Genomic DNA, 230,686 nt, shown 5'->3' on the forward strand with positions numbered 1-230,686 from the left:
CAAACCTTTTTCAAAGCTTTTTTCCATAATAATCTTAACTAACTGATAACTTGAAGTATAAAATGCGTTATAACAAAGAAGAGCGGGACTAATCCCGCTCTTCTCTGTATAATTATGTCTTAATACTGCATTTATTTAAAAACCCAGAATCTTTGCAAAGGATAGTTAAATCCCAAAGAAACGATCAGCTCTACAGCTAATCTTCCGATCTTATAATCAATATGGAGTAAATTAGAAACTAAAGGAGTACCTTCAGATTTAAGAAAGATACTACCTAATACTACCAAAATAAATTTCCAGATTTGGTTACCGACAGGACTGTCGCTCTTTTTGAATGCCCAATATCGGTTTAAAGTGAAATTGACAACTGCTCCAAGACTTCCGGATATACGAATGGCATTCTTGACATCAATCCCGATGACTTCTTTACAAAAAACCATGACGCCATAATCGAATGCTCCACCGATAAAAGCTGATGCCTGTGCTTTAATAAAAGCTCCTATTTTTTGTTTCATTTTCAGGGGAAGGGCTTAATCTACCTTTTTCAATCGTTCCTGTTGTTCTTTGGCTGCTCTCTCTTCCATGTCTCTCACATCACCCATCTTTAACAACAATCCGGTATCTCTGAAATTAATAAACACCAGAATCGCACAAATAGCTGCAACCAGATAATTAATTACCCCTGGAAATACAACTTCCAGCACCAGCACCATGCTAATAATAACACGAATCTCTGTTGGTCCTACAAATCCGGCATCTATTGTATATTTATCAGTAACCTTATATCTCAACTGAGATATAATCATACTCCAGCCATAACAAGCAACCAAAATATAGCCGATCACCTCAAAAACACCGGTTGCATATATAATATATCCGAACCCGATCATGACCGTACTGATCCAATCCATTATAATATCTAGAGAAAAGCCATACCATCTGCGGGATTTGTTACGGTAAAATGCAAGACGTCCATCCAGTGAATCGCCAAGCCAGTTAATCATAAACCCCAGAATTCCTAACAGTAAATATTCGACAGCAATATGTTTGGCTAAAATAAAAGCAAGTAAGATGAGTGCTGATCCAAACGTCCCTATACCTGTCAGCATATCAGAAGAAATCCAGGAAGGTATTTTGGGTACTAAATAGGTAATCAACTTTTGTTCAGGATTGCTCAGAATATTAGTTCGTTTACGATCCTGAAACAATTTTTTATTTATTTTCAATTCACTCATACAACCTCAAATTATAACCACTTATGCTCCTTATACCACAATAATGTTTCTTCTAATCCCTTTTTCAAATCAAATTGCGGATCAAATCGCAGTTCTCTTCGTGCTGCCGTAATATCACAGGCCCAGTTTGCAGCCGTAAGCTCATTTAATCGCTCCGGATATAAGACTGGTATTTTTGCAGAACGTTTATATGCCCACTCAAATAATCGTGCCACTAATCCGACGACTCCATTAGGAAGATGAATCCTAAAGGTTTTCTTTTGCAGTACATTATTAAAAATATTAGCCATTTCATAACGATCATAAGCCTGACCGTCCGTTATGTTATATATTTTAAACTGAGCGTGTGTTGCAAAACAAGATTGAAGAATCGCTTGTACCAAATCCTTCACGTAGATAAAACTGAGTTGCTGAGGAGATCGTCCGATATAAGCATCTACTCCACTGTTCAACGTTTTGAAAAGTACATATATATCCTTTTCCCGGGGTCCGTAAACTGCTGTAGGTCGGATAATCGTCAACGGTTTATCTCCGAATTGATCTTTTACGGCCTTTTCCGATTCTCGTTTACTGCGTCCATATGCAGTCACAGGATGATACGGAGATAGTTCTGAAAGGAGACCTTGTTCGATAGAAATAGGCCCTACCGCAGCCAGACTGCTTACAAAGGTAGCTCTTTTTAAAGGAATAGCGGCTTTGAAAACAGCAGAGAATAAGTTTAGTGTATATTGTTTATTGACCCGGATCAGGTCTTCTTCCTTTTTAGCTCTTGTCATTGCTGCTGCATGAATCACATATTGGTATTGATGCTCTTCTAACAAGGCAACTAATCCATCTGTATCTTCATAATCCGGATAAACGAATTTGTCAACAGCATGCTCGATTTGGGAAACGGCACTGGATTTACGTACTGCCGCATGAACCTCAAGGCCGGCGGATTTGGCTGCTTCAACTAAGTGAAACCCGACAAATCCGCTAGCCCCGGTTATTAGGACTTTTTCTTTCATATCGCTTTCTCGTAAAAACGATAACGCTTATATAATTTACCATTGATTTGCTCAATGGCATGATTCATCATGTAATTATGCTCTAACATCCAGGAACATTCTGCTCCTTTGATGCCTGCAGGTGATGCATTTTTAATAATACGACCATACAGACAGGCTTCGATACCCATTTTTCTGTAATCATCTAAAACCCCTAACATCAGTACGCGAAGAGTTTTAAGCTTACTTTTTCCGAAAAGGAGCTTGAAGATACCGGTAGGAAGTAATCTTCCTCGTTTGATCTTGATCTGAATTTCATTGATATTAGGAATTCCCACAGCAAATCCTACAAGTTCATCCCCCTTCTCTGCTACTAATGCAAATCTTGGATCAACGATCATTTTCAGATCTTTTGCCACATAATCAAACTCATCATCAGTCATAGGTACAAATCCCATATTCTGATCCCAGGCTTTGTTATAAACCTCCCTGATTTTACTTGATTCGTTTTTAAAATCTTTCAGATTAATCTGACGCAGAATAATACCTGACCGTTTCAAACGTTCTTCCAACTTATCCAGCAAGAGTACTGATCGCTGATCTGCTTCTGCTGTATTAATGTAATATGCCAGAAGATCTACACGCTTGGAGAGTCCGGCTTTTTCAATCAGATCAATGTAGTAAGAAGGATTATAAGGCATCATGGCCATCGGTGGACGGTCAAAACCCTCAACTAATAAACCACAGACGTCATTTGTTGAAGGATTAAATGGTCCGGCAATATGATCACCACCTTTTTCTTTCACCCAGGCAATAACGGCACCAAACAATTTGTCCGCGACTTCCTGATCATTGATACAATCAAAAAAACCAAATGCACCTTCGTTTACTTTGTTAAACTCATTGTTACGTACATTCCAGATCCCGGCTATACGGCCTACCAGCTTATTATCGCGATATGCCAAAAATGGTTGAACCTGTGAATGCTTGTAAAAAGGATGTTTGCCGGGGGTGAGTAAGTCCGCCTGACCTAAAAAGATCTCAGGGACATAATTTGGATCTTCCGCATGAAGGTCATGCGGAAAATCAATAAAGATCCGTCTTTGTTTCTTTGTTTCAACGGGAATAATCTGAATCATAGGAGATTAGATTAAAGATTCAATTTCTGCTTGTTTAAAAACGCGAACCATTTTCTCCACGGCCTCATCGATCTGATCGAAAGTATGTGTAGCCATCAGTGAGAATCTGATTAAAGATTCTTCTGAAGGAACTGCCGGAGATACTACAGGATTGACAAAAACGCCATCATCCTGCAACATTTTAGTCACCCAGAATGTTTTCTCATTGTTACGAATAAATATCGGTAATATAGGGCTTTCCGTATCACCAAGATCAAAACCGCTGTCTAATAATAATTGTTTTGCGTAATTTGTATTTTTCCAAAGGTTTTCCATATGCTCAGGCTCACTGATCATAATCTCCAACGCTTTTAACGTTGAGGCCACAGAAGCCGGAGTCATACTTGCACTGAACATGACAGAACGTGCATTGTGTTTTAAGTAATCGATAACATCTGCATCACCGGCTACAAAACCACCAAGAGAAGCCAGCGACTTACTGAATGTTCCCATAATCAGATCAACTTTATCTGTCAATCCGAAGTGAGAAGCAGTACCTGCACCATGTTCTCCGATTACCCCCAGACTATGTGCATCATCTACCATCAAAGCTGCATCGAACTCATCAGCAATTTTAACCATTTCAGGCAGGTTGACAATGTCACCTTCCATACTGAAAATACCGTCAGTGACGATAAGTTTAGCACTTTCCGAAGGAAGACGTGATAATTTGGCCCGAAGGTCGTCCATATCATTATGACCGTATTTTATAACTTTGGAAAAAGACAAACGGCTACCGTCAATGATAGACGCATGGTCTCTCTCATCCAGTAAAATATAATCATTACGTCCCATCAGACATGAGATAGGTCCCAGATTGGATTGAAATCCTGTACTGAAAAGGATGGAGGCTTCTTTACCCACTAATTGAGACAATTTATGTTCCAATTCAATGTGAATATCCAGCGTTCCATTCAAAAAGCGAGATCCGGCACAACCTGTTCCATATTTTGAAAGAGCGTCTTGAGCCGCCTCTATAATGCGCGGATCAATTGTCAATCCCAGATATGAATTGGAGCCAAACATCAGCACCCTTTTGCCGTCAATCATCACCTCTGTATCTTGTTTCGACTGGATAGGTCTAAAATAAGCATACAGACCTTTCGACTTCAGCTCTTCGACAATATTAAAATGCGAAATTCTCTCGCTTAACTTTCCTTTGCTCATGCGAATAAAAGGCTTTTTCTATTTTAGTAAAATCAATATAATTCCTATTTTTTTCTTTGATAATTTACCATTTCGGACAAATGTTCAACAAATAAAACGCTTTATTTGAAACAAAAACCTCAAATAATAATGACATTTCCCTCTTTAAGACCTTCATTATCAATAAATTAAAAAGAACGGAGCTCCCAGAAGGAACTCAAAAACTCGTGCAAACATACGAAACTAAATCCAGCATTCCTTGTTTGTAACTACAATTTTTTGACATGTAAATATCATAAATTTAATTTTATTTTAACACTACGTACATAAAATAATCTCGTCAGGTCTCGAAACGGTTAGGCCGTAATTGATTACCTTTGTAAAGCAATTAATAAGCAATATACAAAATAAAATGACATTAGCAGCAAATATAAATATCAAAAATAAAAGAGCATCTTTCGAATATCATCTATTAGATAAATATATAGCCGGACTTCAACTCCTGGGTACAGAAATTAAATCTATACGTGAAGGGAAGGCAAATATTAATGACAGTTTCTGCGCTTTTTTCGAAAAGGGCTTATACATCCGCAATATGCATATTGCGGAATACTCTCATGGATCATTCTACAATCACGAAGCAAAGCGTGATCGTCAGCTGTTACTTACTAAGAGAGAACTCAAAAAGCTCAGAGCGAAAGGCGATGAGAAAGGATTTACTATCGTTCCATTACGTATTTTCGTAAATGAAAGAGGATTTGCTAAAGTGGAAATAGCACTGGCACAGGGTAAAAAGGACTTTGATAAACGCGACACGATCAAGGACAGAGATGCGAAACGGGAGCTTGACCGGGCGATGAAAAGATAAGAAGTTACGACATTGTTAGAAAAACTCCAGGAGTAACTCCTTCTTGTTTTTTAAACATACGCACAAAATAATTGATATTACTGAAGCCGCTAGCATAGCAGGCTTCTTTAATACTTTTTGAACTTTGCAGTACTTTTTTTGCATTTTTTATACGTTCCCGAATGACGTATTCCATCGGACTTATACCTGTCTCCTCTTTAAAGGTTCTGTAAAAACTGGGCTTACTCATATTCGCTTTTTTGCTCAGGTCTTCTACCGTAATATTTTCGTGAATATTATGCTGAATAAATTCTGTTACTGCCTGAAGCCGGTTGTTGGAAGAAAGGACAGGACCTTCTACAACCAACAGATTCTGGGTCTGCATAATGCGGATGAGAAGCTCTTTGAGTGTCAGATCAGCTAATACATCTTTGTGCAACTCCTTACTCAACGAGATATCAAAAAGTTTATTAGTCAGGTAAGCAAGCTCGGCATTATTATAAAAGTGATATTGGTCGTAATGAAACCTCCACTCCTGCTCCCCGTGTTGCCTTGGAAAATATTCGTTCAGATAGTTAATTGTTTCCTGGATCTTCTGATGTCCGACAGCCAGAGCTGTACATTGGGTAGGATCATTTTCCTTAGCTTCGGGAAAATCAATTTTCATAGACAGTGAGGGGGGCACTACAATCGTTTCGCCAGGGAGATAATCAAAATGGGGACGATCAAAAAGATGCATCACTTTTTTACCTTTCAGCATATTGATAATGACCAGATCATTAAATTTAAGAGGCACAAGCTTACTCTCCTGATAAGTCTCGTATACATTCAGCTCAAAATTGTTTAAAGTGAATGCACGTCTGTTTTCAACCAGAGTAGTAATTTCTTTTTTATCCGTAAATGGCAGATGATTGAGAAGATGTTTCATGCCTGTAAGATTTATAATACAAGAATAACAAGTTAATTAAAATAACGCTCAAAACAAAACTCTGGTATCCCGATGATGTCATTTTAATAAGGAGTCTCGTCCCCTTCCTCTTTCATTAAAACTTTCCCTTTATACCACACTGTTTTCAGATGATAGTATAGTGCTAAAGAATGATAGCATAATGCTAAAACACTGAATATCATATTTATATATTTGAAAATAGCCAAGTATAAGTATTTATTTAAAATCATAATCAATATGAGTGTAATAGAAAGACCTGCGTTCAAAGAACGCTATGACAACTACATTAACGGAAAATTTACCGCTCCTGTTCAGGGCAAATACTTTGATGTAATCTCTCCCTTAGATGGTAAAGTTTTTACACAAGCCGCTCATTCAACTAAAGATGATCTGGAGCTGGCGGTAGATGCCGCAGCAAAGGCATTCGAATCATGGGGCAAAACTTCTTCTACTGAGCGAAGTATTATTCTTAATAAAATTGCGGATCGAATAGAAGAAAACCTGAATTACATTGCCGCTGTTGAAACAGTTGATAATGGCAAGGCTGTTCGGGAAACTCTAAATGCGGACATTCCTCTCGCTATTGATCATTTCAGATATTTTGCAGGGGTAATCCGTGCTGAAGAAGGTTCGTTATCGGAACTGGACGTCAACACAGTATCGCTGATTGTACATGAGCCAATCGGTGTGGTTGCTCAGATCATCCCCTGGAACTTCCCTATTCTGATGGCCGTATGGAAACTGGCACCAGCATTGGCCGCCGGCAATTGTGTGGTACTGAAACCTGCCGAAAGTACTCCCATCTCTATCCTGGTGCTGTTAGAACTTATCGGAGATTTGTTGCCAGCCGGAGTCGTTAATATTGTAAATGGATTCGGATCTGAACTGGGACGTGCTCTTGTGACTAATCCAAAAGTCTCTAAAGCGGCTTTCACCGGTTCTACAGCAACAGGACGTCTGGTTATGCAATACGCTACTGAAAACATTATTCCTGTAACATTAGAACTAGGTGGTAAATCTCCTAATATTTTCTTTAGCTCGGTTATGGATGAAGACGATGCGTTTCTGGATAAAGCCATTGAAGGTGCTGTTCTGTTTGCGCTCAATCAGGGTGAAATCTGTACCTGTCCTTCCCGTCTGCTTATTCAGGAAGACATTTACGACAGATTTATCGAAAAAGTAATTGACCGTGTCAATAAAATCAAGGTCGGTAATCCGCTGGATCCAACAGTAATGATGGGTGCACAGGCTTCTCAGATACAAAAGGATAAAATCGTATCGTATATCAAACTTGGTAAAGAAGAGGGAGCTGAAGTATTGACCGGAGGAGATATCAACCATCTGGGTGGAGATCTGGAAAATGGTTATTATATCAAACCTACGCTATTCAAAGGCCATAATAAGATGCGTATTTTCCAGGAGGAAATCTTTGGCCCTGTACTGGCTGTTACCACCTTTAAAGATGAGGCTGAAGCTATTGCTATAGCAAACGACACGATATATGGACTGGGTGCGGGTGTATGGACACGTGATGCACATCAACTGTACCAGATACCAAGAGCGATCCAGGCAGGACGGGTATGGGTCAATCAATATCACAGTTACCCTGCAGGAGCTCCCTTCGGAGGTTACAAACAATCTGGTGTAGGTCGCGAAAACCACAAAATGATGCTGGGACACTACAGACAGACAAAGAATATGTTAATCTCATACAGCAAGGAGAAGCTGGGATTTTTTTAGAAAGCTTTTAACATTAGGCTCTTTTTTATTTATCTGATAATAAAAAATTATGATTCCAAAAACCATGAAAGCGGCAATGGCCAGAGGATACGGCCAGCCGTTGAGTATAGAAGAGGTTCCGGTGAAACAGCCGGGGCGCAATCAGATATTGGTCAAAGTAGTGGCATGTGGTGTCTGCCATACAGATCTTCACGCCATCGAGGGGGACTGGCCTGTAAAATCCAAAATGCCGTTGATCCCGGGACATGAAGGAGTAGGATATGTCGTGGCTACCGGTCCGGACGTGCAAAATGTAAAAGAAGGAGATGCGGTAGGTGTGCCGTGGTTGTATAGTGCCTGCGGTTGCTGTGACTTTTGTATTACAGGATGGGAAACTTTATGTGAAGCTCAGCAAAACGGAGGATATAGTGTTGACGGAGGTTTTGCAGAATATGTTATTGCTGATGCCCGATATGTAGGCCATTTAAAATCCAATGTCAACTTTCTGGAAATTGCGCCTATCTTATGCGCCGGAGTAACGGTATATAAGGGATTGAAAGAAACAGAAACAAAACCCGGAGAATGGGTTGCAATATCCGGAATCGGTGGTCTGGGACATGTCGCTGTACAATATGCTAAAGCAATGGGTATGCATGTCGCTGCAATAGATGTTGCGGATGACAAGCTGGATCTGGCTAAAAAGCTGGGTGCTGATATTACAGTAAATGCAAAAACTACAGATCCGGGTCAATATATCCAGAAAGAAATCGGAGGAGTACATGGTGCCCTTATTACAGCTGTATCCCCTATTGCATTCAAGCAAGGGATAGATGTTTTGCACCGTAAAGGTACGATTGCTCTTAACGGCCTTCCTCCCGGATCATTTGAGTTACCTATCTTTGAAACTGTACTGAAACGTATTACCGTCAGAGGATCTATCGTAGGTACCCGGAAAGATTTGCAGGAGGCATTGGACTTTGCAAATGAGGGCTTGGTCAAGGCTACTGTAACAGCAGCAAAGTTAGAAGATATCAATAATGTATTTGATCAGATGAAAGCCGGAAAAATAGACGGACGAATCGTATTAGATATTGCAGGTTAAATCATAAAGAGGGATGTAAAAAACCTCATCCCTCTTTTATTCCCTTTACAAAACTCTTTAGCAATGACAAATCGAATAGATGTAACGGATAAAGCAAAAGCACTGATCCAACAGCTTGCTGCTCAACATGGGGATCTGATGTTCTATCAGGCCGGAGGATGTTGCGAGGGAACACAGCCTCAGTGTTTTGAAAAAGGGGGATTTTTCCCACGTATGAACGATGCTATGATAGGTCTGGTGGAAGGGTATGAATTCTGGATCGATCGGGATCTCTTTGAATACTGGCAATATTCACATTTCACTTTAGATGTACTGGATGGTTTTGGGCCTGGTGGATTTTCGCTCGAGACACCTTTAGGTAAGACATTCAAAGTTCACTACAGGCTTTTTACAGCAGAAGAGCTAGATAAACTAGCTCCTGTAATTCGAAATGAATAATATAAAATTAAATTTAAGCCTCAATAGCGATACCTTGCAGAACAGGCACTGGTTTTTTAGCTTCATCCAGGGCGACGAATGTAAATAACCCACTGATAGCCAGTTCCCGTCCCTCTTTATACATATCTTCGAGATAGATTTCTACCTTCACCTTCAGACTAGTCCTCCCTATGCTATCGATGCGTGCAATTGCTTCAATAATACTTCCTGAAGGAATAGCTTTTGTAAAATCGATTCTATCTGTTGAAACGGTTACCAGGGTTTTACGGCAAAAACGAGTAGCCGCCATAAAAGAAACTTCATCCATGATGGCCATTGCCTTTCCTCCAAAGAGTGTGTCATGATGATTGGTAAGAAATGGAAAAACAGTTGTACAAACACGCGTCTCTGCTAAATTTATGCGTTCTTCTAAAGTCATGTATTAGTTCTTGTGAATATAAAAATAGATTAAAATTATTTAGTTTTCGATCTCTACTCCTATGCCTTTCAGCAACATGGAGGCATTAAATACCTTACACTCTCCATCTTTCAGTTTGTAGTCGAATAGCATTTCTCCTTCCTTTACCTGAATATCAAAATGATAATTCCGGACTATACCGGGATACTCGGCTTCCAATGTAGATAATTGCAGATCATGCGTAGCGACCATACCTTTTCCTTCCATTGTGATCAATTTTTTAATGATAGCACGTGATCCGAGGTATTTATCTACAGAATTAGTTCCTCTCAGCATCTCATCAATGAGGAAGAAGCTGTCCTTTTCATGTCCGACTGTATCCAGGATATATTTCATCCGGTCTAGTTCAGCCTTAAATGTGGAGGTACTTTCATTAAGGTTATCTTTGATCCGCATATACGTAATCAGCTTATAAATAGGAAGCTGAAGAGAGGTTGCACATACTGGAGCACCTGCATATGCCAGTACAGCATTGATACCTACTGTTCGCAGGAACGTACTTTTGCCAGCCATATTGGATCCTGTCACAAGGGCTATACTATGCTCATTTGCATCATAATTGTTGGCAACAGCATAGGCTTCATTAATCAGAGGATGATTAATGGCCTGACTTGTGATTTTACTCTGCTTTGTATCTTCCAGAATCACCGGGAAAGTCCAGTCCGGATAGTTCCTTTTTAGTGTAGCAAAACTCAGTAACGCTTCAAATTCGGCTATAACATCAAAAGCTTCCAGAATATTCTCTTCATATCTGGATTTCCATTTAACAATAGCCATCACCTGTCTGAAATCCCACAACAGGAACATGTTAAGAACCGTTCCTACAAGAATATTATTGCGTGCATCCAGCTTATTGATCAATCCTCCCAACTCTTTAAATGCAGCAGATAATTTTCCTTTATTCCCCTCTACTGACACCTGCTTCTGTAGTGTCTTCGTAAGTGTGGATGACCACTGACGATCTTCTACCAATCGTATTCCGTCAGCGTATGCATTTAGTATCCCTCCTACTTTATCAATCTTGCTGGAGAATACCGATACCCTGCCAGCCATAGCTAATGTCCAGAAAATATGTATCAATGCAAGAACAAATACATAGCCAATAACTTTGACTCCTGCTAATGCCAGGATAATACCTGCAAGCATGACAAAAGGCACTACTGCTACATAGATTCGCATAAAGGCATTACCAAAGGAGAAGTCGCCGCTTTGAAAATACTTACGAAGAAAAGCTTTAACTTCAATTTGCTGATCCAGATTAAAGATAAGTGTAGTCTGCAGTTGCTGACACCAATTGAGTTCGGCGGACAGTTCTTTAACAGCTTCCTGGCGTTGCTGTATGGTCTCTCTATTTGCCGGAGATGAGAGCCATTGCGCCAGCTGTTGTATTCCCAGCTTAGTAGCAGCACGATTAACCAATGTAAACAGGGAATACCGGCCAAATATATCCAGATCCGAAAGATAGGGATGCCGACCATCTTCAAAGTCCTGACCTTCTGAATAACAGTTTTGGCGTTGTTCTCGAAGCAGGATTTCATTCTCATTCACCCGAAGAAAAGCTTTGAGATTATCCCGTTCTTTCTCCAGGCGACTTTGTCTTCGGATAAGAAAGGCAAATAAGATAATAATAAGGGCAAACAAAAGGGACACCAACCAAATCTGCTTCTGCTGAAAGCTCCAGAAAAGAAGCCCTCCTCCCCCCAGAATGACGGCCAGACGGCCAAAACTATTGTTATTAATCTTTTTGTCTAAAATCTGTATTGCGACTTTTGTCTGCTCCACAGCATTTGCATATGTGGAGTAAATCGATATATCCATAAGGCGTCAAGTTATAAAAAAAGCCTGGAATTTACCAAGCCTGATCTCCTACTAAAGGAACAAATCTAAATGTATCTAATTCTATTCGTTCAAAATCATTCTCTCCAACCCGAAGAATAGTCACCATTTTCTGGGCTTTCTCATCCCCTACAGGAATCACAAAAACTCCTCCGATCTTCAGTTGCTTCAGCATTATCTCAGGAACGAAAGGCGCTCCTGCAGTCACAATTATCTTATCATAGGGAGCATTACCTGGAATACCTTTTGATCCATCTCCCAAAAAGAATTTTGGATTGTATCCCATATAAGGCAGCACTTGTATAGTACGGTTGTAAAGGCTTTCCTGACGTTCTATGGTGTATACATCGGCTCCCAATTCCATCAAAATACAGGTTTGGTAACCAGATCCTGTACCGATTTCCAGTACTTTATCTCCTTTTTTCACGTGGAGCAATTCGGATTGATATGCGACAGTATAAGGTTGGGAAATAGTCTGGCCGTCACCTATAGGAAAAGCAATATCCCGGTAAGCCTGATTCCAAAATGTCTCATCAAAGAAAAAATGCCGGGGTACTTTACCTATTGCCTTCAATACCTGCTTATCCTCGATCCCTCGTTTTTCTAAATGCTTGACAAGTTGTTTCCTTGCTCCTCTCTCTCTGTAATTATCTACGAATTTGTACGCCATTGCTGTCCAAAAATACCGTTAAAAACGCATATTTAAGCTATTTAAATGCAAAATGTTTGCACTCAAAGGAATACCAAATCAGGAAGGATCCACATCTATCTGTATGCGAACTCCTGTATGAGATTTGTCCAGTTCAAAACTCAGAATAGCTTGTTGCATGAGTTCCTTCACTTTAGCTATACTGACATTATTACGTTCGATCTTTAACGTGATTGTCTGAATGAAATAATTACGCACCCGGCTTACAAGAGGTGGCTCCGGACCAATGACTCTGCTACCCAGCGTACTTCTCAATCCCGACGCAAGATCCCTTGCTGCATCAAAACACTTTTGAATATCCGGATGTTTGACATCAATCTTAATCAACCTGTAAAACGGGGGGTATTGATAATTTTTTCGTTCTGTTGCTTCTTCCAAAAACATAGCATCGTAGTCGTGCGCTACGACCTGCTCTATCACACGATGATTGGGGGTATAGGTCTGGATAATTACTTTACCTATTGAGTCTCTCCGGCCAGCTCTTCCGGACACCTGTGAAAACAGTGAAAATGCGCGTTCATAGGCTCTGAAATCCGGGAAATTTATAATTGTGTCTGCATTAATAATTCCGATAAGACTTACTTTTCCAAAGTCCAGACCTTTTGCAATCATTTGAGTTCCTATCAGAATATCATATTCATGTTCATCAAAAGCCGTTATGATCTTATCAAATCCATGCTTCCCTTTTGTTGAATCGAGATCCAGCCTTCCGATACGTGCATCAGGCATCAACAGTTCGAGTTCTTCTTCGATACGTTCGGTACCGAATCCGCGGCTCTCCATGTGTGTGGTACCACAGGCAGGACAGATCTGTGGAGGGGCTTCGTGATGTCCGCAATAATGGCAATGCATTCTATTTGTGGTCTTGTGATAGGTCAGACTGACATCACAGTTGACACATTTAGCTACATATCCGCATGTATTACACTGAATAATCGGTGTATGCCCTCTTCTATTCTGAAAAAGTATAACCTGTTCTTTACGTTCTATAGTTTCTGCAATCTCCTTCAGCAGAATACCACTGAAATAAGAGTGCATATTATCTTTCCGCTTTTCTTCGGAGATATTCACAATTTTTATTTCCGGCAGCTGTGCAGTACCATATCGTTTCAGGAGCTGAACCAATCCGTATTTTCCGGCTTTTGCATTGTAATAACTTTCGATAGACGGTGTAGCTGACCCGAGAAGTATTTTAGCCTGATGAATATAACCTAAGTATATCGCCGTATCACGGGCATGATATCTGGGAGCCGGATCATATTGTTTGTAAGAGCTCTCATGCTCTTCATCTATAATTACTATTCCGAGCTCATGAAAAGGGAGAAATAAGGAAGAACGGGCACCTATAACAACTTTATATTCATTCTTCAATACTTTATGCCAGACTTCCGCTCTTTCATTATCATTGAATTTGGAATGATAAACACCTAATTGATCGCCGAAATACAACTTAAGACGTTCAGTTATCTGAGCGGTGAGGGCAATTTCGGGTAACAAATAAAGTGCACTCTTACCCTCTGCAATTGCCTGCTCAATCATACGTATGTAGATCTGTGTCTTACCGGAAGCTGTTACTCCATGCAGGAGCACTACATCTTTATTATGGAATAATTTATTGATCTGATCAAAGGCTTCCTGTTGTACTTCATTAAAGGTGAAGGAAGCTGTGAGTTCAATATCTTCTCCTTCGAAACGGCTGACAACTTTCTCTTTCACCAGAAAGACCCCCTTATCAATAAGTGCCGTAATACTTGCAGGTCCGCAGCCTACAGCTTCCATAATGGCCTGACGTGTAATCTCTGAAACGGTCTTGGATAATTGAAGATAGGCCAACACTGCATCCTGTTGTTTCGGAGCTCTGTTCAGCGAATCCAACAGTTCACGCTTTCCTTCTGTATCTGTGTATTCTGCATTCAGAATAAGATAGTTCTTCTTCTTTGGTTTGTACCGTTCGGAGATTTCTTCGGAAATCATGAGGAAACCATTATCGAAAAGTTGTTTGAGAATAGGGAATACCGTTTTCTGCCCTAATAATTTGACAATATCGCTCACCCGTAATTCTCCGGCAATCTCCAGCGCTTCCATGATCATATACTCTTTGTCCGAAAGTTGGCTTTTATCCAATCCTTCCTGATCTGAAGCGATGATTTTAGTTTCACTGGCCAGTTTCAGCGCTGCCGGAAGAGCAGCCTGCATCACTTCCCCCAGTGTACACATATAGTAAGAAGCCATCCATTCCCAAAGCTTGAGTTGGGCAGCATCTACAATAGGCTGCTGATCTAAAATATCTAAGACATATTTTGCTTCATAGCGTTCAGGAGCCATGTCAGTAACTTCCTTCACTATGGCAGAATAGATTTTATTCTTTCCAAATTGTACAATGACACGCATACCTACAGCGATCTTGTCACTCCACTCATGCGGAATACGATAAGTGTATGTCTTGGAAATAGCCAAAGGCAGAATAACATTCACAAAACAAGTATTGCGTACAGCTGAAAATAAAGATGGGTCCATAGACATATTGCAAAAATACAAAAAAGCCCCCGAAAGGAAATGCTTTCGGGGGCTTGATATTTATTATTAAAAAGGTTTATGATCTGTTTTTCAGAGCTGCCACAAAGAGACCAACCCATCCTATCATATAACTGAGTCCTCCTAATGGTGTAATGGGACCTAAGATCCGTGGGTTTCCAAAACCTGTTATCTCACGTACACTCAATATATACAAAGAGCCGGAAAAAAGTAAAATACCAATTGTAAATGCGAAGAAAGCAACGCGTATAGATGTATTTTTAGCTCTGGAAAATGTGGAAAGGAATAAGAGCGCAAAGGTATGGTAGAAATGATACTGGTTTGCGGTTTTCCATGTACCGATATGATATTCACTGATTTTCCCCTCTAATCCATGCGCACCAAAAGCCCCCAATGCCACAGCAATTAATCCAAAAAAGGACGCTGTGAGAATAATTTGTTTGTTCATGAGTTTAAGTCAATATTTTTATGCTCAGTATTACGTTTATAAAAGTATAAAATATACTCCACAATGTTGATTTTTTTATGGAAATAAAAGGAAGAGAGCCCCGTAAACGCATAAAAGTTTCTATTTGGATGTTTTTTTAGTAGGTTTGTTTAGTCATGAGAAATACGATTATTGTTACTGTCTTGCTCTTCATCGCTGTCATCGGAGCGTCTATATATTACTTTTCAGATTTGAATCAGGATCATAAAGACGCTGTAAAACCTCTCAAATTTTTACCGAAGGAAACCTATCTGATCAGCTCTTTCAAAAATGATGAAACTACGGATAATATTTTCAAGGATTTTGAAATCTTTGATGCGCTGCTGGGAAAGAAAGAAACCGATGAAATCCGTAAATTAAAAAACGTCTTATTAAGAAGTGCCTCTATACAACCCTATACGCTGAATGAAGAGATTTATATTTCTCTGCATCCTGAAGATAAAGAAATTAAACCTGTCTTTATTATTCCCTTCTCTGCAGATCTGAAAAAAGAAGAATTATCCGCCCTGTTCAGCGGACTCAGCAAACAATTTCGGGTAAATAAACAAGACACACTTGGTAAGACCATTTATGCTTTTGATGAAGGGAAAAAGGATACCATATTGTATGTAGCATATGATCATCAGATTGTATTTGCAAGTTATTCAAAGAAACTGATAACGACCATATTGGATGACAAGGTCGTCAAAATGGATCAACACCAGATTGACTTTTTCATCAAACACAATTCTAAAAACTCACCAATGAGTGTGTATTTTGACCACAGACAGATCAATCCTATCGCAAAACAACTGACAAATCGTAAATCAGGATTCTATGTGAATATGTTTGCTGATCTGAGAGGGGAATCAGCCTGGAACATCAACTATAAGAATGATGCCCTCATGCTTGTCGGAGAAAGTGAAATAACCAATGACTCTAGCTATCTCGCTGTATTCGCAAGCCAATCGAAAACAGACCAGACACTATACAACTATTTTCCGGCAAACACGGCTACTTATATCGAATATTCGATTAGTGATACCGCTTCCTTTGGTCAAAAACTTATGAAGTTTTTTGAAAAGAAAGATGATGTAAAAAAATACAACCATCATATCCGGAATATAGAAAGCAACACGAAACTGACCTACGCTAAGGATATGCGAAAGATCTGGGGAACAGATTTTGCAACGGCGGAACTTGACAATGGGGATCTGCTGGGATTTGTTCAGATTGCAGATTCCGTATCTTTCAGCAAGACTATTTCGAGGCTGAGCAAGGAGTTGGGAGATTCCATTTATCAGTTAGATTTTTCCAATACGTTGTATTTTGTTTTCGGAGACGCTTTTAAACAATTTCAACGGCCTTACTTTACCATCATTGATAAACGTACACTTGTCTTTGCCAATAGCCAATCCAATCTGCAGGAATATCTGCGATCATGGAATGCACAACGCTTGCTTACGGGAACGCTTGGCTTCAAAAATTTTGAAAAGCTTCAGGGAAACAAAGCTAATGTTACCTTTTTTCTGCATAGTAAAAATGCAAGCGGTATTATAGCTAATTCCCTCGCCTCTTCCTATCTAAAGAATTACAGAGAAAAAGAGAATTTTGGATTTCAGGACTTCTATTCCTGGTCCATACAACTCGGGGGCAACAACGGAAGCTTTCAATCCAGTATTTATGGTATTTATAAAAGTAAAAATGCCCTGGGTGGAACTCCGGACTGGACTTATCAGTTTGATGGAAAGCTGATCGGGCAACCCTGGGTATTTGAACACTCAGACACCAGCAAGATGATTCTGGCACAAGAACAAAACCACACCATACATGCTATTCACCCTAAAGGGACAAAACTGTGGTCAGCAGTCTTATCAGGGCGTGTAATAGGCTCTCCTATTCAGCTTCCTGACCGGTCTGTTGTCCTGGTAACTGACAACCGCAGACTTTACAGATTTGACACCTCCGGCAAAGTATACAAAGGGTTTTCGCTTGGCATTCCTCAACAGGCAAATGACGGACCTTCAGTAGCAAGTTTTGACAATAATATGCTACTTATTCCTGCAGGAAACACCATTCTGGCTTATGACCTGGAAGGAAAAAGCTTACCCAACTGGAAAAATGTAGATCTGGACGGAGAGCTATTATTTGATATCAAAACTATACAATTCAAAAACACAGATTACCTCATTACATCCACTAAAACGGGTTCGGTGTACTTTATAGGAAAAAATGGAGAAACGATTAAAAAGGTACAGAATCCAACCGGATCTTCTTTCCGGAATCCTATACACGTCACCCCAAGTGCTGATGGTAATGATTTGCTGGTAATGACAACAGATGCGGGTGGTAGTTTAGTGACATTCAGTCTGAACGGAGATGCTAAAAGCAGAAAAATAGGTGACTGGTCATCCGAATACTACGCAGACATAAAAAATGTCACTGCCGATAGTAAGGCTGATGTTATTATCATTGATAAGAATAAGCTGACGGTATACAGTACCACAGATACCACAATGTATTTCCAATACACATTTACCAGAGATATTGAGGAAAGGCCTTTATTTTTCCCTCTGGAAAAGGATAGGTTTACATTGGGTATAGGCTCCCGGAATAACTATCTGATTGGCCTTTTTAATGAAAACGGAAATCTGATGGAAGGATTTCCTTTGGAGGCTTTACCAAACTTTTATTTTGGCAAGATTAACTATGCCGGTGGCAACTTTTTACTCTGTACAAAACGGGATCATAAGTTGTACGCTTTTCCTTTTTAATAATTTGATTTCCATTATTTTAAATTCATTTATTAAAAAAGGTTAAAATCAAATAAATCATTCAAAAAATAGTTCCAAATACTAATTTTTTATAGTAGGTTTGCAATCTTAAATTGGCTATGCTGACACGAAACGAGAATAAGGAAATACTATCCAAATCAGATAAAATAATTATCACGACCCATCATAAACCAGACGGAGATGCATTAGGCTCTTCATTAGGATTATACCATTGGTTAAAAAGCCAAAATCATGATGTCCATATAATTGTATCATCTGACTTCCCTACATTTTTGGACTGGTTACCCGGTAGGGATGAGGTATTAATATACCCCGATCAGACGGAATTGTGTCAATCTCTTATAGATGAAGCTTCTCTTATCTTTTGTTTGGATTACAATGCCCTTTCACGTACCAATGTTATGGAAGGCGTACTTCGTGCATCTACAGCAAAAAAATACATGATCGATCATCATTTAGATCCTGAAGGATTTGATGATTACCGTTTATGGGATCCTCAGGCTGCTGCGACAGCCCAATTAATCTATACCTTTATTGAAGGTTGTGTTGATGAAGTTTCCGAAATTACTCCTGCGATTGCAACCTGTCTTTATGCAGGGATCATGACAGATACGGGTTCTTTCCGATTCAGATCTACTACAGAACAGGTACATGAGATCATTTCCAAACTGATCCGCTCCGGAGCCCGCAACTGGGAGATACACGAACAGATTTATAACAGTTCTACTGAAAACAGATTAAAGTTTCTCGGACATTGCTTACTGAACCGTTTAGAAGTCATTCATGAGTATAATACAGCTCTTTTTGCGGTGTCAAAGCAAGATCTTGAGCAGTTCCAGGTGACTACCGGTGATACAGAAGGATTAGTTAATTATGCGCTTTCTGTAAAAGGAATTCGTTTAGCTGCATTAATTATTGACAGAACTGAATTAATAAAATTATCTTTGCGTTCAATCGGTGATGTGCCTTGCAATGAGATCGCAAGAAAACACTTCAACGGAGGTGGCCACTTTAATGCGGCAGGCGGAAGTTCCGAAGGGGATTTGCAAAGTGTAGTCCATAAGTTTAAATCCATATTATCGGAATACAACGAAATATTAATAAAATAACTATAGTGAATAAACAGAAATGAAGAAATCAATTCTATTATTATCAGCAGTTGCATTATTATCAACTGCTTGCCAAAACTTTAAAAAAGGGGACGGCGGTCTTGAATACAAAATAGTAAAAGACAACGGTGGCGACAAAGCCAAAGCAGGTGATTTGTTATCTGTAGATATGGTCATTACTTCAGACAGAGACTCTGTATTAAACAGTACGTACGAATTAGGTTTACCGCAAATCGTAAATATTGCACCAGATAGTATCCCGGGTCTTTACAAAGGAGATTACAACTCTATGTTCAAATTCTTAGGTGAAGGTGATAGCGCAGTATTCCGTCTGAATGTAGATACTATGGCAGCTAAAATGAGCCAGCCTAAAGTTGAATTCGCAGATAAATTTGTAACCTTTACAATCAAAGTCAGAAAGCATTTCAAAAAAGGTAACCTGACTGATTCTGCTCTTTATGCACAAATCAACAAATATTTTGAAGGTGAATTAGAAGGTTTGAAAAAATCTGAAGAAAGCAAAATTGCCGGATACATCAAATCTAACAAATTAGAGCCTAAGAAATCTGCTTCCGGTCTTCAGTACGTTATCAAAGATCAGGGTAAAGGTGTTAAACCTGCTATAGGTGATACTGTAGTTGTAAACTACACAGGATCTCTGACTTCAGGAAAAGTATTTGATACAAACAATGCTGAAGCGGCTAAAAAGAACAAACTTCACAATGCAATGCGTCAATACGAGCCTATCCGTTTCCGTATTGGTCATGATCCGGTAATTCAGGGTTGGACAGAAGGATTGCAGTTATTAAATAAAGGTGGTAAAGCTACTTTCATCGTTCCTTCTCAATTAGGATACGGCGAGCGTGGTGGTGGCGGTGCTATTCCTCCATATGCTCCTTTAATTTTTGAAGTAGAGCTAGTGGATGTTGTACCGGGACCTAAAACAGAGCCGGCACCTGCACAGGCTGCTCCTCTAAATGTAGCTCCAACTACACAGGCAGCTCCAACAACAAAATAGAAATTTAAAATTTTATTAATAAAAACACGATTTGGTTAACCAAATCGTGTTTTTTCGTTTATAATTAGGTCGTCTGTTCACAAAATGCTAAATTTAGCCACGATTTAACAGCATCTTAACATGCCTACTCCTTATATTTTAACAGATACACATACCCATCTTTATTATCACATTGGAACTCCGCTAATGGAGGAACAAATGCAACGATGCTTTGACCGTGGTATTGAACGTATATTTTTACCGAATGTAAATACCGAATCTATTCCAAAAGTAATGGATACGGTGCGTGCTTATCCTCAAAACTGTTTTCCAATGCTGGGTCTTCATCCCTGCGATGTAAAAGAAAACTATAGAGAAGAATTGTCCTCCATTGAAGAGGCTTTATCCAAACATAAAGTATATGCTATAGGCGAAATCGGACTTGATCTGTACTGGGATAAAACGACCCTGGATATTCAGAAAGAAGCATTCCGTATTCAGGTACAATGGGCTAAAGATTTGCAATTGCCTATAGATATACACTGCAGAGAAGCCTTTGATGAATTATTTGAGTTACTCGATGAACTTAAAGATGATAAGCTCTTTGGTGTCTTACATTGTTTCACAGGCACTTTAGATCAGGCCAAAAGAGCTATTGATCTTGGATTTGCATTAGGGATAGGTGGTGTAGTCACTTATAAAAAATCGGGTCTGGATGCTGTTGTAAAAGAAATCGATCTGGAACATATCGTCCTGGAAACTGACGCTCCATATCTGGCTCCGGTTCCGTTTAGGGGCAAGCCAAATGAAAGCAGCTATTTACATTACATAGCAGAGAAAGTAGCCGATCTACATGAAGTCGGGATCGAAAAAGTAGCAGCTGTCACCACAGCAAATTCAAAACGTATATTCGGAATATAAAATAAGACATGCATAATATCTTTATTATCTATACAGGCGGTACCATCGGAATGGTCAAAGACGAGCAGACCGGATCATTTGTACCTTTCGACTTTGAACTTATTGCCCGGAATCTGCCGGATCTGAGCCGACTGAATTATAAACTCACGGTACATTCTTTCACACCCATCATTGACTCCTCTAATATGAACCCCACCGTTTGGATTGAGATGGCTAATATTGTGAAGCAAAACTATGAGCACTATGACGGGTTTGTGATTCTTCACGGATCAGATACAATGGCATTTTCGGCTTCTGTTTTGAGTTTTATGCTGGAGGGATTACAAAAACCGGTTATCCTTTCAGGATCACAACTTCCTATCGGAGAAATCCGTACTGACGCCCGTGAAAATCTGATGACGGCATTGGAAATTGCATCTGCTCAGGAAAACGGAACGTCTCTTATTCAGGAGGTCTGTATCTTATTTGACAACAAATTATTCAGAGGAAACCGCTCTTTCAAATACAATTCAGCCAAATTTGAAGCTTTTCGCTCTCCAAACTACCCTGTTCTTGTAGAAGCCGGTATACACCTTAAGTATAACAATGAAGCCTTATTAGATAACAGATATAAACAATTTATCCTGCATACAAAACTGGATGACAGAGTGGCTGTATTGAAGCTCTTCCCGGGAATGAATGCCAATACGATCCGTACCATCCTGAATTCGGATGTCAGATCTATTGTCATGGAAACCTTTGGATCCGGTAATACGACTACAGATGAATGGTTTCTCGACCTGTTAAAGGAAGCAATAGATAAGGGTAAAAATATTCTGAATATCTCTCAATGTAAGGTGGGATCTGTCGAACTGGGACGCTATGAAACAAGTCAGGGACTGAAATCAATCGGAGTACTGAATGGGTATGATATGACCTTTGAAGCAGCAGTAACCAAACTGATGTACTTACAGGGAGAATTTGAAGATCAAAAAGATGTAGCGTACTGGATAGAAAAAGATATCCGGGGTGAGTTGACTGTAAATGATTAGGGAAATTTTACGATGATATCTTAAAAAGGAGTTGCTACTTGTTTAGCAACTCCTTTTCTTATACTTTATTTTCAAGAGCAGTTAAAACCTCTGCCACCACAAAATTACTACCTCCTATAAAAACCAAATCCCCTGCCTGATAAGCCTGTTTTGCCGCATTGAATGCCTGCATTACACTAGAGTAAGGTTTTCCCTTCAGACCATAGCTTAAAGCCGCAGCAGACAGTTCTTCTGCCGGCATCGCTCTGGGCATATCGGGGCTGGAGAAATAATATATGGCTTCTTTCGGAAGTAAAGGCAGGATATGTTCGAGGTCTTTATCTTTCATCGCTCCCATTACGATATGAAGTCTTTTAAAGGGTGTAAGCAGGAGATTCTTAAGAACTTCACGAATACCATCTTCATTATGTCCGGTGTCACAGATGATCAACGGATCTGTAGAGATTGTCTGCCACCTTCCCTGCAATCCTGTATATTGCTGAACATGGCTCAGGCCTTCCCGGAGCCGGTCAGAAGGAATACTAAAATTTCTCTGATTTAATTCATCAACTACCGCTAAAACACCCACTACATTTTTTAACTGATATGACCCCGTAAGATCAAGATCATATTGTTCTGTCAGAGAAGTTATTTTGTCAGTGACAGATACCTGCATACCAGAAAGATGCCGGGAAGTAATCGTTGCTTCCAATACATCCGATGCAAACCGGATCGGGGACTGTTTTGTCTCAGCGATCTCTTCAAATACCTGTGCTGTACGCGGATCTCTTTCAGAAATAACAACCGGGGTATTTGCTTTGATAATGCCAGCCTTCTCCCCTGCTATTTCCTGCAAGGTATCTCCTAACAGATTCATATGATCCATACCGATATTTGTAATAAGACATAGCTCCGGACGGATAATGTTTGTACTATCGAGACGTCCGCCTAATCCTACTTCGATAATGGCGACATCTACCTGAGCTTTTGCAAAGTAATTAAAAGCCATGGCGACCGTCACTTCAAAAAATGAAGGCTGTACTTTTTCTATAAGAGATTGCTGTGATTCTACGAATTCAATAACATTCTGTTCCGGAATAACTTCTCCATTGACCCGGATACGCTCTCTGAAATCAACTAAATGTGGTGAAGTATAGAGACCTGTTTTGTATCCGGCTGATGCCAATACCGAAGCCAGCATATGAGACGAGGATCCCTTCCCGTTCGTACCTGCAATATGTATAGATTTGAATTTGTCTTGAGGATTGCCTAATGCCTGGCACAGTGCGATGGTATTATTCAGGTCTTTCTTATAGGCAGAAACACCTTCACGGGTAAACATAGGTAATCGAGTATACAGATACTCGATTACCTCTTTATATGCTTTCATAGCAAATGAAACTTATCTAACTCTGAAGTTGAATACAATAACTCCTGTCTGCGAATCCGGTGCTTTTTCCAATTCATTCAAACGGGCACCCCGTACAGCTCTTTCACATTTTTCCCACAGGGAGCGGTCAGGCAATGTAGTTCCCTTAACGCCTGCCCGTGCATATGTAATCGTACCGTTAGGTGCTACACGAATTTCTACTGCAACTTTTCCGGACTGCTGACCTTTGTCATCAATATTTGGTCTTACAACAAAACGTCTGTTGGCAATCGATAACATCATATTGCCATCCCCTGATCCCCCTTCTCCATAATTCGGTGCCAAAGGATCTCCTAACTTGCTTCCCTGATTACCGGGAGTGGATCCGGTACCATCACCAGAGCCTGTTCCGTTATTTTTCTTTCCTTTGTACAGGGCATTCGGGTTGACAGCCGGGGTACTGTTTTTCTTCTCTGTTGTAGTCTCTGTTGCTTTTACTTTTACAGGTTTCTCTGTCTTGGTAATAGCAGGAGCATCATCTATATCCTGTGTCGCTACAGCATCATCAGAAACCTGCTGCGTAGGAGTTGGTGTAGGTGTTTCAGTCGGATCAATTTTATCCGGCTTTACATTATTAGCGTTAGGATCCATGGAAGGTTCCTCTACGCTCATATAATCATCTCCCATCCCTTCTTCCGAAGTACCGTAGTTGACTATAATACCTCCCATACCAATCTTTGGCAACTCCTTGCTGAACACAATGAAAAAACCTATAGCCACTAATATCCCCATAATTATGGAGGATATTCCTAATGCTTTAGGAAGGTTATTTTCTTCTTGAAGATGATAATGCATGATATAATAAAAATTAAAAAATCAAAATTAAACAGTCAAAAATCAGGCCCTTTGATCAGATAATATGTAATAATATTATTTATCTTTTCTCGGTTCTGTTGCTAATACTAACTTAATTTTTAACCTGTTCGCTACATCCATGACAGAAATTACATTCTGGATAGGAACACTGCTGTCTGCATAAAGCATAATAGTCAATTCTTCTCCGGATGCCATTCTTGATTGTATTAACGATTCCAGACTCTCGTATGGAACTATTTGTTTATCTACATGATACTGCAGATCACTTGTGATAGATACTGTCATGGTTTTCTTGGCCACAGACTGTTCTCCCGCACTGGATCTTGGTAAAAGTAATTTCACGACCTGAGGATTAGACACGGCAGAGGCCAACAAAAAGAATAACATCAGGAAAAACATGATATCATTCAATGCTGCAGTATGTACCTCGGCAGAAGGTCTGTTCCTTCTATTACGAATATTCATAATTAAATCCTTTTTAAAAGAGCCTTATAGCTTATGCTCCCGGTTCGTCTAATAAGTCAATAAACTCCACTGCATCCGTTTCCATTCTAAGGATCAGACGCTCTACCATCATGTTAAGTGCATGATATCCGATATATGCAAGGATACCTACAGTCAATCCCGATGCAGAAGAAATCATTTTAACATAAAGACCTCCGGATACCGAACCGATATCAATACCACCTACTGCCTCTACATCACGGAAAATCTGGATTACCCCGAAGATCGTACCTACGAAACCAAGCATCGGTGCAATACCTGCAATAATCCCCAAAATATTGATGTTTTTCTCCAGTTTAGATACTTCGATCTTACCGATATTCTCAATTGCTCCTTCTATATCTTTGATAGGACGACCTACACGCAAGAGACCTTTTTGCAGCATTCTTGATAATGGTGTATTACTGGAACGGCATACCGCTACAGCTGCATCCAGTTTACCAGACATCACATTGCTTTTGATTTGTGACATCAATCCGTTATCAAACTTAGACGCTTTGCGAATGGTAATATAACGCTCCAAAAAGATAACCAATCCTAAGAAAAACAAAAAGGCAATAGGCCACATAATCCATCCGCCTTTCATCAAAAGCTGGATCAGATTTGTTTCTTCCTGTGTCGCCATCTGTATAGGTTGCTGTGCTGCCTGACCTAACGAGTCTAATGCTAATGCTGTGTCTTGAATCAATGACATAATGCTATTTAAATATTTAATGTTCTAGTTTTCAGTTTAATTCTTTATCCGTTCATAGAAAGCCTGAGGTTCAATCGTCTCCTGAACGTGTTTCAGTTCTTTCTGTGCCTCTTCAAGTGTAGAAAATGATTTCCATACTACTTTTTTCCATTTCTTGGATTTCTTGCTTTCATGGATATAGACTTGTGTATATCCTTTTTTATGCATGGCATCTACCTGTTCTTTTGCCATTGTCCATCCTGCATGTGATCCGATAACGATCTGGTATTCATGTCCGGTTTGTGGTTCTTTCACTCCGGGATGTATATCTACACTATCCTTTGCCGGCACCTCATGAACCGTTGTATCTAACGGTACTAATGACGTCACTGTATCTTTTACCGGAGTCGAAGGAATTGTATCGCTCAATGTATCCTGATTTACAACAGGAGCAGGCGTCTGCGGCTTATTATAGTAGGTATCCCAATAGTATAGTCCTCCTATCAGACCAATTGCTATTACTGCTGAAATAATATACCAAATGGTGTTACTCGATCTTCGCTCATCTTCAAAAACAAACTCTTCTCTGACCGTATTCACGGGTTCCTGTATTACAGGAGTTGGCTGCTCTTTCTCTACAGGTACTACCGGTACTGGTATTGCGGGAGGCGTCAGCCCGGCTGGTATTATCTCCTGTGGTGGAATAATTTCTTTTTCTAAACTTCGGATCTTATCGTTTACATCCTGTATCGGTTCAAAATGAAATCCGGTAAGATCTAAAGGTTTAAATACATAAGTATTTCCATAGTTAACCAGATATCCAAGATCATCCAGTTTGGCCTGACCGGACTGCAATAACTCTTCTTTGATCTTGCTAACTTCCGTTTGAACAATGGCCTCTGCCTGATGACGGTCTACCTGTTGCTGCCGCTGCACATAGGTGACAAAGTCATAACCTGTATCTCCCTGTGTATCCAGTTCCAGATAATTGATAGGCGGTAAAAAAGCATTGCGACTTTGATCAAAAGTCGCAGGAGTATGTTTTCGCTTAAAGACACCTATTCCATCCACCTTTACTTCGGTGTGTCTTTTCAGTACATGATTTATGCTTTTTCCTAAATTCATCCTTATCAATATCGTTGGGACGCAAAGTTACTATTTTAAATTAAAATGAGTAATTAAGCCCTCCCAGTATATTAAATCCTAAACGCGGATAGTACTGGTAGCGTTGGTATTCTTTATTGAATATATTATTTGCTTTCACAAAGATCCCTAAATGTTTAGTTGCGCGGTACTCTGCTCCGGCATTCAGGTCAAAGAAAGAGGGTAATGTTACTTTCTTATATCCTTGAGAAATATCTACTGTACTTCCATTGACGGTGTATGTATATTCACGTGCATATGTATCTCCCTGGAACAATGCCTCTGCATCGATATACAGTTTTTCAGAGATGTTGAAACGTGCGTTTGCTGCCAGTTTCATTTTAGGCATATGCCATGCTTCTTCTTCCTGTTGCATAGTATACTGATCAATATTCAGACGACCACCTAAATTGACCACATCCGATAAACGAACATTGATCTCTCCCTGTAAGCCGAAATATTTAGCAGCATCTTCTCCCAATCCGTCGTAAACAAGATCAAAACGATAAGGTGTTTCTCTGTTATTGACAAATAAAGGAAGTCCCTCGATCTGTTTATACATTACCTGTACCTTATAGCCAAATGTTGCTCCGGCATTTCCTTTAATACCTCCAAAGAAATTCAATCTTTCTATAGTATTGATCATGCTCAGATCCGGGCTCAGGTAAGGATTTTGATTGGTGAATGAGCGCAAAGATGCTTTTTTGACGTTTCCATTTACACCCCCGAACAAATGAATATATTCAGGAACTAAGGAGAAGTCTACTTCCGCAGAAGGGAAGACATTGAACCGGGAAGAATCCCCGAATTCTGATACTAAATTAGCACCCAATGTAATCACATAATTATCGCCTTTGAAGCTGATGTAAGGATTGATACTGGCAACAGAGTTTTTTGTTTTTCCATCTACATTATCTGTACCGTTAATGCTATTTACATCTACACTAAGATTGGCTCCGATATTGAATGCGCGCATTCTTTTGTTCAGGTAACCGGATAATGCGATAGAGTTTTCCTTAGCGGCAAACTGATCTTTGTATGTATAAGCATCTGCTTTTGCGGAGTAGCTCAGTGCATTTTCATTATTCGCATCGTAGTTGCTGGTCAGCTCTCCGGTGAAATAGATATCATTGAAAGCCTGTTTTTCCGGATCCGGATTCAGTGATACTCCGTTTACATCCAATGGATTTCCGTAAAAGCGGGTCGCATAACGATTATACCCCACTAATCCGTCAACGGTAAACGCATCATACACACGTCTGCCAAATACACCGACTTCTTGTTTCGAAAAGCGTTGGTTTTCAATATCACCCTTTTGGCTCAGATGCTTCACAAAACCACCTATTCTTACATTTTCATATTGATCATAGGAGAAATAACCCTCCCCAAGAATAGTATTAAAATTACCAATACCTAATTTCACATAATTGCTGGTCTGATCATTAATCTGAGAAAAAGGAGTTTCCTTAACATCCAGTTTGTAAAGACCGGTATTGATATCCAATTTTTTATCTACCACATTTCCGTATGTTAATTTTGGCATGTAGCTTCTTTTGTTGGTCATGTCAGGACTACGACGGATTTTCACCGCATCTGCAAGAATAGGCTTATAATCTCGCACAACATCAAACGAATCAATCGTTACTGGTTTTTTGTCTGTAGGCTCTTGCTGAGCAAATCCATTAAAACCTGCGCCTAATAACAAGGTTACTACGGCACATTTCTTAAACACAGTATTTTGCAACTTCATCATTATTTCCTATTTCTTTGTTGTATTTAATTTTTGTAATTTTTCTTTAGCAGTTTTCAGAATACCATCTTCCTTATTTTCGTAGTTATCGATGATACTCTCTAAAGTTGATTTTGCCTGGAACGCATCTCCCTTACCAGTATATGCATCTGCCATCAAAATAAATCCTTTTGCTACCCAATAGTCATACGAAGAAAACGTATCTGAAATATCAAAAGCAGATTTAATTGCTTTATCGTATTCTTTGGCTTTCAGCTGCTGCTCAGCCACTAAGTATCTCGCTTCTGCTCCTGTTGCTGTCTTACTTTTCAACGCAGCAAGATTCAGCTCTTTGGTTGCTTCAGCAGGCTTGCTTGTTGCCAGGTATGCTTTTGCAGCATAAAGATGTGCTGTACCTATTTCTTCTTCTGAAGACTTTTCATAGTTTTTGACTAATGTAGCATAGTTCAATGTCTCCTTGTAATCTCCGATATTGAAATAACTTACCAAAAGATTATTGATTGCGTACGCATAATTAGACTTGTATTCTGAAGTCAGTTCCAGTTTTTTCAATTGCTGTACAGCTTCATTGTATTGTTTTTGCTTCAGGTACAACTGAGAAACACTGACTAATGCACGTTCTGTATAAGCACTTGTCCAGTCATTCAGAATAATGTTGTAATCGTGTAGTGCTTCTTGATTTTTACCCAAAGCTGCGTTACTCTCTGCACGGATAAATCGAGCATATTTTTCCTGAATAGGTTTCGGGAATTTATCAAAATATGCATTCACTGCTTCCACCGAACCCTGATAATTACCTCTGGAGAATAGTGTAGTTGCCGTAGAGAATGCACGGGAATCTTGTTCTGATGTCGAAAGATCTCCGATATTTGTACCTGTTGCATAACGGATATATCCTGTTGCATCTCCTTTATCCAGGTAAATATTTTCAATCGAACGCATTGCTTGCTTAGCCTCGTCTGTAGTAGAATACTGATCTACCACACGTTGGAACGTTTTTAAAGCAGCATCATTATTATCCTGATTATACTGTACCAGACCGATAGTCACTAAAGCACGTGGAACGTAGCTGCTTCTAGGGTATTTTTCCACCATTGCTTGCAGTCCTGAAATCGCCTGATCATACTGTCCCAATGTAAAGTAGGTGTACGGAATCTCAAAAGCCACATCATCTGCATAGTTGGACTTCGGATACTTTTGTACTACAGATTGCAGGGTAGCAATCTTACCGCTGCTATTTCCTTGTAATCCCTGAATAACACCACGCTGGAATAAAGCATAATCCTGACTTTGTGCTTTGGAATTGATCAGCTTGTCATACTCAGTCATGGCACGACCGTAATTCTTGAGTGAAAAGTACGAATCTGCCAGACGGGCAATAGCATCATTACGGGTATTAAGTTCGATCCCCTCTTTGCCGCCCATGGAAAGAAAACGTTCAAAGTAGTTTGCTGATGTATTGTAATTTTCATTTCTGAAAGCTGCATATGCTAACGCATAATTTGCATAATTATAGACATCTGTATTTCTGGCTGCAGGAAGACTCAGAAATTTGTTAAAATTAGCGGTTGCCTCTTTATATTTTCTGACCTCATACATCGCCTCTGCTTTCCAGTAAATAGCCAATGCATTGATCTCTTCATCATAACGGTTAGCTTCAGAACGCATAAACATGGATATTGCATTTTCAAATGCACGCTCATTATAGTATTCCAAACCGCGGTAATAAGTTACTTTCTGATAAGCCGCATTAGCTTCTTTACCTCTTTTCTTAACAGACTCCAATACATCCACCGCAGCCCGGTAATTCTTCGTACTCAACAGAATCTCGGCATACAATGTCTGTGCTTCTTCATTACGTACATTGTTTGGATAGGTCTTCATGTATTCCTGAATGGCATCCAAAGCGACCTGATGAAACTCCAGTTCATAAGACAACTTAGCATAATTGAAAAGTCCTTCTTCCTTCAGTTGAGGATCAAAGTCTAATTTTGATCCACGGAAAAAAGCATTACGCGCACTTTGTTTATTTCCCTTTTTCAGGAAGGCATCACCTAATGTGATCATGGCACTTTGGTAATAAGCATCCGGTTCGGTCATTTTTTCGAGCTCCGTGATTGCTTTATCATAATCACCCAGCTTGTAATTTATATAACCGATCTGGTAACTGTCCTGATTATTCTGTGTTTTGCCCTGATCCTGAGCCTGGAATTTATCGTAATATTCTTTCGACTTTTTCAGATCACCTTTGATAAAGTACGTCGCTGCAATAACACGGAACATATCTGTTTCGTTATCTTGTTTCGTTGTCTGCAGGATTGGCAGCGCATAGTTCAGTACATCATCATATCGCTTGTCCAGAAAGTATAGCGCTGTGATATAATACGGGTAACTGCTTTCATAGGTTTTTGATCCCTGAAGACGTTCAAATTCATTAAGTGCAGTTTTATATTCCGCATCCAGATAGCACAAATATGCGTAGTAATAGATAGATGCTTCCTGATATTCACTTTTTTGGTCTTTCAGTGATTCAAATACAGGTTTTGCAGAAGTATAATCTTCTGTCATAAACCGGGAATATGCTAATTTAAAACGGTACTCTGTATTTTCGGCACCGGCCAGATTTTTACCATCAATCTTAGTAAACCATTCGATGGCTTTTTTATAGTCTTTTTTCGCATAATACGAACGGCCTATCTGGAAATATGCCGCTTTAGAATTAGGACTTGCCGGGTAATCTTTGATATACTTCAAAAATCTTCCTTCAGCATCCGAATCTCCAAGCTCCAGCGCACAGATTGCCTGGTAGTAGCGTACATTCTCTTTTAGCAGCGTTAACTCTTCATTTTCATCTAATTGCAAAGTAGATTTGGTCCTGATCTCTTCCACTTTATCAAACTGTTTGGATGCTGAACTGAATTTCCCTCTCTCAAAAAGCTCCATACCGGACTTGAAGGCTTTATTCAGATCTTGCCAGGCCGTTTGCTGCGCAAAAACCGGCGTGGTCATTAAACTCAGAGCAATACCTACTTTGTAAATATTTTTATTCATAATAACGAAGTAATCTTTTTCTATTAAATCTTCTTTTTTGCGGGTGCAATACGGCTTTGAAAGTATACTTTTTCACAACGCGTACTTGCGGGATACACCTATTTCAAAATACTAAATTAGAACTTCATAAGCAAGTTTTCCTCAAAAGTTATTAACACCTGTTAGGAACTGATACTATAACGTACATTTAACAAAAAAAATATACCCTTTCAAAAAAAATCAGCAGGATATTTCTTTTCCTTATCGTTCCCCTTATATCTTCCTTTACAAAGACAATCAAAGCGCTAATTACCCCTTAAACATCGTATTAAATATCTTATGAATAGCGGAAAATTAAGATGATAAAATCTTTAGACATCTCTGTAAAATCAAACGCCACTGGCTTAGGGCCAGTGGCGTTTGATCATATCATTATTTTGAGTTTTATTATCCTCTTTTACCTGCTAATAAATAGAGTACAGCCATCCGTACTGCAACTCCGTTTTCGACCTGATCAAGGATAATAGAATGTTTACTGTCGGCAACATCAGAAGTGATCTCCACACCCCGATTAATAGGGCCAGGATGCATAATGATGATTTCTTTATCCAATGAGTCCAGGATTTCCTTATTTAATCCGTAAAGCATGGAATATTCACGCAGAGAGGGAAAGTAAGCAATATCCTGACGTTCCAGTTGTATACGCAACATATTGGCAACATCGCACCAGTTGAGTGCTTTCCTAAGATCATGCTCAACTTTTACGCCCAAAGACTGTATATATTTCGGAATCAATGTTGTTGGTCCGCAGACCATTACCTCCGCACCTTGTTTCTGAAGACAAAGAATATTAGATAAGGCTACACGGGAATGCAGAACATCTCCTATAATCGCCACTTTACGCCCTGCAACATCTCCGTAACGTTCACGAATAGAGAACGAATCTAACAATGCCTGTGTCGGATGTTCATGTGCTCCATCTCCCGCATTAACAATCTGTGCATCCACATGCTTGCTCAGGAATACTCCAGCTCCAGCATAAGGGTGTCTCATTACAATCATATCGACCTTCATTGCCAAAATATTATTGACCGTATCAATCAGTGTTTCCCCTTTACTCACCGACGAAGAGGAAGCGGCAAAATTGATAGTATCCGCAGAAAGTCTTTTTTCAGCCAACTCAAACGACAGTCTTGTGCGTGTGGAGTTCTCAAAAAACACATTGGCAATAGTAATATCTCTAAGAGAAGGCACTTTCTTAATAGGACGGTTTAGGACATCTTTGAAGTTCGCAGCGGTATCGAGAATCAAATTAATATCCTTTTCATTCAGATCTTTTATTCCTAAGAGGTGACGTGTACTTAGTTGTTCTGCTGAAGATGACATTTATATCAAGTTATAGAGTTGTAATATTTATTTTTTTTCTGTCAGTAATGTAATGCTGTCCATACCGTCTACCTCTTCCCAGTTTACTGCAACTTTCTGTGAGTCGATGGAGTCTACCTGTATGCCGATATAATCGGGTTCAATAGGTATCTGACGGGAAAAACGGCGGTCTACCAATACCAGTAATTCTATTCTTTTGGCTCTTCCGAATGCCTGAATAGCATCCATAGCAGAACGAATGGTACGCCCTGTCCATAGCACATCATCTATAAAAATGACATTTTTACCTTCTACAATAAAATCTATCTCTGTACTGTTGGCCAGGAGTGGGTTAGAACCTTCACGTCTGAAATCGTCACGGAAGAATGTTATATCCAGAATACCTGTAGGAACCGGATGGCCCAGCATAATTTCCAATTCTTTGGATAAACGTTTAGCTAAATACGTGCCCCTGGGCTGAATACCCACCAATGCTGCATTTGAAAAATCACCATGATTTTCAATCAATTGTTGGCAAAGTCTCTTGATTGTAATTTGAAATTTGGGACCGTCTAATAAAATCGACTGTTTCATTAAAGGAATATTTAGGCAAACCTACCATTTTTTTTGGAAAAAGAGTAATCTGCTCTTGTTTTTTCCTGTATAAAATCAATCGCTGTAAAAAGGTTACACTTATCCGACATCCACTTTTTTGCGTCTGTTAATAAAATAGTACACCGGTACACCGATTAAGACCAGAATAAATCCCGGCCACGTATACTGCGGTTTGAAAACGATCAACAGTATACAGAAAGCAGTTCCTATCAGTAAGTATAAAACAGGCGTCAACGGATAAAGGAACGTTCGGTAAGGTCGTTCCAGATTTGGCTTTTTCCGTCTTAACCACATGACTCCAAATACGGTCAGCATGTAGAAAAGCACAATCACAAAAGATATCATATCCAACAGATCTCCATACTGTCCGCTCAGACATAATAAGGAAGCCCAAATCCCTTGAATCCAAAGTGATTTTTCAGGAACACCATGCTTATTATTGGTGATTGCCAGACGCAGAAACAAACCATCCTTGGCCATAGTCTGGAATACCCGCGCACCGGAAAGAACGATACCATTGACACAGCCGAATGTGGAGATCATAACCAGAATAGCCATAATAATTGTTCCACTATGGCCAAGTATCTTTTCAGCGGCTGCTACTGCGACCCTGTCATTCTCTGCAAACGCAATTTCATCGCGACCTAATGCAGCCAGATAAATAAAATTACAGAACAAATAAAGCACCATCACCAATGCTGTACCCATAACCATAGCACGGACAACATTTCGCTTTGGATTATCAATCTCTCCAGCTACAAATGTCACATTTTCCCAGGCCACGCTGCTGAATACCGCACCAACCATCGCTGCTGCCACTCCTCCCATGACCAGACTCCCTGAAATCTCTTTCCAGCCTTCTCCTTTAAGATTCTGAAACGCCTGAAGACCATATGCCAGGTTTTCGGTAAAAAAGTTTTGCCGGATCATAAAGATACCGCCAACAATCAGGACGACTAAAGCTAGGATCTTGGAACTCGTAAAGATGGATTGCACAATTTTTCCGCTCTGTACTCCCTTTGTATTGATAAAGGTAAGCAAGAGTATAATAGAGATCGCTATAATCTGAATCAAGGTAATCTTAATAGTTCCGTACTGCAATATTGGAGCAGCATTATTTAACTCCGGAATCAGATAGGCTGTAAACTTACCAAAAGCCACAGCTACAGCTGCAATAGTACCCGTCTGGATAACGGTGAACAGGCTCCAACCATATAGAAACCCTGTCATTTTTCCAAAAACCTCTGTAAGGTAGGTATACTGCCCTCCGGCTTTTGGGAATAGAGCAGATAATTCGCCATAACATATTGCTGCTGCAACGGTCATTACCGCTGTAATTAACCATACAATAATCATCCACCAACCAGACCCCAGTTGTCGCATAATATCAGAAGAGACAATAAAAATACCGCTACCGATCATTGATCCCATTACGATCATGACAGCATCCCAAAGCTTTAATTGATTTTTCATTTTGTAGGTTTATGGAACTAAACTTACAAATATTCTCCAACTAATCTCCAACTTTTAGTTTATTTTCCCATATACTGTATATTCCTGTCGCCTAAAATTACAGCTGTTAGCGGCTGTGTCTTCCAAACAATAGAAATACAACATCTGAACTTTACCTTCTTCTTAGAGATGAGATCGACCCGAATAACAAAAGACCCGGATTCTTTACGAATCCGGGTCTTTCTATTTCATTAATAAAGTGTCAACATATCATTTTGACAAGCTGACAATCTGTTATTGCTGTATATGATACTGCTGTGTCAACTGATTGATCAGGCCGTCTACTTCTTTTGCCAACGGATTATTCCCTTGCGTTGCTAATATATCTTTATATCTTGATAGCGCATAAAATCCATATTGTATATTACGTCCTTCCAGATCCGGTTTTGTTTCCGCAATAGCCTGGTAGTAAGCAATATTCTCTTTAATGAATTTCAGGTTACGTGACAGTATCTCGTCAGCTTTTTGTTTTTCACCCGTTTTGTACAATGCTTCGATAACCGTCCAGTAACTCAATGTCTCCGGCATACCATAGACACGTTTAGGCATATTTTTGTATGCATCTAATGCCAGGTTTTTGGCTTCGGTCATTTTTCCCTGTGCCTCCAGACGAGAGATTGCATCACCATAAATACTTCCTACGTACAGTGAAATGTAACGGTAAGAATCCGGATCGATATAAGATGCATTAGCAATATTACCCCACTTAAATTTATTCAGCACATTAGTATATACCGCAGCCGGATCTATAAGTGCACGGCCTCCTCCTTCTTTTATGCCCATATCCACAGGCATTAGGCGAAGTGCAAATCCTTCTGAAACCAGATAACGGTCTAATCCCATATAATTGTCATCAGGAACAGTAATAGTAAAGTAGACAGGCCTCTTCCAATTGTTATTGGCAATCACGGCCATCATAGCCAATTCTGCTCTGGAAACGATATTTTTATTATACGTCCACACGAGTGAATCTGTAATGGCGTCATTCCAGTCCTGAGGCACGACTTTATTAGCAAGTACCGCTTGTTTATCAACCTGCAGGAACATTTTCTTTGTTGGAAGGTAGTTAACCATCTCTCCACTCTGCAACTGTGCCTTATACTCAGGATCGTCTGACAACATGATGGTCAACAGGTCTTTAACATTTACATAACCCGGAATACCGGCATCCTGATAATAAATAATATCACGGACTCCGTCTTTGATCTTTTCAGGATCAATATTCATAGGTAATGCATCCGCGTTATTTACTTTCTGCATCATCTGCTTCATGTACCAATCCGAGCTTAATAAACTCAGATTGACTACCCTTACATCCGTACGGAATCCTTCGACTTCCTGTACATACCATAATGGATACGTATCATTATCACCATAGGTAAATAAGATGGCATTAGGCGCACAAGACTCCAGATAATTGCGGGCCATGTCACGAGCCAGATATTTTTCTGATCGATTATGATCATTCCAGTTTTGTGCAATAAGAATAACCGGACCTCCGATGATACAGATTGCTGTAGCAATGTATCCGGCCAGTTTAGGATCTACTTTCTTTCTCAGAAAATCTGCTATAGCTACGACACCCAAACCTATCCATATACTAAATGCATAGAAAGATCCGGCATAAGCATAATCACGTTCACGTGGTTGCAGCGGAGATTGATTCAGGTAAAGTACAATAGCCAATCCTGTAAAGAAAAACAAAAGTCCGACAATACCTGCATCACGCTGTCTTCTGCCGAAATGCCAGAATGCACCGATCAGGCCAATGATAAGCGGTAAGAAGAAGTATTTGTTATAAGACGGATCAGTAATAACAGAAGTTGGCAATGCCTTCTGTCCACCTACGTGCATCTGATCAACCGGCTGTTTGATACCCGAGATCCAGTTGCCTTCCGTAAATGTTCCGTTGCCTTGTTGATCATTCTGTCTGCCGGCAAAATTCCAAAGGAAATAGCGGCCATACATATGACCTATCTGATAGCCAAAGAAAAATTTAAGATTGTCTCCGAATGTAGGTTGCTCATTTTCACCTAAATTAAGGTAATCCCGATAATACATAGGATGGCCACCTCGGTCACTGTATATGCGTGGAAAGATCGTCTCACGGCTATATTCATAATCCACTTTTTTCTTAGCCACTACATATTTATTCCCGTCTTTCCGGTATACATTACCGGTCTCTTTGGAACTGATTGGTTCGGCATCAAAATATTTACCCTTCATCAGCGGCTCATCACCGTATTGCTCCCTGTTAAGGTAGCTCAGGAATGTAAAAGCATTCTCCGGATCACTGTTATTCAGTGTAGGATTTGCCTTTGCACGTACCATGATCATGGCAAATGAACTATATCCGAAGATTACAAATGCAGTACACAACAACGCTATATTTAACAGCGGTTTTAATTTTTTGACAGAATACCAAATTCCGAAAATCAAGGCTCCGATCAGTAATAGCAGGAAGAACGTAACTCCTGAACCGAAACCAAGTCCCAATGTATTCACAAAGAACAAATCAAAGTAAGCTGCGAATTTGACAGAGAATTGTATAATACCCCAAAGTATAAGCCCTAAGATCACAACGCCTAATAACAAGGCTGAGACAGCCCCTTTTGAAGTAGCTTTATTTGTTCTGCGGAAATAGATCACCAATGCAATAGCAGGAATAGCCAATAAATTCAATAAGTGAACACCAATGGAAAGTCCCATTACATAGGCAATAAATACCAGCCATTTATCTGCGCCCTGTTCATCTGCATGATGCTCCCACTTCAATATAGCCCAGAATACTACGGCAGTACATAGTGATGACATGGCATATACCTCAGATTCTACAGCAGAGAACCAAAATGTATCTGTAAATGCGTATGCTAATGCTCCTACGATACCAGCACCCATAATCTGGATCAATGCAACGGAAGATATCTCCTCCCCCTGAGTGACCAGCACTTTACGGGCTAAAGCCGTTACTGTCCAGAATAAAAACAGAATAGTCAATCCACTGGAAACAGCTGAACCGATATTCATCCAGAATGCGATACGCATCGTATCCCCCATTGCAAGGTTAGAGAAGATGTTTTGAAGCATTAAGAATAAAGGAGCTCCAGGTTGGTGAACGATCTGAAGTTTGTATGCTGAGGCTATAAACTCACCACAGTCCCACCAACTCACCGTTCTTTCGGCGGTCATCACATACACTACTGTAGCAATAATAGCGCACAGCCACCCAAGCAGGTTATTAATTTTAGTATAATTCATAAATTTATGCTGGTATTTTGATAATACGCTCCGAAAATAAGGAATACAAACGGACTTAGGAACAATATTATGCTTTTTTAACACAAAATTTCAATTTCTGAAGGCTATATTAACCTCTGCACATCCCTGAATCGGGTCTTCGCAAAAGAGCGAAATAAATTATTTTACTGAAAATCAGACCCGATATAGAAATTCGTAAAAAAAGTTTTGGAGAAATAAAAAAGCCCCGTATATTTGCATCGTCAAAATGAAACACAACGTTTCAAGACGTGATTGTCCTATAGTATAAGGGTAGTACGACAGTTTTTGGTACTGTTTGTCTTGGTTCGAATCCAGGTGGGACAACTCAAAAAAAGAGAATTGCAAAAGCAGTTCTCTTTTTTTATTTTATTCCCTTCACAGCTCCGACAGACAGTTTTTTGATCCGGTTTAGTTTTGATTATTTAAAACATTTGCCTATCTTTGACACATATTAGCAGGCTATGCTGATAAGTTTGTCCCATAGTATAATGGTAGTACGACAGTTTTTGGTACTGTTTGTCTTGGTTCGAATCCAGGTGGGACAACAAAAAAAGAGAATCGCAAAAACGGTTCTCTTTTTTTTGTTATTCGTTACTCCCCTGTCCATCACATTTTCATACACACAACCATCTCTGAAATTGATTTTTAAAGGTTTTTTGGGAATACTTTAAATTTGCATAACGTGATCTTTGCGATTATAAAACATTTACATAACTTTGCCCCAACATCAGCAAGCGCTTTTGCCACGATTGTCCTATAGTATAAGGGTAGTACGACAGTTTTTGGTACTGTTTGTCTTGGTTCGAATCCAGGTGGGACAACTTTAAGTACATTATAAAGAAATTTATTGAAGTAAATTCTATTCTAATCCTTATACAAAAACACTCACCATGCCTTTGCAATTTAACACCGTAAAATTATTTGCTGGTTCCGGCACACAGGAATTATCAGAAAAAATCGCAAAATCTTACGGAAAACCTCTTGGGGACAAAACATTATCAAAATTCAGTGACGGAGAGATCCAGCCATTCTACAATGAATCAGTACGTGGCAGCGATGTTTTCCTGATCCAATCCACCAATCAGCCTACTGACAATCTTTTGGAGCTGTTGTTGATGATTGATGCTGCAAAAAGAGCTTCCGCTCACTACATTACTGCAGTAGTTCCTTATTTCGGATTTGCCCGCCAAGACCGCAAAGACAAACCACGTGTAGCTATCGGCGCCAAAATGATCGCAAACCTGATCACAGCATCAGGCGCTCACCGCATTATGACAATGGATCTACACGCTGCACAGATCCAGGGATTCTTTGATATTCCGGTAGATCACCTTGACGGATCTGTAATCTTCGTCCCGTACATCAAATCATTGAATCTTCCTAATCTGACAATTGCATCGCCAGACATGGGAGGCTCGTATCGTGCACGTACATTTGCAAAGTTCTTCAACGCTGAGGTTATCATCTGTGACAAACGCCGTAAACGTGCTAATGAGATTGAATCTATGTCTATCATCGGAGATGTAACAGGACAGGATGTGGTATTGATCGATGATATCTGTGACACAGCAGGAACTTTATCTAAAGCAGCTGCTCTGATCATGGAAAACGGAGCGAAATCTGTGCGTGCAGTATGTACACATGCTGTACTTTCAGGAAAAGCTTACGAAACCATCGAAAACTCTGTCCTTACAGAAATGATTGTAACAGACACCATCAAACTGGATGCTGACAAGATGAGCACATGCAGTAAGATCAAAGTATTATCTACAGCCGATCTGTTTGCTAATGCAATCAAAAATGTAAATGAGCACAGCTCTATATCTGATCTTTTTCAGGTAGACTAAGATATACCGGGGCAAAGATCAGGAGGGAAAATTAAATATAATCAGATCTTCAGATTCCTGCGACACACAGTACGTCAGGCATTTTGATTTTTTAATTTTGACTTTTAATTTTTTAATTTCTATCTTTGCACCTCAAATTTTAATAAATTAAAACATGAAATCAATTGCTATTAGCGGTTCTGCAAGACAGAACGTAGGGAAAAGAGATGCAAAAGAATTGCGTTACGAAGGTCAGGTACCTGCAGTTCTTTACGGTAGTGGTACTCAGACACACCTATCTGTATCCGCAGCTGATTTGAAACCAGTGCTTTACACTCCGGAAGTTGTATTCGTAGAATTAGACATCAATGGAAAAAAATCTAAAGCAATCGTTCAAGACGCTCAATTCCACCCTTTAACAGACTTAGTTATTCACATTGACTTTTTAGAGTTAAATGACGAGAAAGAAGTTTCTGTAAATATCCCTGTAACATTGACTGGTACTTCTCCAGGTGTTAAAATGGGGGGTAAATTAGTTCAAAAACTGCGTAAACTTCGCGTTAAAGCTACTCCTAACAACTTGCCTCAATCTATCGAAGTTCCTATGGAATCTTTAGAAGTAGGTAAATCAGTACGTGTTGCTCAGGTTCAGTTGAAAGATGCTAAAATCTTAAACAACCCTGACGATACTATCGTTTCAGTTGTTATGTCACGTGCATTGCGTCAGGCAGAGCAGGAAGCAGCTAAGGCAGCTAAAGGTGGTAAAAAATAATCGTTAATCACGATTATCAACCATATTGCAAAAAGGCATCGGTAAATTCCGGTGCCTTTTTCTTTACTGTCTGAATTCATCTTTATTCCACACGAATCCTATAGTTTATAGCAGAAAATCCACTTACAAAGTAGGATTTTATTATTTTTGCAGACAAAGTTTAAGAAAGAAATGAATTATCTAATTGTAGGCTTGGGCAATATAGGACGTGAATATCAGGATACACGTCACAATATTGGTTTTATGGTCGCAGATGAATTGGTCGCTCAGGCAGGGGGATCTTTTTCCACACTGAAGCATGCATATTATGCAGAATATAAGCAACGCGGACATAACGTCTATGTTATCAAACCAACGACTTACATGAACCTTAGCGGTAAGGCTGTCAATTTCTGGATGCAGCAACTAAAAGTACCGATCGCTAATCTTCTGGTTATAGTGGATGATCTGGCACTTCCGTTTGGCACCATACGTCTCAAACCTAAAGGTAGCAGTGCCGGACATAACGGACTAAAATCTATAGAAGCACTATGTGGAGGACAGGCGTATCCAAGACTTCGCTTCGGAATCAGTGACAATTTTGCTAAGGGGCGTCAGGCAGATTATGTACTTGCTCCGTTTGATAATGATGAGCAGAAAGAGTTACCTGCTCTTATAGAACGGTCCGTACAGATGGTCAACAGTTTTATCAATATTGGAATAGAACTAACGATGACCAATATGAATAAATAAAAAAGACCGGAAAATATTTCCGGTCTTTTTTATTCTCTTTATCAGAAACGCTTATAACTCCTTTTATTTTTTGACCGTATCTTCTTCTATTTGTTTCTTCTTCGTCGTAATCTTAATAACTCCGTTTTCACCTCTGCTACCATGCAATACGGTTGCCGCTGCGTCTTTTAGAATTTCTATAGATTCTATTGAATTAGGATCTATATCCTTTAAACTTTTACTTCCCTCCTGAATTTTATTGTCAATGATTACCATAGGATCTTTACCTTCTTTTAGTCCATGGATACGTAGTTGAGATACCCCTGCGTCTTTGCTGTTGCTATTCAAAATTCTCACTCCCGTAACCTTACCGCTAACATTCGTGTAAGTTGTATCTCTCTTAAAAGTAGTAGCCTGGTCAGTATTAACAACACTGGAAGTACCTTTCTTAAGTGTTATCATTACAACCCCGTTTTCTGCTTTTTTGCCATACAGAGATGTGGCTGAAGCATCTTTCAACACATTAATAGCTGTTATTTCCTCAGATTGAATATTCGCAACATCTTCCTTTGTTATTTCTTTACCATTCACCACATACATAGGTTCTTTACCTGACGAAGCTGAACGAATAATGATCTTGTTGCGTGTCGTATCCCTTTTATTAATGATGACTTTCTCCTGAACAGTTTTATCCACATTGGCCTCTCCAACAACTTTTACCACTTTTACAGTATCCTGCTTTAGTGTCGGAAGGTTAACGTCTAAAGCTGTCGCTTTGGTCACAGATACGATCTTTTCGATTCTGGCTTCCGCCTGATTCACAGTCAATGCTGCGCCTGCAAAAATAAACGCAGGTAATATGAACGCATACTTGCTCAATTGCAATTTTGAAGAGCGCTTTTTATTCATCATCATAATTCTTTGCTTAAGGGTTTTGAAATTAAATTGATTGCTGATACCTATAGCAGCTCCCTGCTTAGTAACATGCAACAAACTGTATTGATAGGCCTTACGGTCTACACCGCTATTCAGCACTTGCTGATCGGTAAGAAATTCCAGATTCTGACGGATTGCTTTACGCATCAACCAGACAAACGGATTATACCAGCATAAGATTAATGCCAGTTCGCTCAGTAAAATATCAAAGCTGTGCTTTCCTTTCACATGAATCTCCTCATGATGAAATATATCTGCCAGTTCTATATCTTCATGGAGGCTTTTATTGACATAGATTTTATTCAAAAAGGAAAAAGGTACAATAGGGATCCATACATTCCGGAAGATAAATGTTCTCCACTGTGCAGGCCGGCTATACATATGTATACGTAGAAGACTTGCTAACTGCACCAGAAAACGTACGAGCAGAATGACTGCACCTGCCACTAAAACGCCAATAATAATATCATTCAGACTCAGTTCTTTTACAGCGGGTTCCGTCATCTGCGGGAGGATCGTGAGGTATTCGCCTATTGCTACGATTGGATTTGAAAACCAACTCTGGATATCCAAAAAAGGATAAGTAAAAGAAAAGATAATACCTGTCAGAAAGTAAATCCTGTTCAAGGAATAAAAAGTCAGATTTTTCAACAATCCGATGTAACTTACATACACAATGATCAACAAGAGATTGATCTGTATACTATAATAAAGTAGGTTTTCCATAGCTACTAGCTTTTATTGTTCTTGATCATATCCATAATCTCTTCCAGCTCGGAAGCAGATAACTTATCTTCTTTTACAAAGAAACTGACCATCTCTTTGTAGGAGTTTTTAAAATAATCACCCACAAAGCCGCTCATGAATCGCTTCTTATATTCTTCTTCCGTGATCAGAGGTTCATAACGTTTTGCATTGGCATATTTTACAGCCTTTACATAACTTTTTCGCTCCAGGTTTTTGACTGTGGATGCCAGTGTGGTATATGGGACTGAAGAACCTTTGATATTGTCCAGTATTTCTTTAATGAATCCCCCATTCAATTGCCAAATGGATAACATTGCTTCCTCTTCCTGAATCGTTAACTTTTCCATATTTGTGATTTTATATTTAACACAACACAATATTACGAAATATTCGTAGACTAACGATAATTTTAGAAATATTTTTTGAATGCGTATGAAAATCAGCCTTATATGTACCAAAGCCTGATTTTAACTGATGTATTATTGTAACAATATTCGAGGTTTGTTCAAAATACTCTACTAAGTCTATTTATTATCTTTATTGTAACAATATTATCGGTTGATTTAAGTTTAACTGATTTTTGATAGCTTTACGTTCATTTAGGGCTTAGCACTATTCATTTACACCGCTAAGTTCACTCTGCAAATATGGAATTTGATTATAGACTTAAGGTATTTTACGTGGCTGCCAATACGTTGAATTTTACAAAAGCAGCAACGGAATTGTTCATTTCACAACCTGCTGTAAGTAAAAATATTCAGGAAATAGAGAATGCTGTAGGAACACCGCTTTTTGAACGGTTAGGGAACCGACTGATGCTGACCAAAGCAGGCTCTATACTCTATCATCATACTCAGCTTATATTTGAACAGTACAATCAGGCTTCATATGAAATCAACAAAATAATCGGAAAAGAAAACGGCAGCTTGTTTATTGGTATCAGTACTACTATTTCACAATATGTCATTCCCAAAATACTGGCACAATTCGTTGCATCCTGTCCGGAGAATGATATCAAGGTATATGAATATAATTCCAAAAGAGTTGAAGAACTCTTGCTCCGAAAAGAAATACATCTCGGAATAACGGAAGGACTTACAGACAACCGCTCCTTAAAGTTCACGCCTTTTCTTAAAGACGAAATCGTACTGGTTACTAACGCTGAAAACCATTTATTCAACAAAGAAGAATGCAGCCTTAATGATCTTTATGAAATACCTTTAGTGATTCGCGAGACCGGTTCGGGTACCAGAGATATTATAGAAGAAAGGTTGCGCCAGAAAGGTATTGCAACTCATAAATTAAAGGTCGAGATTACGCTGTCATCTACAGAAAGCATCAAGGAATACCTTAAATACAGTAAGGCGGCCGCTTTTGTCTCTGTTCATGCCATCAGCAACGAACTAAATACGAATCAGCTCCGGATTATAGAATTGACAGATTTGAATATAGAACGTTATTTCTACATTACGCATTTGCATGGAGGACTGACAGGGCTCCCGGAAGCATTTTTAAAATACATTCAAAAGCACAAAAACCATATTTACTCATAACATTTCATTATACCATATAATAATATGATATTATAACTCCATTACTTGTTCCCCTAGATTTGTACAAAATCTAATAATTATGGAGGAAGAATTAAGAAAATCAGGAAGAATAATCCGCTATGTGATCGCTTTAAGTATAATACTGGTCTGCTTCATTGTAGTCAGTCTTTATTTCACTATTCATCCTCCCCTATCTCAGGCAATGGCTTCAGAGCAATCGGACAGTATGCTGACACATGTTGATCAGTATAAAGGAATCTCCTTTGCGGATAATACCGAAGGTAAGCTGGCTGCAGAAGGTGAAAAGCTGATTAAGGAAACCTACAATTACTTCTATAAGGATGGACAAAAGATCGGTAATCGTCTGGCTTGTACAAACTGCCATCTGAATGGAGGAACAAAAGCATTTGCAGCTCCTTATATTGGATTAAGCGGCGTATTTCCCATTTACATCGGCAGGGAAGATAAGATTGAATCGCTGGAAGAACGCATCAACGGATGCTTTGAACGCAGTATGAATGGACAAGCTATCGACGTAAACAGTACAGAAATGCGCGCTATTGTGACTTATATCAAACAAATAAGCACTAAAGCGCCCATAGGCAAACGAATTGCTGGACAAGGCTTTGTAAAGATCGTCATACCTGAACGCGCGGCTAACCCAAAGACGGGATCTGTCATATTTCAGAAACAGTGTCAAAGTTGTCACGGAAATACGGGACAAGGCATCAAATTAGCAAATAATAAAGGATATCAATATCCCCCATTATGGGGAGACGATTCGTACAATGATGGAGCCGGCATGGCCAGATTGCTGACAGCAACTAAATTTATCAAAGCCAATATGCCCCTGGGCGCAACTTATGAAGCTCCGGTATTATCTGATGAAGAAGCGTATGATGTAGCCGCCTATATCAACTCCTTTCCCAGACCTGTAAAGGCAAATAAAGAAAAAGATTATCCTAATCTGGAAAAGAAGCCGAAGGATTCGCCTTATCCTCCGTTCAATGATCAAATAAGTCAATTACAACATAAATATGGACCTTATAACTTTTAAAATGATGAACAAAAAACTGATGTTGATAGTACTTATACTGGTAAGTATAACTACAGTGTATGCACAAAGCAAAGATCCTTTACTACAAAACAAAGAATTTACCGGCGCTGAAGCGAAGCTTAAAAGCTATAAAGCCATCTATCAACTGGACACCAATGACCCGAAAATTATGGAGAAAGCTATCCGAAACATCAATAATGCTCTGGATGATCCGCGTTTGCAAGGTAAACTACAGATTGAGCTCATCACTTTTTCGGGAGGAACAGAAGCCTACCTGAAAAGCTCATCAAAATTTGAAGAGCCTTTAAAAAAACTGATCCAACGTGGTGTTATTGTGGCGCAGTGTCTCAATTCCTTAAAAGAGCGGAACCTCAGCAAAGATCAGCTGTTTGATTTCGTTGCCTATGTACCTAGTGGAAACGGAGAACTTATTATTCGTTCCCTCCAAGGCTGGACTATTATTAAACCTTAATCTTATGTTTATGTACAAATTAGTTATTTATATATTAGTATGTTTGAGTATCATCTCTAATGCTCAGGCACAGGATCACCGGTTTGATCCTCCGTGGAATACGCCACCACAATCAGCAGTTAATTTTACTATTCCGGGAATAGACAATATTCCTGACCTGTACGGTGAGATAGAAAATCCGCAATTGGTTATTTTCTTTGCCGGCAACCAATTTATGGTCATTGATGACCTGATCAAAGGATTCAAAAAGGAGCATCCGCAATATGAACGTATTTTTGTAGAAACCTTACCTCCCGGAATTCTCGCCAAACAAATACAAGGCGGTTCGCTGACTATAGGTAATCTTAAACTCACCCATACAGCAGATATCTATACTGCGGGGCAAAGACGCATTACAGAAATGGCCGATTATTTTGACCAAACCATTGAATATGCCCGCAATAAACTAATCCTGATGGTGCCTAAAGACAATCCCAAGAATATCCGGTCGTTAGAAGATCTGCAACGCAAAGATGTACGGGTAAGCATGCCTAATCCGGCATGGGAAGGTGTAGGTGAACAGATCAAGACGGCTTATAGAAAAGCAGGTGGTGATCAACTTGTCTCTGCAGTAATGGATATAAAAACCAAAGACGAAAGTACTTACCTGACAAAGATTCACCATCGGGAAAGTCCTTTACGTATATTGGAAGGGAAAGCAGATGTCGCTCCGGTATGGTATTCAGAAGTGGTATTTCAGAAACTTATCAACCATCCTGTAGACGGTGTCGAAATACCTGCAGATCATAATATTACCGCTAAATATATGGCAGGAAAGCTGAAAAAAGCAAAGAATCCGGAAGCCGCAGCAGCATTTATGAAATACCTGCAGTCTCCGGTAGCTAAAGCTATTTACAAGAAATACGGATTTGAAGTATAATGGCTCCGATTTAACAATAAAATACCCTGTTAATTTTTAAATTAACAGGGTATTTTACCACTTTCTCCACTCATTCTTCTATAGACTTCTATAGCTACAAAATTCTGATATTTTTTAGTTATTGATTTCTGGATGCTTTTCAGCTCTTGCCCTAATGCAGTTTAGTCTTTAAAAAAGGATGCTTTAAGACCCTGGCTACCACCAAAATTTTCATACTGTCTGATATGCGCATTTATTTCTCCAAATTCTTTTATTCCGCAATTGAATGACATGCTCTTCTTATTGCTGAACGTAAAAACGAATATTTCATCTTTATAATCAAATCGTATATTTTTAATGCTTTCCATTCCTTTATAAAAGATGTTCTTACCTGAAATATTAAAATTGATCTTTTCTGAAATGAAATCAACAGACCCGCATTCCTGATTATTATTTTCTACATAGCATCTAAGATGCGCCTCCTCTAAGACTGCACATGAAGTTATGCTGACAGTATGGGCAAAGAAAGAATTAACCATTATATTTTAATATTAATAGATACCTGTTGACTCCCCGTATTTTTCTACACAGACTTCATCTGCTACTCCATAAAGAATCTGATCGGTAAAATCGTTGACATTATTTGGTATTTCACCGGGATTGTTCAGGATATGAAAATAGAACGCTTTTCCATTACTCACAATCCAGTTTGCTATATCTTCAATTCCATCTTCAGATTCTTCCATACAATCTGTAAAAGGAGCTTCCTGTAATTCTACTGAAGCATCTACAAATTCTTCCTGAAATCTAATAAGTTCATCTTTAGAAAAATTGTCCAAAAGCTCTCTCAGCGTATCTCTGTTTAAATTCGCATTGTTAATTACAGACCAAAACCATTCTGATATTTCTATGTCTTTCATTTTATATGACTTTTCTTCGTGATGTGCTATAGTATTCCTGAAATGATTTTATGGAGATTAATCCTATAACCTGTCAGGCTTTTACCTGCAACAAATCACCGAATATATGCTTTAAATAATTCATAAAATTTTCAGGTAGCAGGACATCCCCAATGTCTACAGTTATTTCACTCTCTTCTATATGTAATATCATGGCCGTATTGCTGATCGACACATGCGTACAACAATTGATGCACTGGTCTCCATTACATTCAATAAAGATGTCTCCTGATTCTTCCATATTATATGACTTCTGAAATAGAATATACTTCTCATAGTCAAACTCATCTTCAGAAAGACCAACCATAAAATATTCCTCATCTTCCTCTTTGGAAGCATAGGCAAATTTCGCCTTAAATGTTACTTTATACATATTCCGGAACAATACAATCCTTACTTATACGGTTTCAATATTTTTTAATCTTTCCATAATCTGTGGCTGGATTCCTTTAACTCTTAACTGATTAAGACAGCATAGTTCATTATATCCTCCTAATCATTATTTTCCGACCAATGCATTTACTGCATTTTTCAATTTATCTGCTTCTTTGATGCTGAAGTTTACAACAAATTTCAGATCCGGAACGTTGTTTTGAATTATTGGATTTTCTATCGTAAAGTGAATAGAACTTCCTGTAAATTCATACTTAAACTCCGTTTTCAGTGCGCTTACATAATTTGTCTGATCATTTATCTCTATTTCGATCTCATCTTCATACGCTAAGCAACTAAGGGAAAGATAATTCCCGGCATTAACAAATGTAATGCTGACCAGTTCATCCCAGTTATCTTCCATACTATAAACGATCTGCTGACTTTCAAATATCATATACATTTCTAATAATCATCTATCAAAATAACATTCGGACTATAGAATTTTCTGTAATATTGCTCAATCAGGCTGACTACTCTTGTCCTTTCCTTTTTACTCATGTTTTGGCCGGAGCTATCCCATTTTTTCACAGATCTGGTAAATATTGCAGCATGTTCCGCATCAATTGTACAGATCAATCCTCTTTCATTTTCTATAAACAGTAAATTTTCACCTCGTCCTAAAACCCGGATACCATACTGGTTACCGGCTTCATCAATTATCCGGTGTATATCTTCGCGCTGCATTAATTCTTCGAGGTAGCTATCCATTACATTCAGTTTTATTCCTTTAAATTTATCCTTTGAAAAAACCAGCAATCAATCTGACACAACTATCTGTTATTATACCACTTCGTCCAAATATTGAATTTCTCTCCTTCGGACAAATTGTAATTTATCTTTGAAGTCTGTTATTTTATTATTCATTATTTCCTGCTTCTCCACCCAATTATTTTGACTGTCATAATGAAATGTATTCGTATGTATGGTTATCCAATCTCCGCCATTGTAGGATTTATTATTGCTTTTCTTTCTTGTGAGATTGCCAAATGGATCATAAGTATAGATATCCATTTTTACAAAATTATCGTTTTCCAATTCCTCTTCTGATGCAAACACTTTTTCATCCATAAGTTTACCGTCCTTATCAAATGTACTTTGTGTAATATCGAAAAGGCGGTTAAAAGAATAGTAATAGGTCGTTCTTACTTTTTTGCCCGAATGATCAATAACTTCTTTAGTATCCCATTGTTCATTATAAGGATCTTCATTTACTTCCTCTTCAACTTCTAACTCTATTTCATTTTCAAAATTCCTGATGACATTTCCATCCTTATCGTAAATCTCCTTATAGGAAACACCTTGTCCGTAATCATACTGCTTTTCCAATAATACACCGTCATCGCTATACAGATTTTGGCTGAAATATTTACCATCAGTTTGTTTCAGAGCATCTTCTATCAAGATATGGTTAGCATTATATGCTTTGATCAAGGTTTTCGTTAATCTCCCATCGCTATGGTATACTTCCCACCGAACGATATTGCCAGCATCATTAAAATATGTTATCTCAAATCCCAACAGGATTAAATTTTCATTTTCAGGTTGAAACGTCAATTCTTTGACCCATGCAATCTTCCCGGATATATTAGCACTTTCAAGATCGTTATTTCCTATCATATTCTACCAATCCATTATATTTTTTACAAAAAAGGCACCCCTTATTTTTCACATAAAACTTCTTCGGCAAATCTCAAATCCTCAGTATTATTAGTCACACATTTTAGAATATTACTTTCATTTTGGATATATAACACCGATCTATGATCCTTTCCAAGCCATATTTTATTGGGATAGGAAAAGGGATTAAAAAACTGATTCCAATATTTTTTAACAGGCACATATATCCCGTATCCTGAGAATTGAAGTTCAAATTTATATTCTGCTTGCTCTGATAACCAATCTGTATATTCTGTAAGGAGTAAAGTAGACAGAGTAAATTCATAAGACTCCCATTCTCTCTTGCCTTTGATATAAGGAACCGGATCTTTATCACTTTCCAGCTCATTCTTTCTCAGCATAAACAGATCTGCATTTCGCCCGTATATACTAAATTCAATGCTATCGACAGTATCTTCCAGATAAGCTAAAAAAGGATAACTTTTCTCCGGTAAGGCTTTATTAAAAGAATACAGCACATCAACATATGTTTCTGCCGTATCACGATCTTCAGTCAGCCTGATACTAAACAACATTTGGTGAATGGCTTTCAGATTATTTTCAAATTCAGAAACAGTCATTTTTATACGATACTTTTATTTTTGCATATTTACCCCTGTTCTACTAACCGTCATGTGGCATTGGTCAATTCTAATCTTTATACTGCAAGTAGATTTTCACGTTTTTCATCAAACACCTCCGCTACATCATTTTCGATTAACAGATCAAAAAATTTGCTGTAACCATGCTGTATTTTATACTCCATTTCGTTTTTATATAAGGGAAACAGACTATAAAAATTTATTAGGTTGTCTTCGCACGTGATCTGCATAAAATCTTCTCCGAAAGTAGCGGAAGGCAATAATATACAACCGGTGAAAAGTGTATGCTTATCGTATGGATCGGCTATATCATTCCATGCCTGCAAAGTATGTCCTTCTGTCAAAAAAGTATCCTGATGATGCGGAAATCTCGCCATATCTTTCATCATACCTATTATCCAATCATTTTTATCGTCGCTCGGATAGGTTTTATTAAATTCCATCTCTTTAGGGATCAATAACATGAGCTCCGCAAATGTATAATCCGCTCTATCCTGAATAGTTTCGGGAACAGTCATTTCCAACAGACTCATACCGGATGTGACCAGCAAATTAAACTCTTTATCTTTCGGCTGAATAAAATAAACATCCAGATGAAAGTCCAGAGAAAGCATTTCGTGGAAAACAGTCATTTCCTCACTTTCGAAATACTTATCCAGGTGTTTTTCCAAAGCTTCGACATGTTTATAATAATGCTTTCTGTTCTGGATTTTTTTGATTAATTCTTTGTCCATATTTTTTATTTGTATTCTATCCGAAATTCCGCCATCTGACCTTTGATCTACAGAAACAGGCTATTTAAATATAATGTTTTTCTTTTAAACTATCGATGAAAAAGAGGAATTGCAAATCACACGAGAATCTGCTAATAAGAGACTTACACATGTTTAAACACATGAAAAAAATCTGTTTTCAGCAAATTTTTAATGGAGAACAGCATTTTATTTTTTTATGCCGCCACTCGTTTTTTTTCGAAAAAAGTTGAATTTTCTGATTATTTTGAATATTTTGGAAAGTATTGTTAACGCAACGCAAAATTAGTTTTAACCCTATATCAAATTGTCCCTATATGACTTAAATATGGCATTTTAATTCATTTTGGCATATTGATTTACATTTCAATTTATTTACATTTGCATAATACAAGATATTCAAACTATGTCTGAAACAGTTAAACTTACTTTAAACGATTCATCATATGAGCTTCCTGTAATCACAGGAACTGAAAATGAAAAAGCTATTGACATCTCCAAACTAAGAGATCAAACCGAGTATATAACATTAGATCCGGGATTTAAAAATACAGGTGCTACAAAAAGTGCCATTACTTTTTTAGATGGTGAAAAAGGCATTCTGCATTACAGAGGTTACCCTATTGAACAATTAGCTGAAAAATCTACATTTTTAGAGGTTGCTTATTTATTGATCTTTGGTGAATTGCCTTCAGACGAGACTTTGAAAAAATTCAGACATGATATCAGCAAGCATACACTGATTCATGAGGACATGAAGAAATTCTTTGATGGATTTCCTTCTAAATCCCACCCAATGGGACAGCTGTCCTGTTTAGTAGGAGCACTGTCTGCTTTCTATCCTGAATCGTTGAATCCTAACGCTACGGAAGAAGAGGATAACCTGACAATTGTTAAATTACTGGCTAAAATGCCGACAATTGTTTCCTGGATTCACAAAAAATCATTGGGTCATCCAGTGATCTATCCTAAAAACAATCTTAACTACGTACACAACTTCCTAAGCATGACTTTCGGTCAGGTAACGGAAGATGTGACTATAGATCCGATCGTTATTGATGCGATGCACAAATTGCTGATCCTTCATGCTGATCATGAACAAAACTGTTCAACTTCTACGGTTCGTATCGTAGGTTCATCTAATGCGAATCTATACGCTTCTGTTTCTGCAGGTATCTCCGCTTTATGGGGTCCTCTTCACGGAGGAGCGAATCAGGCAGTTATTGAGATGCTTGAGGCTATCAAAAATGATGGCGGTGATGCAGATAAATATCTGGCTAAAGCTAAAGATAAAAACGATCCTTTCCGTTTAATGGGATTCGGTCACCGTGTATACAAAAACTTCGACCCTCGCGCTAAGATTATCAAAAAGACATGTGACGATATCTTAGAAAAGCTGGGTATTAATGATCCTGTCCTGGAAATCGCAAAACGCCTTGAAGAAGCTGCATTAAGCGATCAATACTTCATTGACAGAAAATTATATCCAAACGTAGATTTCTATTCCGGTATTATCTACCGTGCATTAGGTTTCGATTCAGAAATGTTCACTGTACTATTCGCTTTAGGCCGTCTTCCGGGATGGATCGCACAGTGGAAAGAAATGCGCGAAAACAAAGAGCCTATCGGACGTCCGAGACAGGTCTATACAGGTTCACAAAAACGCGACTACGTAGAGCTGAAAAACAGAAAATAATTCATTTTGAATATAGAATTAAAAGGCACTCTCTTCGGGTGCCTTTTTTAGTTCAAAAAAAATCTACTAAATAAGTATAACTTCATGGTTAGATGCTTAAATAATGCTGAGTTTTCCTTATGTTTGCAATCTAATTAAGAATTATTCTAAAAAACTTGACCGACCTGTTAATCGATATACTGGTACCTGTAGCAATTTTTAGTTTTATTGCTATTTTCACGCTGTTTGCGGTATATGCTGAGCGTAAAATTGCCGGTTTTGTACAGGATCGCCTCGGGCCTATGGAAACCGGAAAATTCGGAAGCCTGCAAACTATAGCAGACATCCTGAAACTACTCCAGAAAGAATTCATTACTCCCTCTGCTGCAGATAAAATATTGTTCGCTGCAGCCCCTGTTATTATCTTTATTGCTGTTTTTATTGGTTTTAGTGTAATGCCCTGGGCTCCGGGATTTATTCCGGCTGATACACACACCGGATTATTTTTTATAATGGCGGTTGTCTCCATTGATGCAATAGGTATACTTATGGCGGGCTGGGGATCAAATAATAAGTATTCCTTATTAGGATCTATCCGAGCCATTGCACAAATGGTATCGTATGAGATTCCGGTAGGATTATCCCTGATTGCAGCTGTAATGATTACACAGACGCTGAATCTCAACGAAATAGGTGTAAATCAGGGAATTTTGTCTACAGAAAGTATTAAGTTTCTGGGATTCTGGGAAGTCAATACAGTCGGAGGAATATTTGCCTGGAATATCTTTCAGGCTCCGCATCTCCTGGTGGTGTTTGTTATCTTCTTTATCGCCACATTAGCAGAATGTAACAGAGCTCCGTTCGATATCCCGGAAGCGGAATCGGAACTGATCGGAGGTTTTCATACCGAATACGGAGGGATCAAATTTGCATTTGTCTTCCTTGCGGAATATGCCATGATGTTTTTAGTTGCCATGCTGGGGGTTGTTATTTTCCTCGGAGGATGGAATACACCTCTGCCTAACATCGGCTCCCTGAAATTAGCAACCTGGACCACCGGATTATGTTGGGGAATCTTCTGGACACTGGCCAAATCGCTGCTCATCGTCGGCGTACAAATGTGGATCAGATGGACACTGCCACGGCTCAGAGCAGATCAGTTGATGGCTTTATGCTGGAAAATCCTGATCCCTACAGCATTTGTCTGTATGGCCATCTCAGGAATATGGAGATTAGTTGTTATGAATTAATATGATGTTGATAAAGACGACCATAAATGCATTACTCACGGCTGTCAAAGGACTCACTTTGACTGTCAGCCACCTCTTTGGTGCGCGTCGTGCACGTCATGAGCTAGACATCACAAAAGATCATTATTTTGACAAGCAGGACGGGGTAGCTACGGTACAGTTTCCAAAGCAGAAAATGCCTATTCCTGAAGTCGCCCGTTATCAGTTGGAGGTAGAGATAGACGATTGTATCGTATGTGATCTTTGCGCCAAAGCCTGCCCTGTAGATTGTATAGATATCCTGGCTATTAAATCACCTGAAGCAATCGGAAAAACTTCCGATGGAAGTGTAAAACGTCTTTATGCGGAGAAATTCGATATCGATATGGCCAAATGTATGTATTGTGGTCTTTGTACTGTGGTATGTCCTACGGAATGTATCACCATGACCAACCAGTACGACCGCAGCACATCCAAACTTACTGACCTTATCTATGGTTTCTCGGAAATGTCTGACACAGAGGTAGCACAACGTAAAGAAGAATGGACGAAATTCCAGGCAGAGAAGGAGGCTGCAAAAAAACAATCATGACGCTTGAAGAACTTTTGTTTTATGCCTTCGCAGCACTGGCTATCGGTTCAGCACTGTTGGTTGTTAACCTGAAAAACACAGCAAGGGCGCTTTTCTTGTTTTTCATTGTTCTGTTCGCTATGGCCGGACTGTATCTCTTTGCGCTTGCTGATTTTGTAGCGATCACCCAGATCATGGTATATGTAGGTGGTGTACTGATCCTGATGATCTTTGCATTCATGTTGTCCAACAAGGAATTGCTCAAAGATCTGCAACATGCTTCCGGTAAGTTTCTGACTTTGCCTAACTGGCAGTCTTTGATTCTTAGTTCGGCTTTTTTGCTTATTATGATCACAGCCGTGGTCGAATGGCAATCTGAAGTACCGGCCTGGATCGAGCAGGCGCGGATTAATAATACTTTCATTCGTCCATCTGACAATAATATTCAACAACTTGGATTCAAGTTTATGACGCAATATATTCTTCCTTTTGAGCTCATTGGTATCTTTCTGATGATGACACTGATCGGCGCAGCTCATTTATCCAGAAAGGAGGATAAATTTTGATTACTTTAACTCATTTTCTGGTCGTGAGTGCCTGTATATTCTGCATTGGTCTCTATGCAGTCTTATCGAAAAAGAATGCTATTATGATCCTGGTAGGTATTGAACTGATGATCAATGCGGCAATTCTTAATTTTGTAGCATTCGGCCGTTATGATAAAATCAATTACGGCGGACAGGTTTTCGCATTATTTGCTATCGTACTGGCGGCGGCAGCAGTAGCAGTAGGTCTGGCGATTATTCTGAATGTCTATCGTCATTATAATACCATCAATCAGGATCAGGTACAGGAATTAAAAGATTAGTATTGAATCACTTCAACGACATATCGCCCGTTACAACTGCACTGCTTACTTTAGCTTTGCCTTTTGCGGCTTTTCTATATCAGGCACTCTTAGGAAAACGTGCACAGTCCGGTATTATTCCGGCTGTTGCAATAGCCTTAAGTGCCCTTTTTGGCCTTCTTACCTTTGTTGAAATCTGGAACTACCGTACATTCCACATTCAGATCGATTGGTTTACAATAGGCAATAAAACATTTACAGTAGGTATTTTGCTCAATAATCTCACCGCACTGATGCTGCTGATTGTACCTGTTATAGCACTTCCGGTACATGTATACTCGAGGTCTTATATGCACGGAGATAAAGGTATTCATCGCTACTGGATGTATTTGAGCTTATTTTGCTTTGCTATGTTGGGTCTGGTCATGATGAACAACCTGCTGCTGATGTATATTTTCTGGGAACTGGTAGGGTTTGCTTCTTACCTGCTTATCGGATTTTGGTTTACGAAAGAGTCTGCTGCGCAGGCAAACAAAAAGGCATTTATCATTAACCGGATCGGTGACCTGGGTTTTTTAACCGGGATTGCCATTGTATACAGTCAGTTTGGCACATTAAATCTCGTGGAATTATTTGGTTCCGATGGTTTGGCTTATCAGGCTATATTAAGTGATGGTCAATGGATATCTCCCATGAATACGATGCCGGCAGGTTGGTTGACAGCAGCCGGGATAGCATTCTTTATCGGTGCTATGGCTAAATCCGCCCAATTTCCCTTACATATATGGCTTCCGGACGCAATGGAAGGACCAACTTCTGTATCGTCTCTTATTCATGCGGCCACTATGGTTGCAGCCGGCGTATTTTTAATGGCGACCCTGTTCCCCTTATTTAATGAAACGGTATTACTTGTTATTGCTGTAATCGGAACTTTGACAGCAGCAAGTGCAGCATATTTTGCATTGGCACAATATGATATCAAACGAATTCTGGCTTTTTCAACTATATCTCAATTGGGATATATGATGGTGGGTATTGGTATAGGTGCATGGGACGCCGCGATTTTCCATTTGGCTACACATGCATTTTTCAAATGTTTACTATTCTTATGTGCCGGGGCAGTAATCCATGAAATGGTGCATCTCAAAGAAAAAAGTCAGCAGGATTTTGATGCACAGGATCTTCGAAATATGGGAGGACTCCGCAAGTATATGCCTAAGACATTTGCACTGATGGCACTCTCCTCTCTTGCATTATCCGGATTTCCGCTGACATCGGGTTACCTGTCCAAAGACAGCATTATTATTTCGGCATTCGAATGGAGTAGCACACACGGAGCAGCGTATCATATCATTCCTGTCCTATTGATCCTGGTCAGTATCCTGACTGCATTCTATATCGGCAGATTAATATTTAAAGCTTTTTTCGGACAGCTTCGCGTACCTGTATTGGCTACTGTAAATATACATGAAGCACCAAAGATGATGCTTATCCCCATGTTTTTTCTGGCGGTATGGTGTTTATTTCCGGTTTTCTCCTTTAATCCACTGTCATACCATCATGCCTGGATCGTGGACGGTTTACTGGATCAATATCCCTATGCAATCAATCCTGCAGCCCACCTCGTTATTCCGGTTATCCTTACTTTTGGAGCTTTGGTAAGCTGGTGGATCGGTTATAAGTGGTATGTCAAAGATGGATATCCGTTTAATCCGCAACATAGACTAATACAGGCCTCTTTAAAACAAGGGTATTTAAATGAACTGTATACATTTGTTTTCGTGGATGGCACTGTGCAGTTAGCAAAAATTTGTTTTTGGATTGACCGGAATATCGTGGACGGTATCGTTCACCTGATTTCTTTTATAATATTACGTTTCTCCGCTATCATTACCTGGATAGACCGGGTGCTTGTGGATGGCTTTGTCAATTTGGTAGCTAAAACAGCCTATTGGCTTGGAAATGTGTTTCGTCATATACAGAATGGTCGCTTGCAGTATTACCTGTTTTCGGTCTTTTTCGTTGTTTTGATTGGTTTAGTTTATTTGATCATAAAATAAAATGGGATTACTTACGCTCATCATATTTCTTCCTTTAATCGCGACAGCTCTGATACTGCTGCTTCCGGCAAAATGGAACAACTCATACAAATACCTTGCTCTGGCATTTACAGCAGTACAACTACTCCTGGCAGGCTATCTGTACATTCATTTTGATCCAACAAAAACCGGAATTAATACCATAGAAGGCTATCAGTTTGTCGAACAGCTTTCCTGGATTCGTCTTGATCTTGGCACTATTGGCAAGTTAGAAATAAATTACTTCCTGGGTCTCGACGGTGTTTCGTTACCACTTGTATTGCTGAGTGCTTTTGTGATGCTCATGGCTATAGGGGCTTCCTGGAATATACAAAAGAGTCCTAAAGGGTACTTTGCGCTACTGATGGTTCTCAATATGGCAGTGATGGGTATTTTCTGTGCACTGGATTTTTTCCTTTTTTATGTATTCTATGAAGTGATGCTTCTGCCGTTATACTTTCTTATTGGAATATGGGGCGGAACACGAAGAGAGTATGCGGCAATCAAATTTTTTATCTATACGCTGTTTGGTTCCGTATTCATGCTACTGGTCATCGTGGGTCTTTATTTTTCGGTTACTAATCCGGCGACAGGTGCATATACTTTCAATATCTTGTCTATGATGAATCCGGACAATTATGTAGAAGGAGGATTCTTTTCCCCGGACAGTCTTTCGACTATCTTTGGGTGGCCTACACGGATTGTAGGATTTATCGTATTGTTTTTTGCCTTTGGAATCAAAGTACCTATTGTCCCTTTACATACCTGGTTGCCGGATGCGCACGTAGAAGCTCCGACACCTATCTCCATTATCCTTGCCGGAATATTGCTAAAAATCGGTGGATATGGAATAATCCGAATCTGCTATGGCATTTTCCCTGATATTGCAGCACAGACTAATTGGTGGATCGGACTTATAGGTGTGATCTCCATTTTATACGGTGCAATGAATGCTTTGGCCCAGAAAGATCTGAAACGTATGATCGCTTATTCATCTGTATCGCACATGGGATTTGTATTATTAGGGATCGCTTCGCTGACAGCAGAAGGGATTTCCGGTGCTATGTTTCAGATGATAAGTCATGGATTCCTGTCCGCAGCTCTGTTTTTTCTGGTGGGTGTGGTGTATGACCGTGTGCATGATCGTTATATCTATCACTTCAGAGGATTGGCGACTATTATGCCAAAATATACAGCTTTTGTAGCTATAGCTTTCTTTGCGTCTCTTGGGCTGCCTGGATTTTCAGCATTTATAGGAGAAGCCTTTGTTATTATCGGGACATTCAATGCAGCCAGTATAGGTTCAGCTCTTCCGAGATGGATGGCTATCGCGGGTTCTATAGGAATCCTGTTAAGTGCGGCCTACTTTCTCTGGACGCTGCAACGGATGTTTTTCGGACAAACCCGACTCAAGGGAGGTGAATCCTGGGTAACAAAACTGACAGACATTAATCTCAGAGAGCAAATTATTTTGTTTCCAACTATTGCACTTGCATTGGTACTTGGAATCTTTCCGTTTTTAATTTTCGATAAGATGAATGCCTCTGTTCTTCATTTTGTCTCCATTCTTCACCAATATATCGGGTAATATGGACAGTAATAATCTGAGCAATATTCTGGATCATGTGATTGGCAGTGTCTCTGTATTAGGACCTGAAATCACACTTATTCTGACCTTTGTACTCAGTATCTGTGCGTCGTTATTTACAGACCGGATATGGAAACATTCTTCTTTTACAATCAGTGTTGCCGGAATAGTCTGTACAATTTATGCTCTGTGTCAACAGAGCGGACAGGAATTACCATCTGCATTTTTTGAAATGATCAGCATCGATCAGTTTTCTGTCTATGCACGCCTGCTCATTGCAGTGGCTTCTCTTGTTCTTCTGTTCTTTATTCAACAATACTTCAGTTATTATTCTTACCGAAAACGATCTGCCGATATATATCCTGTACTGATTGCCAGTATAATAGGAATGAATGTACTGACCATGACCAATAACTGGCTTTTAGTCTTTATTTGTGTAGAAATTCTATCTATTGCATCTTATGTGATGGTCGGCTTTCTCTCTCAGAAGCGAAAAGAGTCTGAAGCAGCAATGAAGTATGTATTGTTCGGATCAGTATGTGCTGCTGTCATGTTATATGGATTGTCGTTACTTTATGGTTTTTCAGGAAGCCTGACCTTCAATTCTACTGATCATATCAAAGGCTTGATTGATGCGCCTGAAACCATCGTTAGTATCGCTCTGCTGTTTATCTTTACAGGAATTGGCTTCAAACTCAGTTTCGTACCTTTTCATATCTGGAGTCCGGATGTGTATCAGGGTGCCCCAACACCTGTAACAGCTTTTTTGGCAACAGTTCCTAAAATTGCCGTAGTTGTATTCCTGACCCGCGTTTATACGGCATGGTCAGATACGCCCTTTTATTTTTCAGATTTCTTCTATTACATCCTGATTATTGTGGCAATAGCGACGATGCTGATTGGTAATTTAGCGGCATTAAGACAGACGGATATCAAACGCATGATGGCCTATTCTTCTATCGGCCACACAGGTATCCTGCTCATGATGGTATTGGTTTATACTTCGCATCAACCTCAGGTACTGATGTACTATCTTATCGTATATACGCTGATGAATCTGGCTGCCTTTATTTTTATTGACCAGTTGGAACGCATCAACGGAAATACGGAAATTACTTCCTATGCCGGACTTGGCAAAGCATATCCTGTATTATTCGTAAGTTTTACTATCGTACTTATATCACTGATAGGGCTTCCTCCAACTGCCGGATTTATCGGGAAGCTACTGATATTCTCCAGTGTTTTTGAAGTCTATCAACAGGATAACTATGCTTTGCTGATGATTCTCTTGATTGTCGGTGCGCTGACTGCTGTTATTTCCTTATTTTTCTATTTCAAAATTCCATTGCAGGGATTTTTAAGAACAGCTGAACAGGATGTGTCTAAACCATTAAAATGGTCCCTACTGCTTATCATTGCAGTAATCTGTACAATACTTATCGTCATTTTGGGGATATTCCCGGATATGTTATTAGATCGTTTGCTGTAATCCGGCACTCCAATCTATTCTTTAATATCTTATATTTGCAGTATGATAAGTGCAATTGCAAATCCGATTTTTCAACGTGCGATCGAAGATTATCACGTAAATGATGCCATAGATCATCCTATTGAGAATCCTTATGATAAAACATCTTTGGAACATTTATTATATCTCAAATGCTGGATTGATACTGTACAATGGCATATGGAAGATGTGGTAAGAAATCCTGAAATCGATTCGAAGGATGCCTTGTACTGGAAACGCCGAATAGACGAATCAAACCAGTATCGCACGGATACGGTTGAATATATAGACAGCTACTATCTTCAAAAATACACCGATATACAGCCTCTGGCTGATGCAAAGGTGAATACAGAAAGTCCGGCATGGGCCATTGACCGCCTATCTATTCTGGCCTTGAAAATATATCATATGGAGCAGGAAACCCTGCGCACAGATGCTCAGGCTGAACATATTAAATCATGTCAGCAAAAACTACATATTCTTTTGGAACAACGTAAGGATCTTTCATTAAGTATTGATGAGTTATTAAATGATATTGAGCAAGGCCATAAATACATGAAAGTGTATAAGCAAATGAAGATGTATAACGATCCTGCTCTTAACCCTGTGCTGTATACTGCAGGAAAGTAATATGATGCCGCTGCCCTCCAAAATAATTGTGACCCGCTTCTCAGCAATGGGTGATGTCGCTATGGTTGCTTCTGTACTGAAGGAATTCTGCATGCAACACCCAGATGTACAGTTAATTGTGGTCAGCAGACCGTTGTTCAGCGCTTTTTTTGAAGAAATCCCTCAGATTACATTTCATCCTTTTGATCCGAAAGGGAAGCATAAAGGAATTTTGGGAATACGAAAACTAAAAAAAGAACTGGATGAATACCAGGCCACGGCTGTAGCAGATCTTCATTACAATCTGAGATCCCGGATACTGGGTTTTTTATTTCGGTTATCAGGCACCCGTGTAGTCGGATTGGATAAGGGCCGAAAAGAAAAAAAACAACTTACAAGAGCGGTTGATAAGGTATTAAAGCCGCTAAGGCAGACAACAGAGCGATATGCAGACGTTTTTAGAAAGTTAGGTTATACCTTACATCTTTCTCATACACGGATTGTCCGAAAAGAACGGCTTCCACAAATGGCGAAGGCCATGTTTGCTGATGAAGAAACTTGTAAAATCGGAATCGCTCCGTTTGCACAGCATTCTTACAAGGTATTTCCTTTACCTAAGATGGGAAGTGTCATTCAGACGCTCTCAGAAAAGGGATACGAGACTTTTATCTTCGGAGGAGGTAATGAGGAGAAAAAGATAGCTGCACAATGGGAAAGTCAATTTAGAAATGTACATAATACCATAGGATTGTTTACTTTAAAGGAAGAATTAGCAATTATTTCGAATCTCAATCTGATGATCAGTATGGATTCGTCTGGTATGCATATGGCATCTCTGATGGGGATCAGATGTTTGTCTATATGGGGAGCAACACACCCATTTGCTGGTTTTTTAGGCTATGGACAAGCATTGGAGGATTGTATTCAGGTCGATCACCCCAATCGTCCGAGTTCAGTATATGGCAATAAACCTTGTGACTGTGACGGCATAGAAGCGATAGATTTGGTAACATCTGAAATGGTTATTGATAAAATAGAGACAACCGGTATATGAGAATAGGTTTTGATGCAAAAAGATATTTTCATAATAACACGGGTTTAGGAAACTACAGTCGTGATTTGATACGTATTCTTTCAGAAAATTTCCCTGAGAACGACTACCTTTTATATACCCCCAAACTATCTCCCAAATACTCCGCTTTGGAGAAATTATCCAACTTTAGGTTGCCTTCCGGAATATTTCACAATATTATGCCTAATCTATGGCGTACCAAAGGTATTATTAAGGATTTAGTCAGAGACAATATCGATATCTACCACGGACTATCTGGTGAATTGCCGATCGGGTTAAAAAATACAGGTATTAAATCGGTGGTCACTATTCATGATCTGATCTTTATCCGGCATCCGGAACTATATCGATTTTTAGACCGGAAAATCTACACCAAAAAATTTGAATACGCGTGTACAAATACGGATAAAATCGTGGCCATAAGTAAACAGACAAAACTTGATCTTATGGAATTTTTTAAAATCCCGGAGGAAAGAGTAGATGTTATCTATCAGGGTTGTCACCCTGAATTTAAAATAAAGAAGAGCGTATCTGAACAAAAGCAACTTACAGACAGACTTCAACTTCCGGAGGAGTTTATCCTGAACGTAGGAACTGTTGAGCCAAGAAAGAATGCACTGTCTATTATTAAAGCTATAAAGGATATGGATTGCCCTCTAGTCATTGTGGGGCGGCAAACAGCATATCAGCAAGAAATTAACAACTACATTACAAAGCATAAGATGGAAAAAAGAGTCTTCTTCCGGGAAGGACTATCTATGAGAGACTTATCCATACTTTATACTGCCGCAAAGGCTTTTGTATATCCTTCCATATTTGAAGGTTTCGGGATCCCTATTATTGAAGCATTGTATTCCGAAACTCCGGTTATCACCAATGGAACAGGAGTATTCCCTGAGGCAGGTGGTCCCTTTTCTTATTACATAAATGTAAATGATAGCGAACAGATGAGCTATGCTATTGAATCTGTGCTTAGTTCAGAGAAAATGCAGGAGGAAATGAAAATAAAAGGATTGGCGTATGCACAACAATTTAATGATGACATCTTAGCTCACAAATGGATCAAATCTTATAGTCAGCTTTAATCTTTCGTCTTTACCACTGGAATTCGTTTCTGAAGCTTTTTCCAATGATTAGATCTGTCTCTGTAAATCAGGATTTTTCCAAATTTATATTTAAACTTCATCATACCTTTATAATCATCTTCTACGATTCTGTAGGCTGTGTCCGGAAATTCCTGTAATATCTCGACTATAGCTTTAGTATACACAGTGGGGCCAGTCATAGCATGAACATCATGCGGAAAAGCATTTGTCTCTATATTATGTACCATAAGCTCTATTGTGCGTTTCAGAAAAGGGTGTTTTTTATCATAAATCAATGCCCATTGTGCATATAAATGACGACCATTTTCTTTAGTAACGACAGCTACATCATCTTCAAGTAAGAATGTATTGAGATTAACAATAATATCACTATCCAGATCCAGATATATACCTCCATGTATATATAATACCGCATAACGAAAAAAATCCGCCTTTGCAGCTCCTATCTGAAGAAGATTATAAGCATCAGAAGTCCGCTTATCAAAATTCCTATCTATAAACTGAGAAATGTCCGCATCATTATAAAACTTATATTTAAATGACCTGTTCTTTCGCATAAATCTCCAGATATAAAATCTGGTAAGTAAGGGAATCTTATCTGTTTTAAACGTCTGATATATTATTCTGGGAATGGCCATCCTTCTTTTGATTTAGCATGTTGGGTGATGGGAAGAAATTTACTTTCAGCTCCGACCTACCTGTAACCCTCTCATATTAAGCACAATTTGTCTGCTAAGATAAGGTTTAATTTGACTACTCTGAATGTCTCACAATCATATTTTTGTTGTTACAAAATATGCTAAATAATGACTCATTTGGAAAGTCCTTTTCAGGAGAATCTTACTGTATTGTATATACAGGTAACTTTATCTAAGTTTGTACATGATGTAAGCGCGTGTATGACCTGTTTTTCCAGATGAGACAGAAGGTAATTGCACAAACAGAGTCGCTACTTATTCAAATGACAATAATTAATGGGAAAAATTGGCTTAATAACAGTACGATACGGATTAGAAATCAATGGTGGAGCTGAATTCCACTGTAGAATGTTAGCTGAAAAATTAACTCCAAAAAATGAGGTAGAAGTATTGACGACCACTATCCGAAATTATGTCACCTTTGAAAATCCATTTCCTGAGGGCGAAGATGAAATAAATCAAATAAAAGTTCTGCGTTTCAGAAATACTGAATATGATCATTATCGCTTCCGACAAGCAGAGAAAAGAGCAAAATTGGGCAGAAAAATAAGACGGCTGATTTATAGACTGAAGCTCAGTTCCATTATTTTTAAGCTATTTCCTGTTTGGAATTTTAAGATCCGGGAGGAGTACGAGTTGATGAGACTACATAAGTTTTATTCTAAAGATCTCATCGATTACATAAAAGCCAGACATCACGAATATGATGCACTTATATTCTTTTCGTATGAAAATCCACTTACTCAGTTAGGAATAATGGTTGCTCCGGAAAAATCCATACTTATGCCAGCAGCACATTTAGAAGGGATGCTATTTCGAAGTATTAACAGCCATTCTTTTACAAAAGCTGCTTTTATAGCATTCAATACTGAGACGGAAAAACAAATGTGCCACCAACTGTTTCAGCACAAAATGTCTCCAAACAGTGTCGTCGCTGTGGGAACAACACTGTCAGCACCTGAAAATACAGAAAATATAAAAGCAGATTATCTGGTACCAGAACACTACATTTTATACTCGGGTCGTGTAACATCTGAAAAGTTAAATTCTCTACTAAATGACTTTTTGCAATACAAGCAACAAAATCCCGGAGACTTACGTCTTGTGCTGACAGGAGACATCATGATGGAAAAAACTGTCTCCGATGAAATTATATATATGGGATTTGTTCCGGAGGCTGTAAAAACATATCTAATGATAAATGCCATGGCTATTATCAACCCTTCTACAGTAGAAAGTCTCTCTCTTTTAACATTGGAAGCCTTATCGTTAGGAAAATTTATTATTGCAAACAAGAAATGTAATGTAATGAGAGAGCATGAGCGTAAAAGTAACGGAGCCGTACAATGCTATAGCTCATTAAGCAGTTTCACAACAATCTTAAACATGGTTGTGAATTATCCGGAAAAACTCATGGAAATACGTAAAAATGCAGAAAAATACGTAGCAGACAATTACAATTGGGATAAAGTGATCAGACAATACCAACAGGTTTTCGATAATATAAAAGAATCAAAGCGGAATTAAGAAATAGGATCGTAATCATTGTCCAGGAAGCGGTTGAGTCCATTCGCACACCACGTAGTCTTATTTGTAATTGCTTCATTCAGAATGTGATCATTTTGAGGCAAAGAAGCCCGTGATTCTTCCTTATGATACAAATGATATCCAAGAGCTGAAAATTTAATATTAATACGTTTTATCCCAGCATTAAATAATCTCTCAACAAATTCACTATCCTCTCTTCCCCAGCCTACAAAATCATTATTGAAGCCATTTACTTTCAACACATCTTCATAATAAAAAGACATATTGCAAGATCTTATCGCATGATGACTATATGTAATTTTTCGTTTGATTAAACCTGCTAGCAGAGCACTTCTGAAGGCGAAGAATCTTTTTTCAAATCGGTATTCGATATCGGGATCACCCCATTTAGCTATAAATGGTCTTTGGGGCTGACTAAGAATTTCTTTAGTTTTCTTCTCTGTCAGCAAAAAACGTCCACCTTGCAGAAAGCACCCTTTTTCTGCATGATGCAAATGATCTTTCACAAAAAAAGGATCCAGAATAATATCTCCATCTATTATAATAACATAAGGGGACTTGACAAGTGCCAGAGCTTTATTACGGATCTCAGCAGCTCTGAAACCATTATCCGGTTGCCAGGCATGTAATAGCGGAACAGGAAGGATAGACTGATACTTTTCGATAACAGCTGCTGTAGCTTCTCCTGAACCATCATCTGCAATAATTACCTGCTGAGGTTTGATATGTAATTCACAAACTGAAACCAGTACTGCTTCCAGTGCATCCGGTCTGTTGTAAGTAGTTATAATCAGTGAGACTTCCAATCGAAATATTTTTTCGCAAAGATATTCTTTCTAATCCATAAATGGAGCTTAATTTAGAGGCCGCTTATATATTTATCAATACCGTTATTGCAATAGGTAAGTTTCTTTTGCTTGGTTAGCTCAAAGAGCTTTTCATTTTTTAACAACCTCTCTCTAGTATTTATCTTATGCCAAAGATGAAATACAATTCCTCCGAATTTCAGAAATCTTTTATTTACGCCACTGTTCATAAGGCGGGCAATGAATTCTTTATCCTCAGGCCCCCAACCGACAAAATCTTCGTTATAGCCATTCACCTTAATAGCATCCTTTTTCCAAAAGGCCATATTACATCCGTGTATTTCCCATTTTTCATTTCCTTTGACTTTATAATTTGTTTCAAAGAAACTCCAAAACGGACGGAACCGGAAAGCACTGAAGAAATTAGACACACCTTTAGAAAAAGGATTAACGTTTACTGACATCTCGCTGATCTTTTTTGCAGAGTATTCTTGGTCCATATAAACTCTACTTGCTCTGACAAATGAATTGGGTTTAGCAAACTTAATGTGATCTTCAACAAAACAGGAGTGTAGTAACACATCTCCATCAATCTGTACAATATAGTCACCTGAACAACGAACCAGAGTTTTGTTCCATATTTTCGTCTTTTGAAAACCATTATCAGGCTGCCAGACATGTATAACAGGAAAAGGAAAAATCTGTTGATACCTCTTAATTACCTCCGCAGTTTCTTCTCCTGAACCATCGTCTGCGATCAAAATCTCATCCGGAAAAGTGGATTGTGTAAGAATACTTTTCAGGCATAATGACAATGCAACAGGCCAATTATATGTAGATATAATTAATGATACTTTCATATGTTCGCTAATCCTGTATTTTTCATAAATCTAATTCCTTTTTAATCATTCAACATAATTCGATCCAAAATTTCCATCTCACGCTTACGACTATGATTATTTCTAAAATAGGTATCTGCCTCTGCAGCTATTCTTTCATAATACTGGTGATCTGTTAGCAGTTGTATAATAAAACTTGCAAATTCGGTATGATCCTGAGCAACAAGACATCCATTTTGACTTTTATTAATAAGACCGTCTATCCCCCTCCTGTTTGTGACGACTGGTAATCCGTAAGAAAGTGCTTCCAGAACCTTAATCTTTATTCCGGTCCCGCTCAGCATAGGGCAAATGCAGATTTTAGCATTTTGATAGACTTTCTCTAAGTCATCAACCATACCTAATTTTACAATATTATCAGCATCTTTAACGACACGCCCTATTTTCCCGACAATTCCTATTTTGAATTGCCCGATTAAAGGCAGGACTGATTCCTGAAACCATTCCATACTTCGGATATTATGAAAATTATCACTAGCCACATAAAGTATGTCATAAACTCGGTCTTCTAATACAATATTACTTTTATTACTATCAAAGGAAATCGGCAATAAACTGACTTTCTTTTTCGTAAACTGCTCATAAATAAACTGTTCTTCCACAGAATAGGTCCAGATCTCATCAAATTTCTTTAATATCTTCATTTCGGATTCTAATCTGCTTCCCATTTTTGAAGATTTGGTTTTGCTCTCTTTTGCTATATGTTGTAATGTAATAAAATCATGAGTATCTATGATTGAATATGCCTTTACGTCTTTATCGATCACATTTCCATACTCCGCATAACTAATAATCACCTTATCATAACGTTCTTCAGCTATGATTTGCTTCAGTTGTCTTCTGAAATAAGGAGAAACTCTATCTATATCGCTGTCTTTCAGTATATTATTAATTTCCTTCTGAAGCTTATCTTGCAAAAAATATTGAATAATATTGCCCTTTTTCATTTTAAAAGGTACTATTCTTAATTTTATACCAGGATAATAATTTTTAAATTTAACTATACTCTCCTCATTCCAGTTTATAAATGAAATAAAATCAACTTGCATTTTCTCTTTTCTCTGTTCAAAATAGCTTAGGATCTGACGACATCTCGTCAAATTACCAGCTTCTGAGGAAAAAGGATTCTCAGGCATGAAATATAAAATCTTCTTATGGAACATTTATTTACAGCGTTAATTAACTAATTTTGCAATATTGCAAATATGAGTAAAAATCAGATATTAGAAGAATTAGCAATAATTATTCTGAACTATAATTCAAGTATGGATGTCCGGCGTCAGGTCAGTACTCTTCTCGATGAGGGTATGGAAAGGACATGTTTTTATATCATTGATAATGATTCACCTGATGGTCAAAACCTTGCCGGATTTTGCCGGGATACTAACCTTTTTTTTCATGAAACGGGGAGTAACTTAGGCTATGCTCATGCGAATAACTGGGCCATAAAAAAAGCAAAAAGCGATGGCAAAAATTACTTTTTGATACTTAATCCGGATATATATATTGATGCCAACTGTATATCAGAGTTATGTAATAACCTTGCTCAGGATCCTGATCTGGCAGTAGTGGGGCCACGAATCATGTATAAAGATAAAGAAAACATGATTTTCTCAGACGGAGGAATATTAAGACCGAAAAGGGGATTCGAAGGGGGACATGTTAACTGCTTACTGGAATTGCAGGATGTAGCTATAACCGGATTAAACTACAATCTGGAATATGTAACCGGTAGTGCCATGCTCTTCCGTTGGGAAGTATTGGAGGATATGGGTTTTATGTATGAACACCTTTTTATGTATTACGAGGAATCTGAATGGTGTTATCGTATCAAACAGTCTAAAAGATGGAAAATTGCTGTAAATACCGATGTTAAAGCATATCAGACTGACAGCTCAAGGGGAGAAACCTATGAGTACTATATGACCCGAAACAGAATCTGGTTATGTAGAAAATACGGAGGTAATATCTATAAAGCGATCAAAAACAGATGGCGGTTAATGAAAGCTGTTTACAAACGAAAAGACCTAAGTACACCGGAAAAAAAATCGTTCATTAAAAAAGTACTCTCGGGCATATGGGATGGCTTCAAATTAGATCTTAAACAAGACCACTAGAAAAGAAACCTTTAACATTATAATCATTACAGAACTTAACAGATGGGACTACGGAGATACTTCAGACCTTATATTCATAAAAATCGGCACATTAATAATTTAAAAAAGGAATATCGATATACTGATTCGTTCTCATCTTCTATTGTCCAGAATGAAATAAGTTTTCCTGCATTTGAAGAACCATTAGTATCCATTATTATTCCCTTATTGAGTCATGACCAATACACGTGGAAGTGTCTGTCCTCAATTGCTAATCATCTTCCCAAAGCATCATTTGAACTTATCCTGATTGACAATACAAAAACACCGGACTTTCAAGACATCGTTAATATAAAATTAATTAGCAATGCAGAAACAACAGGTTTTATCAGTAGTGTTAACAAGGGTATTGAGAGTGCAAAAGGAGATTTTGTATATCTCTTAAACAATCGTACTTTAGTATTGGCTGGTTTTTTAGATGAACTGCTACAGGTATTTGACAACAATAAAAATGTTGGCGCAGTAACCTCTATGCTTATTAATCCGGATGGAACGTTACAAGGAGCAGGAGGTTTATTTCTGGCAAACAATCAATCAGAGGAGGTTAATAATCTCGCCATCTATCATCCTGTGGTAAATTATATCCGTAAAATTGATTATGCTCCGAACTGCAGTTTGCTGTTCAAAAGGTTAACAGACGATGGAAATTTAAACCTTCTGGATGAGCAATCCGAGATACCGAATTTTGTAGATTCCGGGATATGTTTAAATCTGAAATATCTTCAGAATAAAGAGATATATTACACCCCATTTTCAAAGGTTATTCATTTTGATGATTTAAAAATTAAAAAGGAATCAGACCAAACAGAGAAAAATCCGGAAACTTTAAAAACCAACTGGAGTGAAAAACGGAGCAAGATAAATGCAGTATCTTCTCAACAGCGTGTTTTAGAATTATACGACAATAAAAATATTGTTTTCTTTCACGATCGTATACCTCAGTTCGACAATAACTCAGGAGACTTACGGCTTACCGAGATTATTGCTGCTTTTCGCAAATTAGGGTATCATATTACTTTGGTTGTCAGGCATAATAAAATAGACAATACCTACTGTCAGTATTTTCGCAGATCAGGTGTTTGTGTAATCTATGATTACCGGTTGTTTAACGAACTTCCGGATTTCTTAAAAAGTCTGAATTTTAACCGGCCTTTGTGTTGGTTTTCTACTTCAACATGTTTTATAAGGTATTATAAACCTGCAAAACAACAGTGGCCTGAAGCCAAAACTATATTTGACATGGTAGACATCCACCATCTCAGATATAAAAGAGCATTAGAGCACGAGCCTGAGAATAAAGACTTTATTCAGAATTACGCAAAATATCTTAAGGAAGAGCAAAAAGCATCTCAACTGGCGGATATTATCGTTCCGATTTCCGACCAGGAAGCCATGTATATGAGAGAATTCTCAGGTAGAGAAGAAATGGTCGTCATATCTAATATTCATTATACAAAAGTTACAATCGCAGAGATTCCGGATTTCGAAAAAAGAGAAGGAATATTTTTCATTGGTTCGCAACATCATCCTAATATAGATGCGGTTAGGTTTCTGGCGCACGAAATCATGCCTTTAGTCTGGGATACACATCCGGAAATACACTTGCATATTGTAGGAAATCTAAATCTGGTGATGGAAGAGATAAAGCATCCTCAGATTCATTTTTATGGTTATGTGCCTGATGTGAGTGAACATTACAGAAAACATCGCCTCATGGTAGCTCCTCTTCGTTCCGGAGCAGGAGTGAAAGGCAAAATAGGTCAGGCTTTTGAATATTTTATGCCGGTAGTAACCAGTAAAATCGGGGCTGAAGGAATGAATCTGCAAGATAATGTCAATGCATTATTGGCTGAAGATGCACAGGAATTTGCAGCTAAAATCATACAACTCTATACGAATAAAGAGATATGGCATTACGTCCAATCCAATTCAGAAAACAGCCTTACTCCATTCTCAAAAGAAAATTTATATAAAAAGATTCAGGAAATTGAACAGAAATACTGATCTCCGTTAGTTTTTCTATAGGTTGAGAATCATCTTCTTCCAGGCATCCAATATGTTGTCTGGATTATATTCTTTCATTGCTTCATGGGCCTGTTCACCTATAGATCCTCTTAATTCAGCATTTAATATCAACTGTTCAAGTTGTTGTTTCATGTGTTGGTTATTCTCTGCTAAAAAGCCCGTTCTTCCATGATCTATAAGTTCATTTACACCGGAGCAGCTTTGAAAGGCCAGACTGGGGAGACCGGCAGACATTGCTTCACCCAAAGCAAGTCCGAAACCTTCATACTTACTTGGAAAAATAAAAATATCAGCACTCTTCATTTTTTCAACAGGTGTTTCTGTAAATCCCTTTAGAAAAATCCTGTCTTCTAACTTATACTGCTCAATTCTATCCTTTAGTTTTTGCTCATCAGTCCCCAAACCCCACAATTCCAAATTCCAGTTAGGGTAACTGCAAGCTAACTCGCTGAAAATATCTATGGCAACACTTTGTTGCTTACAATCATCATCTAATCTACCAACATGAATAATAGAATATTTGTCCTTTGATTTTGAATGGTCCACCACTTCACTTTTTAATGTTTGAGGAACCGGATTTGAAATTATGCAGCACTTTCCTTTAAATACTTTTGGCAAAAACTCCTGATAACTATCAAACATGATCTGAATCGCGGAAAGTTCTTTGAAAGAATCTTCCAGAAGTTTCATTTCAATGGAACTCCTGTACCCAAGAATGTCACTGTAATCATAATCTGGCCTGCCATTCACGGAATTAACGATGGGAATATGAATACTATTCTGATATGTGATTTCCAAGACAGAGCTAATGGACATCGTGATGATCAAATCAGGTTGCAGTCTATCTAAATAGGATTTCCATTGCCGGGATCTGTGCAGCAGGTTGTACGTATAAATACCTTCATCTCCTCCAAATTTTTTCCGCAGCAGCTTGTTATACAACTTTGAAGACTTCTTTTTAATCTTGCTGATCAACCAGAGAACCGGATTTTTACCCTTATAGTTATATAACGGTTTTAAATTCTCCTGGGGTACTGTCGCATCATAAATATTAGTGACTACTATATTATTATCTAATGCAAACATGGGCTTACCATCGCTATTTTGATTAGTTGCGATAATCACATCGTGTCCGGATTTTGCGAGTCCGTTTGCTAAAAACGAGCAAATTTTTTCTGTTCCGCCAGACCCGTTCAGGAAATATAGATGTTGTACAAATAAAATCTTCATATGCTCAATACTTTTCACGAATACGCTGTCTCCAGTTTCTTCTAAGACCGGAAACAGGCATTAGCTTAACCAGAAACAAAAGCAGTTTCTTTTTATTTGCCCGTCGTTTTAAATAGCGCTGATAGTACCTGTCAAACTCAAGATGATCTTTTGCATTTAGAAAATATTGAAAGACTTCACTGAATTTACCTTTTTGATCTTCCGGAAGATAAGGATTGACATGATCTGCCATAAATGTATGGATCAATTCAAATAAAAAATGTTTTTGCTGATTATCTAAAGGCAAACCCAAATATCTTAACCCAAATGGTTCATGCTCTACAAATAGCGCTAAGTGCTGACTATGGGAAGAAAAGAGCTTACGGGTATTATAAAAGTTTTCCAATATCAAAAACCAGGTTGGTATCTGTCGCAGAACAGCCCAACAATTATCATGAATTCGATGATGATTTTGATTCTCGTGTGATCTGTAATTATACATTGCAGCAGGATTGGCTGCAATCCGTTTGGTCAATGCCAGGAGTTGATGAGAAAATAATCCATCTTCGCAAGGCTGCAGACCTTCAGGAAACCGGATTTCAGGGTGATCAAGAAGGAATTCCATTCTTAGCATTTGTCCACATGTCGGCAAAGCCATTATATCCGGAAGCTGGTTCGTATAAAATTCACCCAAAACAACTATATCTGCATGTTCCATCTTACCCGTATCATAAGATGATTTTATAAATTCAGGGGCAATAGTATCATCCGAGTCCATAAAAAAAACATACTCGCCCTTTGCACACAGCAAACCATTATTACGGGCTACAGATACTCCCGAGTTTTTCTGATCTATAAACTGAATGCGCTTGTCTTTGCTTAGATATTCCTGGCAAATCAATGCAGACCCATCGGTACTGCCGTCATTTACAAGTATAAGCTCAAACTCCTGCAGACTTTGTGCCAGGATACTCTGGATCGTTTCTTCCAAAAATGGAGCTACATTGTAAACAGGTACAATAATCGAAACGGCAATATGCTTTGTGAAGCCTGTCATTTAAAAATATATGTTCTGAGATTATATCAAAAATACAAACTTAAAACTTTAAACAGGATCTATTTTAACGTGCTTTCCAATTTCTGCTTATTCAGTTTGAATTCACGATACTTAAATTCACCGGACTTAAACCCTATTACAGCACCGAAATCAATAACTTCCTTATCACTTTTCATTGGAAATATTGCTGACCTGTATACATTCTTTTCTACCATCGGTTTAGCTAAAACGACAAAATTAATTCCATCTTTAGAATAAGCCAGATACAAGGCGTCTGCTGTGTATTTTTTAACATTTCCCACTGCCAGACATAAAAAGTAATATCCGTCTACATAAGCAGCCTGAATGTGCCAGGGAGCATAATTTTCATCTATCTTTTTCCAGGGTGTATTCACAAAATTCACGATTTTACTTTGCTTAAACAGACTAAAATTCAGACCATCAGCAGAAATTCTTTGAATAATATAGGACAGTTCTTTACCCTTAAAGTTTTTATTTCCTGTATTCAACTCCACTTCATAACTAATAAATCTGCTTCCGTTATGAATCATTGTTGGCGAAAGTACATGATTATTCTTCGGTGAAAAAGGAGCATTACTTGTATAGGCAATTTCCAGAGGAGTCCAGCGAATACCATCTGTAGAAGTCTGTTGCACAATTGTGCGGTGTGCGTTCGTTTTTAATTTATCTGTGTTATTTTTACTTTTTACACATTTATTTTTAAAAGTCTGAGCCGTTATAAAGCTTCCTCTGTAGTACAGATAGAATTTATTATTGACATATACCCAGTCTACATCAGACCAGAAGCCTTGTCTTGGATCCTGTTTATTCTCCAGAAAGCTTTCTCTTGAAGAAGGAGTACGCATCAGAGGGCTCATAATCCCCAGCGGACTGACCCAGTTTAATCCGTCATTGGAAACTACGACTGTTGGATTCTCATATCGTTTGGATTCCTGAGTCGTTCCGACATACCCGAAATATGGCGTAAACACCATCCAATACTTATATCCGTTAAATCCATTCGGAAAGTATTGCACGTCCGGATGACAGTAACTGTTGTTTGTTCCTGATATATCTTTGAAAAATGCAGACTCAAAACTCCCTGCATAATTTCCATTTGCCGTAACCTGTATATTGATCTTTCCGATATCCAGCAGAAAGTCAGGAGTATCTACTTTTGGGACAATAGCCTTTAGAGGAGGTACATCCTCAGCATAAAATGAGTCTTCCGATTTAGTACATGCAAAAAGCAATGCACAACACAACAGGGCCAAGAAAATATTTCTCCACATGTTTTGACAATGGCTAATAAAATTTTATTATTTCAAATGATCATTTCTATATCTTTAACATAGAAATCAGGCATTCTATTTTTTTGTCGAAAATAGAATAAATCCCTGATATCTGATATTCTTTTTTATAATTTGACAAAACTGTAAAATGCAACTTAAAACCCTCTTTATCATACGTCATGCAAAGGCAGAAGAGCATTCTTTTGCCAAACAGGATTTCGATCGTAATCTTATCGAAAAGGGCGAAGAACGTGCACATCGTATAGCACAGGAATTGAAAGATCTTATAACGATAGATCCGCAAACATTATTCATATCTTCTACTGCAAATCGTGCCTGGCAGACAGCTCAGATTTTTGCAGATGAATTGGGATATCCCAGAGATATGATCCAATTGGAAGACTCCATATATGAATCTCACCACTTCAATATATTAGAAGTCATTAATCAGGTCCCTTCAACAATACATACGGTTTTGCTTTTTGGTCACAATCCGGGTTTATCAAATACAGTAGATTATATAACAGATAGACCTGTAATGTTAAAAACTTCAAATGTTGCGCAGATTACATTGCCTGAAGGTTTTGATTTTAACAATCTAAGTATAAATACAGGCACACTAACCCGGATTCTGGATTAATTCTTTTTTGTACCTTTAGCTTGCTATGTCGAATCAACTGCAATATGAACACTCTCCTTATTTAAAACAGCACGCCCATAATCCGGTACACTGGATGCCTTGGGGAGAAGAAGCCCTTACAAAAGCAAAAACAGAAAATAAACTTATTATTATCAGCATAGGTTATTCAGCCTGCCACTGGTGTCATGTTATGGAACGAGAAAGTTTCGAGAATGAGGCTATTGCGCAGACCATGAACAAGTTTTATATACCCATTAAAATAGATCGGGAAGAACGTCCGGACATTGACCAGATTTATATGACTGCGGTACAGCTGATGACCAATGCCGGTGGATGGCCGCTAAATTGTATCTGCCTGCCAGACGGAAGACCCATCTATGGCGGAACCTATTTTAAGCCTCATGACTGGCAGAATATTCTACTGCAGATTGCACAGATGTGGGAAGAACAACCACAGGTTGCTATAGAATATGCGACTAAATTAACCAATGGAATTCAGCAAAGTGAGCGATTACCAATAAATCCAATTCCGGATCAGTATAGCACAGCAGATTTATCAGCTATAATTACACCATGGGTAGCATTATTTGATACAAAAGACGGAGGGTACAACCGTGCTCCAAAATTTCCGTTACCCAATAACTGGATCTTTCTTTTACGCTACGGGGTACTCGCAGGGGATGAAAAAATTATCGATCATGTTCATTTTACCTTACAGAAAATGGCTTCCGGTGGCATTTATGATCAGATTGGCGGAGGCTTTGCACGCTATTCTGTCGATCCTTACTGGCATATACCTCATTTTGAAAAGATGCTGTATGACAACGGGCAACTGCTATCCCTGTTTGCAGAAGCCTATCAACAAAGACCATTGCCCTTTTATAAACGTGTAGTACAGGAAACTATACAATGGGCTAACCGCGAAATGCTGGCACATAATAATGGTTTTTACTGTGCACTGGATGCTGACAGTGAAGGAGTGGAAGGAAAATACTATTCTTTTTCTAAAAGTGAAATAGAGGATATATTGGGTGAAGATGCTCCATTGTTTATCCCCTACTTTAATATAACAGAGCAAGGAAACTGGGCAGAGGAATCAACCAATATTCCCATTCTTGATATCGATGCTGATCAAATGGCTTTGGATGCCGGATATTCAGCGGAAGAATGGGAGACCTGTTTAGCTGCCGCCAAAGAAAAACTATACCGTTACAGAGAGACCAGAGTCAGGCCGGGACTGGACCACAAGCAACTTGCCACGTGGAACGCTTTAATGTTAAAAGGATTAACAGATGCATACCGTGTCTTTGATAATTATTCCTATCTGGATACTGCAATAAAAAATGCGCATTTTATTCTGAATGAATTAATGAAAAGTGATGGCCGGATACTCCACCAGCCAAAGGATGCCAATCGGGAAATATTTGGATTTCTGGATGATTATGCCTTTACGACGGAAGCCTTCATTGCATTATATGAAGCCACATTTGATGAAAAATGGCTCGATCTGGCCAGGCAATTAGCTGATAAAGCATTAGAGTTGTTCTATGACAGCAACCAAAAAACCTTTTATTATACAGCAGATTCATCCGGAGAACTCATCGCCCGGAAAAGTGAAATTATGGATAATGTAATCCCCGCATCCACTTCCACCATAGTCCTTCAACTCAAAAAATTAGGCTTATTATTTGATAACGAAGACTATACTGCCGTAGCGGATCAACTTTTCGCAAATGTATTTCCGCAGCTCAAAACTTATGGATCCGCTTACTCCAACTGGAGCATTTATCTGCTTGAAGAAATATACGGTAACAATGAAATTGCCCTTGTTGGCGAAAATGCAGCTGTGTGGAGAAAGGAATTGGATCAGCACTATATTCCAAATAAAATTACATTAGGTGGAACAAAAAGTAAACTTCCTTTGTTATTAAATAGACAAGGTATTGGATCAAAAGCATACCTTTGTAAAAATAAAACCTGCAGTCTTCCACAGGATTCGATTGCATCAATACTGAATTTACTCAATGATAACGGGAATGATTAGTTTCCCATAATTTAATTCTAATGGCAATAGCAACAAACAACGTTGTAACATTAACTTACACACTTCACACGGTTAAAAACGGTGAAAAAACTTTCGTAGAACAAACCAGCAATGAAAATCCTTTGGATTTCTTGTATGGTGTTGGCATGATGCTTCCAAAATTTGAAGAAAATATTGCAGGTCTGAATGTTGGTGATAAAATTGATTTTGAACTTGCTCCGGAAGACGCTTATGGCGAAAAAGACGAGCGTGCAATTGCACAATTACCAGCTGACATGTTCAAAGAAACAGGTTTGCCTCCGGTAGGTGAAGTTCTGCCTTTACAGGACAATCAGGGCAACCAATTCCGTGCTGTAGTCGTAGAAGTTACTCCGGAAGCCGTAGTAGCAGATTTGAATCACCCAATGGCAGGTCAAACTTTGCATTTTGAAATTGAAATCCTTTCTGTTCGTCCGGCAACAGAAGAAGAATTGTCTCACGGTCATTCACATGGTCCGGATGGCACACACAGCCACTAATTCTTCGGAATAAAGCATAACGGGTCTGAATTACTTCAGACCCGTTTTTTCTTTACAGAAATTTATGACAGTGCGTCTAATACTTAATCGCTCTCAACATCTCTCTTTTCCCCGGAGCACCCGGAGCCTTTTCGATCTGAAAACCCAAAGCTTTCATACTTCGTTTCAGATTACCGGTAATAGCATAGGTCACAAACACACCTCCTGGTTTGATATATTGGGCGATATGTCCCAGAGCTTCATCAGACCACATTTCAGGTTGATGAACAGCAGCAAAAGCATCAAAATAGACAACATCAAATTGCTTATCCGAAGTAAAATCCATCAATAAAGTATCGGCAATATGCAGATTCATATTTTCCGTTACAGACAGACTTCTGTCTAAAGATTGGGTATAGTTCTCTGTAAAAGAATTCCATATTAACGGATCAACGTAAGCATTGTATCCCGTATCTTTAATTACACTCAATGGCAATGGATATCCTTCTATTCCCACATAGTCTACAAGAATATCGGAGCCAGAAACGTACTCAGCAGTCTGCAAAAAATTTAATCCGGTGCCAAATCCGATTTCCAAAACGGATACTTTTTGTAATCCGCTATGTTTTACATAAAAATCCAGTCCCATCTGTATAAATACATGCTTGCTTTCCTGCAATGCTCCATGCTTAGAGTGATAACACTCTCCTATTTCTGCATTAAATAATGTTTTCGAACCGTCGCCTGTTATAACAAAATCCATTTCCCTAAAATTTTAACAAAACTAAAACAAAAAAAACCTATTTTTATTCCAAACACCAATGGAAAACGCAAATAAATCATTTATAGAAAATTATGGCAGCATTCTTTTGCTGTTGTTAGGTATTATAATAGGCTGCCTTATTGGCATCTTTGCTAAAGACATTGTCCCTTATATCAAGCCTTTAGGAGACATCTTTCTGAATTTGCTGTTTGTTTCCATTATACCTTTAATTTTCTTTGCTATTTCTTCCTCAGTTGCCAATATTGAAGGCAACCAAAGACTAGGGCGTATTATGGGGGTTATGGCAGCAGTATTTCTAGTCACCATTATTATTGCTGCGATCAGTATGATTATTGTGCTGAAACTCTTCCCTATCGACCAGGTTGTAAGTTCGGATCCGACAGCCACATCCCCGCTGATGGACAACAAAGAATCCTGGGGGGATCGTATTGTACGTTTCCTGACAGTAGGAGAATTTTCGAATCTGTTGTCCCGCCAGAGTATGCTTGCATTTGTAATTTTCTCATTTTTGGTAGGAATAGCGGCAAGAAAAGCAGATGAAAAAGCCAAATCCTTTATCGTATTCCTCAATGCAGGTAATGAAGTGATGAAGAATTTATTGATTATGATTATGAAATTAGCACCTGTCGGCCTGGGGGCTTATTTTGCATTTCAGGTTTATGATCTGGGACCTAAATTATTCGATATCTATGCCAAACCTATGGGTATATATTATGGATATGGTATTATCTATTTCTTTCTGTTTTTCACCATTTATACTTTTATTGCCAATGGCAGAAAAGGAGTAAACTCTTATTGGAAAAACAATATACTGCCGACTTTTACAGCCTTATCGACATGTAGTAGTCTGGCAACTATGCCTGTCAACCTAAGCGCTTCGCCAAAAATGGGAATTCCGCCTTCAGTCGCAAACGTAGTGATTCCATTAGGTACAACATTACATAAACATGGTTCAGCCCTGTCCTCTATTCTGAAAATATATGTAGCTTTTGTATTGATGGGGTGGAATTTTTTCGATCCTGCAACATTGATTACAGCAGTAGGCATCACCGTATTGGTTAGTATTGTTGCCGGTGGAATACCCAATGGCGGATATATAGGAGAAATGCTGATGATATCTGTATATGGATTACCGACGGAGGCTATCCCGGCTGTCATGATTATCGGAACATTAGTGGATCCGCTGGCAACAGTTCTGAATGCCACAGGAGATACCATGGCTGCGATGCTTGTTACCCGGTTTTCCGGAGAAAAATTTACAAATCAGGAACCTATAACATAAGTTGCTTAGTACTATTTTTCAGAATATTCCAGGGAAATGCCTGCTAAAAGCGGAGACCTAACCGTATCGTCCCATACTGATGATTAGAGTACATTTTCTTTCCTTCTTTTGTATTAAACACAAATCCAGCATCTACATAGATCTTTCTATTTGACCATGCACCGCCAATATAGTGTTTCATAATATAGGGTTCTATTTCATAAAACTTTTGTTTATCCCGGGCAAACGGACCTCCCTGAATAGTTGCATTATAAAGTTGATAGGTGTAGGATGGGGTATAAAAAAAGTAATACTCATTATCCGTATTTAAAAATCCGCCAGTTCTTGTAAAATGAGAAGTATAATAATCTGCCAGCTTTCCAAAGCGCAATGTAGCCTGAACAGAGGCATGTGAAAAGGCCATCCCGGCGCGTAATGTGCCGCCACCCGACAGCTCTAGCTTATTTGAAGCACTTCTCCATATTTTTTTGGAAAGCTTACCCTCTACATCTGCTCCTACAGAAGTATTCAGTTCAGATGCCCAGCTTTCCACTTCATACATGGATAGTAATCGATGTACATATTTCTGAACCTCCTTACCTTTAGCACCTTTTCCTATAACATTTACTTCCGCTTTAGCTGTCCACACCCATTCATCTCCATAAACGCGCTGAAACTCCCCATTCAGAAATAAGTAAGCCGTAGAGGGCCTGTCCCAGTACAAAGAGTTCCCGGCCTGTACCTCAATACCGTTGTACAACTGATGTCCCAGTTGAAAGGAGAGTATATCCGTTCGCCTGTTACGTGCCTGCTGCAAGGGAACGGTGTAAGTAATAATCAATCCATTGGTATAATACCTATCCTGCCCGTTCATCAGATACACATCATTGTCACTCTGAAATTCCAGCAAATGCGGAAGACGTTCCTGCGAAAATGCAGATGACAGAAACGTGGTGAACACAACAAACCCGATAGAAAAGCGACAAATAAATCTATTAATCTTAAAAAGCATTGTAATATTTCGGATATAGGTCCACTAATATGGCAAGTTAAATATTTTATCCAAATTAGAATATCACCTAAGTGTTAAAAAAGAGCATTTTAGTTAATCTGTTTAAAATAATTCTAAATAAGGTCCAGAATTTGGTTTTTTACTTACTTCCATTCGTATTTCGTAATTTTGCAGTTGATTTAGTGCATTTAAAAATGAAAAAGAGTTCGATCATATTAATTATCATCATTGCGATTGCAATAGCCATGATCTTAGTGATTTACACAGATTCCAGTACATATTCCACGTTCACACAAGCGAAAGAGAAAAAGACTGAACTGTATGTTGTCGGCGTTTTGAATAAGGAGAAACAACTCCATTATGAGCCAACTAAAGATGCCAATCACTTTTCGTTCTATATGTATGACAATGACAGTACCGAATGTCAGGTCGTATTTAACGGTGCAAAACCGCAGGATATCGAACGTTCAGAACAAATTGTATTAACAGGAAAAATGGAAGGAAACATTTTTCATGCAAGTAAAATACTTATGAAGTGTCCTTCCAAATACAATCAGGATCAGATAGAAGTAACTGAATCTGCCGCTACTCCAAAAACAGCATCTATACAATAATTAGAAGTATCATTTATCTTAAACAATGGACGTAAATTACGTTGGTGAACACCTACTACCGGGCAAAATAGGACAATTCTTTGTTATCCTTGCTTTTGGTTCGGCACTTTTATCATTTATCAGCTACTATTTTTCTACACGGAATCCGGAAGACAGTTCCTGGAAAAGAATAGCAAGAATAGGCGTCTGGGTAAATGCTGCATCTGTTGTCGCTATCGGAGCGATGTTGTTTTATATTATTTACAATCATCTCTTTGAATACCATTATGCCTGGTCGCATTCGTCCAAAGCACTTCCAACACATTATATTATTTCCAGCTTTTGGGAAGGTCAGGAAGGAAGCTTCTGGCTATGGACATTCTGGCAAGTTGTTCTTTCCAGCATACTATTGTTTAAAGCAAAGACATGGGAAAGTCCGGTTATGACTTTTGTCATGCTTTGTCAGGCATTTCTGGCCTCTATGCTGCTAGGTATAGAATTATTTGGCTACAGAGTAGGAAGCTCGCCTTTCATCCTGTTAAGAAATGCACTTGAAGCTCCGATTTTCAGCGATCCGAACTATCTGTCAATGATAGCTGACGGAAATGGATTAAATCCGCTTTTACAAAACTATTGGATGGTTATCCACCCTCCTACCCTTTTTCTGGGCTTTGCATCCATGATTGTTCCATTCGCTTACGCTGCTGCAGGACTTTGGACTAAACGCTATAAAGAATGGATCGTACCAGGATTGCCATGGGGGATGTTTGCTGTAATGATTCTTGGAGTAGGTATTATTATGGGTTCATTCTGGGCGTATGAAGCACTTAATTTTGGAGGTTTCTGGGCCTGGGATCCGGTAGAGAATGCATCCATTATTCCATGGTTTACCCTTATTGCGGCCGTACACGTTATGGTAGCCTATAAAAACTCCGGCCATTCTTACTTTACAGCTACTTTTTTAGCTTTGGTCAGCTTTGTACTTGTAATCTACGCATCATACCTTACAAGAAGTGGTATTTTGGGCGAAACATCCGTACACTCTTTTACGAGTCTTGGAATGTCCAGTCAGCTCATCGTATTCAATGTGGCATTCTTAGCTATCATGGTCATATTACTGGTCGTGCGTAAAAAAGAAATGCCGAGCTCACAAAAAGAAGAAGATATCTATTCGCGCGAATTCTGGTTGTTTATAGGAGCCTTAGTATTAACGGTAGCCTGTGTACAGATTATCTCTACGACATCCATACCGGTATACAATGCTATATTCAAAACTGACGTAGCACCTCCGATAGATCCTATACCTCATTATAATAAGTGGCAGGGAGCTTTTGCAGTAGTGGTACTAATCCTTACTGCATTCACACAGTTTCTTAAATACAAACGTACCGATTCCAGAAAATTTTTCGCAGCAACTGTCGCCTCCCTGATTATTGCATTATTGCTTACAGCCGGTATTGTCTATATCACTAAAATATACAGCAATTTCATGTATATCCTGATTGCATTTGCCAGCATATTCAGTGTTCTTGCCAATCTGCGCATTCTCGGAGATGCTTTCAAAGGAAAATGGAGATTAGCCGGATCGGCAGTGGCGCATATCGGATTTGCACTACTTGTATTAGGCGCATTGGTGGCAGCAGCTACCAATCAGGTTATTTCGGTAAACAACAGTGGGTATATAGCTGTTGCAGGATTTGATAAAGTTGAAAAACCCGGAGAAAACCTGTTCCTTACAGAAGGAGAACCCGTTCAAATGGGAGAATATCGTCTGACATATATCGGGGATAGTGTAGCCAGTCCAAATGTCTTCTACAAGATCAAATATGAAAAACTGGATGAAGAGACAGGAAAAGTAAAAGAAGATTTTGTACTGATGCCGTTTGCACAGAACAACCCTAAAATGGGAGGGTTGATCGGTACACCATCGACTAAGCACTACATCACGCATGATATTTATACGCTGATCACAGCTGCACAGGCCGACACGCAATCCCAGGCAGCAGGCAAGGATAAAGATGAAAAATCCAGTTTTGATGATTACGAAGAGCCTGCAACTTATCAGGTGAATATAGGCGATACGCTACGCTATCGGAATGGCTATTTCGTCATTGAAGGTGTCAATAAGAATGCAACATTGAATAAGATTCCAAAAGCTCCTGAAGATGTACTGGTAGGTCTGAAAATAAAGGTTGTATCTAAGAATGATAAAAAATATGAAGCTGAGCCGATATTTCTGATTAAGGGCGGAAATACATTTGACTTCAATAAAGATATCGAAGAAGAAGGATTAAGATTCCGGTTCACCAATATTATTCCTCAACAGGATAAACTGGAAATCATGGTATATCAGAAGCCTTTGCCTGAGAAAAAATGGATTGTATTCAAAGCGATCAAGTTCCCGTATATCAACTTTTTCTGGTGCGGAACGATTGTCATGACGATCGGTTTCATTATGTCGATTTATCGCCGAATCAAAGACGAAAAAGTAAAAAAACAACCTGCTAAAGCATGAAAATCGTAATCCTCGGAAGCGGCAATGTAGCGAATCATTTTGCCCTTCGCTTTGATCAGTTAGGATATCAGATCGTACAGGTATATAGTCGTCGTAAAGCCAATGCTCAAGCATTGGCTTTACGCTTTAATGCTATTGCTACAGATGATCTCGATACGGTAGACAGATTTGCAGATCTTTACGTGATTGCTGTAAGTGACGAGGCCATTCCCGAAGTAGCAGCGCATTTGCCCGCAGATATAGACGGAATAGTTGTTCACACATCTGGAGCTACAGACTTAAGTATTTTACAGGTATTTACGCATTCGGGAGTATTGTATCCGGTACAAAGCATTTCCAAGAATATAGAAACAGATTTTGCACAGATTCCAATTGGAGTAGAAGCTAATGATACCAGTACTATGGAAAGCTTGTGGAAAATTGCGAAAGCACTATCTGATCATGCATTCGAGTGTAATAGTAAGCAGCGTATGGCTTTACACGTATCAGCCGTAATCGTAAACAATTTCTCCAACATCCTCTATCAGCTCTCCTATGAGATTATGCAGGATAATAATTTATCTTTCGGACTCCTTCTTCCCATTATACAGGAGACTGCTAAAAAAGTGCAAAATAAGCCGCCAATTGATGGACAAACCGGCCCGGCAATACGAAATGACAATATTACGATAAATAAGCATTTAAACTTTCTCAGAGAGAATCCTCCCCTGCAAACAATCTATCAACAATTGACATTGGAAATTGCCAAAAGAAGAGACAAGTAATCGTTTCATTGCAAATCAAACAAATCTTTTCATAACCGTTCAAATATTTCTTTTTGAACAGTATACTTTCTAATTTTGTTGCTTTATTCATTGAAGGAATGGCAACTTATAACGTTGCTATTTTAGCATTCAATTTTAAAATTTATGCTTTTACCAACATTTATAATTCCACACCACAACTTGCTAGCGTAAATCTTAGCACCCTATTTGCTATAACAATAACAAACTTTATAACATCATAGATTATGCCTGTTAGAAATCTAATCATCGGAACCATTGCTTTAGTTAATTTCATTATCATTTCCTTTGGACTGATTTTCACTTCCAACTGGTTTTGGCTATTAATTATTCCATTTCCAATGCTACTGATCGCTGTGTACCACACGATCCAAACTAAACATGCGATTTTGAAAAACTATCCATTGGTTGGATATTTCAGATTTTTCTTCGAATCTATTCGTCCGGAAATGAGACAATATTTTTGGGAATCAGATACAGATGGTCGTCCTTTCAGCAGACGTCAGCGTTCTATCGTGTATCAACGTGCAAAAAATGAACGGGAAACGGTAGCTTTCGGAATGCAGAGTGATCCCAATGCTATTGGCAATGAATGGGTGGCACACTCCGTTTTCCCTTGCCATATCAACAATCACGACCTGCGCACCACAGTAGGTAACTCACAATGTAAACAGCCTTACAGCCTTAGCGTATTTAATATCTCGGCTATGAGTTACGGTGCATTAAGTAAAACAGCTATTACAGCCCTGAATAAAGGAGCCGGATTACAAAATTTTGCACATAATACAGGTGAGGGTGGTATCAGTGAATATCACGTAAATGGCGGAGATCTGATCTGGCAGGTCGGAACGGGTTATTTTGGATGTCGTAATGAGGACGGTAAATTTGACGATAAGCTTTTTGAAGAAAAATCAAATCGTCCTTATGTAAAAATGGTGGAGTTAAAACTATCTCAGGGAGCTAAACCGGGTCACGGAGGTATATTGCCCGCAGCCAAAAACACACCTGAGATCGCAGCGATTCGTCATGTCATACCAGGTACAGATGTAATGTCGCCACCGGCGCACAGCGCATTTTCTACACCGGAAGAAATGATGTTGTTCATTCAGCACATGCGTGATCTTTCAAATGGTAAACCAATTGGGTTTAAAATATGTATAGGAGATAAGCAGGAATTCATTGACATCTGTCATGCTATGCAGATTACTCAGATTGTACCCGACTTCATCTCGATCGACGGATCCGAAGGGGGTACAGGAGCTGCACCTCTTGAATTCACCGACAACCTTGGTATGCCTTTATATGATGCTTTGACATTTGTCACTAAGACATTAATTGCATTCGGATTGAAGAAACACATCAAAATTTTGGTCTCTAGCCGTATTGTAACCGGATTTGATTTACTTAAAGCGATTGCTTTGGGAGCAGATGCATGTTACAGTGCCAGAGGAATGATGTTCGCATTGGGTTGCATACAAGCACTGAAATGTAACGAAGATGTGTGTCCGGTAGGAGTTGCAACTCAAAAACCAAATCTTTACAAAGGATTGGATGTCGAAAATAAATATGTACGTGTAGCGCAGTTCCATCGCAATACATTACGCGCAACTGTAGAAATTATGGAGGCCTGTGGTTTTAAAACATTAAACGATGTTTCAGCAGACAAGTTTTTCCGTAAGGTAGATAACAGAACGACAATGAGTTTTGAAGAAATCTATTTTGGATCTGAAGGAAAGCTGATCAACAGTCATACTGATTTTGCTCCTAAAGTGTTCAACTAAGTAAAAAACAAAAGCCCAGTTCTAAGAATTGGGCTTTTGTTTTATTTGAGGTTAACGTACACTTTGGAAAGTGTATCGTGAGCACTGTGAATCGCTTCAGGCGATACCCCCGTCAGAGCTTCAGAAATTGTTTTCGAAGCCTGCTCCAGTCCTTTATGCTTTATTTGACGACCGGATTTAGTCAGATAGATTAAATTAGATCTGCGATCTCCCCTATCATTCACTCTGATCACTAAATTCAGCTTTTCCAGATTGTTGATCAATCTCGTCACACTAGGCTTGTCCCGAAAGGTGCGGTTTGCCAGTTCTTGCTGTGTCAGGCCCTCTTCCTGCCACAGATTGTAAAGAATGCTCCATTGTTCTGCGGTGATATTAATCCCCGATTCCTTCAGGTTTTGCTGCAATCTTCTGGTAAGCGCGGTTGTCGCCTTACCCGTCAGAAAATTAAAAAAATCTTCTGTGTAAATAGCCTCATTGGTAATCATGGTTTTGGTTTGGTTTAAGTTGTTTATGCAAATAAAACAAATCGGTTTTACATTAGCAATTAAAAACATTACTTTTATTACATCTAATATTCTTATCTTTAAAGATATATGGAGCAATTTTTCCCCTTACTGATTGGTTTAGCAGTTTTTGCTTATAAAATTTACGAGAATTTTAATAAGCAAAAAAAAGAGGCAGAGCAACGCATGCGTCAGCAAAAAAGACCTGTGCAACAGCAGTATAGCCCAAAACCTGTTCCTGCAACACCTCCTCCTCCACCAGTTGTAAAAAAAGAAAAGTACAGCACTATGAGTCACCAAAAGGCTGCTCAGGCTAACAATGAAGTTCCATTGGAAGTATTGAAACTAAGAGAGGAAAGAGAACGTATGAAATCGGATAAAAAGATACATGTTCCGATTCCTGTATCAGCATCAAAGGAAGAGAAAGTAGTTTTTGACCTGAGACAGGCCGTAATCCAGCAAGCTATACTGGAAAGACCTTATCAATAAGCCCTGAAACCTTTTTTATTTAAGTAAGAAATCGTCCCCGTCTTTCAGAAATGGAAATTCAGCTCTTGCTGTAATCAGATCTTTAGGATTGAGTGTAAATGTATACAGATCCTCATCTTCAGGTTTGTAATAGACTACATCTCCCATTGGTGAGATACACATAGAGCCACCGGAATAATAGATTTCATTACCATCATAACCAACCCTGTTGACACCGATTACAAACGCTTGATTTTCAATAGCTCTCGCCGGGATCAGACTTCTCCAATGTCCCGAACGCTTATCCGGCCAGCTGGCTATGTATACTAATAAATCGTATGCTTCATTCTGATTGCGGGACCATACCGGGAAGCGAAGGTCATAACAGATCATCGGACAGATCTTCCAACCTTTTAATTGTAAAATAACACGCTGATTACCAGGTTCAAAATACTGATCTTCGCCTGCCATCCCGAAAAGATGCCTTTTATCATATTTGACAAAACTTCCATTCGGAGACATCCACACAAACCGGTTATAATACTTTCCTTCTTCCTGAATAATAAGAGATCCTGCGACTACACAATCAAATTTCTTAGACATTTCATAAAGCCAGTGCATAGTAGGGCCATCCATGGTTTCTGCACATTTTTCTACATTATTTGTAAATCCTGTGTTGAACATTTCCGGCAATAAGATCAAGTCCGTCTTCTCCCGTAGTGAAGATAACCTGAGCTCGAGGTTATTAAGGTTCTTCTCTACATTCTCCCAAAATAAATATGCTTGAAATATAGTAATCTTTATTGTCTCCATGTATGCCTTTCGATGCGCTTTATTTAACTATTTGATTGTTTTTACAATATGGTAAAAATAGCCGATTTATCATAATTAAAAATTATGTTATTGAATTCGGTTCAATAGATTCTCTGCTAATGTGATCAACTCAGCCTTTCTTTCTGAAGGTACATTGATTTTTGCTAATGTATCAAAAGCGAGCGTTGTAAAATATTCTTTCTTTTTATTAGCTAACGTCGAAATATCGTATTTAGCGTAAAATTGTTTCATTAATTCCACCTTGTCCGGTTCCTGTTCAAGATCTGCAGCCAAAAGATTCTGAATATGAGGAAGATCCGTCCCGGAAGCATATTCCAGCAATTTAATCAGTAAAAATGTCTTCTTATTTGCAATGATATCTCCCCCCACTTGCTTACCAAAGGTTTCGGGATCTCCATACACATCCAGAATATCATCCTGAAGCTGAAAGGCAATACCTACATTTACTCCAAAGTCGTAAATCAATTCCTGTTGCTCAACGGATGCTTGTGCAATAATTGCTCCCATACGAAGTGCCCCTCCAAGTAATACGGAAGTTTTAAGCCTGATCATATGCAGATATTGTTGCTCTGTCACCTGATCCAGCGATTCAAAATCCATATCCAGTTGCTGTCCTTCACAGACTTCAGTGGCTACTTTATTGAATGTAGTAAGCAGATCCGGCAGATTTTCTTTGGGACATTTGGCAACTTGTTCATATGCCTTCACTAATAAGCCATCCCCCGAAAGAATAGCAACACTGTCATTCCATTTTTCATGTACGGTCAACTGACCTCTTCTCAGCGGAGCTTTATCCATAATATCATCATGGATCAGTGAAAAATTATGAAAATACTCTATGGCCAAAGCAGCAGGTACTACTTTTCCCATATCTTCCTCCCCGAATAGCTGAGCACCCATCAATGTCAGTACTGGTCGTACCTGTTTACCTTTTAAAGTCAGGATATAACGGATAGGATCATACATATTTGCTGGTTCCAGCGGAAAAACCGCAGAGGTAAGTGCTTCTTGAACGTAACGGGAAAGAGTGATACTTGTATTCATAGTTTTTCGTTGTACCTGCGAAGATAATAATTAGTCAGCAGTATTAGGTATCCGGTATTACATAGACTATCCCTTCACTAACAGAATTATTAGGACAAACACCTGTAGTCCCGTTTTTAATTTCTAATTTTAACTTTTGATTCTATCGTTTTGCGTATTCTAATTATTCATAATCATTATCAGGATCTTGGAGGAGAAGACACCGTCTTCCATCAGGAAGCATTGGCCTTGCAGGAAACGGATGAAGTATTTACCTTGACCTTTACAAATAAAAAAGGCATAAAAGGATTATTTCAATTTCTGCTGAGCCCCTGGAATATTTTTGCAGCACAGAAAGTAAAGAGGAAAATAAAAGAAGTAAATCCGGATATTATCCACTTTCATAATACACAATACGCATGTGGTCCGCTAGCCATACGCTATGCAAAAAAAAGTGGTAAAGCGCTGGTAATGTCTTTGCATAATTTCAGATTGTTATGTCCCTCAGCTACTCTTTTCTACAGAAATAACTTATTCACAGATAGTATCAACCAAAATTTCCCCTGGACCGCAGTACGGAATAAAGTATTGGATCATTCCCTGTTGAAGACGTTCTGGACAGCTTTCAGCTATTGGTTTCATCGTAAGTCAGGCACCTGGAATTTGATAGACCGGTATATGGTACTGGCCGAATTCTCAAGAAAACTGTTTATCAGCAGTACCTTGCCTGTCGACCATAATAAGTTTGTAGTGAAACCAAACTTCTTTGATCCAATAGCACTTACACAAACGGCAAACAGAGAGGACCACTTTCTTTATATCGGTCGTCTGTCTTCTGAAAAGGGCATTATCAATCTGCTTCAGGCACTTTCGGGTACCCCGGTCAAATTAAAGATCGCAGGTACAGGACCTCAGTTACCTGAGGTGAAGGAGCATATCGCTCATAATCCTAATTTGACTTATCTGGGCTTACTCAACAAGTCCGAAATAGCAAATGAGCTGGCAACATGCAAAGCATTAATGGTTCCTTCCGTATGTTATGAAGGAGGTGTACCCATTACCATATTAGAGGCCATGAGTTATTACACACCTGTATTGGCAAGTAATATTGGGGCTATTCCGGATATTATAAAATCAGGAGAAACAGGCTTTTTATTTGATCCACAGACAGCACAATCGGTACAGGATAGTATTGCTCAGCTTAATTTATTATCAGAAGAACAGCATAAAGATCTGGTGCAGCAGGCTTACCGGGTATATGAAGGTCATTTCACTCGTGACATTGTGATTAGAAAACTGCGCTCAGAATATCAAAACCTTATAGCAATTAAGTCGTAACTTTGCATTATGAGTATCATTTTTTTAGACAGATTAAATCTGGGTCCGGAGATTCAGAAGGTACTGGAGACCATTTATGATCCGGAATTAAAACCAGCCAACATTGTAGATCTGGGATTGATCTATGAAGTTATCACAAAAGAGGACGGTACTGCTAAGATCGTCATGACGCTGACTGCTCCGGGTTGTCCTGTGGCAGGAGAAATTATGGACGAGGTTCAACGCAAAGTTGCCGGAATAGAAGGAGTAAAAGAAGCATTGGTAGAATTGACCTTTGATCCGCCATGGACTAAAGACATGATGACTGAAGAAGCAAAACTGGAACTGGGATTTTTATAGCAGTGCATAAGACAAATTGTCTTATGCCTCCTGATTCCCTTCCAGATCACTTAGTTTCTTGACTGGCTTAGCCTGTATCTGATCTTTGCCAAATAATTTGTTCCATATGTTTCTGGATTCTTTTGTAAATAAAGGAGAAACAATAGATAAGATCAGTACATAAACAACTACAAAAGACTGCAGAACGGGCAGTAATCCTCCTGCTTTACCTATATTCGCCATAATAATAGAGAACTCTCCTCTTGCAGATAAGGTAAAACCAATATCAAATGAAACACGTGGTTTCATTCCTGAAAATTTAGAAGCAAAATATCCGGAAACTAAGTTGCCCGCTATCGTAACAACTGCTGCTATCGCAGCCCACATCACCGCTCCGCCCAGCGACATCATATCTATCGACAATCCAAAACTAAAGAAGAACATCGCCCCAAAGAAATCTTTATAAGGCAGCACCATAGCTTCGATTTTCTTGATGTATTGTGAATCTGCCAGTACCAATCCGGCCATTAATGCACCGATAGCTTCAGCAACGTGGATTGTTTCTGAAAATCCCGCCACCAAAAACAGTAATGCAAAGATGAGCAGAATAAATAATTCAGAGGACTTTACCTGCAGCAACTTATCAATGGCAGGCACAAGCTTACGCCCTACAATGAGGAACACCAGAATAAAACCCAGCGCCAGCAGTGAAGTGCCGGCTACAGTCCAGAATGAGCTGCTTCCTGTTAGAATCAACCCCGAAAGAAACGAGATATGCATGGCTATAAACAGATCATCAAACATGATCATACCCATAATAACCTCTGTCTCCGGATTGGCGGTACGTTTCAGATCCGTCAATACTTTTGCGACAATAGCAGTAGAAGAACTGGTCATAATCCCGCAAAGAACCATTGTCTCTTTGAAAGGCATATCCATCAGCCAGCCTATAAGCAATCCCGATACAAAATTCAGCAGTACATATACTGTCCCTCCTGTAACAATAGATTTGCCCGACTTGATCAATCTTCCGACAGAAAATTCCAAACCCAGATAAAACAAGAGAAACAATACACCGAGACGTCCCATAAAATCAATAAAGGGCTTACTTTCGGTGAATGTCAGATCTACTATTCCAAACTGCGGAGCATGCTGCCCTAATACCATCCCTATCAATATAAAAAAAGGTATAACCGAGAACTTCAACTTGTTTGCAATAAAACCAACAATTGCAACAAGACCAACAGCGATACCGATTTCTAAAATAAGGGTAGTAGATAGCATAGAGTGAATTTAGTGATTAATGTAGGATTTCTTTAAGTGCTTTGATATTACTCCGTTTTCCGGCAATAACCAACGTAGTGCCCGGACTGATTTCATAATCGGGTCCTGGATTAATAACTGTATCCGTATCTCTGATACCCGCAATAATACTGGCACCTGTATTTTTACGGACAGCCAGTTCACCGATTGTTTTATTACAGCTTACATCTGTCCCTACGACCTTGTACCATTCTATTATCAAGTCATCTAATGCGACTTCGATAGTCTCTAAAGCCTTAGGTTTGTAGGATAATCCTCCTATAATACCAGCAACCTGTCTTGACTCTTCATCGGTAAGGGTCATCACACAGCGAGACTCATTCTCTTCCGCATCATAACGATAAAGTTCTCTTCGACCATCATCATGAATAACTACAACCATACTGTCTCCAGCATCCGTTTCTATTTGATACTTTTTACCAATACCAATAAGATCAGATTCTCTTACAATTGACATAATGTAAATGATTAGGGATAAAAAAAAGTAATAAAACGGCATTTACTTAAGACCCGTTTATTACAAATATAACCAAAAAATGCTTAAAATTAAAGATAAATAGTGCAGGATCACCCTGAAAAACACCAAAATGACCCTATGATGGATAAAACCGCTTATCTGGCTTCCACCAGTTTGTAGGTACCGTCTTCTTTCTGCTGACTTCTTCCTACTGCTATACTCTTGGAGTGATAAAACAGAAATACCCAATCGTTCGGAGCACCTTCTTCCCAATATTCCTGACGCAAATCTTTTGCTTTCCTGCCATCATAATCATACTTTGCTATATAATTATGAAATATTTCTTCAGGCTCAGGAAGTACATCACCACCAAAGAAATAATGCTCACCACCCGTTTCAATATGAAAAACCTGATGATGAGGGGTATGTCCTCCATTTCGCTCATAACTGATTTCATTATTCACGATTCCGTCCCCTTCTACCAGTACCAGATTTCCGCTACGTTGAATCACATCAAAGATATCCGTCTTGTAAGATGAAGAATTCCCGCTAAAGGCATCTTCCCATTCTCCACGCTGCACAATATACTCGGCCTCAGGGAATGCAATCCGTCCGACACCATCCTTAAATTCAACCATACCACCTGTATGATCTTTATGAAGATGGGACATCAGTACAAATTTTACATCTGATGGTTCAAAACCAAGTCTGCGTATATTATTATGGATAATCAGATTTCCGGCATTGTCTGTCTGTCCCAATCCCGCATCACACAAAATCAAGCCTGCTGAAGACTCAATCAGAAAGGGATGAACATGCACAAACATAGATCCCGGTCTGTCTTTGGGATCGTCCTTATTTTTATCAAACGGAATAAATTTTTTAGAGGAATCAACTGAAAAAGAGCCTTCAAAAAGCGAATTTGCCTGTATCATATTTATATACTTGGAAATATGGGAGTTATGATTTTAACATTTTGAGTTACTGTCCAAAGATTAGGTAAGTAGCATTTCAAAACGTATATTTACACGTTAAATCAAGGCAAAGATATGCAAAAAAGGTGGGTACTGAAGTCTAAATCTGAACATAACAAAGTCATAAAACTGAGTGATGAATTAGGTATCAGTACTGTACTTTCCGAATTGCTTATCGCCCGTGAAATCGAAACGTTCGATCAGGCACGTACCTTTTTCAGACCATCTTTAGAAGAGCTTCATGATCCTTTCCTGATGAAAGACATGGACATTGCCATCTCCCGCATTGAAAAAGCGATCGGTAATAATGAAAAAATTCTGATTTATGGAGATTATGATGTTGACGGTACAACCGCAGTAGCCGTCGTTTATAATTTTTTCAGAGAATTCCATTCCCGTATAGAGTTTTATATTCCGGATCGATATGCCGAAGGATATGGTATATCCATGCAGGGCGTTGACTATGCGGCCGAGAACGGATTTTCTTTAATTATAGCTTTAGATTGCGGTATCAAAGCTAATGATAAAATCGATTATGCGAATGCCAGAAATGTTGATTTTATTATAGGAGACCACCATTTACCTGGAGATGTTCTTCCGAATGCAATTGCAGTGCTGGATCCCAAACGGGAGGATTGCCCTTATCCTTACAAGGAGCTTTCCGGATGTGGGATAGGCTTCAAGATCATTCAGGCTTTTATCCAGAAAAACGGAATGGATATCCAGCAATGTTATCAGTTTCTGGATTTGGTAGCCGTCAGTATTGCTTCAGATATTGTACCTATAACTGGTGAAAACAGGATATTGACGCATTTCGGATTACAGAAACTGAACACCAATCCTTGCTGTGGATTACAGGCATTAATCAATCTGTCCTCTAATAAAACAGGGACTTTTACCGTCAATGATATTGTTTTTCAAATCGGGCCGCGTATCAATGCAGCCGGAAGAATAGATCACGCCAAGGATGCAGTTAAACTCCTCATATCCAAATCGCTGCAGGAGGCAAAAGATTTCTCCGAAAGCATTGACGATCAAAACAATGTCCGAAAGGATTTTGATCTCAGAATTACGGAAGAAGCGTTAGCCCTGATCGATGAAAGTGAAAATCTAAAAGCCCGCAAATCGACAGTATTGTTCAAATCAGACTGGCACAAAGGTGTGATAGGTATCGTCGCTTCCCGTCTTACTGAAAAATACTACAGACCTACTATTATTCTGACACAGACCAACGGACATGTTGCCGGATCTGCGCGATCGGTCATCGGATTTGACCTGTATGAAGCTTTGAGTGAATGCAGTGACCTACTGGATCAGTTTGGAGGGCATAAATACGCTGCCGGACTGACGATGAAGCTGGAAAATGTCAGCTCTTTTCAGCAAAAATTTGAAGACGTTGTTAATACGCTTATTAAACCTGAAATGCTGCAACAGGAGGTGCTGATCGAACTTACCATTCCATTATCGGAAATAACATCCCGATTCTTCAAAATCTTAAAGCAATTTGAACCTTTCGGGCCTCAAAATGACGCTCCTATCTTTCTGACTAAAAAAGTGGTTGTCATCGGAAATGCGTATCTTGTAGGAACCAACCATATCAAAATGACCATTCGTCAGGAAGATTCGGCAGCCTTTGATTGTATAGGCTTTGGATTAGCCGAACATATTGCGCATATCAATAGCGGAAAACCGTTTGATATCTGCTACGTCATTGAAGAGAATAACTGGAGGGGCAAGAAGAATTTGCAATTAAATATAAAAGCAATACGATATTAAATATATTTGTAAAGCATCAGTTTTGAAATACATACATTCATGATCTTAAAAGCAGAACATCTTATCAAGAAGTATAAGCAACGTGTCGTTGTGAATGATGTTTCTTTTCATGTGGAACAAGGTGAAATCGTTGGTTTATTAGGCCCGAACGGAGCCGGAAAGACCACCTCTTTTTATATGATTGTGGGGCTGATAAAACCCAATGAAGGTCATGTATTTTTGGACGATCAGGAAATCACAAGCGATGCCATGTATCAGCGTGCGCAAAAAGGAATCGGTTATCTGGCTCAGGAAGCTTCCGTATTTCGAAAGCTGTCTGTAGAAAATAATATTCTGGCTGTCCTGGAGATCCATTACCCCAATAAGGAAGAGCGTCTGGCGAAACTGGAAGAACTTCTTTCGGAGTTCAGTCTGCACCGTGTTCGCAAGAACAGAGGAGACCTGTTGTCCGGAGGAGAGCGCCGGCGGACTGAGATTGCCCGTGCTTTAGCAGCTAATCCATCATTTATCCTGCTGGATGAGCCTTTTGCAGGGGTAGATCCTATAGCCGTGGAAGAAATCCAAACGATTGTCTCCAAACTAAAAACCCGGAATATCGGAATTCTGATTACTGACCACAATGTTCAGGAGACATTGTCCATCACGGACAGAGCTTATCTACTGACGGAAGGAAAAATTATGTTAACCGGTACACCGGAAGAAATCGCAGATAACGAACTGGCCCGTAAATTCTACCTCGGCCGTCATTTCGAGCTCAGAAGAAAAAAACTATAATATTCTAAATCGCTGATATAGACTATGGCATTACTAAATTCACTCTTCACCTGGTTTTTAAAGAAAAGGATGCATCAGATAGACCTTTTCATCAAATACCCGCATGAAGTACAGGAAGAGTGGTTTCAGAGTCTGATATCAACTGCCGAAGCAACTGAATGGGGCAAGAAATATGATTATAAAAGTATTCTTACCCCTGAGGAGTTTAAGGAAAGAGTTCCTATCCAGGATTATGATTCGATTAAAGGTTATGTAGACCGGATGATTAAAGGAGAACAGAATATCCTTTGGCCATCTGATATTAAGTGGTTTGCAAAATCTTCAGGTACTACAGCCGATAAAAGTAAATTTATCCCCGTCAGTGAAGAAGCGCTGGAAGAATGTCACTATCAGGGAGGAAAAGATATGCTTTCTATCTATTGCCACAACAGACCGGAAAACAAACTTTTCACCGGCAAATCTGTAGTATTGGGAGGCAGTTCTCAGATTAACAGCTTCAACTCAGATTCCTACTACGGAGATCTGTCCTCTATTCTGATTCGAAATCTTCCATTCTGGGCAGAGTTCAAGCGAACCCCGAATACGGAGGTGACTCTTAATCCTAATTTTGAAGAAAAAATTGAAAATATCGCCAATATCACGATTAAGGAAAATGTAACCAGTCTGGCCGGAGTTCCGACCTGGAATGTAGTTATGGCAAAAAGAATACTGGAAATCACAGGAAAGAACAATTTACTGGAAGTCTGGCCTAATCTTGAATTTTACAGCCATGGCGGAGTCAGTTTCAAACCGTATCGTGAACAGTTCAAAAAACTGATACCTTCAGAGAACATGTATTATCTGGAGAATTACAATGCTTCTGAAGGCTATTTTGCTCTTCAGGATCGTTCTGATTCGGATGATCTGCTACTGATGTTAGATTACGGGGTTTACTACGAATTTTTACCTATTGAGAATCTGCATGATGAACATCCGAAGACCCTAAGTCTGGATCAGGTCGAGATCGGAAAAAACTATGCATTGATTATTTCTACCAATGCTGGATTGTGGAGATATATGATCGGAGATACAATCAAGTTTACGGATCTTTCTCCATATCGTATACAAGTATCGGGCAGAACAAAGCAATACATTAATACATTCGGAGAAGAAGTCATCGTTGATAATGCAGAAATGGCTGTTAATAAAGCTTGCGAACGGACACATGCTATTGTAAAAGATTATACAGCCGGACCAGTGTATTTCAAAGACGGAGAAGCGGGAGCACATGAGTGGATTATTGAATTCGAACAACAACCCGACAACTTCGAGCACTTCTGTCAGATTCTGGACGATACATTAAAATCTGTCAACTCAGATTATGAGGCCAAAAGATTCAAAAACATGGCTTTAGCTTTCCCGATTATCCATAATGCCCCTGAACACACCTTTTTCGGGTGGATGAAATCAAGAGATAAACTTGGTGGACAGAATAAAGTACCCCGATTATCCAATAACAGAGAATATCTGGAGCCAATACTGAAGTTAATGGGGAAATAACCTCAGGCTCGTCTGAAAATGACCGCAACCAGATAGGTTAAAAAACCATATATAAATTTCAATATCAGAACTGTACTCCTGATAGGCGAATCTCTAAAGGAAAGCTCTATATCCCGAGCATCCCTCCGACTATTTTCCCGATTTACCATATTAGTTATCAATAGGTTACAACCAAAAATAAACATTTAATCTATTATACAAGATTAATTTCATTTTCGTTCAAAGAAGTTAGATAAGAAATGTTCAATTTCTGCTCTGTCAGTTTGGGAAACCTGACACAGCTGATTAAGGTTTTATGGCTACCCGATAGAGGTATACAAAAAATCCTAAAATAAACCTGATCATCCCGACCTGCTCTATTTTATTACCTGAATTGTTTTTCATAGATGAAATATTTGGCATTAATAATTGATGTTATAGTTCAGATCAATCAGACTGATCTTCTACAAAACAAGCGGACTCTGAAAACTCAGCACCGGCTATGCTGAAATGTAACAACGGGAGATCGGGTTTTGTTTTAAAAAAAATAATATTTTTAAATCTAAACATTAAATCCAGAGCCAGTAGTTCTTTTCATTCTCAAAAAATTAAGGGCCAGAACTTTCATCCTGTGTTTCTTTTCCTTACATTAGCCTAAGAAATAAATTTTAAAGATGAGCGCGACAGAAACACATTCCATTCGCGTAGAGCCAACGCAACAATCAAGACTCTCGCAGGTAGATTTTAACAATCTAAAATTTGGAAAATATTTTTCAGACCACATGTTGGTGGCTGAATATGAAAACGGAGAATGGACAGATGTGAGTGTCGTCCCATTCGGAGACCTGACTATTAGCCCTTCCATGTCTGCATTACATTACGGACAAGCTATTTTTGAAGGAATCAAAGCCTATAAATTTGAAGACGGAACGGTCAGTATTTTCCGTCCGGAAAAGAACCTGGAACGCTTCAATAAATCAGCAGCCAGACTGGAGATGCCGGAAGTACCGGAAGAAATCTTTATAGGTGGATTAAAGAAACTGTTACAAGTTGACAAAAACTGGGTGCCGAATGTAGAAGGAACTTCCCTTTACATCAGACCTTTTATGTTTGGTACTGAAGCGGCATTAGGTGTTCATCCTTCTGCGACATATAAATTCATTATTATTACTTGTCCGGTAGGAGCATACTATAATAAACCTCTAAAGTTAAAGGTAGAGACTCATTATACCCGTGCAGCACAGGGTGGTGTGGGATTTTCAAAAAATGCCGGTAACTATGCATTATCTCTTTATCCTACACGCCTGGCAAATGATGAAGGCTTTGATCAGTTAATCTGGACAGATGCCAAAGAACATAAATATATTGAAGAAGCGGGTACGGCGAATCTGGTATTCCGTATAGGTGATACCATTATCACTCCTCATGATGACACTATCTTACATGGAGTGACAAGACGTACTATCATTGAACTGGCTCAACACTGGGGATATAAAGCAGAGCAACGCCATGTCTCTGTACAGGAATTGATTGACGGAATCAAAGAAGGAATCGTTACGGATGCATTCGCTGCAGGAACAGCTGCTACTTTAACACCTATATCTACTATCGGATTTAACGGTGAATTGTATGAACTGCCTGCGGTTGAGAATCGTGAGTTTTCAAACAAGGTATTGAGCTATCTGAATGATCTTCGCTATGGAAAAATTGAAGATCCGTTTGGCTGGAATCTGATTGTTTAAGCATCATACAGCAGATAAAATAAAAGGGAGAAANNTTTCTCCCTTTTATTTTATCTGCAAATTCGTATCAACTTTTACCGGGACACTAAAGAATCTGTATAACTGATAATTCCTTCCTGATCATCCGGCTCAAACCATCTCGTGCCGGTATCCTTCTTAAACCATGTAATCTGACGTTTGGCATACCGTCTGGAGTTTTGCTTTATCTTATCAACAGCTTCCTCCAATGAAATCTTACAAGCCAGGTAATCGAATATCTCTGCATAGCCAACAGTTAACAAAGCGGGTTTATCTCTGTAAGGCATCAATCCTTTCACTTCTTCTACCAATCCTGCCTGCATCATCAGCTCTACACGTTTATTAATACGGTTATACAATTTTGCACGGTCGGTATTCAGAGCAACTGTAATAATGTTAAAGGGACGCTTCGCAACAGTATGCTGACGGTAGAAAGAAAATGGCTTCCCTGTACTTTCATATACCTCCAGCGCACGAATAACACGTTGTGAATTGTCAATATCTACTTCAGAAAAATATACAGGGTCTACCTCTTGAAGGTAGTCCTGCAGGACTGCGATACCTTCTCTATCAAACCGCTCATTCAGCGCCTCCCGAATCCCGGGAAGAGGTTTAGGAAGATTATCAAGACCTTCACATACAGCCCTCACAAACAATCCCGAACCTCCGACCAGCACGACAACATCGTGATGTACAAACAGTTCTTCGAGTTTAGCAAGTGCATCTCTTTCAAAATCTCCTGCAGAGTATTCTTCACTGATGGAATGAGAATCCACAAAATGATGAGGTACACTTGCAAGCTCTTCTTTAGAAGGCTTAGCTGTACCTATACACATTTCTTTATAAAATTGCCTGGAGTCTGCGGAGAGGATCTCCGTCTTGTAATATTGTGCAATTTGTATAGCCATAGCTGTCTTCCCGACTGCGGTAGGACCGACTATGGCTATTAATGTCTTTTGTTTCACTTAGTATTCGTCTTCGACTCCTGAAGAGCCTTTTTCTTCTCCACCTTCTTCACTTTCTTCATCGTCAAACATGTCGTAGTCATCTTCTTCATCTACTCCATATTGTGTTTCTTCTTCATAATCTGCGGTATCATCATCCTCATCCAACGGAGTAGTAGGGGCTGCAAAAGCACCTAATGGCTTAGGGGCTGCTCCCACTGTTTTGAATACGACCGGATATTCTTTTCCGTCTTCCTCTTTCAGAATCTTGATTAACTCAACATGAAAGTCGTACGGGCGGTCAAAATTGTAGACATAATAAAATTTTTGATGAGGATCATCTATAAATTTACTCAGGCGGATATTCTCCATCAACAATACATCTGCACTAATCTTTCTTTCTGAAGGAAGAAGGGCGATTTCAGTTCCCTTTTTCCATTGATCATTACTGACATAAAATGAAGATGAAACCTCTGTCTCGTAAGTCGTGGTTTTGTGTATTGCATTATGTAAATCCAGAAAGCTCTGCTTTGAAAGCATATCAATCTCACGATAAACATCTTCGTAGTCTTCAAATGTAACTTTAAATCTGTATATGGCCATTGCTGTAACTATGTGAAATCTTTAATTTTTATTATATTGAATTGCAGTCTAAAATTACAATTTTATTTCTCTGAATAAAAATGAGATTATAGTACTAGCTTACGCTTAGCTTCCAATCCCATCTGTTTTGCCTGCTCCAGCATAAAATAATAAGCCTGCTCTTTCGAATTCGTAATATCTCCTTCTAATATCGCTTCCCGGATTGCATTCTTGATTTTCCCTACTTCTCTACCTGGTCCCAGATTGAACACGGTCATGATATCTTCCCCGGTAATAGGCGGCTGCCAGTTGCGGATCTGATCGCGTTCCTCGACATCTTTGAGTTTTTGCTTCACAAGTTCAAAGTTTTCTCTGTACTTTTTCTTCTTGTACTCATTCTTTGTTGTCACATCTGCATGACATAGGAGCATGAGCGCATCAATATCATTCCCTGCTTCGAACAACAGACGTCTGACCGCAGAATCTGTAACAATATCTTTGGCCAAAACGATAGGACGCAAATGCAGAAGCACCAGTTTCTGAACGAATTTCATCTTATCATGCAGGGGCAATTTGAGTTCTGCAAATAATTTTGGAACCATTCGGGCACCTTTATCTTCATGACCATGAAATGTCCAGCCTAGTTTTTTATCAAATCGCTTGGTGGCAGGCTTTGCAATATCGTGCATAATAGCTGCCCATCTCAGCCACAGATCATCGCTGTATTCAGCAACATTATCCAAGACTTCCAATGTATGGTAAAAATTGTCTTTATGCCCTTTACCTTCTACGATATCCACGCCATGTAATTGATACATGGCCGGAAATACAAGCTCCAGAAGTCCTGTATCAAACAGATATTTGAAACCAACAGAAGGTTTGTCTGACAGAATAATTTTATTCAACTCATCCGTAATCCGTTCTTTTGAAATAATGCTGATCCGTTCACGGGTATTATATATAGCTTCGATTGTTTGAATATCAATCTTGAATCCTAACTGGGAAGCAAAACGAATAGCACGCATCATTCTTAACGGATCGTCAGAAAAAGTTTCATGAGGAGCGAGTGGTGTGCGAATAATACGCTGTGCAATATCTTCTATGCCGTTGAACGGATCAAGTAAAGCTCCATAGTTATAAGCATTCAATGAATACGCCATAGCATTAATAGTAAAATCACGGCGATTCTGATCGTCTTCCAGCGTTCCGTTTTCTACTATTGGTTTTCGGGAATCAGAACGATAGGACTCTTTGCGCGCGCCTACAAATTCAATATTCAATCCGTCGTACACTAACATTGCTGTACCAAAACTTTTGTATACAGTCACTTTCGTTTTCAACTTCTCTCCTAGTTTATCAGCAAACTCGATTCCACTTCCTATCACAACAATATCCACATCATTCTTGAATGGTCTCCCCATTATTCGGTCGCGTACATATCCTCCGATAACATAGCATTCGGTACTAGTTTGTTGTGCTAAATCTTTGATAAGGGAGAAAATCGGATGTTGTAAATTGTCACTCATAGCTTGCCACGGTTCTCAAAAACCATTAAGTCTGCAAAAGTAAGGAATTTTATTATAAATCAGCACGCCCGGCAAACAAGACTGTTTACGAAGCGTAGTGATAAAGTCAGTGTCAAAAAATATTAGTCGCGGTCTTTGCTCAGCTTACGGAAGGCCAACGGATTAGCCGTTAGTTCAGCTTGCTCGCGACGACGCTCCACAATATGGACAGCTGTAAAAAGGGCTTCCATAAAGGAATCATGAGATGCGACATTCTTACCTGCAATATCATATCCTGTACCATGATCCGGAGAAGTCCGCACAATCGGTAAGCCTGCTGTAAAATTGACACCGGTTCTTGATGCAATATGTTTGAACGGAATAAGTCCCTGATCATGGTACATAGCCAGTACCGCATCAAATTTGGTATAAGTGTCACTGGCAAAAAAACCATCTGCCGGGTAAGGTCCGAAACAGAAAATCCCTTCTTCATTCGCCTTTTCTACTGCAGGCCGGATAATATCACGATCCTCTGTGCCTATTAATCCGTTATCACCGGCATGAGGATTAAGTCCTAACACTGCAATTTTGGGTTTTTGAATCCAAAAGTCTGTTTTCAGACTCTCATTCATCATCCTTAATTTATGCAGGATTGCATCTTCTTTAATAGCAGCAGAAACTTCATGAACCGGAATATGTCCCGTCACTACTCCTACCCTAAGCTCTTCACTGATCATAAACATCAATACATCATCCGCATTTGTCCTTGCCTGCAGATATTCTGTATGTCCCGGGAATTGGAATCCTTCCTGCTGGATATTATGTTTATTAATCGGAGCAGTCACTAAAGCATCTATTTTACCTGCATTCAGATCTTCAACAGCTTTTTCTAATGATAAAAAAGCATATTTACCGCCAGTTTCATTTTCTTCTCCAAGTGTAATCTTTACATCTTCCTGCCAGCAGTTGATCATATTTGCACGTTTCGGATTTGCCTGATCAGGTTCATTGATCACATTAAAGCTAAAATCGTTTATTCCGATAGCTTTACGATGAAATGAAGCAACTTTAGTATTGCCATAAACAATCGGAGTGAAGAATTCTAAAACCCGATTATCCATTAATGACTTGATAATTACTTCAAGGCCAACTCCGTTAACATCACCAATAGAAATCCCAATCTTTAGTTTCTCACGCATAATTATTTACTTTAATGCTTCAAAAATAATGAAAAATAATGTCAAATCTTAGGGTAAAACACAGGTTATCTAACGTTTTATTTTTATAATGGTTTTATTTAAAGCAGAATTTTAACAGGAAAGAATGGCTGTCATACTGCTTTTTTGTTCTATTTACAGATCTTTCCCGCCTTTTGTTAAAATAAATTTTGAGTAGTAATAAAATTTTACAATCTTCACGCTCTCGATTGGGGGGTTTAGCTCATTTGGCTAGAGCGCTTGCCTGGCAGGCAAGAGGTGACCGGTTCGAATCCGGTAATCTCCACCACTTTACTTAACAGCCTTTGGTTATCAGCCAAAGGCTGTTTCTATATAAACCAACCCTACTATGCCTATTAATAAAAACGTTTTTTGACCTATCACATCCCTAAGATGATTATCTTTGTCACAAAGAGATTAATATGAGTACAGTAAGAGCAAAAAAACATTTAGGACAACACTTTTTAAACGACAAAAATGCAGCACAGAAGATTGTGGATGCTTTAGATCCTAAATTGGGCTTTTCACAAGTACTTGAAGTAGGTCCGGGAATGGGCGTATTATCCGATTTTCTGCTTCAGAAATCCGAATACCAGACTTATTTAATTGATGTAGATGACGAATCTATCGAATTTTTAGCAGATAAATATCCGGAATTAGGAGATCGCTTGATTCATGGTGATTTCTTAGCATTGGATTTTTCAAAATATTTCGGACCAAAAATGGCTGTAATCGGGAATTTTCCTTACAACATTTCCTCTCAGATTCTTTTTAAGATACTGGATGAACGGCAACGTGTGGTCCAAATGACTGGCATGTTTCAAAAAGAAGTAGCCGAGCGCTGTACCGCCAAAGCAGGAAGTAAAGAATATGGTATCCTAAGTGTATTTCTGCAGGCTTATTACCATGTTGAATACCTGTTTACCGTTAAGGCAGGAGCCTTTACTCCTCCTCCTAAAGTACTTTCCGGTGTCATCCGCATGACACGCAATGAGAGAGAAGAGCTGGATTGTGATGAAAAACTATTCTGGAGAGTGGTCAAAGCAGGATTCAATCAGCGACGCAAGACTCTACGTAATTCTCTTTCGGGAGTTGTTCCAAAAGATAAAATGTCGGACAATCCATTGTATGAACTACGGGCTGAACGCTTATCTGTTGAAGATTTTGTTCAATTGACTAACGAAATTTCCGCTGTGAATTAAAAAAAAGTACTATGAAGCACTTTACAATTATTGGTGGAGGTGTAGCCGGATTGACAGCAGCAATTGGTCTGCAGAAAATCGGCATGCAAGCTACTGTTTATGAAGGTGCTCCTGTACTAAAAGGAATCGGAGCTGGATTTGGTCTTGCGGCAAATGCCATGAAGGCCTTAGAGTATCTTGGACTACGGACTGAAGTGATGGCTCTCGGGCATCTGCTGCCGGATTATAATATTCTGGATGAAAAAGGACAGATACTGGTTGCACCGGATACCTCTTCCATTTCGCAACGCTACAAACAGGACAATTTTGCAATCCATCGGGCGGATCTTCATCAATATCTCCTTTCTAAAATAGAACCTTCATCGTTGCAGCTCGGTTATCGGGCAGTCCAACTGCAACAACACCAGGAAAAGATTATCCTAACTTTTGACAATGGACATACTGTGGAGACAGACTATCTGCTGATTGCTGATGGTGTCAAATCGGCTTTAAGACAGCAGCTGATTCCCTCTTCTGCACCACGATACTCCGGATATACCTGCTGGCGGGCCACAATAGACAATTCGACTATACAGCTTGGCAAGGGATCTGAAACCTGGGGAGCTAAAGGCAGATTCGGTATGACCCCACTGGTGGGAAACAAAATTTACTGGTATGCCTGTATCAATACAAAAGCTAATAATCCGGTTTACAGAAACTGGAATATAGAAAATCTGCGACAACATTTTGCTTCTTATCACCATCCCATACCTGAGATATTAAACGAAACAGAGAATAGCCAGCTGATATGGAACGATATTATAGATATCAAACCATTGAATCAGCTAGCTTTCGGAAACATACTGCTAATGGGTGATGCCGGACATGCAACCACTCCCAATATGGGGCAAGGTGCCTGTCAGGCTATTGAGGATGTAGCTGTACTTATAGACGAACTGAAGAAAGACAAAACTATCGCGCAGGCTTTTCTGGATTTCGAAAAACGAAGATTATCCAGAACACGATATATTACCGAAACGTCCTGGACTATCGGTCAAGTTGCACAATGGCAAAACCCTGCTCTGATAGCCATGCGTAATTTTTTAATGAAAATTCTTCCGGAAAATCTTCAGCAGTACAAACTGAACAAGTTATTGAATGTTGATTTCATGGAAATAAATAATAAAAGATGAGTACGAAAGTTTTAATCGTCGATGACGTACATGAAGTTTTACTGGAAAAATTAAAAGCTGCCGGAATTGCATATGATTACCAACCGGAGATCACAAGAACTGAAGCTGAAAAGCAAATAAATGAATACTCGGGACTTGTGATCCGTTCAAAATTTCAGATAGATCAGGCTTTTATGGATCTTGCTCCCGGACTTTCTTTTATTGCCCGGGCAGGGGCAGGTATGGACAATATTGATGAAGCATATGCTGCTTCACGCAATATTATACTGATCAACGCTCCCGAAGGGAACCGCGATGCTGTAGGTGAACATATGACAGGCATGCTCCTTAGCCTTATGAACCATCTTAACCGTGGCCATCAGCAGATAAAAAACAGGCAATGGCTGCGTGAAGAAAATCGCGGTTATGAACTGAAAGGCAGAACTGTAGCATTGATCGGGTATGGTAATAACGGACAGGCAATGGCAAAAAAACTATCCGGATTTGAAGTCAATGTAATTGCTTATGACAAATATAAAACCGGATTTTCGGACGAATACGCCAGAGAAGTCTCTATGGAAGAAGTCGTTAAATATGCAGATGTGTTGAGTTTCCATATTCCATTGACCCGAGAAACCAAAGGTATGGTAGATCAGGAATATTTATTCCACTTCAGAAAGCCAATTTTCTTTTTGATGGGTGCAAGAGGGGGTATTGTTGATATTCCTGCTGTATTGAAAAATCTTGACAGCGGCCGGATCATTGCCGCAGCATTTGATGTTCTACCGCTAGAGAAATTCCCTTCCCTTGGCGAGCAACCCTGGTTTGAGGATCTGATGAACCGGGACAATGTACTGGTCAGTCCCCATGTTGCTGGATGGACTTTTGACAGTTATTATAAACTGTCTGCAGTCGTTGCAGATAAGGTAGTGGCATTCTTAAAATAAGCATTAAAGCAGGCTTACAGTTAAAAATACCAGCACAAACTGTAATATCAGGCTGAGATCCAACAGGTAGGCGTAATGATAGTGACCTTCCTTCCGGAAAACAAAAAATTTCAAAAAAGCGGCAATCAGTATATCTGTCAGTAACAACCCCAGCACAATTTGGGAGTTATAGCCTGTAATAGCGATCAAGGTAATATGAATAAGAAGTAAGGTATAGCACAGTCTTTTTGCCTTTTTCTCCCCCAGCATGTTGGGCAAGGTTTTGAGATGGTAATACGAATCCTGTGCAATATCCCGGATATCGAAAGGAAGAGTACAGATAATCAATAAAAGAAATTTTAATACGGCTAATGTTGCTAACAGTTGTATATCGATCATAATCCCACTGCTGAACAATTCAATGTATGGAAGGATAACACTGCTACAGACCCAAACTAAGGCTATATGGAAAATTTTTGCTCCCGGTAATTGTCTTAACCCTACTCTGCGTCCCTGATATCGAAATACCGGAAAACCATATAACACACTCAGCAGGCCGATAACACCCAAGAATAGAAAGGAATTAAAGTGTATCTGAAAAAGACAGTATAACAATATTCCTCCTGCTAAAACTGTATTGAGCCATAACACCCATTCATTCCCAAACACCCACCGGGTACGTGCGAATCTGGATTCTAGTGGATTTTTGGGTTTGGACCATACTAAACTAAAATTGTAAAGCATTAAGGTGGCAGCTCCCTCTACCAGTATAATGGCATAATCCATTGGTTGGCTGAAGACATAATATGTCAGTGCACACTGTGCCATCGCTGCCAATGCAATAAGCAGATTGGTATATATAGATATGTAAAACAGTTGTCTGAAAAATTTCATAAGGCTCAGCCTATTTCTTAATGCACCTATAACAATTGTGTTATATGGACACATAAATTTCGGCATTAGGGTTTTAAAAATTGATATTTCGTTGCAAAAAAAGTAAATTAGTGCTTCATTTATCCAAAATGGACAAATTGAATAAATATTTGTCCGATACCGATAAGTGGACAAATATAATTAAGTATAAACCAAAAAATAATATGAGTCTACAAATTAAATCATTTGAAGAATATCAGGATGTCTACAAAAAAAGTGTAGAAAATCCGGAAGAATTCTGGGCGGGGGTAGCTGAAAATTTCTTCTGGAAACGTAAATGGACAAATGTGCTGGACTGGAATTTTAAAGAGCCAAAGATTAAATGGTTTGAGGGAGGAAAAGTTAATATCACAGAAAACTGCCTGGATCGTCATATTTACAACCTTGGAGACAAACCTGCTATTATCTGGGAACCAAATGATCCGAATGAAGCACACCGTATCCTTTCATACAAGCAATTGCTTGCTAAAGTAGAGCAATTTGCGAATGTTCTTAAGAATAACAATGTCAGTAAGGGAGACCGTGTCTGTATTTATCTGCCGATGGTTCCGGAGCTGGTTATCGCTGTATTGGCCTGTGCTCGCATAGGAGCTATTCACTCTGTTGTATTCGGAGGATTTTCAGCTCAGTCTATTGCAGATCGTATTACAGATGCCGAGTGTAAACTGGTCGTCACATCTGATGGCAGTTTCCGGGGAAATAAAACCATTGAACTGAAAAGGATTGTAGATGATGCATTGATGCAATGTAAGTCCGTAGAAAGGGTAATCGTACTTACCAGAACCCGTACACCGGTATCTATGATTAAAGGACGTGACGTGTGGTGGGAAGATGAAATCAAAAAAGTGGAAACACAGGGAAATCCAGCCTGTCCTGCAGAAGAAATGGATGCAGAGGATACCTTATTTATTTTATACACTTCCGGATCTACAGGAAAGCCTAAAGGTGTGGTACATACGACCGGCGGATACATGGTATATGCGGGATACACTTTTGCTAATACTTTCCAGTATCAACCTGGAGAAGTTTATTTCTGTACAGCAGATATCGGCTGGATCACAGGACATACTTACATCGTCTACGGCCCCTTATCACAGGGCGCTACCTCATTAATGTTTGAAGGAATTCCTACATTCCCGGATGCAGGCAGATACTGGGATATTGTAGACAAGTTTAAAGTAAACATTTTATACACTGCTCCCACAGCAATCCGTTCGCTGATGGCCTTCGGAGATCAGTTTGTGGACAATAAGGATCTTTCTTCTATTAAAAAGCTTGGATCAGTAGGTGAGCCTATCAATGAAGAGGCATGGCACTGGTTTCACGATAAAATCGGAAAAGGTAAAGCTCCTATCGCAGATACCTGGTGGCAGACAGAGAATGGAGGGCACCTCATTACTCCTATTGCGGGTATCTCCCCTACAATACCGGGATATGCCATGTTGCCGCTACCAGGTGTACAGCCGGTGCTGGTAGACGAAAACGGAACAGAAATAGAAGGAAATGATGTTTCCGGAAATCTTTGTATCAAATTCCCTTGGCCGGGTATGCTGCGTACAACATGGGGTGATCATGAGAGATGTCGTCAAACCTATTTCTCTACTTACGAAAATATGTACTTCACAGGAGACGGATGTTACCGTAGCCCTGAAGGATATTATAAAATTACAGGTCGTGTTGATGATGTCTTAAATGTTTCGGGACACCGAATAGGTACTGCAGAAGTAGAAAATGCCATCAATATGCACTCTGATGTGGTCGAGTCTGCGATTGTAGGATACCCTCACCCGGTGAAAGGGCAAGGTATTTATGCATTTGTTATTGCAAATCATCATATAGATGAAAACAGTACTCGTCAGGATATTCTACAGACTATTACACGTATCATCGGAGCGATTGCCAAACCGGACATTATACAGTTTGTACCTGAGCTTCCAAAAACCAGATCAGGAAAGATCATGAGACGTATCCTTCGCAAAATTGCAGAAGGAGAAGTATCAAACCTTGGGGATATCTCTACATTACAGGATCCTAACATTGTCCAGACAATCGTAGAAGGAGCTGAAAAACTTAAGAAATAGTACAAAAAAAAGCGAGGCAACAAATATTGTCTCGCTTTTTTGTAAAAAACGCAATAAAAGCCTGATTTTTCGACAAAAATTTAGTATTTTGTTTCCCTAAGTAATACTTTAAAACAAAGACTAAATGCTATTTGCCGTTTTATCAGGACTAATAACATCGAGCCTTATTGTTCCGTTTGGGAGATTTCTGAAATCCAAATGGGGTTTTATTCTCGCTTTTTTGCCTTGCATCTTATTTCTATATTTCCTCCAGTATACAGCAGCTATAGTTGATGGAAATATTATTCAGCAGCACATTTCATGGGTACCGTCTCTTGGAGTTGACTTTCAGTTTCGTCTGGATGGGTTATCCCTGCTTTTTACATTTCTGATTACAGGGATCGGTACAGCCATTTTCCTGTACGCACGCTCCTACCTCAAAGGCTACCCTAATTTTGACCGCTTTTTTGGATTTCTATGCCTTTTCATGGCTGCCATGCTCGGGGTGGTGCTCTCTGACAATATTTTCCTGCTGTTTATCTTTTGGGAACTGACAAGTATCAGCTCTTTTTTCCTGATAGGCTTCAACAATGAGCAAAGTGATTCCCGAAAAAGTGCGCTGACAGCACTCAGCATTACCGGATTAGGCGGATTCTTTCTACTGGCCGGACTTACTTTAATTGGAAATATTGCAGATACCTATACTATTTCAGAATTAGTGGATAAGCGCTCCTTAATTATTGAGCATCCCTTATATCCGCTTATACTGGGACTTATATTTATAGGTGCTTTTACCAAATCAGCGCAATTTCCTTTTCATTTTTGGTTACCGGGTGCCATGAAGGCTCCGACTCCTGTTTCCGCTTACCTGCACTCTGCGACTATGGTAAAGGCCGGTATTTATTTACTGGCACGTTTCTTCCCTATTCTGGGTGGTACGGAATACTGGACTTATCCGCTTCTCATCATAGGTGGTATTACCATGCTATATGGCGCTATACATTCCCTCTTCAGAGTAGATATGAAAGGGGTGCTGGCCTATTCTACTATCTCCGCATTAGGCATATTGACCTTTCTGTTAGGTATGGGAACAAAAGAGGCCATTATAGCCGCTGCAGTATTTCTACTGGTACATGCTTTGTATAAAGCAACGTTATTCCTGATTACGGGGATTATCGATCATGAAACCGGCACACGAGACCTCAGTAAGTTACAGGGATTAAGAAAAGTTTTATTTCCGGTAGCTGTTGCGGGTCTCTTAGCTTCTCTTTCCAGTGCCGGAATGCCGCTTACTCTTGGTTTTATAGGCAAAGATCTTATTTATGATGCTACCTTGAAATTCGATACCCAATTAGCTCTTTTTGTAACAATAGCCGCAGTAGTCACGAATATTGGCCTCGTTGCAGCCGGATTTATGGCTGGAATAAAACCTTTTGCAGGAAAACTTCCGGATCAATTTAAAGATCTTCATTTACCTTACAAATCGATGTGGATCCCACCTCTGGTATTAGCCGTTTTAGGATTGCTGCTGGGTATCTATCCGGAATGGATTGGACATATACTTACCCAACAGACTGCATCCAGTATCTTCGGAGGTGCCGTGGAAGTTCATCTGAAACTATGGCACGGCTTTAATACTGTTCTTATTCTAAGTCTGCTGACGTTAGCATTGGGTACTATTCTCTACCTGATCAATAAACCCAGCAACAGTAAGTTATTAAAGGTTGAAAAACTAAATGTACTCGCACCACAGACTTTATTCAACCGTTTTGGAAATGGTTTTGTAGCCTTTTCAAATCGCTATACACAGACGCTGCATAACGGTTTTTTGCGTTCCTATCACTTAAAAATTATTCTGTTTGCAGAGGCTTTACTCGCTTATAAATTATATCTGAGCGGGCCGATTTATATTGATTACAGCAAATTGTCTGCGATAAGTATATATGAAGTCTCTATAGTACTTATTCTGATCGGAGCCCTTTATCTTGTCGTCAGCACTTCATCCCGTTTAACTGCTGTTGTGTCTATGAGTGTGATCGGGTATTGTATCTGTCTTCTGTTTGTGATTTACAGTGCTCCGGATCTCGCTATGACCCAGTTTACGATCGATACGCTATCTACCGTACTATTTGTTCTGGTCCTCTATAAGCTGCCGGTATTTATGAATTATATGGGACCAAAAGTACTTATCCGTGATGCGATAGTCGCCCTTTCCTTTGGCGCATTACTTTCCATGATTGCGCTCAAAGTATTACAGGAACCTGTAGATACTGTCGTGAGTGATTTTTATGGTGCTAATGCCTATCTGATGGCAAAGGGTAAAAATGTGGTAAATGTCATTCTGGTGGACTACAGAGGTATCGATACCATGTTTGAAACTATTGTATTGGCCATTGCAGCTTTAGGAGTATACAGTTTATTGAAATTAAGGTTAAAATCTTCAGAAAAAGAATAGATATGAAAAGTATAATTTTACAGACAGCATCCAAATATCTGCTTCCTATCTTATTGTTGTTTTCTGTTTTTCTTTTATTGAGAGGGCACTATTTTCCCGGAGGAGGCTTTGTGGGTGGCCTTGTGGCATCGATAGCTTTTGTATTACATAGCTTTGCTTACGGAACAGAGCAAACCATGAAAATACTTCGTTACAAACCTCTTTCCCTGATCCCTATAGGTCTGGGGATATCCAGTCTTAGTATGGTCGCACCGCTGCTCTTCGGTAAACCTCCAATGACAGGGCTTTGGATTGAGCAAAAGATTCCCGTCATCGGTATGATCGGTTCAGCCTTATTTTTTGACATCGGCGTTTATCTTGTTGTTATTGGCGTCGTACTGACTATTTTGTTTACCATAGCCTTAAATACAGACTGATATGGAGTTGATACTTGTTGTACTGATCGGTCTGCTGTATGCCGCAGGAGTATATATGATCCTGAGGAGAAGTATGGTCAAATTATTATTGGGGATTATGTTGCTGGGCAATGGTACGAATATTCTGATATTTCTATTAGGAAACATTACGAAGGGAAAGCCTCCTGTTATTGATCCGGATCTGAGTATATTCAATGAAATCTATGCAGATCCTATACCTCAGGCTTTGATCCTGACCGCTATTGTTATCAGTTTCGGTCTGACAGCCTTTGCCATTGTACTCCTCAAAAGAGTATACGCGCTGATAAACAGTGATGATTTAGATGATTTAAATACGCCAGAAGAAGACGATATATGATTGACAATTACATACTAGCTCCTGTTTTTATTCATTTGTTTACCGCCATAACTCAGCTTATATTCTGGCGGAAAACAGTGACACAGCGTGTATTGAGTATTTTGGGCAGTACCCTGGGACTGTCCGCAGCTATCAAACTCTTTGCAAGAGTATATGATGGACCTATTTTAACAATGAGTGCCGGAAACTGGGATGCGCCATTCGGAATAGTATTCGTAGCGGATACACTGAGCACGACATTAGTACTTCTGACTTCTATAGCCTGTCTGGCAGTATCTATATTCTCTGCGACAGGTATCAGCCGTCAGCGTATACGTTATGGTTATTTCCCGATCTTTCATTTTTTGATACTGGGTCTTAACGGAGCCTTTCTGACAGGAGATATCTTCAACTTATATGTTTATTTTGAAGTGATAATTATCTCTTCTTTTGTCTTAATGACCCTGGGTGGACGAAAGGCCCAACTGGAAGGCGCGGTAAAGTATATGGCGATGAATATTCTGGCCTCCACTTTTTTCCTGACGGGGATTGGGATTTTATATGGTATCACAGGCTCCCTTAATATGGCAGATCTGGCACTGAAAATTCCGAATGTCAAAGATCAGACGCTTGTAGGTATTACATCATCCTTTTTCATTATCGGATTCGGGATCAAATCAGCGGTATTTCCATTGTATTTCTGGCTTCCATCATCCTACCATACTCCCCCGTCTGCTGTAGCTGCAACATTTGGCGGATTACTGACTAAAGTTGGTATATATGCCATGTTCCGCATCTACAGTCTCATATTTATTCCCAGCCCTTTTATGAAGAACCTGCTTCTAACATTGGCGATTCTGACCATTGTAACAGGAGCTTTAGGGGCCATGACAAAAACAAATATCCGAAGGTTATTTTCGTATCTGATTGTGTGTCATATCGGATTTATGGTGGGAGGACTGGCGATGTTCAGCAAACTCGCTTTGATGGGCGCTGTATTTTATCTGATACATGATATTATGGTCAAGACAAATCTGTTCCTCATTGCGGGACTGATAAGGCAATTAAGAGGATCGATGGATATGAAAAAGATCGGTGGTTTGTATGCAGAATATCCAAAGATATCGTTGCTGATTGGCATTGTACTTTTTTCACTGGTCGGAATTCCTCCTCTGTCAGGTTTCTGGCCTAAGATTTATCTTATTCAGGATGCTTTCCGGCTGCAAAACTATGCTTTTATAGGGGCAGTTATCTTAGGAAGCTTTATTACGCTATATGTTATCGCCAAAATGTGGAGCGAAGTTTTCTGGAAAAAACCTGATAATGAAACTGAGATTGAGGACAAATTCGAGCCTCTGCCGTTGTATAAAAAGATATTACTGGTGGCTCCGATAGCACTTCTGGCAGGAGTATCCTTGTATATCGGCCTGAACGCTGAAGCTATTATAAAGGTTTCGGATAAGATTGCTACTGAAATGTTAGATACACGCCCATACATACAGGCCGTACTGGGCAAATAAAAGATAATTGATATGATAAAACAATTTTTAATGAACCTGCTGCTTTGCTTTATCTGGATAGCACTGACAGGTTCCATGTATTATACAAATTTTCTTTTCGGTTTTTTGCTAGGATTCTTTATCCTGTGGATCATGAATATCAATGAAACGGATCAAAGATATTTCTACCGTGTACCCAAAACGGCAGGCTTTGTCCTATACTTTCTTTACGAGATGATTGTGGCTAATATTCAGGTTGCTTATGATGTAATTACACCAAAGTATTTTTTTAAACCGGGGATCATCCGATATCCGCTAAATGCAAGAACAGATTTTGAAATTAACTTGCTGGCTACCATTATTTCCCTCACTCCGGGAACATTGATTCTGGATATCAGCGACGATAAGTCTGCCTTATATATTCATGTGATGTACCTCAAGGATAAAGATAAATTTATCGCTCAGCTTAAGAATGGATTTGAAAGACGATTATTAGAGATTATCAGATGATGCTAAATACTTATTTCGATTATGTAATTCTTCCGATTTTAACTATTTCGGTCATCTTAACGTTTATTCGTTTATTTAAGGGGCCTGATGTAGTAGATAGGGTCATTGCCTTAGATTTGATCATCACCATTGGAATCGGGATTATTACAGTTTACAGTATACGTACACAACAGGAGGTACTCCTGGATGTCGCTATTATACTCGCTCTGATTGCCTTTTTAGGAACAGTAGCCTTTTCATATTACCTTGAAAAAAAAGATCATCATGACTGATATATTTTTAGCCATATTCAGCACTATAGGTGCATTAGCCATTTTATTTGCTTCAATTGGCATTTTGCGTATGCCGGACTTTTATTTACGTCTGTCCGTTACGGTAAAGGCCGCTACATTAGGCGTAGGTTTTTTCCTGCTCTGTGCAGCGATTATCTTTCCCGATGTATCGGTGACAACCAAAGCTATCGCTATTACTTTCTTTTTAATATTAACAGCTCCTGTTGCTGCACATATGATAGGCAGAGCAGCTTACATTACAGGGGCAAAACTCTGGAAAGGTACAATTGTAGATGACCTTAAAGGAAAATATGATGAGGAAACTCATCAGCTAAAGGGAGAAGAGGAAGATAAATAAGTGTCTCTTTATTGATAAGAAGCCATTCTCATAAAATACAATATAAAGATTCTTCAAAAAAGATGGGAAGCATCTTTATATGACTGCCTTAAACTTTTCTAATGATCACAGATATTTCGGAAACAGCTGTTTTTCAGACCATAAAATAATCTCCGAAAAATATTAGAGCGATACTGAAAATGTTATACAACACATTAAAATACCAGCGATAGTAATATTGTTTTTTAAATATGATATAGTAAATCGAGATTCCCAAAAGAATAAAACATCCAAGAATTGCAGGAATTCGTACCAGCTGATCTGCTATACTATGCAATACAATTATCCATTCCGGCAAATATAATAGTGATCCAAAAACGAAGACCGTAATTGCAAAAAAGATCAATATAACCACGGAACCCCAAAAAACCAGTTTTGATTTTCGGATATCCCTTTCTTTTTGATATGTCTCCTTTTCCATAATTATCAGTAATTGGCAAGTATTACATTATAACAAATAATCTTAAAAAAAGCCCTCCCGGATAGTTCCGGGAAGGCCATTATTAATAAACATATAAAACTCTCCTGCCGACTCAAAACAACAGGAAAGCTTTACTCTAATTAACTTCCGGGCACTAATTTTAAAGTTTTCTCCGCATTTTCGAAGTAACCTCTGGTATAGGAACCAGTTGGCGCCACATATGTTAGCTGCTTAAATCTGACACCTTCTATCGTATAATCCTTATAGAACTCTAATCCGGTTGGAGTATATCTATATGCAAAATTTGTTGTGTTACCCGATATTCTTAGTGCACGTTTTGTGGTTGTATTTGGAAAAGTTGCGGCCAATGTTTTTCCAGCGACCTCAAATGAATATGCACCATAAGCATGAAACTTTGTTACAGCATCTTTATGCGCCTGAACAATAGTTGCTGCTTCTGAATTTCCGATTGGCAACATTACAATCTTATTATACGTTTTTCTTCCTTCCAAGATGACTGAATCGGCAGTAGCTTTTACTACTAAAAATTCAAAATCTCCTTTGTATCCACCATCTACCAGACCAATAAGAGTCGCATTGGTCATAAATTGACCTGGAAGTGAAAAGTAATGAATTGCAGAATTATAAGTATCAAAGGTTAAGATTGGTCCAGCACCTGGATATACCATATAACTACTGTTTGGATCTGTAGAGATTCTTGATGTAGGTAAGTTAACATAACTAAAATCTCCTTGCAATTCAACATTTACAGATGTAGTGAATTTGGCAAAAAGAGTATATCCCCCAAAATCCTGTGTAGCATTCGGAAAATACTTTATTAACCAGCCGCTAGGATTAGATTGAAGTACTGCATAAGCATTATCTACACTTTCATTCAAACGCACAGTTGGACTCTCATCGAATAATCGATCTCTTTTTTTATCGCAACCTGTAACTAATAATAGTAAAGCTGCTCCTATAGTAAGTATTGTAGATTTCATTATTTTTAATTTAATGTTGTTTGATCAAATGAATTCAAGTTAGCATAACGGTCCAAAATGACTTGTCTTAATTGATCCATATTAATTCCCCATTCTGAATTCATATAATTTTTCACAATAGTCAGTTTACTAGCAATCAAAGCTCTACCTGCAGCTGTAGATCCCGTAACATTTAACATAGCATCAAATTCTGCCTGAGATCTGGTAATGTAAAAAGAATATAATTCTGCAAAATCTTCTGTTGGAGCCTTTGAAGCATAAGTTGATATAAATCCTGCGGCAATAGCTGCACCAGAACTTGCCCAAACTTGGTTCCACGCATCATCTACATAAGCTGTTCCAGTTATCTCATTAAAGCCTGTTGGAAACGGCTTTCTCTGGTTAAAAATATGTTGCGTTTCGTGATGAACTGTTTTAAAGTAATATTGATTTAAGAATGCCTGATTAAGACCTGAGGTTGCATTCAGATTAATAACATTATACAATGAAATCTTTGCTCCATTTTCTGCAGTTCCTAAAATCACACTACCATTATTCTGTACAGCCACATTACCAATATAATTGAATAATCTCGCAAAATTATCTCTTACAAACTGCTTACTTCCAGTAACTTGATCATAAGGTCCCGTTCCCAGATATATCAACAGTTTTGTCAAACGAACAGAACCGTCATAAGTCGCAGGAACCAGATGATAGTTTACATCTGATTCTCTATCCACATATTTATATAAAATCTGAATATTATATGGTTTAGTTATATTCTCATAGATATAATTATCTAACGCATTCTTTGGTTTATCAGAGTCAACAAATACACTTTTTGAATCTAACTTATCACTCTTTTCACATGAATTGAAGAGAGACAAGCTTGCCAAAGAAAGTAATATTATAGTTCTAAAATTTTTCATTATTATCTAGGATTAGGGGTTAAACCTGCTTCAATTACGTCAACTGGTAATTGAAATGCTCTTCTATTGTCTCTTACTTTTAAAAGGTCTGGTGCAGAAATAATATTTAAACCATTCACTACACGTCTGTTTATTTCAATACCATAACGTTTTACATCGAACCAACGTAAACCTGTATGAAGAGTTTGAACTCTTCTCATGAATAAAACTGCATGGAGCATATTCTCCTGAGTTCCAGGATCAATAACATAATCAGGATTGTTAAACTTCTTTTTAGGAGTTGGAGCTGTTGGTGTATAATAATTAAAACTATTCGCCCACGTATTTATAGTAGCTTCAGTCATCGTGTACGTAGGAGTGATCGTATTTTTTGCCCATAGTTGCATATCTACTAAGGCCTCACTATACTTTTTCAGATGAATATTTGCTTCAGCTCTTGTTAAAAGCGCTTCTTCTGAAGTAATCGGCGTAAATACCCCTCTCCAAAATCCAGTTGCTGCAATTGGATCTGTCACTTCAAACATATAGGTAACTCTAGGAAACAAAAAGCGATACAGCGTAGCAGAAGAATATCTAAATGTACGGATTCTATATTGCGTATCGGAAAGACCTACACTATTGTAGGGAGGTCTAGCAAAAGGACCTTCTGTATTACCGATCAACCAGCCATGTGAGTATCTCGCTTGACTTGAAGGCCCTCCATATGGACCAAACTCCACGCCCATTGCAGAAACAGGCGCCGCAATTAAAAGATTTGCTTTGTCGCTACTTGCATTGAATTCGCGGGCTACGTTGCCCCATGTAGTTCCAAATGAAGCAATGTAAGCATAATTTCTTGTCAGATCTGCGGGATTAACACCCAATGCTAATGATGCATATTGCTGCGCTTTCTCCCAATTTCCCATGTACAAATAAACTCTCGCAGCAAATGTATTGGCTGCTGCTTTGTTAAAATGATACTTTGCAACATTACTATTAGCATAAGAATTGTCACTGATAAGAGGGATTCCTTCTTCTAAATCCTTAATAATAAAGTCATAAACCTCCTGTACAGTATTACGTTCATATTTAGGATTGAGTATAGTCTCACCTTTAGTCATATAGGTAACTCCCAGATCTGAAGATGAAAAATCTTTAGCATAATGCTGTGCAAACATATTGACCAATATAAAGTGGTTATATGCACGCGCAACCAGAGCCTCACCTTTCTGAGCATTTAGACTTGCTGGACTACCTGCTTCTTCAATAGCTTGTAATGCAGCATTCGCGCTGGCGATTGATGAATAAGAGGAACTCCACAACCGATCAATACCATCGTTATTACCGACTTCTGTACTTGGTTGCCAATTATAAATTTCATTTGAGAACCTGTCGGAGTAAGCACTTAAGTTTTCCTGCTCATCTGTATTATCAGATGCCCATTCAGCCGGAACAACGTAGGCTGTCTGTGGATAAGCGGAAACCAACATCTTCGAAATTTTCTCTGTACTGTTCAATTCCGCACGATTATCCGGAAGAGGATCTAAGAATTTTTCACACGATGTATTAATCGCCAAAATACCTAGAACAGTTAATATATATAATTTTCTTTTTTTCATTTCAATAAAGAATTAAAGTCCTAAATTAAGTGTCAAGGTATATTGTCTTGCAATTGGCAAAGCAACACCTCCTGCGTTAACAAACTCAGGATCCTGACCATTTAAACGTTTGTCTGCATAAATCAACCATGGGTTAATTGCATTAAATCTTATTCCTAAAGATGACAGTTTAAAGGAGTTTGCAATATTCTTAGGTAAAGAATACGATAATGAAACATTTTTCAATCGTATAAAATCTCCTGAAGCAATATTTACTGTTGAATAATTATAGGCGTTATAAGCATAAGAGTACTCACTATTATTTCTAATAAAACGGTTATCAATAATAACAGGAACATTTGTAATGTTTTCCTCTCCTGGAGCAGACCATGAATCCCAGAATTCACGAGTTGTAGCCTTTAAGTCTGTATACGCTGTTCTGTAGACAGGATCTAATCTCACAACATTCCCAAACGAGTAGGTCAGGAAGATATCCAATTTAAAGTTTTTGTAATTAAATACGTTGGAAAAACCTCCGACATCTGTTGGATCTGTAGGACCTTCATATTTTAAGAAATCCAACTCATCTCTCTTTTGGAAATAAACACCAGTAGTTGTTTCCTCCCCATTAACATAATTATAAATTGGAAGTCCGTTTGGAGAAATACGATTCAAAGGAATCGAGAACAACGAACGTACAGGATAACCTTCTACTGCAAAGCCTGTTCCGGAGATCAATTCAGAAACTGTACTTCTACTTAAGAAGTCAGTGACTTTATTGGTAGCTCTTGTATAGTTAAGCGTTGATATCCAGCTAAAATTATCATTCTTAATTAGAGTAGCTCCAATTGCAACCTCAAGACCTTGAGATTTCATTTTCGCAACGTTACCATATTTAAGGATCTCACCACCTAATCCCTGAGTAGGAATACGACCGATCAGATCATGATTGTTTCTGGTGTAATAATCCACATCTACAGATACTCTATTTTGAAATAATCCTAATGAAGCTCCTAAGTTCAACTCATATTTCTTCTCATACGTTAATTCTGAGTTTTCTAATGTTTCAATCTCTAAACCACTTTCTTTATCTGAGGTATTAGGTCTCCAAGGATTATAACTTTTTATAATAATTTTAGAGTTTGTTACGAATGCAGGCCCTCTGTCTGCGGTTAAGCTGTAAGATCCTTTGAATGCCAAATTACTGATGGGAGATTCCAAATCCTTAAAGAATTGTTCTTCATGAACATTCCATAAACCGGAAACGTTCCATGTCGGCATCCATCTTGCTGTTGTGGATCTACCCAAACGGTTTGTTCCTTCATAACGGAAGGTACCATTAATGGAATAACGATTATCGTAAGAATAATTTGCTGTAGCGTAGAATGCAGCTTGTCTGTTTCTGGTATTTCTAATAGAATAATAATCTGTATTCTGCTCCTGACCTTTTTTGAATATTCTGTAATCAACAAAAGGAATCTCCCCTAAATCATATTGAAGTCCCCAGGCTCTGAACCAGTTGTTATTTCTTTCAGTTGCTTCAGTTTCAGCTCCGGCAAAAACATACACTCTGTGTTTTTCCTGGAATGTCTGATTATATTCTGCTGTAAATCGGAATAAATTATACATCATCTTATTATCAGTACGATTATATATACCTCCCGCAGGCATGATAATTTCAGGTACTGCATAAGGGTCTGTTGGATCCGTATACAAGAATGGATTAGCATCACGTATAAAAGTAGTTGGCGCAGAACGATATGCTAAGGCTTGATTAGATTGATCTTTTATATGATGTTGCTGAGATGCTTGTTGATATCTTACGGCACCCAACACTCCCAATTCCACAGACTTAATCACTTTCCATTTAAGATCTCCCTGAAATCTTATGTCGGCAGCATCAATATCCATATAATTATTCTCTAATTCATGAAGAATATTAAACGGAGCATAGTTCCGGCGGTAAAAATCATTAGCATCTAATGTTCTTGACGTATTCAATGCATAAGCATATGGATTAATATCAAAATCACGTTTTACTTCCATCGATACCACATCTGTAGATCTACCTAATGTACCCGGAGCTCGCTGATCTCTGTATGATCCGTTTGAATTGAGGGATAATTTAAGATTATCTAATAAACTGTATGATGCATTAAGGAGAGCTGTATATCTCTTTACCTTACTTTGTTTTGCCCATCCCGGATCAACTACAGCACTCATAGAGGTATAATATTGTGCTTTTTCGGTACCAGATCTCATGCTCAAAGAATGATTTTGCATTACATTGTTATCAAACAATTGATCAAACCAATTTGTATTTCTATACTCTGCCTCTCGTAGATACGCATTACGGGCTGCCTCTGTATTCTCTAATTGACCTGAATTAATCAGATCGTACATCTTTCCATAAACACCACTTTCAGAACGAGAAACAACATTAGACATATTCAGCCAACCTCTTTGTTCTAAGAATTGGTAAAACGCCATTTGTTCCTGCGAATTCATAATATTGAATGTGCTATAAGAAGGCTTTTGTCTAAAAGTATATTCACCTGAATAGTTGAATGAATTTACACCTGCTTTACCTTTTTTAGTCGTTACAACGATAACCCCTCCCATTGCACGTGCACCATAGATAGAAGTTGCTGAACCATCTTTTAAGATTTGAAAAGATTCGATATCATTAGCGTTAAGACCAGCTACAGCCGAACTGATCAATGTCATAGCATCACCAGAAGACAAATCATCAGTACCCACATCTGCTACATCCTCTATAATCATTCCGTCAATAACCCATAAAGGTTTTGAGTTACCATAAATAGATGTTGCACCACGTACTCTGATCTTAGGAGCCGTACCAAATGTACCTGTTGTATTTTGAACAATAACACCGGCAACCCTACCTTCCAATGCTCTGGATGGATCAGGCAAACCTCCCAATTCAATATCTTCCATATTTACCTTGGCAGTCGCTCCTGTAAATAATCTTCTATCTATCTTGGCTCCAAGACCTGTAATAACAACTTCTTCTAAAGCTTTATCTTCATTAGATAATTGTATTTCTATAGAAGAACGTCCTGATACACTGATTTCTCTTGGATTGAATCCGACAAAACGAACTACCAAAGTAGCATTAGACGCTGCATTGATAGAGAAAAATCCCTGATCATTAGTACTTGTTGAAGTCGAAGAACCTTTTACAGAAACTGTTGCTCCGGCAAGTGGTCTGCCATTCTCATCTTTGATTGTTCCAGTCACAGGTCTTTGAATATCAAGATTCCGACTTGCTACAGGTGTAATCTTATTAACAGTAATTGTTCCTGCAATTATTTTAAAAGAATAGTCTGCACTATTCAGAACATTAGAAAGTGCGCTCTCTACAGAAGCACCTTTTAAGTCTACATTTACGGGCTTAGCATTTCTAATCACCTCATCTTCATACAAGAATCTGTATTTAGTTTGTTTAGAGATGGATGAAAACACTTCCTCCAATTTTGCGTTTTTCAATGACAGGGATACTTTCTGAGCCACACTATCAGCATGTACACAAGTCATAAAAACCAATGATAGTATAACCGTAATTTTCATGGTTAGTAATAATTGGCGCAAACGAGCTTTTTCCTGACGCGAATCAAGCTGTTTGCGAAATAATAAGTTTTTCATACATTTGAGTAATTGGGTAATTTGGGTTAGTTCACTTAATTTCAGTTCCTAATTAATTCATGGACAGGGGTGCTGCAACATCCCTGTTTTTTTTCAACTTAGAGTATCATTTTTCCATAGTTTTTCTGTTTATATGTTTGTTAATAATTGTTAGTTTCTTTCCATCTACGTCAAAGTCAAGATGACTAACGTAACGCAGCATTTCTAAGACCTGACTCAGGTTGACATTTCTTTCTATACTTCCCGAATATCCTTTATCAAATTCGATCTGACCAATAAACGAAACATCCAAATCATACCATCTGGACAATTCCGCTGCTATATAGGCTATATTATCTCCTTTAAAATAGAATTCATTATTTTTCCAGGCAAGCTCTTTTCTAAAATCTGATTTCGATTTTTTAACCGATTGATCTGTAGATAATGCTGATTCTCCCGGTAATAACAGTGTACTCATTTCACCATTAGACACTTCTACTTTCCCTTCTACCAAAGTAGTTTTTACTGCTTTTGAGTAAGAATTCACATTAAAGTGTGTACCCAGTACTTTTATGGAATTTCCACCTGCCTCTACAATAAAAGGTCTCGAAGCATCTTTGGCCACTTCAAAATAAGCTTCTCCCTCTAAGTAGACTCTACGTTCATTTCCGGAGAACTGAACAGGAAATTTCAATTTCGAAACTGCATTAACCCAAACCTTAGTACCATCAGAAAGCTCAATTCTAAAAAAACTGGCCTTAGGTACCACAAGAGTATTATAGACCATCAATTTTGCAGATCCTGCATCTACATACCGTATGCCGTCTTTACTGCCTTCCACTTTAGCATCTTTGGAAATTGTTTTTGTATCCGATACATCCACATGACTTCCGTCTGCCAGAATAAGATGTGCGCCACTTGTACCCGGAAGAACATCATTTTTGTATTTTCCGGTGGTATCCGCAACAATAGACTTATGGGCGATATCCTCACCATGTTGATTTAACCAGATCCATGATAAAGAAAAACAAATAGCCAGAAGTGCCGCAACAGCGGTATAGATATAATAGTTTGGTTTATACTTTTTTCTCTGCTTTGCGTTTACTTTATCCCACGCTGCATCTACATCTACATCATGTATAAAATTAAGATCCTCCTCTATTGTCTCCGAATTTTTAAATGTTTCAACAAAATCTCTGTTCTTATGATCAGAAGCCATCCATTCTCTGAAATCAATAGTTTCCTGCTCAGAAAGCTGATTTCTGAGGTACTTTTTGACTAATTGGCTAGTGTAAAAATGGTTTCTTTTCATAACGTTGTATATATATAGAAACATTCATGGCATAAAAGGGTGACAAGAAGTTAAAATAATTTTAATTTTTTGTTAGGGGTATGTAAATAAGGAGAAGTTTTCCGGAAATAATTAGGAAAAAAGTGATTTAATCAAATAAAATAAAGGATTATTTAATACTGAACAAAAGAAGAAAAATAGCCAAAAGCTCCGGATCCAGTTTGGCTAATAGTGTTTTCATTCCTCTTTGCTTCTGAGTTTTTACCGTATTAACACTAATATCGAGTTTTTCGGCTATTTCCAGGTTAGAAAGACCTTCAAGATAGCCCATACGGAAAACATGCTGACAAGATTTGGGCATCTCAGCAATAACGCGATAAACATCTGCAATTACCTCAGAAAAAATAAGAGAATGCTCCACCTGACTTTCTTCTTCTTCTTTGATCGGGTTGAGCATCCAGTAACGTTGTTGAATTTTTTCTCTCCGATGAATATTGTAACAAGAAAAGCGAACAGCGGTGTACAAAAAGTTTTTTATAGCATGCTCTTCACTTGATACATTTTCCTGTTGATCAAAGTAAGCACAGAAAGCATCCTGCACGACATCTTCGGCCTGAGATTTAACTCCAAGCTGCTTCCACGCAAAATGACAAAGGCGAGGATAATATTTTTTGAATATATATTCGTTAGGCTCTCTTTTCATAATCCCTCTTCAAAAATATCCAGGTTGTTAACAATTGTTAAAGCAAGCTAGCAAATATCTCTTAAAAAACAATACAGACCGGAGAAAAAATATTTAGATCGGGCTCTACTTTCTGTAACGAACCCTTGGCAATATTACGCTTAAATAGCGTTACGTTATCTGTAGACTGGTTTCCGATCAGAATTGACTGACCGTCAGGAGAAAAATTAAAATTGCGAGGCCCCTTACCTCCGACATTATATGTATCAACAACTATTAGCTTTCCGTCTTTTAAAACTTTATAAGCAGTGATTACATTTGCATCTCCTCTATTAGTAGCATACACAAATTTTCCGTCCGGAGACAGCTTTATATCTGCAGCACCATTTCCTCCAGTAAATCCGGTTCTGTTTATATCTATTTCCTGTATCGCTTCCCATTTATCTTTCTTCTTTGCATATGCAACAACTTTTGCTGTCATCTCTGTGACCAGATAAAATGACTTGCCATCTTTAGCAATAGCGATATGACGTGGCCCGCCCCCAGCCGGAGTATGGATGACAGAAGGTACTCCTACACCGTAGACTCCATTAGTTTGCTTTACAGGATAAATACTGATTCGATCAGTACCTAAATCCTGCACAAATACAGACTTAAAATCCGGAGCAAAGAATGCTGAATGTACATGCGGCTTGTCCTGGCGGGAAGGGTCCGCTCCTTTGCCACTATGCTGCACAAGAGTATCTCTCGAAGCAATACTTCCATCGGTATTCAACCTGAAAACTGCAAAAGATCCACCTGAATAATTTGAAACGACGGCAATAGGATCAGTATGACTCAGGGAAACATGACAAGGATCCGCCCCACCCACATTTACCTTGTTTAAAAATATTAATTGTTTCCCGTCAAAATGATAAGCGGAAAGACTTTCTGTACCATCATTCTTTTCACTTACCGCATAAAGGGTCTTTCCATCTTTACTTTTTGCCAAAAAGGAGGGATTGTTACAAAAGGTGGTACTCAGCAGGTTCGCTTGCCGGCTTTTTTGATTGAAATCATATATGTATATTCCTTTGCTTTTTCCCGGCTGTGTATATGTTCCTACAAAAAGGGAAACATTTGTCTGGGCGATTCCTGCAGAAGGTATTAATAGTGCACATAAAAAGATCATTGGTATCAGACAGGTTCTTAAAGTATTCATAAGTTATGATTTGTTAAAATTGGTTAAATGTCAATGACTCATCCTAACCAAATATGTAATTTAGCCTTTCGTAAAAACTAACGTTGGATAAAGATAACTTTCCTCGATGTTATATGGCAATTATTTTTGACCAAAACACCAAAAAGTTAATTTAATCTGATATTTTTGCGTTAGTTTAGATGAGTATAAGATTTTGATAGTCAAATATCATATTCACAACGTAATTCAATTTCACTAAGAATGATCAAACAGTTATGTGTGTTACTATTTTGTGTATTGGGAAGTGTAAACCTCACTTTCGCACAGGGCAAAATAGTAGACAGAGTGGTGGCTACAGTGGGAGCTAATATCATATTGCAATCAGATATAGATATGCAGTATTCTCAAAACTTAGCTCAGGGAATGAGTCCTAACGAAGATTTCAAATGCTATATTCTTCAACAGTTATTAACACAAAAGCTTCTTGCGCAACAGGCAGTACTGGATTCGATTGAAGTATCCGAATCTGAAGTGGATGATAATCTCAACAACCGTCTAAATGTGATGACCCGTCAGGCAGGAGGAAAAGAAAGGTTGGAAAGTTTTCTGAACAGGTCTCTGTTACAGTATAAAGAAGAAATGCGTACCAGTGTGGCAGAACAATTGAAAGCACAGAAAATGCAACAGAATATTGTTCAGAAAATAGATGTTACTCCTTTAGAGGTCAAAAGATATTTTGAAGGTCTGGACAAAGACAGTCTGCCTTACTTTGACACCGAAGTTGAAATCGGAGAAATCGTGATGTATCCGGTACTCACTAAAGAAGAAAAAGAAACATCCCGCAAACGAGCTGAAGATCTTCGCAAACAAATTGTGGATGGTTCGGATTTCGGAACAATAGCAAGACTTTATTCCGAGGATAAGGGATCTGCTGTTGCTGGGGGAGATCTTGGATTCTCTACCCGTGATAATTATGTAAAAGAATTTTCTGCAGTTGCCTTTAAACTGAAACCAGGAGAGATCTCTCAGGTATTCGAGACAGAATACGGTTTCCATTTCCTGCAAGTACTGGAAAGAAGAGGTGAAGAGGTTCGTGCAAGGCATATTCTGATCTCTATCAAACCGACCAATGCAAGTCTGGAGCGCACAAAAGTAAAAATGGACAGCTTGTACCAAAAGTTGATCAATAAGAAAATAGATTTTTATAATGCAGCGACGCAATATTCAGACAATAAGGAAACGAAATTTAACGGTGGTATGGTTACTGATCAGAACAGATCTACACTAATACCTGTTAATAAACTTGAGGCAAGTGTATTTACAGCCATCGATCCTTTAAAAGCCGGAGAATACTCTCAACCTACCCTTTTTCAGGAAGAAGGACCTGCAGGTAAGAGTGGCTACCGCATCAGTTTTCTAAAGACAAGAATCCCTCCGCATAAGGCCAATCTTGATCAGGATTTTTCAAAAATAAAAGAAGCCGCTTCAGAAGACAAAACCAGAAGAAAGTTAAGCGAATGGTTTGAGAGCAGAAGAACGAATACATTTATCGCTATCAATGATGATTTTCATAAGTGCGACGATCTTAAAATCTGGATTAAACCTATAGAAAATGCTTCGGCAAATATCGCAAAATAAGTATAGTTCCTTATAAACTAAAGCGGGCTTCAACAGATGATGTTGAAGCCCGCTTTAGTTTATACCATTTGAATATCAGCGAAATGTGAACTTTGTTTTATTACCGCTCAAACATCATCTCAATCATCACCTTCCACTGATAGTCATCTTTCAGCTGCCAGATACGGATATAATTATATTTAACGGTTTTATCTTTAGTAATTACGTCTGCAGTACCGTAAGTATACGCATATTCACCACTGTATGCACGACCTACGTTTGTCGGATTAGTATGAATCTCTACACGTTGTTTTTTCAGGAATGCCATTACATCTTTCTTTCCTTCCATCGGATCCTGCCATGGATAAAGAAACTTTACATCATCTGTCAGGAATTCTCCGTATGCCGTTGGATTATTTGCTTTTAGAACTGTGGAGAACAGCTTGTCACTCTGCATCACGACATCTTCACGCTGACCCAGTCTTACTTTTGAACGATGCTTAAGATACCAGTTGTCATCCGGTTCATAATAGATCAAATCTGAGGCTTTCTGCTTACCATAGTTCTCTACTTCGGCTCTGAAGTTAACCTTCCATACCCCTTTTTTGTTTCTTTTCCAGACCGTCAGATATTGCCCGTAACGCTTTATTGCACCAACTTTCTGAAACTCCATAGCTCCGCTGGTCACTCCCCAATCCTGACTACGGGATACCAATACAAAATTAGGATCCCAGCTCATGACATCCGCAATATTGGGTCTGTTATTGAGATAATTGAAAGCATTTACTGCGGAAGGTGTGAAAAAGACAGATTCTTTATCTACAATAGACAAGAAAGCCTGATGAGGGCTACTGGATTGTGATAATTTAGCTGCATCCCGATCTACCGTAATCAGACTTCCAACTTTATCCGGCAATTGAGCCTGGCTGTTATAGGTTTGAAAAGTTAAAGCTGTGGCTACAGCTACTGTTGTCCAAAATTTCATTAATTATATTTTTACAACGGTCTAATATCAAATCTTATTCCAAAGTGTTCCGTCTTTACTGTCTTTCAATTGTATACCTATAGAGGACAACTCTTCACGGATACGATCTGATGTTGCGAAATCTTTATTCTGTTTGGCTGAATTACGGATATTAATAATCACATTCATTAGTTCATCCATATTATCTGTCCCTGCATTGCTATCATCATTCAACCCCAGAATATCTTCAACAAAGTCTTTCATAAAGGCTTTGAGTTCATCCAATCCCTTTTGATTAATGGTAGCTTTCCCATCATAAATAGAGTTGATGACACGCACAACCTCAAAAAGTTCTGCAATCAGTATAGGACTGTTGAAATCATCATCCATAGCTGAATAGCAGTTTTTCCGTATATCTTCCAGATTAAATCCGGAAGTAGCTTTAGAAGGCGTGATCTTATTCAATAATGCGATAGCATTCATCAATCGCTTAAATCCTTTATCCGCAGCATCCAGAGCTTCATTTGAGAAGTCCAATGTACTTCTGTAATGTGCCTGCAACATGAAGAAGCGGACTGCCATCGGAGAATAACCTCTTTCCAGAAGCGGATGATTCCCTGTAAACAATTCCTGAGGCAAAAATCCGTTACCGGAAGATTTAGACATCCGTGCACCGTTAACCGTCAGCATATTAGTATGCATCCAGTAACGCGCCGGACTGGTGTGATTACATGCTTCTGATTGAGCGATCTCATTGGTATGATGAGTAGCAGCCAGATCCATTCCACCACCATGTATATCAAACTGTGCTCCCAGATATTTATTGCTCATCGCCGAGCATTCAATATGCCATCCAGGAAAGCCTGTACTCCATGGTGCCGGCCAGCGCATAATATGTTCAGGTTTTGCCTTGATCCAAAGGGCAAAATCCAAACGTCCCCTTTTCTCATCCTGTCCGCCTAATTCACGCGTGTTGTTCAACATATCTTCCAGCTTACGATTGGTCAGAACAGTATAATCGTATTTTTGAACATATTTCTCCACGTCAAAATAAACGGTACCATTCACTTCATAAGCATAACCGTTATCAATGATCTGTTTGATCATCTCAATCTGTTCTGAAATATGTCCTGTAGCTGTAGGCTCAATACTTGGGGGAAGCGTGTTAAACAAGCGAAGTACATCATGAAAACCAATAGTATACTTTTGTACGATTTCCATTGGTTCCAATTGCTCCAGCTTAGCTTTTTTCGCAAATTTATCATCCCCTTCATCTCTGTCTCCTTCCAGATGTCCGGCATCAGTAATATTACGTACATAACGTACTTTATAGCCCAGATGCAACAGGTAACGGAATATCAGATCGAATGACACAAATGTGCGGCAGTTTCCTAAATGTACATCACTGTACACGGTGGGTCCACACACATACATCCCTACCATGGAAGGGTGAATAGGATTAAATTTCTCTTTCTTTCTGCTTATTGTATTATAAAGAACTAGATTATTTTCCATAAAATTATAAGAATGGGAATCTATTTTTGTCTGAAATATAACTGAATCGGAACACCCTCAAAATCAAAATTCTCGCGCAACTTATTCTCTACATATCTTTTGTAAGGATCTTTAATGTACTGAGGAAGATTACAGAAGAAAGCAAACATCGGGGATCTTCCCGGAATCTGGGTTACATATTTGACTTTGATATATTTTCCCTTAATTGCAGGAGGAGGATAGTTTTCGATCACCTGCAACATCACTTCATTCAACTTAGAAGTAGGGATTTTCTTGGTTTTATTCTGATATACTTTCGCAGCCACTTCAAGTGTTTTGTGGATACGCTGTTTCTCCGTTACGGATGTAAATACAATAGGAACATCTGTAAAAGGAGCAATTTTTTCGCGGATACGAGCTTCAAATTCTTTCATGGTCTTATTATCCTTCTCGATCAAATCCCACTTATTCACCACGATCATGACACCTTTTTTATTTTTCTCCGCTAAATGAAAGATATTAATATCCTGCGCTTCAATACCATCCTGAGCATCCAGCATCAGAATAACAACATCGGAGTCTTCCAATGCCTTGATCGTACGCATAACGGAGTAAAACTCAATATCTTCATTTACTTTTGATTTTCTACGCATTCCAGCCGTATCGATCAATAAGAATTCATGACCAAACTGATTATAGTGAATACGGATGGAATCACGAGTCGTACCTGCAACAGGTGTTACGATATTACGTTCTTTCCCTAATAATGCATTCGTCAATGAGGATTTACCTACATTCGGACGACCTACAATAGTATATTTTGGAAGCGTAGATTCTTCTTCTTCTTCAACTTCAAAAGTAGAAACAACAGCATCTAACAATTCTCCGGTTCCAGAGCCTGTAGCTGAAGAAATATTGTAAATTTCTCCCAGACCAAAGGCATAGAACTCTGCAGAGTCATGGTGTAGTTTCGCATGGTCAACTTTATTGGCAGCAACATATACGGGCTTCGTACTTCTTCTCAGAATATCAGCAATTTCATCATCCAGATCGGTGATACCGGTAGTCACATCTACCATAAAGATAATAACGGATGCTTCTTCGATGGCAATGTATACCTGATCACGAATAGCCTCTTCAAACACATCGTCTGATCCGTGTACAAAACCTCCGGTATCAATAACAGTAAATTTTTTCCCTATCCACTCAGCAGATTCGTAGTGACGATCGCGAGTCACCCCGCTAAAGTCATCCACAATAGCCTTTCTACTTTCCGTAAGACGATTAAAAAGAGTTGATTTTCCAACATTTGGACGACCTACGATTGCAACAATATTTGCCATATTTGTTATTTTGAATCGGCTCATTTATGATGAACCGCACAGTTATTCTAAATTATTAAGGGAACAAAGATACGGAATAAGGAATGATTATCCTTTATTAATATACTAAATTTGACGGAGAATCCATTATAGCTTTCGTATTTACAGGAACGGGCCTCTTAGAACTCTTTTTACGCACTTCAGGTGTATATATATCATTTAATATCCTGCGCCAACGTTAAGAACAAAAAAAGGTCACTCCATTTAGAGTGACCTTTTATAAACAGATTGAAACTTTTAATAATTTGGATTTTGACTTAACGTTCCTTTACTGTTGTCAATTACGACCTGTGGAATAGGCCATAATTCATTTTTCCCTTTTGTGAAGATTCTGTTCTCTACGAAAAAACGATCTGTAAGGTTAGTGAACGTTACTTCTCCGGTTTGAGGATTTACACTGCCCTTTGATAAGCTGCCATAAACAGCCCCGTTCATGACAACATCGGCTATTCCCCAACGGATAATATCGAATCTACGTCTTCCTTCTCCTGCAAATTCTACACGAAATTCCCGTCGGACCAATTCTCTCAGTTTTGTCTGATTACTATAAACAGCTTCGTTTACTTTAGGCATTCCTGCACGCACGCGTACCGCATTTAAATGTTCGTACACACTGTTATCAATTTTATTCAATTCGATTTTAGCTTCAGCATTCAGCAGCAGCATTTCAGCATAACGCATAACAATAATGTTCACGCCGACATTCCATACATTGCTATATGAAGACGGATTTTGCAAATATTTCTTATAGTTATATCCTGTACTGGATGCATTATCAGCTGCTGCAGGATGATCTTTTGAATTTGGATTCAAGGGATCAAAATATCTGCCACTATATAATGCTCCCGGATAAACCACAGTTGCTGAAAGTCTCGGATCACGATCTGTGTAGGGTTTTGCAGCACTGTATGTTGCAGACTCACTGGTAAGTTCTCCATCTTTTGTTTCATAAGCATCGATCAGATTTTGCGTAGGAACAATAGAACTCCAACCACCTGACAGATTTGGCATCATAATTCCTAAATCTGTGTACCCCTGAATATTAGCAACATACTGAATATCCATCATCACTTCACTGTTATTTTCATTTGCTTCTTCAAACAGATTTGCATAATCACCAAACAACTGATATGTGCCGGAAGTAATTATCTGTTCCGTAGTACTGATAACATCTTCGTGCTTGTTCTGAAAAGCATAACAACGAGCCAGCAACCCCAGAGCTGCTCCTTTAGTCATACGTCCTACATTACTGGCGTCGTATTTTGCAGGTAATATAGCTGCTGCATCTTTTAGTTCTGTCTCCACAAACTGAAGAACTTCTTTTTGCGTATTGGCTGGTGCATATGCTTCCTCAATCGAGACCGTTTTTGTCAGAATCGGCACTGCACCAAATAATGTCGCCATATCCAGATAACGATAAGCACGAATAACTCTGACTTCGGCTTTCAACCGATTTTTCAATGTTTCAGAAACAGGAGATTTATCTATATTCTCCAAAATCCAGTTTGCTCTTCTGATCAATTCATAGCTGTATCGTGTTGTAGCATTTCCAGCATCTGTAGGAGTTGCATTCCCGTTACCCAGTGCCTGAAATCCTTCCCAGGGAAAATCACTGTTAGAATTATCTGATGTACAATCCATGTAGAAGATCTGACTCCCATCTTCCCAGGAAGAACCGGGAACTAATTTACCGTCTGTTCCTCTTCTCCCACTATATAAACCTGTAACAGCGTACAATGTTTCTTTCTCTGTATTCCAGAAATTACTTTCACTTATTGCATCCAAAGGATCCTGATCCAGTTTTTGACAGGAAAACAAAACAGATGTAAGTCCTAATGCAACTGTTATATATGTATTAAATTTCATAACTTTTCTAATTAAAAATTCACATTCAAACCAAAAACATTTGTTTTTACCTGTGGATAGAAGTTACCTCTTGAATCCGCAGGTGTTTCCGGATCAAACCCTTTGGCAAAACCTGTAAAAGTCAATAAATTCTGTCCGCTATAGTATATTTTGGCTCCTTTGATTCCTATTTTATTCACAAAACTCTTAGGAATAGTATAACCCACTGTAATATTTTTCAGTCTTAAATAACTTGCATTTTGAATCCAGAAATCTGACGGCGTACTTGAAGGACTGTTTTGTGTCCAGCTAGTCAGTGCTCTTGGCATTGATCCGTTCGGATTGGTGCTTGCATTAAATCTGTCTGCATATATGTCAGTTGGCTTATCTGATCCTGAAATACTTCCGATGGCTTCACCCCACAGATATCCCTGCACTTTAGCTGCTCCCTGAAAAAATACACTCAGATCAAAATTTTTGTAGCTTAGGTTTGATGTCAGGCCAAAGATGTATTTAGGATCCGGCGAACCTAGGTATACACGGTCATTTCCGTCAATTTTACCATCTCCGTTTTGATCCTTATAGATCAGGTCTCCAGCACCGACATTATTGTTTACACCTTTGACACCACTGTTTTTATATTCTTCATCCGTACGGTATATACCCAGAGTTTCATAACCGTAGAATGAACGTATAGGTGATCCCTGCTGATAGACATAAAATGTACCGTTAGGCTCAGCTGCTGCATTTTTCCATTGCTTGATCTGATTATTTATGTATGAACCGTTTACTGCGAAGCTATACTTTAACTCTCCTGCTCTTCCCTGATAATTTAACTGAACTTCAATACCGTTATTTTGAACTTTTCCTGCATTTTGTGTTGGAGCAGGAAGTCCATACAAGGACGAGACAGGCAATTGCAATAATACTCCATCCGTTATACGATCAAAATAGTCCACCACAATACCCAGATTATTTTTGAAATTCAGATCAAAACCAATATTGGTACTTTGGGTAGCTTCCCACGCCAAAACCGGATTCGCTGAATTAACAATTGCTCCTCCCGGGCTCGTAACTCCTCCTAAGGGATAATTATATCCGGGGCTTATCACAAAAATACCGGGGTAGTAAGAGTCATTGGTAGGATAGTTATTGTCTGTTGTTGCGGCAAGCTGTTGATTACCCAGTTTCCCCCATCCCCCTCTTAGTTTAAATTCAGATATTGAATTCGCTAAACTGGAATTGGTAAAAAATTCTTCCTGTGAAATTCTCCATCCTGCCGAGAAAGAAGGGAATGTGCTCCATCTGTTTGAACCTAAAAAACGGGAAGTACCATCATGCCGTACATTTGCTTCCAACAGATATTTGTCAGCAAATACATAATTCAAACGACCAAACCAGGATCTTAATATTAACTTTTTAGCCCCGCCTTCTGCCTTTTGGCCATCAACATCTCCTAAATTTATTTCAGATAGATCATTATTTAAAAAATTCTGTCTGTAGGAACTGGAATAATCTGCTTTAAATGTCTCATCCATAAAACCTCCTAAAACATTCAGCTGATGTTGTCCAATCTTTTTATCATAGGTCAGTAAGGACTGAAATGTTAAGCGCTCAGACTGAAAGTTATATACAGTTAAATTATTTGGCCCCTGCTTACTTGTTGGAGCTCCGGTGGTATTATCATAGTATTGAATATCCTTTACAAATTTTGAAGAAAGATTATCAATCGGCTGAAATCCAACTACCTGTTTGAATTTTAACCCGTCCATGATCTTGAATTCTCCTGAGAAATTCACTTGAGTGTGTTTGTTGATCATCTTATCAACAGATCCCATATCCAACCATGCGATCGGGTTTCCATCTCCATAATAACCATAGTACCCATTTGAATATTTATAAGGAATAAAAGAAGGAATACGATTTGACTGCCTGAATATCTGCGCCATATCTCCCGTGTAAGGATTCACTGGCTCATCAATCCGTTGATAATTGTAAGCCAGACCCAAATCCAGATTCAGTCGTTCTGAAACCTTAGCCCCAATATTAGTCCGCAGATTATAGCGATCTGATGCAGCAATTTTGATCACTCCTTTCTGTCCCAGATAACCTGCGGATGCCATATACTTGACATCATCTGTCCCACCGGTAACCTGTAAGTTATGAGACTGCTGAAATCCGGAACCCTGATATAGCAAATCAAGCCAATCCGTATTAGGGTATTTATCAGGATCTGAACCGCTTTTAAATCCCTGAAGATCGGCTTCTGAAAAACGAATCGCTTTACCTTCATTGCTCAAAGCCTCATTCAAGATAACGGCATGATCATAGGAATCCATGTAATCAGGCAATCTGGTTGGATCCTGTATACCTGCATATCCTGTATAATTCAGTTGAGGCTTGCCATTTCCTCCTTTTTTTGTTGTGATCAAAATAACACCATTTGCAGCTTTTGAGCCATAAATAGCGGCACTTGGACCATCTTTTAGCACAGATATATTTTCTATATCATTAGGATTGATATTATTCATAGAACTCTCGATTCCGTCTACGATTACCAAAGGATTCGCATTATTAATGGTTCCCAGTCCTCTGATCCGGATTGTTCCGTTGTCTTTTCCTGGTTGTCCTGAATTCTGACTAATAGTAACACCCGCAAATTTTCCCTGAATAGCTGATGAAACATTCGTTACCGGCCGATCTTCCAGATCTTTGGAAGATATAGCCTGCACTGCTCCGGTCAGATTTACTTTCTTCTGTTTTGCAAAACCTACAACTACCACCTCTTCCAATGCTTCATTTTCTGATACCAGCTGAACGGATACAGTCGTACCAACGACGTTAACTTCCTGAGGTTCATACCCCACACTTGAAAATGTCAGAACATCACCTACTTTAGCATCAATACTAAAATTTCCGGAGGCATCAGTCGATGTCGCTTTAGCACTTCCTTTGACAATTACGGTAACTCCACTTACCGGATTAGTACCATCTGTCACTTTTCCTCTGATTCCCTGTTGCAAATGTCTCGCATAGGAATAATTAATCTCGCCCATACTTCCGGCCTTTACAATAAGAGCCGAAGAACCAGTTCCGGTTAGAAGTAAAGAAAGAAAAATCGGTTTGAAAGGAGCTTTAATTGAAAACTTCTTGATCATATTTTTTTAGTTTATTCTCATATCCACAAAACTTATATGTTTTAGAGTATGTGGTATGTATGTTTAGTTCCACAATAATAGGTCAATTGAAACTGTTAAGAAAGTGTTAACTAAACGAAAACGTTTGCGTAACTTTTACACTAAGTATTTTTTAGCAAAAGATGCACAATATTATTTGCTAAAAAACTCAAAACAGATTACATATCAGCGGCTTATAAAATAATATCCAAGAATATTATTCTGTAACAATTACTTTTGAGATCTAATTATTACATAATAAATTGTTAACTATATGTTTTGCAAAATATTATATGGCAATATTTTGCAAAACACCAGAACTAAACCCTTTTATTTTATATAGATCATTTGGTAAACAACGGAATAAAGAACATAAACCGTAAACATAGAAATCAATACTCCTGAAAACAAAAAAAGCCTCAGTTCGTAAACTGAAGCTTTAATGAGTAGCGGGGACCAGACTCGAACTGATGTCCGCCAGCTGGCGGATAAGAGCACGACAAGGCTACCCTTTCAGTAAGCTTCGGATAAATAACCGACCCTGATAACTTTTCAATTCCTGCTCTCTCTTCAGTGCTTCAGATTTAGTTATATATTCTTCTGTATACAATAATTCCCACGGCCGGTAACGGATCGTCCAACCCTTCGTCCCTAATTCGTTATGCGAAAGCATACGACCAGACAGGTCTGAAGTCACACCGATATAAATTTTGTTGTAAACAACGGAATAAAGAACATAAACCGTAAACATAGAAATCAATACTTCTGAAAACAAAAAAAGCCTCAGTTCGTAAACTGAAGCTTCAATGAGTAGCGGGGACCAGACTCGAACTGATGACCTTCGGGTTATGAGCCCGACGAGCTACCACTGCTCCACCCCGCAATATGCGATTAATATTTTTGGGTTAGCCTTGCGCTAACCCTTTTTAGTAGCGGGAACCAGACTCGAACTGATGACCTTCGGGTTATGAGCCCGACGAGCTACCACTGCTCCATCCCGCAATATATTTTATTTCAAAATTGGGTTCTTATATTCAGAAACCAATATAACGTCCTTTTCTAATTGGAGTACAAAGATATATTTTGTTTCTTTGTATTCCTAATATAATTTAAAAAAAATGTCGCACAAAGCAGGTTTCGTAAGTATCATTGGTAAGCCCAACGCAGGTAAGTCTACGCTAATGAACGCTTTAGTAGGTGAAAAGATGTCAATCATCACGCCAAAAGCTCAAACAACAAGACACCGGATAATTGGTATTGTCAACGATGAAAACCATCAAATTGTCTTTTCGGACACTCCCGGAGTCATCAAACCCAACTATTCCTTACAGGAATCTATGATGAATTTTGTTCAGGGATCATTAATTGATGCGGATATTATTCTTTTTGTTACGGACATCAACGAAAAATATGATGAAAATGATGTCATCGAAAAATTAAGAAAAACTTCTTCACCTGTTGCTGTTCTGATTAACAAAATAGATAAATCTACAGAGGAAGATGTAAAAGCAAAAATCGAGTTCTGGAAAGAAAAATTAAATCCGGACACAATATTCGCTATTTCAGCGCTGCACCAACACAATGTAGTCGCTATTATGGAATACATCAAAGAAAAACTTCCGGAACATGCTCCATACTATGAAAAGGATGAGCTGACAGATAAATCTATGCGTTTTTTCGTTTCAGAGATGATTCGTGAAAAAGTATTCAAACTATATGACAAGGAGATTCCTTACAGTACGGAGGTCATAATCACTTCCTATAAAGAAGAAGCAAAAATTACCAGAATTGCGGCCGAAATTATTGTGGAACGAGATTCTCAGAAGAATATCCTGATCGGAAAAGCCGGAGAAATGATCAAAAAAGTAGGTACATATGCCCGTCAGGACATAGAAGAATTTATCGGAGGCAAGGTCTTCCTGGAAATCTTTGTTAAAGTGATCCCGGATTGGAGAAGTAAGAAAAATTACCTGAAAAGATTCGGATATGACGACTAATTAGTTGTATCGTCCTGAAAATATTCACGAAGTGCTTTTACCTGTTTCAGGTTAAGCACTTTTTTTAGTTCCTCATCACTGGACTCTTTGATTTTTTTGACCGATTTGAATGTTTTCAGCAACTTGTCCACAGAAGTCTTACCTACCCCCGGAATATTTTCCAGTTCGGAGACAAACGTTTTCCTGCTTCTCTGATTCCGGTGAAAAGTAATCCCAAAGCGATGCGCTTCGTCTCGCAGATGTTGAATAATTTTGAGTGTTTCTGATTTTTTATCCAAATAAAGCGGATACTGATCTCCAGGGTAATATAACTCTTCCAGTCGTTTGGCTATACCAATAACTGTCACCTGTTTATCAATCCCCAAAAGCCTCAGGCTTTTCAATGCTGCGCCTAACTGTCCTTTACCACCATCAATAATAATCAACTGTGGCAATGGCTGATCTTCATCCAATAATCTTCTGTACCGTCTGAAAACGGCCTCCTCCATTGTTGCGAAATCATTTGGGCCTACGACAGTCTTCACATTAAAATGTCTGTAGTCTTTCTTGGAAGGCTTTGCATCCTTAAATACAACAATTGCGGATACGGGAAAATTTCCCTGTATATTGGAGTTATCAAAACATTCGATATGCTGAGGAAGAACATTCATACGAAGATCCTTTTGCATCTGAGTCAGAATACGCTCTGTTTTGAGATCCGGATTTAATCTTTCATAATGCAGTAAGCGTTCTTTTTTGAAATAAGCTACATTCTTGAGTGATAAGTCCAGCAATTTGCGTTTTTCACCTAATTTGGGCACCGTAAACTTAATATTATCATCTCCTTCGATATCCATATCAAAAGGCACGATAATCTCTCTGGAGGCGCTCTTAAAACGATTTCTAATTTCCGGAATTGCCAGCGACAGCAGTTCGACATCGGTTTCATCCAGACGACGCTTCATTTCTAAGGTCTGCGTCTGGATAATCACGCCGTTCATTACTTTCAGAAAGTTGACAAATGCATAATTCTGATCCGAAGCAATACTGAACACATCCACATTTGTAATAGAAGAATTGACGACCGTAGATTTACTTTGGTAATAATCCAGCTTATCCAGTTTGGACTTGAGGGCATGAGCCAGTTCAAAGTTGAGCGCACCAACCGCTGTATCGATCTGTTGTTTAAGACGATTCGTGACCACGGCAATCTTACCGTTCAGAATATCTTTGATATCATCCAGATTCTGATCATAATCCTCTTCCGACTGGTAACCTTCACACGGGCCTTTACAGTTGCCGATCTGATATTCCAGACAGACTTTGAATTTACCCGCACGAATATTATCGTTCGTCAGGGACAGGTTGCAGGTGCGTAACGGAAACAATTCTCTGATCACATCAAGCACTGTGTGCATCATCCCTACTGAGGCATACGGTCCAAAATAACGTGAACCATCCTTGATATATTTCCTTGTCCAGAAAACTCTGGGAAAACGCTCCTGTTTGATGACAATCCAGGGATAAGTCTTGTCATCCTTGAGCATTACATTATACTTAGGCTTATGCTTTTTTATCAGATTATTCTCCAATAGCCAGGCATCGATCTCTGTATCTACAATAGTAAAAGCAATACGATTAATTTTTCGTACAAGTACCCGCGTTTTACCACTCAGCTGATTATCATTGACAAAGTAAGATCCGACTCGATTACGCAGATCTTTTGCTTTACCGATATAGATAAGCTCATCCTGCTTATCAAAATATTGATAAACGCCCGGTTTATGCGGAATACGCTTTAATTCTTCTTTATAGTCAAATGAGCTCATTCAAAAAAATATGCCAACTATCAAATTTCGGAAAAATCTGACAGTTGGCATCGTATCTTATTTTAAATAATTAAAAACCTAACCGATCATCATCCAGATTTTCATCTGTAGCAGGTCCGGTACCATTAAACGGAGCATATTTACCGCAATCTAGTTCACGGGTCAGTCCTCCTGCTGGCAGCGGAAAATCTTCTTTCGTATATTTCAGTTTACTGTCTCCGTAGACTTTTTGCATATAGTACGCAAACACAGGCATAGCAGCACGCGCACCCTGACCTTCATTGGTACTGTAGAAACTGATACCTCTGTCTTCTGCTCCTGTCCATACCCCGGTCACTAATTGAGGAGTGACTCCGATAAACCAGGCATCTGAGTTATCATTCGTAGTACCTGTTTTACCTCCTATCGGATAGTTAAGTTTATAGAACCATTTGATACGGGTAGCGGTACCGCCGTCTACAACTCCTTTTAACATATCCACCATAATATACGCCGTTTCGCTATTCAGCGCTTTAACAACCTTAGGAGCCTTTTCATATATCGTTGTCCCACTCTTATCTTCTATACGCATGATCATAGTCGGTTCTACCCATGTACCACTATTTACAAATGCGGAATATGCACCTACCATATCAAATACAGAGGCTTCATAAGCTCCCAGTGCAATAGAAGGATAGGAAGGAACTTTGGAGGTAATTCCCATTTTCTGAGTCAGATTCGCTACAGCACTTGCCCCTACTTCATTGATCAGATATGCCGTAGCATAGTTCTGCGAATAAGCCAGTGCTTTCTTAAGTGTAATGGGATTGCCACCCTGAACTGTTCCTCTTGGCGTCCAGTTGCCATAGGTCTGTTGAAAATTCGGAACACTGTAGCATGGTGAATAGCCATTATCCACAGCGACTGCATAGGTAAACGGTTTTGCAGTGGAACCTACCTGACGGGTACCTAACTTAACCTGATCATATTTAAAGTGTTCAAAGTTAATTCCACCTACCCATGCTTTTATGTGACCTGTCTGTGGTTCCATAGACATCATTGCATTCCGGAGAAACAACTTGTTATACTTAATAGAATCCATAGGTGTCATAACTGTATCTACACTTCCTCTCCAGGTAAATACATTCATAGGAACCTTAGTATTGAATGCTTTTTTAATTTCTTCTTCAGAAGCACCCAGATCTTTCATCATACGATAACGATCCGAACGTTTCATACCGGATATCAGCAATTGCGCATTCTTCCCTGAGAAAGGTGTTCTACCTTTCCATTGACGATCAAAAGCCCCTTGCAACTCTTTCATGGCTCTTTTCTGTGCCTCTTCGGCATATTGCTGCATGGTATAGTTAATCGTCGAATATATTTTCAATCCATCCCTGTCCAGGTCATAAGGTGTACCATCGGATTTGGTAATAGACAGACGGGCGAACTCTTTTTTGATCTCTTCTTTTAGTACAGCTCTGAAATATGGCGCCAGTCCTTCCCCATAATTGGAAATCTTCAACTGCAATCCAAGAGGCTTCGCTGCACTCTCCGTTTCTTCAGCCTTTGTAATAAAACTTTCATTGTACATATTATTCAGCACAACGTTACGACGTCCCAAAGCATTCTCCGGATATCTCACCGGTGAATATACCCCCGGTCCTTTTAGCATACCAACCAGTAATGCAGCCTGCTCAGCCGTCAATTTGTCCGGTGTAGTATTAAAGTAAGTACGTGCAGCTGATTTGATACCAAAAGTATTGTAAGCACCAAAATCTACGGTATTAAAATACATCGTAATGATTTCTTCTTTGGTATAATTACGTTCTAACCGAACTGCTGTAACCCATTCCTGAAACTTCTGAAAAATACGTTTGGAAAAGCTTTTTGCTCTGCCATCTGAAAACAGATTCAGAGCCAGCTGCTGCGTAATTGTACTACCGCCCTGCTTGTTTCCGGTCATCGTATGAAAGATAACCGTCATCGTACGCCAATAATCAATACCGGCATGTTTGTAGAAGCGCTTATCTTCTGTAGCGATCAAAGCCTGCACAAGAAAAGGAGACAACTCACTATACTTTACATTAGACCTGTTCTGAACATAGTATGTTCCCAATACTTTATTGTCCTCGGTCAACACCTCGGAAGCAAGATTACTTTTGGGATTCTCCAAATCCTGAAAAGAAGGCAATTTTCCAAATACACCTAACCTTACACTCAGGATAAACAAAAATCCAAAAGCTACACAAGCAATAATAATTGTCCAAAAATTGCGGGTATACTTCTTAATATCCTCTTCAGTGAGTTTACTGTTTTTTGATACTCTTCTCATACTAATATTTCAATAGCAGATCCTATTGTTCCGAATAAACTTTTTGATAATTTTTAATTTGAATACCATCAGTTAACGTGCCAATCGTCTCTTTTGTCGCTACAAAAGTATTATAAATTTCGAAAGGTATCTTCATAATATCCGGAATCAAAGGTGAAATCCTTGTTTCATAGGCTTTTACTTCCTCATAAGAATTGAACGGACCGACGAAAATCAATTGATTTTCACCATTGATATTTCTCAGAATATGTTCTATACGAGCCTGATTATATCTTGTTCTGTTAAACTGACCTATACCATATCGGCTTGGCGCCAGATTGACTGTTGCATTCTCCACGTTAATCACATAAAAGTAAACGCCTTTATCCGGCAACAATTGTTTGTCACGGTAATCATTTGGTCCCAGATCAATCTTTGCCTGTCCGGGTTTAACATCCAGTCCCTTTAATTCCACATTGGTATTAATCTCTCCGTTAACCCCAACCTTAGATTTTACCTCTCCCGAACTAAGTTCTGTAACGGCCACTTTTTCCTCCGGTTTTGGTTCCTCAGCCTTAGGTTCTTCCACAGGTTTTTTCTCTTCCACCTTTACTACAGGTTCTTCTTTCTTTTCCGGAATCTTCTTCTCCTCTACTTTGGCAACAACCTTTTCTTTAGGTTTTTCTTTCTCCGGTAATTTTTTGGTCGGTAATGCGACACCCGTACGATAATCGCCATCAATAGAAAGTGCAGGCCATTGGGTCATAGAAGGTTCGTCCACAAAAGCTATGCGATCGCTTTTTATGTCCTGCAAGGCATTGACACGTGTATAGAACATATCCGGATTCTTATTCACAAACGAAATATTCTCTTTTGCCAAAGGAGTAACCAGGCTGTCATTCGGAAAGTCTGTTACGATTTTTGACAAAGACTTCACAAAGTCATCCACACGTCCTACACGACCAACAGCCAGGGACTGTAAATAACGGAGTTGTGCTACAATACTTTGTTTATCTTCTGTATTCTGCAATTCCTGATCCACCTGCTGTATAACAGCTACATGATCTCCATTCGCATACAGATCAAAGATCCGGGCGTACGCTTTATCAAGCGTTTCCTTATCACGTTTTACTTTATCCAGATAATACGGATCCTGTGCAACATGTGCATGTATGGTATTCGGGAATAAAGTAATGAGTTTATTTTTATAAGCCAAAGATTTCGTTTTGTCTATTCCTTCATACATACGGTATAAGGAGAAGTACACTTCTGCTGCCGCCGGAGTATTCGGATAGCGATCGAGGAAATTTTCATAGGCTTTGATAGCTTCTGTAGGATCTTTTGTATAATCTCTGTAAATATTACCTATTTTGATCAGATCATCATGAACAATCTGATGTATGGAATCGTAAGCTACCTGATTTTTGGGAATAGCCTTTTCATACCTGTTTTTAACATTATTCACCCAGGTTTCCCGGTCAAATTCAGGTTCTTTCTTATCTTTCTTACGCTCCGACAATATTGTATCTGCTTCTGTTTTCTGCGTTCTGCTTGCCAGATCTAATGCCGAAGACTGACTATATCTCCAGTTATCTGAAAGCGGACGGCTGCCCCAGCGTCTTTTAAATTCAGAATTACCCAACAGCATGGCATCCTGATTGTTAAAATAGAACTTACCGTCTGAATAGGAATCTTTATTCACCTGATAGTCGTTCAGATTTGTCCTTCTAAATTGACTTTCTCCACCTTTCTTTCCCTTTTTAGCGTCCTTCTTTTGCAGCTCCAGTTCTAATAGTTTGTCATTTAAGCTTTTCGATGCATATTCATCCAACTTCTGTTGCAGATCAGCATCATTCAGAGCTGCCAGTCCGAGAAGCGTATCCTGCCAGGCGACTTCCTCATATACCTGAGTCAGATCTTTCATATAGATGAGTTTTCTTCTTAACTGATCTATATTGGTGTAGTCATTTGGCAGCACTGTAGCCACACTGTCGTAATAATTTTGCGCTATCCGGTATTGCTTTTTGTCAAAAGCCTGATCTGCCATGGTCAGATAGGTCTCCGTTGTCTGATACTGACTTGGGTGAAGCTGGCGTAAGGATAATTTGTAATACGCTAAAGCCTCTTCTTCTTTCCCTTCGGCATAGTACATATTACCTATCTCATAATAGATCTGATCTTTATAATCTTCGTTCTTACCATCTCTCAACATTCGTTTCAATGGTTTCACACGATCTTCAAACTTCATTCCTTTTTCACCCTGTAAGAAAGCAGCCTGTAGATCTGCCTCAAAAGCCATATCATAAGAGACATTACTTCGTGCTATCTTAGAGAAATACTGATAAGCCTTCTCTTTTTCACCTTTCTGTTTATACAATTGAGCTAATAGAAATTTCCATCTTAAACGGTCTACCTTACTTTTAGCAGATTCTGAAGCCAGTTCCAGATAAGGGATTGCTTCTATAGATTTGTTGGTTCTGACCAGCAAATTAGCTTTGGCCGCATTGACCAGAGACCGGGTAGATTCATTGTCATCCAAAAACATAAAGGCAGAATCCACCGCAGCAACCGCTTGTTCTACTTTCCCTATCTGAAGCAGTGACCTGGATTTCCATGCGTAGGCAATCGGTCTGTATTCAGGCTGTTTCGCTGAGTTTTTTTTCAGATATTCAAAATATTCAGTAGCGGTATAATACGATCCCTTCATGTAGTTCGCACGGCCAACGATCAGATAAGCTTCATTGACATACTTACTTTCTTGTTTTGAATTGATGATTTTGTAGGCCTTCTGAACCAAAGAGTCCATTAACTGATGCGGATCACCCTCTGCTGTCGGTTCATCAAAAACAGTAAGATTAATCTGATAATTTTCCTTTTTGAGCCGTGCGATAGCTTTCTGTTCATCAGCCATCATACGTTTGGCATTATACAGAATGTTATATTTCGAGGTAAAATTCTCAACTTTATTATATTGAGGTTCTTCCACATCTTTTCCATTCCGGTTATTTCTTCTTTGTCCGGACTTACAGGCATATAAGAAAACACTGCACAGCAGCACGGCAAAAACTGGTCGAACGTAGGATTTCAAAATGAAGTTTTTTTTGTTGATTATCATTTAGCTACCTAAAAATATGGTTACTTTAAATTACAGAAAACACACGGATGCTATATTTAGCAAAAATATTAATATTTCCTCACTTTAAGCCCTTTACTTTTTGATAAATCTAAAAATTAAATTTTTAGTAGAAATATTAAGGAAACAAGGGATACAAATCTCGCTTATATACATCCGGTAAAAGAAGTCATATCCGTTTATTATTCCTGATCTTTTATGAATAATAACTGATTATTCCGTAAGAAGATTACAAGCCTTTTCCCTTAAGGCAGAACATTAAAATTGATTTTGTTAATCTAATAAAAATACTACCTTTATTCTGATAATCATATGCAGAAACAAAAAAAATCAGGCCTTCTTTTTATATTCATTACCGTAGCCATTGACGTTATTGGTCTTGGAATTATTATTCCGGTATTACCTACTCTTATCAAAGAACTGACTGGAGGAACATTGAGTGAAGCCTCAGAATATGGTGGCTGGCTCATGTTCAGTTATGCTATTACTCAATTTGTATTTGCCTCCGTACTTGGAAATTTAAGTGACCGCTTCGGGAGACGTCCTGTTCTGCTGTTATCGCTTTTGGGGTTCTGCATCAATTACCTGCTGATGGGATTTGCCACATCTATTTTATGGCTTTTTATCGGTCGTTTTGTAGCTGGGATTACCGGTGCAAGCATGACTGTAGCTGCGGCATATACAGCAGATATCAGTACACCTGATAAAAAAGCACAGAACTTTGGATTACTGAGTGCTGCATTTGGTATCGGGTTTATCATTGGCCCGGTACTAGGCGGATTATTGGGACATTACGGACCCAGAGTTCCCTTCTTTGCTGCCGGAGCTATTAGTTTTATAAATTTTGTATACGGATACTTTATGGTGCCGGAATCTTTAAAACCCGAAAACAGAAGAGCCTTTCAATGGAAAAATGCCAATCCTGTGGGTGCATTTCGATATATCGCCAAGTATCCGCAGATCAAACCTCTTATCATCTGTATATTTCTGATCAATGTGGCTGCACATGCTGTACAGAGTACCTGGTCATATTATACAATGGAAAGATACGCCTGGAATGAGCGTATGGTAGGCATATCTATGGGTTTTATTGGTGTACTTCTCGCGATCGTACAAGCTGGTTTATTGCGGATTATTATTCCTAAACTCGGTCTTCCCAAAAGTATTGTCATCGGATTGAGTCTGTATGTCATATCCTTTCCGCTTATGGCTTTTTCATATGAACCCTGGATGTTGTTTGCGGCAAGTGTACCTTTCGTATTTGCAGGTATCGCCGGACCCGCAATGCAGAGTTTTATCTCCAATCATACGCCCAATAATGAACAGGGACAGATTCAGGGCGGGATTACCAGTATTGTCAGCCTTACAGCTATCTTTGGGCCCCCATTGATGAGCAATATATTTGCATTTTTCACCAACCATAAACATAACGTTTATTTTCCCGGCGCCCCCTTCCTAATGGCTTCTGTACTCTCGTTAATAGCGGTAAGCATTACGGCTCTCTATTTTAACAGAAAAGAAGAGCCGGCAACAGAATCTTAAAACAGAAATCCATTGCCGGCTTAGTATGTGAAGATACAGATCCGTATACCTTATTTTTGAATCAGACATACAGCATAGGCTACTACACCTTCCTGCCTGCCCACAAAACCCATCGTCTCGTTGGTCGTCGCTTTGATGGAAATATCTTCTTCATCTATTCCTGCAGCTTCAGCTATCTTTTGCTTCATTTCAGGAATATAAGGTTTGATTTTGGGCGCTTCCAGACACAACATTGCATCTATATTTCCCAGTGTCCACCCCTTTTCCTTAATAAGTGCAATACATTGCTGCAGTAAAACCAGACTGGATATACCTTTCCACCGCTCGTCGGTATTAGGAAAATGATATCCTATATCTTCCAGATTTGCAGCACCTAATATTGCATCACAAATTGCATGCACCAATACATCTGCATCAGAGTGTCCGAATGCTCCCGAATGATGTTCTAATGTGACACCTCCCATAACAAAAGGGTGCCCTTCTTTTAATTGGTGTACATCGAAACCAAAACCAACTTTCATTTTCATATCTTGACGAAAATACAAGAAGCTTTGTGAATTAGGAAACCTATTTAGGAATATTTATTACAAAGAACAACTGCTACGAAAACAGTATCTTAGGTGTAAAATCTCCTATGGTAGTTAAAAAGCTACGAATCAATCTATTTGTCTATAACTTTTAAAAAAAATATTTACTACTTTTGACAGACATATATATGAACACATATACCTTAATAATGAACGTTTCAAATTTTAGTCTGTCAAAACTTTTATTTATCGTGGCCGGAGTAGTTCTGATCTCTTCCTGCAGTTCAAATAAGGGTAAGAAAGACGTCTCTTCCAAAACCGGTGTTGCGTACAACGATCCATATAACGGAGGGCTTCATATCAACCGAAAGGTACAGGAATCTCCCGGCCCGGGATTAGTGGCAATTGAGGGTGGTACATTTGTTATGGGAGGCAGTCTGAATGAAGATCTGGCCTACTCACATGACAATTTAAAAAGGCGTGTTACAGTTGCATCTTTCTACATGGATGAGACTGAAGTATCTAATGCTGACTGGCTTGAATATCTGCACTGGATTGCACAGAGTTTTCCGGAAGACGGTGAAATGTATTACAATGCATTGCCGGACTCATTGGTTTGGAGAAATCCGCTTTCCTATAATGAACCATATGTCAATCTTTATCTGAGACATCCTGCATTTCAGGACTATCCTGTGGTAGGTGTATCCTGGGATCAGGCAAATGACTATTGTACCTGGAGAACAGACCGTGTGAATGAAAACATTTTACGTCAGGGCGGTATACTGGTCGATTATGAGAAAAACTCCCAAAATCAGAATGCAGGTGGAAAATTCAATACAGATATGTACCTCAACGGACAGCTGAAGGGAGAAGGTTACGACGGACAGAATATGCCTGCCGATGCCCGTCCGGGTGCTGCAGCTGGAGCAAAACGTACTGTACGTATGGAAGACGGTATCTTGAAACAACCTTATCGTCTGCCTACAGAAGCAGAATGGGAATATGCAGCATTGGGTCTGATCGGAAATACCGAAGAAGGAAATATCAATACAAGCAAAATATACCCTTGGAACGGACTTGGTGTACGTTCGGATAAACGAAAAAACCAGGGACAGATGCTTGCCAACTTCAAGATCACAGGAGGTAACAACATGGGTGTAGCCGGCAATCTGAATGATGGTGGCGATATTACCGTACCTGTTACAAGCTATGCACCAAACGATTTCGGCCTTTACAATATGGCTGGTAATGTCAATGAGTGGGTAGGTGATGTATACAGACAATTATCTTTCGAAGATTTTGAAGATTTCAATCCTTTCCGCGGAAATGTATTTACGGACAAAAAATACGATGATGCGGAACAACGTATCCTTGCAAAAGATAAATACGGACGTCCTGTAAAAGTACCGGCAAAAGCACCGAGAAAACAAACCTGGGCAGAGTTACAGGCTGCAAAAAACAGCGGAGACAGCTCAGCTACCACTGGTATCTCTTCTTATAACAATGACGCACGTGGTTTTGATGATGAAATCGACCCTAAACTTTATGGAAATACAACTCTTGTCAATAATAACTCCCGTGTATACAAAGGCGGATCATGGAATGACAGAGCGTATTGGTTAAATCCGGCTACAAGACGTTTTATGCAACAGGATCAGTCGAATGCGATGACTGGATTCAGATGTGCAATGACAATGGTTGGTAATGTGTTTGGCCCTGCAGCCAATCAACGCGTTAAAGCAGGAAAAGCGCCTAAGCCTGGTAAATCCAGCCGCCCAAAAGCAAGTTCAAGACCATAAAGAATTTATAAAACTATAAAAAAGGCTTCTATACGTTTGTATAGAAGCCTTTTTTAATTACTATATAGTACTGATACTCACCTCCACTAAAAAAACAAGCATTAAAACCCGTTCAAAAAACAAAGGATTTAGTTGGTACTAACAATTAAATTTATTCCAAGAGGTTAAATAAAATATCTTTTTCATACTTTCGTAGTGCACTTACTAAAAACAACGCCTATTATATCCTATATTAGCACTGTGTAACATTTATGTTAAACTTGAAAATAACCAGTCTTCATAACGAACATACTTTATTAGTCGCTATTAGTAATGGGGACCACAAAAGCTTTGAAACCTTATTTCTGCACTACTATAAGCCTTTTGGCAATTATGTTTATAAATTGTTAGAGGATATTTCTCTGACCGAAGATGTATTACAGGAAGTATTTTTGAGGATATGGACAGATCGGGAAAATCTGCATACTATTACAAGTTTTAAAGATTATCTCTTTATAATCACCCGCAACAGAGTCTACAATCTGCTGAATGAAAAATCCAGAAAGAGTGTGCTATTTGAATCTCTGGATGAAACAGCAACCTTTAAACAGATTCCGCAAGAGGAAGAAGAACAGAAGGCTGACCTGGAACTTTACTATACGCTTCTTGAACAGGAAATTAATAACCTTCCCCTCCAGCAACAGAAGATATTCCGCCTGAGCAAACTGAAAAAAATGAAATATGAGGAGATCGCCAGGATGCTCGATATTTCAGTAGAAACGGTGCGTAAGCATATGTATCTGGCCAATCAGACCTTAAAAACAAAATTAAAAGGTAAAGAAGGAGGAGTCCTCCTCGTCATCCTGTCTGCAGTATATCAAAGATTTTAAAAAAAATATTTTTTTTCATTACCACTTTTTTAAGGTTATATGTCTTTATAGCATATAACCAGTTTTATCTTTTATTATAAACCAATGACAGGCGATCAGATACAGGACTTATTTCGTAAGTATTACGATAAAACAGCGTCAGATAAAGAACGCCAGCAACTATTCTACTGGATTTCACAACAGAATAACAGAGAGAAAGCTGAAGAACTGTTGTTGTTACATTACAATCAGGAATTTGAAGTTGCTGATAACAGTCTGCCAGAAATTGATCCTGATGCTCTCCTACAATATATACTTGCCACACGGCCAACTCCCGAACATCCATCCGGAAAAATAAGATGGATCAAACCGCTGTCAATAGCGGCCAGTATACTGATTGCATTCGGGATTTATTTTTTCTACCAAAGTCAAACGAAACAACCTCTTATCACAGACACAACTACCTATGATATTCCAGCAGGTGGTAACAAGGCTATTCTTACCTTATCAGATGGTAACAAAGTGATATTAGATTCTTTATCTGATGGGGCTGCTATTGAAGAGGGAAATATACGGATAACGAAATCCGATGATGGCCAGGTAACATATAGCGTCCGGTCAGCTGCGACATCCAGAAATACATTTAATACCATTGAAACACCTGTAGGAGGATTTTATCAGATACAACTGCCTGATGGCACCCGTGTCTGGCTGAATGCACTTTCATCCCTGAAGTTTCCAACCTCATTTACTGCCGGCAGCAGAAAGGTACAACTTAAAGGAGAAGCTTATTTTGAAGTGGCGAAAGATAAATCCAAGCCATTTATCGTAGATGTGAATGATATGCAAGTCACTGTACTGGGAACGCACTTCAATATCAACTCTTATACACCTCAGTCAGCCATCTACACCACAGTATTAGAAGGTGCGGTGGCAGTAAGTAAGTCAGATCTTAGAAAAACTGTTCTTCCGGGGCAACAATTGCAATATAACGGAGATAATATGATGCAACTTGAAAACAATGTTGATCTGGATCAGATCATGGCCTGGAAAGACGGATATTTCACTAAAAAATCAATTTCATTAAATGCACTGATGGCTGAAGTGGCCAGATGGTATGGCGTCAATGTCGTTTATTCTGAACCGATTCAGGCTGAATTTGTAATGAAATTACCAAAAGATATCAGCTTAAAAGAACTTATAACAGTGCTGGAACTAACCGAAGAAGTAAAATTTGATTTAAACACTAAAACACTAAAAGTTATGAAGACAAAAAAATAAACACACACATAGCTATAAAAAAACCGGTTTGTCCGCCAACAAACCGGTAAAATAATTAGCTTTTCCATCGAGCGTAAACAAGATTTTAAACCTAATTCATCTAATTTATGATTTTTTTCAATATTGAAAAAAGTAATATTTATTTATTTCAAAATAGTATTAAAACTAAGGCCTTCCTGATTATGAAGTTATCCTTATTGTTATTATTGTCATTTATGACATTGAGTTTTAGTCGGGGCTATTCTCAAAACATCTCTTTGAACCTAAAGAATGTGAGGCTTGAAGATGCGTTTGAACGCATAGAAAAGCAGTCAGAATATACATTTGTCTATGAGAAAAATGTACTCAGGGATGCAAAAAAACTCAATATATCTTTGAACGGAAAACCTGTGAAGGAAGCACTTCAGATACTTCTTAAAAATCAGCCTCTGGATTACAAGATTCATCAGAAATACATTATCATCAGCCAGAAGAAAGACAAAACTCCGGAAGCTGAGGCGATAAAACCAAGTGTAACGATTCAGGCCAGACTATCAGGTGTTATCGTGGATTCACTAGGGCAGGCTATTTCCGGTGTTTCCATTCTTAACAATACAAATCAGAAACGTACATCTACAGATCAAAGCGGAGCATTTAATCTGGACGGTAAGCTTGGAGATGTATTGACGATTACCTACATCGGCTATCACACCCAACGTCATGAAGTGAAATCACCTTCAGCTATACGAATAGTACTTATGCCTCAGGAGCAGGAGATCGAAACGGTCGTTATTACTGCCTTAGGGATTAAGCGTTCCGAAAAGACATTGAGTTATCAGGTTCAGAAGGTCGGTAATGAAGACCTGACTACTGTAAAAAACTCAAACTTTGTCAATTCTCTGGTCGGTAAGGTTGCAGGAGCACAGATCAACAGCAGCTCTGCAGGTCCCGGAGGAGCAGTAAAAGTAGTCATGAGGGGTAACAAATCTATTTCACTCAACAACAATGTGCTGTATGTAATAGACGGGGTTCCTATGAATAATTTTATTTCTAGTGGCGGAGATGGACAAATGACAGCCCAACCGGGAACAGAAAGTATTGCAGATATAAATCCGGACGATATCGAAAACATTTCTGTCATGACCGGACCCTCTGCCGCTGCATTATATGGATTTGAAGGTGCTAACGGGGTTATACTGATTACGACTAAAAAAGGATCTGCAGACAAAACCACACTTTCCCTGAGTCACAGTACCACTTTCTCAGATCCGTTGTTATTGCCCAAATTCCAAAATACCTATGGTAATGTAGCCGGATCTGTTATGAGTTGGGGAGAAGAAACACAAATGCGCTATGACCCATCAAATTTTTTCAATACCGGATCAAATGTCAACAATGTAGTGGCCCTATCCACAGGTAACGAAAAAAGCCAGAATTACTTTTCCGCAGGTGCAAATAATGCACATGGTATCATGCCTAATAACAAATATAACAGATACAATTTTCTTTACCGGAACACCACCACTTTTCTTGATAATAAGCTAGTATTGGATGCAAGTGTCAACTATATCATCCAAAACAACAGCAATATGGTAGCGCAGGGACAATATTTCAATCCTTTACCGGCACTATACCTGTTTCCAAGAAATGAAGACTTTTCAAATGTTCAGCTATTCGAACGCTTTGATCCTATCACAGAGGTAAACAAACAATACTGGATCTATGGTGATCAGGGATTATCTATCCAGAATCCTTATTGGACAATGTACCGCATGAACAGAAACGCAGATCGTAAAAGATATATGCTCACCTCTTCCCTGAAATACAACTTTTCCAACGACCTGAATATCACCGGACGTGTCAATGTGGATAATATGAATCTGCAAAGTACAGATAACCGGTATGCTAGCACTTTGGGAGCACTTGCAGGTCCTAAAGGCAGACATAATCTGACCACACGCGAAGAGAGACAACTATATGCGGATCTGATTGCTACCTACACAAAGAATTTTGATCCTTTTAATATTAATATTAACGCCGGAGCATCCATTAAAGATAAACGAATGAATGCTTATACCATTGAAGGCGATCTGCAGCAGATCATAAACTATTTCAGCATTGAAAATATGAACAGAGCTGTAGGTACATTCAAGACGGATCAGGACGGACTCAAAAGACAGACACAGTCTGTTTTTGCAAATGCAGAGATTGGATATAAAAACTTCCTCTTCCTGACACTGACCGGAAGAAATGATTGGGATTCGGCCTTAGCCTGGTCACAATCTCCTGAACGTTCGTTTTTCTATCCGTCCGTGGGCCTTTCTACAGTCTTAAGTGAAGCATTCACTCTTCCGAACTGGTTTTCTTATCTTAAAGCCAGAGGTTCTTATACCAAAGTTGGTAATTCATACGACCCATATCTGACTACAGAGCAGTATATCTATGATGCGCAGACCAATACATATGCTCTTGCTAAGATCCGTCCTAATTTCTTCCTGAAACCCGAACTGACGACATCTTACGAATTTGGTCTGGACATGAAGTTTCTAAAAAACAGTTTATCCCTCAGTGCTACATATTACAGTTCTGACACAGAAAACCAGACGCATACTATCCTCGAAAGCGGAACGGAATATACAGGCAGAATCATACAAACAGGAAATGTTCGTAATAGCGGTATTGAATTATTACTGGGTTATCAGAATACCTGGGACAAATTTGCATGGAGCAGTAATCTGACCTTTTCCTTCAATAAAAATAAGATTGTAAGTCTCTACGGAGCAGATATATTAAGAGATAATCCTACACTGGAGAATTATGTAGACAAAGCGACATTAGGAAGTATCGGTTCGCCTGTAGTGCGTCTGCGTGAAGGCGGATCTATGGGAGATATCTATTCTACATCCGATTTCAAACGGGATAACAACGGTTATATTTACTTAAATCCTTCGACGCTTCTACCGTCAATGGAAACGTTGAATACCAACGATTACAGAAAATTAGGATCCCTGTTACCGAAGTCCCATATGGGCTGGAAAAACTCCTTTACCTATAAGGATTTACGCTTGAATGTCGTACTCAGCGGTCGATTCGGTGGATTAGTAGTCTCCAATACACAAGCTATTCTGGACAGATATGGTGTATCAGAATATAGCGCCAACTTACGTCGTCAGGGCAATATTAATATACTTGGACATGAGGTGTCGGCACAAGATTACATGAATGTGGTAGCTGAAGGAACAGGTAAGTCTGATCTGTATGTTTATAAAGCAGACAATGTGAGATTACAGGAATTAAGCATAGAATATACAATCAATAAAAGGTTCCTGGGAAATATAGCAAATGCGACTATCGGAATCGTTGGTAACAATCTGGCACTGCTCTATAACAAAGCTCCGTTTGATCCGGAATCCGTGCCATCAGCATCGAGCACCTATTATACCGGAGTTGATTTCTTTATGCAACCCAGCCTAAGAAATATAGGCTTTAACCTTAAGCTACAATTCTAATTCAAAAAATTATGAAAAAACTAACATTTCAATATATATATAGTATAGGTATAGTAGCGGTTATGATCTTTGCTTCCTCCTGTACCAAAAATTTTGAGAGTCTCAATACGCATCCTACAAATCCGACGGAACAGGATCTGACTAATTCAGAAAAACTGGGAACGTTATTTCCTTCACTTATTGCCACCATGCACTATGCGCAGGAAAATAAGAGTCAGCATATAGAGCAGATGGTCGGAGGTCAGTACGGAGGGTACTTTGCCACGACAAATAACTGGCAGGGAACAAATTTCGGAACCTTTAATCCGGCACTGGATTGGGTTGAAGTCCCGTTTAAAGACATTATGGTTGACTTCAATTCCAACTATATCAAGATTAAAAAAGTAACAGAAAGTAAAGGTTATATCTATGCCTGGGCAAGTATTATCCGTGTGGCAGCCATGTTGCGTGTAGTGGATATGTATGGCCCTATCCCCTATTCCAAAATCGGAGAATCCAACGATGATAATGTGGCTTTTGACGATGTAAAAACTATTTATCATCTGATGTTTGATGAGTTGAACAGCAGCATCACTACGTTAAACAATTTTGTTCAGGAGACGAATAATTCGAAGGATAATCCCATGTCAACCTACGATGTCATTTACAGGGGAGATTTCTCAAAATGGATCAGATTTGCTAATTCCTTGAAAATGCGCATGGCTATGCGGATCTCTTCTGTGGATACAGACTATGCAAAAGGTATGTTCCTGCAGGCGATGCAAGCCGGAGCTATAGAAACGAATGCGGATAATGCCTGGATTCCGACAGATGACAATCCCTATTTCAAAGCATCTGCAAACTGGGGTGATCTCGCCATCAATGCCGTATTATCTTCCTATATGAATGGTTTTGAAGATCCAAGAAGGCCAAAATATATGACAACAATATCCAATGGTCAATACAGAGGTGTCAGAACAGGTATCCAGAATATCAATAAGACAACCTATAGCAATGCTTCTAATTTCTCAAAGCCTGCCTTTGCAGCAAATACACCTATTTTAGTTTTTTGCGCATCAGAGATTGCTTTTTTGAAATCTGAAGCGGCACTCAAAGGATGGATCGCTGGCGGAGATGCGCAGGCCAAAAGTTTTTATGAGAGCGGCATCCAGACTTCTATGAGCCAGCATGCTGTCGTAATTGGCACTTATCTGGCAGGCAAAACTGTGCCTCAGGCATATACAAATCCTTTTCTGAGTGCTTCAAACATTTCTGTTCCTAATCGTATCACCGTAAACTGGGATGATGTCACAGGCACACAGAATTCCAAACTGGAAAAAATTATTACGCAAAAGTGGCTGGCTAATTTTCCATACGGAATGGAAGCCTGGGCAGATCACAGACGCACCGGATTTCCACAGTTTTTCCCGGCAGTAAACAACCTCAGCTCCAGTAGTTTTATAGGTAACGTTGTTAATACATCCGGACGCCTGGCAAGACGACTGCCTTATCCACAGGCACAATACAGAAGCAACGGGGCAAATGTTACGCAGGCCATCTCGCTGTTAGGCGGCGATGATGTGGCTTCTACAGATTTATGGTGGGCAAAGAAAAACTAAACTCTATTCTTTATGAACAACATTATGAAAAATATACACATTATACTGATAACGACACTATATCTCCTTACCTTCCAATCCTGTAAAGAATGGACGGAGGTCGAATCACTTAATAATAATTCAACGGATCTGAATGCGACGGTCAAGACCGACGAGTATTATGCCGCACTTCGGGAATGGAAAAAAACTCCAGGATTGCCACAAACCTTTGTCTGGTTTGATAACTGGACAGGTGTAGCACCTACAGGAGAAAATAGTCTCCGGGGATTACCAGACTCCATTACAATTGCTTCCAACTGGGGAGGGCATCCCAAGTTTGATCTGAGTCCGGAGCGAAAAGCTGACATGGAGTATGTGCAAAAAGTGAAAGGGACAAAAGTCGTAGTAACCCTTTTTTCTGCAAAAATTGGCGATGATATGCCTGCGGATGAGATGTACAATATCGGCAACAGTTCGGATGAAGCAGTTGTAAGACCTGCCATACGAAAATATGGTGAAGCGATCTATGATGCCGTAATAAGAGCAGGGTATGATGGATTTGACTGGGATTATGAACCACTGGGCGGAGGTATAGGGGGAAGTTATCTGTGGTCCAACCGGGTACAGCGACGTATTTTTGTTGAAGAACTCGGATATTGGTTTGGACCAGGATCTCAGCGCACTGAACGTGATGGCAGAAAACCTGCCAAACCCGGACTGCTACTTATAATTGATGGAGAAGTAGGCATAAGAGGAAGAATGGATAAAGACTGGGAATCTCAATATTTTGATTATTATGTATTGCAGGCATATGGATCGACTACTGCAGCGAATCAGACATCCAGAGTAAAAGGGGTGATCGAAGACATGAGCGCACATATAGCTGCGGGAAGAATAACTGCGGATGAAGTAGTGAGAAGAACACTTCTTACTGAAAATTTTGAGTCCTATGCCAATACAGGAGGAGGTTTTCTGTCGATGTCTCAATTTATATATACAGCTGACGGTCTTAATCAACAAATTGGTGGCTGTGGTTTATACCGTTCAGGTTTTGATTATATGCCAAAAGGTAAGGGAGACTATGACGGATCTCCTGAATATTACTTCCTGAGACAGGGTATTACCAATCTGTACCGGGTATTCAATGAGCGAAAAGCCGCAAAATAAAATCTAACCTAAACACATAAAAATGAAAACCTTAAAATATATCATATTAAGTCTTAGCTGTCTGATTCTGTCCTGTAAAAATGCAGAATATCAGATTATAGATAATAGTATCTATATCAGCAGTGCTGCCAACAGTTCCGAAAAAGCAGAGACTATTACCATGAATAATGGTGCAGATATTAACATCCTTGTGCGTCTTGCAAAAAAAGTTGCTGAAGATGTCGAAGTAGAAGTAAAGCTTACCCCATCTATGTTAGACAATTACAACAAAGAGACCAGCTCTGAATATTTGCCTGTGCCCAACTTTTCCTTACCGGCAAATGCAAAAGTGGTAATTCCTGCGGGAGAAATAAGTGCTATTTACACTATACGGGTGGAAGACTTTGAAACAAATGGCAACAGATATGCATTGGGAGTGGAATTAGGAAATGTATTGAAAGGCAATATTACAAACTCTAATTCACAATCGCGATTTATATACCTGCTGGCAAAGCCATTACGGGTATCTGTACCCGAGATGTCCGGAGGAACCACTCAGGTTAATGCGCTGCCGGCTGATAAATGGAATATCAGTACCAGCCAGTGGAGTCTGGAATGCTGGACTAAAATGTCTGCCTACAGCATTAATAATCAGGCCATATTCAATACCGGAAGCAGTGATCATGAGATTTACATCCGATTCGGAGACGCCAACAGACCATACAATTATCTGCAGATCAAAACGCTGGGCGGACAGATTCAGACCGCATCAAATCTGGAAGCGAATAAATGGTACCATTGGGCATTTGTATATGATGGCAACACCTTGACTATATACCGTGACGGAGAGCTTGATGTCAAGTTTCAGCCCCCTGCGCCTAATGGCGGAAGTGTGAGATTTGACGCCTTACAAATGATTGCAAGTGGCAGTGCTTACTTCAGGGACAGATGCCAGATGGGTCAGGTTCGGTTATGGAAGAGAGCAATTACGCAGAACCAGATCAAGAACAACATGTATTTTGCTATTAATGCCAAAAATCCGGACTTAATTGGTTATTGGCCTATGGATGAAGGAACGGGTAATACATTTAAAGACATTACCGGAAACGGACATGATGCTGTGGCAGGAGCAGGAACAGGAATACTAAGAAGCTGGATATCGAATGTAGATTTTAAAAATTAAATACTGTTTTGGATTCATGAGTAGTATATAGTATCAAAATGCAGAGAATCTGCTAAAAGATTCATCTGCATTCTGATAATCCGGGCGCTTTTAATAAAGCGCCCTTTTATTTTCAGGGATAATTCCATAAAAAAATCTCTGTCAGTTTGACTGACAGAGATTTATATTATACGTTTAAAAGTGATTAAACCGGATATTAATCCTGATTTAAACCGTTGTTTCCTCTTCTACGGGAGCAAACTGATCGAACAGATCATTGAAAGCTTCATAATCTTCATCTCCGTTTGGTTCGAAGATCTGAATATCTCTGCTCTTTGCAAAATCAATAATCTCTTGCGAAACTCCCTGATCAGCGATAACCGCTACATCTGTAAAAGCCAACGCACCTTTGTAGACATCCACATAGCTTCCGCTACCGTAATTTGCAGCATCTTCGGCTGTCATACTTCCTTCCGGAGCTATTTCCGCATACTTTGCATGCAAAGAAGAACTTCCAAAATCATCTTCATTGTATAAAGAATACATGACTTTAGCACCTTTGAATGCCGGATCATCTTTGTAAGTTGTTTTCAGATACGCCGGAACCAGTGCGGAGAACCATCCATGGCAATGTACCACATCAGGAGACCATCCTAATTTTTTAACCGTTTCCAAAACCCCTTTACAGAAGAAGACAGAGCGTTCATTATTATCATCGAAAAATTCTCCGCTTTCATTTTTGAAAACCTTTTTACGCTGAAAATAATCTTCGTTGTCCAAAAAGTACACCTGCATTCGTGCTGCAGGCAAGGATGCCACCTTGATAATCAATGGATTGTCGTTATTATCCACCACAATATTCATTCCTGACAATCGAATCACTTCATGAAGACGATTTCTACGCTCATTGATATTACCAAAGCGAGGCATTAGGATTCTGATTTCAAAACCCTTTTCTTGCATTGCTTGAGGTAGTTGGCGTGTAATTTCAGAAATTTTACTTAATTCGAGGAAAGGCGACATCTCGTGGGTTACAAACAATATCTTCGTTTTAGCCATCTCCAGTTATTTAGTTATTTTTAATAGAACAGTAAAATCGGTCTACAAAGATACAGATAATTTATGACTTTCGCAATTCACTACAGATCATCGCTTTAGAATCACAAAATAATTCCCCATTTTTGCCCCTCAAAAAAGTTTTAAAAAAGTGAAGATATTTAAAACCAAAAAAGAGCTGCAGGACTATTTGTCTGCTGTTCGCGAGGCTAAACAAAAAATAGCACTTATACCGACAATGGGCGCACTTCATTCAGGACATATTTCCCTGATCGAATACGCCAAACCCATTTCAGATATACAGATATGCAGCATCTTTGTCAATCCGACTCAATTTAACGATCCGAAAGATCTGGAGAAATACCCCCGCCCTATTGAACATGATATCCAGATGTTGGAGTCTGCAAACTGTGACATCTTATTTATGCCTTCTACAGAAGAGATGTACGGTACAAATGAAGAGTGGCATATTGATCTGGGTGACTTAGACAGCATATGGGAAGGAGAACACCGTCCCGGACACTTTCAGGGGGTAACACAGATTGTGTATAAGCTTTTTACCCTGGTACAGCCAGATATTGCCTGCTTTGGCCAGAAGGATTTTCAGCAAGTCATGGTCATCAATAAGATGATAAAGGATAAAAATCTTCCTATAGAACTCGCTATCTGTCCGATTGTAAGAGATAAAGACGGTCTGGCCTTGAGTTCCAGAAATGCACGGCTCTCAGATGCAGGTAAGAAAACTGCGCTGGCGCTCTCAAAAGCACTACGTCATGTACGTGATCAATTCACGCAGACTTCCCCGGATCAGCTAAAGCAAGAAGCTGTTACACTTCTTGAACAGACACCAGGGATAAAAGTAGAGTATTTTGCCCTATGTGAGACTACGACTCTGCATGAGGCCCATACGATAGAAGCGGATAAAAAATACGTAGCTCTGGTAACAGCATGGGTAGAAGGAGTGCGACTTATCGATAATATGATTTTGAATTAATTGTCATAAAAATAACCCCGTACCTGTTTTTTTTATTTAAAAATCTAACTTTGCATTATGATAATTGAGGTAATGAAATCCAAAATTCATCGCGTACGTGTGACTCAGGCCGAATTAAACTACGTCGGTAGTATCACGATAGATGAAGACTTAATGGATGCGGCAAATATTATTGCCAACGAGAAAGTACAGATCGTTAACAACAATAACGGAGCAAGACTGGAAACATATGTCATTCCCGGTCAAAGAGGTTCCGGAACAATCTGTCTGAATGGAGCAGCAGCACGATTGGTGCAGGTAGGAGATATCGTCATTATCATCTCATACGCTCAAATGGAAATGGAAGAAGCCAAAAAACATATTCCTACCCTGGTATTCCCGGATGATAATAATAAATTGATAAAATAATAACGTAACCCATTCTGTTACATTAAAAACTTTTTATATTTTTGCAACGTTATTGCATTTGCAATAACGTTTTTTATGTTATAACTTTATCACCGTGCATTTTACCTGTTCATATCGTCGTATAATCGCCTCCCTGCTAGCGGTATGGATGTGCATGATTATCATCAGCGGTGTGATTTTCATGCACAAAGAAGTCACCTCCACAGGCGAGATCGTTACACACATCCACCCTTACGACTTCACGAAAAAAAAATCCAAACAAAAGCAACACGAATCTGACGATGAAATCCAGTTTTTAAATGTAGTCTATCAAGGCACATTTATCGATTCGGAGATGATCGTATTTACCTCTGCGATTCTGTGCAGTGTGACGATCGGCGGATATAAACCTCTGATCATAAATGAAGTTTCGACTGTCACAGACCATAATTTTCTGCGAGGCCCTCCTTATCTGGTGTAATCCTTTTTACTTCCTATTTTAATTTATTTTTCCCGCATCAAAATGCAGGAAAAAGCTTTGATGCAGATGTTTCTTTATTGCAAACATTACGCATTGATGCTATTACACCATTTAACATTATTGATCTATATGTATTTACGTTACATTACTGCTTGTATATTACTATTAGCCTCCATTGATATTACTTATGCCCAAAAGGCACTGAAAGGAGTTATTCAGGATGCACAGGGTGCACCTGTTTCTCATGCGACCATCCAGATAGACAAATCCAAACACGGTACAGCATCTGACGATAACGGACAGTTTACACTACCAAATCCTCCGAACCAGGCCTTTACTCTTCAGATCAGGGCAGTTGGATACCAGCCACTTAAAAAGAACATTCTTCCCTCTTCCACAGACTCTGTGCTCATTCTGACCTTACAGGAAGATCATCTGAATCTGAATGAAGTGGTCGTGAGCGCCTCCCGTTATGGCATGAACAGAAAAGAAGCTCCGGTGATTGTCAGTGTATTGAGTCCAAAACTCTTTAACGCCACGCAGTCCGTAGCGATGTCTGAAACCCTGAATTATCAACCCGGGGTACGTGTGGAAAACAACTGCCAAAACTGTGGTTTTTCTCAGGTCAGACTCAATGGTATGGAAGGTGCCTATTCGCAAATTCTAATTAACAGCCGTGCAGTATTCAGTGCATTAAACAGTGTCTACGGACTGGATCAGATTCCGACCAGTATGATAGACCGTATTGAAGTAGTGAGAAGTGGCGGATCGGCCTTATTCGGATCCAATGCGATTGCCGGAACTATCAATATCATCACTAAAGATCCTGTAGAAAATGACTGGCAGATTAAAAGTACAAACTCCCTTATTGATGGCAAAAAATGGGACAATACCATAGATTTTAACACCTCATTTGTAGATAATGAACTGATGTCGGGAGTAACTTTCTACGGAATGAACCGCAACAGACAGGCTTTTGATGCCAATGGGGACGGTTTCTCGGAGATGACCAAACTCAGAAATACTACATTTGGTGCAAAAGCTTTTTTGAAACCTTCCGAATTCAACAAAATAACCTTGGATTTCAGCACACTACACGAATTTCGCCGAGGAGGAGATCAGCTTGACATCGCTCCTCACTTTACTGATATCACAGAACAGCTGCAGACAAATTCTTTTATCGGAGGTCTTACCTATGACCATTATTCAAAAGATTTTAAACGTAAATGGTCGGCCTATTTTTCAGCCCAAAAAAGCAACCGGGATAGTTTCTATGGCGGACTGGGAGGCAACAGGACTGCTGCAGACAGTCTCATTGCAGCCAATGCTTACGGAAAAACAACAGATCTTTCAATGGTCGGTGGTACGCAATATGTGCATAATTTTGAACGGGATGTCTTCACTGTGGGTGCCGAGTATCAAAGTAATGAAACCAAAGATGATATTCCCGGTTACAACAGGCGTATCGATCAGAAAACACAAAATATAGGTTCTTATGTTCAGTACGAGTGGAAACCTACTGACCGATTCAAAACATTGGCTGGTGTGCGGTACGATTACAGTATCGTAGACGGAACTTATCAGCTCAAAAATATTAACCGCAAATCTGATGTAAACTTTGGTACATTCAGCCCCAGACTTACTGTATTATATGATCTGATGGACAATCTTCAATTCAGAGGTGGCTATGCACGTGGATTCCGCGCTCCTCAGGCTTTTAATGAAGATATGCACGTGACTTCTATTGGCGGACAACAGGTATTTGTATTGCTATCGGAAAATCTCAAAAATGAATACTCCAATGCCTATACCGCTTCCCTGAATTATTCACCTGTTCTGGGTAGCGTTCAGGCTAATGTACTGGTGGAAGGTTTCTATACAGATTTACAAAATCCCTTTACCAATGTGCTTTCCAGTGAGACAGATGGTGTACTGATCGAAGAGATGATCAATGGCGAAGGAGCGAAAGTATATGGCAGCAATATTGAAATTAACGTTGCTCCTTCCCCGTTTCTGACCATCCAGACAGGTGGTACCATTCAACGATCACGCTACAAGAAGTCTCAGCTTTTATTTCAGAATGACCAATCTGAAATCTACATCACTGATTTTGTGCGTGCTCCGAGAGTATACGGCTACCTCAATACCAATATTAAAGCGTCAAAAGCATTTGCTGTCGACCTGACCGGAGTGTATACCGGAAAAATGGATATTCCACATCTGATAGACGGAGAATATATGATCATGACCAAGAGCCCGGACTTTATGGAAATTAATCTCAGACTAGGCTATACCTTCACATTGAAAAAAGATCTGAATCTGGAATTGAGCGGTGGTGTACAAAATATATTTAATGCTTACCAAAAAGATTTTGATCGCGGAGCGCTACGGGATTCTGAATATATTTATGGTCCTTCAAGACCCCGTACCTTTACCATAGGTGTCAAAATAGGTCATTTTCATTAAGCCTGTAAATTTCAAAACTATCCTTACAAAGGAAATGAAAGCATTGCTCTTAAATATCATATTTCTTTCCTGTTTGGTCAGCGTGCAGGCGCAGACCAAACAGGAAATTAACTGGCTTACTTTTGAGCAGCTTTCTGATTCTTTAGATGCCAAACCTAAAGAAACTTTGTTATTTTTCTACACGGACTGGTGCTCTTATTGTCATAAAATGATGAAAGAAGGATTTCAGGATCCTGATATTGTCCGTTACATTAATACACATTATTATGCTGTCAGATTTGACGCAGAAAGCATTAGCTCTGTAACCTTCGACGGTCAATTGCTTAAAAATGCTTCTAAACATAAAGCTCCCGGACATTTTCATGAGGTGGCTTTACTCTTCAATTCTCCCCGTAAAAAACTCATCTTCCCTCAGCTGATTCTGTTAAAAAATGATTTTTCCATTAAAAAAAATACAAACAAATACCTAAGCAGCAAAGAGTTATTAAAATATGTTAAATAATTTTAACATTTAATGTAGCAATAATTCGGTATCTTACGTCTAATTAATCGATAAGGCTTCGACTGACTTATTATACTTAAAAAAATGACTGCGAAAAGTTTAGGAAAATTACTGATTATGGGACTGGCTACAATAAGCCTGTTTGCGTCTTGTATCAAAGATGATGATGTCTTTAATGACTACGAACAATACCAAAAAGAATCCGTTGATATCCAGAGTTACATAAGAACCAATTTCCCTACCGCTAAGAAAGATACAACCGGAATCTGGTTTGAACTTATTGAAGAAGGAGAAGGAGAGAACTTCCAGTATAAGACGGAAACAGTGTCGGATCCGAATACAGGTCAATCTGTTGTACGGGCACTTGCACCGACTGTTACCGTGAAGTTTACCGGAAAACTATTGACCGGATCTGTCGTTCAAAATAATCAGACAGAGACAGGTATTGCCGTTTCTCTCGCACAACAGCCTGCATCATGGCAATTGGCGTTCCTCCCTTATGAAATAAGCGGTGTGACTACACAGATCAGGGGATTAACCCGCAACGGACTCAAAACCGGAAGTATTATCCGGTTTGTAACACCATCTTATTATGCCTATGGCAATATGACTGTAGGTCAGGTTCCGGCCAATTCGCCACTGGACTACACTATAGAAGTTATAAAAATGGAATATAAAGACAGTAAATAAGCAAAACACACATTTAGTACAACATATACACAACACACACAATGAAAAATGTATTTAGAATTATCGCTATTGGATTAGTGGGAACCTTTATTTTTGCGTCTTGTAACAAGAGTGATGATACCGATTGGAACAAATTAATTGAAGAGCAGAGAATCAAAGATTCTATTGAGAATGCAAGAATTAAAGGAATAATTGCAAATCAGGCACCTCAGTTAAAATCATATGCTGAAACAAATTTCACAAATGCTAAATTAGATACAGCGACAGGAATCTGGTATCAAGTCATTACAGAAGGAGAAGCAAGTTCTTATACGTATAGATTTAATTCTATGGGGAATGGAATTGTAGCGCCTGAAGTAACTGTTAAATTTAAAGAGAAATTGATCAATGGTACTGTAACAGAGCAGACCGAAACGGATAAAACGACTACCTATCTGTTATCTAACCGTAAATATGCGTGGCATACAGCATTCTTACCAAAAACACTTTCCTACAATAATCAGGATGTAAAAATCGGAGGCTTAACAGCTAATGGATTAAAGAAAAACTCTCAAATCCGCTTTATCTCCCCTTCACCTTGGGTCTATGATACCCAAGAGGTAAAAGATAAAGATGGTAATGTAAAGATTGCCGCAAACTCTCCGATTGTATATGAAATAGAAGTCGTAGATATCAAATAAGCTCATCCATGAAAAGAATAGGATACGATATACTATTAATGGTAATTTCCATTATTGGATTTACTTCCTGTATGGATGACGGTGATTTCTTTGATCCAAAAAAACGTTTTGAAGAGGAAAAGCCTATTATCAAAGCGTATGTGACTGAAAAGTTTCCGGAAGCTGTGTATGACAGTGTAACCGGCATCTGGTATAAGGTACTGGAAAGTGGAACCGCAGGAAGTTACACGTATAAAGTCAAAGACACCGCAAATTCAAAACTTATACAGGCAAATGTGAAGGTGAAATATTCAGCACGTCTTACAAACGGTGTTGAAATCGATAAATCTGTAGCTGATACAGGTACGAATATGCTCGTAGGAGCCAATCTGAATACAGGTGCCAAGTCCGTTATCAATGCCTGGTTATATGCTTTCTTTCCTAAAAAAATAGGAGAATATAACCTGAATGGTCTTACTGTAAACGGATTGCAAAAGGGTGCTAAAATTCGTCTTGTAACACCTTCCTTATGGGCTTACGGACATCAGACTGTCGGAAAAGTCCCTGAAGATGCTCCGCTTGATTTTACAATAGAAGTATTGGATATAAAAGATTAAGATCTTTTATCCGCTTTGAAATAAAACAAGGAAGCCACATTAAAATGTGGCTTCCTTGTTTTATTTACTCCCCTTGTACTTCGACTCATCCAGCATCAATTGAGCATCCTTTATAGCAAACAGTTTTTTGAGGTCTGATTCAGGATGTTTGTTCATATATTTACGGACAATCTGCCATCCGATGTAGCTTCCGAGTTTTGGTGCAGATTCATTATTTTCACCTAACTCAGGAGTAAAAGGAGCTTCCGCAAAATATTTCTGAATACGCAGATAATCTGTATTATACAACAGTTCTTCCTGTATAAACCAGGCCCAGATTTCTTTTTCATAAGCCTCTGCCCATTTCATCTGTTGCGCACTATACCCGATTTTGAGGCTGTCTGCGACATCCGGCATTACCTGGTCCATTGCATACAGAATTTTGCCCTGATAGATCATATGCTGCAATGTATTTACATCTCCCTCCTGCTGTGGATACAGTTCTTCCCGAATAAAACTCTCTGTCACGCGCGGAACAATATTTTCAGGGGTAAACCTTTTCGAAATATAGAGGGGAATAGTTGATACCAGAGCCGGATAGAACTCAGAGTCACTTCCCAGAAACATATCCAGACCTATCCCGATGTAATCTTCACCGATGGGTGTCTGTACTTCAAATCCAGAATAGAAAGAGATAAAGCGTGGCGTATGTAATTCAGGAAAGAAGTATTTCATTCTTTTAAAAACCTCCGTCAATCCTTCTTCCTGTTTTTTCAGGTCCGGAAATACTTTTGCAACGGAAGTGCTCAGCGCTTTAAAATCAGGTTGACGGGAAATCGTTCGCAAATTGCGCTGCACAGATAAAGAATCCCCAGGGTTTCCGGCATGCAACATCAACTGAATATAATCTGTGTAAAACTGACCGTATTTTTTCTGCCATATGGCATTTTGCTGTAATGCCTGAATAGAATCCAGCTGACTAAAATCCTGATCAAACCGTTCAATTTTAATATTTATGTCAATTTTAGACGTATCAATATCATTACCGGCCCGTTCTTTACAGGAAAGAAAAGTAAGTATGAAAAAAAAGAGATAGATTTGTGTAGAATGAGGGAATTTCAGCATTATTCTCTAATTTTTAGTTTTTTCAAAATAAAGCATAAATAATTACAAAACCGACTCCGTATTGAATATGACACTTACATTCCGTTACTTACTGATCAGTTTATTCGTTCTATGTAGCTCCGGAGCATTTGCTCAGGGGTATGGAGATAGAAATATCTCATTAGGTCTTACTGTAAATCCAAATATGGGCCTGTTCCGGTTTGATGAAGACAGCAATGTAGACGGAAAATCCAAAGCCGGATTTTCCTATGGACTTATTGCCGACATCGGCTTCGCCCGCAATTACTATTTTTCAACCGGTTTGCAGATTAATACCATCAAAGGCAGGTTGGAATACCCGCAGAATTCTTCTTTCCCAAACAAGGACGTCCGTTTACAATATGCAGAGATTCCTCTGACTTTGAAGATGAAGACTTCTGATATAAACAGTCGTCGGTTTTACGGGCAGTTTGGTTTTACAACTGGTATAAAAGTCTCCAGTAAAGAGTCTCTTGACGGAACAGACAAGTCTACCGGAGTGGATGGTTCCAGCTTATTGAGACTGGGTTTACTGATCGGAGGAGGTTTGGAATGGAGATTTGATAATAATCTTTCCATTATTACCGGGCTGTCTTATAACAATGGCTTTACTAAAGCTTTTAATGAGGGAAAACCAAAAGCTTCATATTTAGGTTTAAACCTCGGTTTACTTTTTTAGATCTTTCAATTTTATGAAAATAGCGTTAGCTCAACTGAATTATCACATCGGGAATTTCGAAAAAAACAATTCTGCGATTATACATACGATTACCCAGGCAAAAGAACAACAGGCAGATCTGATTATTTTTGCGGAGCTGGCTATCGGAGGATATCCGGCCAAGGATTTACTCCGCAATGCCGTATTTATCCAAAACTGTGCTGATGCAATCGACCTGATCGCTTCACATTGTCATGATATTGCCTGCATTATTGGTACGCCGGTACGCAATACGGATCCTGAGGGAAAATCACTTTATAACGGTGCTGTATTTATAGCAGATGGTAAAGTATCACATATCAGTAAAAAGGGTTTATTGCCAGACTACGATGTATTTGATGAATATCGCTATTTTGAACCTTCCCGTCATTTTAACTGCTTCCAATTTAAGGGAGAAACTATAGCCCTTACGGTATGCGAAGACCTCTGGGATGATGACAGTTCTAATTCTTATGTCGGTGATCCTATGGAAGAATTGCTTCGTGAAAACCCCAGCCTGATCGTGAATATAGCTGCATCTCCGTTTTCGTATACACACTTTGAAAATAGGTTAACGGTATTGCGCAAGCAGGTAGCACGGGCTAATTGCCCGTTACTGTATGTCAATCAGGTCGGTGCTCATATGGATATTATCTTTGACGGACGCTCGCTGGCACTGAATAAGAGTGGTGAGATTGTACAGGAACTTGGAAAGTTTGAAGAAGATTTGCAGGTTATAACATTAGAAAAAGGCGATTTAATATCTGCAAACAGCTCAATAACAAGCGAGCATGCTGAGATTGCGTTGATCCATGAAGCACTGATCCTTGGATTGCGCGATTACTTTCAGAAATCCGGATTTAAAAGAGCAACCCTGGGTCTTTCGGGCGGGCTGGATTCTGCAGTTGTAGCTGCTCTGGCGTGCGAAGCTATCGGAGCAGAAAACGTTCTGGCTATATTGATGCCATCCGTTTACTCTTCAGATCATTCGCTCAAAGATGCTTTGGATCTTGTGAAAAATACGGGTTGTCAACATCATATTATTCCGATCAAGGATGTCGCACAGGCCTTTGAAGGTACGCTTAGTATAGCTTTTGAAGGATTACAGCCGGATACAACAGAAGAAAATATACAGGCCCGTACCAGAGGAACTCTCTTGATGGCCATCTCAAACAAACTGGGCCATATTGTACTCAACACATCCAATAAGAGTGAAGCAGCCGTTGGCTATGGAACATTATACGGAGATATGGCAGGCTCTATCAGTGTAATCGGGGATGTCTACAAGACTCAGGCTTACGATCTGGCAAAATATATCAATAGAGAACGGGAGATTATTCCACAGCATACTATTGTCAAACCACCATCAGCAGAATTGCGTCCTGATCAGAAAGATTCGGATTCATTACCACCCTATGATATACTGGATGCTGTTTTATATCAGCTGATCGAACTGGAAAAATCAGGCTCAGAAGTGGTGAAAACAGGGTTTGATGAGGCATTGGTTCTTCGGATAAGCAAACTGGTTAACAATGCTGAATTCAAAAGATTTCAGGCACCTCCTATTTTAAGGGTGAGTCCGAAAGCATTCGGAAGCGGAAGATCTATGCCTCTTGTCGCAAAATATTCTTTTTAATCGTTTATAATTAAACCTTTTAAGACTAAGATTGTCTTACAGATACTTGAGTGTTATTATTATGAAAAAGCTATTATATTTCCTCGCTTTAGGATTCATTATTGTGTTTGCATCCTGTTCTTCGTATAAGTACAATACGACGCGAGTACAAGACTTAGATTTCAGTCAATACAAAACTTACGGATGGTTACCTCCGATCGATTCTCTTTCAAAAAACTACTATAATAATGATATTGCGAAGAGCAATATTATGAGTACGGCAAATAAAGAGATCGAAGCTAGAGGCCTTACCTACAGCAAAGAAAATCCTGACATTTTGTTTCGTTATGTCACTATCGTCAACAATAAAAGCCGTCTGGTATACGGAAGCTCTTATTGGGGAATGGGCTGGGGCTGGGGCTGGGGTGGTCCCTGGGGATTCTACAGACCATGGGGATTGTATGGCGGATATTCTTATCCTGTCGGAAAAGAACGTTACCGTTACAGCCACCTGATTATCGAAGCGATAGACAGAAAAACAAATACTGTGGTGTGGCAGGCGAGAGGTTCTAATGAAATCGATAATCCGGAAACAGCAATCAATAAACTTCCAAAAGTTGTATCAGGTATTATGAAACAATATCCTCTTCAACTTAAAAAATAAGGTCTATATAAAGTATTGACTGAAACAGGGGTGATTATCAATGATAATCACCCCTGTTTTTTTATTTATTCAAGGCTACGCAGCCCATGATAAAAGGCCCGTTGGCTTTAGCGTCATTATCCCGGATACGCTCATTAATATAGTAAGAATAACTACCATCCCGGTAAGGATTCCCACCTAAACCGGCCACTGCACAGCATTTGGTCAATGTAAGATTACCATTGGGCTCTGTAACGATTAATTGTTCCATTAAGCCTTTATAGGCCTTTTCAGCAATTGCTTTATAACGCAAATTGATATATCCTTTATTGACTCCTTTAGCATAAGCATACATCAACATAGCGGAGACTGACGATTCCTGATAATTTCCCTCCTGCTTACTCTTGTCAATGACCTGAGACCAAAGTCCCTGCGTATCCTGATATTTTACCAGCGTGGCGGACAATTGATCTGTTATTTTCAATAATTCCGCTCTTTTAGGATGATCGGCAGGCACATAATCCAATACATCTACCAATGCCATAAACCACCAACCTATGCTTCTGCCCCAGAAACTTGGCGACTGACCTGTTTCTTTATTTGCCCATCGTTGCTGTTTGCTCTCATCCCAACCATGATAGTACAATCCTGTAGCCGGATCATAGGTATGTTTTGCACAGATCAGGAATTGGTTAATGGCATCATCGATCAGTTCAGGTCTGTTAAATTCCTTTCCATACTGCGCTAGAAAAGGGGAAGCCATGTACAAACCGTCTAACCAGATCTGATGCTGGTAAGTCAGCTTGTGCCAGAATGCACCTTCTAATGTGCGGGGATGTACTTCCAGCTGATGAATCAACCGGTCCATAGCTAACTTATACTTCTCTTTATGTGTTTGTTTATAGAGTTCAAAAAGAATCTTTCCCGGATTGATATAGTCCAGATTATAGGTTTCGACTTTATACAAGTGAATCTCTCCTTTTTCATTGATAATCGTATCCGCCCATTTTTCTACATAATCGAGATACTTTTTATCCTTAGTCGCCTTCCACACCTCTAACATCGCCAGACAGGCAAGGCCCTGTCCATATCCGAAGTAAAGGCGTTTGCCATGATCCAGCTGCCAGGCTTGGGGAAATCTTTTTATCTCTGAATCCGCAAATTTCTGATACGTTTTCTGTGCCGAAACAAAAGAACCTGCCAGCAATAATACGATCAGCAAATACATTCCTATTCTACTCATAAGTTTGTTTTTTAATTATCTGTACGAAATGGACTTGCAGGCAAGCCCTCTGCATTGTAAAGATTTCCGGGCTTATATTTCCCCCAGGCGTATCGGACATATAGGGGTTGCCTGACCTGTTCGCTGCTTACCTGCAGCTGAGTTCCCTGAACTGAAGCGGTAGCAGGATAATAATGCTGATCTGCACCGGCAATTTCAAAACCTTTAATTTCTTTGCTGTCTGATAAGAATCCCTTGCTGGCATAATCAAAAGTAAGAATGACCTTATCTTTCTGTATTTTCTTTTTCCTGTATAATGGTCCTGAATACGCTACCGGAATCTTATATTCTTTAGCTAAAGCCCAGTTCGCCAATCTTTCTCCGGGCACCTGTTTATTGCGGGGGTGTATATCCGTAGAATCTCCTACATCGGTAATGACGACCATGCCTGTGTTTTGCACCGCCTGCCAGGTTTTCAGTTGTGCTTCTCTGATCTCCGGTGGCTGTTTGTAGTGCGGAGCGATCTGCACAAAATAGAAAGGCATATCTTTTTGTTTCCATGCCTCCCGCCAGCTTTGAATCATATTGCTGAAAACCTGCTGATAGTCCTGATATCTGACGGAATTGGATTCTCCTTGATACCAGATTACTCCCTTTATAGTATACGGGACAAGGGGATTGACCATTCCATTCCATAGTGTAGCCAGTGCCTTATTGTGGTATATTCCTAGAGGTTCTTTTGGTTTTTTTGGTAGCTGCTGTCCTTTACTTTTTGCCTCTTCATAATGCTTAAATGCTTTCTGATAGACCAGGCTGTCCTGTGGATAGCTTTGCTCCGCTTTATTTTGTTCTTCAATCAATGCACTGTACACGGGGTTATGCTGCATGGATGACATTGGCGTCCAGGACTCTGCATGTGTACCTCCCCAGGTTGTCTGTATCAATCCTACAGGCAATTTGGTCTGTCTGTATATTTTACGACCGAAGAAAAAAGCTACAGCAGAAAATTCTTTTAAATTATCCGGATTACAAATCATCCACTCTCCTTCACAGTCTTCTAAAGGCCCTTTAGGGGATAAGGCCTGCCGGACATGAAATAAACGGATTTCCGGAAAATCTGCTTCTTTCATATGTTGCTCTTCATCCAGAATTCCAGTTCTCCAGCCTGTTGATTTTGCTACCGGAAAATCCATATTGGACTGTCCCGAACAGAGCCAGACCTCACCGATCAGTATATTACGAATACTGACCTCGTTGTTTCCCTTAAACAGTAATTCATATGTTTTGCCAGAGGCTTTTGGTGTTTGTATCGTGAGCATCCATTTCCCGGCATGATCTGCAATTGTTCTAACAGTTTCTTTCGTCCAGGATGGCGTTACCGTTATCTGCTCACCAGGGTCCGCACTTCCCCATAGTCTGACCTTCGTACTTTGCTGTAAAAGCATATTGTCAGACAGAAGTGCAGGCAGCCTGATATCTGCCTTGCAAATATCCAACAGGACAAATGCAAGGCAGATCAGCACATATTTTAAAACAGCAATTTTCATGTTCAGCATTAGTAAAGCGGGTGTTGCTGTCCGCGTAATCCCGGATTATCATCGATAGTCTTGGTACTCAACGGGAAAAGTTCTACTTTATTTTTTTCCAATCCTCTGTAAAGGTTACCTACCCATGTCGCTGTTGGTGTAAGCGCATTGGCAAAGAACGCCGCAACATTGCTGTGCATTTCCAGGATTGTATATCCTTCATTTTGCAACTGGGTTCTTTCTGTGGCGGTAGGTGCTGCTTTGAAAGAAATATAGGTACATGCAACCAAAGGATCGTTGAACGTGGTTGCAGAGGTTTTTTTGTAGGCTCTGTACAGATCTACATTTGCAAAACGGCCCTTTTTACCGGCAAGATCCAGCACTTGTTGTTTGGTTTCTGTAAGTTTTTCAAATAAAATACCCCATCTGATCAGATCTGTTCTTCTCCATCCTTCAAATCCAAGCTCGAGTTTTCTTTCTTCAATAATAGCGTTTTTGAATTCCTGATAAGAGGCTGGTGTCGTTCCGATTTTACCGGCATCACCTTTAAAAGCTCTTAATCTGACTTTTTCCAACATTTGCTTCGCTGTAGCTGTAGGTGCCTGATTCAGTTCATTTTCAGCTTCAGCATACATCAGTAATATATCCGAATAACGCAGTTCTATCCAGTTGATATCTCTTTTATTAACCGCAGGACCTTTTTCAGATTTCCAGTTTACTCTGAATTTGCCAATAGTATTGCTGGAATATGTATTCATCTGATGCAGATTGTCTGCTGTAATAGCATAATTACTGATCGCGACATCCCTGCGGCTATCTCCCTCTTTGAAATCAAAATAGTAGGTCGGAAGAACGGCCATTGCAGGTTGAGCCTTGCCATAGAATGAATTTTGGTGCGCAAAGATTCCATTGGTGTATCCTACCTGTGCCTCATTGCGGTCTAAACCTAACTGACCATATTCTAACATGGATTCTCTGTTGTAACGACCATTGATCAGATCCCGGAAAACCGTTTCATAATCTATAAGATCATTTTCACCTCTTTTCACTACTTCTTCACAGGCATCCCGTGCGATCTGATACAACTGTTGAATACGTTGTGTATCTGCTCTTCTGGCCAGTTGTACACTTCCCGGTGAATAGGAATTCAGATCCCATCTTAACGAATAACCGGCTGCATACAAGGCTGTACGCGCCAGAAGTCCATAAGCTACATTTTTCGTGATACGTTCTGAGGTCACTCCTGATTCACTTTTCCAGGGCAGTAGTGTTATTGCCTTTTGCAGATCTTCAATACATCCGTCCATAATAGTGTCTCTGCTCACACGTGAAGAGGCATAACTATCGGCTTCTATCACCGGAATCTTGGGATAAGGTACATCTCCAAAATAACGCACTACATTCAGCATATTTTTTGCACGGATAGCATAAGCTTCTCCAAGCAGCATATTCAGCTTGGTTTTTTCAGATTCCGCAACATTTGTCATCAACGGGATATTACGAATGATCACATTGACCTGCTCTACTCCCGAAAACATAGCTGTATATGTAGAAGAAGGACTTGTAGCCGGATTATAAACATAATTGGAGACTTGATTTTTGGAATTTGTTTCCCCCTCTGTAGAGAAGCATTCGTCCGTACCCATTCCAAACTGATAATACAATTCGTTATTAAATGTACTGGTGTATGCTCCTAATACCGCCATCTCGACACGGGGTACATTTTCAAAGATATTGGAACTATCAAAATCACTTTGTGAAGGCAGATCTAACCAATCTTTGCATGAAGTGGAGAATAATGCCGCAGAGATACTGATTATATAGACTAATTTTTTCATGACGCTAAATCTTAAAATGTTAAATTAACTCCTGCTACCACACTTTTTGCTCTAGGATAAGCTGAGTTATCCACTCCTCTTGTCAGGATAGAAGAACTTGCTGATACTTCTGGATCATATCCGGAATATTTGGTAAACGTATGGATGTTATTCAATGTCAGGTAAACACGTAATTTATTGATAAATGCTTTTTTGGAAACCGTAGCCGGTAAAGTGTAACCAAACGTAATATTATTGATCCGTAGGAATGAAGCATCTTCCAGATAGTAATCCAGGGCATCACTAATGGCTATATTATTCCCTGAATTGAGACTCCAGACCTGATCTTTACTGTGCTGATCCGGATTTAATGCTGCCAGACGACTCAGATCTTTGGTTTCTAATCCTGTTGCCGGATCTATAAGTGTAAACCGGGAAGCCATTACAGATAGTGAATTCTGATTCGGCAGGTATGGCCCCATAAAGCGTTGTGTATTCATATTGAACGCCTGATTACCATAGGCAAAGTTCACAAATACACTTAAATCAAAATTCTTATAAGAGAAAGCATTGTTCATACCTCCGAAATATTTAGGTTCAGGATTACCAATAACTGTTCTGTCATTAGTAGACCAGACAGGGTTGCCGTTAGCATCCGTTTCTCCTGCTGTTGGCAAATACTTGACATCTCCCGGTTTGATAGTTGCGCGGTTCTTGCCTTTCAGGGAAGCGACTCCATTTTTTAAACTGTATGATCCGTCCGGATTCTGATTAAAATCATCTGTTGTATATACGCCATCATATTTATAACCGTAGAATTTACCGACAGACTCCCCTACCTGCGTCATAAAGTCAACTCTTGAACTCAGATTTGTAATGAGATAATCATTGCCACTGGTTCCGAATAAAGCTTTTGTCCTGGACTTGTTGAATGTAATATTAAAACTGGTCTGCCATTGGAAATCTGCCTTCTTGATATTAACCGTGTTCAATGTTACTTCCACTCCTCTGTTTCTCAATGCAGCTATGTTCTGAAATTGATACGAGTAACCTGTTGATGTAGGAATATTGGCCCGAACCAACAGATTTTTGGACTCGTTATTATAGAAGTCTGTTGTCAGATTGACTCTGTTATCTAAGAATGACATATCCAATGCGATATTACTGGTCTGTGTTTTCTCCCATACCAGATCCGGATTTCCTAATGTTGTACCTGGCTTGAGACCAATAACCTGCGTATTATTTACAGCAACGACTGTGGATCCGTAAAGTGTCGCATAACTGGTATTACTGATCTTATCATTTCCGGTAGTCCCATATCCCGCACGGAGTTTTAACTGATTAAAGAAACTACCATCTTTCATAAAACTTTCGTTATGAATATTCCAGGCTGCAGACACGGAAGGGAAAGTACCCCACTGATTTCCTTTTCTGAATCTGGATACACCATCTGCACGGATCGTTCCGGTTACTAAATAACGATCGTCATAATTATACATAGCACGTGCAAAACCTGAAACCAGACCGTATCGTCCTTCATCCGTATCCGCTCTTTCGATACGGGATGCTAAAGAGACATCATTCAAACCAAAATTACTGGAAGGGAATCCATAATAAGTGTGTCCTACACTCAGATCCTTGGAATACAGAATCTCATGTCCTGCCAATAGATTAAGATTGTGCTTACCAAATGTTTTAATCCAGGACAAGGTATTGGTCAATTGCCATTGATAGCCTTCTGCATTGGAACGGCTTCCGTACGGCCCTCCATTGTTGCGTGCGGTGACGGTACGTCCGTCATCCCAATAATCTTTACGGGTTTGATTCCACTGATATGCGCCTGAACTTCTAAAAGTGAAATTTTCCAGAAAATTTACTGTAAGCCCTAAATTCAGATTGGCTAAACGGGCTACTTTGTTACGGGTAATAGCGTCATTTGTAATAATCGGGTTATAAATATCGTATTGCGAATCCAATGCCTGAAGATCTTCGGCTATATCCGAATTAATTAATTGCTCATTTGTGAAACGGATTCCACCGGTTGCAGGCTGAAGAATAGACATTTTTAGCATGCCTCCTAAAGAGCCGTCACCGTCGGTATTGGCATCCTGAAACAGGGAGTTAAAGTCCAGATTCACACCTTTTAACAGTTCGTGATTTACTTTTGCACGAACACTGTTTCTGCGAAACCCGGATTTTGCCAGAATACCATCCTGACTGGTATTATTAAAGGTCAGCATGAGTTTTGTCTTTTCATTACCTCCGTTGATATTCAGATTATGATTCTGTAAAATCGCCTGTCCTCCAAACACCTCATCCTGCCAGTCGATGCCCGGTCTGCTCCCGTAATCACGCTGGATTCTTGCATACGCTCCTGAAGCAAAATCTGCAGCATTGACATCTCCTCCAAACATATTGGCAAATTGTTGCTGTTTGCCTCCTAATGTTTGAAATTCATACTGGTATTTCACATAATCTTCAATATTCAGTAAGTCCAGTTTTTTGCTGAGCTTTTCAAAACTTGCATATCCGTTATAATCAATATTGGTACGTCCGGCTTTTCCTGATTTGGTGGAGATCAGGATAACCCCGTTAGCTCCGCGGGAACCGTAGATTGCTGAGGCTGATGCATCTTTGAGGATGTCAATACTTTCGATATCATTTACATCGATCTTCATCAGTGCATCTTCCATCACAAAACCATCGACAATGTAGAGTGGCGTGGTCGATCCGGTAATAGAAGTTCCTCCTCTTACAGTAATATTAATTGCAGCTCCGGGAGCGCCACTTTGTGTCACCACATTGACCCCTGCCACTTTACCGGTAATAGCCTGTGCAGCTGTAGTAACAGGTACATTGCGGATATCACTGTTTTTTACTGTACCGACAGCTCCTGTGAGATCCCGTTTACGGGCTGTACCGTAACCGATGACTACAATCTCATCGAGTTCATTATTGGCAGATTGCAATACAATTTCCATAGGACTCTGTGTATTGGCTACAGCATCTTTTGTTTCAAATCCTACGTATGTAAATCGGAGATTGGTATTTTGTTTTACCTGAATGGAAAACTTGCCGTCCCTGCCCGTCGTGACAGCTACATTGGTGCCTACTACGGCAACAGTAGCTCCTCCGATGGGTTGATTATTCTCATCGACAATCCTTCCTGTAACAATATCTGAAGTTTGTGCAACACTTATTCCTGTCATTACAAACGCAAGAAAGGCACATAAGATCGCTCTTAAAAAAAGCATATTTTTCATAAGCTGGTATACGGTTTCTATTTTTCTGTAGGAGCTAAAATATAGCTCTTTTATTTTACGCTATTCTATTTTATTACATATATCCTGATAAGGCATTAGCTGTCAGCACAATGAAAAATCAACATCAGCTGCTGTTTCATTGTTATATTTTAATAATAAGAAAAGGGGAAAGGGTACTGACGGTTATAATTATCAGCATACACGACCTCACTCCGGTTTATACTTGTTGGTTCCATTACGAAATTATAGATTGGTTAATCCAAACTTAGTAAAACCAAAAAGCACAACTATCCTGACCTATCCTGAAACGTATTTCAAACAGGCAGAAACCGGAAGGGCTAAACAGAAGAAATATAGATAAGAATATCTACAGACCGGCATTTACATATACCGGTAATGATTGATTTTAAATGTTTTAACAACAAAAAGAGAGCCCCCAAGAACACTTATTGCATTCTTTCTTTCCTGGCAGGTCTCTCTTTGGTTGTATTGTTTTCAGGTTAAAGAATTAGAATAAATATTGTTTATATGCTGCTTAATGTGTGTTTCTGTTGTTACAATGGATAGTTTACATACCAATTGACAGGATTCATCAGATGCTGTTTAAAGGTTTGCTGATATGCTCCGGTATATTTTTCGCTGACTCTGTTTGCGAGCATAGCCGGATCATTCCAGCGGGAGGCGATCCGTATCATCGCAAAATAAGCTTTTGCTTCTCCGGCACTTTCCATTAATGTTTCTTCAATAATCAGATCATCTACAGCTTTCTTATAGGCTTCTATCTTCTCAGGAGTATTCAGATTATCCTTCGAAAGTCCTGCTGGGTATACGGGAGAGAGATTAACCCGACGGCGGATACCCCAGTTTTTTGCTAAAGCCACATTCCATACGGTATTGTTCAGCGGATACTGCAGGTTGTTTGCATTACGGGACAGGTATAATTCTATTCCATCATTTAGAAAAGCTTCTGCTTCTTTGAATTTTCCCAGATTATTGAGTGCTTCCACCATAAAAAAGTGAACATCTGCATCTCTGTAAAGGACGATATGCACATTATTTTTATAGATTTCTGAAGCACTTTCCCTGTCTCTTGAAAACTTACGGATTACCCATTCACCATTTTGAAAATAATAGGTGTAATTTTCTCCACGGTACAGGTCTCCAAGTGTATTACCGTCATAGCGTAATTGTTTTTTATAACGGTTCATCGCCACCTCTGTTGGCTTCAGATAATATACAGAGGGCTGTGTATTAGAAAAGTAAGAAATTAATTTATTCGTCTGATTACGTTCAAAATCATAGGGCACCACATTGATCAGCCCTCTGGTTTTTGTAACCGGACTACGGCTGAAAAACTGAATCCATTCTCCGTTATAATCATCGTTACCTATTTTGTAGCGACCTCCTCCATTATCGTATATAAACGGCATACCCACCTCTACCACTTTACTGTAATTTTTATTCCACAGATACAGCTCCATTAACAATGGTTCGGGGGATGGACAAATCATGTTCCACACCAGATCCTGTTCGGACGCATTGACCCCGGGAAAGAGTACATCTCCCCACACGAGTACATTTTTGCCATTCACTCCTTCGATACCAGACTCCATCAGGTCAATCAGTTTGGGAATCAGCTGGTCTAATGTCAGTACCGGAATTTCTCCCACCTTGTTAATATCCAGATTTTTATCATCAAAGTAAGCTGCCTTTCCATAGAGTTTTCCGATCATAAGATATGACCAGACTTTGAATCGTATCGCTCCGGATATAATAGAATTATAGTGTGCTTCTTCTATTGCTTTTGGATTTTTCTTACGGTATTCTATAACTTTTGCCAGATAATTATTTGCATTGATGATAATATCATAGAATCCTTTCGGATTGGCAAATTCATTACCTTGTTTTTCCCTATAGTAATAGAGATCCCACAGATCCTGAGGAGCATTTTTTGTAGGTTCCAGCAGATCGGTACGCAGGTCAGCCAGAAAAACAGCCTGATCAGCAACTTTCTGAACTTTTGCAGCTATTCCCATATAGCCAGAATAGAGCTCATTCGCATTACCCACATAATCTTCGTCTTTCAGGATATCATTGGTATCTACTTCAAAGTATTTTGAACAACCTGTAAAAAATAAGACTGCACAGATTGCTGTTATTTTCAAATAATTTTTCTTCATCTCTTCAACGATTAGAGTTTCAGGTTAACACCTAATTTAAATGTACGTGGTAAAGGAATTTTACCATAATCGGATCCTAACAGACTGATATCATAGCTATAGGCTGTCACAGGATCGAGCCCCAGATATTTGGTCCAGGTATAGATATTTTCCCCGGAAATATAGATTTCGGTATTGTTAAGTAATTTGAATTTCTGAGCTCCAAAATTATATTTCAGAACTACATTACTCAGGCGCAGATAGGAAGCGTCTTCAATCCAGCGATCTGAAAAACGACTGTTACCCATCGGATCTCCATAAGTTGCTTTGGGAATTGTCGTCATCTGACCTTCTTCCTGCCATCTGTTGAGGATAGCGGTAGACTGATTCTTATAGCTACTCATGTCTTCCAGGCTGCGGCGAACTGCATTATACATCTTATTCCCTTTAGAGAAAGTGACATATCCGCGTAAGGTTAGTTTTTTGAATCTTATATCTACAAATCCGGACCCATAAAATTTAGGTAATGCATTCCCCAAACTCTTACGATCATCCTTATCAATGATTCCATCTTTGTTAATATCTTCAAAGATAGCATCTCCGGCTTCGAAAGGGAGGTTTTTGAAGTCTGTCAGATTAAGACGTGAAGCCTCTGCCGAATTACTGATGACACCATTGAACTGATAACCGTAAAAATCATATGGCGAGCCTCCGACCTGTGTGATCAGGGTCATGCCATACGGGGCGGCAGTGATCTTTTGGTCTATGTTATTCAGGCTTTTCACTTCATTTTTTAAGGTACTCAGATTTCCACCTATCGTAAATCCGAAATCTTTTTTCTCTATAAGTGTGAGGTTGGCATCAAACTCGAATCCGGTATTGAGCAGAGTTGCTCCGTTGACATACATATTTTCGATACCAGCAATGGGTGTGACCGGAACGGCCTGTACAACATCTTTGGCTGTAGTATGGTAGTAAGAGGCACTTAAGTTCAATCTTTTTTTCCATAAACTTGCAATCAGACTGACATCCCAGTTTCGGACATCTTCTCTGTTTAAGGATGTATTGGGAATATTCCCGACTACGATACCTGACAGCTGACGATAAATCTGGCTGCTGTAGTAGGCCTGACTGAGTTTGGATGAATATCTGCTGTTAGCTGTTTTGGAATATCCCGCATTCAGTGTCAGCAGATCCAGATTGGCGATATCTTTAAATGCACTTGTATTTGATAACAAAAATGAAAGATCAACTCCGGGATAAAATCCGAAACGGTTCACATCTACTCCTGTAGAGGATGCACCATCAGTTGACAGATACGTCGACGCTTTCACTAAATTCCGCCAGTCATACTGCACAAAACCATAAAAACTCATCCAGTTCCAGGACTCATTATAGCCATCAAAAGCACGTCCTGCAGCATTCACATAATTGAGCGTACGATAGAAATCGGAGCTGGTATTACGCCCGAATCCCGCATCATATTCTCGATCTGTGATCATTCCCTGAAATCCTACACCTGCCTGAATATTGGATTCATCCAGTTGTTTTGTGTAATCTGCATTTATCTTGTAATAGATATTGGAATTCTTACCCGATCCGGAACGAGCGGAGTTCAGTGCTACGCCATTTTCCAGGGGCAGAATGGTACGGCTGGACAATCCGGGTATAAAGGTAGATTGTCTGTTATAACTGGAGAACAATCCGAATGTACCGTATACATTTATGTTTTGAGTAGCTTTGTATTTAACACCCGCATTGACAAATACATCATAGATATCCGAATTGATGGTTGTTGTATTAAGCAGAGCCAATGGATTTGACACATTGAATTGTCTGACTATATCATAATCCGGCAATATGTTGTTACGGTCATCTTTTCTGTAAGGACTGAGTATCGGTGCCTGATAAAGCGACGCCAGCATAGGGTTAGTCGCCTGAAGCATTCCCTGTTCATGCAGTTTATTCGTCGCATATGTCAATGCTACACTCGCCGACAGGTCAAATTTCTTGCCTAAGGTAAGCGTTGAATTGAGGCGGGTACTGTAGCGTGTAGATTTACTGTTGTCCAATGTTCCATTCTGATCCATCACCCCCAGAGACAGATCATATTTGGCAATAGCATCCCCCCCTTTGATACGAAGGTGATTATCCGTAACGAATGCGGGAGTATAGATCTCATTTTGCCAGTCTGTATGATTATTATACAGAAAATTGTAATAGTAGTTGGGGTCATCTCTTAAAAACGGAAAGTAGCTGATCATATCATTCATATCCGCAAACTGAGACATTCCTACATCTCCGATAAAGTTTTTAAAATCACTCCCCTGCAGTACCGGTATACGTTTGTTATTATATCCTATACCATAGTTTCCTTTGAATTCAATAACTGTTTCGAGATCATCTGCAGATGAGGTCTCAATAAGGAGAACGCCATTGGATGCTAATGATCCATATACGGCAGCCTCCGGACCTTTAAGCAATCTGATACTCTTGACATCCTGCGGATTGATAGCATTAAATACGCTTCTGGAATACCCTCCGATAATAGTAGATGTTTCATTATCCGGAAAATATGGCATCCCGTTCAGAATAATGAGGGGTGAATTATCTGCAGTTAAAGTTCTTATCCCACGAAAGTTCAGCACGCTTCCCTCTGTAGGCATTCCACTTTTATTAATTACATTCAATCCCGAAAATTCACCGGCTATTACATCTTCAATATTATAGACGCCATCCTTGAAATCCTGATTATATAAAATGGATGTTCCTTTATTGGCAAAAATACCTTCTTTGACTTCATCAAATTTGAAACGTGTATCAGGGACCAATGTCACCACAATAGAATCCCGCTTCAGTGTACTGACCTGCAGTTCGTGAAATCCGGGACTCCATACTGTAATAAGGGCGGAAGTACCGACATCGTCGACCTTCAATGAAAAATCTCCGTTTTTATTGGTTTGTGCAGAGGTGGCACTGTTTTTTATAGAAACAATTGCATTCGCTACTGCAGCATTATTATAGGAGCTCAGTACCTTTCCTTTTATTACCCGCTGTGCAAAAGCCTGCTCTGCACTACACAAACCTATAACCGAGCTTACAAGCAAAATTTTATATAATATATTCACCCTTTTTATCATAACTATTCAATAAGCATTCTTTAAAAACATTATAAAACTGCTTTACTCTTTTAATAATTGTTTTGTGTGGGAATCAACGCCCAATGATATAAATCCATTTGTTCAGCCGTTCCTTTACCCAGTCCGGCAAATTCTACTTTTATTCTAAACCGTCTCACCTGAGTACCATCTATAATGACAGGCCCTACTAATCCTCCCCATCCGTTATACTTGGTACTACCGACGGTATTGGTTGAGCGATCATAGTTCCATGGTGTGGAAGGTTCTACGTTGAGTGCGCTTTTAATCAGTTTACCATCGATATAGATGTTTACAAACGGATGTGTGGTGGAGCGGAATCCCATATACAGATTATATTCTCCGGGAGGAACTTCAACCACTTTATAACCGGTAGATCCGTCGCTGTTGCGTACAGTCATTACTGGTGTGAAGTCTATAGAAAGCGGTGCTCCTGCAATTTTCTCCCCTTTCAGAACCAGTGTACGGTATTTGTATTCCAGTCCCAGTGTCGGGAAACTTGCATTATCGCGGTCTGTCGGGACAACACTGGTCGCATTGCGTACTGTAAACAGATTTGCTTTTTCATTATCCGGCACATATTCCCAATAATGAAAAAACTGTTTGATCATGTCGATATGTACATTGTTAGGTACTTTCAGTTTCGAGATTTCAAATATTCTGCCGTTACTCATCCGTTTATAAGCCGGATTTACCTGCTGCACACTTGTTTTCCACAGTTTGTTGAAAGCCGAATATATATTTTCTTCACTGCCATAATCATCGACCAGTTTATTATAAAAGATAGCTTCTTTGATCCAGGACATAGCTTTGAGATAATCATCCTCTTCAAATGTTTTCCCAAACTGAGCATAAAGACTTCTCAAATCATTAAAACAATTGTTCAGCACCTGATTGCTTGGCAGAAACATACTGACTTGTACAAATTCTGAACGGATATTTGCTTTTTCAAAAATCGGATTCTTGATCACGTAGGCTGAATCATAAACAGTATTCCCGGTAGGATCCACGCCAATAGGAATACTGTTGGCCAGATCAAAAATGGTATCATTAAGTCGCAGAATGGTATCCCGGATAATGGAATAATCAGATCCCAGTCCTTCCAGATATTCATAGATACTTACATCCGGTTTCATGAGTTCATTAATCTCATGCACAACTCCGTTTTTACATAGTTGATTACCATTGACAAGAACTGCATCTCCTATCTGATATTTACCTGAAGCATCCTGATTAATAGACAGGTATTTTCCATTCAATGTCTTCAGTCGTAATCCTTTTTTAAGTTTAGAGACATCATAGGTAAGATTGTTCATATGGTAACCCATCACATACTTTTCATCCAGATTTAATTGTGCCAGACGGTCCATCTGTTCATTATTTACCACCCATACAGTCAGATACTGGTCTCTTTGCAGCTCCTGTGCCAACCCGGCTTCTTCTAATTTTGCTACAAATTTGCTATACTCCGGTTTTGATTTCAGGTAGTCCAAAAGATTTAAAGGAGATACGGTAGTCGTTCCTTCTGATGTTCCATAATGGCTGTCCCAGGCTTTTTTACAGCTCGAAAAGCAGAGCACTGCTGCTATAAGAGCAAAAATTAATCTTTTCATAATTGTAATATTTAGTCTATAGGATCAAATCGTATATAATCCAGCGTAATCAGCTTTCCATCTAATGAAAGTATACGCAGTTTGTGAGATGTTGTCTCTTCAAAAGTGACATTGCCGAGAGACTGTTCCAGCTGTCTGTCTGTACGTGTGTTACTAATAGTATGTTTTTCTCTCATCAGCGCCCCATCCAGAATAAATGAACAGATTCCTGTGGACGTTGCCTGAATAGGGCTTGGCCAGAAGAAGGTCACTTTGTACTTACCTTTTACGATTACAGGACTGTTCATTTCTATCCAGCCTGACTCTCCCAGAGTAACGCGCAGATGATCGTAATTCAGCACTTCACTGTAATAAATACCATCTGCCGGTCGGCTGTTACGGTAGATCAACACATTGCTTCGGGTCTCCGGGCGTGCACTCCAGATAATACTCTTGAGGTCTCCGGTAATAAATGTTTTGTTATACTGTGCACTCAGATTTGGTTTCTTAAACTGGGTTACATTGGCTTCTATATCCGGATAGTCGGACAATTCCCAGATCACGGATACCCGTTCCGGTGTAAACACCGGCATCCAGTTATTCACTTCATGTAATACTCCGTTTTTACACAGCACATTGAACTCTAAAAATTTAATTCCTGTAGTATTAGCCGCATTACTGTTCAACAGTAATTCTCCCTGTCCTTCCGACATCTTGATGAGTTGTTTGTCTGCTAATGTGTTGATATTCATCTTACGCTGTCCTGAAGGGAACTGACCCAGACTGGCATAATCTCTCAATTGACCCAGAAGATGATAAGCGACATACTGATTCAGGGGATTCTTTACATCTGTATAAGGCAGTCCATTACTGGCGGATAACTTAGTAATAAGATCAGCGATACTTCTCACATTGTCCGCAGCAAAAGTCTGATTGGAGACTGCAAATGCAGTATAACGGTACCGGATTTCTATAGGGTTACCCTGTTCATCTGTGGAAGGTGTATATACTGTTTTCAAACGTTCTTCATAACCGGCCATTTTCACTGCTTCATAGAAGATACTGAATTTGTCCTGTTGAAGACGGTCAATGATCGTTTCTGTCAACGGCGTCAATACATCTTCGATAACATGTATAATTCCGTTGGTTGCTTTTACATCAAATTTTTTAAACCGGGAAAGTCCGTTAAGATATACGGCTTCCAGTCCTCCCCCTCTGAATTCTATACTCAGGTTATCATCCGTTTCATTGAGTTCGTCAATTGCTCCACTCTGAAACTGTCCCAGATCAATAACAGTTCCTGCAATCAGGTGATAGCGGACCAGATAAGCCGCATCTTCTTTCGACATATCCTGCACGCTTGCATAACCTTTGGCTTTTAAATAGCGGTCAACACCTTCATTAGAGGGCACAAAATGGGTATAATTTGCATTCAGATTAAGTGTATTGTACAGATCCGCCTGATTCAAGACTTCTACCCAGCGGGAGAATTGATCCGGGTGCTGCTTGAGATATACTGAAATCGGGAATTCATCATAAGCTGTGAAGGTTTTATCTTCAAAGCTATCTTTACAGCTATTGACCAGCAACAGCGGAAACAACAGCAAGAATGCCTGTATGATTCGGTGTAAGTTATAAATTCGTTTCATAGTTGGTTAATTTAAGCTATCGTAATAGGGATTCTGCACCAGTAAGCGATTCGATTTCAACTCGTCAATATGAATCGGCAGGTAGTGTGAATTGTTATTTAATAATTTGGACCGTATTATCGGAGATGAGCCTCCTGCTGTACCCAAGAGCACTTGTTCGATAAGGTAATCCTTATACTCATAATTATTTCTCTTGCCGACACGGAGTAGATCATACCATCTCTTTCCTTCACCTATAAATTCGAGTGCTTTTTCATTCAATACGATATTCAGCATCTCCAACTGATTAGAGGAAATAGAGAGGGGTTGAGTGATTCCCGCACGGGCTCGTACTGCTGAAACCAGGTCCAGTGCTTCCTGATAATGGCTGGCTCCTTTCATCACATATGCCTCTGCTTTCATCAGATAGATATCGGCCATACGATAGAGTATCCAGTTCTGGTCGTTATTCTGACGTGGAATAGCAGTTCCACCTTCTGAACCCAGATATTTCCAGACCTTGAAATCGACACCGGAGTAAGAGGCAGCAAGACCACGTATATCGTCCGGATTCTGCTGAAATCTGGCCACCATAAGCGGAGAAATAATCCAGTTATAAGAAGAACCGAACCAACTGATAAGGCCATTGGTTTGATTTTTTGTAAAGTCAAACTGAATTTCAAAAATACCTTCATTTGAATTGCCCGGACTGAATATGGTAAACCAGTTATTTTTTGTATTTACTTTGCCCTGAATAAGACCTACACGTCCGGAGTTTAATACTTTATCGCAGGCTTCGATGGCCAGATCATACTGCTCTGTCCAAAGGTATACATCGGCTAATGTGGCATAAACAGTCCATTTAGTTACCCGTCCTTTGGTTTCCCATACTGTTGGCCAAAATTCTTTGCTGCTACCGATAGATTGCTGTAAATCGGAAATAATCTGTGTGAAAATCTGAGCAGAAGTAGAAGTCGCAACTTCAAAAGAAGCCTGATCATCCATATAAGGTTCCAGAATCAATGGAGCATCTTTAAAATTACGCACAATATAGAAATAGGCTAAAGCCCTGAGATAATAGGCTTCTGACAGGTAAGACCGCATAGTTGCTTCATTAAAGGAGGGATCTTTTGCCACGACTTCCGGAGCGTAACGGATAACCATATTGGCATAATTGATAATGCTATAGAAGTTTGACCATTTCACAAATGAATTGGAAGGAATAACGTCGAACGATTTGAAACGCTGAAGATCGTTATTAATAAAACCGCCTAATGACAATCCGTTTCCACGGGCTTCTCCCCAGACCAGCATTAACTGTACAGACTGTTGCATTTTTACATACGCTGCTCCGAGTACCGCTTCTACTTCTTCTTTATTGGACCAGTAGGAATCGCTGATCTGTTCGTTTTCCGGTTTTACATCTAACCATTTATTACACGAACTGCTGAACGTTATTATAAAGGCAAAAAGAATAAAAATGATCCTTTTCATATGATTTATACATTAAAAGTTTAATAATATACCCATCGCAAATCTGCGCGGACGTGGTGTACTCGCATTGTCCTGACTCAACATATAGATGTTACTGGACAAGGAGACCTCAGGATCCTGTCCTGAATATTTGGTCCACGTGAACAAATCCTGTACAGTAGCAAAAACATCAAATCTGCTCAGACCATATCGTCTGACCAACGTTTTGGGCAGCGAATACCGTAGTGAAACCGTTTTAAGACGTACATAAGATGCATCTTCCACAAACCGGTCTGATCCCAGATAATTGTATCCTTCACCATAGAGTGCGCGAGGTATATCCGTGTTATCTCCTTCATGTCTCCAGCGTCTCAGCACAGCGGTACTTTGATTGCCCGTACCTCTCATATTTTCGGTGTCCATACGGGTGCTGTTGACGACTTTCTGACCAAAACGACCATGGAAAAAGGTGGTCAGCAAGAAATTTTTATATCCCACATTGAATCCTGCTCCTGAGGTAAAGAGTGGCATTGCATTGCCCAGATACACAATATCATACTGATTAATAACTCCGTTTCCGTCTATATCCTGGTATTTTGCATCTCCGGCATATACTTTACGGGGTCCGTTCTGTATGACGACAGGTTCTCCATTCAGGTTATACATAATATTACCACTCAAATCACGGGCAAAGGTTTCATCCTGATTTTGATAAACTCCGAGATAACGGTATCCGTAAAATGAGCCAATCGGATTGCCTTCAATGATCTTATGTGCATATTTTCCATTTCCAAATTCGTAATTTTCGAACTGCATGTTTTCAGGAAGTTCGACCACTTCATTTCTGTTTTTTGAAAAATTGATATTAAAGGAAAGTTGAAAGTCTTCTTTTCGGATAGCGTCATAATTAAACATAATCTCCCACCCTTTGTTGGTCAATTCTCCGGAATTGAAATAACTGATCTGTGAAAATCCTGTCGATGAAGGTAACTCCACATCTTTTTGCAACAGGTCTGTCGTACGGCGGTGATACCACTCCGCGGTGATATTCAGTTTGTTTTTGAACAGGGAGAAATCAACCCCGACATCTGTACTGGTGATAGTTTCCCATTTCAGATTTTCCAGTTGTATGGAAGAAGGTGAAATCGCAGTCATATCCATATATCCTGGAGTGATCGGTTTGAATACGCCTAAATATGGCCATGCCCCTGAAGGTGCATTTCCGCTTTGCCCCCAGCTAACTCTGAATTTGGCCGTTTGAAAAATATTCAGATCCTGAATAAATTTTTCATCTCCGGCCTGCCAGGCAACTCCGACCGAAGGGAATCCGGCCCAACGCTGATTCTTACCTAAGCTGGAATTAGATTCCCAACGGTATCCTCCGCTGATGATATATTTTCCTTTGTAGGTGTAGTGTCCGTTAGAAATTACCCCAAGATTACGCGTAAGGGTATTGCCCGAACCCATGGATAATACAGATGCTCCTGCGGTCGGATCACTCAGAGAAGAGGATGCATTACCGGAAGTCTCACTTGCATAGCTGAAACGACGGGCTTCATTAGTCTGGAGGAGTCCGCTCAGAATGACCTGATGATCTTTTGCAAATGTGCGGTTGTAGATAAATTTGTTTTCTGTATTGAGGTACAGATCATCAGAGATCATATCCGAACCTCTGTTAAAGTATGGGTCTGTCCAGATCACACCGGTGACGGACTGCGGCAGAAATTTTTTGTTTTTGGTAGAACGGGTATCAAAACCGACTGTACCAGTATACTGAAGTCCGTTTAATACATCATATGTCAATCTGAAAACCACACGGGCTTGCTCACCCTTAGTATTGTTGACGGATTCGTTGACCATGGCTACAGGATTGTAGCTTTTATCTGTTGTATAACTCCCCTGAAAATTTTGTCTTGGCGTAAAGTACTGATCCGTTGGCAATCCGTTTTCACCGATAACCCAGGGACTCATATTAGGCATTTTGGTCATTGCCATTCCTCTAGGTGTTGCCAACTTGTTTTCTGTCCAGAAACTATTACGGTCGCTCAGGGAATAAGACATATCTGCATTTACATTCAGCTTGTTGGAGAATTTATAGTTCACACTCACAAGAGAATTGTAACGATTGAATTTTGTTCCTTTTGTAGTACCGATATCATTGAGGTAACCTAAAGATACACGGTAGGTAGCCTTATCTCCGCCTCCGCTGACAGAAAGTGAATTGTCTTCAAAATGGCCAACCTGCGAGACTTCTTTTACCCAATCCGTATTCTGATTATATTCATCAAAATACACCCATGAAGGATCAAATTTGATCTCATTGGTATTGAATAACAGATTGAGATAGGCTGTTGAATTCTGATATCCCAGATCATTGACGGTATTCCATACCCCATCCTGTATCAGACTGACGTATTGTGAACCGTTGAGCATCGGAATAGTAGAAGCCTCTTTCTTAACATCTATTTTACTGGAAAAAGCAAACTGCGTTTTTCCTGACCTTCCTTTTTTAGTTTTAAAGAGAAGCACACCATTTGCTCCTTTAGAACCCCAGATAGCAGTAGCTGCTGCATCTTTGAGCACTTCTATGGATTCGATATCGTTAGGTGAGATATTGACCAAAGCTCCGAAATCCTCATCATTAGCTGTAGAGAAATTGAAATCATCCGATATCTGAGTAGGATAAGGCACTCCGTCTACAACAATCAGAGGCTCAGAGTTGCCATTCAGGGAAGATGTACCCCGGATACGAATGGAACTTTTTGCACCAGGATCTGCACTTGCTATGATATCAACATTCGCTAACCGCCCTTGCAGACCTGATTCTATAGAAGCAAAGGGCATCATTTCCAATTCTTTCATATCAAAGCGTTCTGTAGCGGAGACCTGATTACGGTAGCTGATTCCCATTGCATTTTTGTCTGCCGGTTTTTCTTTACTGATGATAACTTCATCGAGCGAGTTTTCATCATCTGATAAGCTCATATTGAGAACTTTCTGCTTACGGTAAGCGACACGCTGGGTTTTATATCCTATACTCGAAAATACAATAGTCAGATTGTCCTGATCCGGTATTTCCAGACGGTAGAAACCGTTGACATCTGATGAGGATCCTTTTAGATTTCGTTTTTCCTGATTCTCGACAAATATGGTTGCTCCTAAAACAGCTTTTCCAAACTGATCTTTTACATTTCCCGTCAATACCAGACTTTTTTGGGCAAATGAATGCAGATAGCAGCTTATCAAACAGAGGAAAAGTAAATATTTAATTTTCATAAAATTTGTTCTTAATCGGTAGGTTTAATTGATATTGTTGAGTCCCGTCTGCTATTATTTAGTAAACACCTTGTTGATCTTGTACACAGCTCCATCACTGAAAATCTTTGGAAATTCACTTGTGACAGTTGCTGTCTCGCCATTATAAGCAGTCAGATTGAGGGCAGTCCCGCTATCCTTAACGCCAAGCATGCGGAAGGTCTGTCCATTACGTTTGGCTGTTATCCAGGATCCTTCAACTTGAAATCCCGGAAACGGATAATCACTGAGCGAATTATCTGGAACAGAAACAAAGTAATATTTCAGGTACTCGGCCAGATCAGCTTTTACCGTTGGTATTTTACCGCTGCTGATCCCTGCAAGTACCGCCGCATTATCAGGCGCAAACAGTAAAAAATTGTTTCCAAACATAAAGGATAACTGGCTTCCGGTTTCCATCAAACCTGCCTGTACCAGCAGCTTGGAAAATTCTGAAAATTCATTTAATGTATTGCCTGCTGCTGTTGCTCCCGATAAGGTAAATTTGATGGTTCCTGTTTCTCTCAATAAAGCTGTTTCAACTTCATAAGCGGATCCGTTAAACCATGACCCCGCGATTTTTGAGGCCTTGATATTGGTATTCATATTATAGGCATTGGAAGAAGATACTCCTTCATTCTTTACATATATATAGCTGAATGGATTACGTGTACGGAACACTTGTTTACCTCCTATCTGGGTTACATTGTTACTCACGATATGATTAGAAATAAACAACTCCTGAGCTTGTCTGCTCATAGCAACTTTTACACCATCCGTATTTTCCACCTCGACGACTTCATCTCCAAATACCAACGGGTTTCCTTCATTCCAGAAAATATAACTATCTCCATAAAGGGTATTGAGAATCACTTCATCAGACGGTATAAACAGGGTATAATTCAGATCACGGCTCATCAATGTGCTGATCAGACCCGTATTGACCAGCATCTGAAGGAATATTTTGTATTTGGGATTCTGCAGTACCGGTCCGGTAACACTGTAAAACATATCCGGAACGATAACTTTATTCAATCCGTAATAGACTCCGTTAGAAGCAATTCCTTTAGAAACTACATCCAGATTAGGATCAAATTTGATGACCGAGCCGAATGTACTTTTCAACTGCTTACTACCGGTGATTTCCTGAGGGAAAACAATATTCTCCTGATAGACGTGGTTTGCCATCAATAAGGCTAAAGGCATGAAGTTTACAGATTTAAGATCTGTATAGTAATTGCGCCAATAGCTATTGAAAAAGCTCTGTAAAGCATCATTTTTGGGTGCAAATACATTAAATGCGGTGTAAGCCAGCTCTCCAAGATTGGCATAATCTGCTATTCCTCCCTCACCGTTATAGGACCATTCTGAAGAAATATGCGGCAGCGATCCATGCTTTACAATAAAAAGGGAATCGCCCGCAGCCGCATAATTTTTAGTGGCCTCCACATCATACCACAGCGTTTTGAAACGGTCATAGGTATGCAGGAAATCAGCATAATCTGTTTGTTTTTCAAGGACAGTATGTAGGTTTTCTAAGGGTTCGATGACATCATCAAGAATATAAACATATCCGTTATCTGTAGGTATAGCATATTCCTGTACACGTGCATTAGACATATTGAATCCCCCGTCATTCCATGTACTTCCCGGATAGAAATATTCATAGTTTGATTTAGCATCTATACCTTTTGTACTGAAGTGCATATTGGAAAACACAGGTAAAAAGCGGTCTTTATGAAATATTTTGCGGGTTGCTCCCGTAACCGGATCAGGCAGTGTAGAGATTTCATCTTTACTTCTTGTGCGGTGTTTGTAATACAGTCCTGCACGCAAGGGCTCTACTTTGTCTACTCCCTGCGGCTGATAATTTGTAAATTTCTGCTTATCAAAGGCATAGTAAACAATATGATAGTTAACCACTTTTTTGAGTTCGTTCAAAGGTACCTGATCAATTCCTGTATAACCTTTTTTATTCAGGTAGTTGCGGAATGCTTCATCAGTTGGAGCCAAAACGGTTGAAATTCCATTGCCGATGAGCACACCCTTCATATCTGTTTTTTCTACAGCAGACAGAAAGAGCTGCTGATCAGGGCGTGAGGAAAGCAATTCCCAGGCATTTCCTTTTAACCAGTCAGGGCGTTCATAGTGCGACACCAGTTCACTTTTTCTACAGCCGTAAAAGAACATGATCAGAAACATGCTGCATACAAAAGGGTATACTTTTTTCATAGCGGATTGCATAGGTTTAATATTAGTTTGTCTGGTCGACAACACTTCATCATGAGATAAAATTCCGCTAAGCAATCGGTTGCACTAAGTGTCCGAATAGTTTGCTTCTATACAAGAATATCTCCTGATTAATTTGTTTGTCTAATTGGTTATTATTTAAGTTTAATGTTCTGGTTCTGTAAAAATAGTAAGCCCATATAATACAACCATCCTGCCCTATCCTGATTGTATTTCGGATATAAAAAAACAGGTAATTCCTATTAGCAATGCTTTAAACGCAGCTATTCAGATTTACAGTCTGATTACGGCAGAAATTGCAAAAAGCAGAAAAAGAAAAAAAACGTGGAGGATTTAGTGTTCAATAAGCTGTACTACCGGCAAAAAACAGGTTATAACGAATTTCTCATCTTCAGATAAAAAGGAACTTCGATCTTAGCGGTGGATTTGTTAAGAATTACTTTTGCCGCCAGTTTACCCATTTCCTTAAAGTCGGTAGAAATGGTTGTAATACCGCTCAGGATAAATTTTTTGAGTGGTGTCTCATTGTAGGATATCAGCCCTACATCTTTTCCTATCTCCAGATCCAGCGAAATCACTTTGTCAAGAAGACGAACAAGATCTTCTTCGATAAGATTTATATATACTTCTCCCGCACTAATCTGTTCCTTTTGAATATTGCTGACCAGAAGGTGTTCAAATTTAAATTCCTGGCAGAATTTATAGAACCCTTTTATAATGCCTTTGGGAAAATAACTATTATCCGGAAATATTAGTTTGAGCGTTTTATATTTGGACAGACTTTTATTAGCCTGTTTAAGTGCGCTGTAGATATCCTTTTCAAAGTTTTCATATACACATGCATACTCTCCCTGTAGTTCGGGTAATTCTTTTCCCAGCACGATCAGTTTATCCTTCGGAATCTCACGGATAATATCTATTTCCTGATCCTTTCCCTTGATAAAATGAGGGATGACGACTATATGCTGATAATCTTTGTTAAGGTTTTTGAGAAGGGATTTGAAGTAATTTACATCATTATTATATACGAAAAGATCTATACCGTAGTCTTCGCCCATTGTCTTTACAAATGAATCGTATACGATCTTTTTATGCGCACTCAACTTATTGAAAAACAAAGCTATATAGCCTTTTTTATCCAAGTCCGTATGTGCAATAAAATAACCTTTTCCGGGTACGGAGAGAATAATCCCGTTTTTCTTGAGATAGCGATACCCTTTCTCTATCGTATCACGTGACAAATCCAATATAGCACTCAACTCGTTGATAGAAGGGAGAAGATCATTTTTGGATAAATCCCCTACACGGATAGCTTTCATAATCGCATTCGCCAGCTGAAGATACTTCGGCGCAGCAGACGTCTTATCAAGTTGTAATACGGCATGTAGGTGATTAGATCGCATATATAGTGTAGATAAAAGGTCTAACAAATATATTGATTCAAAATCAAATATTGGGTTTACATTCCTGTTTTTTTAGTCATATATTTTGATAACGACACGTCCCGCAAGCCCTGAAGGCATCACTGACCATGTATCAGCACGGAAAGGTTCATAGTCAATATTGACAAATTTAGTGTCATAATAGTCCTGTCTTTTCTGCCCGTTACGATCCATTTGACGAATACGGTTTGCCATTAAATTAGCAACTTCTATCTCGATCGTATTCGTCCCGTTTTTTAATAAATTACCTAAAGGCAAGGTATACGGTAAACTCCAGATCTGTCCAGCATCCTGACCGTTGATCCTGATTTTTGCAGATTCGTACAGCGTATCTAACTGTAATACATAATGCTTATCAGGAAGTACTTCCCCGATTTCAAACTGCGTACTGTATACCGCTTTTCCGGAAAAGTTATCTGCAACAGAATCCGAAAGAGAGGTCCATGGCTGTAATTTATCAAGTTGCTTTGGTTGCGGAATAACCGGACCTCCTTCTACAAATTTCAGTGACCAGCTCGTATTCAGTCTTACTTCATCTTTTTGATGATCCAGATAGTTCCAATCCGGAAGAGCAGGCTCAGCTGTCTTTTCCGCTACAAAGAACAGCGCTTCACCGGATCTGACTTTCACTCTGACCTGATTTGGTTTTGCCTTATCAGACTGCGCTTTGCCCGTCTGACCGGTTAACGGATCCATTATTTTCCATGATGAACCTTTTGTCTGAAAGATGATTTGCTCATCGATGGTATGATCCGAATGATTGACTACATAATAGTAGGTCTGATCTCCTTTTTTACGTTTTATAAATTTTAACCCTTTTTGAATAATAGATTCGCCCATGATATTCATCCCGGACAGACTGTTTACGATATCATTTCCAATCACAATCTCTCCTTTGCCGACTACTATCCGGCGCTTATTTTTCAAGGGATTTACTATTTTCTGAAAGATCAGACGCCGTTTATCCAGATCTTTAAACCCGGGAATATCTGCCGGCAGCTGATGGAATATTACTTTTCCTCCCTGTCTGGCTATTTCCATTATTTTTTCCAATGTTTCTACCGGCATATAGGCAACCTTGGGTACAATCAGTACTTTATACGATAAATCTGTATTGCTATTCTTTAACTTCCACTTATCTCCATCTATTATCATTCCTTTCAGAAGCTCATCCGAAACAAAATCGAGGGAATAGCCGCTCGTTTGCAGATGTACTGCTTCCTTATAAAAATCAGATGGATGTAACCATTTATCTATATTATGTATAGTCAACGATTTAAGGGTTCCCTTATCATCGTTCCAGATATCATGGGCAGGCCAGTACAGCAACACTTCATTATCATTAACTGTGGATTGCAGTATGGACTGTGTTCGGGTTACATATGAATTCAATCCGTCCAGATGTGACCAGAGACTATTCGCAGGAACAAAATTGACTGATGCATAGAAAAGCCATCCCGGCCACTGCTGATCAGCCGGAGAATACGTCGTACCATGATAGAATACATGATTGATCCCCGACAAAAAAAGTTGTTCAACTTCAGGTTTACATTGTGCCCATGATGTTTTGAAATGCTCGGTCAGCCAGGTGAATGTTTCTGCCGAGACAAGCGTTTTCCCCAATACATGTGCCCCTGAAGAGGCAAATTTCAGCATCATGGGATCCGGGTCTACTTTACGTACATCTGCACTGTCTCTTCTTAATCCCTGAATCGGAAAATAACTGGATCCGAATGTTTCTGTTTCGGGTATATCTACAGCTGCGTACAGATCAAGCAAATTACCCGGTGATCCGTGCGCCTGATTTTTCGTAACAGACCCCATTGTATGAGACCATGAGGTCCAGCTTTTAGTAAAGTTCTCCAATAACAGCTGTGATACTACATCCCGATAATCCGCTTTGAGTCTGTCCCGATTCGGATGCTTCACATCTCCGAATACTTCTCCGATGTACTGACGAAGGTCATATCCTTTTATCCTTTGGAAATAATCAAAAAGCTCTGCTGTCCAGTTCGCCCCGTACACTTCGTAGCTATCGTTGTAATATGCCCTGGGATGACGAGGTTGTGTTTTTAGTGCTTCCTGATAGGGTTGTAAATAGGCCTGCAGTGCTTTCCCTGAAAAATGATCCAGGGTATAGCCTTCTCCACCCGGAGCTGCGCGTTTGACTTTTTGGCGCGTCTTACCCAAAAATCCGGCATAGACAGTCCATCCGGCGGAAGGGGCTGTCCAGTTCAATTGTTTTCCTTCTTTGACCTGTTTCAGAAGATCGATTTTTTGATTTTTAGGACCGTAAGCGAGTAAGGAAATTAATGGCGGATCTTTTTGTTTCGGATCTTTACAGGTAATCTCCAGATTATTCCTGCCTTTGCTTAGGCTAAAAGTGTTGACTATGATATTACTGGCCGCGTATTCTTCCGTCACCTGAGGACCTCCGAATGGCCAGCCGGTACCATTTGTCAGGTCTACGCCCATACCGATTTCATCAGCAGTAGCTAAGGTATGCTGAAGACGATCTACCCATGTCGGTGAAAGATGTGGAATAAATGCAGATTCGGCTCCTTTGGGACCATAGATAGGTGCGATCTCCACCCCTCCTAATCCTGCATGATGATACTGTCGGAGTAATGCCGATATTTCTGTATCAGAGACTGCACTTCCCATCCACCACCATCTTACCCAGGGCTTCATACTGCTTTTCAATACAGGCCAATCTGATACCTGTGCCTGCGTCAGAGAAAATGTGCCCAGCATGATTGCTGCAGTAATTATCTTCTTAAAAATCATATCTCAGCTACTGATAAAATCATCTAATTCCCTGATCGGGAACTCATAAACAGTCTATTTATTAACTAACTTATATATTTCGGTTCCGGCCAATAAGAAACATCCTAATCCATAGTCTTCAAAATCCGGCACACTGGTATAAGTGACAGGCTGACCATCTTTTGGTTCCTTTCCGGTTGCCTGCAGATAGCCTAAAAATCCGTTTTTATGTAAAGATTCTTTACGCAACGCTGTCCAGGCCTTCTCCACTACCGGAAGATATATTTTCTTATCCAGAATACCATTATTAATTCCCCAGGCCATACCATAGACAAATAAAGCTGTACCTGAAGCTTCTTTCCCTCCGAAATGATTAGGATCGTGCAAACTTACATTCCAGAATCCATCTTTTCGCTGTAAAGGAACAAGAGCCGCCAAAAGATTTTTCAGATCCGATTCATATTCCTGATAGTGGGGGTCTGATTTAGGAAGTTCTTCCAGTACACGTACCAGAGCGGCTGCGATCCAGCCATTACCTCTGGACCAATAACAATCTTCTCCGTTTGGTTCTTTATATGGAGGTACAAAATCCTTATCTCTCCACCACAACTGATCTTTCGGATTATAAAGTCCGTGCTGTGCTTCTTTGTATTTAATATGATGATAAAATTTGTACATGGCATCAAAGTAAGAAGGATCATTATAGGTCACTCCCAATTTGACAAAAATGGGCATTGCCATTTGTATAGCATCGATCCATGTCCAGTCATTGACACGACCACTCCGTATCACAGAATCGATATTCTCTTTAATACCAGCTATACGTACAGGTTGAGGGTCAATTCTGTACAGATCAATATAAGATTGTCCGCAATTCTGATTGTCTGCATGACGTGTGTATCGCTCTCCTCTTACCGGCAGCCATTTATGAAAGTCCGCCCACTCTACAGCATAATCATAATAACGCTTTTGCTGATCAATACCATAGAATGCCAGTAATCCTTCATAGTATACTCCCCTGGTCCAGATATTAGAAGTACGTTCTTTATTGGTAATAATATTTTTGGTTGGATCAGGCCATTTATTCATAAAATAATCATTGGCCAGTCGCAGATCTTTAACAACTTGTTTTTTGCTCGTGAAATTTTGCCCGCTAACCTGAACCGTCAGAAAAAAAACGGATAAAATAGTAAATAGGCTCTTCAATGAATTCGTCTTCATATGTTTAGTTCTTCTGTTTTATTTTTTGTGTATTAAGGCAGGAGGTAATTCTTCAATTCTGTTTGTGTTAATTCTTTTATTGCCTGAACAACAATCTGTGCATTTTTTTGAGCACCTTCATAACTGGTATGGGTATGATCTGCAGCAGTGAAATAAGCAACAATTTTCTCTTTACCGATTTTATCATATTCATCCGCTATGAGATGATGAAGATCAATAAAAGGAACCTTATTATTTTGTGCCACCTGCTCAGCCCAGGAAGGATAACTTCCTTCAGCCCGCTCTACTTTATGATCTTTCCATCTGTCTCGCGGTACAGGTGAACAGATGATGACGTGTACACCTTTCTGCTTTGCCTCCTGTATCATCTTTGTCAGATACCAGCCATAGGTATGGACAATTTCTTCCTGTCTGCTTATAGGATTATAAATGGTTTTTACTTCATCTCCGATTCCCTTGATCGTGCCTCTTGCTCTTGCTGTATCATCCAAAGGACTGCCGTCGTTGTGGCCAAACTGTACCATTAAATAATCTCCGTTGTTAAGCTCATCGAGCACATTTTTCCATAATCCCTTACTGATAAATGTACGTGTACTTGTGCCTCCTAATGCCCGGTTTTGAATATCTATCCTCGTCGTATCAAAATATTGTTCCAAAACGCTTCCCCAACCCCATTGTCCTCCATCTCCTTTTCCTTTACCATTTTTTACAGTAGAGTCTCCGATCAAAAAGATAACCGGTTTGCGCTGCGGAGCTGTAAAAGATACAGCCATGAGGAAGACTGCTAAAAAGCAGATATTAAGGCCTGATCGTTTCATCTTTCGGGTATACAGGTTTTACAATTGTAATATTTGGCTGCCGGATAGGTGCCATATCTTTACCAACAAAATAACTGGTATGAGGTGGCTGATTATATCCTACATTTTGCCAGGCGATACTGAGTCTATACTGCGGATCATGCATCAAGGTATACAACCTGTGATGGGTTAGATGTGGTGTTGCATATATACGCAGTTCGGTTTGATCTTCGCTGGCAAAAATAACTTCTTCTCTCCAGTCCCCGAACAGGTCTGCGCTTAAAACCGGAGTTGATTTAGTTCCGTTGTTCGATACACAACCTTGCGCTCTGAAAATCTCTCCTTTCCCATATTTGGAGACTGCGATACCATTTAACAATTCTCTTTCCAGATCGCCATCCCACCAGATCAGAAAATTGGCAGAATTAGGTGCCCGGCCGATCCGCTTACCGGCACTGTTATATAAATTTTTGTCTCCTGAAAACCACATTTCTGCTCCCGGATTCGAATCGTCGATATTATCCGCTGCTCCACGTCCTATATCTACACCATAAGCTTTTGCCCACAACACTTTACCATCAGAAGCTCTTCTTAGTACTGCACCGGGTTTATCTTCTTTCGGATGTTCGTGAATCGTAAAGATCTCCAGCCCCGGACTGTCCGGATCCAAGTCTCCGACGTGATTCGCATCACCATGTCCAAACCCACTGCTGTATAAAGCTTTGCCATCATCATCAATAGTCATTGAGCCATATACAATCTCGTCCCGACCATCATTATCTACATCAGCAATACTCAGATTATGAAATCCTTGTCCGGAATAGGGGCTGTCCCCATTCTGAGAATCAAATTTCCAGCGTGGGCGGAGTTTTCCATCTACAAAATCCCAGGCCACAATCGCAGCACGGCCATAATATCCTCTGCACATCAATACGCTTGGATGTTCACCATCCAGATAAGCTACCGCAGCCAAAAAACGATCCGCACGATTTCCCTTACTATCATTATGGCTACCGATTCCCCATCCGTCTACCGGATAACGATCCGGGATATAACCGACAGTATGCCGCTCTGCACCGGTGAGACCATCGAATACGGTAAGGTACTCAGGTCCGTCCAATATTCTTCCTACTTCATTGCGCCAGTCTTTTTTTTCATCTCCTATTATCTTGCCCTTTCCGTCTGTCGTTCCGTCAGCTGTCTTGCAAACAAGTTCCGCCCGCCCATCTCCGTCAAGATCATACACCATAAATTGGGTATAATGTGCTCCTTCCCGGATATTGATACCCAGATCGATCCGCCATAGAAAAGTGCCATTCAGTTTATACGCTTCCAATACAGGGCGATCTGTCAATCCTTCCTGCGAGTTATCCTTACTTCTTCCGGTACGATGAAGAACCAATTCGTAAATTCCGTCACCATCCAGATCTGCAGCACTGGCATCATTCACCCGATAGCCATCCAAAGGCTGCAGTGCTATACTCGTATAATTCTTTCGGTCATCGGGATGGAAGGTAATCGTTCCGGAGTATTGATTAGGTTTATTGTCACCTAGGGTCTCGACATAGAATGTAGCAGAATCTGCTGCCACTGTAACTAATAGATTAGTGCTGTTTGTGATCGGTGTCGGATTGAGTAGTATATCTTTCCCGTTTGTTTGTTTTTGAAACACATTGAATCCGGTGTTGGGATGATCTGTTCCCAGCAATCTCCAACTCAGCAATACATGCTGGGGATCGACATTTGTCAGAGACAATCCTCGATCCAGATACTCCATAGCACGTTGTGCCATTACATGTCCGCTATTAACAAATAGTAATAACAGTAATGCAACTTTATAACCTTTCATAACACTTTTTCTGATCGTTGGTTACTGATTAAGGCATCTTATGAAAACCTTCTTTCTTAATTTTCCATGTCCCGTCTTTCGGAAATCCGGGTAATTCACCGGTACTAGCATCCCAACCTTCGGCCATCATCGCAACAGTAGTCAGTACCCCACCATTTCCCGGCAGATAAATACGCAGTCTGCCATCCTGAAAGTTATGTCCGTTACGTAAATAGGTATTGGTACGTATTGGCATAAATAAAGCTTCCAGAGCCTTTTCAGGCAGATTTAACCGGGCGGCATTCATAGCTGTCATCGGAAAATCCCAACCCCAGGTATCTGACCATGACCAGACTTTCCACACTGTATCCAAGGTATTTTTCATAATAACCTTATTCAACTTTGCCGATTCGGGAACCATTCCCAGTCCGCCCAGGACTGCAGGATGATCGGTCAGCCAACGTGGATTTGTATAGGAGTCAGTAGCGCTCTCATTTGCGAGATATACATCACCCTGTACCGGCAGAGGTGCCAGTTTTTGAATGACTGTATCCCATTTCGGATTTCTGGGTTGTCCAAGTCTTACTTTCCATTCCTGTGCTATCCGCAGCGCCCAGTCCCAATAGGCTAATTCATAAGTAGGATTCTGTGTATCTGCTGCCCGAAATACTTCCTGCGCCGGAATCACTCCTTTTCCAAGATTATATTGATCTTTCTGCTTATCGTAGGTCGGATAAGAAGCCATAAACTCTGCTGTTTCAAAAACCAGATTTTTATATTTTTCAAGGATTTCCGGATTCTTTTTATCCCGGTAAGCCAGCTCAGCCATATAGATAATATGGGGCTGCTGCCAGATAAGGAAAGCGGCTACGGATGAAGGGCTTTCATTACCTTCGTTGTCAGACATTTTTTGCCACCTTACACCTTCATACCCTTGTCTTTTGGCTATTTCACGTGCCTTTTCTAATGTATTCTGGTAATATCCAAAACTCTTTTCCATAAGATCCACACGTCCCCACAGGGCAAAGTGAACGGCATGCCACCAATGCATCTCTGTATGCGGTTTACCATACCAGCTGTTGAATGTCAGTCCGGTTTCCTGAGGTGGATAGTTGCCGGCACACTGCACTTTAGTCAGATACTGGGACAGCACTACTCTTCTTTCTAATTCAAAGGCCCGTGTGTCCGTGCTGCCTTCAAAATCTATAGCCGCACCGCTTTTCCAGAAGGCATTCCAGCCTTTTACACTGCTTTCTTCTGTAGCCTTATATAGCGGGACATGTTTAATCGTCTGTGGGGCAAATGCTGCACTGAATTCAAAAGTGCTGCTCGTATTTACGGGTTCATACACAAAGTAATGTGCCTGCTTACCCTTTTTAACCGTTCCTTTAGAATAGGCTAACACGGTCTGGTATACAGTTCCCTGAAGTTGATGGCGAATTTCTCCGCTGGTATTATTGCTATGGGTAATGCTGGTCTGATGCTGGTCTTCCTGTCCGTAATATGCGCCCTCGTCCAGAAATTTAGCGGTTGGATACGGATAGCGGATAAATACTTTCAACCGGCCTTGTTTAACGAGGTCAGAAGTGACTTTTACAGCGATCTGATCCAGATCCTGATGGGCCGCAGTGGATACTTTCACAGGCTCCCCTTCTACCTCAAACGAACTGGAAACAATACCTGTCCACATATCCAGCTCCTGCCGGATCGCTGTGATATCGGAGGATTGCACAGGTTGTCCGTTTTTCTTCGTGATCTCTAATCCGATATTCCCCAGTTGCAGACGATGCTGATTTTCCCGGAAATAATTAGTGGCTTCACTATTTCTTCCGCCATCTTTCCATTGGATACTATAGAGCGCCTGTCTGCCTTCATTATTAAAGTCATAGGCTTTTAGCGTTTCCTCAAATTTATAATTCCCCTTATTCGGAAAAGTATCCCATCCCCATTCTGACTGCGTCCCTAATGACACACCCCCTTTATACAATTCCGGAAAGGTCTGTAATCCTGTAGCATCCACAGTAAAGGCAAATTTACCGTTACCGATAGTAAGAGAAGATAACGTATCTAACTGTGTATTCTGAACATTGTGGCGCATAACCACTTTCTTACGATCAATTTTGGTATCCATTTGCTGCGCATCGGTATGTTGTACAGCAAAAGGTACCGTCATCAAAACGACTGCTGTAGTCAGTCTTGACAGCATTGTCCCCAAATTGATTTTCATAGCTTTTATCTTTAACATTTTTAGTTTTATTTTTATCTCCTGCTGCGTAATTATTGGTTTACAATACCTTATCGCAACAGACTTAAGCCCATCAATCCCACAACAACATCATTGGCAACCGATTTCAGTTTGAGGCTTTTAAGTTCTTTCTTAGCATCTAATGGCAGATCCAGTACTGTTGCAGCTCCTCCGTCAATACCACGTTTTGTAAATCCCTTTATTTCTACATATTTCGCTTCGCCACCTTTGACTACTTCTCCCGTTTTCAGATGTACCCGGAGCGGACGATCCTGCTTCAATACGAACGCATATGGATCTTCTGAAAAATCCTGTTCTATTGGCCACCAGTTTTCGGGATTACGTAAGGTCAGTTCTGCTGTTGTTCCATCTGTATACTGTATCTGTATGACGGCATTGATCAGCTGACTTTGCATAGGGTTGGTTGAGCCTGCCATCAGGAAATAGGCATGTCGGGCTTTGCCTGATAGCGGAATATCCTTTTCTGTCGGAAAATTATCCCATTGAGAAGTAAAGACGATATTATTTCCTTTAGCAGCTAAGATGCCGAAAGACAATCCATTTGGCAGGTTAAATACTCCGTTGACAGATGCAGCTCGTAATCCGGTATCATCAATAGTCGCTGTTGTATTCGGATAGCACCAGTTTCCAATCCCCTGAACAGGCAATTGCAATGTCGGTGATGCCGGACGTGGGCTCCAGTATTTATTCTGGAAAATCTGTGTAACAGCATCATTAAAATAAGGTTTCAGATTAACTATCTCGACTTTAGCCGCTAAGGGTAATGTCCAATTGCTATACTGAACGGTTCCGAGTGTTTCCGTTTTTCCCACTACCTCAAGGGTATTTGTCCCTGATTGAAATACGGTCATCGGCAGTACTATATCTCGTGTTTCCTGCTGTGCCAGCTGAACAGACTGTACTTGTTTTTGATCGATAAACAAACTTCCCTGAATCAGTTTTCCGGACTGATTTTTCATCGTCAGCGTTACAGATGTTTGATCCGGACTTTCTTTTACAGACAACTCCAAAGGTTCTGTAATACGTAAATCTACAGGTTGCCACCAGCTGAAATCCTGTTGTTTGACTTTGACAAAGAAAGTTCCCCGATTGCGCTTTTCTTTAAGCTGGAATGTGCCTTTACTTATATCCTGACTTTCGAGCAGTCCCTGCGGATCATTTACAGCCTGAATCTGTGCTTTACCGGATTGTATAGAAAGGTGTGTATCTGCAGGAGTAGTCTGCACATAACTGATCTTTTCTAATTCCTGGTCTGTCCATCGGATCTGAACATCATAATGATCTGCTTTTGCTGCATAGATTTCTATTTTAGCTGCTCCCACAGCATTTTCAATAATTTTCCATGATGCCGCAGTTCCATTAACAGATAGCGACTGGACACCTGCCTTTCTGGCTTTGAGAACCAGTTTTAAGTTCATCTTCTGCTGAAACTTAGGTTTGATGGTATAGTGCTCTATATTATTATGGAGCTTAAAGTCAAAATCAATATTCGGACTTTCTAATGTACTGTACTCCCAGCTTACAGGTAATCCCGGCTGAATGGTCAGTGTATCTGCTAAGGCATCTGGTAGAATTCCGTATAAACCTTCAAAAAGAGTTCTGGAAGCTACTCCGATTGGATCTGCAAAGTCACGGTACAATTCACCCCGCTCTGCATCATAGAACGAAAGCTGTTGAAAATTACCCGGACTGGCTCCGTAAAACATGCTTTCAATAAGGTTACTTTTCCAGAGTTCAAAAGCTTTCATCTCTCTTCCCGCCTGCCAGTAAGCCAGTGCTGTCTGCAGATTCTCTGCCAGAGCCACATTATTGACTGACCAGGTATAGGGTTGCCAGTTTGTTGTGGATAAGGTATACAAGCCCTGATCTTTCGCATCAGCCACGCGGACAGGAATATGCGGGATATAATCGTCTATATAACGTAATGCCTGATAGGCCTGAAATGCATCCATAAAGCGTCCATCCAGTGCATGATAGATCGTCCATACTCCGGGCTGATCGTGTAGCAATTGTTCACCTAATAAATCCTTAAATTCCGCAAAATAACCTTTGTCTTTGATCCAGAGCTTTGCCAGCAAAGCCTGTCTGATTTTCTCCGCTTCCCGTTCATATGGAGTTGGATCTTCTCCCATTACTTTTGCCAGTCGGGCAGCCATCATATTTCCCCGGTAATTGTAAGCCGAAGTATGGGTAACTCCTCCTCCAGAATATTGTAAACCGTCACTGGCCCAGATAGCACAGTAGGCATCATACAATCCATCTCCGTCCATATCAAAATTCCGCTTTTCCCAGGCGAGATGTCTCTTGATAGCCGGCCAGACTTCTTTCAGAAAGGTCCGGTCTCCGGTATACTGAAAATGTGTAAACAGCTGATCGAAAAAGACCAGATTCATATCATAATGATGCGGTACTGTATTATTGTTCGGATTCCGGGAGATATAACCACTTGAGAACATGGCTGTACCCATTTTTTCCAGATGTCTGGCAATATTAAGTGCGGTGTCTGCAATGACTTTTCCCACCGGAGGATCTGTAACCTGTGAATGGACATAACTTCTGAAATGGGCTTCTGCACGGTCATTCCATCCCAATGGATTGGCCACATATGCACCTCTCCAGGCATTCAGCCGCATACGCCAGGCGACAGCACCATGCAAATAGGTAGGCGATTCCCATATTCCGTCTGCAGCAAGCGCAAGCGCACTTCCGACCGTATTGATATGTTCATCCGGCGTATGTAAACGTATACGTCCGGCTAAGGTCTGCACTTTATTTTTACTTTGATCAAACAGTTTCTGGAGAGAGAGCTGAGGTGCTTTTACTCCTTTGCCTTGTCCTCGTTGAATAGCAACATAGGCAGTTGCAGTTTGATTCAGTTTATATTTTGCGGCTATTGCCGGAGTTGTTGTAGCGGTACTGTTCCACAACTGATCCACATCTTTCAACGCAGAGGCATTGATCAGTCTGACCTCCGGTTTTCCGGAAAATGATCCCGCCAGATATTGCAGTTCTCCCTTTTTATTGGGGTAGGATACCTGAAAATTATTTTTATTGATCTGGTAGGTATTATGTTCACAGTACTCCGGCAACAGATAAAAACTGGATTCCGGATCTGCTCCTATATCTCCGGCACGACTGAATGTTTTTCCACTTGCACCTCCGTATACAGCGATCAAGGCTATTCCGTCCGGAACATTTTTTGATTTAACTTCTACGATCATCCCCTCTTCATCCGCCTGAGCCAACACGGTAATCTGCAATTCCCCTCCGCCCAATACTTTGTCATTGATTGTATAGACCATACTTCCGGAAGTATAGCGAACATCTGCCAGTGTAAGGTCATCAAACCGGATCATTTTCTTACCCGATTGAAGTACAAACTGCAGATTGCCCCCCATTCCGGGCATATATAATGCAAATTCAGGACGGTCCCCGGCTTCAACACGAAAGGCTGTATTCGTACCATACAGGGCACGATTAAATTTACGTACACCTTTTACCAGTACGATATCCTGACCGTCAGGGCGGTAATGTAAGGTCCGCTCTTTTCCATGCCAGTAATCTGCTGTTTGACTAAAGGCAACAGGAGCCCACAAGGAAGCCCCCGTCACCAATAATCCAACAATATGTATCTTTCTGAATCTCATCTCTACTTTCCTGCAGGAGCCTCTGTTTTTACACCATTAATAATTACATTTTCAAATATGATATTGTCCAGATAATCCACCATATAAGGTTCTTTCACACCATTGATTTCACAATTGACCATACGGAAATTTTTAATGGGTGAACTTTCATATGCAGCTGACATCAGCGCATATTTTCCGCCTTTTTTAACATGCATATTCTCTACCCATACATTGCGGATAGTAGGGATATGATCGCCTGGTTTTTCGTAAAACATATTGAATTTGACAGCCGCTTCCTTGTATGTACCTACTTCTACATCTTTCATAAAGACATTTTCAATAATACCTCCACGGCTCGAGCTTGTTTTCAACCGAAGGATACGGTCCAGATTAGGACTATCCATCTTATTATTAAGTGCGTAAATATTACGTGCTCCGCCAGCGATTTCGCTACCGATAACGACACCGCCGTGTCCGTCTTTCATAATACAATTTTCAATGATATGATTCTCAGCAGGACGGCCGATGTTGCGCCCGTCCTCATCTCTGCCCGATTTGATGGCAATACAATCATCTCCGGTGTCGAAATAACAATCTTTTATAAGTACATTTTTACAGGCTTCCGGATCACAACCGTCATTGTTTGGTCCGTGACTAATCACTTTAACACGTTCTATAGTTACGTTTTCACACAATACAGGATTCAGATTCCACATGGGCGAATTGATCATCCTGATATCTTCAATAAGGATATTTTTACAGTTGTAAGGCTGTACAAAGTTGGGTCTCAGGTACTGTCCGTCTCCGAATACCCGTTGTTTAGCATCGACTTCCTGATGCATCATCGTATGCAGTCTGGCTCTGGCAGGCTTTTGTTCTCCGCTCCTGGATTCGTTCCATCCATATTTGCGGGCTCCGCACCACCACCACCAATTATCATTATCTGAATTCCCGTCTAATGTTCCTTTACCAGTGATAGCGATATTTTCTTCTCCATAAGCATAGATAAAGGAAGAATAGTTCATACATTCCATACCTTCCCAACGCGTAAATACAATAGGATAATCCGAACTGTCACGACTAAACAAAATAGTAGTACCATCGGTAAGATGCAGGTTGACATTACTTTTGAGATAAATAGCACCCGTCAGAAAAACTCCGTGAGGAACCACAACCCGGCCACCACCTTCAGCATGACATTTTTCTATAGCCAGGCGGAAAGCTTCTGTATTCTTGGTGACGCCATCTCCTTTCGCCCCGAAGTCGGCAATATTGTAATCCTTATTTTTGAATGTAGGTCTGACAATAACTTTTCGCAATGCTTCGATTTCCTGTAAAGGCTGCGAAACATCGGTCCACACTTTTTCCTGCGCAGATGCAGAACACATGATTAGCATGCAGACAACAGCTGCTATAGTATTGAGATTAAAGATCTTCTTCATGTTAGTTTAAGGGCTTATAGGTTAATATTTTCAGTATCTTCAAGTACGACTGCTGTTCCATCCTGAGACGTTACTTTTACATTGTTCAACTGCCAGTTTTTAGCATGACGGATTACGCCTGCCGTCTTTGCCGTGATAGTAACATTTTCAAGGCTGAATTTTTGTAAGGGGTTTTCCTGCAAACCATCCACATGGATAGCACGTTGTGCAAATTTCACAAAGACATTTTTGATCTGTATATTCTGAAATGTTGGGATTCCTTTACTTGCAGGTTCTACAGGTGTCACCATTTTCTTCCAATGGTCAGGCACTTTATCTATATCATATCCTGCCGGCAGTTTAGAATAACTGTAAGCCGGATTCCAGTTTGGAGTTATCTCAAATGCTGTCCTGACGCTGTCCATCTGTATATTTTCAAGAAGAATATCTTCTACAACTCCACCCCGGTTACGTGCTGATTTGAGACGAATTCCAACTTTAGTACCATGTGCTTTGAGATTACGCGCGATAATGTGGCGCATCCCTCCGGAAGTTTCACTTCCAAAGGTAATCAGACCATCTCCCTTACGGGATATACAGTCGGTGATAAGGACATACTCTGTCGGTCTGTTGACACGCAGACCATCCCAGTCGCGACCGGATTTAATACAGAAATTATCATCATTACAATCTATGTCTGCATTTTGTATACGGATCCACTTAGATGAATCAATATCAATACCGTCTGTACTCGGACCGATGCCATTAATATTATTCTTAATAATAATCCCATCTACTGTAACATAGGAAGAATAAAGTAAATGAACCGTCCAGAAACCTGCCTGCTTCAGGGTCACGTCTCTGATAATAATATCCTCACTTCCATCTACGATCACAGTGCGTGGACGTTGTGCATCGTAATCCACAATCCATCTCAATCCTTTCTTATCATATTCAGATCTTAACTTCCAGTACGCATCCCAAAAAGGCTTGCCTTGTCCGTTAATGATTCCCTTTCCGGAAATTCCGGCTTTTTGCTGTCCGTTGATATTCACAAGAGCTGCAGGCCAGACCATTTCTATGCCTGCCACACGGGTATTGATTTGCGGATAATCTTCCAAAGACTGGCTACCTAAGAGCTCTACTCCTTCATCCACATGCAGAAATACACCAGATTTGATAAAAATAGAACCCGTTAGGTATTTGCCCGGCCGGAATTGCACCTTACCTCCGCCTTTTTTTGCACAGGCATCTATTGCCTGCTGAATAGCTTTTGTGCTTATGGTCTTTCCATCTTCCCTGGCCCCAAAATCGTTGGCATATACGACTGCCTTACCGATCTTAAAATTTCTTGCGCCTACCTTGCCTACCCAGCTTGGGTCTGACGTAGCAAAAGCTGTGAATGAAACAAATACCAAAAGGATGCCCATCAACATGGCTTTGGGGGCGAAGGCTCTTGGATTACATTTGAATACGTTCATGATATAGTTGTTTTAATAGGTTACAATTTGAAAAAATTACCAAATCTGGTTTGGATTACAACGGAAAACCATAGCTGAAGAAGTATTATATTTTCCTCCCTGAGAAGCTCCGAACAGCCATTCAGGCTGATTTTTTTTATTTAAAAGCAGCATGGGACGTTCCAGCCGGCCAATACGTTTGAGAGATGTCGGGTAAGGCCCTTCTTTGGTGTATGCAGACATAGCCTGGAAAGCAAGTGCAGGTTCAGACCACTTCTTACCATCAGCAGACCGCATCAATAACCCGTCTTCGTGACTCTGAACACCCATATCCCGGGCAATCATATAAAACATACCCTTTTCGATCCACACAAAGGCATCTTCAAACTGCGCATTCCCTCCTTTTGCAGAGAAATCAATAACAGGATTCTGCGCATATTTTTTAAAAGGTCCCTCTGGAGAAGATGAAACGGCTAATCCATATTTACGATTACCACGTATGGCACCTTTCTCTGCCAGATAGTCGGCTGTATTCCAGGATTTGTAAAAAAGGTAATATGCCTTATCCGCTGTTTGTATTACTGTAGGGTTCGTTGTACAATGGTCATCCCAGCTCCCTTCTTCACCTGCTTCCAGGATAGGCTGATCTGTGCGCTTCCAGGGTCCGTCCAATGATTCAGCGGTTGCCAGACCAATTCTTTTGGTATTGGTCTTACCGTTAGAATTGCCCATATAATAGAGGTAATACGTATTATTGAACCGGGTTATTGACGGATTATGACAAGTGGTGGCATCCCAGTAACCGGCTCCACGCGGAGAAAGTACCGTTTCTTTAACCACTAAAGGCTGATCCGGCGAAGGTGCAACAGCATGTACTATCTCTGATCCTTTGAGCCAGCCCCCCATACCCAATTCCTGCTTCCATCTGGAGAAGAATACATGTACCTGTCCCTGGTTGTCATAGATTGGTGAACTGCACCACACAAAATAACCTTCCAGCTCTAATGCACGGCCAATATATTTCAATCCTTTTGAAAATGCTGATTCCCGCAATTTTAAAACAGAGATCTGCCCAAGCACTGTCGAATGACAAGCGATCAACCCAAGTGTCTGTGCAAAAAGTGTTAAAAATTTCTTTCTGTTGTAAATCATTAGAAAATCCGGTTTACCAGTTGTTAGCAAAAAAAATGTTTCCATTTTTCATTTGCTGTATCAATTTTTTGATTGGTTATTTACCGCAAGATAAACCACCTTCCATAAAACAGCATCCTGCACCATCCTGAATTTCGATCTACGTCACATTACTTTTACAGAAGAAAGATATTCCACTAAAAAAGGCTGATTCAAATGATGAATCAGCCTTCTTATACTTTATAGTAGCTATAAAACTATTTAATGAGAGCGTTCGGAAAATCTACAATTTTTTCACAAGAGACTTGCTCCATTACTTGCTTAAGCTGCGCTTTAAACATCGCAATAGTATGATCACCTCCTTTGGTTCCTAAAGCTCCCACACCATACATAAATGGTCTGCCCATAAAAGCAAATTCGGCACCGCTTGCCAGAGCACGACCGATATCCGGTCCTGAGCGAAGCCCTCCATCCATCATGATAGTGATCTTATTTGTAAATTCAGGATCTTTAGCTAACCGCTGTAATGATGCAATCGATGATTCTCCTGCATCAACCTGACGTCCGCCATGATTCGAAACAATAACCCCGTCTACTCCTATCTCTATACAGGCTCTCATATCTTCTTCCGTCACAACTCCCTTCAACACAAGCTTACCTTTCCACATATCCCGTATCGCTTTGATCTTTTCAATATCTACACGTCCTGTGAATGTACGATTCATAAACTGACCCAGCTGACTCATGTTAAGCCCTTTTTCCATATAAGGCTGTAAGGTTGCAAAACTCGGAATACCATGTCTCAGGGTTTCTATACCCCACACCGGACGGATAGACGCCTGAAATATATTACTGATATTCATTTTAGGCGGCATCGAAAGACCACTTTTGATCTCTCTGTAACGCAAACCAAAAGAAGGCACATCGATAAGGACAACCAATACAGGACATTCTACATCCTGTAATCTTTTGATAATATCATCCCGCAATCTGTTCTCCGTCGGATGGTACAATTGGAACCAGGCTTTACCACCCGATACTTCCGCAATACGCTCTATACTGCTTGTTGAAACGGTACTGAGGATGTAAGGGACATTGTGTTTAGCCGCAGCTTTCGCCAGAATTTCCGGGGCATTGGGCCACATCAATCCCTGCAGACCGATTGGCGAAATACCAAAAGGAGCATCGTATTTATGTCCGAAAATAGTGGTAGACATATCGATTCCGTTGTACTTCTGCAGATAACTTGGTTTTAAGAGGATATCCTCAAAATCACGTTCGTTTCTTCTCAGATTGACTTCTTCATTACATCCTCCCTCCAGATAATCAAAGGCGAATTTAGGAATACGTTGTTTTGCTCTTTTCTTTAAATCGGCAACTGAAGGATATCTAGGATCGTATTTTAGTAAATTAGGACTTTCCATGGATTAGCTGACAGTTTTAAAGTTATTTTTTGCGTAAAATTTCAGTTCTATCAGATCATTAGGAATAGGGTTGCTATTCCAGTGGCGATGAATGGACAATGCCGTACCGATAGCTGTGGCTTGTGCCATAGAAGCTGCAAACACCTCCTGGTGTTCAAACTTTTCAGATAAAAGGCTCATATATATGGGATTTTTACTGAAACCACCATCTACAAATATCCGATGAATATTTGTCTCATCCATTACTCTCTTTGTGGCAATATACTGAACCTCGACAATATCCATGATCAACTGATGATAAGCAGTTTCATAGTCCTCAAAGATACTCAAATCTCGTTCAGAAAAAGTCTTAATTGAAAATTTTTTAACAGAATCTACAGACTTCAAGTGCTTTATGGTTTTCCAGTTGGTCGTCACTGTTCTGAATTTGGCTGTAGATACCTGAAAATGGGTGGCAATTCTTTTGCTTTGCAACTCATGTTCATATCCGGCAAACAGGCGAGAAGCTTTCACCGGCGTTCCTTTATAACTCAGATAGAAGAGACAATCTGCCCGCAACTCTTCTAAAGTAAGCTCACTGTGATTAAACGGATTGAATGAAATACTCCAGGTTCCGGTAGAAATCAGAATAAAGGGATCCTGAAAATTGAACAGATAAGGGATCAGAGCGGCAGAACTATCATGTAAGCCTGTTCCGATCACATAGGGGCTACCCGGAAATGCAGACTTGAATACTTCATCAGAGTTACAAATAGGTGCCATCTTATCGATGACACCATCTCTACTAACCCATCTATGATAACCGTTATCTTTAAAGTTCCACAACGTGGTATGGCAACCTATACTTGTCTTGTCTGCGTAATATTGTCCTGACAACAGAAAACTCAGATACTGTGGTAAATGCAGGGCATGCTTGATTTTCTTAAAAATCTCAGGCTTCTCTTCCTTCATACGGTAGAGTTGTAACCCCGAATTTAAACTTCCTAATGCAGGAGAAGCGGTCTCTTTGGAAAAAGTCTCTTCACCTCCATACTGGTCATATATCTTTTGTGCTAATGCATCCGGATAATTCTTTAAATAATTATACAAAGGCGTCAACGGCCGGCCATCTTCATCCAGGTAGACAAAACTTGCTCCATAGGATGAAAAATTAATGGCCTTTACCTCAAACTGAGGTTTACGGAATACTTCGTGCAACGAATCAAAAACAGCGAGTCTGAGGCTTTCCAGATTTTCACAGGGGTCGCCATCTTCATCTTCAGTTTCTAAAAACCGGGCAGACCGCTCAAATACTATTCTGTAATTCTCATCGAATAGAAATAGTTTTTTGTTCGTCTTACCCACATCAAATACGGCTATAACGGGTATGGGTTTCATACGGTTGAGTTTATGAAATTACTGTTCTTACAATCCTGTAGCGACACTACCGGTACCACGCTCTTGTGTCAGGATATCACGAACACCCAATTGACGATATAACTCGACCGGATTCAATGCGCCGCCTTCACGGAGTCTGGATTCGGCAACAATACTTCTCACATCTGTACGGAATGCATCCTGCAAAATCTCCTGAGCCTTCACAACATCATTCTGCTGCTGTGCTTCCTTCAACGCTGCACGATCTACTAACAATGCCTGTGCATATGCAATCTTAATCGCCTCCACAGACTGCAGCAGATCCACCAGCGGATCTTTTTGATTATGGGAAGCATCGATCATCCAGCCTAAACCAGTGGCATGATCCATTCCTCTTGCATCCATACCTTCGACCAGTTCATTGAAAATCAAAAACAACTGATAAGGTTTTATACTTCCGGCTGTCAGATCATCATCCGCATATTTGGAATCATTGAAATGGAAACCTCCCAGCTTACCTTCCATTAACAGCAGGGATACGATCTGTTCGATATTAGCATTTGGGAGATGATGTCCCAGATCCACTAATGTATAGGCCTGGTCCCCCAATTTATTGGCCAATAGCAGTGATTGTCCCCAATCTGCAATAGTTGTCGAATAAAAAAACGGTTCAAAACCTTTGTACTCAACAAACAGTTTCCAGTCTGCCGGAAGATGCTTATAGATTTCTTTTAACGAAGAAAGTGTATTTTGAAATGCTTCTCTAAAGTTCAACTGTCCCGGAAATGATGATCCGTCTGCCAGCCACACAGTCAGCGCTTTCGATCCTAAAGCAATACCATGACGGATCACTTCCACATTATGATCGATAGCCTGCTGCCGCACATGGGGATCTACATGGTGAAGAGACCCAAATTTATAACTGTATTTCTGATCTTTCTGATCCTGAAAAGTATTGGAATTGACCGCATCAAATACCAGTCCGTGATAGCTAGCCAGCTGCTTGATAGCTTCTGCATCCTGAGGAATATCCCAGGGGATATGTAACGAGATTGCTCCGCTTGAACGGTTCAGTTTATGCAGTAATCCCACATCCTCTATTTTCTGTTCCAGTGTCCCGGGCTCTCCCTGTCCGGAGAAACGGCCAAAACGTGTCCCCCCGGTACCTAAAGCCCAGCTTGGAATAGCGATCTGAAAGACGCCTAATTTTTGTATGATTTCTTCCGTATTGGAAAGCGTTTCGGCTAAAAATGTAAACCTGCGTTTATGTGCATCCAAATGCAGGTTATTATACTCCTCAATTAAACTATCTTTAATTAACATGGTTCGGTTTGTTTGTTTATAATCAGTAATTCTTGCAAAATCAAATATATTAAAGGATTCTCATACCTCTCCCCCAAATCCTTTAATGTCATACTTATCTTACAAATGCCATGGCGACTCCCCCGTCAACATTGAGCACATTACCGGTAGATTTATTCAGTAATCCTCCTGCAAAAGCAAAACAGGCATTAGCAATATCTTCCGGAAGAATAATTTCTTTTAGCAGAGTACGATTTGCATAGTATGCCGGCAATTCATCTACAGTTATCCCGTATGCTTTAGCGCGGCCTTCTGCCCAACCATTCGCCCAGATATTGCTATCTGAAATAACAGCATCAGGATTGACTACATTGACACGGATACCAGCCGATCCAAGTTCAGCAGCATTTAAGCGGCTCAAATGAAGCTGTGCTGATTTTGCACTTCCATATCCGGCATTATTTGGCCCGCTTACCAATGCATTTTTGCTTACAATATTAATAATATCACCACCAATGGCCTGTTTTTTCATTGTTTTGACAGCCTCCCGGGTTACAAAAAATTGTCCTTTGACCAATACATTATACAACAGATCCCAATCTTTCTCTGTATGGTCTTCTATGGTTTTGGAAATAGATAAACCTGCATTATTCACCACTATATCTACACCTCCGAATGCCAGTGCACACTGACTCAAGGCCTGCTCAATCTGATCTTCACGGGTTACATCCAGTACCACTGTCGAGAAGGCATCTTTTCCATAGGTAGATTGGAATTCTTCTGCAACAGCTGCCAAACGCTCTGCATTCATGTCATTTAGGACGACAACAGCGCCTTCATTGACAAATTTCTTAGCTATAGCTTTGCCTATTCCACCGGCACTGCCAGTCACCAAAGCGATCTTACCCGATAGCGCTTTAGGCTTCGGCATACGTTGCAATTTAGCTTCTTCCAGCAACCAGTATTCGATATTAAATGCTTCCTGACGAGGCAGAGAAGTATATGATGAAATTGCTTCCGCTCCTTTCATCACATTGATTGCATTGATGTAAAACTCAGCGGCCACCCGTGCAGTCTGCTTATCCTTTGAGAATGAAAACATACCTACGCCTGGATAAAGTATAATTACCGGATTCTCATCCCGTATGGCAGGACTGTTTGGATGTTTACAGGACTCATAATACGCAGTATACATTGCTCTGTAAGCTTCAAAAGCCGGAGCAAGCCGTGCTTTGAGAGCCTCTGTATCGGACAGATCTTCATCTTTTCCCAGATCCAGTACCAGAGGTGAAATTTTAGTGCGTAAAAAATGATCGGGGCAACTTGTACCTAAGGGTGCGAGGCGTTTCAGATCACTGGAATTTATAAATTCAAGTATGCGTTCATCATCCGTAAAATGACCGATCATATGGCGCTTACTCGAGCAGAATCCCCTTAATACCGGAGCCAGTTTTGCAGCTTGTTTCACACGTTCATCAGCAGCCAGACTTTCTATTTGCTGACCTCCGAATACGGGTCCCTTTTTACCGTAATTATCTTCTAAATAAGCCGCACAACGCTCAATAACATCTAAGGTATTGACATAGCTTTCATAAGCTGTATCTCCCCAGGTAAATAAACCGTGAGAACCCAGCATAATACCGCGTATAGAAGGATTCTTATCCAGACATTCTTTCAACTGAAGCCCCAGATCAAATCCTGGTTTTTGCCAGTCTACCCAGCCAATCGTGCCGTCAAACAATTCCTGCGTGATCTTTTCACCATCTTTAGCAGCTGCTATCGCTATAGCCGCATCGGGATGTAAGTGATCGATATGTTTGAAGGGAAGAAATCCATGCAAAGGTGTATCTATGGAGGGTGCTTTAGAAGCCAGATCATAAATGCAGTGATTGAAAAGTTCTACCATCTCATCTTCATGCTCGATCCCCCGGTATACACTCTTCAGCCCTCTCAGTCGCTCTACATATAAGGCAGCAAGACCACTTTTGGTCAATGTGCCAATGTCACCTCCCGAACCTTTGATCCACATGACCTCTGTCGCAGATCCTGTCAACGGATCATTCACAACGACTTTACATGAGGTATTCCCTCCCCCATAGTTGGTAATTCTAAGATCGGATCCTAATAAATTGGAACGATACAGTAATAATCCAACTTCATCTCCTTCCAGAGATTTAGCCTTTTCATCATCCCACAAGTAATTAACGTGCTTATATGTTTTCACTTTTTATATATTTTTTATAGTTATTATTCTAAAGTTTTAGCAAATCCAACGATACAGATCGATAGGATTATAGTCACAATACCTGCAATAATAGCACGGTAAGTAGGTTTGCTGACACCTTTCCATTCTTTCAGAATAACGCCCCATGCGTTAGAAATAAGAATGATAAATGCCATATGCAGTATCCAGGAGCTGGCTCCGTTACCCAATCTGCTTTCTCCCATTCCATAGAAGAAAAACTGCAGGTACCAGGTTGTACCGGCAAGCGCGCACAACAGCAGATTCTTGCCAAGTGGCGCTGAGGATTTCGTATAATCAGAAAATGTTTTATTCTTAGCCAACAGGTACAGACACCATATAAAATTGGTAGTAAATCCTCCCCAAAGAATAACGATATACGTCACATTATTCTGGTACAAAAATTCTCCCTGACCGGGATTTGCAGCTTTCCAAAGTTGATTGGCCACATCAGCCATTGGTTTACCGGCTTCGATTCCAAAATTGAAACATGCACTCAGAATGCCGGAAACAATAGCAACAGTAATTCCTAATCCGAATTTATATTCAGACTGTGCAGCACCTGACAGATTCATCAGCCCTTTTTCTTTTAATACTCCTGCCCTGCCACAGAGATAAATACCCACGATACAGATCAAAAGTCCGATCATTACACAAATCCCTGAATTGGTAGTAAAAAAGAAATCGATACCATGTTTACCCGGAACAGAATTAAAAAAATAATAGATCGAAGGCATCAGTGCTCCAAATACCATACTCAGGCCCAATATAATACTGCTCCCCAGAGATACACCCAGATAGCGTACGCCAAGACCATACGTCAGTCCGCCAATTCCCCACAGCAAACCAAACAAATAGGTATATCCGATAATCGAAGAAGACGTGTCTGTAATAATCTGAAAAAAATCAGGAATCGTCAGATAAGCGGCTACAGGTGGCACAAGTACCCAGGAGAATATTCCTCCCAGAATCCACATCGCCTCCCAGGACCATCCTTTGACCCGCTTATAGGGTACATAAAAACTCCCGGACGCAAATCCGCCAATAAAATGAAAAAAAACACCGGCAATCCAGCTCATACAATTTATAGGGTTATATTGATACTATTAGATACCGCAAATTATAACTTTTTACTTCGCGAACTGTTATGCGCTGTCATGTATGCGCTACAGATATAAATACACAATACTGCTGAGAAAAAGGTATATCGGAAAAAGCAAAATAATGCTTCTCTTGATTTTAAATTAAGGTTTATTGTTTTATTTGTATATTAGTGGCACTCGCAACTAAATATAGGCGTCATCTTTACCAAATATGAATATGAAACTTATCTATAACACAACAGATTGTATGAATTTCAAAAAACTATTTTGTTATATTTCGGCAACTCTACTATTTGCCATTCTATCTTTCCCGTCGGGGAGTACTGCTCAGACTTCTACTTTTAAATACAGTAATGACGGATTAAAAAAAGGAACGATAGAAAGTCAGTTTCAACACCTCAATTATATTTCCCGTACCCAAGACCCTTACAAACTGATAAGGAAAGAAAATCTGGATATCATCAAGAAAAATGTACAGGACAGTATTGCCCGCCTGTCGCAGGAAATCAACACCCTAAAGTCTTCTTCTACCAATTTTGCTTCCAATACCAAAGCCCTACAGGACTCTGTAAAAAATGTATCACAGGAACTGGAAAAAGAAAGATCTAAAACAGATAGCATATCTTTTATCGGAATACCCTTTTCAAAAGCCACATATCATACTATGGTGTGGGCAATTATAATTGTATTGGCTTTGTTATTCCTGATCACGCTGGCTTCATTCAGAAAAGCAAAAGTAGATACGGTAGACCACAAAAAGACCACAGATCAATTGCAGGATGAATTGCAGACACTGCGTAAAAAATCAATGGAAAATGAACAGAAATTACGTCGTCAGTTACAGGACGAAATAAATAAAAGAGTATAAAAAAAAGCGGGATTACCCGCTTTTTTTATACTCTTTTTATCCTTTATATTATCGGTTAATAGCCGGGATTTTGTGTAAGTCCTGTTCCCAAAGCGATCTGAGCGGAAGGAATCGGATACAGAAGATACCTTTCATCAGTCAGCGTATCATACTTTTTAAGAGCCAGCTTGGTCCGGCTAAAATCAAACCAGGTTTCACCTTCAAACATAAGCTCTTTCTCCTTTTCTTCTTGTACAGCTGTAATAAACGTTTCCAGATTGCTATACGTGCTAATGGGTACAGTGACACCTGCACGATCCTGTACAGCTTTCAGCGAATTATACGCAGCGGTACTGACACTATTATCTACCCTTGCCTGCGCTTCTGCATGTATTAAATAAATTTCAGCCAGACGGATAACCGTCAGGTTCTGACTTGCCGGAGAGAAATTTGGAAACTTTCCCATAAAATAGTTATTCTTGCTCCCCTTTTTTACTGTGAAAGCTCTCCGCTTATCTTGCTCTGTATACAGATCCTGAATGGTCGAATCTTTGGCAAAAAACAGCACACTGGCATTATCGTTGGCCACAGCAGCAAGAGGGTTTGTAGCCTGATCATCAAATTGAATCTCGAAAATAGCCTCATTCGTATTTTGTGTTGTCCAGATCGTGCTGAAATCCGTTACTAAACCAAATCCGGCAGTTGTCAGAATTTCATTAGCGAGATCTGCAGATTTCTTATAGTCATTGGTAATAGCGGCCTGATATAAATATACCTTTGCCAGTAAAGCTTTCGCTCCCCAGTAGGAGGCTCTTCCTTTGGCAGCATCACCCGTGTTGGGATTAACTGGAGGAAGTGCTGCTACAGCTTCTGTTAAATCTTTAACAATCTGAGTGTACAGCTCCTCTTTTCCGGATTCAGGGATATCAAAATTATCACCTTCTTTGGTATAAGTCAGCTTTAAGGGAACTTTATTAAAAGCCCGAACCAGAAAAAAGTAATTTAATGCCCTGATAAATTTAGCTTCACCAACAAATATATTTTTCTTCTCCTCGGTGATCATCGCAGTAGTCATGTTCGGAACTTCTTCAATAATTTGGTTAGCCGCATTTATAGTTGCATAGATTGCCTGCCACATATTGGCCGTCCAGGGATTTATAGCCTGTATCTTATGTTCTGCGAAGTTTTGATATTCAGGAAAACTCGCAGAATGTCTGACATGTCCGGCCGAAAATTCCGGAACGATCACAATCGACTGACCAAATGAAAAGGAATTCATCATTGTGCGGTAGGTCCCTAATACGGCAGCATTTGCATTGGTCTCCGAATTAAAGAATTGATCCTGTGCGATCTGCCCCATCGGATCCCGATCTAAAAATTTATTACACGATGTATTCAAAGTGACTATCACCGCAACCAAACAGATTAATATTATTTTATTTTTCATCATTATACTTTTTAGTCAAAATCTATCGCAGTTATCTCTTCTTCACGCTGTCCGGCTTATTACCGATACTGGCATTATGATCTGCAATAATTTCAGATTTATAGCTTTGGGAAATTAAAAAGTCATGTTAATACCAGTAGTGAATATACGCGGCTGCGGGTAACTTCCGTAGTCATATCCATAGATTAATCCTGTATTTGCTCCTCCATGACTTGAACTTACCTCCGGATCATAACCTCTGTATTTGGTAAATACATATGCATTTTGTACAGTGACATACCATCTAAGCTTTTTCATCTTGATCTTCTCTGCTACTGCAGGCGGCAATGTGTAACCAAATGTGATATTCCGAAGTCTGAAAAAGGAGCCATCTTCAACAAATCTGGAAGATACTGCTCCGTTACTCAGATCACCCGGAGCTGGTCTCGGAACATCCGTAATATCGCCCGGAGCACGCCATCTGTCTACAAAGTCAACAAACTGATTTGAACTGGGATTAAAGCCTTCCAATCCGGAAGCCAGATTATAATTGAAAATATCATTACCGTAAGTAAACTGCCCCTGAATACTTAAGTCAAAGTTTTTGTAGGCGAAATTATTGGTAATACCTCCGAAAAATGAAGGATTGGGGTCACCAATCATCCAGTGATCCTTATAATCTGTAGGAGATACATTAGAGCCATCCTGTCCCAGATAATCAATCATACCCGTTTGCGGATTTACACCGTTTGCCCGCCAGCCATAAAATACACCTAGAGGCTGTCCTACTATTGCACGATTTAAATCACCAACACCACCTCTCATTTCTTTCAGTCCCTCTGGTAATGCCAAAACTTTATTTCGGTTAAAAGTCATATTCAGAGAGGTAGTCCACTTAAATTCACCAACCAGATTTTTAGTTGTCAACTCAAACTCAAAACCCTTATTTTCTATATCTCCCGAATTCGTAAATCTATTGATGTAACCGGAACTGGTCAGGATGGGTAATCCAATTAACAAGTCGGAAGTTTTCTTGTAATAATAGTCAGCTAACAGCGATATCCTGTTATTCAGGAAGCCTGCATCAATACCCACATTCCATTGGCGTGTAGTTTCCCATTTCAGATCCCGGTCTCCCAGTACATTGGGTATAAAACCAGCCATACCCAGGTAATTGCTGTTTCCGGAGTATAAAGAACGACTGGCATAGTTACCAATATTTTGGTTACCGGTAATTCCCCAACTCGCCCGAAGTTTCAGGTCATTCAATATTTTGGAATCTTTCAAAAACTCCTCTTCAGAAAGTCTCCAGGCTCCTGCAAAGGATGGAAATATTGCCCAACGATTGTCAGCCCCGAAACGGGATGATCCATCCGAACGAACATTTGCATTCAGGATATATTTGTCCTTATAGATATAAGTTGCACGGGCAAACCCGGATGCGATAGCCCATTCTTCAGGATAAGAATTTGCACCTGTCACAACACCTCCTGCTGTAATATAAGGAATATCATTATTCGGGAAGTTAGAACGCTGTCCGTGCACAAACTCCAGTCTCGATTCCTGAACTGAGAATCCAGCCAATGCATTAAGGGTATGATCACCAAATACTTTATCATAAGTCAGAGTAGTCTCATTGATCCAAAGCTGATCCCGCGTATTGCGGCGGGCACCTATACCACCCTGGCTGGCATAAGAACGAAGTCCTACCGGTGGCATAAAGAATGTCTCATCAATAAAGCTAATATCTGTACCAAAACTGGTTTTCAGTAATAATTCAGGGATGATATTATATTCTGCTCCCACGTTAGCCAATACACGAAAAGTTTGAGCTTCATTGGTAGGAAGGGTCAACATAGCTACAGGATTCTCACGGGTTAAGCGCACCTGATCATATGCAAAATTACCGGAAGCATCATATACCGTTAAGTTTGGTGGAGAAAAGATTCCGCTTTTGGTTGCCCCTTCCTTTGAATTTTCTTCCTGAACACGTTTGTTAACCGCTCTTGTAAGATTGATTGCGGTCGAAAACCTGAGTTTGTCGCTGTGCTGATGATTCAGATTTATACGGCCACTTAAGCGATTGAAATCTGAGCCCAGCAGTACACCCCCCTGTTTCATATAACCAACCGAAGTATAATATTGTGTCTTCTCGCTTCCCCCTCTTGCAGAAAGTTCGTAGCTACGGGTACCTGCATTTCTAAAAATAGCATCCTGCCAATCCGTGTTCACATTGGAATTGGAAAATATTTGATCAGGGATAACTGCTTTCGGATCCTTCTCCTGCAGGATTTTGTAATAGTCTTTCATATAATCCTGATACTGTTCTGTATTCATGAAATCATAATACCGTTCACGTGGTACCTGGGAAAAACCTTCATACATGTTGAAGTTAAATTCACTTTGTCCGGCTACACCTTTTTTGGTCGTAATGAGGACAACACCATTCGCTGCTCGTGAACCGTAGATAGAGGAAGATGCTGCATCTTTCAAAATTTCAATAGACTGAACATCGGAAGGATTGATAGATGAAAGCACATTTATGCCCTGAGTTCCTCCTCCAAAATCAAAGGTAGAACCACCTGTAAAATTTGTTGTGCTGTTAACCGGAATTCCGTCGACTACATACAACGGATCCGAACTGGCATTAATGGATGTCGTTCCCCTTACCCGTATACTGATTCCGCCTCCGGGTGAACCCGACTTCTGCGTCACCTGAACACCTCCGGCCTTACCTTGTATAGCCTGTGTAATACTAGGAAGCACCTCATCTTTAATTTCATTGGCTCCGATACTCGATACCGCACTGGGTAATGTAGCACGATTCATTGTACCATATCCTACTGCCACCACCTGTACAGAGTCAAGCACATTCGTTTCACTGCTCATTACGACCTGTATGTCTTTTCTGTTGCCAACTGTTTGCGTCAGAGCTCTATAACCAATCGATGAGAACTTTATTTTATTCTTAGGGCCGGCAGCGATCTGGAATTTACCACTTTCGTCTGTATTCGTAGCCTGATTAGTTCCGACTATAGTAACCGTTACGCCCGGCAAAGGTCCTTTCGGGCCATTGACAATTCCGGATACCGAAGCTTGTTTGCCAGATACAACCTGGCTACTGCTATCCTGTTTAACAGCACTGCTGTCTGTTACATTTGGTTTTACTGTTCCGGTAGAATCAGGGGTGACAGCGACCTTAGCAGAGTCCTGCTGTGGCGGTACCGAATCCGTTGCAGCCTCCGTTTCGGCCTCAGCCTTACCGCTGGATAAAGAGACTTCTAGAAGCCTCTGATTATTTACATGGACCTCTTGATTTTTAAAGCCGGATTTTATAACAACCAGAATCCCGTTAGGATCAGCTGAAATTTTAAATTCGCCGTTAGGATCTGTTAATCCCGTGTTTGATGTGCCTTTTTCAGTAATGACCACCCCTTCAATTGCCATTCCGGCGGAGTCAGTAACCTTGCCTCGAATCTCAATAGAGTCAGCAGCAAAGGAGGAATACGGGATAGAATAATGGCTGTGATACTTGTTTTCAATAAGGTCTGCGCGTCCTGTTTGACAAAAAAAAAGAAAACCACATGTCAAAAAGAGCGCATGATAGAAATAGTGAATCATTACGTTAAATATTTTTATAAGAATCTGAAATGAAATAATACGTTAAAACAAATGGAAACACCTTATATAAAGGTAACGTCACAGAAACAGGTCGCTTGGAGGCTTGGAACTCATTACGATACCTAATCTTAACAGGTGTCTACCTGTACGGGCAATAGTTACAAAATCAGAAGTCATGATCGTTGGAGAGTGGGAATACCTCCTTTTCGGATTGTTTTTCTTAGAAATCATAAATAGCATAGTATAAATACAAAAAGTGTAAATCAGCATCAGGTTTAGAGGCTCCTTCCGGAACCAGACCAACCCTTATATAACAGATTTATTACACGTTTTAGTATAAATTGTAACAAAATAATAGACAAAGGGAATCGAAACCAGCTTTATGATAGTCTATTCGCACTTTTTATATTAGCATATGCGTGTAAAGATTCGTGCTACCTTCCATGCATTACAAGTCTGACAGACAGAGAATGATTAACAGGAAAACGGCTTTTGCATAACCTATTCAGTCATAATCATATTCAAATCTACCAACTGTGAAAAAAAAGTGAATTTTATTAGCGTAACGTTTTGCTTTTAAGCAGATATAGTTTATTTTTGCAGTCCAAAATAGGACTCATTTAGAGTTTTGTAATTGATTATTAAATATTTAGTCCCTATAATATGCCCCAAATTGGTAAAATAGCGCAGATTATCGGCCCAGTTGTTGACGTCAACTTCGCCGGCAATGAAAATCTTCCTAAAATCTATGATGCATTGTACATCGAGAAAGAGAATGGACAACGTATCGTTTTAGAGGTACAACAACACTTAGGTGAGGATTGTGTTCGTACTATTGCCATGGACGCTACCGAAGGATTGGTGCGTGGAATGAAAGTTGTAGACACAGGAGCTCCTATCAAAATGCCGATTGGTGAAGAAATCAAAGGACGTGTATTTAACGTTGTTGGTGACGCCATTGACGGGATCAAAAATCTAGACAAAACAAATGGTCGTCCTATTCACAATGTACCTCCTAAATTTGAAGACCTGTCAACAGAATCAGAAGTTCTTTTCACAGGTATCAAAGTAATCGATTTATTAGAGCCTTATGCTAAAGGTGGTAAAATCGGATTATTCGGTGGTGCCGGTGTAGGTAAAACAGTATTGATCCAGGAACTTATCAACAACATCGCTAAAGGTCACGGTGGTCTTTCCGTATTTGCTGGTGTAGGTGAGCGTACCCGTGAAGGGAATGACTTGCTTCGCGAGATGTTGGAGTCCGGTATTATCAAATATGGTGATCATTTCATGGAAGGCATGGAAAAAGGCGAATGGCCTTTGGAAACTGTTGATCAGGAATTGATGAAAGAATCAAAATGTACGTTTGTATTCGGTCAGATGAATGAGCCTCCGGGTGCTCGTGCTCGTGTAGCATTATCAGGACTGACTGTTGCGGAATACTTCCGTGATGGTGAAGGTGACGGACAAGGAAAAGACGTTCTTTTCTTTATCGATAACATCTTCCGTTTTACACAGGCAGGATCTGAGGTATCAGCATTATTAGGCCGTATGCCTTCAGCGGTAGGTTACCAGCCAACTCTGGCAACAGAGATGGGTCTGATGCAAGAGCGTATCACTTCTACTAAAAACGGATCAATCACTTCTGTACAGGCGGTATACGTACCTGCCGATGACTTAACTGACCCTGCTCCGGCGACAACTTTTGCCCACCTGGATGCAACAACAGTATTATCCCGTAAAATTGCAGAGTTAGGTATCTATCCGGCAGTGGATCCATTGGATTCTACTTCACGTATCCTTTCTCCGGCAGTATTAGGAGATGAGCACTACAATACAGCTCAGCGCGTAAAAGAAATTTTGCAACGTTATAAAGAACTTCAGGATATCATCGCTATCTTAGGTATGGATGAATTATCTGAAGAAGATAAGCAGACGGTTCACCGTGCACGTCGTGTACAACGTTTCTTGTCTCAGCCATTCCACGTAGCAGAACAGTTTACAGGCTTAAAAGGTGTATTAGTAGACATCAAAGATACTATCAAAGGATTTAACATGATCATTGACGGTGAAGTAGATGAATACCCTGAAGCAGCTTTCAACTTAGTAGGTAGCATAGAAGAAGCTATTGAAAAAGGTAAAAAATTATTAGCAGAAGCAGTATAAATAAGTAGTTAGTATTTAGTAATTAGTAGTCAGACGACCGACAAACAGTCAATTGCTGCTAATTACTATGTAAAAAAGTCTAAATACGTAATACTTACTACTAAATACTATTAAAATAAATGAAACTCACAATTATTACTCCAGACAAGTTGGCTTATGAAGGCGACGTTACAGCAGTAACTGTCCCTGGCTCTGCCGGCTCATTTCAAATATTAAAAAACCACGCACCTATCGTCTCTACTTTAGAGGATGGTCCGGTTATTATTAAGGCTGGAAACAATGAAGAGGTCCTTAACATTAAAGGTGGAGTAATTGAAGTAAAAAATAATGTCATTATTGTCCTGGCAGAGGGCATTATACAAGAATAGTAATTAAGATTTTTTAATCACTTTATAAGCCCTTAAAACAAGTCGTTTTAAGGGCTTATTTTTTTGAAGTTTATTCAGCAAAATGACGATTTCAGGAAGAAAATTGACCAAAATCAAAATTTTGCAAAAAACAACAAAGTATACCGATTTTAATTTTGGTCTACTTTGAATATTAAATAATATCGAAAAATTAAATTTTAATAAAATTATATTTTGTAAAAAAATAAATAACAAAATAAAAAACTATTTTTAAAATAATGAGTTACCCTATTGGTTAGTATTTTTATTCATCCTATCTTACAATTATCAAATTGAGGGGATCTTCTGTGCCTTCCTTTGACAGGTAAAAATGAGGAATAAATCCATAGGTATTTTAATTCAACACAACAGCAAATCATAAGGTATGCAATATTATAATAACAATACACTTATCTACTTAGATGGGGACTTTGTAAAAGCGTCCCAGGCAGGTGTTGACTTCTATGGTCAGGCATT

Annotated in this window: 181 protein-coding genes and 4 tRNA genes (1 of these 185 cut by a window edge); 83 read left to right on the plus strand and 102 right to left on the minus strand. The window is 39.6% G+C overall.

Annotated elements, in window-relative coordinates:
- Positions 1 to 131 precede the first annotated feature (131 nt).
- Genes B4B65_RS16230 through spt form a run of 5 tightly spaced genes read right to left on the minus strand, consistent with a single transcriptional unit; the run spans position 132 to position 4,566 of the window.
- Complete coding sequence (locus tag B4B65_RS16230; RefSeq protein WP_201680544.1) at positions 132 to 515, minus strand: GtrA family protein; 384 nt, start codon at positions 513 to 515, stop codon at positions 132 to 134.
- Positions 516 to 530: 15 nt separating this feature from the next.
- Positions 531 to 1,235, minus strand: coding sequence for a CDP-alcohol phosphatidyltransferase family protein (locus B4B65_RS16235; RefSeq protein ID WP_201680545.1), 705 nt, complete (start codon positions 1,233 to 1,235; stop codon positions 531 to 533).
- A gap of 11 nt (positions 1,236 to 1,246) precedes the next feature.
- The gene (locus B4B65_RS16240) at positions 1,247 to 2,242 is read right to left on the minus strand and encodes an NAD-dependent epimerase/dehydratase family protein (RefSeq protein ID WP_293916939.1); all 996 of its coding nucleotides are present in this window, start codon (positions 2,240 to 2,242) and stop codon (positions 1,247 to 1,249) included.
- Complete coding sequence (locus B4B65_RS16245; RefSeq protein ID WP_201680547.1) at positions 2,239 to 3,360, minus strand: hypothetical protein; 1,122 nt, start codon at positions 3,358 to 3,360, stop codon at positions 2,239 to 2,241. Before B4B65_RS16245 ends, B4B65_RS16240 begins: the two co-directional genes overlap by 4 nt.
- A gap of 6 nt (positions 3,361 to 3,366) precedes the next feature.
- Positions 3,367 to 4,566: a serine palmitoyltransferase gene (gene spt / locus B4B65_RS16250; RefSeq protein WP_201680548.1), complete on the minus strand. Its 1,200-nt coding sequence runs from the start codon at positions 4,564 to 4,566 to the stop codon at positions 3,367 to 3,369.
- A gap of 391 nt (positions 4,567 to 4,957) precedes the next feature.
- On the opposite strand from spt, the gene smpB reads away from it, so the two are divergent.
- Positions 4,958 to 5,413: an SsrA-binding protein SmpB gene (smpB, locus tag B4B65_RS16255; RefSeq protein ID WP_201680549.1), complete on the plus strand. Its 456-nt coding sequence runs from the start codon at positions 4,958 to 4,960 to the stop codon at positions 5,411 to 5,413.
- 4 nt (positions 5,414 to 5,417) lie between these two features.
- On the opposite strand, the gene B4B65_RS16260 is transcribed toward smpB, so the two are convergent.
- Complete coding sequence (locus tag B4B65_RS16260; RefSeq protein WP_293916943.1) at positions 5,418 to 6,320, minus strand: AraC family transcriptional regulator; 903 nt, start codon at positions 6,318 to 6,320, stop codon at positions 5,418 to 5,420.
- Between the two features lie 258 nt (positions 6,321 to 6,578).
- Here B4B65_RS16260 and B4B65_RS16265 point away from each other — a divergent pair, with 258 nt between their 5' ends.
- From B4B65_RS16265 to B4B65_RS16275, 3 genes are all read left to right on the plus strand, one after another.
- Positions 6,579 to 8,081 carry an aldehyde dehydrogenase family protein gene (locus tag B4B65_RS16265; protein WP_293916946.1) on the plus strand — a complete coding sequence of 501 codons (1,503 nt, stop codon included), beginning with the start codon at positions 6,579 to 6,581 and terminating at the stop codon, positions 8,079 to 8,081.
- Positions 8,082 to 8,130: 49 nt separating this feature from the next.
- Positions 8,131 to 9,162, plus strand: coding sequence for an alcohol dehydrogenase AdhP (gene adhP / locus B4B65_RS16270; RefSeq protein WP_293916947.1), 1,032 nt, complete (start codon positions 8,131 to 8,133; stop codon positions 9,160 to 9,162).
- A gap of 63 nt (positions 9,163 to 9,225) precedes the next feature.
- On the plus strand, positions 9,226 to 9,600 hold the full coding sequence (locus tag B4B65_RS16275) for a DUF779 domain-containing protein (protein ID WP_201680553.1): 375 nt from the start codon (positions 9,226 to 9,228) through the stop codon (positions 9,598 to 9,600).
- Between the two features lie 13 nt (positions 9,601 to 9,613).
- On the opposite strand, the gene B4B65_RS16280 is transcribed toward B4B65_RS16275, so the two are convergent.
- The 5 genes from B4B65_RS16280 to B4B65_RS16300 all read right to left on the minus strand — a co-directional run bounded on the left by B4B65_RS16280 (position 9,614) and on the right by B4B65_RS16300 (position 15,585).
- Positions 9,614 to 10,018, minus strand: coding sequence for an acyl-CoA thioesterase (locus B4B65_RS16280; RefSeq protein WP_201680554.1), 405 nt, complete (start codon positions 10,016 to 10,018; stop codon positions 9,614 to 9,616).
- Between the two features lie 39 nt (positions 10,019 to 10,057).
- Positions 10,058 to 11,875: a MutS-related protein gene (locus tag B4B65_RS16285; RefSeq protein WP_293916950.1), complete on the minus strand. Its 1,818-nt coding sequence runs from the start codon at positions 11,873 to 11,875 to the stop codon at positions 10,058 to 10,060.
- Between the two features lie 31 nt (positions 11,876 to 11,906).
- On the minus strand, positions 11,907 to 12,563 hold the full coding sequence (locus tag B4B65_RS16290; RefSeq protein ID WP_003000393.1) for a protein-L-isoaspartate(D-aspartate) O-methyltransferase: 657 nt from the start codon (positions 12,561 to 12,563) through the stop codon (positions 11,907 to 11,909).
- A gap of 78 nt (positions 12,564 to 12,641) precedes the next feature.
- Positions 12,642 to 15,119, minus strand: coding sequence for a replication restart helicase PriA (priA, locus tag B4B65_RS16295; RefSeq protein WP_293916953.1), 2,478 nt, complete (start codon positions 15,117 to 15,119; stop codon positions 12,642 to 12,644).
- A gap of 76 nt (positions 15,120 to 15,195) precedes the next feature.
- A complete protein-coding gene (locus B4B65_RS16300; RefSeq protein ID WP_201680557.1) occupies positions 15,196 to 15,585 on the minus strand; it encodes a DUF423 domain-containing protein in 390 nt (129 codons plus the stop codon).
- A 155-nt stretch (positions 15,586 to 15,740) separates the two neighbouring features.
- Between B4B65_RS16300 and B4B65_RS16305 the strand changes: the two genes are divergently transcribed.
- The 5 genes from B4B65_RS16305 (at position 15,741) to B4B65_RS16325 (ending at position 22,456) form a co-directional block, all read left to right on the plus strand.
- Positions 15,741 to 18,377: a hypothetical protein gene (locus B4B65_RS16305; RefSeq protein ID WP_293916955.1), complete on the plus strand. Its 2,637-nt coding sequence runs from the start codon at positions 15,741 to 15,743 to the stop codon at positions 18,375 to 18,377.
- Between the two features lie 119 nt (positions 18,378 to 18,496).
- The gene (locus B4B65_RS16310; RefSeq protein WP_293916957.1) at positions 18,497 to 19,507 is read left to right on the plus strand and encodes a DHH family phosphoesterase; all 1,011 of its coding nucleotides are present in this window, start codon (positions 18,497 to 18,499) and stop codon (positions 19,505 to 19,507) included.
- A gap of 19 nt (positions 19,508 to 19,526) precedes the next feature.
- Positions 19,527 to 20,525 carry an FKBP-type peptidyl-prolyl cis-trans isomerase gene (locus B4B65_RS16315; protein WP_293916959.1) on the plus strand — a complete coding sequence of 333 codons (999 nt, stop codon included), beginning with the start codon at positions 19,527 to 19,529 and terminating at the stop codon, positions 20,523 to 20,525.
- A gap of 120 nt (positions 20,526 to 20,645) precedes the next feature.
- Positions 20,646 to 21,425 (plus strand): TatD family hydrolase, encoded by a 780-nt coding sequence (locus B4B65_RS16320; protein ID WP_293916961.1) that lies wholly within the window; start codon positions 20,646 to 20,648, stop codon positions 21,423 to 21,425.
- Positions 21,426 to 21,433: 8 nt separating this feature from the next.
- Positions 21,434 to 22,456 (plus strand): asparaginase, encoded by a 1,023-nt coding sequence (locus B4B65_RS16325; RefSeq protein ID WP_293916963.1) that lies wholly within the window; start codon positions 21,434 to 21,436, stop codon positions 22,454 to 22,456.
- 58 nt (positions 22,457 to 22,514) lie between these two features.
- Here the strand turns inward: B4B65_RS16325 and B4B65_RS16330 are convergent, their stop codons facing one another.
- The 11 genes from B4B65_RS16330 to B4B65_RS16380 all read right to left on the minus strand — a co-directional run bounded on the left by B4B65_RS16330 (position 22,515) and on the right by B4B65_RS16380 (position 38,530).
- Positions 22,515 to 23,825, minus strand: a complete 1,311-nt coding sequence (locus B4B65_RS16330) for a bifunctional folylpolyglutamate synthase/dihydrofolate synthase (RefSeq protein WP_293916965.1) — start codon at positions 23,823 to 23,825, stop codon at positions 22,515 to 22,517.
- Between the two features lie 12 nt (positions 23,826 to 23,837).
- Positions 23,838 to 24,659: an energy transducer TonB gene (locus B4B65_RS16335; protein WP_201680564.1), complete on the minus strand. Its 822-nt coding sequence runs from the start codon at positions 24,657 to 24,659 to the stop codon at positions 23,838 to 23,840.
- Between the two features lie 75 nt (positions 24,660 to 24,734).
- Entirely contained in the window at positions 24,735 to 25,145 is a 411-nt protein-coding gene (locus B4B65_RS16340) for an ExbD/TolR family protein (RefSeq protein ID WP_201680565.1), read from the minus strand.
- A gap of 31 nt (positions 25,146 to 25,176) precedes the next feature.
- Positions 25,177 to 25,878, minus strand: coding sequence for a MotA/TolQ/ExbB proton channel family protein (locus tag B4B65_RS16345; RefSeq protein ID WP_003000423.1), 702 nt, complete (start codon positions 25,876 to 25,878; stop codon positions 25,177 to 25,179).
- 36 nt (positions 25,879 to 25,914) lie between these two features.
- Entirely contained in the window at positions 25,915 to 26,982 is a 1,068-nt protein-coding gene (locus B4B65_RS16350) for a hypothetical protein (protein ID WP_293916970.1), read from the minus strand.
- Positions 26,983 to 27,022: 40 nt separating this feature from the next.
- Positions 27,023 to 28,753 (minus strand): TonB-dependent receptor, encoded by a 1,731-nt coding sequence (locus B4B65_RS16355; protein ID WP_201680567.1) that lies wholly within the window; start codon positions 28,751 to 28,753, stop codon positions 27,023 to 27,025.
- 6 nt (positions 28,754 to 28,759) lie between these two features.
- Complete coding sequence (locus B4B65_RS16360) at positions 28,760 to 31,801, minus strand: tetratricopeptide repeat protein (protein ID WP_293916972.1); 3,042 nt, start codon at positions 31,799 to 31,801, stop codon at positions 28,760 to 28,762.
- A 426-nt stretch (positions 31,802 to 32,227) separates the two neighbouring features.
- The gene (locus B4B65_RS16365) at positions 32,228 to 33,166 is read right to left on the minus strand and encodes an aspartate carbamoyltransferase catalytic subunit (RefSeq protein ID WP_003011081.1); all 939 of its coding nucleotides are present in this window, start codon (positions 33,164 to 33,166) and stop codon (positions 32,228 to 32,230) included.
- A gap of 27 nt (positions 33,167 to 33,193) precedes the next feature.
- Complete coding sequence (pyrR, locus tag B4B65_RS16370) at positions 33,194 to 33,739, minus strand: bifunctional pyr operon transcriptional regulator/uracil phosphoribosyltransferase PyrR (RefSeq protein ID WP_003000438.1); 546 nt, start codon at positions 33,737 to 33,739, stop codon at positions 33,194 to 33,196.
- A gap of 99 nt (positions 33,740 to 33,838) precedes the next feature.
- Positions 33,839 to 35,233, minus strand: coding sequence for an APC family permease (locus B4B65_RS16375; RefSeq protein ID WP_293916977.1), 1,395 nt, complete (start codon positions 35,231 to 35,233; stop codon positions 33,839 to 33,841).
- 273 nt (positions 35,234 to 35,506) lie between these two features.
- The gene (locus B4B65_RS16380; protein WP_293916979.1) at positions 35,507 to 38,530 is read right to left on the minus strand and encodes a DUF2723 domain-containing protein; all 3,024 of its coding nucleotides are present in this window, start codon (positions 38,528 to 38,530) and stop codon (positions 35,507 to 35,509) included.
- A gap of 495 nt (positions 38,531 to 39,025) precedes the next feature.
- Here B4B65_RS16380 and B4B65_RS16385 point away from each other — a divergent pair.
- From B4B65_RS16385 to pth, 4 genes are all read left to right on the plus strand, one after another.
- Positions 39,026 to 39,096, plus strand: a tRNA-Gln gene (locus B4B65_RS16385).
- A 345-nt stretch (positions 39,097 to 39,441) separates the two neighbouring features.
- On the plus strand, positions 39,442 to 40,398 hold the full coding sequence (locus B4B65_RS16390; protein WP_003011088.1) for a ribose-phosphate pyrophosphokinase: 957 nt from the start codon (positions 39,442 to 39,444) through the stop codon (positions 40,396 to 40,398).
- Positions 40,399 to 40,552: 154 nt separating this feature from the next.
- Positions 40,553 to 41,149: a 50S ribosomal protein L25/general stress protein Ctc gene (locus B4B65_RS16395; RefSeq protein WP_293916981.1), complete on the plus strand. Its 597-nt coding sequence runs from the start codon at positions 40,553 to 40,555 to the stop codon at positions 41,147 to 41,149.
- 171 nt (positions 41,150 to 41,320) lie between these two features.
- Complete coding sequence (gene pth / locus B4B65_RS16400) at positions 41,321 to 41,881, plus strand: aminoacyl-tRNA hydrolase (RefSeq protein ID WP_201680571.1); 561 nt, start codon at positions 41,321 to 41,323, stop codon at positions 41,879 to 41,881.
- A 63-nt stretch (positions 41,882 to 41,944) separates the two neighbouring features.
- On the opposite strand, the gene B4B65_RS16405 is transcribed toward pth, so the two are convergent.
- Both B4B65_RS16405 and B4B65_RS16410 read right to left on the minus strand, forming a co-directional pair.
- Positions 41,945 to 43,522 (minus strand): M56 family metallopeptidase, encoded by a 1,578-nt coding sequence (locus B4B65_RS16405; protein WP_293916984.1) that lies wholly within the window; start codon positions 43,520 to 43,522, stop codon positions 41,945 to 41,947.
- 5 nt (positions 43,523 to 43,527) lie between these two features.
- Positions 43,528 to 43,890 (minus strand): BlaI/MecI/CopY family transcriptional regulator, encoded by a 363-nt coding sequence (locus tag B4B65_RS16410; RefSeq protein ID WP_201680573.1) that lies wholly within the window; start codon positions 43,888 to 43,890, stop codon positions 43,528 to 43,530.
- A 300-nt stretch (positions 43,891 to 44,190) separates the two neighbouring features.
- On the opposite strand from B4B65_RS16410, the gene B4B65_RS16415 reads away from it, so the two are divergent.
- From B4B65_RS16415 to B4B65_RS16430, 4 genes are all read left to right on the plus strand, one after another.
- Complete coding sequence (locus B4B65_RS16415; RefSeq protein WP_201680574.1) at positions 44,191 to 45,096, plus strand: LysR family transcriptional regulator; 906 nt, start codon at positions 44,191 to 44,193, stop codon at positions 45,094 to 45,096.
- A gap of 79 nt (positions 45,097 to 45,175) precedes the next feature.
- Entirely contained in the window at positions 45,176 to 46,153 is a 978-nt protein-coding gene (locus B4B65_RS16420; protein ID WP_201680575.1) for a c-type cytochrome, read from the plus strand.
- A 1-nt stretch (position 46,154) separates the two neighbouring features.
- Positions 46,155 to 46,625, plus strand: coding sequence for a DsrE family protein (locus B4B65_RS16425; RefSeq protein WP_293916987.1), 471 nt, complete (start codon positions 46,155 to 46,157; stop codon positions 46,623 to 46,625).
- Between the two features lie 10 nt (positions 46,626 to 46,635).
- Positions 46,636 to 47,544, plus strand: a complete 909-nt coding sequence (locus B4B65_RS16430) for a molybdate ABC transporter substrate-binding protein (protein WP_293916989.1) — start codon at positions 46,636 to 46,638, stop codon at positions 47,542 to 47,544.
- Positions 47,545 to 47,705: 161 nt separating this feature from the next.
- Here B4B65_RS16430 and B4B65_RS16435 read toward each other — a convergent pair whose 3' ends face one another.
- The 8 genes from B4B65_RS16435 to B4B65_RS16470 form a co-directional block, all read right to left on the minus strand.
- Positions 47,706 to 47,891, minus strand: a complete 186-nt coding sequence (locus tag B4B65_RS16435; RefSeq protein ID WP_293916991.1) for a hypothetical protein — start codon at positions 47,889 to 47,891, stop codon at positions 47,706 to 47,708.
- A gap of 183 nt (positions 47,892 to 48,074) precedes the next feature.
- On the minus strand, positions 48,075 to 48,443 hold the full coding sequence (locus B4B65_RS16440) for a DUF4240 domain-containing protein (protein ID WP_293916993.1): 369 nt from the start codon (positions 48,441 to 48,443) through the stop codon (positions 48,075 to 48,077).
- Between the two features lie 73 nt (positions 48,444 to 48,516).
- Complete coding sequence (locus tag B4B65_RS16445; RefSeq protein ID WP_293916995.1) at positions 48,517 to 48,855, minus strand: Imm10 family immunity protein; 339 nt, start codon at positions 48,853 to 48,855, stop codon at positions 48,517 to 48,519.
- Between the two features lie 126 nt (positions 48,856 to 48,981).
- Positions 48,982 to 49,311 (minus strand): hypothetical protein, encoded by a 330-nt coding sequence (locus B4B65_RS16450; RefSeq protein ID WP_293916996.1) that lies wholly within the window; start codon positions 49,309 to 49,311, stop codon positions 48,982 to 48,984.
- Positions 49,312 to 49,319: 8 nt separating this feature from the next.
- On the minus strand, positions 49,320 to 49,625 hold the full coding sequence (locus B4B65_RS16455) for a hypothetical protein (protein ID WP_293916998.1): 306 nt from the start codon (positions 49,623 to 49,625) through the stop codon (positions 49,320 to 49,322).
- Between the two features lie 72 nt (positions 49,626 to 49,697).
- Positions 49,698 to 50,534 (minus strand): hypothetical protein, encoded by an 837-nt coding sequence (locus B4B65_RS16460; protein WP_293917001.1) that lies wholly within the window; start codon positions 50,532 to 50,534, stop codon positions 49,698 to 49,700.
- Between the two features lie 41 nt (positions 50,535 to 50,575).
- Positions 50,576 to 51,154, minus strand: a complete 579-nt coding sequence (locus B4B65_RS16465; protein ID WP_293917003.1) for a hypothetical protein — start codon at positions 51,152 to 51,154, stop codon at positions 50,576 to 50,578.
- 77 nt (positions 51,155 to 51,231) lie between these two features.
- Positions 51,232 to 51,909 carry a suppressor of fused domain protein gene (locus B4B65_RS16470; protein WP_293917005.1) on the minus strand — a complete coding sequence of 226 codons (678 nt, stop codon included), beginning with the start codon at positions 51,907 to 51,909 and terminating at the stop codon, positions 51,232 to 51,234.
- A 424-nt stretch (positions 51,910 to 52,333) separates the two neighbouring features.
- On the opposite strand from B4B65_RS16470, the gene B4B65_RS16475 reads away from it, so the two are divergent.
- The 11 genes from B4B65_RS16475 (at position 52,334) to B4B65_RS16525 (ending at position 64,188) form a co-directional block, all read left to right on the plus strand.
- A complete protein-coding gene (locus B4B65_RS16475) occupies positions 52,334 to 53,623 on the plus strand; it encodes a citrate synthase (RefSeq protein WP_293917007.1) in 1,290 nt (429 codons plus the stop codon).
- Positions 53,624 to 53,778: 155 nt separating this feature from the next.
- Positions 53,779 to 54,852 carry an NADH-quinone oxidoreductase subunit NuoH gene (gene nuoH / locus B4B65_RS16480; RefSeq protein ID WP_293917009.1) on the plus strand — a complete coding sequence of 358 codons (1,074 nt, stop codon included), beginning with the start codon at positions 53,779 to 53,781 and terminating at the stop codon, positions 54,850 to 54,852.
- Between the two features lies 1 nt (position 54,853).
- On the plus strand, positions 54,854 to 55,423 hold the full coding sequence (locus B4B65_RS16485; protein WP_293917011.1) for a 4Fe-4S binding protein: 570 nt from the start codon (positions 54,854 to 54,856) through the stop codon (positions 55,421 to 55,423).
- Positions 55,375 to 55,968 carry an NADH-quinone oxidoreductase subunit J gene (locus B4B65_RS16490; protein WP_293917013.1) on the plus strand — a complete coding sequence of 198 codons (594 nt, stop codon included), beginning with the start codon at positions 55,375 to 55,377 and terminating at the stop codon, positions 55,966 to 55,968. The genes B4B65_RS16485 and B4B65_RS16490 overlap by 49 nt, the downstream gene beginning before the upstream one ends.
- Positions 55,965 to 56,270 (plus strand): NADH-quinone oxidoreductase subunit NuoK, encoded by a 306-nt coding sequence (gene nuoK, locus B4B65_RS16495; RefSeq protein ID WP_293917015.1) that lies wholly within the window; start codon positions 55,965 to 55,967, stop codon positions 56,268 to 56,270. The genes B4B65_RS16490 and nuoK overlap by 4 nt, the downstream gene beginning before the upstream one ends.
- A gap of 2 nt (positions 56,271 to 56,272) precedes the next feature.
- Complete coding sequence (locus tag B4B65_RS16500; RefSeq protein ID WP_293917017.1) at positions 56,273 to 58,309, plus strand: NADH-quinone oxidoreductase subunit L; 2,037 nt, start codon at positions 56,273 to 56,275, stop codon at positions 58,307 to 58,309.
- A 1-nt stretch (position 58,310) separates the two neighbouring features.
- Positions 58,311 to 59,915 (plus strand): complex I subunit 4 family protein, encoded by a 1,605-nt coding sequence (locus B4B65_RS16505; RefSeq protein ID WP_293917019.1) that lies wholly within the window; start codon positions 58,311 to 58,313, stop codon positions 59,913 to 59,915.
- A gap of 1 nt (position 59,916) precedes the next feature.
- A complete protein-coding gene (locus B4B65_RS16510) occupies positions 59,917 to 61,404 on the plus strand; it encodes an NADH-quinone oxidoreductase subunit N (protein ID WP_293917021.1) in 1,488 nt (495 codons plus the stop codon).
- Between the two features lie 42 nt (positions 61,405 to 61,446).
- Complete coding sequence (locus B4B65_RS16515; RefSeq protein WP_293917023.1) at positions 61,447 to 62,052, plus strand: DUF4254 domain-containing protein; 606 nt, start codon at positions 61,447 to 61,449, stop codon at positions 62,050 to 62,052.
- Position 62,053: 1 nt separating this feature from the next.
- The gene (locus tag B4B65_RS16520; RefSeq protein WP_293917025.1) at positions 62,054 to 63,085 is read left to right on the plus strand and encodes a glycosyltransferase family 9 protein; all 1,032 of its coding nucleotides are present in this window, start codon (positions 62,054 to 62,056) and stop codon (positions 63,083 to 63,085) included.
- Positions 63,082 to 64,188, plus strand: a complete 1,107-nt coding sequence (locus B4B65_RS16525; RefSeq protein WP_293917027.1) for a glycosyltransferase family 4 protein — start codon at positions 63,082 to 63,084, stop codon at positions 64,186 to 64,188. Before B4B65_RS16520 ends, B4B65_RS16525 begins: the two co-directional genes overlap by 4 nt.
- On the opposite strand, the gene B4B65_RS16530 is transcribed toward B4B65_RS16525, so the two are convergent.
- Positions 64,185 to 64,847, minus strand: coding sequence for a glycosyltransferase family 32 protein (locus B4B65_RS16530; protein ID WP_293917029.1), 663 nt, complete (start codon positions 64,845 to 64,847; stop codon positions 64,185 to 64,187). The two genes, B4B65_RS16525 and B4B65_RS16530, sit on opposite strands and share 4 nt — an antisense overlap.
- Before the next feature lie 336 nt (positions 64,848 to 65,183).
- Here B4B65_RS16530 and B4B65_RS16535 point away from each other — a divergent pair, with 336 nt between their 5' ends.
- Positions 65,184 to 66,434: a glycosyltransferase gene (locus B4B65_RS16535; RefSeq protein WP_293917031.1), complete on the plus strand. Its 1,251-nt coding sequence runs from the start codon at positions 65,184 to 65,186 to the stop codon at positions 66,432 to 66,434.
- Here the strand turns inward: B4B65_RS16535 and B4B65_RS16540 are convergent.
- Genes B4B65_RS16540 through B4B65_RS16550 form a run of 3 tightly spaced genes read right to left on the minus strand, consistent with a single transcriptional unit; the run spans position 66,431 to position 69,107 of the window.
- Entirely contained in the window at positions 66,431 to 67,261 is an 831-nt protein-coding gene (locus tag B4B65_RS16540) for a glycosyltransferase family 2 protein (protein ID WP_293917033.1), read from the minus strand. The genes B4B65_RS16535 and B4B65_RS16540 overlap by 4 nt on opposite strands.
- 53 nt (positions 67,262 to 67,314) lie before the next feature.
- Entirely contained in the window at positions 67,315 to 68,121 is an 807-nt protein-coding gene (locus B4B65_RS16545) for a glycosyltransferase family 2 protein (protein WP_293917035.1), read from the minus strand.
- Positions 68,122 to 68,162: 41 nt separating this feature from the next.
- On the minus strand, positions 68,163 to 69,107 hold the full coding sequence (locus tag B4B65_RS16550) for a glycosyltransferase (protein ID WP_293917037.1): 945 nt from the start codon (positions 69,105 to 69,107) through the stop codon (positions 68,163 to 68,165).
- Positions 69,108 to 69,365: 258 nt separating this feature from the next.
- On the opposite strand from B4B65_RS16550, the gene B4B65_RS16555 reads away from it, so the two are divergent.
- Together B4B65_RS16555 and B4B65_RS16560 are read left to right on the plus strand one after the other, a co-directional pair.
- Positions 69,366 to 70,277 carry a glycosyltransferase gene (locus B4B65_RS16555; RefSeq protein ID WP_293917038.1) on the plus strand — a complete coding sequence of 304 codons (912 nt, stop codon included), beginning with the start codon at positions 69,366 to 69,368 and terminating at the stop codon, positions 70,275 to 70,277.
- Positions 70,278 to 70,319: 42 nt separating this feature from the next.
- Positions 70,320 to 72,320 (plus strand): glycosyltransferase, encoded by a 2,001-nt coding sequence (locus tag B4B65_RS16560; protein WP_293917039.1) that lies wholly within the window; start codon positions 70,320 to 70,322, stop codon positions 72,318 to 72,320.
- A gap of 15 nt (positions 72,321 to 72,335) precedes the next feature.
- Here B4B65_RS16560 and B4B65_RS16565 read toward each other — a convergent pair whose 3' ends face one another.
- Genes B4B65_RS16565 through B4B65_RS16575 form a run of 3 tightly spaced genes read right to left on the minus strand, consistent with a single transcriptional unit; the run spans position 72,336 to position 75,899 of the window.
- On the minus strand, positions 72,336 to 73,571 hold the full coding sequence (locus B4B65_RS16565) for a glycosyltransferase (protein ID WP_293917040.1): 1,236 nt from the start codon (positions 73,569 to 73,571) through the stop codon (positions 72,336 to 72,338).
- Between the two features lie 4 nt (positions 73,572 to 73,575).
- Positions 73,576 to 74,607, minus strand: coding sequence for a glycosyltransferase family 2 protein (locus B4B65_RS16570; protein ID WP_293917041.1), 1,032 nt, complete (start codon positions 74,605 to 74,607; stop codon positions 73,576 to 73,578).
- 59 nt (positions 74,608 to 74,666) lie between these two features.
- Positions 74,667 to 75,899 (minus strand): hypothetical protein, encoded by a 1,233-nt coding sequence (locus B4B65_RS16575; protein ID WP_293917042.1) that lies wholly within the window; start codon positions 75,897 to 75,899, stop codon positions 74,667 to 74,669.
- 148 nt (positions 75,900 to 76,047) lie between these two features.
- Between B4B65_RS16575 and B4B65_RS16580 the strand changes: the two genes are divergently transcribed.
- The 3 genes from B4B65_RS16580 to B4B65_RS16590 are packed head-to-tail and all read left to right on the plus strand — an operon-like array spanning position 76,048 to position 79,101.
- Entirely contained in the window at positions 76,048 to 76,539 is a 492-nt protein-coding gene (locus B4B65_RS16580; protein WP_293917043.1) for a SixA phosphatase family protein, read from the plus strand.
- Positions 76,540 to 76,564: 25 nt separating this feature from the next.
- Positions 76,565 to 78,583, plus strand: a complete 2,019-nt coding sequence (locus tag B4B65_RS16585) for a thioredoxin domain-containing protein (protein WP_293917045.1) — start codon at positions 76,565 to 76,567, stop codon at positions 78,581 to 78,583.
- Positions 78,584 to 78,603: 20 nt separating this feature from the next.
- The gene (locus B4B65_RS16590) at positions 78,604 to 79,101 is read left to right on the plus strand and encodes an FKBP-type peptidyl-prolyl cis-trans isomerase (protein ID WP_293917047.1); all 498 of its coding nucleotides are present in this window, start codon (positions 78,604 to 78,606) and stop codon (positions 79,099 to 79,101) included.
- A 76-nt stretch (positions 79,102 to 79,177) separates the two neighbouring features.
- On the opposite strand, the gene mnmD is transcribed toward B4B65_RS16590, so the two are convergent.
- Positions 79,178 to 79,843, minus strand: coding sequence for a tRNA (5-methylaminomethyl-2-thiouridine)(34)-methyltransferase MnmD (gene mnmD / locus B4B65_RS16595; RefSeq protein ID WP_293917048.1), 666 nt, complete (start codon positions 79,841 to 79,843; stop codon positions 79,178 to 79,180).
- Positions 79,844 to 79,901: 58 nt separating this feature from the next.
- Here mnmD and B4B65_RS16600 point away from each other — a divergent pair, with 58 nt between their 5' ends.
- A complete protein-coding gene (locus B4B65_RS16600; RefSeq protein ID WP_293917050.1) occupies positions 79,902 to 81,146 on the plus strand; it encodes a dicarboxylate/amino acid:cation symporter in 1,245 nt (414 codons plus the stop codon).
- Positions 81,147 to 81,189: 43 nt separating this feature from the next.
- On the opposite strand, the gene B4B65_RS16605 is transcribed toward B4B65_RS16600, so the two are convergent.
- Positions 81,190 to 82,137, minus strand: coding sequence for a lipid A-modifier LpxR family protein (locus B4B65_RS16605; protein WP_293917052.1), 948 nt, complete (start codon positions 82,135 to 82,137; stop codon positions 81,190 to 81,192).
- A 194-nt stretch (positions 82,138 to 82,331) separates the two neighbouring features.
- Here B4B65_RS16605 and B4B65_RS16610 point away from each other — a divergent pair, with 194 nt between their 5' ends.
- The 4 genes from B4B65_RS16610 to B4B65_RS16625 all read left to right on the plus strand — a co-directional run bounded on the left by B4B65_RS16610 (position 82,332) and on the right by B4B65_RS16625 (position 87,808).
- Entirely contained in the window at positions 82,332 to 82,751 is a 420-nt protein-coding gene (locus B4B65_RS16610) for a cytochrome c maturation protein CcmE (protein WP_003011198.1), read from the plus strand.
- A gap of 25 nt (positions 82,752 to 82,776) precedes the next feature.
- Positions 82,777 to 85,245, plus strand: coding sequence for a heme lyase CcmF/NrfE family subunit (locus B4B65_RS16615; RefSeq protein WP_293917055.1), 2,469 nt, complete (start codon positions 82,777 to 82,779; stop codon positions 85,243 to 85,245).
- On the plus strand, positions 85,242 to 86,009 hold the full coding sequence (locus tag B4B65_RS16620) for a Rossmann-like and DUF2520 domain-containing protein (RefSeq protein WP_293917057.1): 768 nt from the start codon (positions 85,242 to 85,244) through the stop codon (positions 86,007 to 86,009). Before B4B65_RS16615 ends, B4B65_RS16620 begins: the two co-directional genes overlap by 4 nt.
- A gap of 245 nt (positions 86,010 to 86,254) precedes the next feature.
- Positions 86,255 to 87,808: an FMN-binding glutamate synthase family protein gene (locus tag B4B65_RS16625; protein WP_236582283.1), complete on the plus strand. Its 1,554-nt coding sequence runs from the start codon at positions 86,255 to 86,257 to the stop codon at positions 87,806 to 87,808.
- Between the two features lie 41 nt (positions 87,809 to 87,849).
- Here B4B65_RS16625 and B4B65_RS16630 read toward each other — a convergent pair whose 3' ends face one another.
- Positions 87,850 to 88,293, minus strand: a complete 444-nt coding sequence (locus tag B4B65_RS16630; RefSeq protein ID WP_232279827.1) for a MarR family winged helix-turn-helix transcriptional regulator — start codon at positions 88,291 to 88,293, stop codon at positions 87,850 to 87,852.
- A gap of 108 nt (positions 88,294 to 88,401) precedes the next feature.
- Between B4B65_RS16630 and B4B65_RS16635 the strand changes: the two genes are divergently transcribed.
- Positions 88,402 to 88,800 (plus strand): hypothetical protein, encoded by a 399-nt coding sequence (locus B4B65_RS16635; RefSeq protein ID WP_293917061.1) that lies wholly within the window; start codon positions 88,402 to 88,404, stop codon positions 88,798 to 88,800.
- A 15-nt stretch (positions 88,801 to 88,815) separates the two neighbouring features.
- Here B4B65_RS16635 and B4B65_RS16640 read toward each other — a convergent pair whose 3' ends face one another.
- Positions 88,816 to 89,592 carry an amidohydrolase gene (locus B4B65_RS16640; RefSeq protein WP_003000590.1) on the minus strand — a complete coding sequence of 259 codons (777 nt, stop codon included), beginning with the start codon at positions 89,590 to 89,592 and terminating at the stop codon, positions 88,816 to 88,818.
- Positions 89,593 to 89,679: 87 nt separating this feature from the next.
- A complete protein-coding gene (locus B4B65_RS16645) occupies positions 89,680 to 90,657 on the minus strand; it encodes a polyprenyl synthetase family protein (protein ID WP_293917063.1) in 978 nt (325 codons plus the stop codon).
- Positions 90,658 to 90,807: 150 nt separating this feature from the next.
- Between B4B65_RS16645 and B4B65_RS16650 the strand changes: the two genes are divergently transcribed.
- Both B4B65_RS16650 and B4B65_RS16655 read left to right on the plus strand, forming a co-directional pair.
- A complete protein-coding gene (locus B4B65_RS16650) occupies positions 90,808 to 91,974 on the plus strand; it encodes a glycosyltransferase family 4 protein (protein ID WP_293917065.1) in 1,167 nt (388 codons plus the stop codon).
- A 9-nt stretch (positions 91,975 to 91,983) separates the two neighbouring features.
- Positions 91,984 to 92,313, plus strand: a complete 330-nt coding sequence (locus B4B65_RS16655) for a metal-sulfur cluster assembly factor (RefSeq protein WP_003000593.1) — start codon at positions 91,984 to 91,986, stop codon at positions 92,311 to 92,313.
- A 21-nt stretch (positions 92,314 to 92,334) separates the two neighbouring features.
- Here the strand turns inward: B4B65_RS16655 and B4B65_RS16660 are convergent, their stop codons facing one another.
- From B4B65_RS16660 to B4B65_RS16670, 3 genes are all read right to left on the minus strand, one after another.
- Positions 92,335 to 93,576 carry a cation:proton antiporter gene (locus tag B4B65_RS16660; RefSeq protein ID WP_003000594.1) on the minus strand — a complete coding sequence of 414 codons (1,242 nt, stop codon included), beginning with the start codon at positions 93,574 to 93,576 and terminating at the stop codon, positions 92,335 to 92,337.
- Positions 93,577 to 93,592: 16 nt separating this feature from the next.
- Positions 93,593 to 94,072, minus strand: coding sequence for a cation:proton antiporter regulatory subunit (locus tag B4B65_RS16665; protein ID WP_003000595.1), 480 nt, complete (start codon positions 94,070 to 94,072; stop codon positions 93,593 to 93,595).
- 155 nt (positions 94,073 to 94,227) lie between these two features.
- Positions 94,228 to 95,007, minus strand: coding sequence for an MBL fold metallo-hydrolase (locus tag B4B65_RS16670; RefSeq protein ID WP_201680611.1), 780 nt, complete (start codon positions 95,005 to 95,007; stop codon positions 94,228 to 94,230).
- 114 nt (positions 95,008 to 95,121) lie between these two features.
- Between B4B65_RS16670 and recJ the strand changes: the two genes are divergently transcribed.
- The 4 genes from recJ (at position 95,122) to B4B65_RS16690 (ending at position 100,856) form a co-directional block, all read left to right on the plus strand.
- Positions 95,122 to 96,822 carry a single-stranded-DNA-specific exonuclease RecJ gene (gene recJ, locus B4B65_RS16675; protein ID WP_293917070.1) on the plus strand — a complete coding sequence of 567 codons (1,701 nt, stop codon included), beginning with the start codon at positions 95,122 to 95,124 and terminating at the stop codon, positions 96,820 to 96,822.
- 39 nt (positions 96,823 to 96,861) lie between these two features.
- Positions 96,862 to 97,596 carry an LPS export ABC transporter ATP-binding protein gene (gene lptB / locus B4B65_RS16680; protein ID WP_003000598.1) on the plus strand — a complete coding sequence of 245 codons (735 nt, stop codon included), beginning with the start codon at positions 96,862 to 96,864 and terminating at the stop codon, positions 97,594 to 97,596.
- A gap of 24 nt (positions 97,597 to 97,620) precedes the next feature.
- Positions 97,621 to 99,135, plus strand: coding sequence for a GH3 auxin-responsive promoter family protein (locus B4B65_RS16685; protein ID WP_293917073.1), 1,515 nt, complete (start codon positions 97,621 to 97,623; stop codon positions 99,133 to 99,135).
- 653 nt (positions 99,136 to 99,788) lie between these two features.
- Positions 99,789 to 100,856, plus strand: coding sequence for a branched-chain amino acid aminotransferase (locus tag B4B65_RS16690; protein ID WP_201680614.1), 1,068 nt, complete (start codon positions 99,789 to 99,791; stop codon positions 100,854 to 100,856).
- A gap of 74 nt (positions 100,857 to 100,930) precedes the next feature.
- On the opposite strand, the gene miaA is transcribed toward B4B65_RS16690, so the two are convergent.
- From miaA to pdxA, 4 genes are all read right to left on the minus strand, one after another.
- Complete coding sequence (gene miaA, locus B4B65_RS16695) at positions 100,931 to 101,839, minus strand: tRNA (adenosine(37)-N6)-dimethylallyltransferase MiaA (RefSeq protein WP_293917076.1); 909 nt, start codon at positions 101,837 to 101,839, stop codon at positions 100,931 to 100,933.
- Positions 101,840 to 102,421, minus strand: a complete 582-nt coding sequence (locus B4B65_RS16700; protein WP_201680616.1) for an IS1096 element passenger TnpR family protein — start codon at positions 102,419 to 102,421, stop codon at positions 101,840 to 101,842.
- Positions 102,422 to 102,507: 86 nt separating this feature from the next.
- On the minus strand, positions 102,508 to 103,926 hold the full coding sequence (locus B4B65_RS16705; protein WP_293917079.1) for a CCA tRNA nucleotidyltransferase: 1,419 nt from the start codon (positions 103,924 to 103,926) through the stop codon (positions 102,508 to 102,510).
- Between the two features lie 122 nt (positions 103,927 to 104,048).
- Positions 104,049 to 105,104 carry a 4-hydroxythreonine-4-phosphate dehydrogenase PdxA gene (gene pdxA, locus B4B65_RS16710; protein ID WP_293917081.1) on the minus strand — a complete coding sequence of 352 codons (1,056 nt, stop codon included), beginning with the start codon at positions 105,102 to 105,104 and terminating at the stop codon, positions 104,049 to 104,051.
- A 230-nt stretch (positions 105,105 to 105,334) separates the two neighbouring features.
- Here pdxA and B4B65_RS16715 point away from each other — a divergent pair.
- From B4B65_RS16715 to B4B65_RS16730, 4 genes are all read left to right on the plus strand, one after another.
- Positions 105,335 to 105,411 (plus strand) — tRNA-Ala (locus B4B65_RS16715).
- Between the two features lie 133 nt (positions 105,412 to 105,544).
- A complete protein-coding gene (gene rsmA / locus B4B65_RS16720; RefSeq protein ID WP_201680619.1) occupies positions 105,545 to 106,324 on the plus strand; it encodes a 16S rRNA (adenine(1518)-N(6)/adenine(1519)-N(6))-dimethyltransferase RsmA in 780 nt (259 codons plus the stop codon).
- 11 nt (positions 106,325 to 106,335) lie between these two features.
- Positions 106,336 to 107,496, plus strand: a complete 1,161-nt coding sequence (locus B4B65_RS16725) for an FAD-dependent monooxygenase (protein ID WP_293917083.1) — start codon at positions 106,336 to 106,338, stop codon at positions 107,494 to 107,496.
- Entirely contained in the window at positions 107,493 to 108,422 is a 930-nt protein-coding gene (locus B4B65_RS16730; protein WP_293917085.1) for an NAD(P)-dependent oxidoreductase, read from the plus strand. Before B4B65_RS16725 ends, B4B65_RS16730 begins: the two co-directional genes overlap by 4 nt.
- A gap of 3 nt (positions 108,423 to 108,425) precedes the next feature.
- Here the strand turns inward: B4B65_RS16730 and B4B65_RS16735 are convergent, their stop codons facing one another.
- Complete coding sequence (locus B4B65_RS16735) at positions 108,426 to 109,295, minus strand: hypothetical protein (RefSeq protein ID WP_293917087.1); 870 nt, start codon at positions 109,293 to 109,295, stop codon at positions 108,426 to 108,428.
- A gap of 128 nt (positions 109,296 to 109,423) precedes the next feature.
- On the opposite strand from B4B65_RS16735, the gene acs reads away from it, so the two are divergent.
- The 8 genes from acs to mnhG all read left to right on the plus strand — a co-directional run bounded on the left by acs (position 109,424) and on the right by mnhG (position 117,241).
- Complete coding sequence (gene acs, locus B4B65_RS16740) at positions 109,424 to 111,415, plus strand: acetate--CoA ligase (RefSeq protein ID WP_201680623.1); 1,992 nt, start codon at positions 109,424 to 109,426, stop codon at positions 111,413 to 111,415.
- 124 nt (positions 111,416 to 111,539) lie between these two features.
- Positions 111,540 to 113,849 (plus strand): putative monovalent cation/H+ antiporter subunit A, encoded by a 2,310-nt coding sequence (locus tag B4B65_RS16745; protein ID WP_293917090.1) that lies wholly within the window; start codon positions 111,540 to 111,542, stop codon positions 113,847 to 113,849.
- A 2-nt stretch (positions 113,850 to 113,851) separates the two neighbouring features.
- The gene (locus B4B65_RS16750; RefSeq protein WP_003000617.1) at positions 113,852 to 114,265 is read left to right on the plus strand and encodes a Na+/H+ antiporter subunit B; all 414 of its coding nucleotides are present in this window, start codon (positions 113,852 to 113,854) and stop codon (positions 114,263 to 114,265) included.
- A 1-nt stretch (position 114,266) separates the two neighbouring features.
- Positions 114,267 to 114,623 carry a Na+/H+ antiporter subunit C gene (locus tag B4B65_RS16755; RefSeq protein ID WP_201680625.1) on the plus strand — a complete coding sequence of 119 codons (357 nt, stop codon included), beginning with the start codon at positions 114,267 to 114,269 and terminating at the stop codon, positions 114,621 to 114,623.
- Positions 114,620 to 116,122, plus strand: coding sequence for a proton-conducting transporter membrane subunit (locus B4B65_RS16760; RefSeq protein WP_201680626.1), 1,503 nt, complete (start codon positions 114,620 to 114,622; stop codon positions 116,120 to 116,122). The genes B4B65_RS16755 and B4B65_RS16760 overlap by 4 nt, the downstream gene beginning before the upstream one ends.
- 12 nt (positions 116,123 to 116,134) lie before the next feature.
- Positions 116,135 to 116,611: a Na+/H+ antiporter subunit E gene (locus B4B65_RS16765; protein WP_201680627.1), complete on the plus strand. Its 477-nt coding sequence runs from the start codon at positions 116,135 to 116,137 to the stop codon at positions 116,609 to 116,611.
- Positions 116,608 to 116,883, plus strand: a complete 276-nt coding sequence (locus B4B65_RS16770) for a monovalent cation/H+ antiporter complex subunit F (protein ID WP_003000626.1) — start codon at positions 116,608 to 116,610, stop codon at positions 116,881 to 116,883. Before B4B65_RS16765 ends, B4B65_RS16770 begins: the two co-directional genes overlap by 4 nt.
- Positions 116,876 to 117,241 carry a monovalent cation/H(+) antiporter subunit G gene (mnhG, locus tag B4B65_RS16775; protein WP_293917098.1) on the plus strand — a complete coding sequence of 122 codons (366 nt, stop codon included), beginning with the start codon at positions 116,876 to 116,878 and terminating at the stop codon, positions 117,239 to 117,241. The genes B4B65_RS16770 and mnhG overlap by 8 nt, the downstream gene beginning before the upstream one ends.
- Positions 117,242 to 117,841: 600 nt before the next feature.
- Here mnhG and B4B65_RS16780 read toward each other — a convergent pair.
- The 7 genes from B4B65_RS16780 to B4B65_RS16810 all read right to left on the minus strand — a co-directional run bounded on the left by B4B65_RS16780 (position 117,842) and on the right by B4B65_RS16810 (position 128,006).
- Complete coding sequence (locus B4B65_RS16780) at positions 117,842 to 118,702, minus strand: DUF4302 domain-containing protein (RefSeq protein ID WP_201680629.1); 861 nt, start codon at positions 118,700 to 118,702, stop codon at positions 117,842 to 117,844.
- Positions 118,703 to 118,707: 5 nt separating this feature from the next.
- Complete coding sequence (locus tag B4B65_RS16785) at positions 118,708 to 119,610, minus strand: zinc-binding metallopeptidase (protein ID WP_201680630.1); 903 nt, start codon at positions 119,608 to 119,610, stop codon at positions 118,708 to 118,710.
- Between the two features lie 2 nt (positions 119,611 to 119,612).
- Positions 119,613 to 121,208 carry a RagB/SusD family nutrient uptake outer membrane protein gene (locus B4B65_RS16790; RefSeq protein ID WP_201680631.1) on the minus strand — a complete coding sequence of 532 codons (1,596 nt, stop codon included), beginning with the start codon at positions 121,206 to 121,208 and terminating at the stop codon, positions 119,613 to 119,615.
- Between the two features lie 12 nt (positions 121,209 to 121,220).
- Positions 121,221 to 124,853, minus strand: coding sequence for a SusC/RagA family TonB-linked outer membrane protein (locus B4B65_RS16795; protein ID WP_293917102.1), 3,633 nt, complete (start codon positions 124,851 to 124,853; stop codon positions 121,221 to 121,223).
- Between the two features lie 106 nt (positions 124,854 to 124,959).
- Complete coding sequence (locus B4B65_RS16800) at positions 124,960 to 126,144, minus strand: FecR family protein (RefSeq protein WP_293917105.1); 1,185 nt, start codon at positions 126,142 to 126,144, stop codon at positions 124,960 to 124,962.
- A 148-nt stretch (positions 126,145 to 126,292) separates the two neighbouring features.
- Positions 126,293 to 126,826 carry an RNA polymerase sigma-70 factor gene (locus tag B4B65_RS16805; RefSeq protein ID WP_293917107.1) on the minus strand — a complete coding sequence of 178 codons (534 nt, stop codon included), beginning with the start codon at positions 126,824 to 126,826 and terminating at the stop codon, positions 126,293 to 126,295.
- A gap of 61 nt (positions 126,827 to 126,887) precedes the next feature.
- Entirely contained in the window at positions 126,888 to 128,006 is a 1,119-nt protein-coding gene (locus B4B65_RS16810) for a lactonase family protein (RefSeq protein ID WP_293917110.1), read from the minus strand.
- Between the two features lie 240 nt (positions 128,007 to 128,246).
- Here B4B65_RS16810 and B4B65_RS16815 point away from each other — a divergent pair, with 240 nt between their 5' ends.
- Entirely contained in the window at positions 128,247 to 129,623 is a 1,377-nt protein-coding gene (locus B4B65_RS16815) for a peptidylprolyl isomerase (protein ID WP_201680636.1), read from the plus strand.
- Between the two features lie 100 nt (positions 129,624 to 129,723).
- Here B4B65_RS16815 and B4B65_RS16820 read toward each other — a convergent pair whose 3' ends face one another.
- From B4B65_RS16820 to B4B65_RS16855, 8 genes are all read right to left on the minus strand, one after another.
- Positions 129,724 to 130,587, minus strand: coding sequence for a DUF4440 domain-containing protein (locus B4B65_RS16820; RefSeq protein ID WP_201680637.1), 864 nt, complete (start codon positions 130,585 to 130,587; stop codon positions 129,724 to 129,726).
- A 27-nt stretch (positions 130,588 to 130,614) separates the two neighbouring features.
- Positions 130,615 to 132,081, minus strand: coding sequence for a cysteine--tRNA ligase (gene cysS / locus B4B65_RS16825; RefSeq protein ID WP_293917113.1), 1,467 nt, complete (start codon positions 132,079 to 132,081; stop codon positions 130,615 to 130,617).
- A gap of 20 nt (positions 132,082 to 132,101) precedes the next feature.
- Positions 132,102 to 133,403: a ribosome biogenesis GTPase Der gene (gene der, locus B4B65_RS16830; RefSeq protein WP_039990476.1), complete on the minus strand. Its 1,302-nt coding sequence runs from the start codon at positions 133,401 to 133,403 to the stop codon at positions 132,102 to 132,104.
- A 276-nt stretch (positions 133,404 to 133,679) separates the two neighbouring features.
- Positions 133,680 to 135,308 (minus strand): RagB/SusD family nutrient uptake outer membrane protein, encoded by a 1,629-nt coding sequence (locus B4B65_RS16835; protein WP_293917119.1) that lies wholly within the window; start codon positions 135,306 to 135,308, stop codon positions 133,680 to 133,682.
- An 11-nt stretch (positions 135,309 to 135,319) separates the two neighbouring features.
- A complete protein-coding gene (locus tag B4B65_RS16840; protein ID WP_293917122.1) occupies positions 135,320 to 138,445 on the minus strand; it encodes a SusC/RagA family TonB-linked outer membrane protein in 3,126 nt (1,041 codons plus the stop codon).
- A 523-nt stretch (positions 138,446 to 138,968) separates the two neighbouring features.
- Positions 138,969 to 139,214 carry a GIY-YIG nuclease family protein gene (locus tag B4B65_RS16845; RefSeq protein WP_293917124.1) on the minus strand — a complete coding sequence of 82 codons (246 nt, stop codon included), beginning with the start codon at positions 139,212 to 139,214 and terminating at the stop codon, positions 138,969 to 138,971.
- 60 nt (positions 139,215 to 139,274) lie between these two features.
- Positions 139,275 to 139,346, minus strand: a tRNA-Met gene (locus tag B4B65_RS16850).
- Between the two features lie 47 nt (positions 139,347 to 139,393).
- Positions 139,394 to 139,465: transfer RNA gene (locus B4B65_RS16855), tRNA-Met, on the minus strand.
- A gap of 116 nt (positions 139,466 to 139,581) precedes the next feature.
- On the opposite strand from B4B65_RS16855, the gene era reads away from it, so the two are divergent.
- Complete coding sequence (era, locus tag B4B65_RS16860) at positions 139,582 to 140,460, plus strand: GTPase Era (protein WP_201680642.1); 879 nt, start codon at positions 139,582 to 139,584, stop codon at positions 140,458 to 140,460.
- Here era and uvrC read toward each other — a convergent pair.
- From uvrC to B4B65_RS16875, 3 genes are all read right to left on the minus strand, one after another.
- Entirely contained in the window at positions 140,457 to 142,268 is a 1,812-nt protein-coding gene (gene uvrC, locus B4B65_RS16865; RefSeq protein ID WP_201680643.1) for an excinuclease ABC subunit UvrC, read from the minus strand. The genes era and uvrC overlap by 4 nt on opposite strands.
- Before the next feature lie 70 nt (positions 142,269 to 142,338).
- Entirely contained in the window at positions 142,339 to 144,582 is a 2,244-nt protein-coding gene (locus tag B4B65_RS16870) for a penicillin-binding protein 1A (RefSeq protein ID WP_201680644.1), read from the minus strand.
- A gap of 22 nt (positions 144,583 to 144,604) precedes the next feature.
- Positions 144,605 to 147,649, minus strand: a complete 3,045-nt coding sequence (locus tag B4B65_RS16875) for a tetratricopeptide repeat protein (RefSeq protein ID WP_293917128.1) — start codon at positions 147,647 to 147,649, stop codon at positions 144,605 to 144,607.
- Positions 147,650 to 148,006: 357 nt separating this feature from the next.
- Here B4B65_RS16875 and B4B65_RS16880 point away from each other — a divergent pair, with 357 nt between their 5' ends.
- On the plus strand, positions 148,007 to 149,236 hold the full coding sequence (locus B4B65_RS16880) for a TCR/Tet family MFS transporter (protein WP_201680646.1): 1,230 nt from the start codon (positions 148,007 to 148,009) through the stop codon (positions 149,234 to 149,236).
- Between the two features lie 50 nt (positions 149,237 to 149,286).
- Here B4B65_RS16880 and ispF read toward each other — a convergent pair whose 3' ends face one another.
- Positions 149,287 to 149,763, minus strand: coding sequence for a 2-C-methyl-D-erythritol 2,4-cyclodiphosphate synthase (gene ispF, locus B4B65_RS16885; protein WP_293917129.1), 477 nt, complete (start codon positions 149,761 to 149,763; stop codon positions 149,287 to 149,289).
- 209 nt (positions 149,764 to 149,972) lie between these two features.
- On the opposite strand from ispF, the gene B4B65_RS16890 reads away from it, so the two are divergent.
- The 7 genes from B4B65_RS16890 to B4B65_RS16920 all read left to right on the plus strand — a co-directional run bounded on the left by B4B65_RS16890 (position 149,973) and on the right by B4B65_RS16920 (position 161,085).
- Positions 149,973 to 151,562, plus strand: a complete 1,590-nt coding sequence (locus B4B65_RS16890; protein WP_236582287.1) for an SUMF1/EgtB/PvdO family nonheme iron enzyme — start codon at positions 149,973 to 149,975, stop codon at positions 151,560 to 151,562.
- A 251-nt stretch (positions 151,563 to 151,813) separates the two neighbouring features.
- Entirely contained in the window at positions 151,814 to 152,431 is a 618-nt protein-coding gene (locus tag B4B65_RS16895) for an RNA polymerase sigma factor (protein WP_201680649.1), read from the plus strand.
- Positions 152,432 to 152,515: 84 nt separating this feature from the next.
- Positions 152,516 to 153,691, plus strand: a complete 1,176-nt coding sequence (locus tag B4B65_RS16900) for a FecR family protein (protein WP_293917133.1) — start codon at positions 152,516 to 152,518, stop codon at positions 153,689 to 153,691.
- Positions 153,692 to 153,873: 182 nt separating this feature from the next.
- Positions 153,874 to 157,179 carry a SusC/RagA family TonB-linked outer membrane protein gene (locus B4B65_RS16905; RefSeq protein ID WP_293917136.1) on the plus strand — a complete coding sequence of 1,102 codons (3,306 nt, stop codon included), beginning with the start codon at positions 153,874 to 153,876 and terminating at the stop codon, positions 157,177 to 157,179.
- An 11-nt stretch (positions 157,180 to 157,190) separates the two neighbouring features.
- The gene (locus B4B65_RS16910) at positions 157,191 to 158,777 is read left to right on the plus strand and encodes a SusD/RagB family nutrient-binding outer membrane lipoprotein (RefSeq protein ID WP_293917138.1); all 1,587 of its coding nucleotides are present in this window, start codon (positions 157,191 to 157,193) and stop codon (positions 158,775 to 158,777) included.
- Between the two features lie 12 nt (positions 158,778 to 158,789).
- Entirely contained in the window at positions 158,790 to 159,923 is a 1,134-nt protein-coding gene (locus B4B65_RS16915; RefSeq protein ID WP_422663656.1) for a glycoside hydrolase family 18, read from the plus strand.
- Between the two features lie 22 nt (positions 159,924 to 159,945).
- Positions 159,946 to 161,085, plus strand: coding sequence for a DUF1735 and LamG domain-containing protein (locus B4B65_RS16920; RefSeq protein WP_293917142.1), 1,140 nt, complete (start codon positions 159,946 to 159,948; stop codon positions 161,083 to 161,085).
- Positions 161,086 to 161,292: 207 nt separating this feature from the next.
- Here B4B65_RS16920 and B4B65_RS16925 read toward each other — a convergent pair whose 3' ends face one another.
- The gene (locus B4B65_RS16925) at positions 161,293 to 162,123 is read right to left on the minus strand and encodes a glycogen/starch synthase (protein WP_003000679.1); all 831 of its coding nucleotides are present in this window, start codon (positions 162,121 to 162,123) and stop codon (positions 161,293 to 161,295) included.
- A gap of 148 nt (positions 162,124 to 162,271) precedes the next feature.
- Between B4B65_RS16925 and panC the strand changes: the two genes are divergently transcribed.
- From panC to B4B65_RS16965, 8 genes are all read left to right on the plus strand, one after another.
- Positions 162,272 to 163,114 (plus strand): pantoate--beta-alanine ligase, encoded by an 843-nt coding sequence (gene panC, locus B4B65_RS16930; RefSeq protein ID WP_293917145.1) that lies wholly within the window; start codon positions 162,272 to 162,274, stop codon positions 163,112 to 163,114.
- 57 nt (positions 163,115 to 163,171) lie between these two features.
- Complete coding sequence (gene panD, locus B4B65_RS16935) at positions 163,172 to 163,522, plus strand: aspartate 1-decarboxylase (RefSeq protein ID WP_201680655.1); 351 nt, start codon at positions 163,172 to 163,174, stop codon at positions 163,520 to 163,522.
- Between the two features lie 154 nt (positions 163,523 to 163,676).
- A complete protein-coding gene (locus tag B4B65_RS16940) occupies positions 163,677 to 163,982 on the plus strand; it encodes a hypothetical protein (RefSeq protein WP_293917147.1) in 306 nt (101 codons plus the stop codon).
- Positions 163,983 to 164,111: 129 nt separating this feature from the next.
- A complete protein-coding gene (locus B4B65_RS16945; RefSeq protein WP_293917149.1) occupies positions 164,112 to 166,448 on the plus strand; it encodes a TonB-dependent receptor in 2,337 nt (778 codons plus the stop codon).
- 34 nt (positions 166,449 to 166,482) lie between these two features.
- Positions 166,483 to 166,950, plus strand: coding sequence for a thioredoxin family protein (locus tag B4B65_RS16950; RefSeq protein WP_293917151.1), 468 nt, complete (start codon positions 166,483 to 166,485; stop codon positions 166,948 to 166,950).
- 84 nt (positions 166,951 to 167,034) lie between these two features.
- Positions 167,035 to 167,640 carry an FKBP-type peptidyl-prolyl cis-trans isomerase gene (locus B4B65_RS16955; protein WP_201680658.1) on the plus strand — a complete coding sequence of 202 codons (606 nt, stop codon included), beginning with the start codon at positions 167,035 to 167,037 and terminating at the stop codon, positions 167,638 to 167,640.
- Positions 167,641 to 167,681: 41 nt separating this feature from the next.
- Positions 167,682 to 168,320 carry an FKBP-type peptidyl-prolyl cis-trans isomerase gene (locus B4B65_RS16960; protein WP_293917154.1) on the plus strand — a complete coding sequence of 213 codons (639 nt, stop codon included), beginning with the start codon at positions 167,682 to 167,684 and terminating at the stop codon, positions 168,318 to 168,320.
- 8 nt (positions 168,321 to 168,328) lie between these two features.
- Positions 168,329 to 168,916 carry an FKBP-type peptidyl-prolyl cis-trans isomerase gene (locus B4B65_RS16965; protein ID WP_293917156.1) on the plus strand — a complete coding sequence of 196 codons (588 nt, stop codon included), beginning with the start codon at positions 168,329 to 168,331 and terminating at the stop codon, positions 168,914 to 168,916.
- A gap of 60 nt (positions 168,917 to 168,976) precedes the next feature.
- Here B4B65_RS16965 and gldB read toward each other — a convergent pair whose 3' ends face one another.
- Positions 168,977 to 170,020: a gliding motility lipoprotein GldB gene (gene gldB, locus B4B65_RS16970; protein WP_293917158.1), complete on the minus strand. Its 1,044-nt coding sequence runs from the start codon at positions 170,018 to 170,020 to the stop codon at positions 168,977 to 168,979.
- A 67-nt stretch (positions 170,021 to 170,087) separates the two neighbouring features.
- Here gldB and B4B65_RS16975 point away from each other — a divergent pair, with 67 nt between their 5' ends.
- The 3 genes from B4B65_RS16975 (at position 170,088) to B4B65_RS16985 (ending at position 173,014) form a co-directional block, all read left to right on the plus strand.
- Positions 170,088 to 170,717 (plus strand): porin family protein, encoded by a 630-nt coding sequence (locus B4B65_RS16975; protein WP_293917160.1) that lies wholly within the window; start codon positions 170,088 to 170,090, stop codon positions 170,715 to 170,717.
- Between the two features lie 13 nt (positions 170,718 to 170,730).
- Positions 170,731 to 172,371: an NAD+ synthase gene (locus B4B65_RS16980; RefSeq protein ID WP_293917162.1), complete on the plus strand. Its 1,641-nt coding sequence runs from the start codon at positions 170,731 to 170,733 to the stop codon at positions 172,369 to 172,371.
- Between the two features lie 61 nt (positions 172,372 to 172,432).
- Positions 172,433 to 173,014 (plus strand): DUF4136 domain-containing protein, encoded by a 582-nt coding sequence (locus B4B65_RS16985; RefSeq protein ID WP_003000704.1) that lies wholly within the window; start codon positions 172,433 to 172,435, stop codon positions 173,012 to 173,014.
- A 61-nt stretch (positions 173,015 to 173,075) separates the two neighbouring features.
- Here B4B65_RS16985 and B4B65_RS16990 read toward each other — a convergent pair whose 3' ends face one another.
- The 26 genes from B4B65_RS16990 to rhaT all read right to left on the minus strand — a co-directional run bounded on the left by B4B65_RS16990 (position 173,076) and on the right by rhaT (position 221,739).
- Positions 173,076 to 174,236 carry a glycoside hydrolase family 88/105 protein gene (locus B4B65_RS16990; protein WP_293917166.1) on the minus strand — a complete coding sequence of 387 codons (1,161 nt, stop codon included), beginning with the start codon at positions 174,234 to 174,236 and terminating at the stop codon, positions 173,076 to 173,078.
- A gap of 11 nt (positions 174,237 to 174,247) precedes the next feature.
- Positions 174,248 to 175,762 (minus strand): sialate O-acetylesterase, encoded by a 1,515-nt coding sequence (locus B4B65_RS16995; RefSeq protein ID WP_293917168.1) that lies wholly within the window; start codon positions 175,760 to 175,762, stop codon positions 174,248 to 174,250.
- 8 nt (positions 175,763 to 175,770) lie between these two features.
- Positions 175,771 to 177,579 (minus strand): RagB/SusD family nutrient uptake outer membrane protein, encoded by a 1,809-nt coding sequence (locus B4B65_RS17000; RefSeq protein ID WP_293917171.1) that lies wholly within the window; start codon positions 177,577 to 177,579, stop codon positions 175,771 to 175,773.
- A gap of 11 nt (positions 177,580 to 177,590) precedes the next feature.
- Entirely contained in the window at positions 177,591 to 180,821 is a 3,231-nt protein-coding gene (locus tag B4B65_RS17005; RefSeq protein ID WP_201680665.1) for a SusC/RagA family TonB-linked outer membrane protein, read from the minus strand.
- Between the two features lie 554 nt (positions 180,822 to 181,375).
- Positions 181,376 to 183,001 (minus strand): RagB/SusD family nutrient uptake outer membrane protein, encoded by a 1,626-nt coding sequence (locus tag B4B65_RS17010; RefSeq protein ID WP_293917175.1) that lies wholly within the window; start codon positions 182,999 to 183,001, stop codon positions 181,376 to 181,378.
- Positions 183,002 to 183,012: 11 nt separating this feature from the next.
- A complete protein-coding gene (locus tag B4B65_RS17015; protein WP_293917178.1) occupies positions 183,013 to 186,108 on the minus strand; it encodes a SusC/RagA family TonB-linked outer membrane protein in 3,096 nt (1,031 codons plus the stop codon).
- Positions 186,109 to 186,170: 62 nt separating this feature from the next.
- A complete protein-coding gene (locus B4B65_RS17020) occupies positions 186,171 to 187,751 on the minus strand; it encodes a fasciclin domain-containing protein (protein ID WP_201680668.1) in 1,581 nt (526 codons plus the stop codon).
- 11 nt (positions 187,752 to 187,762) lie between these two features.
- The gene (locus B4B65_RS17025) at positions 187,763 to 189,379 is read right to left on the minus strand and encodes a fasciclin domain-containing protein (protein ID WP_293917181.1); all 1,617 of its coding nucleotides are present in this window, start codon (positions 189,377 to 189,379) and stop codon (positions 187,763 to 187,765) included.
- A 6-nt stretch (positions 189,380 to 189,385) separates the two neighbouring features.
- On the minus strand, positions 189,386 to 190,852 hold the full coding sequence (locus tag B4B65_RS17030; RefSeq protein WP_293917184.1) for a RagB/SusD family nutrient uptake outer membrane protein: 1,467 nt from the start codon (positions 190,850 to 190,852) through the stop codon (positions 189,386 to 189,388).
- Between the two features lie 12 nt (positions 190,853 to 190,864).
- Complete coding sequence (locus tag B4B65_RS17035) at positions 190,865 to 194,107, minus strand: SusC/RagA family TonB-linked outer membrane protein (RefSeq protein WP_293917186.1); 3,243 nt, start codon at positions 194,105 to 194,107, stop codon at positions 190,865 to 190,867.
- A gap of 54 nt (positions 194,108 to 194,161) precedes the next feature.
- A complete protein-coding gene (locus tag B4B65_RS17040) occupies positions 194,162 to 196,357 on the minus strand; it encodes a fasciclin domain-containing protein (RefSeq protein ID WP_236582293.1) in 2,196 nt (731 codons plus the stop codon).
- Between the two features lie 389 nt (positions 196,358 to 196,746).
- A complete protein-coding gene (locus B4B65_RS17045) occupies positions 196,747 to 197,778 on the minus strand; it encodes a GntR family transcriptional regulator (protein WP_201680673.1) in 1,032 nt (343 codons plus the stop codon).
- A 72-nt stretch (positions 197,779 to 197,850) separates the two neighbouring features.
- Positions 197,851 to 200,604 (minus strand): glycosyl hydrolase, encoded by a 2,754-nt coding sequence (locus B4B65_RS17050; RefSeq protein ID WP_293917189.1) that lies wholly within the window; start codon positions 200,602 to 200,604, stop codon positions 197,851 to 197,853.
- Positions 200,605 to 200,658: 54 nt separating this feature from the next.
- Positions 200,659 to 201,804: a glycoside hydrolase family 88 protein gene (locus B4B65_RS17055; protein WP_293917192.1), complete on the minus strand. Its 1,146-nt coding sequence runs from the start codon at positions 201,802 to 201,804 to the stop codon at positions 200,659 to 200,661.
- 32 nt (positions 201,805 to 201,836) lie between these two features.
- Positions 201,837 to 202,577, minus strand: a complete 741-nt coding sequence (locus B4B65_RS17060; RefSeq protein ID WP_293917196.1) for a rhamnogalacturonan acetylesterase — start codon at positions 202,575 to 202,577, stop codon at positions 201,837 to 201,839.
- A gap of 25 nt (positions 202,578 to 202,602) precedes the next feature.
- Positions 202,603 to 204,450: a rhamnogalacturonan lyase gene (locus tag B4B65_RS17065; RefSeq protein ID WP_293917198.1), complete on the minus strand. Its 1,848-nt coding sequence runs from the start codon at positions 204,448 to 204,450 to the stop codon at positions 202,603 to 202,605.
- Between the two features lie 28 nt (positions 204,451 to 204,478).
- Positions 204,479 to 206,656, minus strand: a complete 2,178-nt coding sequence (locus B4B65_RS17070) for a hypothetical protein (RefSeq protein WP_293917201.1) — start codon at positions 206,654 to 206,656, stop codon at positions 204,479 to 204,481.
- Positions 206,657 to 206,724: 68 nt separating this feature from the next.
- Entirely contained in the window at positions 206,725 to 210,342 is a 3,618-nt protein-coding gene (locus B4B65_RS17075; RefSeq protein ID WP_293917203.1) for a DUF4450 domain-containing protein, read from the minus strand.
- 2 nt (positions 210,343 to 210,344) lie between these two features.
- On the minus strand, positions 210,345 to 211,766 hold the full coding sequence (locus tag B4B65_RS17080) for a glycoside hydrolase family 28 protein (RefSeq protein WP_293917205.1): 1,422 nt from the start codon (positions 211,764 to 211,766) through the stop codon (positions 210,345 to 210,347).
- Positions 211,767 to 211,780: 14 nt separating this feature from the next.
- The gene (locus B4B65_RS17085; protein ID WP_293917206.1) at positions 211,781 to 213,226 is read right to left on the minus strand and encodes a glycoside hydrolase family 28 protein; all 1,446 of its coding nucleotides are present in this window, start codon (positions 213,224 to 213,226) and stop codon (positions 211,781 to 211,783) included.
- A 36-nt stretch (positions 213,227 to 213,262) separates the two neighbouring features.
- On the minus strand, positions 213,263 to 214,402 hold the full coding sequence (locus B4B65_RS17090) for a glycoside hydrolase family protein (RefSeq protein ID WP_293917209.1): 1,140 nt from the start codon (positions 214,400 to 214,402) through the stop codon (positions 213,263 to 213,265).
- Positions 214,403 to 214,593: 191 nt separating this feature from the next.
- Positions 214,594 to 215,760 (minus strand): alpha-hydroxy acid oxidase, encoded by a 1,167-nt coding sequence (locus tag B4B65_RS17095; RefSeq protein ID WP_201680683.1) that lies wholly within the window; start codon positions 215,758 to 215,760, stop codon positions 214,594 to 214,596.
- A 3-nt stretch (positions 215,761 to 215,763) separates the two neighbouring features.
- Positions 215,764 to 217,137 (minus strand): FGGY-family carbohydrate kinase, encoded by a 1,374-nt coding sequence (locus B4B65_RS17100; protein ID WP_293917212.1) that lies wholly within the window; start codon positions 217,135 to 217,137, stop codon positions 215,764 to 215,766.
- 27 nt (positions 217,138 to 217,164) lie between these two features.
- Positions 217,165 to 218,439 (minus strand): TIM barrel protein, encoded by a 1,275-nt coding sequence (locus B4B65_RS17105; RefSeq protein ID WP_293917214.1) that lies wholly within the window; start codon positions 218,437 to 218,439, stop codon positions 217,165 to 217,167.
- A gap of 94 nt (positions 218,440 to 218,533) precedes the next feature.
- A complete protein-coding gene (locus B4B65_RS17110; protein WP_293917216.1) occupies positions 218,534 to 220,642 on the minus strand; it encodes a bifunctional aldolase/short-chain dehydrogenase in 2,109 nt (702 codons plus the stop codon).
- 23 nt (positions 220,643 to 220,665) lie between these two features.
- Complete coding sequence (gene rhaT / locus B4B65_RS17115) at positions 220,666 to 221,739, minus strand: L-rhamnose/proton symporter RhaT (protein ID WP_293917218.1); 1,074 nt, start codon at positions 221,737 to 221,739, stop codon at positions 220,666 to 220,668.
- Between the two features lie 241 nt (positions 221,740 to 221,980).
- Here rhaT and B4B65_RS17120 point away from each other — a divergent pair, with 241 nt between their 5' ends.
- Positions 221,981 to 222,631, plus strand: a complete 651-nt coding sequence (locus B4B65_RS17120) for a hypothetical protein (protein ID WP_293917220.1) — start codon at positions 221,981 to 221,983, stop codon at positions 222,629 to 222,631.
- Between the two features lie 55 nt (positions 222,632 to 222,686).
- Here the strand turns inward: B4B65_RS17120 and B4B65_RS17125 are convergent, their stop codons facing one another.
- From B4B65_RS17125 to B4B65_RS17135, 3 genes are all read right to left on the minus strand, one after another.
- Entirely contained in the window at positions 222,687 to 224,057 is a 1,371-nt protein-coding gene (locus B4B65_RS17125) for a RagB/SusD family nutrient uptake outer membrane protein (protein WP_293917222.1), read from the minus strand.
- A 114-nt stretch (positions 224,058 to 224,171) separates the two neighbouring features.
- Positions 224,172 to 227,657: a SusC/RagA family TonB-linked outer membrane protein gene (locus tag B4B65_RS17130; RefSeq protein ID WP_293917224.1), complete on the minus strand. Its 3,486-nt coding sequence runs from the start codon at positions 227,655 to 227,657 to the stop codon at positions 224,172 to 224,174.
- Between the two features lie 78 nt (positions 227,658 to 227,735).
- Positions 227,736 to 227,888: a hypothetical protein gene (locus tag B4B65_RS17135; protein WP_201680691.1), complete on the minus strand. Its 153-nt coding sequence runs from the start codon at positions 227,886 to 227,888 to the stop codon at positions 227,736 to 227,738.
- Positions 227,889 to 228,320: 432 nt separating this feature from the next.
- Between B4B65_RS17135 and atpD the strand changes: the two genes are divergently transcribed.
- From atpD to B4B65_RS17150, 3 genes are all read left to right on the plus strand, one after another.
- Entirely contained in the window at positions 228,321 to 229,823 is a 1,503-nt protein-coding gene (gene atpD, locus B4B65_RS17140; RefSeq protein WP_115168662.1) for a F0F1 ATP synthase subunit beta, read from the plus strand.
- Between the two features lie 119 nt (positions 229,824 to 229,942).
- Positions 229,943 to 230,191: an ATP synthase F1 subunit epsilon gene (gene atpC / locus B4B65_RS17145; protein ID WP_003011440.1), complete on the plus strand. Its 249-nt coding sequence runs from the start codon at positions 229,943 to 229,945 to the stop codon at positions 230,189 to 230,191.
- 403 nt (positions 230,192 to 230,594) lie between these two features.
- Positions 230,595 to 230,686 carry the 5' end (the start) of a branched-chain amino acid transaminase gene (locus B4B65_RS17150; protein WP_293917234.1) on the plus strand. It continues 799 nt past the right edge of the window, so 92 of the gene's 891 nt are visible here — the first part of the coding sequence; its start codon is at positions 230,595 to 230,597; its stop codon lies off the right edge, out of view.

It is taken from the genome of Sphingobacterium sp. UBA5789 (assembly GCF_002418355.1).
In the GTDB taxonomy this organism is placed as follows: domain Bacteria; phylum Bacteroidota; class Bacteroidia; order Sphingobacteriales; family Sphingobacteriaceae; genus Sphingobacterium.

What these genes read in the sequence shown, in the direction of transcription:
- B4B65_RS16910 (WP_293917138.1), top strand. Translation starts at nt 157,191, where the DNA reads ATGAAAAAACTAACATTTCAATATATATATAGTATAGGTATAGTAGCG.
- B4B65_RS16960 (WP_293917154.1), top strand. Translation starts at nt 167,682, where the DNA reads ATGAAAAATGTATTTAGAATTATCGCTATTGGATTAGTGGGAACCTTT.
- pdxA (WP_293917081.1), bottom strand. Translation starts at nt 105,104, where the DNA reads ATGCGTGAGAAACTAAAGATTGGGATTTCTATTGGTGATGTTAACGGA.
- B4B65_RS16435 (WP_293916991.1), bottom strand. Translation starts at nt 47,891, where the DNA reads ATGGAAAGCATTAAAAATATACGATTTGATTATAAAGATGAAATATTC.
- B4B65_RS16510 (WP_293917021.1), top strand. Translation starts at nt 59,917, where the DNA reads ATGGACAGTAATAATCTGAGCAATATTCTGGATCATGTGATTGGCAGT.
- B4B65_RS16630 (WP_232279827.1), bottom strand. Translation starts at nt 88,293, where the DNA reads ATGATTACCAATGAGGCTATTTACACAGAAGATTTTTTTAATTTTCTG.
- B4B65_RS16835 (WP_293917119.1), bottom strand. Translation starts at nt 135,308, where the DNA reads ATGAAATTTAATACATATATAACAGTTGCATTAGGACTTACATCTGTT.
- B4B65_RS16465 (WP_293917003.1), bottom strand. Translation starts at nt 51,154, where the DNA reads ATGACTGTTTCTGAATTTGAAAATAATCTGAAAGCCATTCACCAAATG.
- B4B65_RS16915 (WP_422663656.1), top strand. Translation starts at nt 158,790, where the DNA reads ATGAACAACATTATGAAAAATATACACATTATACTGATAACGACACTA.
- B4B65_RS16870 (WP_201680644.1), bottom strand. Translation starts at nt 144,582, where the DNA reads ATGAGAAGAGTATCAAAAAACAGTAAACTCACTGAAGAGGATATTAAG.
- B4B65_RS16745 (WP_293917090.1), top strand. Translation starts at nt 111,540, where the DNA reads ATGCTATTTGCCGTTTTATCAGGACTAATAACATCGAGCCTTATTGTT.
- B4B65_RS16280 (WP_201680554.1), bottom strand. Translation starts at nt 10,018, where the DNA reads ATGACTTTAGAAGAACGCATAAATTTAGCAGAGACGCGTGTTTGTACA.
- B4B65_RS16470 (WP_293917005.1), bottom strand. Translation starts at nt 51,909, where the DNA reads ATGGACAAAGAATTAATCAAAAAAATCCAGAACAGAAAGCATTATTAT.
- B4B65_RS16230 (WP_201680544.1), bottom strand. Translation starts at nt 515, where the DNA reads ATGAAACAAAAAATAGGAGCTTTTATTAAAGCACAGGCATCAGCTTTT.
- B4B65_RS16795 (WP_293917102.1), bottom strand. Translation starts at nt 124,853, where the DNA reads ATGAAAAACTTATTATTTCGCAAACAGCTTGATTCGCGTCAGGAAAAA.
- B4B65_RS16335 (WP_201680564.1), bottom strand. Translation starts at nt 24,659, where the DNA reads ATGCATTATCATCTTCAAGAAGAAAATAACCTTCCTAAAGCATTAGGA.
- B4B65_RS16905 (WP_293917136.1), top strand. Translation starts at nt 153,874, where the DNA reads ATGAAGTTATCCTTATTGTTATTATTGTCATTTATGACATTGAGTTTT.
- B4B65_RS17055 (WP_293917192.1), bottom strand. Translation starts at nt 201,804, where the DNA reads ATGAAGACGAATTCATTGAAGAGCCTATTTACTATTTTATCCGTTTTT.
- B4B65_RS16780 (WP_201680629.1), bottom strand. Translation starts at nt 118,702, where the DNA reads ATGAAATCTACAATACTTACTATAGGAGCAGCTTTACTATTATTAGTT.
- B4B65_RS17075 (WP_293917203.1), bottom strand. Translation starts at nt 210,342, where the DNA reads ATGAGATTCAGAAAGATACATATTGTTGGATTATTGGTGACGGGGGCT.
- panD (WP_201680655.1), top strand. Translation starts at nt 163,172, where the DNA reads ATGATAATTGAGGTAATGAAATCCAAAATTCATCGCGTACGTGTGACT.
- B4B65_RS16550 (WP_293917037.1), bottom strand. Translation starts at nt 69,107, where the DNA reads ATGAAAAAGGGCAATATTATTCAATATTTTTTGCAAGATAAGCTTCAG.
- B4B65_RS16770 (WP_003000626.1), top strand. Translation starts at nt 116,608, where the DNA reads ATGATGCTAAATACTTATTTCGATTATGTAATTCTTCCGATTTTAACT.
- B4B65_RS17085 (WP_293917206.1), bottom strand. Translation starts at nt 213,226, where the DNA reads ATGAACGTATTCAAATGTAATCCAAGAGCCTTCGCCCCCAAAGCCATG.
- recJ (WP_293917070.1), top strand. Translation starts at nt 95,122, where the DNA reads ATGCAAAAAAGGTGGGTACTGAAGTCTAAATCTGAACATAACAAAGTC.
- B4B65_RS16345 (WP_003000423.1), bottom strand. Translation starts at nt 25,878, where the DNA reads ATGTCATTGATTCAAGACACAGCATTAGCATTAGACTCGTTAGGTCAG.
- B4B65_RS16450 (WP_293916996.1), bottom strand. Translation starts at nt 49,311, where the DNA reads ATGATATTTGAAAGTCAGCAGATCGTTTATAGTATGGAAGATAACTGG.
- B4B65_RS16420 (WP_201680575.1), top strand. Translation starts at nt 45,176, where the DNA reads ATGGAGGAAGAATTAAGAAAATCAGGAAGAATAATCCGCTATGTGATC.
- rhaT (WP_293917218.1), bottom strand. Translation starts at nt 221,739, where the DNA reads ATGAGCTGGATTGCCGGTGTTTTTTTTCATTTTATTGGCGGATTTGCG.
- B4B65_RS17030 (WP_293917184.1), bottom strand. Translation starts at nt 190,852, where the DNA reads ATGAAAAGGATCATTTTTATTCTTTTTGCCTTTATAATAACGTTCAGC.
- B4B65_RS16705 (WP_293917079.1), bottom strand. Translation starts at nt 103,926, where the DNA reads ATGAGTGACAATTTACAACATCCGATTTTCTCCCTTATCAAAGATTTA.
- B4B65_RS16265 (WP_293916946.1), top strand. Translation starts at nt 6,579, where the DNA reads ATGAGTGTAATAGAAAGACCTGCGTTCAAAGAACGCTATGACAACTAC.
- B4B65_RS16800 (WP_293917105.1), bottom strand. Translation starts at nt 126,144, where the DNA reads ATGAAAAGAAACCATTTTTACACTAGCCAATTAGTCAAAAAGTACCTC.
- B4B65_RS16815 (WP_201680636.1), top strand. Translation starts at nt 128,247, where the DNA reads ATGATCAAACAGTTATGTGTGTTACTATTTTGTGTATTGGGAAGTGTA.
- B4B65_RS16325 (WP_293916963.1), top strand. Translation starts at nt 21,434, where the DNA reads ATGCATAATATCTTTATTATCTATACAGGCGGTACCATCGGAATGGTC.
- B4B65_RS16975 (WP_293917160.1), top strand. Translation starts at nt 170,088, where the DNA reads ATGACACTTACATTCCGTTACTTACTGATCAGTTTATTCGTTCTATGT.
- smpB (WP_201680549.1), top strand. Translation starts at nt 4,958, where the DNA reads ATGACATTAGCAGCAAATATAAATATCAAAAATAAAAGAGCATCTTTC.
- B4B65_RS16365 (WP_003011081.1), bottom strand. Translation starts at nt 33,166, where the DNA reads ATGTCATCTTCAGCAGAACAACTAAGTACACGTCACCTCTTAGGAATA.
- B4B65_RS16390 (WP_003011088.1), top strand. Translation starts at nt 39,442, where the DNA reads ATGCCTTTGCAATTTAACACCGTAAAATTATTTGCTGGTTCCGGCACA.
- B4B65_RS16300 (WP_201680557.1), bottom strand. Translation starts at nt 15,585, where the DNA reads ATGAACAAACAAATTATTCTCACAGCGTCCTTTTTTGGATTAATTGCT.
- B4B65_RS16240 (WP_293916939.1), bottom strand. Translation starts at nt 2,242, where the DNA reads ATGAAAGAAAAAGTCCTAATAACCGGGGCTAGCGGATTTGTCGGGTTT.
- B4B65_RS16610 (WP_003011198.1), top strand. Translation starts at nt 82,332, where the DNA reads ATGAAAAAGAGTTCGATCATATTAATTATCATCATTGCGATTGCAATA.
- B4B65_RS16355 (WP_201680567.1), bottom strand. Translation starts at nt 28,753, where the DNA reads ATGATGAAGTTGCAAAATACTGTGTTTAAGAAATGTGCCGTAGTAACC.
- lptB (WP_003000598.1), top strand. Translation starts at nt 96,862, where the DNA reads ATGATCTTAAAAGCAGAACATCTTATCAAGAAGTATAAGCAACGTGTC.
- B4B65_RS16440 (WP_293916993.1), bottom strand. Translation starts at nt 48,443, where the DNA reads ATGAAAGACATAGAAATATCAGAATGGTTTTGGTCTGTAATTAACAAT.
- B4B65_RS17020 (WP_201680668.1), bottom strand. Translation starts at nt 187,751, where the DNA reads ATGAAAAGATTAATTTTTGCTCTTATAGCAGCAGTGCTCTGCTTTTCG.
- B4B65_RS16560 (WP_293917039.1), top strand. Translation starts at nt 70,320, where the DNA reads ATGGGACTACGGAGATACTTCAGACCTTATATTCATAAAAATCGGCAC.
- B4B65_RS16275 (WP_201680553.1), top strand. Translation starts at nt 9,226, where the DNA reads ATGACAAATCGAATAGATGTAACGGATAAAGCAAAAGCACTGATCCAA.
- B4B65_RS16380 (WP_293916979.1), bottom strand. Translation starts at nt 38,530, where the DNA reads ATGAATTATACTAAAATTAATAACCTGCTTGGGTGGCTGTGCGCTATT.
- B4B65_RS16790 (WP_201680631.1), bottom strand. Translation starts at nt 121,208, where the DNA reads ATGAAAAAAAGAAAATTATATATATTAACTGTTCTAGGTATTTTGGCG.
- B4B65_RS17105 (WP_293917214.1), bottom strand. Translation starts at nt 218,439, where the DNA reads ATGTTAATTAAAGATAGTTTAATTGAGGAGTATAATAACCTGCATTTG.
- spt (WP_201680548.1), bottom strand. Translation starts at nt 4,566, where the DNA reads ATGAGCAAAGGAAAGTTAAGCGAGAGAATTTCGCATTTTAATATTGTC.
- B4B65_RS16735 (WP_293917087.1), bottom strand. Translation starts at nt 109,295, where the DNA reads ATGAAATTTTTCAGACAACTGTTTTACATATCTATATATACCAATCTG.
- B4B65_RS16315 (WP_293916959.1), top strand. Translation starts at nt 19,527, where the DNA reads ATGAAGAAATCAATTCTATTATTATCAGCAGTTGCATTATTATCAACT.
- B4B65_RS16520 (WP_293917025.1), top strand. Translation starts at nt 62,054, where the DNA reads ATGATGCCGCTGCCCTCCAAAATAATTGTGACCCGCTTCTCAGCAATG.
- B4B65_RS16585 (WP_293917045.1), top strand. Translation starts at nt 76,565, where the DNA reads ATGTCGAATCAACTGCAATATGAACACTCTCCTTATTTAAAACAGCAC.
- B4B65_RS17135 (WP_201680691.1), bottom strand. Translation starts at nt 227,888, where the DNA reads ATGATTTCTAAGAAAAACAATCCGAAAAGGAGGTATTCCCACTCTCCA.
- B4B65_RS16430 (WP_293916989.1), top strand. Translation starts at nt 46,636, where the DNA reads ATGTACAAATTAGTTATTTATATATTAGTATGTTTGAGTATCATCTCT.
- mnmD (WP_293917048.1), bottom strand. Translation starts at nt 79,843, where the DNA reads ATGGATTTTGTTATAACAGGCGACGGTTCGAAAACATTATTTAATGCA.
- B4B65_RS16635 (WP_293917061.1), top strand. Translation starts at nt 88,402, where the DNA reads ATGGAGCAATTTTTCCCCTTACTGATTGGTTTAGCAGTTTTTGCTTAT.
- B4B65_RS16545 (WP_293917035.1), bottom strand. Translation starts at nt 68,121, where the DNA reads ATGAAAGTATCATTAATTATATCTACATATAATTGGCCTGTTGCATTG.
- B4B65_RS17050 (WP_293917189.1), bottom strand. Translation starts at nt 200,604, where the DNA reads ATGATTTTTAAGAAGATAATTACTGCAGCAATCATGCTGGGCACATTT.
- rsmA (WP_201680619.1), top strand. Translation starts at nt 105,545, where the DNA reads ATGAGTACAGTAAGAGCAAAAAAACATTTAGGACAACACTTTTTAAAC.
- B4B65_RS17040 (WP_236582293.1), bottom strand. Translation starts at nt 196,357, where the DNA reads ATGAAAAAAGTATACCCTTTTGTATGCAGCATGTTTCTGATCATGTTC.
- B4B65_RS16950 (WP_293917151.1), top strand. Translation starts at nt 166,483, where the DNA reads ATGAAAGCATTGCTCTTAAATATCATATTTCTTTCCTGTTTGGTCAGC.
- B4B65_RS16665 (WP_003000595.1), bottom strand. Translation starts at nt 94,072, where the DNA reads ATGTCAATTGTAAGAGAATCTGATCTTATTGGTATTGGTAAAAAGTAT.
- B4B65_RS16360 (WP_293916972.1), bottom strand. Translation starts at nt 31,801, where the DNA reads ATGAATAAAAATATTTACAAAGTAGGTATTGCTCTGAGTTTAATGACC.
- B4B65_RS16980 (WP_293917162.1), top strand. Translation starts at nt 170,731, where the DNA reads ATGAAAATAGCGTTAGCTCAACTGAATTATCACATCGGGAATTTCGAA.
- B4B65_RS16525 (WP_293917027.1), top strand. Translation starts at nt 63,082, where the DNA reads ATGAGAATAGGTTTTGATGCAAAAAGATATTTTCATAATAACACGGGT.
- B4B65_RS16725 (WP_293917083.1), top strand. Translation starts at nt 106,336, where the DNA reads ATGAAGCACTTTACAATTATTGGTGGAGGTGTAGCCGGATTGACAGCA.
- B4B65_RS16530 (WP_293917029.1), bottom strand. Translation starts at nt 64,847, where the DNA reads ATGGCCATTCCCAGAATAATATATCAGACGTTTAAAACAGATAAGATT.
- B4B65_RS16485 (WP_293917011.1), top strand. Translation starts at nt 54,854, where the DNA reads ATGATGTTGATAAAGACGACCATAAATGCATTACTCACGGCTGTCAAA.
- B4B65_RS16805 (WP_293917107.1), bottom strand. Translation starts at nt 126,826, where the DNA reads ATGAAAAGAGAGCCTAACGAATATATATTCAAAAAATATTATCCTCGC.
- atpD (WP_115168662.1), top strand. Translation starts at nt 228,321, where the DNA reads ATGCCCCAAATTGGTAAAATAGCGCAGATTATCGGCCCAGTTGTTGAC.
- B4B65_RS16945 (WP_293917149.1), top strand. Translation starts at nt 164,112, where the DNA reads ATGTATTTACGTTACATTACTGCTTGTATATTACTATTAGCCTCCATT.
- B4B65_RS16785 (WP_201680630.1), bottom strand. Translation starts at nt 119,610, where the DNA reads ATGAAAAATTTTAGAACTATAATATTACTTTCTTTGGCAAGCTTGTCT.
- B4B65_RS17090 (WP_293917209.1), bottom strand. Translation starts at nt 214,402, where the DNA reads ATGGAAACATTTTTTTTGCTAACAACTGGTAAACCGGATTTTCTAATG.
- B4B65_RS16685 (WP_293917073.1), top strand. Translation starts at nt 97,621, where the DNA reads ATGGCATTACTAAATTCACTCTTCACCTGGTTTTTAAAGAAAAGGATG.
- B4B65_RS16415 (WP_201680574.1), top strand. Translation starts at nt 44,191, where the DNA reads ATGGAATTTGATTATAGACTTAAGGTATTTTACGTGGCTGCCAATACG.
- B4B65_RS16760 (WP_201680626.1), top strand. Translation starts at nt 114,620, where the DNA reads ATGATTGACAATTACATACTAGCTCCTGTTTTTATTCATTTGTTTACC.
- acs (WP_201680623.1), top strand. Translation starts at nt 109,424, where the DNA reads ATGGACAAATTGAATAAATATTTGTCCGATACCGATAAGTGGACAAAT.
- B4B65_RS16655 (WP_003000593.1), top strand. Translation starts at nt 91,984, where the DNA reads ATGAGTATCATTTTTTTAGACAGATTAAATCTGGGTCCGGAGATTCAG.
- B4B65_RS16350 (WP_293916970.1), bottom strand. Translation starts at nt 26,982, where the DNA reads ATGAATTTAGGAAAAAGCATAAATCATGTACTGAAAAGACACACCGAA.
- B4B65_RS17100 (WP_293917212.1), bottom strand. Translation starts at nt 217,137, where the DNA reads ATGAAACCCATACCCGTTATAGCCGTATTTGATGTGGGTAAGACGAAC.
- B4B65_RS16670 (WP_201680611.1), bottom strand. Translation starts at nt 95,007, where the DNA reads ATGATACAGGCAAATTCGCTTTTTGAAGGCTCTTTTTCAGTTGATTCC.
- B4B65_RS17060 (WP_293917196.1), bottom strand. Translation starts at nt 202,577, where the DNA reads ATGGCTGTATCTTTTACAGCTCCGCAGCGCAAACCGGTTATCTTTTTG.
- B4B65_RS16445 (WP_293916995.1), bottom strand. Translation starts at nt 48,855, where the DNA reads ATGTATAAAGTAACATTTAAGGCGAAATTTGCCTATGCTTCCAAAGAG.
- B4B65_RS16310 (WP_293916957.1), top strand. Translation starts at nt 18,497, where the DNA reads ATGCTGACACGAAACGAGAATAAGGAAATACTATCCAAATCAGATAAA.
- pth (WP_201680571.1), top strand. Translation starts at nt 41,321, where the DNA reads ATGAATTATCTAATTGTAGGCTTGGGCAATATAGGACGTGAATATCAG.
- atpC (WP_003011440.1), top strand. Translation starts at nt 229,943, where the DNA reads ATGAAACTCACAATTATTACTCCAGACAAGTTGGCTTATGAAGGCGAC.
- B4B65_RS16625 (WP_236582283.1), top strand. Translation starts at nt 86,255, where the DNA reads ATGCCTGTTAGAAATCTAATCATCGGAACCATTGCTTTAGTTAATTTC.
- B4B65_RS16475 (WP_293917007.1), top strand. Translation starts at nt 52,334, where the DNA reads ATGTCTGAAACAGTTAAACTTACTTTAAACGATTCATCATATGAGCTT.
- B4B65_RS16340 (WP_201680565.1), bottom strand. Translation starts at nt 25,145, where the DNA reads ATGAATATTCGTAATAGAAGGAACAGACCTTCTGCCGAGGTACATACT.
- B4B65_RS16690 (WP_201680614.1), top strand. Translation starts at nt 99,789, where the DNA reads ATGAGCGCGACAGAAACACATTCCATTCGCGTAGAGCCAACGCAACAA.
- B4B65_RS17045 (WP_201680673.1), bottom strand. Translation starts at nt 197,778, where the DNA reads ATGCGATCTAATCACCTACATGCCGTATTACAACTTGATAAGACGTCT.
- B4B65_RS16845 (WP_293917124.1), bottom strand. Translation starts at nt 139,214, where the DNA reads ATGTTTACGGTTTATGTTCTTTATTCCGTTGTTTACAACAAAATTTAT.
- B4B65_RS16750 (WP_003000617.1), top strand. Translation starts at nt 113,852, where the DNA reads ATGAAAAGTATAATTTTACAGACAGCATCCAAATATCTGCTTCCTATC.
- B4B65_RS16425 (WP_293916987.1), top strand. Translation starts at nt 46,155, where the DNA reads ATGATGAACAAAAAACTGATGTTGATAGTACTTATACTGGTAAGTATA.
- B4B65_RS17010 (WP_293917175.1), bottom strand. Translation starts at nt 183,001, where the DNA reads ATGAAGAAAAATTATTTGAAAATAACAGCAATCTGTGCAGTCTTATTT.
- B4B65_RS16375 (WP_293916977.1), bottom strand. Translation starts at nt 35,233, where the DNA reads ATGAAAAATCAATTAAAGCTTTGGGATGCTGTCATGATCGTAATGGGA.
- mnhG (WP_293917098.1), top strand. Translation starts at nt 116,876, where the DNA reads ATGACTGATATATTTTTAGCCATATTCAGCACTATAGGTGCATTAGCC.
- B4B65_RS16810 (WP_293917110.1), bottom strand. Translation starts at nt 128,006, where the DNA reads ATGAATACTTTAAGAACCTGTCTGATACCAATGATCTTTTTATGTGCA.
- B4B65_RS16645 (WP_293917063.1), bottom strand. Translation starts at nt 90,657, where the DNA reads ATGAATACAAGTATCACTCTTTCCCGTTACGTTCAAGAAGCACTTACC.
- B4B65_RS16890 (WP_236582287.1), top strand. Translation starts at nt 149,973, where the DNA reads ATGAACGTTTCAAATTTTAGTCTGTCAAAACTTTTATTTATCGTGGCC.
- B4B65_RS16900 (WP_293917133.1), top strand. Translation starts at nt 152,516, where the DNA reads ATGACAGGCGATCAGATACAGGACTTATTTCGTAAGTATTACGATAAA.
- era (WP_201680642.1), top strand. Translation starts at nt 139,582, where the DNA reads ATGTCGCACAAAGCAGGTTTCGTAAGTATCATTGGTAAGCCCAACGCA.
- B4B65_RS17120 (WP_293917220.1), top strand. Translation starts at nt 221,981, where the DNA reads ATGAAACTTATCTATAACACAACAGATTGTATGAATTTCAAAAAACTA.
- B4B65_RS16305 (WP_293916955.1), top strand. Translation starts at nt 15,741, where the DNA reads ATGAGAAATACGATTATTGTTACTGTCTTGCTCTTCATCGCTGTCATC.
- B4B65_RS16290 (WP_003000393.1), bottom strand. Translation starts at nt 12,563, where the DNA reads ATGGCGTACAAATTCGTAGATAATTACAGAGAGAGAGGAGCAAGGAAA.
- cysS (WP_293917113.1), bottom strand. Translation starts at nt 132,081, where the DNA reads ATGGAAAATAATCTAGTTCTTTATAATACAATAAGCAGAAAGAAAGAG.
- B4B65_RS16245 (WP_201680547.1), bottom strand. Translation starts at nt 3,360, where the DNA reads ATGATTCAGATTATTCCCGTTGAAACAAAGAAACAAAGACGGATCTTT.
- B4B65_RS16615 (WP_293917055.1), top strand. Translation starts at nt 82,777, where the DNA reads ATGGACGTAAATTACGTTGGTGAACACCTACTACCGGGCAAAATAGGA.
- B4B65_RS16285 (WP_293916950.1), bottom strand. Translation starts at nt 11,875, where the DNA reads ATGGATATATCGATTTACTCCACATATGCAAATGCTGTGGAGCAGACA.
- B4B65_RS16235 (WP_201680545.1), bottom strand. Translation starts at nt 1,235, where the DNA reads ATGAGTGAATTGAAAATAAATAAAAAATTGTTTCAGGATCGTAAACGA.
- pyrR (WP_003000438.1), bottom strand. Translation starts at nt 33,739, where the DNA reads ATGAAACAGTCGATTTTATTAGACGGTCCCAAATTTCAAATTACAATC.
- B4B65_RS17125 (WP_293917222.1), bottom strand. Translation starts at nt 224,057, where the DNA reads ATGAAAAATAAAATAATATTAATCTGTTTGGTTGCGGTGATAGTCACT.
- B4B65_RS16570 (WP_293917041.1), bottom strand. Translation starts at nt 74,607, where the DNA reads ATGACAGGCTTCACAAAGCATATTGCCGTTTCGATTATTGTACCTGTT.
- ispF (WP_293917129.1), bottom strand. Translation starts at nt 149,763, where the DNA reads ATGAAAATGAAAGTTGGTTTTGGTTTCGATGTACACCAATTAAAAGAA.
- gldB (WP_293917158.1), bottom strand. Translation starts at nt 170,020, where the DNA reads ATGCTGAAATTCCCTCATTCTACACAAATCTATCTCTTTTTTTTCATA.
- B4B65_RS16580 (WP_293917043.1), top strand. Translation starts at nt 76,048, where the DNA reads ATGCAACTTAAAACCCTCTTTATCATACGTCATGCAAAGGCAGAAGAG.
- uvrC (WP_201680643.1), bottom strand. Translation starts at nt 142,268, where the DNA reads ATGAGCTCATTTGACTATAAAGAAGAATTAAAGCGTATTCCGCATAAA.
- B4B65_RS16620 (WP_293917057.1), top strand. Translation starts at nt 85,242, where the DNA reads ATGAAAATCGTAATCCTCGGAAGCGGCAATGTAGCGAATCATTTTGCC.
- B4B65_RS16640 (WP_003000590.1), bottom strand. Translation starts at nt 89,592, where the DNA reads ATGGAGACAATAAAGATTACTATATTTCAAGCATATTTATTTTGGGAG.
- B4B65_RS16940 (WP_293917147.1), top strand. Translation starts at nt 163,677, where the DNA reads ATGATTATCATCAGCGGTGTGATTTTCATGCACAAAGAAGTCACCTCC.
- B4B65_RS16840 (WP_293917122.1), bottom strand. Translation starts at nt 138,445, where the DNA reads ATGATCAAGAAGTTTTCAATTAAAGCTCCTTTCAAACCGATTTTTCTT.
- B4B65_RS16730 (WP_293917085.1), top strand. Translation starts at nt 107,493, where the DNA reads ATGAGTACGAAAGTTTTAATCGTCGATGACGTACATGAAGTTTTACTG.
- B4B65_RS16565 (WP_293917040.1), bottom strand. Translation starts at nt 73,571, where the DNA reads ATGAAGATTTTATTTGTACAACATCTATATTTCCTGAACGGGTCTGGC.
- B4B65_RS17025 (WP_293917181.1), bottom strand. Translation starts at nt 189,379, where the DNA reads ATGAAACGAATTTATAACTTACACCGAATCATACAGGCATTCTTGCTG.
- B4B65_RS16765 (WP_201680627.1), top strand. Translation starts at nt 116,135, where the DNA reads ATGATAAAACAATTTTTAATGAACCTGCTGCTTTGCTTTATCTGGATA.
- B4B65_RS16920 (WP_293917142.1), top strand. Translation starts at nt 159,946, where the DNA reads ATGAAAACCTTAAAATATATCATATTAAGTCTTAGCTGTCTGATTCTG.
- B4B65_RS16490 (WP_293917013.1), top strand. Translation starts at nt 55,375, where the DNA reads ATGGACGAAATTCCAGGCAGAGAAGGAGGCTGCAAAAAAACAATCATG.
- B4B65_RS16575 (WP_293917042.1), bottom strand. Translation starts at nt 75,899, where the DNA reads ATGTGGAGAAATATTTTCTTGGCCCTGTTGTGTTGTGCATTGCTTTTT.
- B4B65_RS16880 (WP_201680646.1), top strand. Translation starts at nt 148,007, where the DNA reads ATGCAGAAACAAAAAAAATCAGGCCTTCTTTTTATATTCATTACCGTA.
- B4B65_RS17130 (WP_293917224.1), bottom strand. Translation starts at nt 227,657, where the DNA reads ATGATTCACTATTTCTATCATGCGCTCTTTTTGACATGTGGTTTTCTT.
- B4B65_RS17080 (WP_293917205.1), bottom strand. Translation starts at nt 211,766, where the DNA reads ATGAAGAAGATCTTTAATCTCAATACTATAGCAGCTGTTGTCTGCATG.
- B4B65_RS16995 (WP_293917168.1), bottom strand. Translation starts at nt 175,762, where the DNA reads ATGAAAATTGCTGTTTTAAAATATGTGCTGATCTGCCTTGCATTTGTC.
- B4B65_RS16590 (WP_293917047.1), top strand. Translation starts at nt 78,604, where the DNA reads ATGGCAATAGCAACAAACAACGTTGTAACATTAACTTACACACTTCAC.
- B4B65_RS16260 (WP_293916943.1), bottom strand. Translation starts at nt 6,320, where the DNA reads ATGAAACATCTTCTCAATCATCTGCCATTTACGGATAAAAAAGAAATT.
- der (WP_039990476.1), bottom strand. Translation starts at nt 133,403, where the DNA reads ATGGCAAATATTGTTGCAATCGTAGGTCGTCCAAATGTTGGAAAATCA.
- B4B65_RS16955 (WP_201680658.1), top strand. Translation starts at nt 167,035, where the DNA reads ATGACTGCGAAAAGTTTAGGAAAATTACTGATTATGGGACTGGCTACA.
- B4B65_RS16320 (WP_293916961.1), top strand. Translation starts at nt 20,646, where the DNA reads ATGCCTACTCCTTATATTTTAACAGATACACATACCCATCTTTATTAT.
- B4B65_RS16505 (WP_293917019.1), top strand. Translation starts at nt 58,311, where the DNA reads ATGGGATTACTTACGCTCATCATATTTCTTCCTTTAATCGCGACAGCT.
- B4B65_RS17000 (WP_293917171.1), bottom strand. Translation starts at nt 177,579, where the DNA reads ATGAAAAAATTAGTCTATATAATCAGTATCTCTGCGGCATTATTCTCC.
- B4B65_RS16755 (WP_201680625.1), top strand. Translation starts at nt 114,267, where the DNA reads ATGGAGTTGATACTTGTTGTACTGATCGGTCTGCTGTATGCCGCAGGA.
- B4B65_RS17095 (WP_201680683.1), bottom strand. Translation starts at nt 215,760, where the DNA reads ATGGAAAGTCCTAATTTACTAAAATACGATCCTAGATATCCTTCAGTT.
- B4B65_RS16700 (WP_201680616.1), bottom strand. Translation starts at nt 102,421, where the DNA reads ATGGCCATATACAGATTTAAAGTTACATTTGAAGACTACGAAGATGTT.
- B4B65_RS16965 (WP_293917156.1), top strand. Translation starts at nt 168,329, where the DNA reads ATGAAAAGAATAGGATACGATATACTATTAATGGTAATTTCCATTATT.
- B4B65_RS16990 (WP_293917166.1), bottom strand. Translation starts at nt 174,236, where the DNA reads ATGAGTAGAATAGGAATGTATTTGCTGATCGTATTATTGCTGGCAGGT.
- B4B65_RS16925 (WP_003000679.1), bottom strand. Translation starts at nt 162,123, where the DNA reads ATGGCTAAAACGAAGATATTGTTTGTAACCCACGAGATGTCGCCTTTC.
- B4B65_RS16660 (WP_003000594.1), bottom strand. Translation starts at nt 93,576, where the DNA reads ATGCTATCTACTACCCTTATTTTAGAAATCGGTATCGCTGTTGGTCTT.
- B4B65_RS17070 (WP_293917201.1), bottom strand. Translation starts at nt 206,656, where the DNA reads ATGAAAATCAATTTGGGGACAATGCTGTCAAGACTGACTACAGCAGTC.
- B4B65_RS16895 (WP_201680649.1), top strand. Translation starts at nt 151,814, where the DNA reads ATGTTAAACTTGAAAATAACCAGTCTTCATAACGAACATACTTTATTA.
- B4B65_RS16820 (WP_201680637.1), bottom strand. Translation starts at nt 130,587, where the DNA reads ATGAAATTTTGGACAACAGTAGCTGTAGCCACAGCTTTAACTTTTCAA.
- B4B65_RS17035 (WP_293917186.1), bottom strand. Translation starts at nt 194,107, where the DNA reads ATGAAAATTAAATATTTACTTTTCCTCTGTTTGATAAGCTGCTATCTG.
- priA (WP_293916953.1), bottom strand. Translation starts at nt 15,119, where the DNA reads ATGGACCCATCTTTATTTTCAGCTGTACGCAATACTTGTTTTGTGAAT.
- B4B65_RS16395 (WP_293916981.1), top strand. Translation starts at nt 40,553, where the DNA reads ATGAAATCAATTGCTATTAGCGGTTCTGCAAGACAGAACGTAGGGAAA.
- B4B65_RS17005 (WP_201680665.1), bottom strand. Translation starts at nt 180,821, where the DNA reads ATGAAAAATATGCTTTTTTTAAGAGCGATCTTATGTGCCTTTCTTGCG.
- B4B65_RS17065 (WP_293917198.1), bottom strand. Translation starts at nt 204,450, where the DNA reads ATGAAAGGTTATAAAGTTGCATTACTGTTATTACTATTTGTTAATAGC.
- B4B65_RS16410 (WP_201680573.1), bottom strand. Translation starts at nt 43,890, where the DNA reads ATGGAAAAGTTAACGATTCAGGAAGAGGAAGCAATGTTATCCATTTGG.
- B4B65_RS16555 (WP_293917038.1), top strand. Translation starts at nt 69,366, where the DNA reads ATGAGTAAAAATCAGATATTAGAAGAATTAGCAATAATTATTCTGAAC.
- B4B65_RS16535 (WP_293917031.1), top strand. Translation starts at nt 65,184, where the DNA reads ATGGGAAAAATTGGCTTAATAACAGTACGATACGGATTAGAAATCAAT.
- B4B65_RS16460 (WP_293917001.1), bottom strand. Translation starts at nt 50,534, where the DNA reads ATGATAGGAAATAACGATCTTGAAAGTGCTAATATATCCGGGAAGATT.
- adhP (WP_293916947.1), top strand. Translation starts at nt 8,131, where the DNA reads ATGATTCCAAAAACCATGAAAGCGGCAATGGCCAGAGGATACGGCCAG.
- B4B65_RS16985 (WP_003000704.1), top strand. Translation starts at nt 172,433, where the DNA reads ATGAAAAAGCTATTATATTTCCTCGCTTTAGGATTCATTATTGTGTTT.
- B4B65_RS16405 (WP_293916984.1), bottom strand. Translation starts at nt 43,522, where the DNA reads ATGGAAAACCTACTTTATTATAGTATACAGATCAATCTCTTGTTGATC.
- B4B65_RS16330 (WP_293916965.1), bottom strand. Translation starts at nt 23,825, where the DNA reads ATGAAAGCATATAAAGAGGTAATCGAGTATCTGTATACTCGATTACCT.
- B4B65_RS16600 (WP_293917050.1), top strand. Translation starts at nt 79,902, where the DNA reads ATGGAAAACGCAAATAAATCATTTATAGAAAATTATGGCAGCATTCTT.
- B4B65_RS16455 (WP_293916998.1), bottom strand. Translation starts at nt 49,625, where the DNA reads ATGGATAGCTACCTCGAAGAATTAATGCAGCGCGAAGATATACACCGG.
- B4B65_RS16515 (WP_293917023.1), top strand. Translation starts at nt 61,447, where the DNA reads ATGATAAGTGCAATTGCAAATCCGATTTTTCAACGTGCGATCGAAGAT.
- B4B65_RS16605 (WP_293917052.1), bottom strand. Translation starts at nt 82,137, where the DNA reads ATGCTTTTTAAGATTAATAGATTTATTTGTCGCTTTTCTATCGGGTTT.